This is a genomic window from Pseudoalteromonas pernae (assembly GCF_039831865.1).
Taxonomy (GTDB): domain Bacteria; phylum Pseudomonadota; class Gammaproteobacteria; order Enterobacterales; family Alteromonadaceae; genus Pseudoalteromonas; species Pseudoalteromonas pernae.
The window spans coordinates 115,343-346,028 of sequence record NZ_JBDODM010000004.1 but is presented as its reverse complement, the minus strand read 5'-3'; the positions used below and the strand labels follow the sequence as shown (position 1 = coordinate 346,028).

Here is a 230,686-nt window from a genome sequence, read left to right as displayed (position 1 = left end):
ATTTGCTCATATTTTGCGTAAACTGGCTGATAGACTTAATTGCTGCGTGCGCTTGGGTTATCATAGGCAGCAACAACATGATCATGACGATGCGAATTATCTGCTTAGTTGGCATGGTTCTCACTTTGTTGTTATTGGTATCGTTGATGGACTGTAGGTTATATGCATTGAGTATATCGCTCTGTATACAATCTACAACCACAAAGCGATAAACACACAGCGTAATCTAAACGGTACTCTCTCACTTAAATAATCGTTTAGAGCCCATAGACTTAGGAACATTTAGGATGCGACGACTCCCTCCGGTATTGCTTGAAGACGGTTGTTCACACGAACTAGTCTCACTCATTCGTACTATTTTGGCTGCTTGTAAAGAAATATCTTTCCGCGTAAGCCAAGGTGCGCTTTCGGGTGTGCTTGGCTCAACTTTGGATGAAAACATCCAAGGTGAAACACAAAAGAAGCTAGATGTATTATCTAATCAATTACTCAAAGATATTTTACTTGAGTCAGGGTACGTCAAAGCCATTGCGTCAGAAGAAGAGCCCGGCACGGTAGCTGGCAACCCAGACGCCGAATACATCGTTGCCTTCGATCCACTTGATGGCTCATCGAACATAGATATCAATTCACTGGTTGGTACTATCTTCTCTATCATGCAAGTACCTAAAGACGCTGATGCGAGCGACCCGAGCATCTTTTTACAAAAAGGTGATCAACAAGTGGCTGCGGGCTATGTGTTGTATGGCCCATCAACTATGCTGGCGCTAACCACAGGTAAAGGCACGCGTGTTTTCACATTAGATAAAACCCACGGTTCGTTTTTACTATCTACTGATTTAGCCCATGTGCCTGCGCAAACAAATGAATTTGCTATCAATGCCTCAAATCAGCGCCACTGGGAACCGGCAATGCAAAACTACATTACCGATCTACTAGCAGGAAAAACTGGCCCACGTGGCCAAAACTTCAATATGCGTTGGATTGCAGCCATGGTAGGTGATGTGCATCGCGTATTAACGCGCGGTGGCTTGTTTACTTACCCTGCGGATACGAAAAATCCTGAGAAACCTTACAAACTTCGTCTGTTGTATGAAGCAAACCCAATGGCGATGTTGATTGAACAAGCTGGCGGTGTTGCCTCTACCGGTTATGAGCGCATCATGGATATTCATCCTGAGCAAATTCACCAGCGCGTTGCGGTGATTTTAGGTTCGAAAGATGAAGTGGAAACGTGCTTGAGTTACCACAAGTAATACCGAAAAAGGGCAGTGAAAACTGCCCTTTTTTGTGCCTACTGAACTTTAGCCAAGCGGTAGCTCAGGGCAAGCTCCCCACTCACTCCACGAGCCATCATAAACGTGTAAATTGCTGTAGCCACACTCATAAGCTGCCAAGGCTAAAATACATGCTGTGATGCCCGAGCCGCAACTAAACTGCAAATGCTGGGGTTGCTCGCTGACCAGTTGCGCGAGTTTGGATTGCAATTGCTCTTTTGGCAGTAACTCGCCGTCTTGCACGATTTCGCCATAAGGAAGATTTTTAGAGTTCGGAATACATCCAGCACGCATACCTTCTCTTGGTTCTGCCATTTCCCCTGCGAAGCGTTTCGCTGGTCGCGCATCTAAAAGCAATGTGCTGTCTTCATCGATGGCCGCCAAAACCGCTTGCGTATCAATAAAGTGCGCATCTCTTGGCGATGCTTTGAAATTACCTTGTGAAGAAGATTCACTCCAGCCCTGTTGCACTGGTAACTCTGCGTTGCGCCACGCTGGTAAACCACCACGCAATACTTTTACGTTGTCAAAACCAAACGCTTTAAACATCCACCACGCGCGTGCTGCACTAAACAAGCCTTGGTCGTCATACACCACTACTTCAGAGTCGTGATCCACGCCCGCTGCTTGCATCTGTTGTTCAAACTGCTGCGCATTGCATAACGTATTAGGCCAAGGACTAGACGTATCAGCGAGCGCTGATTTGATGTCGAAACGTCTAGCTCCTTTGATGACCGCCGCTGGCGCGTAAGCGCCCGATTTACCCGGCATCACCATGCCTGCATCAAAGACCACGAGTTTAGGGTTGTGCAACAGTGCGTCGAGTTGCATTACCGAAATTTGCTGGCTCATAGACCACCTAGTTCATGAAAAATTGTCACTGAGTATAGGACGTTAGCAGAACTGTGGCTGCCTCACCACTTCAATAATTTCAGTGGTAGAAATACTGGGTGTGCGTGGCAGGTAAATCACTTCGCAAATATCGTTAAACTCATCAAACTTTCCGCGCCAATCATCCCCCATCACCAGAATATCGGCGTCAAACTGCTCAATGTATTGGCGCTTCAACTCAAGGGATTCTTCTACAAATACACGAGTGACATCGGACATCGCTGCGATAATGCGCATACGGTCTTGCTGTGAATAAACGGGGGAGCGCCCTTTTTTTGCTATATTTAGCGCGTCTGAGGAAACCCCAACGATGAGCTCATCGCCTAATTTTGCTGCCCGCTGTAATAGGTTTACATGGCCAACATGGAATACATCGAAGGTACCAAAGGTGATTACTTTAATTGTCATGTAAGAAGCTTACTATTCGCTGTGAACTTAACCCATCAAGCTTCCCTGCCAACTTTGTTATTGTTGTTTGTGTTTCGTCATTATGATTTGCCAAAGGCTCTGCCAGCGCGCGGTCTATCGCCGCTGACACCCACTTCGCTTTATCAACCCGAAAGCAAAGTGCATTGAAGTAGTCGATATCAGCATCCAACCTTGCTTTAAATCGGTATGCGAAAGGCCCTCGATAGGACCAACGCAACTTGTAAAAGTTGCACCATACAACAGGCTTTTCGAGGGCAAAAAACTCAAAAATAGCCGATGATGCATCCGATATCAGCACATCCGCAAGCGCCATAAAAGGCACCAAGTTAAAGTCACTTATCGGCGCAAGATAAACATGCTCGCGAGCTCCCCACTGTGCAAGCAAAGCCTGTTGTTTTCGATACTTAGCTTTAGTGAGTGAGAAAAAGTGTGGCTTTATAATGATGTTGCAATGGGCGTAGTCATCCACCCAATTTTTGTCCATCATTTCTATTGAACTGGGATAAAAGGTCGGGGCGTACAAGAGAGTCTTTTTGCCACTTTTCAAACCCAGCTGTTCGAGGCGCAACGGCATGTCATCGAGCAGTGGTTGCGAACTGAGTAACGAGTCAAGTTTGGCATAGCCAGTATCGACAAACCTAGCATCAGGGTAAAGGCTTTGTAAACGCGCAAGCCGATGTTGGCCCTCGACAAAACGCACACTTGCGGCGTTATTTGAGGCATCGTAATAACACGCCTTGGGCCCTATCCCGTGCTGCATCAACGCGGTTTTCTTTACTTGGTTGAGCTCATTCATGCGCGCAAACGCTTTGCCAAAGATGATCCAGTCTGCATCACATTGAAAATAGAAATCCAGTGCGTCTGACTCGTCCTCTAACCACTGCACTGGGAGATTCGTCTCGGCAATGACCTTTTCTGCTGCCGCTATCAACTCCGGTGCTTCATGCTTGTAAAAAATGAAACAGACATGCGCTTGCGCCTTAAGTAACTGCTGATAAACAGGCAGGTACTGAGGGAGATAATAAAGATGTAAGACATCAAAGAAGACTTTCATTACAAAATGCGCACATTGTTAACAACAGCGACGCATCATACTAAAAATGACAATAAAATTACTAGTTGATAGTGACGATTAGTGAGACAAGAATTGGAAAACTGGGGTTTTATCAGCTTTTATTATTAAATTTGCGCACGATTGGCGAACTTCAATACATAAGATAGAAAACGCAGTGGATAATTTTGCACAAAAAAATACCGCTGCACCAAGGTGAGCGGTATTTTTCAAATCACTTTTTATTAATCAATCAGCTGATATTCTTTATCAAGAATAGCGATAATTTCGCTGCGAGGATCAACTGGGATTGCTAAGTTCTCACCGATAATTTTGCTCGCAATACCTACGTAAGTATTCGACACTTGCATCATCACATCTACTGGTAACTTGTAGCCTCGAGCCAATTCTTCACGCTCCGCCATGCGGTCTTTATTTAATAACACATCGCTGTCAGGCACATTGTTGATAAGGAGTTGGCGGAAACCTTCTTTTGAGTTTTCGATGATTTTACCATCGCGAAATGCCGCTCCATCCCAGATACGTGATGAGTCAGGAGTACCTACTTCATCGATATAAATTAATTGCTCGTTGCCATTCATATCTTCAACGTAACCAAATTCGAACTTAGTATCGACAAAGATTTGATCCAATTTCGCAAGCTCTGCGCTGATTACGTTGAAACCTTGCACTAGCAGGTGTTCATACTTTGCAACGTCTTCTTCTGAGTTGAAGTTGAAGGCGTCTAAGTTGTCCGTGATATTTTTACGCGTGATGTTCACGTCGTCTACCGCTGGTACATCATCAAGGCCTTCAATGATGCCTTTGGTTGATGGTGTGATAAGCACTTCATCCAGCTTTTGATTCGCCGTTAGCCCCTCTGGCAAATCGATGCCACAAAAAGAACGGATGCCTTTGGCGTAGTCACGCCACATGCTGCCGGTAATGTATTGACGCGCAATCGCTTCAACTTTCACCGTTTTTGCTTTGCGAACAATCCAGATGTACGGATGAGGGATATCAACAATGTGATTACCTGCCAAACCAGCCGCATCAAATTGCTTAAACCAGTGTGATGCAACCGCATTCAATGCAATGCCTTTACCTGGCACACCATTAAGGCCCTCTTCGCCTTGCCAAATACAGTCAAATGCAGAGATACGGTCAGAAATGACCATGATAGCCAATTCGGTACCAGCGGGTACGGCATAGCCCTTTTCAGCAATCAATCGGGCGCTGTCTTGCTCAGTTAACCAATATACTGAACGAACCTTACCACTGTGGACGGGTCCTTTAGTACGGATAGGTAAATCGTCGTTAACGTCTAAGACTTTATAATTGCTCATGGCTACTCCAAAAGGGGCTGATCGCATCAATTCAGTTACTGTGCATGAGCTTAAAAACAGCCCATGACTTAGGCGCGCTATGATAAGCTAGGTTAGACCGAAGATAAAGAAAAACGCCGACAATAGCGGACTTTTGTCCTATCTTTTTTCATCCCACAGGAAAAGTACCGATTTACTCTGTCACTCACTCTTCATATTGCGGTAAACTAACTTTCATCATATTACGCTAGGGGCGATGAAGTGGAATTGGCGCAAGGTACTCAGGGCAAACGTTATTTAATGTATATCTCGCAAAATTACTCGTATGCAATTTTGCGCCCTCTTCAGCAACAAATTCGCACTCATGGTGGTGAAGTAAAGTGGTTTTTAGAAGGCTCTGAGGTGAACCCTGACTTTTTAGCCGCTGATGAACACAGGTTGCATAGCATTGATGAAATCAAAGCTTGGAATCCACATGCCACATTTGCCCCAGCAAACATTTTACCTACTTTTTTTCCGGGTAAAAAAGTCGCTGTTTTCCACGGCTTTGATGCAGGTAAATTAAACAGCCGTGGCAAAAATGATCACTTTACCATTCGCGGCTGTTTCGATCTTTACTGCACACAAGGCCCTAACACAACGGGTCCATTTGCCCAGCAAGCGAAAGAAATGGGGTTTTTCCGGGTGCGTGAAACGGGCTGGACCATGCTCGATCCGCTCTTTAGTGACATTGCCAATAACCCTTATAAATCAGAGGCGGATACGCGCCCAACATTATTAATTTGCTCAACTTTTTCAAAACGCCTCTCGCTAGCACCGCAATTAATAGAGCAAGTAAAACAGCTGCGCGACAGCGGCAAATATCGCATTTTGGTGCAATTTCATCCGAAGATGGCAACAGAGATTGTGGACCAATACAAAGCGATGCAGGATGACACCCTCACCTTTATCGAAACAGACAACGTCATCCCTTTGTTGCAAGCAGCCGATGTAATGCTGTGTGATACTTCATCTATCCTATTGATGTTCTTGTTGTTGCGCCGCCCAGTTGTCACCTTTAATAATCAGGCACCTGGCCCACACATTTTAAATGTCACCGAAGCGAGTGAAGTTGAAGCGGCAATCGACCATGCGCTGACTCAACCTGTGGCATTAATGCAAGAAATCGAAGCATTTTGCCAACAACTCCATCCATATCAAGATGGTCTGTCGAGCCAACGTGTGCTTGCTGCAACCAATGACCTAATTGAATCCGATGGCAAAGAACTCAAACGCAAACCATTGAACATCATTCGCCAGTTCAAAATGCGTAAAAAGCTTGGCTATTGGCGCTTTTAATCGCAACAAGCTGAACGTGCCGTAGCGGTGTGATACAGTCACAACAATCAGTGGCGCGAATCGTAATAAACATGATTAAAATTGATAAGTTGTGGTTCTCTTGGCACGGAAAATCGGCCAACCCCACCCTCAACATTGATGCTTTGCATGTCAAACAAGGTGAACATTTGTTTCTGCACGGGCCAAGTGGCTCGGGTAAATCAACCTTACTGTCTTTGCTTGCCGGTATCCAAGTGCCACAGCAAGGCAGCATTACACTAAACGGCTGTGCTCTGCACAACCTCAGCAGTGCGCAACGCGACCAATTTCGTGCCGACCATATTGGCTATATTTTTCAGAGCTTTAATTTACTGCCATACCTCAACCCAATCGAGAATGTGACACTGGCGTGTGAGTTCTCCAAATTACGTAAACAACGCGCACTGTCACACGGTGATTCATTAACGGTGGTTGCTAAGAAGCTGCTAGTACAGTTGGGCCTCGACGAACAACATCATCACAAAGCAGTGAACACATTGAGCATTGGCCAACAACAACGAGTGGCCGCCGCTCGCGCGGTGATTGGCGACCCTGAAATCATAATTGCCGATGAGCCAACGTCGGCATTAGATGAAGCAAACCGCAAGGCGTTTATTGAGTTGTTGTTTGCGCAAACCGATAAAACTGGCGCTACGGTTGTCTTTGTCAGCCATGAGCACAGCCTCGCTTCGCTATTTTCACGGGTGGTGCACCTAGATGAATTACAAGGAGCGTTGTCATGATCCTTTTCAAACTCGCCAGCAAGAGTTTACTCAACCGCAAAGCAAGTGTGTTGTTAAGCGTCATCACCATCGCCATTAGCGTGATGTTACTGCTGACCATTGAGCGAGTGCGAGTGCAGGCCAAAGAAAGCTTCGCGGCCACGGTATCTGGTACAGATTTAATTGTTGGCGCACGCACTGGCGATATTCAACTGCTCTTAGCTTCTGTATTTCGCATTGGCCATATGAACAATGGGGTGAGCTGGCAAAGCTATCAAGACATCATTAGCAAACGTGGCGTTAATTGGTCTATTCCACTGTCTTTGGGTGATGCCCATAAGGGTTATGCTGTGTTAGGCACAACCACTGGCTACTTTGAGCACTTCAAATTTGGTAAGAAGCAAGGGCTTGCCTTCAGCCTGGGTCGTGAATTCATGCACGCTGATGAGGTGGTGTTAGGAGCACAAATTGCTGCTGAACTAGGCTATAAGCTTGATGATAAAATCGTTGTCGCACACGGTATGGGAAATACTAGTTTCCACAATCATGATGAAAATCCGTTAACCATAGTCGGTATTCTCGAGGCAACGGGTACCCCAGTGGATAAAACCTTGCATGTGCCGCTTATTGCTATTGAGCAGATGCACACAAATTCGGGCCCTGCGCCAGCACATCATGACGACCATGAACATCACCAAGGCGATGAACACTTAGAAGAAAGTCATCAACCTAGTGACGATTTGATAGGTCAGCCCACACAAATAAGCGCTTTTTTAATTGGTTTCGACAGCCCTTTGTACACCTTGCAAGTGCGCCGTAATATCAATACCTATAAAGCTGAACCATTGATGGCCATTATGCCGGGAGTTACGCTGCGCGAATTGTGGGGAATGCTGGCCATTGTCGAGAAGCTGCTCATTTTGTTTTCCGCAGTAGTACTGGTCGTCAGCCTGTTAGGCATGCTCACCACCTTGCTTGCAAACCTCTCACAAAGGCGGCGCGAGTTAGCAATTTTGCGTTCTGTGGGTGCCAAACCGTGGCACATTTTCTCCTTGATGAGTTTGGAGTCATTACTGATAAGCGTGGTAGGCACAGCGCTGGGCGTTGCTCTGAGTTATCTACTGCTGTTGAGCACCCAGCCAATGCTCCAAGCTTATGGCGGTATTAGCGTGACGCTATCAAGGTTGTCACACTATGAACTCACGCTTGTCGCAGGTATTATTAGCGCTGGCTGGCTGGTTGGTTTACTTCCGGCAGTCCGTGCGTATTTTTATTCCCTCCATGATGGGATGAGCATTAAAACTTAGGATTATTATGACGCTTTTTCGTTATTTCATGGCGACCATTATCGCCACCTTTGCTATCAACTCGTTTGCGAACGAACCGATTGAGATTTTCTGGGAAGACCTAGTGCCTGAAGGCCATATTACGGTCGATACGCGTAACTCAGCATCGTCGCACGAGGGTGCCGATCAAAACTGGGTGCAACCGGATCTCGACGCGCCAGTCGTCACAACCTACAACGGCAAAACGGTTAGCTTACCAGGCTTTGTAGTGCCCCTCGAAGGCGACAGCGAAGTGATCACTGAATTTCTTCTAGTGCCTTATTTCGGCGCTTGTATCCACGTGCCACCGCCGCCACCGAATCAAATTGTCCATGTGACTATTGCTGATGGCGTACCAATCGAGAGTCTTTATGACGCTATTGTAGTGACTGGCGTAATCAGTACCGAAAGTTGGAGTGGTGATATAGCCAAAACAGGCTATACGTTAAAAGGAATCGGTGTCGCACCGTTTGAGCTTTGAGCATTTTTATTATTTAATAGCGATACCCAATATAGAAACAAGCGAGAAGCGCTGAATGTCTTTTCTAAACCATGATACGGATAATGTATGGTCGCTTGATGCAGGGAGTTTTTTTGACTACCAACACAAGCTAGTGGGCATATCACCTTTGTTTGTGATGTCGTTGGCACAGTCACGCACGCAAAAAGAAGTACTCTCAGTTGCCTCAAGTTGGTTATCAAGATTAATGAGTTGGGACAGGGCCAGCATTGCTCTGCCTACTCAACAGGGATACATGACTTTGCATGCGGTTGAAGGCAATCAGGCGATCCCGCGCAGCATACCTTTGCCTATCGACTTCACACTTGTTGGCCAAGTCTACAAGCAGCAGAAGTTAATGCTGTGTCATGACTTAGCATTAGAGACTTATCAAGATTGCCGCATGCTCTACGAAGGCGGACTGAGTAGTTGTCTCGATGCCCCCATGCTATACCGCGGAAAATGCTATGGCACCTTAAATATCGCCCGCACCGACACCAGCTTTGCTCTGGATGAGGCCATGCATTTGTTTGCGCTGGCCTCGCTCATTGCCATGAACTTGGACTGATCACTTTTGGCACTGTTTGCAATAAACAGTGCTACGTCCACCTAATCGAATTTCAGTTAACTCTGTTTCACAAGTCATGCACGGCTGCCCCTTACGCCCATACACCAATAGCTGCTGCGCGAAATAACCTGGCTTACCATCGCTTTGCGCGAAGTCTTTCAATGTTGTGCCGCCTTGCTCAATAGCCGCAGCCAACGTTTCTTTGATAATCGGCGTCAGTTTTTGATAGCGTGCTAAACTCACTTTGCCCGCTTCACGCTTGGGGTGAATACCGGCTTTAAACAACGACTCGTTAGCGTAAATATTACCAACTCCAACCACCACATGATTGTCCATTAAGAACTGTTTAATGGGCTGCTTCTTGTTACGTGATTTTTCGAACAACCACTTGGCGTCAAAATCTTCGGTTAGTGGTTCCGGTCCTAATTTGCTAAAAACAGCATGCATGCTGTCGAGCTCTTGCCATAAACAGGCACCAAATCTGCGCGAGTCATTAAGGCGTAAGCTCAAACCATTATCAAATTCAAACACGACATGGTCGTGCTTTTTTAGCGGCTCGTTTATGTCGACAACCCGCAAGTGACCCGACATTCCTAAGTGCAAAATCACGGCGCCTTCATCTGTGTGCAAAAGCAAATATTTAGCGCGACGAGTGACGGATTCAATCTGTTTGCCGGCCAATGCGTATACCTGCTGACTGACAGGCCAACGAAGCTGAGGTTGGTGAATACTTACTTTGGTGAGGGTGCGCCCTTCAATATGTGGCGCAATGCCTAAACGGCTAACTTCAACTTCTGGAAGTTCAGGCATGACTTAACCTTCTAATTGTATAAATAATTGTTGTGCTTGTTGTTTGCTCAATAGCAACCAGCGCTGTTGCTGGCGGTCAAATAGCTGATACTGCTGACCATCTGGGTATAACACATACACCCAAGGTTGCGCTTCGCCCGCTAATGAGAGAGTCGCCACCAACATAGGCGACGCGCTGGTTTTGGCTCCAAGATCTACTTGTGTGTTTTGCCACGCTGCGATGATATTTTCTAGCTGCGCCTGCTCAACGCTCTGTAGTTGCTCTGCTTGTATACGCCAGCTGGTGCCAATGCGTTCAATACGAACACCAGGATATTCCAGCGCCAAAATATAACTTTGCTCAGGAAGAATTGGCTGTGGCCCAACAGGCTCGTCAACTCCCCCCAACTTATGGTGCAAGCCATTGAATAAAAAGATCATAATCAACATGGCAAATATGATGAGGTTATTCCAACCTTTGCGGGATAATTTGATTACGGCCATCTATGACACCTTAGATATAAACTAACCCTCAGTGTAACCAAAAAGTCCCACATAAGCAGCCTATTTGCTGCTACCGCATAGCGGTTAATTATTGTTACAATAGCGGCAAAATTTTTAGGAGAGTCACAATGGCAATGTATGTAGTAGGGCACAAGATCCCTGATTCTGATTCTATCTGCGGTGCAATCGCACTTGCGTATTTGAAAAACCAAATCGGTGAAGAAGCAATTCCAACCCGTTTAGGTGAAGTGTCACCAGAGACTCAGTTCATCTTAGATCGCTTTGGTTTTGAAGCGCCTGAGCTGAAAATGAGCTACGCTGGCGAAAACGTTTACATCGTTGACCACACTGAAAAAACACAAGCACCAGATGACATCGACCAAGCGACTGTTGTTGGTGTAGTTGACCACCACAAACTAGGTGATTTAACGACATCAACACCGCTTGAGTGTTGGATCCGTCCAGTAGGTTGTTCAAACACCATCATCAAGATGATGTACGACTTCTACAATGTCGAAATTCCTAAGAACATTGCTGGTTTGATGATGTGCGCAATCCTAAGCGACACCGTTATCTTCAAATCACCAACGTGTACCACAGCTGACATCAAATGTGTTGAAGCACTTGCGGAAATCGCGGGCGTTGATGACCCTAAAGAGCTAGGCATGGAAATGTTCAAAGTGAAATCAGCGGTTGAAGGCACACCTGTGCGCGACCTAGTAATGCGTGATTTTAAAGACTTCAACATGAACGGTCAGCTTGTAGGTATCGGCCAGCTTGAAGTAATCGACCTAGCGGTATTCGATGACATTAAAGCAGACCTTGAAGCTGACATCGCCAAGCTAAAAGAAGAAGGCAACCGCCACAGCGTGCTGCTACTTTTAACTGACATTATGAAAGAAGGCTCACAAATGCTTATCGCTTCTGACGATGAAAGCATTGTGGTCAAAGCATACGGCGAAGAGATCAAAGACTCGAAAGTATGGCTTGATGGCGTACTTAGCCGCAAGAAGCAAGTTGTACCACCTCTACAAGACGCATTCGCGGGTTAATCCCAAAACGTCTGTGTAAGTACACTAAAAAGCCGAGCTTTCATTGCTCGGCTTTTTGTTGCCCACAACATGCGCAGCTGGGGTTTTTAACCACGGTAAAACGCTTTTGTTGTAAGCTTTTGGCGTTATAGCTATGCAGTACGCTGAACTCACCTGTCCCTAGCAACGCCTGAATCGTAATAAGTGCTTGTTGCGACCCCATCACACCAAGCAGTGGCGCAATCACGCCCAAGGTCGAACAGTTAGCCACAGGGTTATCATCGCGCTCGGGGAAAATACATTCATAACAGGCACTACCTGCGTCGGAGAAATCAAAGCTCACAACATGACCTTGGAAACCCGTCGCTGCAGCACTTACCAGTGGCTTTTTGAGACGATGGCATAGGCGATTAATCGCATAACGAGTGGCGAAGTTATCACTGCAATCAAGCACAATATCGGCACGCTTAATAAAGGCCGCTAAATTATCTGAATCCGCTCTTTGGGTAACCGCCTCAATGACTATCTCATTGTTCAAGCTCGCTAGCACTTTTGCGCCAGCCTTCGCTTTGGCTTGACCTAAGTGGTTCACCTTAAACATGATTTGCCGCTGCAAATTTGACAACTCCACCACATCATCATCCATCAAGGTAAGGTGCCCAATACCTGAGCTTGCCAAATACGGCAGTGCTGCAGAGCCTAGCCCACCGCAGCCTATGACCAAGACATGGGCCTGTTTGAGCCTTAGCTGCCCATTCATTCCTACATCATCGAGCATGATCTGGCGGGCGTATCGCTGCTGCTCTTTGGCACTCAAAGCGCTACTTTGCTGTATGTCATTAGTCACCGTATTGCACCATCAGTTGTTGCAGTTGCGCGATAGCCGCTGCGGGGTCCGATGCTTCGGTGATCGCGCGTACCACAGCAATACTGGCAACCCCAGTTTTTGCCACATCTGGTAAGCGGGTTACATCTATGCCGCCAATTGCCACCGTTGGATAATGCCTGCGCATGAGAGGCACGAAGTGCTTAAGCTTCTCAAGACCTTGAATTTGCCCCGTCATGTCTTTGGTTGTAGTTGGGTATATCGCCCCGAACGCCAAGTAACTTGGACGGTAGTTGTGGGCCAACAACATCTCATAAAAACCATGAGTGGAAAGCCCTAAGCGCATACCTGCATCTTGAATAGCTTTGAGGTTGGCTAAGTGCAGATCTTCTTGCCCTAAATGCACGCCATATGCACCATGTTTAAGCGCCAACTGCCAATGATCGTTGATAAACACCTGAGCATCATGTTGGCGCCCAAGTTCAATAGCTCGTTTTATATCTTGCTCAAGATTAGGTGAGTCTGCGTCTTTTATGCGTAATTGCACGGTTTTAATACCGTGCGCCAAGCACAGTTCAAGCCACGCAAATGAATCAACCACAGCATACAAACCAAGCTTTTCGGGGCATGAGGCAAAACCTGCGGCATAGTTAAAGTCTGGGTCGCAATCAAAATCAAGTGCATCACCAAGCCAACTGCCCGGCTCAATGACTTGGGGGAAATCATCGAGGTTTTCAGGGAATTGAGTATGGGCAACTGGCCCTACGCCCTCGCCATAACGCTGCGCAACTTTCAAACCTGCATTGATATAAGCTTTGGCCAGAATAAATGCGTCTTTGAGTGGGTAGCCTTTTGCCAAACACGCCGCGATAGCAGATGATAATGAGCAGCCTGTGCCGTGGCTATGTGGCGTGATTACTCTCTCATTACCTAACCAGTATTCTTGGTCGCCGTGAAGACAAAAATCAACACAATAGCCTTGCGGATAATCCCAATGACCGCCTTTAATTATGACGCTGTTCACACCCCATTGCTGCAACCTTACGGCCGCATCGCGCATCGCACTTGGGCCAATAAGGTAGACTCCGGTAAGCATTTGCGTTTCATGCACATTGGGTGTAACCACATCCACCAGCGGCAACAAGTGGGTTTTAATTGCATCAACGATGTCTGCCTGCGCGTCTTCTTCGATGAGGCTATCACCGCTACTGGCGATGGCGACGGGGTCATACACCACCACAGGCGGTTGCGGCCATTTATCACGGTAGTAGCGAAGATGCTCAGCAATGAGCTGAATTTGCTGCACGTTAGCCAGCATGCCAATTTTAATGGCTTTGGGTGGCAGGTCAGTGGCTAAGGCCTGTAACTGTGATTCCAACACAGGCAATGACACCGCATTAAGTGCTTCAACTGCCACACTATTTTGTGCCGTAAGTGCCGTTATTGCACTGCACCCATGTACGCCAAAACTGCGCATTGCATGTAGATCTGCTTGAATACCTGCGCCACCGCCGCTATCAGAACCAGCAATGGTCCATACTACTTCACTCATACTGCTCTCACTCGTTAAACTGGTGCCATACTGGCATACCTAGGGTGGGGGTTGAAGGCACAGCGGTGGATTTTTCTGCCATGGCGCCCGCTAAGTAGCTTTGTCGCCCTGCTAGGGTCGCATTAGCGAAAGCTTGTGCCATTAAGATTGGGTCATTGGCACCGGCAATTGCGGAGTTGAGCAACACGGCATCGACGCCCATTTCCATTGCTTGGCACGCATGCGAGGGCACTCCGAGTCCTGCATCAATGATTAAGGTAACCTCCGGCAATCGCTCGCGAATGCTTTGAATAGCGTACGGATTAAGTATGCCCTTACCTGTGCCGATCGGTGCAGCCCAAGGCATAATGACCTCACAACCAAGATTCACTAGGCGTTGGCAAATAACCAAATCGTCAGTGCAATAAGGCAGCACTTTGAAGCCTAAAGCCAAGAGTTTTTCAGCGGCCTCAAGCAGCGCGATAGGGTCCGGTTGCAAATTGTACTCATCACCTATAAGCTCTAATTTTATCCAATCAGTGGCGAACACTTCGCGGCACATTTGCGCCAATGTAAGTACTTCTTGCACACTGTGACACCCCGCGGTGTTTGGCAGCACGGTGAGTCCCGTATCTTTGATCAGCTGCCAAAAGTCGTCTCCTGCAGCCGCCGAGTGCTGCCTGCGTAAAGACACAGTCACAATCTCACTTTGACTCGCGCGAATGGCATCGCTCATGCACTTCGGCGAAGGGTAAAGTGCGGAACCGATTAATAAACGGCTGCTAAATTCTTGCCCGTAGATATTCAATAAGTCACTCATTTAACCTCCTTGGATAGGAGAGAGGATATCAATGCGGTCCCCTGCTTTAAGTTGTGTATGAGCATAGTCCTGCTGCGCCACAAACTGGCCATTGAGCGCCAGCGCAAAAGGTGGTTTGGCGTCGAACTGCGCAATGGCTTGCTCTGCGGAAGTTAGCTCAGATACCAAAAACACTTCATCATTAATATAGATTTGCATTGATTTTCTCCTTTATACAGAAGTATTGAGATGAGACAGCGCCCGTTTCACCACCGCTGGGGCAATCATGTAGCCATGGCGATATAAGCCATTGATTCTCGTAATGTTACCTTCGTGGGTCACGCATGGGTTATTGTCTTGCGCTGCAGGGCGCAGCCCGACTTGTAATGATTCGATGTGCGCTTCGGCAAAGCCGCTGTGCACAGAATACGCCGCTGACAATAGCTCCAAGGTGCTGCGTACTGTCGGGGGGCGCAAGTCTTGCGATTCAATTTCCGTGGCACCAATCACAAAATGCCCATCCTCTTTAGGTGCGATATAAATGGGGTAACGTGGATGCATTAACCGCACAGGGCGCGTTAATGTGACTTCAGGAGCCACAACGCGCGCTACCTCTCCCCGCACACCGCGCAGTTTGGTCGTGCCTTTCGCCCCGAGTCCACGGCAATCAATCACAGCACTAAAACCCGCACCGCCAAGTTGCTCGGGACTGGTATCACTGTGAAAATGAAAATGCACACCACGATTGTTCAAGGTTTCATAGCTTTGCAGGTAAAAACCAAGATTGTCGAGCTGCCCTTCACCCGGTAAATACACCCCACCTTGAAAGCGCGCTGCTAATTGTGGTTCCAATTTCAACAACTCGCACTGGTTCAGCGTTTGTGGCACATGTGTGCCTGCAAATGCTGGTTTTAAGTGCTGACAAAAGTGTGCCATCGCACCTTTATCTTGCGCGTGTGCCACCACTATCGTACCTGAAGTTTGCAAGAACACAGGGGCATCAAGCTGTGCTAGCAACTTAGGCCACAGCGCTAATGAATCTGCACCCAATTGCACTACCTCTGCGCTCGCGTGTACCGACTCTGCAAGCGGTGCAAGCATGGCTGCTGCCACAAAACCCGCGCTGTTTAGTGCCTGGGCGTCGTCGCGCTCAAACACGTGCACTTCATAGTGCTTCGCAAGCATGAGTGCGGCCACCCGACCGCACACACCAAAGCCAACAATTGCGACTTTTTCCTTCATCAATCAACCTTGTGATAAAGCTCGCTGCCAGAGGCTCTGAACTCGGCAGATTTAGCTTTCATCTCAGATTCCACATCCACCATGCGCACACTAATTTCTTCACCTAAGGTGCTCGGGTCGATGCCTCTTTGCTCCAGATCTTTGGCGTAATCACGCACTTCTTGAGTGATCTTCATCGAGCAGAATTTAGGACCACACATAGAGCAGAAATGGGCGACTTTACCGGACTCTTGCGGCAGGGTTTCATCGTGATATTCACGCGCACGTTCTGGGTCTAAACCAAGGTTAAATTGGTCAAGCCAACGGAATTCAAAACGCGCTTTAGATAGGGCATTGTCACGTTCTTGCGCACCTGGGTGGCCCTTTGCTAAATCCGCGGCATGCGCAGCGATTTTGTAGGTGATCAGGCCTTCTTTTACATCGTCTTTATTCGGCAAGCCTAAATGCTCTTTGGGCGTCACGTAACACAACATGGCACAGCCGTACCAGGCGATTTGTGCTGCGCCAATACCCGAGGTGAAGTGATCGTAGCCTGGAGCGATATCTGTGGTCAGCGGCCCAAGCGTATAAAAAGGTGCTTCGCCGCAGTGCTCCAGTTGCTCATCCATATTGGCTTTGATCATATGCATTGGCACGTGACCCGGGCCTTCAATAAACACCTGCACATCGTGTTGCCATGCAATTTTGGTCAACTCGCCTAAGGTGCGTAATTCACTGAACTGCGCTTCATCATTGGCATCAGCAATCGAGCCCGGGCGCAACCCATCCCCTAACGAGAAACACACATCATATTGTTTGAGGATCTCACAGATCTCTTCAAAATGCGTGTAGAGGAAGTTTTCTTTATGGTGCGCCAAACACCATTTCGCCATGATAGAACCACCGCGTGAGACAATGCCCGTCACTCGCTTTGCTGTCATCGGCACATAACGCAGCAATACACCGGCGTGGATGGTGAAGTAATCCACTCCTTGCTCAGCTTGTTCAATCAAGGTGTCGCGGAAAATCTCCCACGTGAGATCTTCGGCTACGCCATTTACCTTCTCAAGCGCCTGATAAATTGGCACTGTGCCAACAGGTACTGGCGAGTTACGCACAACCCACTCTCGAGTTTCGTGAATGTAGCGGCCCGTTGATAAGTCCATGATGGTGTCGGCACCCCAGCGCGTCGCCCACACGGTTTTTTCCACTTCTTCTTCAATCGACGAAGTGACTGATGAGTTGCCGATATTGGCATTCACCTTTACCAAGAAGTTACGACCGATGATCATCGGTTCTGATTCTGGATGGTTAATGTTGTTTGGTATCACCGCCCGCCCACGAGCGACTTCATCGCGCACAAATTCAGGTGTGATGAACTCGGGAATGCTGGCACCAAAAGATTGCCCTTGATGTTGCTCTTTACGCAGCTGCTCACTCAGTTGTGCGCGGCCCATGTTTTCACGAATAGCAATGTATTCCATTTCTGGGGTAATGATACCTTGGCGGGCATAGTGCATCTGGGTTACATTTTTACCCGCTTTGGCACGGCGCACCTCAGGTAAATGCTCAAAGCGAATATGATCTAAGCCTTCATCCGCCATGCGCTGCTGGGCAAATTGCGAACTTTTACTTGGCAAAACTTCGGTGTCGTCACGCCCTTCAATCCAGGCACGGCGCATTTGTGGTAAGCCTTTGCGAACATTGAGTTCAAAGTTTGGGTCGGTGTATGGGCCCGAAGTGTCGTAAACACGAATAGGCGCGTTTTTTTCAAATACCGGGTTCTCTTCTGTACCGCCGATAAAAGTGTCGCTCAAGGTAATTTCACGCATCCCCACGCGCACGCCCGGATGTGCGCCCTCAACATAGACTTTGTGTGAATTGGGAAAAGGCTGACCAGTCAGGTTATGAATATAGTTGGCTGCAGCTTCTCGAGTTTGACGACGAGTTGGTTTGTTCGTTGTTGACATGACATTGCTCACTTATTGGTTGAGTTAGTCTTGTCTGGAGGTGGCAATACCAAGGGTATTTGCCTTTGGTCCGTGCGCATGCGCGCAGCTGAGGCTGGGCTTATTTTGTGCCAAATGGCACAAGCGTGCCGAGGCTAGCTTGTTCCCTACGCAGGTATGAGCCTGATCAGGTTAACGGATCCCGCAATTGCGATCTCAGCCCTCATATACCAAATAATTTGGTTAGGGCACTCCGACAAGTTTTCGCCAGCAGTCTAGCCTAGATGATTAACGTTGTGCAAGCCAACGATCGAGGTGATTCGCAAATTGTTGTTTATCTTGCGCGCTCAGCGGCGGTTGGCCACCAGTTTGAATACCGCTGCTACGTAATGTGTCCATAAAATCCCGCATATTCAAGCGTGACTTAATATTTTCCTTAGTGTAAAGCTCGCCGCGGGTATTTAAGGCCAACGCGCCTTTATCTATCACTTCCGATGCTAGTGGGATGTCACTGGTGATCACTAGTTCACCGCTTTGCACTTGCTTGACGATTTCGTTATCCGCGACATCAAAACCCTGCATCACTTGTTGCATGCGTAAAAAGTCAGACGCGGGTAAACGAATATATTGGTTAGCCACAAATACTGTGGTGGTTTTTGTTCTTACTGCTGCGCGACAAATAATCTCGCGAATTGCCACCGGACAGGCGTCAGCATCAACCCAAATAGTCATAGGCATCATCACTAAAATTTAAAACATGAGTATACGCGCCATCATCACAAATAAAAATGGCTCCTTACCTTGGCGATTCATCGTCTCCAGAAGTAATTTATCGCGTTTATTCGCGCTTGATTTTTAATCGCATACAATGGGGCAAAAATAATAAGGAAGCGGCTTTTATGAAACCTGCATTAACCCTACTAAGCGCAGCGCTTGTGGCATCACTCAGCCCACTCGCTAGCACTGATGCCTTTGCCTCAGAGAGTGCCAAAAAAGCTCTCGAATTCAGCGATGTATTCGATTTCAAATACCCTAAGTCAACAGCCCTTGGTGAAAAGGGTAAGTTTTTAGCTTTTAGTTCAACACCTTATCGTGGCGATGCAGAAGGTCTCGTTTATAACCTTGAAACGAACACTCTGATCAGTTCTGTTGAACGCGGTACCAAAGCGCAACTCAATAAAAACAGCCAATGGGCTGCGTTTATGCAAGTGCCCTCTTTGCTCGAGAGTGAAACTGCGGATAAAAAAGCGAAAGACAAGCTCAAAAACGACCTTGTGTTAGTGAACACTGCCACAGGTGAGCAGCAAGTGTTTACCGAGGTCAAAGATTACCAACTGTCAGACGATGGTCGCTGGCTCGCTTATCGTCATGATGTCAAAGCAAACAAAGCAGATGATGAAGATAAGTCAGACACCGAAGTTAAAAAAGACAAAAAGTCGGAAATCAAAGCGGACAAGAAAGACAAGGCCTTTAATCTGATTTTGGTCGACCTAAAATCAGGTGAACAAAGTACGTATGAATCAGTACTCAACTATGCACTCAGCCACACCGGCTCAGCCATGCTATTTAATAGCATCAGTGCAGATGGTAGTAACAACCAAGTGAATCTTGTCACCCTCGCCAACCGAGAAAGCGCCACCTTGATTGATGAGCCGGGGGTCACCCTGAGCGCTATTGACTGGCACCCCACCCAGAATTTAGTCGCTTTCAATGCTGGTAACTATGTAAATGACGACAATCGTCGCCGTAACTACCGCACGATGCTTTTCAATGTGCAAGACAACCAATTACGCGACCTAAAAAGCAATTGGCAAGCAGGTAAAAAAGGCAAACTAAGTTGGTCAGAAGATGGCAAACGTTTGTACTTTACGGCGCGCCCTAACCTTGAGCCCAAAGCGAAAGAGCTAAAGTACAAAGACGAGCAATCATTGCGTGATTACGACACCATCATGGCGCAAGCTAAGATGAATATGTGGCACCATAGCGACGCTGAAATTAAACCACGCGCAGAGATTACCTGGAACGAAGAAAACAAATATCGTCACTACCAGGCTGTCTACCATCTTGATGGTGACAAAGTTGTGCAGCTTGCAGACGCACAAGTGCCAGAACTACGTTTAAATAAAGAAGCCAGCTACCTGCTTGGTTACAACAATCAGCCCTACTTGGCACAAATCACCTACAAGGGCTTCTACAGTGATTACTATGCGGTTGATGTGCAAACAGGTGAGAAAAAACTCATTGTGGCCGAACACCCGCATCGCCCTAGCCTATCCCCCACGGGGCAACATGCAATTTTCTTTGACCAAGGCGTATGGCAACTCAAAGACTTGGGCAGTAACAAGGTAAAACCGTTAAGCAAAGCAATTAATGCGGTATTTGCTGACGATCAACATGACTACCCATCTCCAATCAGCAGTTACGGCGTAGCGGGTTGGTACGCAGATGGTTCCAAAGTGCTAGTTAACTCAAAGCATGATATTTGGGCATTTGATGTTAAAACTGGCGAGGCTAAAGCGCTCACTTCTGGCAAGAGCAGCAACAAACAGTACCGCGCAATCAATCTTGATAGCGATAAGCTAGGCTTTGCTGCCAATGAAGCAATCATGCTGAGCGTGTTTGATCTTCAAAACAAACAAACGGGCGTTGCACAGTTGAACCTTGCGGATAACTCTTTGAGCATGTTGCGCGATGGGGATGCACGATTCGATGTGGTGAAAAAAGCCAAGCAGGCGCAAACGTATTTATTCACTAAACAAACTTACTCGCAATTCCCTGATTATTGGGTTGCAGGTGAAAACCTTGCAAATGCTCAGCAAGTCACGGATCTGAACCCACAATTAGCCAACTTCAAGTGGGGGCAAAAGCCTGAACTGGTAAGTTACAAAGGTTATGACGGTGAAGATTTGCAAGGCGTATTGATTAAGCCTGCAGATTACGTTGAAGGCAAACGCGTACCAGTGGTGATTTATTTTTACCGCTACATGAGCCAACGCCGCTTTGATTTCCCGAAAATGGAATTGAATCATCGTCCTAACTTCCCGATGTTTACGTCTAATGGTTACGCGGTGTTCTTACCGGATATTCGTTTTGAGATTGGTCACCCGGGGCCATCGTCAACTAAAACCATGATCAATGCAGCACAAGCCTTGATTGATTCTGGTGTTGCTGACCCAGATGCAATTGGTTTACAAGGCCATTCGTGGGCAGGCTACCAAAGTGCATTTATGGTGACGCAAACCGATATGTTTAAAGCGGTTGTCTCTGGTGCGCCAGTTTCAAATATGACCTCGGCATACAGTGGTATTCGTTTAAAATCAGGTCTTGCGCGTCAGTTCCAGTATGAAACGGGCCAAAGCCGTATTGGTAAGACATTATACGATGCACCAGAGCTGTATATTGAAAATTCACCGGTGTTCTTTGCTGACAAGGTGAATACACCCATCATGATCATGTTCGGTAATGACGATGGCGCGGTACCATGGCAAGAAGGTATTCAATATTACCTCGCGCTGCGCCGTGCAGGTAAGGATGTGATTTTCCTTGAATATGAAGGCGAACCGCATCACCTCAAGAAATTCCCAAATCAGGTCGATTTCTCGATCCGCATGATGCAGTACTTTGACCATCACCTAAAAGGCAAGCCAGCTCCAGCATGGATGACCGAAGGCATTCCTTTTGCCGAGGAATAACACGAATTACAGGCGAATTATCTGAGCACGGACGGTGCTCAGCGCAAAAAAGGCAAACCACATTGGTTTGCCTTTTTTGCCGTATCGCCCGCGTTTATTCACTTTTATCTACAAGTTGCTTTGCGCGTTTAATACCCGCTTCCAAAAACATCGCATAAGCTCGCTTTGTTAAACCCTCTTCTTTAGGCTCAAAGTCTTTCGGGAAGCTCTCCACCAACGCCGCTAAATCCATACTTGGATTTGCTTGCACATGGGTATAAATCGCTTTTAACCACTTTTCAGGAATATGTAAATCATCCCTTTGTAAAAGCTCACCGTGACCAGGAAGCACGGCCTCCACGGGCAAAGCAGCGAAGTCTGCAAGTGTTTTTATCCACACATTAAAATTGCCCTCGCCGGGATACGGCAAGGTATCAACAATATCAGCGCCAACTAGCACTTTGTCTTGGACAACCAACACTGCTAAATCGCCATCCGTGTGCGCCGCAAAGGGCATGACTTGCGCCGACAAGTTACCTAAATCAAGTGTTTGCGGCTGAGCAACCACAAGTTGGGGACTTGTAAATTTGAGACTTTGCCATTGCTTGAGCCTTATTTGGGCGCGATTGATTTTCTCTTGCCAAGGCGCTTGTTCGGGCTCAGGTAGCTTATCCATACGCTGCTCGCTTAAGGCGATACTTTTCGCAAATCCATCTAAGCGCTGATTTAATTGCTCGTGCGCGCGATGAAATGATGCACCTAAGTGCTCGTGGACAACGAGTTGCGCATCAGGGAACTGCTGTTGCACCATGGCTAAGCCAAGTAAGTGGTCGTCATGAGCATGCGATGCGACTAGGTAACAAAGCGGCACGGTTAATTTGGCTTTAAGTTGTGTAACGAATGCTTCTGTTTGTGAAAACTCTCCTGGAGCATCCACCAATAGCGCGCACTTTTCTCCTTGAATGAGGGCTTGGTTAGAGTCATAAAAACGCAGCTTTTCGCTTTGTTGTACAAAGTCCACATGAGAGCTAACTGAGTGCCAACTCTGCTGCGCCTGAGCATAATTTGCTATTACTAGCGTAGCAATGAGGGTCGCTAATTTATGTTTCATGACTTTCCTCCAAAAAAGAAGGCGCTGATAGCGCCTTTACTTCGATTCATTTTCATTCAATGCCACTTTGAGTTTGTCACACAGTGCGTGCTCTTGAATGCTGCGTTGCTGCAACTGCGCTTTTGCTTCCAAAAGTTCATGAGATAAATTCAGCGCTGCCATAAGTAGCGCTTTTTCATCGTTTCGAACTGCTGAACGCGTACGCATTTGCTCGACATTCACATTCAAGTTTTCGGCAGCAGCGCGCAAGGCTTGCTCTTGTCCAGGAGGGCACGCAAATTGGTGCTCCTTGCCAAGCAAATTAACCTTCACACTGTTCCCTTGGTCACTCATTAGCTCGCCGCTTGAAGTTTCTCAAGTAATGAACTCAATGTGGTGCTTGTTTCTTTTTGCTTCTCTTCGCTTTCTAGCACTTCAAGTTGCAGGGTTTCATTCTCATCTTGTAGCTTTGCGTTACTTTCACGCAAATTAGTCACTTCTTGGCTCAATTCTGAATTGCGTGCAATTAGTTTATCGACCAGTTGTTCGAGTTGGGAAAGGGTGTCTTGATTCATAAATGCGCTCTTTAAACTGTTGATTAGAGTATGCAAATGTAAAGCAATATGCTCAGCGAAGCTAGGACTTGTAGCCGATTTCCTGTAAATTTTACCAGTATTAACAAGCGGTTCATTTTCAAACGACTTTAGTTCAGCGGGTGTTTACGTGAACAGCTCAGTTTGTGACCAGTACGTTATTTTGACGATGCGCAGATTTTGCCTGTCGCTGGCTAACAAATACCAGTAAAATACGTTTATACACACAGTTATGGAACCACTATGCTCAGTTATCGCCACTCCTTTCATGCCGGAAACCCTGCCGATGTACTAAAACATCTCGTGCTTGCCCAATCACTTAAACACATGGTGAAAAAAGACAAGCCTTTTGATTACATCGACACTCATTCTGGCGCAGGTTTCTTTGCGCTTGAAAATGCAGATATGCAAAAAACCAAAGAGTACGAAGATGGCATCGCTAAATTATGGCAATACCAAGGTCAGGTAGAAGCAATCACTGAGTACGTTGATTTAATTAAAAGCCTGAATGAAACCAACATACTTGCCCACTACCCTGGTTCACCCAAAGTGGCAGAGCAATTTCTGCGCAAACAAGACAAGGGTTGGTTTTTTGAGTTACACCCACAGGATTTAGCCTTGCTTGAGAAAAATATGGCAGGCAAACGTTCTTTGCGCGTGAAAGGTGAAAATGGCTTCCAAGGCTTGTTAGGTTTGGTGCCACCACTGTCACGCCGAGCTTGTGTGTTGATGGACCCGCCCTATGAAATAAAAACCGATTATGACAAAGCGGTAGATAGTCTGGTCAAGGCGCATAAACGATTCAATAGCGGCACCTATTTGTTGTGGTATCCGGTGGTAGATAGAGAACGTATTGATAGAGTTGAGCAACGTTTGACTCAAAGTGGCATCAAAAACATCCAACTTTTTGAACTCGCAACCAGTGCTGATACTGATGTGCACGGCATGACCGCTTCTGGCATGATTGCCATCAACCCGCCTTATACTCTGATGCAGACGATGCAAGAGGTGTTACCTGAACTAGTATCACTACTGAGTGATACTAGTGGTTTTTACAGGGCGGAGCAGCTCGTTGCAGAGTAAAGGACTAGGCCTTGCTTTTACGCGTTACTGAAACTGGGTCTTGGTGGATGAGTACATCCACCTCACCACCAAACTCCGGATGCTTTTTCAAACTAAAGGCTTCTTTTACTAACACCTCGACTTCATCTGCAATGCGATGTGCTTGCACTAAAGTAATGTGATCATCTAACTCTAGATGAAACTCCACAAAGCGAATTTTTCCACCTTGTCTGGTTCTTAGCGCATGCACACCATGCACTGCCTCGTGCGCACAGGCCACAGCAACAATCTGCTCCTTTTCCTCATCAGGCAACTCTCTATCCATCAAATGTGCGGCACTTTCCGTGGCTATTTGCCACGCGTTGAAAAGCAAATATGCAGCAACCAACATGGCAAAAATAGGATCTGCTCCCATCACGCCAAAGTAAGCAAGTAATAGTGCAACAAGCACCGCCAAATTCAGCAGTAAATCACCTTTATAATGCAAAGAGTCCGCTTTTAGTGCCACAGATTCAGTTCTTTTGATTGCTTGGTATTGCACGAATACCACGGCAAGAGTGCAAAAAATAGCGAATACACTCACCCACACACCTAGCAATGAATGGGTTACTTGAATTGGGTTAATGAAACGTTCGACGGCATGAAAAGTGAGTAAGCAAGCACTACCTGCGATAAATGCCGCCTGGCCTAGCCCAGCCAACGCTTCTGCTTTGCCATGACCAAAGCGGTGGTCATCATCGGCAGGTTTCAGCGCATAACTTAGCACAAAAAAATTCATCAAGGTCGCGCTTACATCAAGCAAAGAATCAGTAAGAGAGCCAAGCATTGCGGCCGAGCCTGATGCTAACCATGCCCACGCTTTTGCTGCGATCATTAGGCTTACCAACATCAATGTACTAATACTCGAAAGCTTTACCCAAAAGTCATAGCCCTTGGGGACACCCCTGGGGACACTCTTGGGTTCCCCCTTGAGACCCCCTTTGGCTGAGCTTTTGGTTGGTTTTACATTCTGTACGTCGTTGGTCACCTAAATTGCTCTCTTTCATTCGCTGGGAGTGCGTTATTGTAGCTAAATTTGATATACTTAGGCCAATTTTAGCCACGCGACGCCTGTGGGCGAGCCTGTTTACGATAATAACTATGCTGGACATCATACTATATCAACCCGAAATTCCACCAAACACCGGGAACATCATTCGCTTATGTGCTAATACAGGGTATCGATTACACCTTATCGAACCGTTAGGTTTTGAGTGGGACGATAAGCGCATCAAACGTGCGGGGCTGGATTATCACGAATTCTCTCAGGTTCAGCATCATGCTAATCTACAAAGTTACATTGACTCGCAACAACCAAAACGCATTTTCGCTTGCACAACAAAGGGAAAAAAGTATCACCACGAAGTGGATTACCAACAAGGTGATGCGCTACTTTTCGGCCCTGAAACACGCGGTCTTCCCGAAGACATCATTTTTTCATTGCCAGAAGAACAGCGTGTTCGTATTCCAATGCAAGCGAATAGTCGAAGCATGAACTTATCAAACGCGGTCGCGGTATTTGTTTTCGAATCTTGGCGTCAGCTTGACTTCAACGGTGCAGTATAAATTTATAGGTATTTTGTAATGACTGTGAATACAGATTTAATTTCTCGCTTGGTTGCACAAGCACTGACTGAAGATTTAGATGGACAAAGCGCCCAAGACGGCGATATCACCGCACAACTTATTCCTGCAAATCAACAAGCTCATGCAAAAGTAATCACCCGAGAAGACGCGGTATTTTGTGGCAAAGCCTTGGTTGTTGAAGTATTCAAGCAAGTAGACCCAAGTGTTGAGCTCACCTTTGAAGTGCAAGACGGTGACAAGGTTACAGCTGACCAACTGCTGTTTTCTGCTAAAGGCAATGCTCGCGCAATTTTAACGGCTGAGCGCACCGCCCTTAACTTTGTGCAAACACTCAGCGCCACTGCAACAGCGGCTTCGGTATACGCCGATGTACTTGCTGGCTCTAACACGCAGATATTGGATACCCGTAAAACCATTCCTGGTTTACGTGCGCTGCAAAAGTACGCAGTGAAATGTGGAGGGGGCCACAACCATCGCATTGGTTTATTCGATGCATTCTTAATCAAAGAGAATCACATTGCGGCTTGTGGCGGCATTACTGCCGCTGTCACACAAGCTCGTACCAACCACCCTGAAAAACCGGTGGAAGTGGAAGTGGAGAATCTAACAGAGCTTCAAGAAGCATTAGTTGCGGGCGCTGATATCATCATGCTTGATAACTTTTCTCTGGAAGATGTTAGTGAGGCGGTCAAAATTACGTCAGGGAAGGCAAAATTGGAGGTTTCTGGCAATATTACGCTGGACACACTGCAACAATATGCTAACGTTGGCGTCGATTTTGTGTCGAGCGGCGCGCTAACTAAGCATGTAAAAGCGATTGATTTATCAATGCGTTTTTAATTTGCCTAGGGTGTGTACAAAAAAGTTGCAAGCCAAGGTACAGATGTTACATTTTGTTATAAAAGGGACTACCCAAAGCAAAAGTCCCGTGGTAGCATCTAGTTTCAAAGAATTAGGTTTGTAAAAAAAAGTAATACTTTGTTATAAATCAACATAGTTGTAACAATGGAAGCTTATATTGGCTGTTAATTTAATGCGAATGCTAGTTGCTATTTGAAATTCGACTATACTTTGCTTAACTTAACGTGATTAGGTCTTCCTAGTGAATGAAGCTTTTTGCCCAAATTAACTAGGGCTTTGTTCACGTTTAGAGTGATTGTTTTTACATTTGTGAATTCGGTTACTCAGGTTACCTTAACTTTGCCCAATAATCCTTTAGGAGAGGAAAATGGAAAAAATGACCCACAACCAACAAAAGGGTTTTACCCTAATTGAATTAATGATCGTTGTTGCGATCATCGGTATTCTTGCAGCTATCGCGTTGCCAGCGTATCAAGACTACACTGTACGTTCTGCGGACAAAGCATGTTTGTCAGAAGCAAGCACATATACTAAAGCGGCTTTGGCAGCAATTTATGATCCAGACGCGACTGTAGTAGCACCGGTCACTGTAGCATGCTCAGCTGTAGCACCTACTGATGGCGCTGCGAGCATGACAACAGCATCACTGGGTTCAATTACTTTTACACCAGCGCAACCTGGCACTGGCACAGTTACATGTGACCTTGCCAATGGCGGTACGTGTTCACTGTAATAGTGTTTAAAGGCAGGGTGTGAATATTCACACCTTGTCTTCGCAATGAGCCCCTTTAAATTAGCTCCCCCGGTGTTTAATTGCCACAAAACGCCGAAAATCCACAGAAGTTTTAACATCCTAAATTATAATAAGATTTCCACAAATTCTAAAATTCTTGTTATATTGAAGACATGCACTTTTACAAGTGGTGTAAGCTCTTAATCAGTTGCTCTCAAAATACCAGACGATAGTAAATATGAACATTAACTCCCCATTAGCACGACGACTAGCAAATTTAGGTGTATTGGACCTTAGCGCATTAAATTCAACGCCAAACGAACAGAATGCAAGCCTCGCAGAAATTATTTGCAAAGCCGCCAACATGAAGCCTGAGCAGCTGCAGGCTCGGGCTAGTCAGATGTTTCATGTATCCCAATTAGATTTGTCTTTATTCGATAATGAATCACTCCCCAGTCATGAATTTGTCAACGAGAAGCTGATTCGCAAGCATCGCCTTTTACCTATCGCCGTAAAAGGTAAAACGCTCTATATCGCCACTGCGGATCCGACTGATTTTAACGCGTTTGAAGACTATGAATTCAATACTGGCATGCAAACTGAGGTCGTAGTTGTGCGCTACGATTACCTCGACAAAGCAATAGAGTCAGTTTTCGATAGCTCATCAGGTCTTGATTTATCTGAAGGGGATATGAAAGAGCTAGAGGGCGTTGAAGCTGATGACGGCAAAAAGAAAGACTTATCCACAGACGTTAACTCCAAAGAAGACGACGCGCCTATTATCGTCTACATAAATAAAATTTTAATGGATGCTATCAAGCGCGGTGCCTCAGATTTACATTTTGAACCCTATGAAAAACGCTATCGCATTCGCTTTCGTGTGGATGGCGTACTACACGAAATTGCATCTCCGCCGGTCAATTTAGAAAGCCGTATCGCTGCGCGTATCAAAGTAATGTCCCACATGGATTTAGCGGAAAAACGCAAACCCCAAGATGGCCGTATTAAGCTTAAGATCAACGCGAAAAAGAGCATAGACTTTCGTGTGAGTACACTGCCAACATTGTGGGGTGAGAAAATCGTAATGCGTATCCTAGATAGCTCCAGCGCAATGCTAGGTATTGACGTGTTGGGATATGAGCCAGAGCAAAAAGACTTGTACATGGACGCGCTTGCTCAACCACAGGGGATGATTTTGGTGACGGGCCCTACCGGCTCGGGTAAAACGGTCTCCTTGTACACGGGTCTAAACATCCTCAACACCACGGAGCGCAACATTTCAACCGCCGAAGACCCTGTGGAAATTAACTTAGAAGGTATCAACCAAGTACAAATCAGTGCTCGCGCTGACATGACCTTTGCCAACGCACTAAGAGCCTTCCTACGTCAAGACCCAGATGTGGTGATGGTCGGTGAGATTCGAGATTTAGAAACGGCTGAAATCGCCATTAAAGCGGCGCAAACAGGTCACTTAGTTCTATCTACATTACACACTAATTCAGCGCCAGAAACGTTGACGCGTTTGATGAACATGGGCGTGCCTTCTTATAACATTGCCAGTTCAGTGAGCCTTATTATCGCGCAACGACTTGCCCGTAGACTCTGTAATCACTGTAAAGAAGAAGAAAAGTTGCCCCATGAAGAGCTACAAAAACAAGGTTTTACCGCAGATCAATTAGTAGATTTAAGGCTATACAAACCAAAAGGCTGTGATGAATGCACTGAGGGTTACAAAGGCCGAGTCGGTATTTATGAAGTAATGCCGATTACACCTAAGATAGCGGAAATTATAATGCGCGGCGGTAATTCATTAGAAATTGCGGCTGTGGCTAAACAAGAAGGTGTGAATAATTTAAGGGCGTCAGGCTTGAAAAAGGCCGCACAAGGTGTAACTAGCTTGGTTGAAGTGAATCGTGTAACCAATGTATAAGACCCAAATTAATCGAAATAGCTTATACTTTAAATAAGCAAATCATAAACATCATGTTAATATAGAGTGATAAATCAGGGTTTTGGATGAATCATGGCAAAGCAAAAACAACAAATAAATCAACTAGACACATTTCAGTGGGTCGGTGTTAGCTCTCGAGGGAAAAAGCTTGAGGGTGAAATGAATGGTTCAAGTATCGCGTTGGTAAAAGCTCAGCTTAGAAAACAAGGCATTACCCCATCAAAAGTCAAAAAGAAGCCAAAACCCCTGTTTGGTGGTGGCAAGCAAAAGATAACCGCCAAAGAAATAGCGATGTTAACACGGCAGATAGCGACCATGTTGCTGGCGGGTGTTTCATTGGTACAAGCTATCGATATGATTGCAGATGGTTCAGAAAACAAGGGGATGCAGTCGCTGTTGCGTACCATAGGGGACGAAGTTAAGGCGGGTCAACCATTGAGTACGGCACTGCGCAAGCACCCAAAATACTTTGATGATTTATACTGTGATTTAGTCGCTTCGGGCGAACAATCAGGTGCTTTAGATAGAATTTTCGACCGCGTTGCCCTGTACAAAGAAAAAGCAGAAGCACTTAAGTCAAAAATCAAAAAAGCAATGTTTTATCCCACAGCCGTTATGGTTGTTGCCGCCTTGGTAACCTCAATTCTACTGATTTTCGTGGTCCCCCAGTTCCAAGAAATTTTCGCTGGGTTCGGTGCCGAACTCCCGGCATTCACGCTATTTGTCATAAAAATTTCTGAATTTATGCAAAGTTATTGGTGGGTCGCAGTCATAGGTATTGTTGTAGGCGGCTATTTATTTAAACAAGCAAGAATGAACAACAAGCAGTTCAGCGACAAAGTGGATGCGGCAATTCTCAAGCTTCCAGTTATTGGCATGATTTTAAACAAAGCCGCTGTCGCACGTTATGCCCGAACATTGTCGACCACATTCGCCGCGGGTGTGCCTCTCGTTGACGCATTAGACTCAGCCGCGGGCGCATCAGGCAATGCCGTGTATCGCGATGCAATTTTAGATATTAAGTCTGAGGTAAGCTCGGGTAACCCCATGAACTGGGCAATGCGTAACTCCAATATTTTCCCTGATATGGTCATTCAAATGGTGGCGATTGGTGAGGAGTCGGGTTCACTCGATGATATGTTAGCCAAAGTAGCGACCATCTATGAACAAGAAGTGGACGACGCGGTCGATGGCCTGTCGAGCCTGTTAGAACCACTCATCATGGCAGTACTAGGTGTGCTTATCGGTGGCTTAATTGTTGCCATGTATCTACCAATTTTCCAACTTGGCGAAGTAGTAGGCGGTTAATAAAACCCTATGTTCTCAGAAGTAATTAATTTAATGCAATCTCAGCCGTGGTTTTTTATGACCACGGTTTTTTTAGTATCGCTCGCTATCGGTAGTTTTTTAAATGTGGTGATCTACCGCATTCCAAAAATGATGCAAAATCAATGGCAAAGTGAATGTCGCATATTATTAGCTGATGAGCTAAAAAGCTCAGAAAACCCAGTGAATACTGAGACGTTCAATCTCATCACTCCTAGTTCGACCTGTCCTAAATGCAACTCCAAGATCAAACCTTGGCACAATATCCCAGTATTGAGTTGGGTATTGCTTGGAGGTAAGTGCGCGTCATGTAAAGCGCCTATATCAAAGCGATACCCTGCCATTGAGGCGTTAACTGCTGTAATCAGTTTAGTTGTGGCTTGGCAGTTAGGTACAACATCACAAGCCTTACTGTTTATTGCGGTAACTTGGGCGCTAGTGGCACTGACGTTTATTGATATCGACCATATGTTGTTGCCGGACCAAATCACATTGCCACTTTTGTGGCTGGCACTTATTGCTAGTGTGTTAGGTATAACCATTCCACCGAGTGAAGCTATTATTGGAGCCGCTGTAGGGTACCTAAGTTTATGGAGCGTATACTGGTTATTTAAGCTGATCACTGGCAAAGAAGGAATGGGGTATGGTGACTTTAAATTGCTCGCTGTATTTGGTGCACTTTTAGGCTGGCAATCGCTACCGCTTATCATTCTTTTATCGAGTGTTGTAGGCGCAGTAATTGGTATCACTTTGCTCTCTATTCAAGGCAAAGACAAAGCAACGCCTATCCCATTTGGGCCTTACATCGCTATCGCTGGATGGATTGCACTGTTATGGGGTGAGCAAATCCAATCAACATACATGAGTATGGTTCTTGGCTAACGATACACCATGGGTGCTGGGGCTAACTGGTGGTATCGGTTCTGGAAAATCAACTGCCAGCAAACGCTTTGGCGAACTGGGCATCGACATAGTCGATGCCGACAAAGTGGCTCGCCAAGTTGTCGAACCAGGCACTCAGGGGCTCACAAAGATAGCCGCACGATACGGTGATGATATTCTCACAGCCGAAAAAGAGTTAGATAGAGCCAAACTCAGGGCAATAATTTTCAGTAATATCGAAGAAAAAGCTTGGTTGAATGCCCTACTCCACCCAATGATTAGAACTGAGATGCTTGCTCAGCTCAATAAGGCACAAAGCGACTATGTTATTTTAGAAGCCCCGTTACTATTCGAAAATAACTTAGATAAATACTGCTCCCGTACGCTTTTAATTGACCTACCTTTTGAATTACAAATCGCCAGAGCTAGCGCACGAGATGGTGCAAAACGCTCACAAATTCGCACAATAATTGAATCTCAGCTGAACCGTACCGAGAAAGTACGAAAAAGTGATGATATCATCAGTAACACAAGCTCTATTTCCGAGCTAAGAAATAAAGTATGGCGTTATCATCAATGTTATTTACGCTTGGCTAGTTTGCAATCTAGCTAATATAGACAACAATAACGTTATACCCTGTAATAACCTAATTTTTATAAGCTTATTATACTTAGACTTTAACTGCGTTATATCGGTATTGTATGAACATCAACTCTCCACTGATCCGTAAATTTATTACTCTAGGACGCCTTGATAATGACAAGGTCAAACTGGAGCAAGATCGCTGCCGAAGCGCCGCTGAGTTGATCGTTCGCTGCAGCAGTATGAGTCACAACGAATTACTGACCCAATGCGTTGAACTTTTCCGAGTTCCCCATTTTGATTTAAGCCAGTTTGATGAAAGTCGTATTGATAAAAACTTACTCAAAGAAAAGTTAATTCGTAGACACCGTGTATTACCTCTTTCACAAAAAGGTACAAAGCTTGTTCTAGCGGTTTCTGACCCTACTGATTATGGTGCGCTTGAGAACTACGAATTCAGCACAGGCCTGCAGTGCGAAGTTGTACTCTCTGATTTTCAACACATAGATAAGCTTATTGAGCGCTTGTTCGATGCAACGCACGCACTTGAGTTATCTGAAAAAGACACTGAGGAACTCGCCGAACTTCACAAAGAAGAAGTGAAAAACGTCGTCGATGACAATCAATATTCCGATGACGATGCACCCATTATTGTCTACATCAATAAGATTTTACGAGATGCGATAAACCGCTCGGCATCCGATTTGCACTTTGAACCCTACGATGGCGAATACCGCGTACGTTTTCGTATTGATGGCGTTCTGCACGAAATGGCCCACCCGCCTTGGGCGCTTGCGAACCGCATTGCGGCCCGTATTAAAGTCATGGCGAAAATGGATATATCCGAGAAGCGCAAACCGCAAGATGGTCGTATTAAAATCTCGCTTTCTAAAAGTCATCAAATAGATTTTCGTGTCAGTACCTTGCCTACCCTCTGGGGTGAGAAAATCGTTATGCGTATTCTCGATTCCTCAGATATCTCTTTGGGTATTGATGCTCTCGGTTATGAAGAGGACCAAAAAGAAAAGTATCTACGCGCTCTCAAGCAGCCGCACGGTATGATTTTGGTTACTGGCCCAACAGGTTCAGGGAAAACAGTCTCTTTGTATTCAGGGTTGAGTATTCTTAATACCGCCGAGCGTAATATTTCCACCGCAGAAGACCCTGTCGAGATTAACGTAAAAGGCATCAACCAAGTTCAAATCAACACCAAAGCTGATTTAACTTTTGCTAACGCATTGAGAGCCTTCTTACGTCAAGACCCAGATGTAGTGATGGTTGGTGAGATACGTGACTTAGAGACCGCCGAGATAGCGATTAAAGCGTCGCAAACGGGTCACTTAGTTATGTCGACTCTACATACGAACTCCGCGCCTGAAACTCTCACTCGCTTACTGAATATGGGTGTACCGGCCTATAACGTAGCCAGCTCGGTGACTCTCGTAATAGCCCAGCGCCTAGCCCGAAAACTCTGTAAGCATTGTAAAGAGCCAGATAAGCTGCCGCATGATGAACTGTTAAAGCAAGGCTTTACTGAAGAACAGCTAAGCCGTTTGAAGTTATTCAAAGCAGTAGGCTGTGAAGAATGCACCGATGGCTTCAAGGGGCGGACAGGGCTTTATGAAGTTATGGAGATTACCCCTCCTTTAGCGCAAGCTATTATGGATGGGGCGAGCTCACTCGACTTAGCAAGACTCGCCAAAAATGACGGCTATACCACATTGCGAGAATCAGGCTTACACAAAGCAGCCGAAGGCATTACCTCAATTTCAGAAGTCAATCGTGTCACGCAATTGTAGCTTTAAATAAGACGAGGCGTCAGCTACACTGGCGCCCTTATTGATACCTACAGGATTAATTGCTATGCCAACAATTGTTCAATGCCCTACATGTAAAAACGATGTCGTCTGGGGAGAAACCAGTCCATTTCGACCGTTTTGTTCAAAGCGTTGTCAATTGATTGATCTTGGTGAGTGGTCTTCCGAGTCAAATGCGATTTCTACTCCACTAACGACGGAGCAGAAACATGGCGATGCCCAAGCTTTTATTGAAGAAGTGGAAGCAATGCTCGCTCAGAATGAAGATTCATTTTTTAAGGAATAGCGCTTCTTCAACTGCCGGATTTGATTTTGACTAAATCGAAATCAGCTAACTCAGGCACAATTTTTTGTAGCTTTGACTCGGTTCTATCTAGCGCGTTTAGGCAGTTGCAGTACTCTTGAGATTTTTGTGCCAGTTGCTCAGCTTTTTTCTGCAAAGACTTATCTATCTCGGCAGTAATAATCTCCATACGCTCCCCCACATCATTGATGCGGTCTTCAATGTTACCCTCTTGAGACTGCAATGCGTCGCCCAAAGAAACCAACATGGCCCCTAGGGAGCCCTGTATAGCGGTATGAATTTTCTTTGAAACCTCTTGAGCGAAGAAATCGTCGAGTTTGGATAGAGATTGAGGGGCGATATAAAAAAAGTCATCGCCGCGTTTGAACTTGTCACGCAGCGCTCGCTCTACGTATTGTAGCTGGGTTTTCAGCTCTTCAGGCTCTTTATCAGACAGCCCAGTAACTACGTTCTCAATCGCGCTGAGGCCAATATTAACGCCATCTGTGGCTAAGTCGACCAATTCAGGGACCGTATCTCTGATCATCTTGTTGTATTGCTCAAGTACCTGAGCTTCTTGAGCATTGAGCTCTATCCACTGCCCCTTTACGAGCAATTGGTTACCATGATTTATCTGCACACGGGTTTGGTTGTTATCCACGATACGAATCGTATCTTCAGTGATTATCAGACCATGTGTGAGTTCTACGTCACATTGCTTGTGCTCAGCACTCACAGCATTTACACCTGTACTCACAGATGCACTAATCAAACCAAGTGAAATAGCTAAGCGACGCAGCTTCATAATATTCCCCATAAAAACTGCGCCAAAGATTATCAAAGTGGCACAAATAAGCAACTAACAAAATGCTAGGTGCATTGGCAGTCTATTATGCCTGATATTGATCCAAACGATATAAAGGCGCCGCAGGCTGGGTGCGCTGACACTCAAATACATAGCTACCCGTTCGCGACTTAGCTTCTTTTTTGGCATCAGCTGCCAAAGCTGCAATTTGATGGGCATTTTGGCAATGAGCTACGTCTGGACTGACTAAGCCGATGGCAATAGAAAGCAAAGGGGTAAAACACGCCCTCCCCTGCCTATCATGACTCCAGTAGCCTTTCGCTTTGATATGCTCAGCGTTGAAGTAATCACACACGAGAAGGTCAAATGCTTTGGCCACTTCCTGACAAATAGGTAAGGCATTATCATCATCAAATATCACCATGAAATCATCGCCGCCAATATGCCCTATAAAGCAATTCGAAGCATGGCATTGTTCGCGCAATAGTTCAGCGACAAGCTTAATGATGGCATCACCTTTAGCGTAACCGTACAAGTCATTGAATGGCTTGAAATGATTCAAGTCAAAATACGCAAGGGTAAAAGGAAGTTGGTTATATATCCGCTGTTCAATCGCATCATTGATAGCAATGTTACCAGGCAGCATAGTCAATGGATTGGCATGTTGCGCATTTCTTACTTTTTCTTCAGTCATGTGTTTGAGAATATGCTTAAGTGGCACCACGCCCATGTAGAGATTGTCTCTTGTCACTATAATATCGCGACGAATATCCACATCACTATCAGAAATTTGCTGGCTAACACTGTCTAACTTTTCATTTTCATCGACAATGAATGGCTGGCAGTCCATCACAGCCCCAATCGCCTTCTTATCGAATAAGGCGTGGCCGTAATGGGAAGCAAAAACTTCAGTTAATTGCTCCTTATACAGCATCCCAACTGGTTTATTGTCATCATCAACAGCAACCACAGATACTTGAGCTTTATCTTTCTCAAAAATCTTGTGAGCCTCTTTACAGGTAATTCGATGACTCACTGCCAACTGAGATGTGGCCAACCATCCGATAGACATAGATAAGTCTTGCTCGGACTCAAGCACCCTAGTGATAATTTTGTCTTCGAATGGATGCGAATTAAACTGTAAACTAGGTTGAGCACTAGGCTTTTCTAAGAAAAAACCCTGCACATTATTAATGCCTAATTGTGACAACAACAGGAGCTCTTCGGGGCGCTCAATTCCTTCTGCGATCACGCGTGTGTTGGTTGCCTTCGCAAGTTCGGATATAGATTTTAAAAACTCGCGCTTAACCACACTACAGTCACATGCATCAATGAAATAACGGTCTATTTTTACAATGTCAGGTTGAATTTCTGACCACTGCTTTAACCCCGAGTAGCCCGCCCCTAAATCGTCAATGGCGATTGAGAAACCGAGCTCACGGTAATGTTCAACGGCACTGAGCAGTAAATTAGTATCATCAACCTTATCCTGCTCAGTAAGCTCAATCACCACTTGGTGTGCACCTAAGCCATATTTTTTTAATAAGCTAAGAGTTTGTCCTTTAGGATGATCCGGATCGAGTAAGGTATTCGGGCTGACGTTTAAAAACAATTTACCACTGAGATTAAGCAACGCGAAGGTTTTTATAGCCGTCTCGCGGCATAACAATTCCAACTCAGACAGTTTGTTGGCGGCCATCGCACAACTAAAGAGGGATGATGGGGAGCTAAGCGCACTATCTTGGGGGCCTCTGCTAAGCGCTTCGTAACCGAGGATCTGTTGCCTATCAATAGCGAAAATAGGTTGGAATACCGTTGTAATCGTTCCACGCTGCAATATCTGCGTCAATTCATCTGCCAATTGGGCGTTCACTCGCTTACCACACTAAAAGCACAAACAACAACGTACGATAACAGTGAAATATGACAATAAAATGAAGTGGTTACTTTTCCCGCAATGATGGGTACAGCAACGATAAGTGCTCTTGAAGTTCTCTTAATTGCAGCGCAATTTCAGCATAATTGACTGTTTTTGGCTCTAGCAATAAAGCCGCCATATAAGAAGGATGAGTAGCAAGTTCTTTTATGTGATAGCACAAAGGATCGTCAAATTCCGGCAGCATTCCTTCATCAAGGAACTTATGTTTAATTTCATGGCTCGGCATACCTGAGAATTGCGTAGCCGTTGCAATCACAGGTGCTAGATAACTTTCACATTGGCTAAATACTGCATTGTTCGTTGATAATAGGACCAACGAAAGTGCAGCTAAATGCTCACTGTCGCCATTAAGCGATTTATACGCATTTCCAAGTTGCACCTTCATCATCATACTGTGCAGCTGTTGCTGGTAGCTCTGCGCAACAAACAAAGGCGAATCTGAGCTTGTCTCGCCATCAGCTGGTGCCTTGCCACACGCCACGAGCAGCAATAATAGAGGAAACATAAAATAGCGTTTCACACATTCATCCTTCATTCTAATACCAACCAGCTTAATTAAGCGAGTTGGTATAAGGTCGCTTACTCAAAAAATTAGCACAAAAAAATGCCGCTCAATGCGAGCGGCATTTCATCTTTGTGTACAAAAATTAAGGCATTGCGTCTAAGTCAGCGCCTTCTTTTTCTACTTCAACCGGGATCAAGTCTTCTTTACTCACCCCTAGGGCAACAGCTACTGAGCTTGCTACATATACCGATGAGTAAGTACCGATGAACACACCGAACAACAACGCAGTTGCGAAACCATGAATAGTTTGGCCACCCCACACAAACAAGGCAATCAATACCAAAATAGTGGTGATTGAAGTAACCAAGGTGCGGTTCAATGTTTGCGTTAGTGAAATATCAATGATTTCTAATGTGTCGTCTGTGCGTACTTTACGGAAGTTTTCACGAATACGGTCAGATACAACAATGGTGTCGTTGAGAGAGTAACCGATAACCGCCAATATGGCCGCCAAAATGGTTAAGTCAAACTCAAGCCCCAGCAAAGAGAACAGACCCATTGTCAGCACAACATCGTGGAATAACGCGAATACCGCCCCCAGAGCAAAACGCCATTCAAAGCGCAGTGCCACATAGAGCAAGATACAAATAAGCGCGGTAAGCATAGCGAGGCCACCTTGCTCTTTAAGATCTTCACCCACGCTTGGGCCAACAAATTCGATGCGACGCATTTGGGCATCTGCATCTGCTTGTTTAAGTGCGGTCATCACTTGGTTGCCGATAACTTCAGCTTTCACACCTTCACCTTGAGGTGGCAGGCGCACAAGTACGTCTTTACTGGAACCGAACAACTGCACTGAAGCCTCTGCAAAGCCATTTTCAGCAAGTACTTTACGTACATTGCTTAGCTCTGCTGGTTGTGAGAAACCAACTTCAACGGCTGTACCGCCAGTAAAATCCAGACCAAAGTTAAGACCTTTTACGAAAAACGACGCAACAGAAGCGAGGATTAGCAAAATGGAGAACCCCATTGCTAATTTGCGTGCTTTCATAAATGGCAAAGTGCCTTTTACTTTCAATAATTGCATGCTTGATTGCTCCTAGATCGACAGCTTTTCGATGCGTTTACCGCCAACGATTAAGTTGATCACTGCACGTGTACCAACAATCGCCGTAAACATCGATGTCAAAATACCAATCGCAAGTGTTACTGCGAAGCCTGCAATTGGACCTGTGCCCACTGCAAACAAGATAATCGCCGCGATAAGCGTGGTGATATTGGCATCAAAAATAGTGCTAAATGCACTGTCGTAACCGAAATGAATTGCTTGTTGAGGACTACGGCCATCGGCAAGCTCTTCACGAATACGCTCGAAAATCAAAACGTTAGCATCAACTGCCATACCGACAGTCAATACGATACCAGCAATACCAGGTAGCGTTAGTGCCGCGCCAGGGATCATCGACATTACGCCCACGATCATCACAAGGTTTGCTGCAAGCGCCAAGTTGGCAACTAGACCAAAGCCTTTGTAATAAAGCAGCATAAATGCCAGTACGAAAGCAAAGCCAAGTACCACCGCGGTCATACCCGCTTCGATATTTTCCTGACCTAAGCTTGGACCAACCGTACGCTCTTCAACGATTTGAATCGGTGCAACAAGCGCACCAGCACGTAATAATAGGCTCAGATTGTGAGCTTCCGCTGGGCTATCAAGACCGGTAATACGGAAACTACGATTGAGGCGAGCCTGAATCGTTGCCACGTTAATTACTTCTTCTACTTTTATAGGAGGCAGCGCTTTACCGTTTGCATCAACCTTACCGGATGGCTTGTACTCAATGAATACCGTTGCCATCGGTTTGCCGATAGCACGCTTGGTAAACGCATCCATCTTAGCACCACCTTTGGAGTCCAGTGAGATGTTTACTTGTGGGCGTTGGTATTCATCCATGCTCGACTGAGCACCGGTGATATGGCTACCTTCAAGAATAACGCGCTTTTTCAATACCACAGGACGTCCTGAGCGGTCGTTGATCACCTCAGAACCCGGTGGTACACGGCCTTGCATAGCCAAACCAGGATCCGCATCTTGATCAACTTCACGGAATTCCAGCGTTGCCGTAGCACCTAGAATCTCTTTCGCACGTGCAGTGTCTTGTACACCTGGCAATTGCACAATGATGCGCTCTGCGCCTTGGCGCTGGACGTTCGGCTCGGCAACACCGATTTGGTTAATACGGTTACGAATGATGGTTTCGTTTTGTTTGATAGCGTAGTCGCGTAGTTCTTTGATACGCAGTTCACTCATTGCAACGACGAAGCCTTCTTCGTTGTTACCATCATCGTTGAACAAATAGTTAGGGTAACGGCCTTGCAGGAATTTCTCAGCTGCCGCTTTATCTTCCTCGCTACGCATCACTACTTGCACAGAGTCACTGCCCGCAACGCGTCGGATCGTACGATAACGCAACTTTTCTTCACGTAAATCTGAGCGGAAATCTTGTTCCATCTGATTGAGTGCATTGTCCATTGCGGTCACCATGTCCACTTCCATGGTGAAATGCACACCACCACTTAAGTCAAGACCCAGCTTCATCGGGTTACCACCCAGCGCTTTTAACCATTGCGGTTGAGCAGGCGCCATATTGATAGCGGAAATGTAGTCTTCACTTAAATTGTCGCGCAGAATATCCTGTGCTTTTAGTTGTTCTTCTACGTTCTTAAAGCGAACTAGGATTTGCCCGTCTTCGAGCTTGCTCGATTTCGATTCAATTTTATTTTCTGTAAGGATGGTATTTACAGTATCAAGAGCGCTTAAGTCTGCGTCTGCACCTTTGGCACCTGTTACCTGAATAGCAGGGTCTCGGCCATAGATGTTAGGGGTGGCGTAAAGCACCCCTACCGCTAGCACTAAAAGCACGAGTAAATACTTCCATAAAGGATACTTATTTAACACGTATCTTTCCTTTTTATAGTGACTTCATTGTGCCTTTTGGAAGCACTGCAGAAATTGACGCTTTCTGTACCGTCACTTCAGCTTGGTCGTTAAGTGCGATCATCACGAAGTCTTTGTCTTCAGACACCTTAGTGATTTTACCAATCAGACCGCCTTGGGTAAGTACTTCGTCGCCTTTGGCTAACGCGCTCATTAGGCTTTTATGCTCTTTTACGCGCTTTGCCTGTGGGCGGTAGATAAGGAAGTAAAATACTAGGCCGAAAATTGCCAACATAATTAGCATTTCATAACCACCACCAGCTGGTGCTGCACCGGCTGTGCTCGCATGAGCGTTTGAAATAAATAAACTCATCAGGTTTTCCCCTTCACTAAGTAACTAATAATTTTAATGTTTTAATTTACACGCAAGCCCGCACATGGCGGGCTAGCAGTTATTCTGTTTCTGCAAGTTCTGGAACAGGCATATTACGGCGAGCATAAAAGTCTGCTACAAAAGCGTCAAGCTCTCCGGCAGCAATCGCCTCACGAAGACCTTCCATCAAACGCTGGTAATAGCGTAAGTTGTGGATGGTATTCAATCGCGCACCGAGAATTTCATTACACTTATCGAGATGATGAAGGTAAGCACGCGAGAAATTTGTACATGTATGGCAATCACACTCGCTATCCAGCGGTGAAGTATCTGTTTTATGCACCGCATTGCGGATTTTCACCACGCCATTGGTAATAAACAAATGACCATTTCGAGCATTTCGTGTGGGCATTACGCAGTCGAACATATCAATACCACGGCGCACTGCTTCAACGATATCTTCCGGCTTACCAACCCCCATTAGATAACGTGGTTTTTGCTCTGGCATTTTATAAGCGCAGTGATCTAGGATGTTGATCATGTCTTCTTTTGGTTCACCAACAGACAAACCACCCAAGGCATACCCATCAAAACCGATTTCTTCTAAGCCAGCTTGCGATTGTGCTCGCAATTCAGGATACATGCCACCTTGGATGATACCGAATAGCGCTGATGGATTATCGCCATGACCTTCTTTTGAACGTTTCGCCCAACGTAGCGATAGTTCCATTGAATCTTTTGCTTCTTTTTCCGTTGCCGGATAAGGCGTACATTCATCGAAAATCATCACGATATCTGAACCCAAGTCGCGCTGTACTTGCATCGCTTTTTCTGGGCTTAGCATGATCTTTTCACCGTTAACCGGTGAGCTGAACATCACGCCTTCTTCAGTAATTTTGCGCATTGCGCCTAGGCTGAATACTTGGAAACCGCCGGAATCAGTCAGAATAGGTTTATCCCACCCCATGAAATCATGCAAATCACCGTGTTGCTTAATGATTTCTGTGCCCGGACGCAGCATAAGGTGGAAAGTGTTACCCAAACAAATATGCGCACCCGTGCCTTTCAATTCTTCTGGAGTCATGCCCTTAACAGTACCGTATGTACCTACAGGCATAAATGCAGGTGTTTCAACAACACCACGCTCAAATATTAAGCGGCCGCGGCGAGCTTTGCCGTCGGTTGTATCTAGTTCAAACTTCATGTGATCCTCAATCGGTCGGAAAAACAGTCCAACTCTTCAAAACTGTTGCGCTTGAGTACGCAATTTAACCGCCCGATTCTACCTTTTTTGCGCAAGCAATACTATGAATTGGGGCGAATCGAACAAATAAAAGGGTAAATCTAAGAAGACAGAACATTTATCCATTTATCCCCCTTATAAACACAAAAGCCGCCCAAAACAGGCGGCTTTTTTATTAATCCATCAACTTACTCAGTATCTTTTTTCAACAAGAACATGGCATCTCCGTAGCTAAAGAAACGATAGCGCTCGGCTATAGCCTCATGATATGCATCCATGATGTGCTTTTGACCTGAAAATGCGCTGACCAACATGATTAATGTTGATTCTGGTAAGTGGAAGTTCGTTATCATGGCATCGACCACGTTGAACTTGTAGCCTGGGTAGATAAAGATATCGGTGTCGCCAAAGTAGCTTTTCAATGTACCGCCACCAATTTTTGCCGCTGACTCGAGCGAGCGCACTGAGGTTGTGCCGACAGCGATTACTCGACCACCACGCGCTTTAGCGGCTTCAACCGCAGCAACCACATCATCTGGTACTTCAATGTATTCTGAATGCATATGGTGGTCTTCAACACTGTCCACACGCACAGGCTGGAAGGTACCCGCACCAACGTGCAAAGTAACGAATGCCATATCGACATTTTTGTCTTTTAAGCGTTGCATCAAGGTTTCATCGAAGTGCAAACCCGCAGTTGGTGCAGCCACTGCGCCCGGCTTTTCACCGTACACAGTCTGATAACGCTGTTTATCTTCGTCATTGTCAGGACGGTCGATATACGGAGGTAATGGCATGTGGCCTATTTCTTCGAGTGTTTCTAACACCGAAGCATCACCTTGGAGTACCAATTCAAACAATTCACCATGACGACCCACCATTTCCATCTCGGCCTTGCCTTCGAGAATCAGCATGGTGCCCGGCTTAGGTGATTTACTCGAACGCACATGCGCCAGTACACGCTTGTTATCCAGCACACGCTCAACCAACACTTCAACTTTACCACCTGATGCTTTTTGTCCATGCATACGTGCAGGAATCACCTTGGTGTTATTGAAAATCAACAGGTCACCGGGCTCGATAAAATCGATGATGTCTTTAAAGATATGATGTGACGTTTCACCCGTATTCCCGTCAACTTTTAAAAGACGGCTTTCACTTCGCTCTTTTTGAGGGAAGCGGGCTATTAATTCTTCTGGCAAATCGAAACTAAAATCGGCCACTCGCATATCAGGCTCTCCGGGTGCTTAAAATCGCGCCAAGTCTAGTGATTACCTAGTATGAAATCAAGCGCCTAAACTTGTCTGTCCCTTCAATTCACTATAACCTACAGTTCTAAAAACAAATTCAGAACTTCAGGTAGTAAATATGGCAATGCCGCTGAGTTTAATGATAGTCAACGCCAGTGCTGCTGAGCGCGCCTTAATAAAGCGCACACTAGGACGCTTGGAGATATTTGACGTCATTGAGCTAAGTGATTCACAACAAGCACTTAGCATACTCAAAGAGCGCGCGGTCAATCTTGTGATAACCGGTTTGGATGTCGGCCAAATTGATGGCTGGCGCTTTTCTCGCATGATCCGCTCGGGCTTACTGAAAACGCCAAAACACACACCTATAGTTCTCACACCACCATTTTACTGTGAGCGTATTGCTGAAACCACTGCACGCAGTTACGGCATAGACGCCGTTGTGCCAATTGAACGCCAAGATCTACTGCCGCAAATTTTAGCTAATGTACTGTCTACTCAGCTCGAAAAATCCAGTCGCTTAAGTTTGCTATTGCTTGAAGCGGATAATGAAAAAGCGCAACAAATGAGCAATGCATTAGCTTTGAATTTTGCGGTGCAAATTTGTCATAGCGCCACTGAAGCACTGAGCACTTACTTACAAGGGCACTTTGCCATTGTCTTACTCGATGCCAGTATTGCTAATGCAGACAGCGCGAATACGCTCGTACAAAACATCTTGTCGCATAATGCCAGCCAGGCAATAGTGACTATTATTGATAGCCAAGATGCTGATTATGCGGAGCAATTGTTACTGAGCGGCGTAACTGACTTCATTCGTCGACCTTACGACGATGCCTTGCTTATGAAAGTGTGCGATCACGCCGCGCGCCGTGAAGACTTTATTGCCAGCTACAGCGAATTTGAAAAGAAAGTGGCGCAGTTAAGCCAGAGCCAATCCAAATACAAAGAGCTGTACTCAGCCCACCAACGTATTTTGATGCACCTCAATACGGTGGTCATGGAGCTCGATGGTCAGGGCAAAATACGCTTTATCAATCCAGCGTGGGAGAGCAATACGGGGTTTCGCCTAAAGCAAAGTATTGGAAAGTCTTTGCTTGATTATTGCTTTGAGGATCACAAGCAAAAACTGACCGCAACCTTGCAGGCAATTAGTGAAACGCAGGCCAAACGCAAAAAAATCGAACTGCAATTGTGGACCAAAGAAAAGCAATTAGTGTGGTTTGAATGCCGATTACAGCATGTCAGCGATACCGCTCATGGAGATATTATTACCGTCTCTATCGACAATATCGAAGAGCGTAAACAGGCTGAACTCAAACTTCAGCATTTGGCACTTCATGACACCTTAACGGGTTTGTACAACCGCTATTGCTTCGACTCGCAACTCAGTTCTTTATGCAATGGTACGCAAGGCCAAGACGAGCATGCGCTTATCTATATCGACCTCGATCATTTTAAAATCATTAACGACAGTAAGGGTCACCAAGAAGGCGACACCGTACTCAAGGAAGTCGCCGAGTTATTCTTGCAACACATCGACGAGCAACACATGATTTTTAGGATCGGCGGAGACGAGTTTGCGATGTTGTTGCAGGACACTTCCTTACTAGACGCTCACATGACTGCTGAATCGATTTGTATGGCCATAGACAGCCACAAATTCCATTGCCAAGATCAAGTTTATTCAATTAGCTGCTCAATTGGTGTGACACAAATTTCAGTGAAGAATAAAGATGCCAGTGAGTGCCTCAAACAAGCTGATATCGCTCTGTATATTGCCAAAAGCCAAGGTCGTAACCTCGTGCATTGTTACGACGCTAGAGACTCGCAAAGTAACGCCATGCAATCAGGGTTGGAGTGGGGCCATAGTGTGCGCTCTGCGTTGCAGCAAAATCACATTGAGCTGCATTATCAGGCGGTATGGGATATCAAACGCTCACGTATTGCCTACTATGAGGCTCTGCTGCGCTTAAAGATTAATAATGAACTTATTTACCCAAATCACTTTATCCCAGCTTTGGAAATGCTCAATGACAGTTACTTGATGGACCAATGTGTGGTCCGCCAATCTATCGATGATTTGAGTAAACATCCTGAAATACAGCGCATTGCAATAAACCTGTCGGCACAATCACTGTTGGACGATCGTTTACTGCCGCATATCAAAGACATGCTGCAATCGTATCAGGTTGACCCAAAACGAGTCATTTTCGAAATCACAGAAAGTGCGAGTGTTGGTAATTTGGAAGCGACGCGTGAAATGATTCTGGCGCTAAACGAACTGGGTTGTGACTTTTCCATCGATGATTTCGGCACTGGCTTTAGCACCTTCGACTACTTAAAGCGCCTACCTGCACAACATGTGAAAATTGATGGTTCATTCGTGCGCGACATGCAACGTGACCCCATTGACTATGCACTGGTGAAAGCCATTAATGACATCGCTAAATCGCTGTCAAAAGGCTCCGTCGCTGAATACGTTGAAAATAAAGAAATTTATAACCTACTCAAAGAGATAGGTGTTGATTATGCGCAGGGTCATTACATCGCCAAACCGGCACCGTTACACGCCTTAGAAAATAATCAAAAAATAATTGCCGCAAAAACATCAGACTAACCATTACCTCGCGCTTTTTTCGGCGTGAGGTCCTACAGCCTAATTTCAGTTGTCTATAATTGGTATTTCTTGGTGCGCTAAGAAAAACACCGAAGGTAATCGGTAATACTAATAATGACCCACAAAGGAATGTACGTAGCCAGAAATGGTGAGGACGCCGAATCGCTAGGAACACTTAGCGGGGAGGTAAACAGTATATCTGCGGGCTGACATGTTTTACATGCCCCAGAGTAAAGGATACAGGTATGATTTTTTTAGTAACTCTGCTTCTGTGCGTAAATGTTTATATTGCTTATCAATGCTATGTCCATGCAAGACGAAAAGGCTATCCCGAACGACTCTATTTAGGCTTGGGGTTAGTGCCCTACTTTAACCTAGTGGTATGGGTCTACTTACTCTTTCTCCCCAACATGGAGAAATACAGAGTCGGCACAAAAACCCCTCTCTAGATTGGTATCTAGAGAGGGTAACACGACTAAGCGGGTTGGGTGCTTACAACTTGTACTGCTGAGCGTTACTAAGTAGCTTTTGATAGTCCATCTTGCCACTCACACAGCGATTAATGTCCGCCTTTTTGAACACCGCCATATGTTTGCTGCGTGACTGGCTGAACTCTATGTTCACATACTCATCGTCTTTGATGTCACGCATACCTACGCCATAATCACACAAGCTTCTTGCAACACTCGTTAGCGCTGATTCTAGCTGTGCCTGTTGCTTTTCTTGATGTTGTTCTTTTTGCTTAAGGCGCTCAGCTTTAACCTTTTTAACCAACACTTTGTTTTTGGCGCTCAGTGCGTCTTTTTGCTCTTTTACCTTCACTATTTCGCGCTCTAATTGTACTAATCGCTCAGACAACTCTTTGGTTTCATTGCTCAATTTTGTTTGCACTTCGATTTCTCGCTGTTCGCGGTTCAATTCACGCAACTTAAATGCTAACTCTCTTTGCAGCTCGGCCTGCTCTCGCATTTGCTCAGATTGTTCACGAATACCCTCAAGCGAAATGATGATCTCTTCATGTTCTCCACTTTCAATATCACCATTGATAAATTCCACATGACCATCACTCATCGTCATTGAGTCTGCTGTAATGACGACCTCTGGAGGTAGAGGAGGCAACGGAACATCTGCAATTTCAGATACGAAGACAAAGTGATTATCCAAGCGAACCCGATACAGCACTCCTTGTTGGGCAAGATAGGTGCTTGATATTTGCACAGAGTTGAGCGCTAAGTCTTGCTTAAGCGCGGTGCTCAAAATATTTTCGACAATGCTGATTTGGCGATTTACCGATTCAAATTCAGAGGTTTGCGCCGCAGTACCGACGGATAACACACTCAGCGCCATTGCGCTTGCTAAAACGTACTTTTTCATCATTTACTCTCTACATTATAAGCCGTGCTGTACGGCGGCTGCTGTTCAATTTGTTCTGCAATATCATTCAGTTGCAATCGAAGGTAAGCATTATCTTCTGCCCGCTGCGTGTTGATATAATCAACTAACGTCGATAATGCATCTTTGCGTTCACTGCGCACGATATCGACCGTTTGCGCGGCCACATCAGCCAACGCCTGTTGCTGCCATTGCGATTGCGCAAAAAGCGCGTCATTGAGTTGCTGCATTTGCTGTTGTTGCACTTCAAGAGATTGTTGCTGTTGCTTAATCTGAGCGACAAGTTGCTCGTTGGTATCCATGACTTTGACTCCTGCGAAGACCATTGCCACAGCCATCACACTAGCTGCTAACCAAGGCACAAATGTGCTTTGTGTTGGCGATGACTTAAATACTCTGTTCGCCTGCCACTGCGTTGGAACTTCTTGCTCTTGATAATCTGTTGCGCCGTGTTGCCATTGCTTTGCTTGCGCCAACATCTGCGCGAAGACAGGGTCTTGATTAAGCTCTTGCCATTGCGCCTCGGTTAATGGCTGACCTTCTAAAGCGAGTTCAAAGAGCGCTTCTAAATGCTGTTGATTAGCCATCGTTCACCTCCAATTGCGGCTTCAACCGACCTAAAGCTGCATATAAACGGGTTTTTGCTGTATTGGGAGATACATCCAATTGCTGGGCAATTTCTTCAAATGTACAGTGCTGAAAAAACTTCATTTCGACCACCACTCGTTGCTCAAACGGTAACTTCGCTAAGTGCTCAACAATTTGCTGATTTTGTTGTGCCTGCATCAAAGGACGCTCCATGTGCAAAACGTTACTGCTTGGCTCTGCTACCGAGTCGATACTTTGATGCTCTCGATGGCGACGAAAGTGCTCAGCCGCCTTGTTATAGGCAATACGAAAAAGCCAAGTGTGTAACTGGCTACGACCATCAAACTTGTTCAGCCCCTGATAGGCACTGATGAAAGTCTCTTGCATTACATCCAAGGCGTCATCAGGGTGGCGCAACAACCTGATGCATTGGTTGTACAGGCGCTTTTCATGCTGCCTGACAAGTGCCAACCACGCTTTGTTGCTTCCGCTTTGCGCTTTTCTTATTAGCCTTTCTTCTGAATTAAAAATCACGTTATTGAGCAATCTTGTTATCGTGTTATTAGGTTAGTTGTATGACGCAGATAAAAAGTTTGAAAAATTTTAGCTTAATTACAAAAAAAGCGGCCAATGCCGCTTTAGTTTAATATTTTCATACTGTTATGAAATGCGATTATTCGCTTCCTACTGTGCAACAAGTGCGTAGAAACTCACCCACTTTATCACTGAAAAGCCTGAAGTCACCTATACGACCGGTAGTTTTACGCCACACTAAGCCCACATCTCGGTGCGCATCTGAGTCAGAGCTTTTAGCAACGAGTGGCTTGGTATCCAAGATACCGGCATTGATCGCCATTTGCGGTAAAAAGGTCACGCCTAATTTGTACTCCACCATAGAAAGCAAAGTATGTAAATTTGCCGCTTCAAATGGGTTAATACAACTAGCACGTTCTAAATTACAGGCACTGAGTGCATGCCCTGTCATACAATGCTCGCGCTCCAGTAAGAACACACTATTCTCTGGAAGCGCGTTATAATCTACATGCTCATCAATGTGATAATCTTTGTGGTGGACTAGGTAGAATTTGTCTTTGGCAAGAATCTGTGTGTGGAAACGACTGGTCTCGTAAGGTAGAGCCAGTAGCGCGATGTCGATATGACCATGCTCCAACTTATCGAGCAAATTATCACTGGTATCTTCGACCAAGACTAAGTCGAGATCTTTAAACGTTGCTTTGCTAAAACAATGCAGCGGTGCCGCTACAAAACTAGCTATCGTCGGGATAATACCAATGGTGAGTGTACCACTTAGCGGATGCAAGTGACTGCGCGTAAGCTCTTTGACACTCATCGTATCATCGATAATTTTCTTGGCTTTAATCACTACTTCTTCGCCAATGGCGGTAAACATCAAGCTGCGATTTTCACGCTCAATAAGTTGTACCCCCAAGTTTTCTTCTAAGTTCTGAATGGCACTACTGAGAGTAGATTGACCTATGTAACATGCTGCCGCAGCCCGGCCAAAATGCTGGTGCTGATGCACAGCTAGAAGATACTGAAGCTGCTTAATACTGGGAAGGTTTGTCATATTAATGCCCACAAATAAAAAGACCCCAACACCTAGGGCGTTGAGATCTTTTCAAGCTAAAAGACTGTTTTAGTCGCGGTAGGCGTATGACGCCTACACTTTATACGCCAAATGCTGTTCGTAATATGTAGAAGATTACAATAGCAAGTGCAGCACCAACAGGCAACGTAATTACCCAAGAAACAACAATATTTCTAATTACGCTCATGTTCAATGCCGCGATACCGCGTGCCATACCTACACCCAATACTGCGCCAACCAGCGTTTGCGTAGTAGAGATAGGAAGACCAGTACCAGAAGCGATAACTACGGTAGAAGCAGCTGCAAGCTCAGCAGCAAAACCACGGCTTGGTGTAAGGTGAGTGATACCTTCACCAATCGTTTTGATTACTTTCTTACCTAAAACAGCAAGACCAACAACGATACCGATACCACCAAGAGGTAGGATCCACCATGCAAGCGCTGCTTTCTTAGCGATTTCACCGTTGTTTTCAACGATATTTACTACCGCTGCTAACGGACCAATTGCGTTAGCAACGTCGTTTGAACCGTGCGCGAATGCCATACAACATGCCGTTAATACCATCAATACAGCGAATACTTTTTCAACATTGTTGAATTGCATTTTCTTGTCCGCTTTCGGGTCCATCTTCATACGTTTAATGACGACTTTACCAATGATAGCAATAACTACAGCGATACCAATTGAAAGCGCGTAGCCTTCAACAGCACCAAGGTTAACACCGATGTGCTTTAAGCCTTTTTTGATAGTCACAAGTGACATAACGAAACCAGCAAGACCCATGTATAAAGGTACAAAACGCTTGGCATTTTCAAGTGGTTTATCTGTATCAAAAATCAGCTTTTGCGCGCTCATAAAGATGAGGTAAGCAATGAAACCAGAGATTGCTGGGGTAACAATCCAGCTACCAACAATACCCGCAACTTTAGTCCATTGAATCGCTTCACTGCCCACTGCTACTAATGCAAAACCAATGATTGCACCAATGATTGAGTGAGTAGTAGAAACTGGCCAACCTAGGAAAGAAGCGATTAACAGCCAAGTACCTGCAGCAAACAGAGCTGCTATCATACCTAGGACCATTAACTCAGGAATATCAGCGAATGGGGCGGCATCAATAATACCTTTACGGATCGTTGATGTTACTTCACCGCCAGCCAAATAGGCGCCAGCAAATTCGAAAATCATCGCGATGATGATCGCTTGTTTGATCGTTAGAGCTTTAGAGCCCACAGAAGTACCCATAGCATTGGCAACATCGTTTGCACCGATACCATAAGCCATGAAGAAACCTACCGCTGCGGCTACAAGCACTAACACGGTACCGTAGGACGAAATAATATCCATCAGAAAAACCTTATTGTTTTAACTTTGTGTGACTTAACACTGAGCTGCTCATTGTGTTAAATCCTGGCAATGTTAACGGGCTAGCAAGACTTCTAAACGAGCACCTACTCGTTCAGCGATATCTGCTAAATCACCCACCCATTCGATGATCTTGTATAAGAACATCACGTCAACGGGGTTCATTGTGTCTTCGATGCGACGTAATTCCTGACGCAATTTAATTTGCATGTCATCCGTGTCCTGCTCTATAGCATCTAGTTCCACTAGCATTTTTTCAACAAGTGTTACTTCACGACCACGGAAGCCAGTTTCTAACAACTCGTCTAGTTCATTGATAGCTTTTGATGCTTGTTTTGTTGCATCCACACAGCGAGATAAGTACTGCAAGAAGTCTTTTTGAATTGATTCTGGAATAACCATTTCACGACCAACAACGCGTCCAGCGATGTCTTTTGCTTTGTTAGCAATCTTATCTTGATGAGTGATCAGCTCGAGTAGATCGGTACGCTCAACAGGTAAGAACAAACCACGCGGCAGATTTAAACGAATTTCACGTTTTAAATCATCCGCTTCACGTTCTAGTGAGCGAATTTTAAGGCGTAACTCTTCCGCTTCATGCCATTGCTTTTCGAACACATGCTCGAAAAACGGGATAAGCATAGCGCTGGCTTTGTGCACCTTTTTGATATGATCTTCGATTGGTTTAATAGGTGATTTTGCAAAAACCCCTAAAAACGCATTACTAGGCATAACTGACCCTTTGAATCTTAGTTTGCAATAAAATCGTCATAAATAAGTCATAGAAACGCCCTACTATAAATCCTAGAGTCGCGACTAATTTTAAATTTAATTTCGATTTATATCGTTTATGCTTCGAGCGTAATTTTACCCCATTAATAGCCCAAACGCATGAATTTTCATGCCCAATTCACCATTGTTTTGCCAACTCCAAAACTCAGGGAAACTCAAGCATGAAAAAAGGGCAAAAGTCCTTTGTGCCCACTTAATTGATCTACTTATTAAAGGCTCTTCGCAATAGTCTCTTGAGACACGTGGCGAATATCTTTACCTTTAACGAAATAAATCACATATTCTGAAATGTTCTGGCAGCGATCGCCAATACGCTCAAGCGAACGCACTGACCAAATAAGCTCCATCACTCGAGGAATCGAGCGCGGGTCTTCCATCATATAAGTCATGATTTGGCGTGTTAGCGCTTCGTATTCACGGTCAACTTTTTCATCAGCTTTGTGCACTTCAAACGCTTTTTGCGCATCCATACGGGCAAATGCATCAAGTACATCATGCAGCATTTTAGCCACTAAGCGACCCATGTTTTCCATGTTCGCCAACAAGCCTTGCTGGTCTTTTGTGAATGAATCCAGGGCGACTTTAGCAATGCGCTCAGCTTCGTCACCGATACGCTCTAAATCTGCAATCGTCTTTGCGATAGCAACAACTAAACGTAGGTCGCTCGCTGCAGGTTGGCGCTTTGCGATAATGCGTGTGCACTCTTCGTCAATATTGACTTCCATCGCATTCACACGGTAATCGTTTTCTTTGACCTTCTTAGCCAATTCCGTATCACCTTTGGCGACAGCGTCAAGCGCACTGTTTAGTTGCTGTTCAACCAAACCACCCATGCTCAATACATGGTTACGCACATTTTCCAGCTCTTCGTTGAACTTACCAGAGATGTGCTTATTAATATTGTGTTCCATAATGCCCTTCTTAATTCTTACCCATTAATGATAGCAAGCATCACATATTAACCATAACGACCAGTAATATAGTCTTCGGTTTTCTTTTTACTTGGCGTGGTGAATAGCGTGTTGGTATCCGCATATTCAATCAACTCACCCATGTACATAAACGCAGTTTGGTCTGATACACGAGCAGCCTGTTGCATGTTGTGCGTTACAATCACAACCGTATATTTGTCTTTCAGATCGCTGATTAATTCTTCGATAACCAACGTCGAAATTGGGTCAAGTGCAGAAGTTGGTTCATCAAGAAGCAACACTTCTGGCTCAATGGCAATCGAGCGAGCGATAACTAGACGTTGCTGCTGACCACCGGAAAGGCCAAATGCGCTATCGTGAAGACGGTCTTTTACTTCGTCCCACAACGCCGCGCCACGCAGTGATTTTTCGACCACTTCGTCAAGTTTACGCTTCTCTTTAATACCTTGTAGGCGCAAACCATAAACCACATTCTCATAAATTGATTTTGGGAATGGGTTTGGACGCTGGAATACCATACCGACATTACGGCGAAGCGCTGCAACATCTACGCGCTTGTCATAGATGTTTTCACCGTGCAGCAAAATTTCGCCTTCGATACGACATGTGTCCACAAGGTCGTTCATGCGGTTGATACAACGTAAAAGCGTTGATTTACCACAACCCGATGGGCCAATGAATGCAGTTACCTGACCTTTTGGAATATCCATGCTCACATTTGTGAGAGCTTGTTTATCACCGTAGTAAAGATCGAGGTTTTTAATCTGTAAGGCAGTTTGCTCTGGCGTCAGATTTTCTAAATCCAACTTTAGCGCGTTGTCTGCGTTAACTTCTGTTGCAACTGTAATCATAACGTTTTTTACCTATCTCAAATCTTTACATTAGTTGTCTAGCGCGCGGAACTTTTCACGCAAATGGTTACGAATACCAATCGCCGTGATGTTCAGAGCTATTATCACTGTTACCAACAGGAATGCTGTTGCATATACCAGTGGGCGCGCAGCTTCTACGTTCGGGCTTTGGAAGCCTACATCATAAATATGGAAACCTAAGTGCATAAATTTACGGTCTAAATGCACGTACGGGAAATTGCCATCCAGCGGAAGGGTTGGCGCCATTTTTACCACACCCACCAACATCAGCGGCGCTACTTCGCCTGCCGCACGGGCAACAGCCAAGATCAGACCTGTCATAATCGCGGGGCTCGCCATTGGCACAACAATACGCCATAAGGTTTCTGCTTTGGTCGCGCCCAGAGCCAGAGAACCTTGGCGCACTTGGCTTGGAATACGTGATAAACCTTCTTCCGTTGACACAATAACAACAGGTAGTGTCAAAATGGCTAGGGTTAATGCCGACCAAATAACACCCGGCGTACCAAATACTGGGCTTGGTGATGCTTCAGGGTAGAACAGTTGGTCAATGCTGCCACCGAGCATATAGACGAAGAAACCGAGACCAAATACACCATAAACGATTGACGGTACACCCGCTAAGTTAATTACCGCGATGCGGATCATCTTAGTCACAGCATTTTTCGCCGCGTATTCATGAAGGTAAATTGCCGCAACAACTCCAAATGGAGTAACAATCACCGCCATCAGCATAACCATAAAGACAGTACCGAAGATTGCAGGGAATACACCACCTTCCGTGTTTGCTTCACGGGGGTCGTCAGATAAAAACTTACCCAACTGACCGAAATAATGACCTATTTTGGCAAACAGGCCCATGTCGTTTGGCTGCCAGAAATCCAGTACTTGATACAGCGGCAATGTTACCAATTCACCACGCATGTCTTTAACAACGACTTGGTCGCGCTTAGCTTCATCACGCAGTTGGAAGAGTGTTTTTTCGAGCTCTTTGTATTGCTCGCGCAGCGCTTTGCGTTCAGCTTCAAGCTCGGCAACACGCTCATGTGTTAGTTCTTCATCAAGCTCATACGCACGCTCTTTTAAACGTAAACGCTCTAACTCATAGTTGATGTGGCCAATGTCACCGTTTTGTAGGTCCAATGCACGATCATTGAGATCCACGGCACGCTCAACTAACTCCTCGAGTTTAGCGATTTTATCGCCTTGAACTTCTTTGCCGTTCTCGATGACTTTTTCGATATAGCCATAGAAGTTACCGTTTTTAGAGCGCTCAAACACAGCTAAATTTTCAGGTGTTGATTGGCTTTGAATGTCTGTTTCTAGAATCCAACGAAAGTCCAAGTCAACGTACTCACGGTTACCTGTTTTTACCAAGAAACGCGTGACTTCCTCACCTTGGAAGTCACCCAAGTCGATGCCCGATTGACGGATCCGACTCGCAGGCACTACTTCACGATCGTAAATTTCACCGATAACTGTTTGCTTAGGCTGAGAGCCTTCAACGTGAAATTCATTTACTTCTGACGGCCAGAAGAAACCCAAACCACGCCATGCAATCAATGCAAGCAAACCAATAACTGAAATCAAACTGATGCTTACCGCACCACCGGTCATCCAAATCCAAGGAGAACCAGACTTAAACCACTGTCTTATCATGTCGTTTCTCCCCTAATTACAGTGAGCTGTACTTTTCACGCAGGCGCTGACGAACAAATTCAGCAAGCGTGTTAAAGACGAAAGTGAAAATAAACAGCACAAATGCAGCAAGGAATAGAATACGGTAATGCGAACTACCTACTTCTGATTCTGGCATCTCTACAGCAATGTTGGCAGCGAGCGTACGCATACCTTGGAAGATACTCCAATCCATAATTGGTGTGTTACCCGTAGCCATAAGCACTATCATTGTTTCGCCCACAGCACGACCTAACCCCATCATAATCGCAGAGAAAATACCTGGACTTGCAGTGAGTAACACTACGCGCACAAGTGTCTGCCACTGCGTAGCGCCCAATGCCAGTGAACCGTTTGATAAGTGTTTTGGTACACTGAAAACCGCATCTTCTGCGATAGAGAAAATAGTTGGGATAACCGCAAAACCCATTGCGATACCAACAACTAAAGAGTTACGTTGGTCAAAGGTCATTCCCAATTCATTGGTGATGTACTGACGCACGTTACCACCAAACAGCCACTGCTCAATCGAACCACTCATCGAGAATGATAACCAACCGATAAACAGCACAACCGGAATAAGGATCACAGAGTGAGCGCCTTCAGGAATACGATGGCGAACATGCTCAGGTAACTTTGTCCAAGCAAATGCTGTCAGCAATATGGCGAGTGGCAGCAGCAATAGCAGCGCAATAATGGCAGGTAAATTTTCTTCAATCAGAGGAGCAAGCCACAAACCCGCAAGGAAACCAAGGATTACCGTTGGTAATGCTTCCATGATTTCAACGGTCGGCTTCACCACTTTACGCAGTTCACTCGACATAAAGTAAGCGGTGTAAATCGCAGCTGATAGGGCTATAGGTACCGCAAACAACATCGCGTATAGCGCTGCTTTCAATGTACCGAATGAGATTGGCACTAAAGAAAACTTAGACTCAAAGTCATCACTGGCTGAAGTAGACTGCCAAATATAATCAGGCTCAGGATAGCCTTCATACCATACTTCTTGCCACAGACCAGACCACGTCACTTCTGGATGCTCATTTTCAATATTCAGCACACTGACTTTATTATCAGCGAGGATCACAGCAGCATTGGCGCGCGGCGCAATAGCAAAGTTTTTAATTGCACTGTCAGCTACTTTGCCCTGCCACAACTTAGCGTCACTCGTTGTGTAATAAACACCGAGTTCACCATTTTCTCCTGTGGTAAAGAAAGTGCGGCGATAAAATTCAGAATAGATATTGATAGATTTTTGTTTTGAGGTTTCAAATGCGCGAATCTTTTTGAACGCTTTACCTTCGTCGGTGTTCACTTCAAACCACTGTGACACTTCGCCATTGTCGTTTGCGAGCATCAGAGAATTAGCGCCAGCAAGCAATTGCGCTGAGATGATGTTTGCATTTTCTTCATTCGCAGCAAGCACTTGCGTCAACTCAACTTCATCTGCGTAACGACTATTGAAGATATAAATTTGGTTCGCTGAGCGCACAAACACACGGCTTGCATCCGGTGTAATAAGCAACTCATCAATACGACCATCGATTTCCAGCTCTGATTGCTCAGCAACCCACTCGACTTCGCCGGTCATAAAGTTTTCTTCACCCACGTACGCGGTGAACACCACACGCTTGTCTGCAGTAAGTGCAACAACAACCAGCTTCTCTTCAGTTTGCGCGAACGCAAAGCGCTTAATCGCTGCACCTTCGCTATCTACCGTAAGAGGCGCTTCACCTAGTGGGTAGTTCAGTACCGGTGTGAGCTTACGTTGGTTGTTCGGGAATGTAACACGGAAGCTGGGCTTCACTATCACCATCTCGCCGTTATCCAAACCGTAAGCATACAGGCCCTGGTGCGGTGCGCTTGTTGCAAAGCTGGTAACCGAAGCAGGCAACTCAGCGTTTAGTTCCGCGATTTGCGTGCCAAAGCCCTGCTCTTGGATGTTGTAAAAATCAACGGTGCCGTTGCGTTCAAGCAAATAAGCAATTTCAGTTTGCTCTTCGAGACCGAGGCCCACTACGTCTTTAGTGGCCACACTAAAATTATCACGCTCTTGAATATGAGCCGATTCAAAAATAGGTTGCACTACGTAGAGGAGATAGAAAAATATAAGCAATAGCGCCACCAGTACCATTACCCCACCAGAGGTGATACTGAACTGCGCTATTTTGTCTTTAACTAGACGGCTTCTATCCGTGCTAAATGACAGGTTTTGCGGATTTGAAGTCATCAACTTACCCTTAGATCTTTACGATGCGCGGATTATATTTCATCAAAATGACAGTTTTGTTACACAACCCTTAAACAGATACTAAATCGCCACAAATTTAAGTAAATAAAGGTAAAAAATGCGAACAGATATTGGCTGTTGCAAAGAATTGGACAAACCCGGAAAAGGGGTCAATACTTGCTTGTGTTAGACACTCGAAATTACCAAATCCTTATAAATTTTGTTAATTAACATTGCCTTAACGAGTTTTCTGATATTTTTGTATTACCTTTTGAACGAGTATTCAATTCACAATAATAAAGAGATCGTATCTTATGCAGCAGTTAGTATTAACCGTCCTTGGCAAAGACCGTCCGGGTCTACTTGAAGACCTTTCTTCTGTCATTCTTAATCATCATGGAAATTGGTTGGCCAGCAACCTCTCACATTTAGCTGGTAAGTTTGCCGGGATAGTTCAAGTCGAAGTCGCAGAAGAGCACCTGAGAGAACTGCAAAATGCACTTCATGACTTGTCTCACCTTGAGATCCGCGTTGAATCTGGCGAGATTATTCAAGGCGAAGCGCCACAGCAAATCAACTTAGTCATAACCGGTAATGACCGCCCTGGTATCGTTCAAGAGCTCGCTTCTGTTATTCGCCACAAAGGGGCAAATATCACTCACCTGACATCGAAGCAACAAAGCGCACCTAATTGGGGAGTCCCCCTATTCAGCGCTGTCGCTACCGTTTCATTACCACCGGGCATGAATCGAGATGCAGTTATTGAAGCCCTTGAGTCAATCACTCCGGACGTTATTGTTGATGTAGAAAGTTAGTGGTGAAAAGCAGGCTGAAAGATGACTCCAAGCTATGGGAATGTCATCTTTCAGTCACATATTAGTAATAAATTAGCGTACTTAGCCTACCTGTTTAACTAAGTATGTTATGAACTTCGAACAAATCGCTATGCAATCCACCAGCTATTACCCAAAAGAACTCAGTTGGCTTTCGTTCAACGAGCGTGTATTGCAAGAAGCTAAAGATAAAAACAATCCCATCATTGAGCGCATTCGTTTTTTAGGTATTTTCTCTAATAATCTTGATGAATTTTTTCAAGTGCGCGTGGCTGATGTAAAGCGCCGCATTCTTCTCAATAAATTACCAGATACAGACTTTGAAGAAGATGAAGCTTTGATGCAACTGATACAAGAAAAAGTGCTGAAGCTAGGGCAAGATTTTAATGTTGCTTACGAAGACATTCTCAAAGGGCTAAACGAACATAACATTCATATACAGCGTCCACATAATCTCAGCGACAACCATCAGCATTGGCTTGGCGAATATTTTAGAACGGAAATCCTTGAGCACTTATCTCCGATTCTCCTAAACCAAAATAAGAACTACGCGGAAAACATTAACGACACAATGACGTACTTGTTCGTAGAAATGCGCGAAGAAAAGAACAACTATGCCTTGTTGGAAGTACCCACCAATCGTTTGCCGCGCTTTATCCAACTTCCTGCGGAAAAAACAAGAAGGCATAAAACCATTGTTTTGCTCGATGACATCATTCATTTTTATCTCGCTGATGTATTCGCAAACTTCTTCAAATTCAAAAAACTTCGTGGTTATTCAATCAAGCTAACACGCGATGCCGAATACAATCTTGATGATGAGATTGAAGAAAGTCTATTAGATAAAATGTCCAAAGGGCTCAAGCAACGTCTGCGCTCGGAACCTGTGCGCCTTGTCTATGACAACACCATGCCTCCAGATATGCTTAAAGTGTTGCGCAAGCGTATGGGTATAAACCGATTTGATGCGCTTATTCCAGCTGGCCGCTATCGTAACTTCAGAGACTTCTTGTCCTTTCCCAATGTTGGACGTCGGTATTTAGAAAACAAACCGCTCCCTGCGATTCGCTCACATAGTTTTGATAGCTACAGCAGCGTATTTGATGCCATTACAAACGACGACATTTTGCTGTACTACCCCTACCATACCTTCAACCACTTTTTGAATTACGTACGCCAAGCCTCCTTTGACCCTGACGTGCTGCATATCAAGGTGAATATCTACCGTGTAGCGAGCCACTCTCGTCTGATTGGCGCCCTTATCAACGCCGCTAAAAACGGTAAAAAAGTAACGGTTATGGTCGAGCTAAAAGCCCGTTTTGACGAGCAAAATAATATCCAATGGGCGAAATCACTCGATGAAGCGGGCATTAAAGTAATTTTCGGTATTCCTTCATTGAAGGTGCACTCAAAACTGTGCGTGATTCACCGCAAAGAACAAGGACAAATAGTATCCTATGCCCATATCGGCACAGGGAACTTTCATGAGAAAACGGCCAAGATATACACAGACTTTAGCCTGTTTACTAAAGACCCCGCGCTGTGTGAAGAGTGCGACAACGTATTCAAATTCATCGAACACAGCTACAAGCCTTTTACTTTCAATCACTTGATGGTATCTCCTATCAATGCTCGCACGCGCATTTATGAGCTCATCGAAGAGCAATACCAGTTGAAAAAGTCTGGCAGTATATTTATTAAAATCAACAATTTAGTTGATAAAGAATTAATTGATAAACTATATGAAGCTTCGCAACAAGGTGTAAAAATCCGCATGATTATTCGCGGTATGTGTTCCCTTGTACCGGGTATTAAAGGCTTAAGCGACAACATAAAAATTATTAGTATTGTTGACCGCTTTTTAGAGCATCCTCGCGTGATGGTGTTTGGTAAAGGCGAGGACATCAAGGTGTTTATTTCCTCAGCGGATTGGATGACGCGTAACCTAGACCACCGTGTTGAAGTCGGTACCCCGATTTACAGTCCTAAATTACAACAAGTCATCATCGAGATTCTAGAGCTACAATGGCGCGATCGCACCAAAGCACGTATTATCGATGCAGAGCAAAAAAATAACTACGTGCGACGCGGCAACAAGAAGAAGATCCGCTCACAAATCGCCATACATGACTATCTTAAGAAATGGGAAGCCAACCTTGCAAACCAATGATGTAACAACCTATGCAGCCGTTGACTTGGGCTCAAATAGCTTCCACTTGTTACTTGCACGTGAGGTCGACGGTCGTTTTGAGGTGTTACACAAAGAAAAGCAACGTGTTTATTTAGCTGCAGGATTGGATGCCAAAAATCATCTCGATGATGACGCCATAGAACGCGCTGTGGATATTCTGCGTCAATTCGCCGTAACACTCGCCGACTTTTCGCCGTCTAACGTAAAAGTAGTGGCTACTTATACCTTACGTCGAGCGCGCAATGTCAAACGGTTTATGCAGCGAGTGCGCGCTGTTTTCCCTTTTCATATTGATATTATTTCCGGACAAGAAGAAGCGCGCCTAATTTATCAAGGGGTGGCTCAGCACGTTCATCACGATGAGCAACGCTTAGTCATCGATATTGGTGGCGGTAGCACTGAGCTAGTCATTGGCGAGCACCATCAGCACCGCGCTTTAAGTAGCCGTAACATGGGTTGCGTGAGCTTTTCTCAGCAGTTTTTTAAAGACGGTAAAATTACTCAAAAGCGCTTTAATCGTGCCATAGTGCGCGCAGAGCAAGAGTTAGAGTCAATTTCCAATACCTTTAGCCAGTTAGGGTGGCAGCATGTGTTAGCCACCTCTGGCACAGCAAAAACGCTCTGTGCAATTTGCCACGAGGGCGACCTAAACAATCCACTCACATTAGAGTGCTTACGCAAACTCATGAAAACAGCGTGTGACGCTGGGCACATTGAAGAACTTCCGTTCACAGAGCTTCCATTGGAGCGCCGTGCAACATTCTGCGGCGGTTTGGCCATTCTCATTGCTATTATGCAAAACTTCGCGATTGAGGAGCTGCAATATTGTGATTACTCGCTACGCGAAGGGTTACTGCATGAACTGCAAGAAAAACTCAGCGCCAAAGACATTCGTCAAAGCACAATTGAAAACTTAAGCCAGCGTTACGTCGTGGATACCCAACATGCTGCAAACATTTGCACCACATTGGAGTGGTTATATCCGCAATTAAAAGAGGCGTGGCACATCGATGACCCTGAGCTGTTTTCAAGCTTAATGTGGGCTGCGCAACTTCATGAAGTCGGTTTGAGCATTAATTCATCAGGACTTCACAAGCACAGCGCCTACATTATCGCTAATACGCAACTGCCAGGTTTTACCCAAGAACAACAGCATCTGCTCGTAATGTTAATTCGTTTTCATCGCAAAAAAGTGAAGCTGAGGGAAATGCCCGAGTTTATTGAGTTACCCTCGGGTGTATTATATCGCTTGATTGCTCTGTTTCGACTCGCGGCATTGTTAAATCGTAAACGCCAAGGGGCGACCAGCACCCCTTTCAACTTGGCAGTAAAAGCAAACAGTTTGCACTTGTCTTTCAAAGGTCGGTGGTTGAAAGAGAACTCTTTATTTGCTGCAGACTTAGACGCCGAGCAAGAGCAGTGGAAAAAGCTCGGCTTGACCTTGAAGGTGTCGTAATTAGCAAAAACTAGTGTTGAGGTGCTTGTTCTGTTGGCCCGTCTATTGGCTGTAAGAACATGCTAATAATGATAGACATTAAACAGTAGGCTAGAAACAACCAAAAACCTTCGTGCAGGTATGCATTCATAATGACTAACTGGCCAAAGTGACCATCGGCATTGCCACCCAAAAATGCGATAATTAGAGCCAGCACAAATACATCCGCCATACTCCACTTACTCATGGCCCCACTCAAACGACTCAAAGGTTGCGCCACCCGAGTCTTTGGAAACAGCAAAACAATAAATTGCATGAGCGACTTACACAGCGGCACCACGACCGAGAACATCGCCACTAAAACGGCAACTAACCGATTATTGTGCTCGAACAACTCAACTACAGTGCCCCATATGCTGCGAGTTTTGCCATAGGCATCAATGTGGCCCTCGAGCTTATCCAAGCCAAGCATCTGAGCGAAGGTATAAAGCATTTGTCGGCTATTGCTCTCGGCATCTTCTGTAATCGCTTCCACAGCCGTATTTGCCAGCTCTGATTTAGCAATTTTTGCTTCTAAAGTAAGCGCAGGTTGGGTTACTGCAAAAGTGAGCAATACGAGTGAAGCGACTAGCAATGAAAAAAGAATTATACGGCGCACGATGAATCTCCCTGATGACACTCACAAGAGAGTACTGTGTCATCCTTCAGTTAGCAATCTCATCATTTCATCACAGTAGGTGCGCGCCTGATTTAATGAGCGATAAAGGACCTGCGCATCGCTTGCAGGGCGGATAGTTTGTAATATTTCTTCGGCCAATTGCCATTGGCACAATTCGCACGCATAGGCCACTCCCAAGGCTTGCCCCAACATGCCATTGGCATCCAACAGAGCACTGCTTAGCTCCCCCCCCAATGAGAACTCTTGGACTAGCGTCTCTATGGGGACGTCAAGCACCGCATCAAGCACAGAAAGCAACCCCAGCAAATAACCTTGTTCGGTCATTTCCTTGCCGGCTGGAGAGATTAAATTTGCAATGAGCTGAGCACGCATTAAACCTAACTTCGTTAATTCCGTGGGTTTATCAGTTCCTAACTCCCCCAAAGCCAGAATACGAATAAAACGCCGAATTGCATCTTCGCCCAGATAGGTCACCGCTTGCTCCAAAGAGCTGATGGATATTTGTGATGTTTTTGCGCTATTTGCCATTTTTAGCACGCGCGCAGTCAACGACACGTCTAATCCCAAAAACCGACTGATCTCTTTGAAATCAAGTTCAGGGCATAACGTTGCAGCAAGCAGCTTGAGAATAGACTGGCGTGCTGGGCTTATATTTTTAAATTCCAACATCAAAGGTTTGGAGAAAAAGTACCCTTGCAAAAAATCAGCCCCCGCGGCAATAACCTGCTGTTCTTGAGCATGCGTTTCCACCCGCTCAACAATGATTTGGGTATAGGGGTACTTAAGTTTTAATTCTTGAATAAGGGCAACTGTCTTTGCTAAGTCAGGCCCAACTTCCACTTTGATAAAGTCGACCAAGCTCAATAAAGGTTCCCACTTGGGGTCGCAATCATAATCATCCAATGCAAAGCGGTAGCCTTTATCGTTCAACGCTTTTATTGCTTCCACCAGTGAGGGGATGGAACGACTGCGTTCTACTATTTCGATTACGGTATTTTCAGCGGGTACTAGTTCGGGAAGGTTTTCAAGTAATGCATCGGTGGCGAGATTAATGAATACGGGAAGACCATCACTGACCTTTTCTAGGCCCTGCAGCAAAATTAGGTCGAAGAACATGCGCCCGGTCGCTTTTGAATCGCCCATGCCAGCAGGAAAACAATTTTGTGGTGAATCTCGATACAGCAACTCATAAGCGACCACCTCTTTATCGAGCGAGAAGATCGCTTGCCTAGCGACATATTGAGCTTCAAAGGCGTCAACCTCGGATTGACGTTGCTGATGCATACGAAACCTTGCATTTACATAATCTGATAGTTTTATATTAATCAAATTCAGGGCAATGTCATTATTTAAACAAAATCAATAATTAAAATTCTTTAAATCCTACACTTACACACTATGCTTAATGCACGAGCCATTCTTATTATGTGACCTTTGCGCTGCTTTTTAATTGTAATACTCAGTATGTTAGTTCTTGGTGTGCAAGCATCACCGCTAAAATATAATGCCACAGCAAGTGGGAGCTATTACCCTTACTCCACTGGTGTAAAAGAAAACCCTGGGATCTCACATGAATTCGTCATTAAAGTAATGGCAGAAGCCGGCATCGAAATAGCACATGTGTCGCTACCTGCGAAGCGCACGCAGCAATTCATGCTTAATCAGCAGCTTGATTTTGAAATAGTGAGTCCGACTTGGCTCACCGAAGAAGAGCGCAATTTACAGCAGTTTGTATTCTCCGACGCCCTACTTCCAGTACAAGAGCTGCTGGTGACATTACCAGACAAAGTAAGCAAGTATGCATCATCCAATTCAATTGTTGGCGGTACTGTGGGTACGGTTAGGGGTTATTATTATCACAATGACCATGAGTTTATTCGCGCGGACTTTGCAACTGAGCGCGAATTAGTCTTGGCTCTGAGCAAAAAAAGAATCGAGGTGGCGATAATAGGCGATCTTCCCGCACTGTATTGGTCACAACAATTGGATATCGACATCGCCTTCGGCGCTATGCATTCCAAAGGACAGTTGCATATTCGCCTGCGCAGCAAACATAAAGAGCTGCTGCCAAAAATTAACGATGCAATTGCTACCTTGAAGTCCCAAGGGATAGTTGAGCAACTTGAGGATAAGTACTTGTCGCCAATTATTTTTAAATCAATGCCTCATAGTGACTGAAAGTGGTTATAATGAATTTTACCTGTTTTGAGCACGGATTGGCTCAAACTGAGTTTTAATGGATTTGCCGCTCTTACAGTGCTTCCACTTTGAGTGAGCCGCTGTAATTGTTTAGACAACCTGCCATTGGCTTGTAAAAATTGAACACTATGGTGATTTAGATCACGTTCGAACCCTCTAAGGTCGTAATGAATTCAATGTATTAAGGAACAATTAATACATTTCTACATAAAGTAAAAGCAGTTTCAAAGGAGTTTAGATTATGAGTAAAAAGGTTATTTTCTCAGCTGTGGCCTTAAGCAGTGTATTATTAGGCGCATGCAGTAATACTGTTGAGCAAAGCCAAGAAACACAGGTTGAACAGCAAATGAAAAGTATGCAAGTGCAAGTACTTTACAAGGACCGCAGTTTACAGCCTCCAGGTTCAATGTTGACGGTAAGCTTGTCTGACGTATCAAAAATGGATGCGCCTGCCGAGGTTGTCGCGACGCAAACGATAGAACTCAATGGCGCGCCTCCTTACGAAGTAACATTGAACTACCCTTCAGACTCTATCAAAGATCGTATGCGTTACAGCGTAAGTGCGAAGATCATGCATGATGGCCAACTTCGTTACATCTCAACACGCAATAACGACCCATTTGGTACAACACAAAATGTCAGCCCAATAAAAGTAATGTTGGAGCGTGTTGCAAAACCAAACGAGCCACTGGTTAACACTTACTGGAAGGCAACCACAGTGGCAGGCAATACGGTTGAAGTTAAACAACGTGAGCCACAAATAACCCTTCATGCTGATGGTCGCGTATCTGGTTTCTTAAGCTGTAACCAAGTGACGGGAAGCTACGTAAAAGGCCAACATTTTGGTTTGCGCTTTAATTCTTTAGCCAGTACCAAGAAAATGTGTTTCGAGCTAATGGAGCAAGAACAGCAGCTTAATAATGCGCTTGTGAATACTTTCTCTTACCACATCAAAGGTGACATGCTAACGCTAAAAGACGAGCAAGGCGAAAAGCTTGCTACGTTTAAAGCGGTACACATGAAGTAATAGACTAGCGGCGCCAAAAGGCGCCGCTATTGCGTTCCCAAGAATTTATTTAATGCAGGCCCATCCATAGGTTTGGCGAATAGATATCCCTGCGCCTCATCACAACCTATCGATTTCAAAAACATTTCCTGCTCTTTTGTTTCGACCCCTTCAGCAAGCACTCTCACATTAAGGCGTTTAGCTAAAGACACCACCATTTCAGCGATTTCTCCGCTGTCTTGCTGCGGAATACCCTTAATAAAATCACGGTCTATCTTGAGTCGGTTAAATGGCAACCTTTGCAAATAGCTCAAAGATGAAAAGCCGGTACCGAAATCATCAATTGCGACCTCCAGACCTAAGCGTTTTAATTCGTTCAGCGTAACCACCACATTGGCGATATCATCCATAACGATACTTTCTGTAACTTCTAACTCAATCTTACTGCTACAGACATCAAAGCGCTCTAGCGTATCTTTAACGGTATCAACGTAACCTTTGACCTTAAACTGCGGTACCGAAACGTTCACAGCGATGCATAGGTCTTTACCTCTGCTTGCCAGATATTTTTGCATGGCACATGCCTGCTCCAGCACCCATTGACCAATATCAACAATCAAACCAGCATCTTCGGCAAGAGGTATAAACACATCCGGTGGCACAAAGTTACCTGCACTATTTTTCCACCGCAATAATGCTTCGCACCCATACACTTCGTTAGTCGTTAAATCTATCTGTGGCTGGTACCATAATTCCAGTTTGCGCTCCTCAAAGTCTTTACGCAGCTCAGAAACAACACTTAAACGCCAAGCAGCCTGCTCTTCCATCGAACTATCAAAGTAGGAAAAATTAACACTCGCACTACTTTTGGTTAGGCTAAGAGCGATGGAAGCGCGTTTCAATGTTGTGATTGGCACATCTCCAAATGCAGCTCTGGGGCACACGCCAAAACTAAAATTAATAGGTAGGTGGTAATCTCCAGCATCGAAAGGCTTGGCAAGATGTTGTTGAAGCTGCGCCAAACTGGTTGTTCGTTCATTTAATACCATCGCAAAAACGTCAGCACCCAAGCGAGCAATCACCTTCGCTTTCACATCACTTTGTTGTAACCGATGCGCGATGCTTATTAATAATTGATTACCTACTTCTTGGCTCAATCCCTCATTGATATCCGCAAATCTAGCGATGTCGATCAACACTACATAATCATCGCTATCTGAGAGTTTAGTTGGTTGCTCAAGCTCTTTAAGAAAACCGTTTCGGTTGCTCAAGCCAGTTAGGCTGTCAACATAAGCCACTTCTTTGAGTGTTTTGACCAAGAGTACATTATCTAGACCCATCCCCACGTTAGTCAGAAATACTTCCAGATAGGGCATAAAGGAGGGGTCTAAGCAGGTTTCACAGGCCAGATGGACTGCGTATTGGCCCTGATGAGCTTTAAAATAAAAGGTATTACCTAAATCTGAAAGCTGATGATTTCTAGACTCCAAAGTGTTTGATATTTGCGCTATCAATTGCACATCTAAACCACTATCAACGAGTGGTAAGTCAGATAACTTATTATTGTAATGTGCCTCTCCATGGATCAGGACATCTCCGGTGTTAGAGAGTCCACAGATAAGCCCTTGAGGCTTATTAGCACCGATAAAGGAGCCTAGGTGATCAATGACAGAAACACAAAAATCTGTTAATTCTGTGCTGCGCAGTATCGCCTCATTAGCACTCAATACTTGGCTTAACAGGCTACTTTGCACCGAGAGTTGAGTGACTTGATTGTACGAACGTAAGGCTGTCACCAATGTGGTTGCCAACTTAGCGCGAGTTAACTCGGTTTTGGTGCGGTAATCATTAATGTCATATTCTCGAATGACTTGTTCTTCAGGCGCAAAGCCAGGCTGCCCAGTGCGTAACACAATGCGTACTAGGTGATTATGAAGCTCTTCACGAATGCGTTTAGCCACCAATAAACCAGCGTCATCGGTTTCCATCACTACATCAAGCAACACCACTGAGATACAGGGTTGTTTTGCCAACAACTCAATCGCTTGTTGCCCATCATAGGCATGGTGAAATTTGAGGCCCTTGCCCTCAAATTCAAAATTAGACAAAGCAAGTTCAGTTACTGCATGAATTTCCTTGTCATCATCGACTATCAAGACGTCCCAATAACCAACCAGTAGCTTTGGCTGTTCATCTAACTCTTCGTTAAGAAAAATGTATTCACTGCTAGAAGATGACATGCCCTACCTTTATAACCCCGAAAGCCGAGTTGGTGCAAAATTGACTTCACTATTATTCATTATGTTTACAATAGAAAATTTGCCCTTAACAGTATAGTCTAATCTTCAGGCTATAATTGAAAAGTATCGTTTCAGAGGCAATCATCATTGTGCTTAAGCCCTTAAATAAATTACTAAAAGTCTTAGTTTTAATGGTACTAACTTGGGTAATTTTAGGTCTAACTCTTTCACCTAGCTACCATGCGAAACACAGTATTGAGATTGGCCGACCAGTAACGCAGGTCGCGCCACTACTCACTGACTTGAGCCGCTGGCCCTCGTGGCTAGCCCTTGCTCAGTTTGAGTCCGATGCTGAGATTATGGTGCCAGCCAAGCCCCAAGGTGTAGGTGCAAATATCTATTGGTCAGGCGAATCGTCAAAGGGAGAGCTTAGTATCATTAATATGACGGAGTCCGAGCTACTTTTTCAGGTGCTGATAAACAATGAGTTTTTATCGCGGGGCTCGATTGCAATTCAACCTACGGCGCAAGGGACAGCGGTAACTTGGTCACAGACTGGAGATGTATCAATCCCTGTGTTTGGACCTTACCTCGCGTGGTTTGCACAACACCAATTGCAAAACACCATCATTCACAGTTTGAATAATTTAAAAACGAACGCAGAGTTGCCTGAAGCTGCACCACAAAGCGCAAAAGAATAAGTGTGTACGAGTAAAAAAGCGGCTAATCGCCGCTTTCTTTTGTACAAATTAGAAGTGTACTTGCAAGCCAGCGAACGGACCAGACACATCTAAATCAGTATTGATATCATCAATGTCATCTAGCTCGATAAGCATTGAGCGGTAGCCAGCACGCACTGCAACGTCAACAGCTAGGTTGTCGATGAATTCCCACTGCACACCCAACTGATAATCGTGCACCGAACTATCGTCTAGGGCGAACATACTGCCCTCTGCAAACACACTCAAACCTGTAAATGGAAGACCCACTTCGCCGCGAGCGTATGCAAGAGGAACGAATCCAGACACATCAGCAGTAACAGCAGAGTTGCTGTCAGCAACATAAAAATCACCATCAAACTGCTTAGCTGCAAGACCTAAGTCGATTGAAATAGCGCCGTTATCAAGGATTTCATAATACAAGACATAATCAGTGTGGCTTAAGTCTGTTTGCGTGCTGATATTAGAACCCACCGCAAAATCTACGCCTTGGAATTCAAATGTTTGATTAAGGGTAGTCATGCCCTTAATATCCATTTCGGTGTAACGAATCTTAACGTTTGGAACTAGCGGAATTGGGTGCTCCAAAGCAGCATAGTAGCTGGTAAGCGTTTCGTCTTCGAAATTAAATTTCTGTTGCTCGTAACCATTGTTACCAAAGCTGCCCTCTGGCTCGGCTTGCCAACCTTCAGCGCCAATATACAAACCCAATAGGGTATCAGCTTGGGCTACAGGTGCCACTGTTGCCAACGACACTGCCGCAGCTAGTAAATACTTTTTCATTTTATCCCCTGTTATCCTTGTGCGAGCAACTCGCTTAACTCAATAAGTGCCGCATTAGCACGCGAAATATAATTAGCCATGACCAAAGAATGGTTAGCTACAAAACCAAAACCGTTGCCGTTAAGAACCATTGGACTCCAAACGGGTTCTTGCGTCGCTTCTAATTCACGAATAATTTGCTGTACGCTCACTCGCGCATTTTTCTTCTCAAGCACATCTGCAAAGTCATGTTCAATTGCACTCAAGAAATGTAATAACGCCCATGTTGCACCACGCGATTCATAGAAAACATCATCAATTTTCCACCATGATGTTCTCACCTGTTGTTGTGATGGCGCATACGTTGCTTGGTTAGCTTCTCGGTCTCCGGCCAAGTCCGTATTCACACGGTCTTGACCTACGCTGGCGCTCAAACGCTGGCTCAAGCTGCCCAAACGCTTTTCAGCTTCTTTCACATACGCACGTAGATTATCAGCACGCGCATAAAACTGACTTTGCCTGTCGCCACTGTCTGCAATTTGCGAGCGGTAATCCACAAGCAAATCAATACCTTTTTGATATTCCCCTTCAGCGCTTGGCCACATCCATGCAGTGCTGCTGATGTTAAATTGCGGCTGTGCTTTTTTGAGTTCAGGGTGTTCCGTAGATTGCGACTGCGAGCGGCTAAAATCTTTACGCATTGATAAAGCCAAATCGCGCACCATTTCCAGAGCGCCATATTCCCAAGCTGGCATGTTATCCATCATCACACTTGGTGGCATCATATCGTTACTTAAGTAACCCCCCGGCTTGTTAAGGAGGGTTTCACTTACGGTAATCAAAGTGGACGTAGTCACATAGCCAGTAACCACTTGCTCATTTCGCTGTGCCGCTTGCTTCTTAGCATTTTCAAGCACGTCAAAACGATCGGGCTCAATGCTCCAATACACGGCAATTAAGTAGAAGAGTAAAAAAATTGCAGCAATCGCTGCAGCGATTTTTCCTTTGTGCTGTGACATATTAACTCCTAGTTATGATGGTGCTTATGCCCACCTTCGCTGCTTGGCATTTCATCCATCAGGCTAAATACCTTCGCCTGTGTAAAAACATGATCGCCATCAGCAAAATATAATGTCATTTTTAGATCTTCACCTACGTTGAGCACTTGTTCTGGCTCAAACAACATTAAGTGTAGCCCACCACTTTGAAATACCTGAGTTGCATTAGGTTGAAGCGTGAGCTGATCTAATTTGCGCATTTTCATCATGCCATCTTGCATGTCATGCGTATGAATCTCTACCCGACCGATTGATTCAATATCAACACGCTGAAGTACTCGCTCAGAGTCACCATGGTTCATAATAGATAAATACGCCACTGAACTTGTGCTGGCGGGTAAGAATTGACGAACTTTGGCATCGCTCACCATAATTTCTGAGTGAGCAAAGCTGAAGGTACAGAAAAATAATGCGGCAGCTGAGACCATTAAGGTAGTAAAAACACGCGACATAGTGCTTCCCTGATCGATTTACTTTAACTGTACCCTAATATAGCTTAATGACACCTTAGTGTCTTTAGTAAAATCAGTGACCTAAACGACAATCCCTTCGTCAAAGACAAAGTGACAAATCAAATAGCCAGCAGCAACTAAGATAGGTGCATTAAGAAACAGAATAATAACCGCTAGTCGTGTAAGCCAAACCGGTAAGTTATGACGCTTAGCGAAACCAGAACAAATTCCCGAAAGTTTTTTGCCTAGAGCATCGCGATAGAAGCGAGGTGAGGTTGAGTGAGCCATTGTTCATACTCCTGATGTAAAACTATTAAAACATCATCAAGTTACATGCCAAACAATAACCCACTGATTAATATGGATTTAAATAAATACTCTGGAAGGATCGTTAGTAGCTTAGACCAAATTGTGGTCGATTAGGCTATTAACTAACAAACTCTAGCGCTTTCACTAAAGTCTGCGCAGTCGCGTCTTGTTTGTGACCATTTTCAGATAGGTGACGACGATAGCCTCGCGCTCCAGGCATGCCTTGGAATAATCCCAACATATGGCGCGCAACGTGCCAAAAACGAGCGCCTTCGCGCATCTCATCATCAATGTAATCGAGCATCTGCTGGGCAACTTCGTGGCGCGTCAAAGTAAACGGCGACTGACCATATAAGGCTTCATCAACTTGAGCAAGCAAATAAGGATTGCTGTAGGCTTCACGGCCAATCATCACGCCATCAACATGCTCTAAATGATGCTTACACTCTTCGATGGTCTTGATGCCACCATTGATGCTGATGTGTAAGTGCGGATAATCTTGTTTTAGCTGGTAAACCCTTGGATAATCCAATGGTGGAATTTCACGGTTTTCTTTTGGACTCAAACCTTGAAGCCACGCTTTGCGAGCATGGATGATAAAATCATCGCAACCAACTTCATGGTTGGCGTCAATCAATTCAAGTAAAAATTCATAGCTATCTTGCTCATCAATACCAATGCGTGTTTTCACAGTGACAGGGATATCAGTTTGAGCCTTCATCGCGGCGATCCCTTCGGCAACTAACTTAGGTTCAGCCATTAAACAAGCACCAAAACGGCCATTTTGAACACGGTCTGAAGGACAACCCACATTCAAGTTGATCTCAGCATAACCACGTTCAGCAGCCAGCTTTGCACAATGAGCCAATTCATCTGGGTTTGAACCACCCAATTGCAAGGCCACAGGTTGCTCATGCTGATTAAAGTGTAAATAGTCACCTTTGCCATGAATAATCGCGCCCGTGGTGATCATCTCGGTATAAAGCACCGCCTCTTTACTCATGATACGGTGGAAAGTACGACAATGACGATCGGTCCAGTCCAGCATTGGAGCGACACTGAAAGTACGATTCAAAGGTTTGCTACTCATAATCTTCTCTAAGCCTTTAATTTACTGGGCTTCACGGGCTTAGACCCAGTAACCACTCAACTTCAAAATTGTTCACATAACCATCAATTTGGGCCCCACTTGGGACCCAGAAACAGATCAGGACCCCATCATATAGGCCCCATAAAATGTCCCTATTTTGACGAGATACGGAGTAAAAAAGTGGCGTATATTAGCATAGAAACCATCAAAACTACCACTCGAGATAGCAAAACCAAAACACGATATGTAGCAACAGTACGTGAGAAGATCTGCAACTTGATTTGAGTCAGTGTAGGCGGTGGGCCTGTATTGTTTGTCCTGAGTGGCATTATCTTCGGTTATTTTTCTGAATACTACATAGCCGCCAATCCAAAAAAGTAAAAGCCATCTCACATCCACTTCAGCCTTTTTTTGACTCAGCATAACCAGCCACCTGCCTATCATAAGCACCTTCAATTCTTGTATTTTGACAGTGATAATCACCAGATGAGTGATTTGCATTGCAACCCCTTGCGTTTGTCTCTCTTGAATGAGCATAGGAGTTAAAAGATTGATATGACAAACTCTGTATTAGGAATAAACAGGCTGAGTTCGCTTACATATGAAATTTCATGTTCTGGTAGTTATTTAAGATTGGTTCGTGTGACAGAGTTTATGGTGGAACCCTCTCCACATTTTTGGAGAGGGTAGATAAGAAGTGTTTAAATATTACTTGCATCCCACAACGCTTTAAAAGCATTAAAGCTGGCTTTATAGTCCAAAATTTCTAACTTATGCTCTTCAGAGTTCACTTCAACCGCTACGAATAGCTGAGTTGAATCAGCCATGCACGTCGAAAGCGCATCTTTACTTGGAAAAACCTCCGAATTAAAAGAGAGCTGTGTGACCGTAGAGTCCCAATCCTTATAATGCCATAACCCTGAAGCTTCTGAATTATGACAAACTTCATCCCTTTCATTAACAATCTTTATTGCTGAAGTTACTTCTTCCAAGTCGTAAATCTTTTCTCTCAGTAATACAGTCATCCCAAAGCTTTTCCAAGCACCAGCATCCGATAGCATCCAACTAATTGAGCCACGAGAGTATTCAATACTGGTGTTACCATTTTTGCCTAAAGTGTTTAGTTCAATAACGGACAACCCAACATCATCAACAAAACAATTCAGCATGCGCAGAGACGTATCTGCACAATATCGCTCAACTGTACCTCTCGGTATCCCCAAACTTTCAGCAATTTGCCCAATTGTTTGCGGAGAAATTGACTCGGGTACATAGTGTTCTATTTGCGCCTTTTTCATTTTCATCAAAGAGTCCAACCCTTTGGATGCAGTTCTTGAAAGTGGATCAAGCAAAGTAAGTTCACCATCACTTTCAAACTGGAAATTAGCACCATTAATAGTTTCAGATACTAAATCATAAACTTGCCTGTTAGTGTCTAACAGCCCCGTTCTTTTAATTAAACGAGGTTCACCTTTGCTGTTTTGGTAGTTGTTAAAATAGGTGGGAGCTTCAGATATTCTAAGCGCTTCTTCGGAATTTAGAACAATCCAAGCATTGGTCCACATAACTGAAAACGCAGAGGTATCAGGAGTATCAATCTCAAGCCAGTGGTTTTTTGACCTATCTGTACCCCCAATAGCGTCAGATAGCTTGAAGCGATAAGTATCATTCTGGCCACCGACGCTGGCAACCATTACCAAACTATCTAATTGGATATCGTAATCACATTCCAAAAGCTCATTGTCGAGACAGTGCAGTATTGTTGTTTCCGCAGGAATGTTGTGGTCTTCTTCTACTTGGAAAACCCATTCAGGTATATAGCGTTCTGCAGTTACTATTACAGTGTCTATACTTTCGAGTTGGCCATCAGAAACCGTAAGTGTAATAACGTACTCACCTGGTACATCTGGTTCAAACCTCAAGGTTGCGTCGTCATAAACTTCAAACTTTATTTGAGAGTCTTCTGGAGCTTGCTCGATACCCCAGATAAAGGAAAGTAATTGCCCATCAGGATCTGAGCTTTCACTACCACTAAGAACCACAGTATCGTACTGAACCACATTTACATCGTTGCCAGCTATACTGATTGGCGCCTGATTAATAAACTTGATTGTAACCGTATGAGCCTCTGTGGTTGTTGCCCCATCATTGTCAGTAACAGTTACTTCGAAGGTAATTTCCCTATCTTCGGTAATGTCTGGCGCAATAAACGTTAGAGTGTTAGTGCTCGCACCCTCTGTAGTTATTGTTTCGCCGCCAAGCAACTTCCATGAATAACTGACTATCTGGCCATCTGTGTCATTTGCTTTAGCAATGATTGAGGCAGAAGTACCCTCATTAACTTCCGAAGGGCCTTCGACTAAAACAGTAGGATTTACATTTGATGGAGTGCTATCTGCCCCCTCTCCACACGCAGAAAGAGTCGCGACGAGCAATAATAACGTAGTGATTTTTGTAGATAAATTCATCTGAAAAACAATTCCATTTTATAGTTTACAACATACCACCCTGTGGCATCCCAGCACTATAAATCCGTATGGAAAAGATATCTATTTTTTTCTAACCTTTTGATATAAAAACAAACAATTATTGAGTGATGTTATAAAACTCATACAATTCGCCGAGCATAAACTTTCGCGTTTGAGCGGCTTCTGAAACTATCTAGATAACTACTATATGAACCAAGAGCTTGCCTACGGGAGCATCAATTAATGAGAGAGCAAGCACATCATCAAGCCCGTCCTCTAAATTTAACTTGGCTTTCAGATGGTAGAACCCATCTATGGTGGTTATGTTCGCACACAAAATATCAATTAAAGTCTGTCGTTGATGCTTAATAGTATTCAAGCTGTTTTGCTTTTTGGAAATTATCATTTTCGCTTCCAGAATAGTTAGACAACTCCAATAGCATCTCTCTTCTAGAAGTTCTGTCAAAAAACTTTACGGTCTCCTGGATTTATATCGCTAGAGATATTTTTTGACTTACAGCTCCCTAGCTATACTGTAACGGAACTACACTGCCGATTGGCGTTAGTTAACTTCAACATAAAGATTCGGCTTTGGGCTTTGAGGCTGACCCAAGGGACTAAAGGAATACAGAAAAATGGGAGAATGGCTATGTCTAGTAAAATGAAACAAGCTAGGGAAAAGCGCATTAAACGATTGAGAGCAAAGTATGGGGACTCTCTAAAAAATATCTCAGAGAATTGTTGGAAGCAGGCTATCAAATGGAATAAAGCGAAAGTGCCACCAGCAATATGAAATTTAATACTACCCACGCTAAGAGAGTGCGTTGGGATAAGCAAAGCGACTAGTAGATTAATACAACTAGCCACTTTGCACTGTTAACTAAAACTATGCCGCGGCTACTTCCGGCTCCTTTGGAGATGGCCCATGTTTAGTCTCACCTGATTTACTGTCTTGGCAATACATAACAACCAGAGCAATATGACCCAGTAATGGGATGAACCAAAGTAAAAACCACCAACCTGAGTAACCAACATCATGAAGTCGTCTGACGTTTACTGCTATTGTAGGAATGAAAGTTGCGAGCACATACAATGCAGAAATATCTCCGATACCCTCTTGAGAGTCATATGTACCTAGAGCCATATCTATGAACATTAGCCCGAACAAAACCAAATTGTAAAACAGTATGAACATCCAAAACTCTGTTCGACGCGCCCTGCCTTTAAAATGTGCATACTTTTTCAATGCTTCGATATACCAATTCATTAGTTTCCCCGAATTATTTGTATTGTTGTATTTGAGTTACGAGTAAATTAGGGCTTCTTCGTTTATGTTTTATTAGCCCTGCTCGCAATACCAATAATAAACACAAATCATTCATTATCAATACGTTAGTTGTATTAAAGAGTACACTACACCTCATACAAAATTGACACAAAAACTATATTGGGAACAAAAATAATGCTCTAAATTATGGAATGAGTTTTTAATTGAGGTTATTTTAGATTGGAACGTTTGAGGAAATTTGGGACCCCAGATAGGACCCGAGAAAATATGAGTAGCCTTCCAACCCTTTGTTTATAAGGGCTTAAAAATCAGTTTTGTAGATCCAGCATTGGAGCGACACTGAAACGACGAAACGTATCTTTATGCCATGACGGCGCGGTTGAAGTTACTTGAGTCATTGCTTAATACCTGAATTCACAAAGGTTGCGCGATAAGGGCGCGAATTATACGCAACTCTGCGAAAAACTTCACCCAACACACGTGTTTTGAAATTACAGTGCAAAATAGTCTTTGATGCCGCCAAGGATATTAGCTACAGCCACTGAACTCAAAATAAGCCCCATGACCCGAGAGATGATGCTCGCGCCGCTGTCGCCGATGATATTGTGGACATAGCGCGCCAGCAATAGCAGCACTAAAACCAGCACCAACACCCCTAACATCACAGAAGAGGTAATCGCTTGCTCAACCCACGTGAACTCCTCGTTGCGAGTCATCAATACCGCCCCTAACATAGCACCTGGGCTGGCAATAGAAGGAATAGCCAGTGGAAAAATCGCCGTTTCGGTGGAGTCTCGCATACTTTTGATTTCTGACTCAGGCTTACCTTCACCAAAAATCATGGTTAATGCGAAAAGTAGTAGGACAATGCCACCAGCGATTTGAAATGCGGCCAAAGGAATACTGATAGCATTAAGCAGGATTTCTCCCACTAATACGAAAAATAACAACACCAGAGCAGAGACGCTAACCGCTTTATAGGCAACTTTACGCTTAAAGGCGGCATCTTCACCACGGGTGACTGCAATAAAGACAGGAATGGTACCTATAGGGTCTATCACAGCAAAAAAGAAGATAAATGTCGCTATTAACTCGTTCACGCTAACTCCCCGTACCTAAAACAAAATTATAACCTTGCGCGCAATACAGAGATAGTAATTTTTCTATGGCATAGTATGCTAATATAGTTCGCTCAAAGTGGGAAAAAAGGTTAGTTATGAACGTAGATGCGCTGGTCAATAAAGCAAAACGAATGTGCGATAGTAAGGGCGCTCGCTTTACGCCAATTCGCGAAAAAGTATTTCGTTTGCTCGCCAGCACCAAAAGCGGTGTCGGCGCTTATGACTTATTAGAACAGCTCAAATTAACTGAAAGCAGCGCCAAACCCGCAACGATTTACCGAGCGTTAGATTTTTTATCTGAGCAGGGGTTCATCCACAAAATTGAAAGCACCAACGCATTTATGTTGTGTCATCACTTCGAGTCGATTCACCCTGTACAGCTGTTGATATGTGACCAATGTGGTCATGTTGATGAATTACACTCGGGCGTCATTTCCCATGAATTGAGCTCACTTGCGCTAGAATTAGGTTTTAGTGTGAGTTCTCAAACGATTGAAGCTCATGGTATTTGCCAAAGCTGTCAGTCTTAAAGTCGCAACGCAATACACTTCAACACAGTGACTTAGGTATTTGATTATGAACGTTGAGTTTATCAATCCATTTTTATCCTCTCTTCTCAATGTACTTGCCACTATGGCAAGCACAGAACTTTCCCCCGGTAAGCCTCGCGTTAAAAAAGACGAGGTTGCAGTGGGTGATGTCTCCGGTTTGATTGGTATGGTTGGGCCGCAAACGAAAGGCTCTTTGTCTATCACATTTGACGAAAACCTCGCTCTTACCGTGATGGAAAGAATGCTCGGCGAGCGACCTTCAAGTATTGACGAGGAAGTCACCGATATGCTTGGCGAAATCACCAACATGGTCGCTGGCGGTGCCAAAAACTTACTCGGTGATAAGGGCTACGACTTTGATATGGCAACTCCTATCGTAGTCGCTGGGAAAAGCCATACGATTTGCCACAAGTGCAAAGGGAAAACACTGCTGATCCCGTTTACTTCCGCTGCCGGTAATGCCAGCATTGAAGTTAGCTTTGACACTCTATGAGTTGGCAACAACGTCAAATTACACTCAAAGCCAAAAATCGCGGCTTTCACCTTATTGACGATGAGCTCATCCGCGCTTTACCTGAGATTGGTGAATACCAAGTGGGCTTAGTGCATCTGTTATTACTGCATACCTCAGCCAGCCTCACAATTAATGAAAACGCTGATCCTACCGTGCGCCAAGATATGGAGTCTCACTTCAACTGGTCCGTCCCCGAGCGCCAACCCTTCTATCGCCATACCTATGAAGGTGACGACGATATGCCAGCCCACATTAAAGCAAGCACATTGGGATGTGAGCTTACTTTACCCATTAAAGATGGTCAGTTGGTGTTAGGCACTTGGCAAGGTATTTACCTTGGCGAACATCGTGATATGGCTGGAAGCCGACGCTTAGTTGCAACGTTGCAAGGCCAGCTTTTTACCTAGCCATATCGCTATATACCCGTGTCTTTACAGCTGTAAAACCTGTTAAAAATCTTTTATTACAAGCAATTACAATTTGCTATTTATGGCAATAAAGCAGCTATAGTTATACAGCCATCATTATCGATAACAACTAGGAAAAGACATGACAGCCACAGAATCAAGCACACTGATTGTGCCTTGCGAACCAAATGACCATACCGCACAACAAAACTTTATGTTAACGCCAAGCGCTTCACAGCGTTGGGTTACACAATTAATTCAAAACAATGAAGCGGTGCCAGGTACACAAGATATATTCAACATTACTTTTACCAACAATGCTAAAAACCCCAGTATTGCTAAACGTCAAGAAGCTATCTTAGTCATCAACATCGAAGATCCTGACTGGGAATTCTTTGGTAATGGCGTTGAGTATGTCACTAGCGAAAGTAACTGCAACTACAACATTTCTTCAGTATTAAGTGATGATAACCGCCAACTCACTATCACAGTGCAACAGGTGAGCTTCACTTACAAATATGTTTCGCAAAGTAACCCACCCGCTGATCAGGTCATTGAAGTTCAACCTTCGACAGAGCCACAGCCATTGAACATTGACTTCCGCTACACGGCGAAGCAAGTGAGCACTGGCAAGTACTACATGTCGCAAGACCCGCGCGTAGTAGTTGATCGCCCTAAAGAGGACTAAACGCCTCACTGCAAAGCCGTTGTGGTTGATTGAGTAACGACACAAATTGAGTGTTATCACACAACGGCTTAAACCAAGGCACTTCAAACCAATTTGGGTGATACCCTGCATCCAGCGACTTTTGCACATAATACAATGCTGAATGCTTGTCCCCTGAGGTGCTGTACACTATGGCGGCTGCATAATACACATCCGCTAAGTTCGGCCCAGCTTCAAGCGCAGCTTTAATCGCTACCGTCGCTTGCTGATAATCCCCCAAGTGTGCGTAGGCTTGCGCCCTATCCGACCAAGAATAGGCTGAATCGTCACCATTATTGATGCTGATAACTCTTTGATAATGCTCTTTGGCTTGCGCGACCATCCCTGAGAGTGTCAAAGCATCGGCATAATTCAAAGCGATAGCGGAATTACTAGGAGCCAATTGATAAGCCTGACCGGCAATCAACTGTGCTTGGCTGTAATGTTGCGAGTAAAGATAGGCCAAGGACAAATTAGACAGTGTGTTGATATTCGCGAAATCTTTTTGATCGGCATTTTCCGCTAATAAAGACTCATAACGCTTAACGACATCACCAAAGTCACCACCTATCAAGGAAATAACGGTTAGCAGCTGATGTGCATCTTTCTCTGTCGGTATTTTATCCACTATATCTTGTAAAATAGCCTTGGTGGATTCAGCTTCTCCGAGTGCATACAGCAAGGTTGCTAATTTCTTTTGTACATTGATGTTAGGGCGCGCGATCAGGGATTTTTCCAGCATAGTTCGAGCATCTTCACGAGCCTTTTGATGCATAAACAACGAGGCTTTTAAGTTGTAATACTCTGCTTCAGCGCCACCCTGAGCGCGTATTTTTTCAATGTATTCTGCCGCATGCTCAGCGTCACCTAAGGCTAACTGGAGGTGTGCTTTGTTTCTTAGGTAACCCAATGATTGCTTGTATTGTTTCGGAGCGTCATCTAGTAAAGCATCAACAGAGTTGATAAAAGACGCGTCCCCAGTGATGCTTTCCAGTTGCAAAGCCAGTTCACGCGCTAAAGTGTAAGTCACACCGAAATTAGGCTGCTCTGAAATAGTACTTACTACTTGTTCAAAAAACGCAGTGCTTACTTCACCATGCTGATAATAGCGGCTGTAGTAGCCAAACACTTGCTCCTTGAGCTGTTCGTTTGCGGTCTCACTGATCATAGTGCGATTAAACAAGGCCGCAGTGTAAAAACGGGCGGATTCATGCATATTACTGGAATCGGTGATATTCGCTTGCCACTGTTTAGCATCTGCGACTTGCCAATCTGGCTCTTCTAGGCGCGCGACTTCAAGCGAGCAATAGCTTTGCTGACACACCACCATACTGGTGATTATGACATTTGCTCCGGTATTCTGGGCCAACATTTGGAAATACTGCTTAGGATTTTGCTTGCGCACATTCCCAGCCCCTTTGCTAATAATCGACAGCTCTGCATGACTGACAAGCTGCTCTTTGTGCGCCGCTAACTCCTGCCAAATTGCACTTTGGATAGCGCCCCGAATAGTGCTCTCGTAGTAGTTAAATTCAGCAGGCAACTCATCAATTTGCGTAGGTAAAATAGCAATGACATTAGGTCGGTACAATGCACTCTTGGCAAAATAAGCCACCACACCAAGAATCGAAAATAACACTATAACCATCGCCATATTCTTAAGCACAGGGCCGAAATTAGAGGTTTTAGTGACTGTTTTGACTGGTTCAGGACTAGGAGCTTGCTCCAAGTTATTCAGTGGTTCAGTTTGCTGTTCGAGTATGGCTTGTTGCACAAGTATTTGCAGAATTTGTTCAAGCTGTTTACTCAAAGGCCCGCGACGCAGGTTAATACGCTCATTTTGCTCAACACTGAGCCCTTGCTTAAAAATATTCACTAATTGAGCCGGTAATGCTTCGCCTGCATTAGCAAAATCATTGAGCTCCCCCGCGCATATAGCGTGGGTTACATCCGCGTTTTCAGTGCTCGCAAAGGGATGACGACCAACTAAAAACTCAACGCCTAGCACACAAAATGAGAACCAGTCACTATTATGACTTAGCGGTTCGCCTTTAATTTGCTCTGGTGACATATAGCCTTTAGTGCCCGCACTGGCTTTGGTGGTTGCTGCTGCTCCCATGAACTCTGCGATACCAAAGTCTGCCACTTTAACCACACCCGCATCGCTGATGAGAATGTTGCTGGGCTTTAAGTCTCGATGGACAATGCCGTTACGGTGGGCGTGTTCTAAGCCCTTGGCTATATCGATGAGTACGCTAAGCTTTTGCTCTAGGCTTAATAAGTGCTGCTTTTGGTATTGCAGTAAATTCTTACCGCGGCAAAATTCCATCACCAAAAAATGCTGACCTTGATATTCAGCACAATCATATACTTGGATAATGTTGGGGTGATTCAACCTCGCAAGAAATCGCGCTTCGTTCAGCGCATCAGCGTGCGCTTGATCGCTTAACGATTCGCCTTGCAAAACTTTTACCGCTACGACACGTTCTAGCTTAGCATCAAAGGCTTCATACACCGCGCCCATAGCGCCTTGATAAACCAGCCTTTTAAGCTCATAGTGTGCAAGTTGTTGCATGATACAGAACAGCCTTAATGCGATGCGCGCTTAATCGACCCTTCCAGTTGATGGCCTTTATAGATTTCAAAGTTGCTGGCGTTAAAACGTACCTTGCGCAGTTTGCGTTCGATGACATTGTCAGCCCCTTGGATATGTGACAACGCGTCGCTGAACTGCTTGCGCGCACGATGAATTTGAATATTAAGATAACGCGAGTCAATCCCTAAGTCTTTGGCGATCACCTCGGTATCAACCCAACCTTGGCTTAACTCATGCACGCCGTTCGCCGCATCTTGCGCTTTGTACCGAGCAAGATTTAAGGTCAAATAGTGGTGGCAGCGCTCGCACAAGTCCACTTCTTCATGTGGGCCTTTAATCAGTAATTCCGCAGATTCTTCGTCCAAGGTCAGATGAAAAACAAAGTTAAGGTCTTCTAATCGGGTGCTAGCCACTTCACGCAAGGTGGTCGCTGCTTCTTGGCGACTCAAATGCAACTGGTAAGTATTGGTGCTGTCGCTGACTTGGTCATGCTCGATGATGATGGTGTGATCAACCATGGGGCCGTCAAGACGCTCGAAACACCACATGCCGCTGTCGCGCTGACTAAACACAGCAATTTCAGGGTTTTCTTCAGGTATGAGGTTGTAGCTTGAAAGCTCAATGGATCGTTCAGTCGGCTCGCCCATTGCACTGAGCACCAACAGCAAATCTTGTGGCTTATCTAAATTAGCGACACGGAACCCTTTGGCATTATTACCTGGAAATGTAATGACATCATTGCAGTGCAAAACTTCACTTTGTTCTTTTTCTAAGCGCTTACCATTGAGCCAAGTGCCATTGCGACTTAGGTCGCGCACCTGCCAGTTGTTGCCTTGCCACTCAACAATGGTGTGAATTTTTGACACGCTTGGATCAACCACCAGCGTATCCACACTGTATTGAAAACGCCCAAAACTATGGTGGGCGTGTAAATAAACAACTTTATCCGTTTCCAGTTCTATTAGGTAAGCCATGTTTGCTCCGAGCGCCTGTACCTATAATTATAATTGTAGAAGGTAGAAGCTCCATTCTCTGCTTTTTTTCGGCAAAAATAAACAACAGCTTAACAAGCGCAGTACTTTTACACTACACCAAGTAAACATATTAGGAACAAAAGTAAGAGGGAAAGTTAGCCTAAATACTCGTAACTCACACGTGGGGTGATGTTACATAGCAATTCATAAGGGATGGTATCTGCACACTCGGCGATTTCTTCGATAGGTAGGTGTACACCCCACATCACAGCATCATCTCCGACTTTGACGTTTTGGTTGTCAGCGCCGATATCAACTGTGATCATGTCCATCGACACGCGACCCACTAATGGATAGCGCACACCGTTAATTAGCACTGGTGTGCCATTACCTGCATGACGCGGATAACCATCACCATAACCAATTGCTACAACGGCCAACTGCGTATCTTTGTCAGCTTGCCAATTACCGCCGTAACCCACAGGTTCACCTTGGCGTACTTTGCGCACAGCGATAACCTCACTGCGCAGGCTCATCACCGGAATTAGCCCTATATCGGCCGATACCTGACCTTGCACTGGTGACACGCCATACATCATCAAGCCCGGACGCACCCACTGACCATGACTTTGCGGGTAGTTAATGATAGCGGCTGAATTAGCCAAACACAGCGCTTCTTCCTTGCCTTTTACCAAAGTCATGAAAGTCGTAAGCTGCTTGTTATTGTAGGTATTAGTGGCATCATCGGCGCAGGCAAAGTGGGTCATCAATTGCACGTCGGCACAGACATTATCGCATTGCTTCAAACGCTGATAGAAATGTTCAAATTGTCGCGGTTCGATACCGAGACGATGCATACCGGTATCCACTTTCAACCACACTTTGATTTGACCGCTCAGGTGAGCTTTTTCCAACGCTTCGAGTTGGTATTCATCGTGAACTATGGTTTGAAAGTTGTTTGCCAGCATAATCTCAATATCACTGGCTTTGAAGAAGCCCTCTAACAATACGATAGGCTTTGTAATACCACCTGTACGCAATGCCAAGGCTTCTTCGATGCGTGCCACCGCGAAGGCATCGGCCGCAGCAAGGCGCTGCGCGATTTTCACCAAACCATGGCCATAAGCGTTAGCTTTGAGTACCGCCATCACTTTACTTTGTGGCGCTAGCGCTTTCACGCGCGCTAAGTTGGCTTCAAGGGCTGAAAAATCAATTGATGCAGTGGCCAGCGCCATAGTCGTTAGTACTCATCATCCATTGCCGGACCGGCATAATTATCGAAACGCGAGTATTGCCCTTGGAAAGTTAACCTGACCTTACCAATCGGACCATTACGCTGTTTACCAATAATAATTTCCGCCGTGCCCTTATCCATGCTGTCGTCGTTATAGACCTCATCACGGTAGATGAACATGATTAAGTCGGCATCCTGCTCGATAGAGCCCGATTCACGTAAGTCGGAGTTTACTGGGCGTTTGTCAGCACGTTGCTCTAGCGTACGGTTAAGCTGAGACAGTGCGACAACAGGACATTCCAACTCTTTTGCGAGCGCTTTAAGTGAGCGAGAAATTTCCGCAATTTCCAAAGTACGGTTATCTGACAAGCTCGGGACGCGCATAAGTTGAAGGTAGTCGACCATGATCATGCTAATACCGCCATGGTCACGGGCAATACGACGCGCGCGAGAACGCACATCCGTAGGTGTAAGGCCAGATGCATCATCAACGTACATCTTACCCTTTTCAATCAATAGCCCCATGGTCGATGACAAACGTGCCCAATCATCATCGTCTAACTGACCTGTACGGACTTTAGTTTGGTTAATACGGCCTAAGGACGCCAACATACGCATCATGATCTGTTCCGCGGGCATCTCAAGTGAGAAAATCACCACCGGCTTGTCGCGCGTCATCGCCGCATGCTCGGCTAAGTTCATAGCAAAGGTGGTTTTACCCATTGATGGACGCGCAGCGACGATAATCAAATCAGAAGGCTGCAAACCGGCAGTCATCTTATCAAGATCAGAATAGCCAGTACTGACCCCTGTCACACCGTCTTGTGGTGACTGGTACAGTTCTTCAATTTTATCGACTGTTTTTTCCAAAATTGTATGGATGTTCTGCGGGCCTTCAGTGCTTTTGGTGCGCTGTTCAGCAATTTTAAACACCTTACTCTCGGCCAGATCGAGCAACTCGTGGCTGCCACGCCCTTCTGGGTTAAAGCCAGCCTCAGCGATTTCATTGGCTACACCAATCATTTCACGGATAACGGCACGTTCGCGAACGATGTGCGCATAGGCCGAAATATTCGCCGCACTGGGTGTGTTCTTAGCGATTTCCCCGAGGTAAGCAAAACCACCGATCCCTTCAAGTTGATTATTTTTTTCGAGGGATTCGGAAATGGTAATAAGGTCGATGGGCTGCCCAGCTTCCACCAAACGCTCCATGGCTTCAAAAATAAACCTGTGCGTACGGGTATAGAAGTCTTGCGAAACCACAATTTCCGCCACTCGGTCAAAGGCCTCATTATCAAGCATCAGGCCACCGAGCACGGATTGCTCTGCTTCAATGGAATGCGGGGGTACTTTTAGGCTATCAACCTGTTTATCTATCTTTGCCATAGTTACTCAAGTGGCGAGTTCAATGGCTTTATTCTATCGGCTTAAGAGGGCTATGCAACTGCTGTATTACATTTTTAAAAAAGAAGCGGGCCAAGGGCCCGCAAAGTTGGGAGTTGCTGTGCAATTAAGGTGCAAATTTAGTTGTATTTGCGCAGGTTTGTGTTGCCACTGATGGTGGTCACTTCCACTTCTGCTTCACCTTGGCCAAGGGTGAAACTTAGGCTTTCGCCTGGGCCGTATTTAGCTTCTACCGCTTTATCTTTGCTCAACTCATTACGGATATCGCCACCAGCGTGTGCTTCTAAATCAAAGCGTGCTGAAACATCCGTTGGCAGATACAAATCAAAGTCGCCACTCACACTTTCTGCGCGAATTTGTGCGTTTGCTTTGAGCTCTTGCACATACACTTCAAGTTCACCGTTTACGGTATTTAGCTTAAGGCTACCTAAAGTCTGAGCACGCAGCGTTAAATCACCATTAACGTTCTCAAAACGAATGTCTTCTGATTTCGTGCTACTGGTCACATCGCCATTAACCAATGTCATGCGCAACTGACCTTCAGAATCAACATCATCGATGTCACCATTAACCGTTTGGTAGCGAATATCACCTTTAAGGTTTTTACCGCTGACATCACCATTTACTGTCTCAAAAACCAGTTTGCCTGATAGGTCTTTCGCGTCGATGTCACCATTTACTGTTTCAATGCGGCTTTCATTGGTCAGCTCGCTAACATCAACATCAACGTTTACGCCCTCTAAGCTCAACGCACTTTGCATTGGCATATAGATGGTGAGTTTTGAGCCATCGCTATCGTCGTCGTTCCCCCATCCCCAGCCGCTATTATATTTCTTCGGCATTTTTACGATAAAGTCAGTGCGCTGACCACGGGTTTCTAAGGTATAACCTTCTGCTTTGTCATCCAGTTCGCCTTTGATTTGCAGACTCGCTTTGTCCCACCCTTTGATGATGATGTCACCACGTTGGTTGTCGATAAAAATACGACCATCCGCTGGAACCGAGATTTGTTCGTCAATTTTTTCACCGGCTAATGCTAAACAAGGCACCAATGCTAGGGTATATGCTAATGCTTTCATGTCGTTCTCCTAAATATGCTGTAATACAGTGCTTTGTTTGGGTGAATGCACTTTATTAATTAAATCAAGTTGTTGCTGATACACTTGCGCAAGCATGCCAAGCAGTGCGCGGTTATTTGGGTCATCTTCTAGAGCGTCTTTAATGGCTTTTTCAGCTTGCTCTAGCTCAGCAAGTTGCGCCTTCCAGTTATCGGTGAGTGCAGGTTGAGACTGGTACTGCACCAATAAGCTTTGTTTTTGCTGCTCATAAGCATCGCTGATAAGCGCAAACTGGGTGTTGTCTTGCTGCATCGGCATGTTCAAGCCAACCAACGCCACTAAGACCGCCGCAGCCGCCGTGCCAAATGCCGGCATCGCCCAATTACGCTTTGCTTTTTCTTGCTGGGCGCTTTGCTGCAAGTTAATCGCATGCTCGATACCCGGCCATAAATCACGACTTGGGCTGATTTCTTCTTGCTGCGATTGCAGTTGCTCATCTAAAAACTGTTCGAAGTTTGGCTTACTCATTCTCGTACCACTCCTGTAACAACCCACGTGCGCGGTGGTATTGGGATTTTGAAGACCCCACCGCCATATTCATCATTTGTGCAATTTCTTCATGGCGATAACCTTCCACCGCATGCAGCACAAACACTTGTCTTGCTCGCTCTGGTAAACGCACTATCAACTTATCAAGGCCGTTGAGCTCTTGGCATTGAGCAACCTGCTCATGCTCCATGCCTGTGTCTTCAGTACTGACGACTTTTTGAATCCAGTTCTTTTGCTTACGCAGGTAGCTAATAGCAATGTTGCTCGCTACCCGATGCAACCACGTACTGAATTGTGATTTACCATCAAAGCTGTGGATCTTCTGCCACAACTGCACAAACACTTCCTGTGTCACATCTTCCGCTTGCGCATGATCAGCCACTAAGCGAAGACAGAGCGCATAGACACGTTTCACGTGGCTTTGATACAGAGCATAAAAGGCATCTTGGTCACCCTGCTGGGCTTTACTGATGATGTCGTGCTCTTGCTGCGCCGTTTGTGTTTGTGAGAATGCCTGCTCGGCATTAACCAACATCTGCGTCATCCTGTTGTTGTTATTTGCTTTGTTACTGTATTAGACGCGCACTAAAGTACAAAGGGTTTAAATGCTTTTAAAAAAATTTTTAATCTATTTTTCAAAGGCAAGGAGTGGGATTTTTGGCTGGGTTTGAAAGTTGGGTGATCGTGGTGACGATGGCACTTTGAATTGAGTTCTTGTCGCGGTGACGACGGCACTTTGAAGTGAGCTCTTGTCGCGGTGACGACGGCACCTTAGGGGCGGTTTACGCCAACCGCCCCTAAGAACCCCGAGGCGCCCCAACATTGCATAATTTCCTCAACGCGCCACGAGAAGTGAACGTAACCAACATGCATAGGGCGTCCATGCCCTAGGCATGTTTTCGCCCTTAGTCCAAAGGGCGATTACTCTTCTCGTAGCGTGTTTCAGATGCAATGTAAGGGGATTTAGCTGATACACCGAGTTAATTTCATGCGTCTTCTAATGTTGATGGATTAGTTTTAGAGTGCAGGTAACGGACACTCACTAATCTATTGTTTTCACCAAGCTTGCAAGGTAGCCTACCTTACAAGGTCTCACTAATAAGTTGTTAGGTGCTAAATGAGATTTATCCTACTTTTGACAATGTTGGTTTTATTTTCATGCTCAAGCACTTTTAATAAAACGTATATAAAACTGAAGAATGGTTCTGATTTATATAACTCAAAAACAGGAATACTCACCCGGCACTTTTGTAGTGAGAAAGAAAAGCAAATAACTGTTAAATTGAACTTAACAGAATTACAGATTCGGCAGATAGTAAAGGCTGCATTGGATTCTTATCAGCAATCATTAATTGTTGATAAAGATACAGGCGAAGAAGTTGAAAAAATATGTGTAAGTAGTTACCCATTTGAGCTGGAATTATATAGTGAGGGTGATGAAAAGCTCATAGGAAGGCATTCTTGCTTTGGTATCACTGTATTGGAGAATGCTTTGAATGAAATAATATACGAACAGCCTGAAGTGAAAGCTTTGGAGAGTTCTCGATGCAGATATTACTAATCAGCACCTAACAAACGCATTAATGAATGGACGTTTAAAGCTTGGCTGGCGCTCGTTCCTCGCTAATTTTAGCCAAGCTTAATCCGCCCATTATGCGGGCGTTATATGGCTAAGGAAAGTATGCATAAATTTTTAATTTTGATGGTATTTTTAGCTTCTAGCTTAGTTTATGCCGACTCTGACCCTTGCGAGTCAAATCTGTACCCTGTTAAATGGAAATCCAATTTAAGCCATCCCGTATCTTATGAACTACCTGCAATTTTCTATAAAACTAACAACTCAAAAGTTATTGTCTCTGTTTCAAAAGCGATAAATTTTGTTGATGGTAATATGGCAACTCATAAACCTTATTTGAAAAGTGCTAAAGAATACATAATTAATAGCTTGTCTGAATTACCGAAAAACAAACTTGTGGATCATTCAAACCTTTGGATCGCGACAGAAGCATTGAAAGGGCAAGAGTTAAATAAAGCAATTCATGTTATGGCGGGTTACCAAGGGTTATTCGAAGGCTTATTGTTAAAAAATGAAGCATCGGTAAGTATTAATGAAAAACTAATTGCCTCATCTAATACTGTGTATATGGTTGGTAAAGACCCAGCCCCTGTTCATGGTTTAGATTATGTTCACAAGCTCATTGTTTCCAACTCTAATGACATAGTATTTTCTAAATGTTGGCTAGACAGCAAATAGCCATATAACAAACGCATTAATGAATGGACGTCTAAAGCTTGGCTGCGCTCATTCTTCGCTAATTTTAGCCAAGCTTAATCCGCCCATTATGCGGGCGTTATACGCAGAGTGAGTTTTGCTGATTATTTCTTGTGTCAAAGTCACCTTTTCTTGTGGTTCATCACTTTGTATTTCCTTGTGTTTTCGTTAAATCATCAGGTAATCTTCCCGAAGCCTTCAGGCTCAAATTCGACGCGGTAGTGTTTGTTGAAACTCAGCTCTATCAAGTAGTCTGCCCAAAAGCTTACGTGCTTGCTGAAGCTCTGTTTTCTTTGGTGTTGTGTGTTTCAAGTGCGCTTCAATCAAAAATCGCTGAATGTCTTAGTCTCGCAAAAGTGCATCAATACACATAAAAATTCGTGCTTACAAAGTGGGGCTTGGCTTAAAATCGTAGTTTCAGCGTTGGGCGTATAACAAAGCATTTAAGCGCGATTCACAACGCATGGCAGTTTTGGTTTGCGTCGAGTTTTGTGTTTAAGGCGCAATGCGGTAGCCGTTGTGTATCGCGTTGTTCACGCCTTAATGCGGCGTTATAACTACTAGTAGGAATTATGATTAAATTCACATTGATAGAAAACTCCTTAGACTCCATAGAGCAGGGTTTACAGTTTCTAACTAAAGCAGAAAATGATAAGTGTAACAGTGCATATAAACATGCGTTATTGTGTTTGTTTCAGGGAGCGGAGTTAATACTCAAAGAAGTTTTAGTATTAATCGATCCAATTACAATCTTTGATAAGAACTCACTTTTCAAGCATTGTGTAAGTCCACTCAATCCCACAATGGATGAATTGTATAAATGTAAGTCAATTGATATTCGTGGTATTGGTCAAGAACTACGAAAACATTACCCTGAAGTTTTTTTAAATAGCAATATCAAAGTCTTGGATAGGTCTGCAATCGAACGAAATAAAATCCAACATTTTGCAATTGAAGTTTCACCTGAAGACCTAACAAAGAACCTGATTGAGCTTTATTTAAAAGTGATAAAGCCAGCGTTTAAAATCGTACAAGCAGGCTCTTATAGTGTAGAGCAAAATGGGATAACTCTAGACACAATCAATGAACGGATCTTTAGGTTTGAAAATTCGTTTTTAAACGTAAAAATCGGAGATGGTTTTTATATTGGAATGTGCCCGTCCTGCGAAGAACATCATCACTTTATAATTTATGAAGGTGAATCTTACCCAATTTATACATACTGTATATCGTGTGATTATGAGCTCGCAGACATCAATATATTATCCACGGAATACCACATTTGCCCAGAGTGTGGAGCACCTTCATTGGTTTACGACGAAACTAACCAAGCTGGAGTTTGTTTGTGGCGTAAATGCTACTACTGTCAGGAAGGTGGCTTTGTTGACATGGAGCCTTGTGATTCTTGCAGTGGTTATTTGATAGAAGAACATTGTGAAAATTGCACTCCGGAGGAATCGTAGTTATAACAAACAGTTTAAGAGGGATTCAGCACGCGTGGCATTTTTGTTATGCAGTGGTTTTGGTGTTGAAGTGCCATGCTGTAACATCGGTATTGCGTGCTTCACCCCTTAACTGGGCGTTATATTTGCAATCAGAATCGAGGATAAGTTTTGAATCAAAGGGAATTGAATGATGCATTAATTCAAGCTGCTGACTGTGACCTCGAATCAGCTAAAGAGTTGCTTGACGCTGGAGCAAACCCAAATGGAATGCCTTTGATTATGGCAATCCAATGCGGGGCAGAAGACATTGTTTCCCTTTTCATAAAAGCTGGTGTTGATTTGAATTCTAGTTATTCGGATACAACGCCTCTAATCAGAGCCGTCACTGTTGGTTACCCAAATATAGTAAAATTGCTTGTTGTTAATGGAGCTAAACCTAGTTTAAAAGATAGCAGTGGAAAAACAGCGAAACTATGGCTAGCTGAATGCTCCATGCCCCGTTTAAATGAACAAAACAAAAAGTTAATTGCTGAGTACCTCGATGGAGCAACGCAAATATAACAAGACCATTATGGTAATAGGACGCAAAACGCTTGGCTTGCGCTCCTTCGTCGCTAATTTTAGCCAAGCATTTGTGCGCCCCATATGGTGGCGTTATGTGAAAGGGATAAATTCGTGAAGTCAGTATTTAAATACTTAGGTATTGGTGTTCTTTTAGGTCTGGGAATATCTATTGTTGATGAAGCACACTATCACCTAAGTAAAAAAGATCGATTGAATGACTTCGAAGATGCTATGGAAAAGGCGCGGCAGTTAAGAGAGTCGATGACAATAAGCTCTGATGAACTGTTTTTAAGTGATATTCCTGATATGTATTATGACCCGAGTCATGATTTATATTTCAGCATTCAAAGTTATAAAGATATGGGGGAAGTGATAGAGATTTCAGGTGTTATAAGTAACAAAGGTAGTAGTACTTGGAAGAGTGTGGCGGTTGAATTTGAGGCGTATTCAGAAGAAAAAAAACTAATTGCTAATTGCTCAGCTTGGACTGGTCAACTTGTACCTCTAAGCACCGATGGTGTTGTAGTACGTTGTGATAAAGTTCAGGAATTTATTTCACAGCCTATATCTGAAGTAACTATGCAAATCAGGTGGAATTTTCATGGAGAACGTGTAATTTCACATAACAAACCACTGAAACGGGACTCGTAACAGTTGGCTCGGTTTCGCTTCGCTACACATTTTAGCCTACTATTACTCGCTCCTTAGTGGGCGTTAGGTTTCAAGGAGAGAACATTGCATTTGGGTATAGCTTTTATTTCAGTTTTAGTTGGGGCATTTATCTGTTTACCGCTATTTAAGTATATGTATAAAGCTGTTTCTGCTAATGCACCGGAATTCGATAAGGGCTATAAAGTAGTTAAAAACAGAGATGCTACAGATGGCTTCTTTTATGCTCATGGCTCTAGAGATCAAACTGTAAACACGTTTGCAGCATATAACTTAGTGGTACTTATGCTACCTTTAATTCCTTCATGTTTTGTTGCGGTTCCGGTGTATTTTATTTTTTCATGGTTGTATGCAGCTGTTTCAACCTAACAAACAGTTTAAAAGCGGACAAAATTCAGTTGGCTGGTTTCGCTCCGCTTCACATTATAGCCAACCAAATTTTGCCTTTTAACTGAGGCGTTGGCATATTCAGATATTCAACACTATCAGATATCACCTTCTCCCGTTTTGATTCGCGCTGTAGAAATCGGCTTTTGTTGTGGAGCGTGCTTGAGACAGCGAGATAGGGATATCGAGCTAGGTTTACCGAGTCAGGACGACGAGTTAAACCGTGTTGAAAGCTAAGCGGAACGTTTAACAAAAACCTGAGTTCGTAAGCATTGGCGAATCACGGGTTCGCGGAGTTTCCAAAGAGGGAGTCGAATCACTCCCTCTTTGGTTGCCGTCGCCAACGCGACAAGAACTATCCAAAAACATCTTTGTCGGCACAAAGCACCAACCTACATTAGAATTACCAACAGGTAGACAACCAAACCCACAGGTATCGCTCTACCCCATTTTGATTCGCGCTGCAGAAATCAGGTTTTGTTGTGCAGTGTGCTTGAAACAACGGAGTGCCTCGTTTTGATACCAACACCATCTGGCTCAACGCAAACGCAAGGGGCAATCACTGACACATCGAGCTCAAATAGAGATCTGAGTTTTAGAAAATACGGCAATTGGAATTTACATTAATCGCAGGTAATCTAAAGCTCAAAGTTCTTAATAACTCAGGGGACCGAGTAAATGGATAAGGAATATATGCCAGATTTCAGCGGCAAATGTATCTCAATGCGATTGGTTGATTCTGATTGTAGTCACGATTTAGTAGATCCTAAATTTGAAGTCCAAGCAGGTCGACTTTTTATCGTTGGCATCATCCCTGAGGGAGCATCTGAATCTAATTGGGATGCAAACCAATTAGGCGCTGTAGCATGGGAACAAGTCAGAAATTACACACTATTTGATAACTTGGCATCATATCAAAAGGCTGTCGCTATCTCTGAGTCTTACCAAGAAGAGGATTAGACTCTAAGATGAACTTCCTCGCAATTGTTTTAATACGTTTTTACCAGCGCTTTATTTCTCCCTACAAAGGGTTTCGCTGTGCGCATGCCTGCCTGCACAAAGGAGCATCTTGCTCTAACGCAGTACTCGAAATTGTAAAACAGCAAGGAATTTGGCGTGGATATCCAAATATCAAAGCACGAATGTACGCCTGTAAAAGCGCCTATGTCACGCTACAACTAAACACCCAAAAAGATCAAAATAAACGCAAAAAGAAAGACAATAGCTATGACTGCTGCGACCCATCAGCGGCCTGCGACGTCGCCAGCTGCACGGGTAGAGGAAAAAACTGCGACCTACCCGACCTCCCATGCGACTGCTGGCCATAGCATATTAGAAAAAATGAAGATAATTGAAAAACGCATAGCCGCAAGAAACGCTATCAGCCTAAAAGCAAAGATCACCTACAAACTAGTAGCTGTAGTTCTGTGCACAACAGCATTTTTATCAGCTGATAAATACCCAATAGTATTCCTTGGTTGTCTTATCAGTTTATTTCTATTGTATTTTTATGTTCAATATCTTTACCACCATGCATCAGAAAAAACGCAAAGAAATAACTCAGATACAAGCAAGTAGGCGTACCTGTTCAAGTTAATTCGATCTTTTATGACAGGCGTACAATATATAAATTTGATGCTCCCGGAGGGAACTAATGGTTCAAAAAGTTGGCCTTATATGTTTTTCTTTTTTAATTCTTCCATGTTTTGTCAACTCAGAGAATCAAGAGAGAATCCTGACTATTGATACTATTTTTGGAGACTTAAATAGTTATAAAAACAGTGAAGTCGTATTTAAAGGTTATTATGCAGAAGGAACATTTTTTGCTAACGATGAGTTTTCTTGGAGCTTCAAAGAAAATTATATAGTAATGCCGTATAGAGGAGCTAAAACGGACGAGTTTGTTGAGAAATGTACAGGGAAGCTCTTAGTTGCTAGGGGGAAACTATACGTTGATAACATAAGAGCTCCAAGAATAAGGGAAATAGATACTTTGTATCCGCTGGCTGACCCAAAGATAAATTGTTTATCTCTGATCGAGCACTTTGATAATTAAAGTAGGAAAGGGATCAAGTCTTGCATTGTGCATTTTAATAAATGTATCACAATTAGCCTGAGCCGCACTTGATGGATGACTGCTAATATTCCAAAAGGTGCGCTATACCTAGCAAGAAATACGGTTAAGGGGTCAGGTCTTGAATTTTACATCTGACCCAACCGAAGCAATAACCACGCTAAATCTGACCGAATAGCTCTGATGTATCAGCCCAATTTCCCGTTTTGATTCGCGCTGCAGAAATCAGGTTTTGTTGTGCAGTGTGTCATTGAGAGCGAGGCACGACGCCGAGCTAGATTTACCAGTACAGGGATGTGCTGTTAAATCGTCTCGATGACTAAACGCAGCGTTTAACAAAAACCTGAGTTCGTAAGCATTGGCGAATCACGGGTGTCCTAGGAGTTCTTAGAGGAAATGGACAAGCATTTCCTCTAAGCCGGTGTCGGCGGCCAGACAAAAATCTACCCTCAAACATCTTTGTCGGCGCAAAGCACCGACCTACAGCAGGCATAAAAAAACCGCGCCTTGGCGCGGTTTTTCACATAAAGCTAATCAGCGATTAAGCTTCAGCAATAACGATCACTTTGATAGTTGCAGTAACTTCTGAGTGAACCTGGATTGCAACGTCGAATTCACCTGTTTCACGGATAGTACCGGTAGGTAGGCGAACTTCTGATTTAGCTACAGCGATACCAGTTGCAGAGATCGCGTCAGCGATGTCACGAGTACCGATTGAACCAAATAGTTTACCTTCGTCACCTGCTTTAGAAACAAGAGTCACTTCTGCAAGTGCTTCAAGTTTTTCAGCGCGTGCTTGTGAAGCTGCTAGCTCTTCAGCGATTTTAGCTTCAAGGTCAGCACGACGTGCTTCGAAAGTTTCGATGTTAGCTTTAGTTGCAGGAACTGCCTTACCTTTTGGGAAAAGGAAGTTACGTGCGAAGCCAGATTTAACTGAAACCTGGTCACCTAGGCCACCTAGGTTTGCGATCTTGTCTAGTAGAATAACTTGCATGTCTCTACACCTTTTAAAAACAGTTAATCCGCTGCTTACTTATGTAAGTCAGTGTATGGAAGAAGGGCTAGGTAGCGAGCACGCTTGATAGCGGTTGCTAGCTGACGCTGATACTTAGCGCTAGTACCTGTGATACGGCTAGGTACGATTTTGCCACTTTCTGTAACGTAGTTTTTAAGAGTAGCTAGATCTTTATAATCAATTTGTTGTACGCCTTCCGCTTTGAAGCGGCAGAACTTACGACGTCTGAAGTAACGTGCCATGAGTATTTTCCTCAATTAATTCTTTCAATTTGCTGAGCGTGTAATACCAGTTGACTGAGGCCATTTCGGCCTTGGTGGCGATTTAAAAATCCCCTAACTCGTACTTGTTGCTCAACTTGCAAATATTGTGTTGCAGGTTGATGCTCTTTGCCGCTTGCGACCACTTGAATACGAACATAACTTTGTCGGTTAAGCTCGGCTTCTAACTGTATTGACCTGTGCTCTAGCACAAAGATACAGTGTGGCACACCGGCTGGGCTCTGACTGAATTTAGGGGCCTTACAAATAATGCCACCTAGTTCGACTAAGTTGAGCGCTAGCTCACTTGGCGTATCAGCCATTACAACCACGCAGAACGATTAAGCTTCAGCAGCTTCTTTTTTCTCTTCTTTAGCAAGAGGAGAAGCTTCAGTTACTGCATCTTTAGTGCGCATAACTAGGTTACGTAGCACTGCATCGTTGTAGCGGAAAGAAGTTTCAAGCTCGTTGATTACTTCAGTTGGTGCTTCAACGTTCATTAGAACATAGTGTGCTTTGTGAAGCTTTTCGATTGGGTAAGCCAGTTGACGACGGCCCCAGTCTTCTAGACGGTGAATCTTACCGCCAGCTTCAGTGATTGAACCAGTATAACGCTCGATCATACCAGCTACTTGTTCACTTTGATCTGGATGAACCATGAATACGATTTCGTAATGACGCATGGGTATTCCTTACGGTTAATATAGCCTTCCACCGTTTCGACCACTCGGTTTAAGGCAAGGAATTAAAGTTAAAAGGTCGAAATGAGCGCGTATTCTACGTATTGTTGATGAATTAATCAACTTAATTTGTGCGTCGCAAGCACAAAAAAGCCCGCGATAATGCGGGCTTCATGCGAATGTTGGGTATTATGCGCGTTGTCTAAGTACTTCAAACAAACTGATGCCCGTTGCCACCGACACATTCAAGCTCGACACAGTGCCAACCATCGGAATTTTTACCAGCACATCGCAGTGTTCACGAGTTAAACGGCGCATGCCGTCACCTTCTGCCCCCATCACTACTGCGATAGGGCCAGTGAGGTTTGCTTCGAACAAAGTCGTGTCTGTTTCACCAGCGGTGCCCACCACCCACACGCCTGCGTCTTTAATCTCACGCAACGTGCGTGCAAGGTTAGTAACCTGCACTAACGGCACAGTTTCTGCTGCACCACAGGCCACTTTACGTGCTGTCGCGGTGAGCTTTGCCGACTTATCCTTGGGCACAACCACCGCGTGTACACCCGCCGCATCAGCGCTACGTAAACATGCGCCTAGATTGTGCGGGTCAGTGATACCATCAAGGACCAGTAAAAATGGCGTTTCTTCACGCTTGATGATGTCATCTAAATCTTTTTCGCTGTATTGCTTACCCGCTCGCACGTTGGCGATGATACCTTGGTGTTGCTCACCTTTAGCTTTGTCATCGAGGGCTTTACGCTGCATAAACTGAATGGAAATACCAAACTTACGCGCTTGATTAATCACCTCATTGAGACGCTTATCTTCGCGTCCTTTTAGTGCGTAGATCTCTAAAAAGCGCTCCGGCTCTTTACTCAGAATGGCTTCAACACTGTGAAAGCCAAAAATTAGTTCGTTACTCACAAACACTCTCTACTATTTTGCTTTGTTGCGCGCATTTTTACCTGCACGAGACTTTTTCTTTGCCTTCTTGGCCTTGGCTTTTTTCGCCACGGCCCCCTTTTTGTCTTTGTCAGCGCTCTTTTTGAACTTGCCCTTGCCCGACTTGCCGTGCGGTTTATCACCTGATTTAGCTGGGCCTCGTGATCCTGATTTAGGCTTCTTCGCCTTGCCGGGAATATCACCAGACTTTAACTGCTCGCGCACAGATGGCTGCACGCGGCGGCGACTGTATCTGTCTTCGCTATCACTGGCAAGCGACAAGTTAATGCGACGGTCTTCCAATGATACGGATGCAACCTGAACACGGATTTTATCGCCCATGCGATACACTTTGTTGGTGTGCTCACCCACTAGGCAATGTTTGGCACCATCATAGTGATAGTACTCATTACCTAAACTGGCAATATGCACTAGGCCATCAATTTGTAAGTCATCCAACCGCACGAACACGCCAAAGTTAGTAACAGATGAAATCACCCCACCAAACTGCATGCCCACATGATCTTGCATGTATTCGCATTTAAGCCAATCGGCCACTTCGCGCGTGGCATCGTCAGCGCGGCGCTCGGTCATCGAACATTGTTCGCCAAGCTGGTCGGCTTCATCAGGGGTGTATGCATACTCACCACTGGTTTGCTGGCCTTGGGATTTTAAAATCGCCTTAATAGCACGGTGCACAACCAAGTCCGGATAACGACGGATTGGCGAAGTAAAGTGCGCATACGCTGGTAATGCCAAACCAAAGTGACCAATATTATCTGCTTGGTACACTGCTTGTTTCATCGCGCGCAGCAACATGGTTTGGATTAATTCAATCTCTGGGCGCTCGGCCAACTTATCCAGTGCTGACGTCAGCTCACCAGGCTCTGGTGATTCACCAAATGGATTTTCTACACCGAGTTCCGCTAAGAACTGCCTAAAGTGTGACATTTTTTCTGCGTCTGGCTCATCGTGTACACGATAAAGCGCGCTGGCTTCGTGTTTTTCCAACAAACGTGCAGCTGCGACGTTGGCTAAAATCATGCACTCTTCGATGAGCTTATGCGCATCATTGCGCACAACAGGCACAATTGACTCAATCTTGCGGTGAGCATTGAAGACAAAGCGTGTTTCTAGCGTTTCAAACTCAATAGCACCACGTTGCTGACGTGCCGATTTGAGTGTCATATACATTTGCTGTAAGTCTTGTAAGTGACCCACTAATGGTGCGTATTCTTCGCGCAGGCGCTCGTCACCCTCTAAAATAGCGTGCACTTTGGTGTATGTAAGACGTGCATGTGAATTCATTACCGCTTCGTAGAAACGATAGCCAGACAACTTGCCCGAGTCTGACACGGTCATTTCTGCAACCATACATAAGCGGTCAACCCTTGGGTTTAACGAGCATAAGCCGTTAGAGAGCACCTTGGGCAGCATCGGGATCACTTGCTCTGGAAAGTACACCGAGTTACCGCGATTAATCGCTTCTTTATCAAGTGGTGAATTCTTTTGTACGTAATGAGAAACATCAGCAATCGCCACCCACAAGCGCCAACCACCAGAGGTTTTGCGCTCACAAAACACTGCGTCATCAAAGTCGCGGGCATCTTCTCCGTCAATGGTCACAAGGGGTAAATGACGTAAATCTACACGTCCTTGCTTGTCTTTTTCTTCAACAAATTCACCCAACGGGGCTACTTGACGCTCTACTTCTTCAGGCCATTGATGGGGAATTTCGTGGTTACGAAGTGCGACCTCAATTTCCATCCCCGGGGCTAAATGCTCGCCGAGTACTTCCGTAATCTTACCCACCGCATTCATGTGACGAGTCGGACTCTGAGTGATCTGCACTTGCACCATTTGATTGTGCCGTGCACCTTTCTCAGCACCTGGTAAAATAATGATATCTTGGGTAATGCGCGGGTCTTCAGGCACCACAACAGCCATGCCATGTTCAACAAAATAACGACCAATAATCGGCGCGCGTTCACCTTCTAGTACTTTGACGATACGCGCTTCAACTTTTCCGCCTTGCCCACGTGATGCTGCTTTAGCTAACACCACATCACCATGCAGTACTGCATTCATTTGATGACGAGCGATAAACCAATCTTTTGGCTCACCCTCTACTTGTAAGAAACCAAAACCATCTCGATGGCCGATCACTTTACCTTTCACTAAGCCGTCATCATCGGGGATGACATAACATTTTTGCTTGTTAAAGTGTACCTGCCCTTCGCGCTCCATGGCACGAAGACGACGTTTGAAAGCAATTTGACGGTCGCTTTCATACACATCAAGCTCACTGCAAAGTTGGCTAAAAGTGGCGGGTTTAGAGCGTTTCTTTATGTGGTCGAGAATGTATTCTCGGCTGGGGACGGGGTTTTCGTATTTTTCCTGTTCTCTTTCGAGGTTTGGATCCTGTTTGGTCATTCACTATCTTAAACTATGATTTATGCTGTTATTTTAACCCATATAGCCCAAAGGCAACAGCAAATTACTGTTAAAGTTTAATTATCTAGCGGCAATCGTGCTCTGGCAACCACTGAATCTGGCATTTTCTTACCCAATGCAGCCAACTGTTGGCTGATTTGCTTGTGCGTGGCTTTATCAACAACGGTTGAATGAAACAGCCAACGATACGCATCTTCATAATCTTGCGGGCTACCATAGCCGCTGTTATAGAGCTTCACTAAGCGCAACTGCGCCGGCAAACTGCCTTGTGCCGCAGCTTCGCGCAAGTAAATAATCGCCATGGCTTTGTCGGCCTGCACCAATTTGCCTGTGTCGTAATAGCGCCCCAATTGCTCTAATGCTTCAGCAAGGCCTTGCTCTGCGGCTTGGCGCATATAATACACGCCTAACTCTACGTCACGCTCAACACACACGTTGTAAGCGAGCATATCACCGTATAGAAACTGATAGGCTGGTAGCTCCATCTTACTGGCCCGAGCGGCAATATCTTGCACCAACTGGCAATCGTCGTCTTTAACGCGTTTTAAATGCGCATTTTTACGAATCAGCTTCACCAGTTCATCTTGGGTGTACAGTTGCACCGCTTCGATAGGCTCGGCGGCTTTAGCTGCGCCCAGTACAGAGGCGAGAAGTACACAACTGGTTAGTAAAAAACGCATAACGCTCCTTTGACACTCATACGATTAGTATAGTTTTTATAGCAAATGCAGTGCCAAAGTTTGAGCTTTTAGGCACAAAAAAAGCTGCCGAAGCAGCTTTTTTCAACACAGTCAGTGATTACTCACCAAATGGGTTGCGTACGATCATCGTCTCAACACGGTCTGGACCTGTTGAGATGATATCAACAGGAACACCTGTGATTTCTTCGATACGCTTGATGTAATCAATCGCTGCCTTTGGTAGGTCTTCAACGCGTTTTACGCCGAATGTCGTCTCGCTCCAACCTGGCATTTCTTCGTATACTGGTGTTACTTTCTCGTAACCTTCAGCTGCAAGTGGCGTTACGTTAGTCACTGTGCCATCTTCTAGCTGGTAACCAGTACAGATCTTGATAGTTTCAACACCGTCAAGCACGTCTAGCTTAGTCATACAGAAACCAGAGATACTATTGATTTGTACTGCACGGCGCATAGCCACTGCATCAAACCAACCAGTACGGCGTAGACGACCTGTGGTCGCACCGAACTCGTGGCCTTTCTCACCTAGGTGCTTACCAACTGGGTCTTGCTTATCAAGGCCGTCGTATAGCTCTGTAGGGAATGGACCTGAACCTACACGTGTTGTGTATGCTTTAACGATACCTAATACGTAGTCTAGGTTTAGCGGGCCAAAACCAGCACCCGTCGCCACACCACCAGCAGTCGTGTTTGAAGACGTTACATATGGGTATGTACCGTGGTCGATATCAAGAAGTGTACCTTGCGCACCTTCAAACAGGATGTTCTCGCCGTTTACACGCGCTTGATCAAGCATCTCAGTAACGTCAACAACCATTGCTTTAAGGATTTCAGCCACAGCCATTGCGTCATCGTATGTCTTCTGGAAGTCAACAGGCTCAACTTTGTAATAATTTTCTAGAGTGAAGTTGTGGTACTCAAGGATCTCGCGAAGCTTGTTAGCAAATTGCTCTGGGTTGAACAAATCACCTACACGTAGACCACGACGAGCAACTTTGTCCTCGTACGCAGGACCGATACCACGACCAGTCGTACCGATAGCTTTGGCACCACGCGCTTTTTCACGCGCCACATCAAGTGCTACGTGGTAAGGCAAGATTAGCGGACAAGCTTCAGAAATAAGAAGACGCTCACGCACCGGTACGCCACGCTCTTCAAGCATGCCGATTTCTCTCATTAATGCGTCTGGAGCAAGTACAACACCGTTACCGATGATACATTTAACGTTGTCACGCAGTACACCCGATGGGATCAAGTGCAGTACGGTCTTCTCACCATTGATCACTAGCGTGTGACCAGCATTGTGACCACCTTGGTAGCGTACTACTAAAGATGCTTTATCTGTAAGAAGGTCAACAACCTTCCCTTTCCCTTCGTCACCCCATTGGGTGCCTAATACAACGACGTTTTTACCCATTGCAAATTCACTTAGAAAAAATTAGGCGCAGATTTTAGCAGAAAAGCACACCACAGATCACCCCGTTTTGGCTATTTTTTCTGCTAATGATTTTTTTTTACCAATTCTGTTGTCTATGTGATCACATATAACGCTGCATAAATGATGTGATAACACGTTGGGTTTTTTCTTATGTAGTTATTCTACATCGAAAAATTTCAGCGCGAGTGCGTGATATATAGCCCGTTATACTGATTCACCGCACTAAGTAGCTTGGAATGAATTTTAGTTCGCTATTCTACAGCGACTGAATGAAATGAAATAAAAGCGCACCAACAGCGATTAAGATGATGCCGATAATTTTTAGAGCGCGTTCATCGGTTGTTGCAAGTTGTGCCATATAAGAGCGCCACTTGCGGGGAAATAATGCCGGCCCAAGCCCTTCAAAAATCAGCATCAACGCAAACGCACTGACAACTAGCTGCCATGTCATATTTATCTCCTAGGAACGAACTTTCCAGTTAGTTATTGCGACAGAGAACACCGAACAAAGCAAGCAAAAAGGATTGAATAGTCGCTCATTTACTTATGTGAAAGCAAAAAAAAGCCCCGAGGTTTTATGCTCAGGGCTTCTCTGTCATTGCTTATTATTGTGCTGATGCATTCTTCATATATTTGAAGAATTCGCTATCAGGCTCAATAACCATGACGTCTTGTTTGTTGCTAAAGGTGCTCTTATACGCATCAAGACTACGTAGGAAACTGAAGAACTCAGGATCTTTGTTGTAAGTATTCGAGTAAATACTCGCTGCTTGCGCATCACCTTCACCACGCACTGAACGTGCGTTACGCTCTGCATCGGCAAGCATAACGGTTACACGGCGGTCAACTTCAGCACGAATTTCTTCTGCCTTTTCTTGACCTTCAGAACGGTGTTCTTTAGCAACCGCGGTACGCTCTGCACGCATACGACGGTAGATTGAGGTACTGACTTCGTCAGGTAGGTTAATTTGCTTCACACGAACATCAAGCACTTCAATACCTAGCTCACGCGCACTTTCAGACGCTTGAACCAACGCATCAGCCATTAGCTCACTACGCTCGCCTGACACAATCTCGCGAATGGTGCGGGCACCGAAGTTAGTACGCAGACCGTTATTCACTTTTTGTTCCAATAGCGTTTCAGCATAGTTCTTATCACCACGGGTACGCAGGTAGAAATCACTGAAGTCTTGAACACGCCATTTGACGTATGAATCAACAATCAAGTCTTTCTTTTCGCTAGTTACGAAGCGATCAGGCGTTCCATCAAGTGTCTGAATACGCGCATCAAGCTTTCTCACTTGCGCAACGAAAGGCACTTTGAAATGTAAACCTGGCTCGTAAACCACAGCGTTATCCGCATCGTCTTTTTGCACTTTCGAGAACAACAAAACGATAGCGCGTTGGCCTTCAGGCACAACAAACACTGATGAAAATGAAAGTACAACAGCCGCTAGAACGAGGATTAAACTAAATGCTCTCATGGTTATCGTCCTCCATTAAAACGGTCGTTATCAAAGCGATCACTGCCTGAGTTCACTTTGCTATTAGTAGAAGAGCTTGTGCCTAGCTTGCTGCGTAGGTCACCAACGGTATTCGCATTTGGCAAGGTAACTTGTTTACCTTGGCTGTTATGCTCCATGATTTTATCCAGTGGTAGATACATCATGTTGTTACCGCCTTCCACATCAACAAGCACCTTAGTGCTACTACCTAGTACTTGCTCCATCGCGTCGATATACAAACGTTGACGCGTTACTTGCTTCGCACTTTGATATTCAGGTAGAAGTTTCTCAAAACGTGCAATCTCACCCTGAGCTTCAAGGATGACACGTTCACGGTACGCTTCTGCTTCTTGCGTCATACGTGTTACGCGACCACGAGCTTGTGGCTCAATTTCACGGGCATATGCTTCTGCTTCACGAATGAAACGCTCTTCATCTTCCTGTGCCGCAATCGCATCATCAAATGCATCTTTTACTTGCGCAGGAGGGCGAGAATCTTTGAAGTTCACGTCAGTAACAATCAAACCTAGATTGTAAGGCTCAATAATTTCATTTAACTCTTCACGAGTACGTTGGCGAACATCTTCACGACCTGTAGTAAGTACTTGGTCCATCTTTGCGTGACCAACTACGTAACGAAGCGCACTATCTAGGGCTTGTTGTAAGCTATGGTCAGCATCAGTAACGCTGTACTTGTACAGGTAAGGGTCCATTACGCGGTACTGTACTTCAAACTCAACGCTCACCACGTTTTCGTCTTCAGTCAGCATAAAGCCAGACGCCGAAAGGTTACGCACTGCTTCAATATCAACAGGAATAACGTTTTCAATGAAGGTTGCTTTCCAGCGTAAACCCGGTTCCGCAATACGGTCAAACTTGCCGAATTGAAGAACAACGCCACGCTCGGCTTCTTTCACTGTGTAGAAACCGCTCAGCGCCCAAATAATGAGTGCGATAATCGCGACGAAAAACAGGCCAGGACCACCTAGACCACCACCACTTTTATTGCCGCCCTTGTTGCCGCCAAACAAACCACCGAACTTTTCGCTGTACTTTTTCAGTACCTCGTCTAAATCGGGTGGGCCTTGATCGCGACCACCTTTATTATCCCAAGGGTCTTTATCATTGCCATTGTTACCCGGCTCGTTCCAGGCCATAGCTCTACTCCATAGTTGTCTAAATTCGATACTCAGGGTAATGGTAACGTAGCATTACCCTGTTTGTCATAGTTAGTCGCCGAAATGGCCAACCTAACGGACTAAATCTCTTTGCTGGGGCTACTTTAGCCTATTTTCAATGGCTAAGTAAGGTAAGCGTCGATTTGTTCACCGATTTCTTTCCTTAACTTATTCCACTCACTCATTGGCACATTCACATCCAATAGCCAATTTCCGTGCTCATCGTAACCTTCACTGCTTATGCTGTTGAGGTTGTACAGTGCACCTCGCAAGCGCCCTTGACTCGGCGGCACACACAACTGGGTATTGAGCATTTGCTTGGCCAACAACTCGCTGACGGCTTGGGATAACAACTCAACGCCTTGCCCTTGTTGCGCCGAAAGCCATACACGGCGTGGACGACCTTCATCGTCTCTGTCGATACGCGGATCAACCTCTTCGAGTTGGTCAATTTTGTTGTACACCAGCAGCTGTGGAATCTCGTTCGCTTCGATTTCCTCAAGCACCTCTTGTACCTGCTCGATGTTTTCTTTACGGCGTGGATCTGCCGCATCGATCACATGTAATTGGAGGTCCGCTTCGCGGGTTTCCGTCAGTGTCGCTTTAAACGCTGCGACTAGGTCATGCGGTAAATGACGGATAAAACCTACGGTATCAGCAAGAATAATGCTGCCAATATCCGGCACTTCGAGCTTACGCAAAGTTGGATCGAGTGTTGCGAATAGCTGATCCGCCGCATAGACCTCTGAATTGGTCAGACGGTTAAATAAAGTTGATTTGCCGGCATTGGTATAACCCACTAGGGATACGCTTGGGATTTCATTTCTGTTTCTTGCTCGACGCCCTTGTTCACGCTGTTTAGCTACTTTATCCAGACGTTTCAGGATGTTTTTAATACGGGCGCGCAGTAAGCGACGGTCGGTCTCTAACTGAGTTTCACCCGGGCCACGTAGACCGATACCACCTTTTTGGCGTTCTAAGTGGGTCCAGCCTCGAATTAGGCGTGTGGAAATGTGTCGCAACTGAGCGAGCTCAACTTGCAACTTACCTTCGTGCGTACGCGCACGCTGTGCAAAAATATCAAGAATAAGCGCCGTTCTATCAAGCACGCGACATTTGCACACTTTTTCTAAATTGCGCTCTTGTGATGGGCTTAATTCGTGGTTGAATATAATGACATCTGCATTGTGGAATTGGACAATCTCAGCTATTTCTTCTGCCTTCCCCGTGCCGACGAATAGCTTCGGGTGCGGTGCCTGACGACTGCCTTGCACAATCGCCAGACTGCTAACACCTGCAGAAGACACAAGCATTTCTAACTCTTGAAGGTCTTCTCTATCGCCTTCATGAGGAAATTCGATGTGAACTAAGACTGCCTGTTCGCCGGCTTCATAACGGTCAAACAAGCATTACGCTCCTACTGATTAATAATTCCCTTCATCTGTTTCTGGCGCGTCTGTTCCCTGCACACCATGGAAATTCACTGAACGGGCAGGCACGACGGTCGAAATCGCGTGCTTATACACCATTTGGTTTACTGTATTTTCTAACAAGATAACAAATTGGTCGAAAGACTGGATTTTACCTTGCAGTTTAATGCCGTTTACTAAAAAGATAGAAACGGGAACACGCTCACGACGTAACGCATTCAAAAATGGGTCTTGTAACGATTGGCCTTTTGCCATTGTTATTATCCTTAGTTTGTAGGTGTTATTATGTACTATATATGGAACACACTTAAAAGAAAAACCGTCCCAATAATATTAGCTTAGCGAACTTACAACACGTTGCAAGTTTTGCTTGTCCCCACTTTCAAGCCACGTGAGGTTATCCCACCCGCGTAACCACGTTAGCTGTCTTTTTGCCAACTGACGGGTTGCTGCTACGCCACGAAAGACCATTTCATCATAGCCAATTTCGCCAGCGATGTAATCCCACATTTGTCTATAGCCGACACAACGTATCGAAGGCAAATCTGGGTGCAAATCTTTTCTTCTATATAGGGCCAAAACTTCATTTTCAAACCCTTGATCCAGCATTATTTTAAATCTTTTCTCAATGCGTTGATGCAACACAGCACGATCACTTGGAGCGATGGCGAACTGATGCACCGGAAAATCAAGGGCTGCTGCTTTTGTTCGCTGCAGCTCGGTCATGGTTTTACCCGATATACGATAAACCTCAAGTGCGCGATTAATACGCTGTGAGTCATTTTCATTTATTTTTGCCGCCGCATCTGGGTCAACCTGCGCCAACTGTGCATGTAATGCAGGCCATCCCAACTGTTGCGCTTGTTGTTCAAGTTCGCCGCGAACCGCCTCGTCTGCTTCAGGCAGTGGCGATAAACCTTCTAGAAGACCTTTGAAATACATCATGGTGCCACCGACTAATAACGGCACCTTACCTTGCTGATGCAACTCTTTGATGTTTTGCAGCGCGTCAGCCCGAAAGTCGGCCATAGAATAGCTTTGCGCGGGGTCGATGATGTCGATAAGTCTGTGTGGCGCGCGCGCGAGTTCTTCTGCATTCGGTTTTGCGGTGCCAATGTCCATGTCTTTGTATACCAGCGCAGAGTCAACACTGATCACTTCAGTGTCAAAGTGCTCACACAAATCAATGGCAAGATCTGTTTTCCCCGAGGCGGTTGGCCCCATCAAAAATATTACTGGCAGTGAACTCACAGAATTTAAACGCTTATTTGCTTGAGGTAATCAGTTATGTCTATTTTAACGGCTTTTTCCTGCAAGTGCTGAACTATCTCTGTGGATTTTTGTAATTGTGTTTGCCAAGTAATAAAGTCGTTACTTTCAAAATAACTCAGTGGTACTTTATCCGCGAGCCATTGTAGCCAGAACTTTTCGGTTTGACTGTCTTCAGATGCCGTACTAAGCAGCAATTCTATCACCTGTTTGGCATCCAACGAGTAGAGCGCGCTCGGTAAACGTTTCACCATAACATGTTGCGCAGCCACTTCCAGGTCAAAGCCAATGACCGATAACCAAGATGACCACTCACCTAATCGCTGGCTTTCTTCTTTACTGATAGCCACACGTACGGGAAGTAACAATGCTCTACCAAGCAATTGAGCTTCTTCGTGTAATTGTTGTTGCCAAGCTGGCAGTAGCGCATAACGCCAATGACTCAGATACAAATCACCATTGATGGTTAGGGCGCAGCGGCCGAGTTTTAACGCCAACAGCGCCACACTTCTGCCCTCTGCCGCTTGACGACCCGTAAACGCTCTATCATCCGCCTGCTCGCTCGGCGCATTGGAGAAATGCTGCGCCTGCGATTCGTTTACGCCTTGGTAAAAGCGATTGATGTGAGCAATGCTCTGCGCACTGGGTGCTGAATTTACTGGGGTATAACCTCGACTGTTGCCGCCTCCTGCTGTGCTTGCGCTTGAGTAAGACTGAGAGGAACGTGGCGCAGGGGAAGCATCATAGCTCAATGGCTGTAATGGTGATTTTGGATAATCCGTACTCACCTGCTCAGCGGGTGCATTTTCAAACGAAGGATGTTCGACGCCATCGCGAGCAAATAAGTCTTGCTCAGTGGCTATAAGCTGTTTCACAGCCTGTAAGATAAAATCGTGTACTAAACGTGCTTGATGGAAACGCACCTCATGTTTAGCAGGGTGGACGTTCACATCCACTTGCCGCGGGTCAATCTCTACATACAACACAAACGCTGGTACATGATTGGCGCCGACATGCTCTTCAAAAGCTTGGCGAATGGCATGCAAAATGAGCTTATCGCGCATCATTCGGCCATTTACATAAGTGTATTGAGGCTCGGTTTGCGTTTCTTGAGGCATTATCCAACCGTGTAGATACAAACCTTGGTCGCCACTTTGCAAATGCATGCCTTGCTCGGCAAAGCCCTTACCGGCAACCTGCGCAACTCGTGTTACAGCGTGTTCTTTCGTTACGGGCCGATACTGACGAACGACTTTGCCATTGTGGGTTAACGTCAAGGCAATATCGAAGCGACTCAGAGCGATGCGTTTGAGTAATTCGTCTATATGGCTGAATTCTGTTTTCTCAGTGCGTAAGAATTTGCGCCTTGCTGGGGTGTTAAAGAATAAATCTTTTACCTCAATGGAAGTGCCATCAGGGTGTGCTGTTGGCTGCACCTGCACCGCCATGTCTCGCCCTTCAGCAAACGCTTGCCACGCTTCACTTTGCGCGCTGGGTTTTGACTTCAATGTAAGACGAGAAACGGAGCTAATGGATGCTAAAGCTTCGCCACGAAATCCGAGTGAACAGATATTTTCCAGATCATCGAGCGACTTGAGTTTGCTGGTCGCATGGCGCGACAACGCTAGCGTCAACTCATCTTTTGGGATGCCACTGCCGTTATCGGTGATACGAATAAGCTTGTGGCCACCGCGTTCAATGTCGACCCTAATGCGCGTAGCGCCAGCATCTAAACTGTTTTCCACCAACTCTTTAACAACAGAAGCTGGACGTTCAACCACTTCGCCAGCAGCGATTTGGTTGGCTAATCGCGCTGGCAGTATTTCAATGCTCATAGGATCTCTTAAGTACGAGGAATAGTCAGAACTTGACCAATATAAACGGTGTCTGTCTTCAATTTATTGGCACGTTTGATAGCACCAATTGATACCCCATAACGGCTGGCAACAACGCTCAGTGACTCACCACGTTGAATTTTATGGCGCGTCGGGTTTTGCGCTTTGATGGTTGCGAACAGCGAATCATCCGGCGGGTTATCCATGAAGTAACCACGGATAGACTTGAACACCGCTTGCGCCAACTTTTGTTGGTGTGCGGATGATTTCAGCAAACGCTCTTCTTGCGGATTCGAGATAAAGCCCGTTTCTACCAAGATTGAAGGTATATCCGGTGACTTTAACACCCCCAAGCTTGCCGCCTGAGGATAACGCTTGTGCATGGTCGCCACTTTACTCAACTCTCTGACGGTCTCTTCGGCAACCTTGAAGCCCGTTTTCATGGAGTGATCCATGGACATATCCAGTAGAGTTTGCGCTAAATACTTTTCACTCGCTGTATCGCGAATAACATCTGCGGCGCCGCCAAGGAGTTCTGAGTGTTTTTCCCTGTCCTCAATCCACTTACCGATTTCAGAGTTTGCACGGCGTAATGACAACACCCACACAGACGCTCCACGAGGTTTCGGACTGGTAAAGGCATCCGCATGAATAGAGACTAGAAAATCCGCTTTGCTATTTCGCGCCTTGGCGCTGCGAGAATTCACTTTAATGAAGTAGTCGCCACTGCGCACAAGGTGTGCTTTCATACCTCGCTCTGCATTGATTAAGGCTTGCAGGCGTTTTGCTATTTGTAAGGTAATGTCTTTTTCATACGTGCCACTAGGACCAATTGAACCTGGGTCTTCACCACCGTGCCCCGCATCGATGGCAATCACAATATCGCGATTCGTTTCTAACACTCTATTTTTAGGCGTTTTTTGTGCTTCTTGACCATCGCTTTTATCGTATAGATCGATCACCAGACGGTCTTTATATGGACCTGTTGGCGCCAATGCAAACACGACAGGTTTACTTGGTTTGGTCAATTCGAATACGACGCGAGTCGAGCCTTTTTTCTTCGGTGTACTGGCGCGAATTACATCAATAATCTGGTGCTTTTTCTCAATATCTGGGTAATCAGTGCGATGTTGAGTGTCGTTAATATCGACAACCAGTCGGCGCGGATTACTAAGCATAAAGAAGCTGTAATCCGGCTTTTCAGACATGTCAAAAACCACGCGGGTACTGTCCGGCGATGGCCATACGCGCACACCCTCAATCTTGTTTTGTGCCGAAACGGTCACAGTCCAAAGAAAGAGTATGCAACTTAAGGTAATCTTGCTTGCGATTGTAATTGTTTTAAGCATTGCCTTTTAACTTTGTTACTACATCAGCACCGCGCTCTGTTTGAGCATCAATACTGATTTCACGCGCTTCCCCTGTATACTCTAGCGTGATTTTTAAATCAGCGCGAGGGATCACGCCTTCGCCTTTGCTTGGCCACTCTAGAATACACACAGCTTTATCATCAAAATAATCTCTGATCCCCATGAATTCAAGTTCTTCGGGATCAGCTAATCGATATAAATCAAAGTGATATATATTGACCTCAGGAAGTTCATAAGGTTCAACTAAGGTATAGGTGGGACTCTTAACCTTGCCTTTATGGCCAAACCCTTGCACGATGCCGCGCGTGAGCGTCGTTTTACCTGCACCTAAATCACCATATAAATAAATCACTACACCTTGCGCCACTAAACTCGACAGAGTATTACCAAAGGCGACGGTCGCTGACTCATCAGCTAAAAACTGGTGAAATTGCTCGCTCATTTACGTTTATCCTACTAACGATCTCAAAACTGGAAATAAATCACTGGCCAGCAGCCCTTTACCACCTTGGGCTGAAGCTTGCTGCGCAGCAAAGCCATGTAAATAGGCTCCCAGACATGCTGCATCACGCTCATTTAGGCCTTGTGCCAGCAACGACGCAATGATACCAGATAATACATCACCCATACCCGCACTCGCTAGTACCTCCGAACCACTGCTATTGATATACATTCCTTGGTCATGAGCGATCAAAGTACCAGGGCCTTTCAATAAAGCGGTAACATGAAATTTTCGCGCCAGTGTCTTGGCGGCATCAAATCGATTACCTTCAATATTGGCAACTGTGCTTTGTAACAAACGAGCGGCCTCTTTGGGGTGGGGCGTAAGCACCGCATTTTTGATATCCACAGGATGCTGAGCAAAAAGATTGAGGGCATCTGCATCCATCACCTTAGGTGTATTCTTGCTATGAGAGAGTACCTGCTGAAGCAGACTTTTAGCCCATTCACATTGCCCTAATCCTGGGCCAATTGCGACAACATCTGCTTTATCCAGCAAAGGGATTAATTCTCTCGCATCCTTGATACCGTGGACCATTAACTCATAACGCCCTTGCAGTACCGCGGCAACGTTCTCAGGGTGCGTCGCCACACTGACAAGCCCAGCACCACAACGTAATGCGGCTTCTGCACATAATCGCGCCGCACCAGCCATGCCTAAGCCGCCGGCCACAACCAACACATGACCAGCTGTACCTTTATGGCTGCTAGGGGCACGATAAATCCGTTTTTGCATCATCTGCTCATGCATTAAGCGCTTAGCGCTGGGCACGCAAAGATGCGAAAATGCTTGATCGATACCCAAAGGAGCAAACCATAACACGCCACATTGTTCTTTAGCTCGCCCAGTTAATAGGCCTTGCTTGAGGCCGATAAAGGTAATGGTATGATGCGCTGCAAATGCATGCGCGTGCACTTCACCAGTTAAGGCGTTGACTCCGCTTGGCACATCAATCGCAATACGCGTTGCTTTTGCTTCATTAAGGCGCTCGAAATGCGCTTGTAGCTCTTGCTCCAAGGGTCTATCTAAACCAATACCAAACACCGCATCAACAATCACCCCATAGCGATTCAAACTCGGTTGATGTACACATTGCCCTGCGGAAGATTTGTAAGCCTCATACATGGATTTAGCGTCACCAGACAAACGAGATGGACTCATCAGCGGCCACACATCCACGTCATAGCCTGCTTCTCGCAACTGCTGCGCAACTACAAAACCATCACCGGCATTATTGCCACATCCGGTGATCACCAAAACTGCATGTTGCTTAGTGTAATGGCGCATAAGCCAGTGTGCGACGACTGCCCCAGCATTGCTCATCAGTGCACTCATGCTCACTGCGCAGTGTTTGGCGGCCACGCTCTCGTATTCCTTCAATTGTTGGGGAGTGTATGCTTGGTGTGGTAAATTAGTACTGTAGCTCAAATCCATGGTTGTTTACTTTTGCCTCAAAACACTCTTAATTATCCTGAACTAGCCCTGCAAATTAAGCAATGGGCCAACGAACTTGGTTTTGCTGATGCAGCGATTTGTGACATTGACCTTAGTCAGCACGAAGCGCAGTTGCAACGTTGGTTAGATTTAGGCTATCACGGTGAAATGAGCTTTATGGCTGAACACGGCACCAAGCGCAGTCGCCCCGATGAACTTGTGCCCGGCACAGTGCGTGTCATCGCACTAAAAATGCATTATTTGCCGCCGGATGCCGGGTTTGCCAGAACCTTAAACGATCCAAACAAAGCCTACATAAGCCGTTATGCATTAGGTCGTGATTACCACAAACTTATGCGCAATCGCATAAAAAACCTGGGTCAGCGTATTCGTGAACATGTTAGCGAGCTGGGGTTTCGCCCATTTGTAGACTCAGCCCCTGTTTTGGAACGCCAACTTGCCGAAAAAGCTGGGCTTGGTTTCATAGGTAAGCATAGTTTACTCATTGATAAAAAAGCAGGTTCTTGGTTCTTTCTCGGTGAACTGTTTATCGACATTCCACTGCCTGTGGACGAGCCAACAAACAATGAATCAAGCCAAGGTGAGTGTGGAAAATGCGTGGCATGCATCACCATGTGCCCGACTGGCGCGATTGTTGAGCCTTTCGTGATTGACGCACGCAAGTGTATTTCCTATCTAACTATTGAACTAAAAGGCGCAATTCCTGAGGAATATCGCCATGCAATGGGAAATCGTATTTACGGCTGTGATGATTGCCAGCTAATTTGCCCATGGAATCGTTACGGCGAAATTACCCAAGAGGCTGATTTCCATGCACGCGAGCAACTCAAAGATAAAGACCTTTTGAGCTTATTCCAATGGGATGAACACACTTTCCTGAAGCACACTGAAGGCAGCCCAATTCGCCGCATCGGCCATCAACGTTGGTTGCGCAACATTGCCATTGCCCTCGGCAATGCCCCATTTAGTGAAGAAGTAGTCGCGGCGCTCACAGAAAAATTGACACTAGGTGATAAGCTGGTCAATGAGCACATCCACTGGGCATTGGCGCAACAAGAACGAAAACGCTCTGTGATTGCGGTGGAAATAATTCCTACTGAGAAAAAGACACAGCGCTTAATCCGCGCTGTGCAAAAAGGATTACCGCGAGACGCCTAGTTATTCGAGTAACTTGGCAAGATCTTGCTCGATGCGTTCAAACGCTGAGCGCACTTGTTCCACAGAATCAGCTCTGGCCACCGATTTTTGAATGGTATCGTCGACTTTTTTGTAGATGAACAACTCTTGGTCTTCGTCTAACCCCATCATCGGTATGCGTGATTCCAAATCTTCTTGTAACGAGCGAAATACTTGCTCGTTTTCTGCACGCGTGTTGTCCATTAGCGACATTAACCCACGGAATTGCTCTTCAATACGCGTAACGGCATCAGATAATTGTTGCTGGCGTTGCTCAAGTGCTTTGCGGGTAAGAATCGCGCCTAACTGTTGTTCGGTAACACTCACTAGGAAACACACGTGATCACGAATACGCCCGTGCTTTTCAGGCTCATGTTCCGGCATATTGAGGATCAACAAACTCACGGTTTCATAGTTGACCAGCAGTCGTTGTGAAAATTCATGTAGCCGGCCACGACTTTTGAGCATATCAAAAAGCTCTATGACAATCGGCGAACACACACCTGAGAGCGCAAAGTGGTGAGTGTCATCGCCCACACGAAGCTCTGCATTACTTTGCAAGCCGAAGCGATTGAGGCAATGCAGCAGCTCAACTCCTAGTTGCTCTATCTCCCAAATATCACCAATACGTTCAACATAATTGACGATTTCGCCCATCTCAGAGCTATTAGCCATGGCATTGAACGCGGTTGAGGTCGCATCGTCCACTTGCTGTTGTAAGCTCTCCTTCTCCTCTAGGAACCCCTTGAGGTGCATCAGTTTGGACTTTAATTCGTCGTGACTAAACGGCTTAACTATGTAGTCCTCTGCACCTACAGCATATCCCTCCATACGCTCTTCAACAGTGCCGCGGGCCGATACAAACATCACAACTATATCTTCGGTTTCAGGATTCGCTTTGAGTTGGCGACACACATCATAGCCATTCATATCCGGCATGCTGACGTCCAATAAAATCACATCAGGATGATACTCACCAACAATAGCTAGGCATGCGGGACCACTATCAACCATTTTCAATTCAAATTCCTCGCTTTCAAGGATTTCTTCTATGATCTCAAGGTTGTATTCTTCGTCGTCTACCGCCAGTACTTTTTGCACCGTCATACGCCCGTCCTTTCATACTTATTTCTTACATTAACTATAGTCAAAATTCGTCCATGTCATTGATTTTGTGTCGCATCTCGCGGTTGTGTGCGAGGTAATCGCAACTCAATTATCGTACCGCCCTCTGGATTGAGCATAGCCTTGATGTGCCCCGAATGTAACAGCACAAACTCGCGACACAAAGCTAACCCTAGGCCAGTTCCTCCCGCCCCTCTATCTGTTTGACTACTCTGTGAAAATTTATCAAAAACGTGTTCTAACTCTGGCTCAGGAATACCAATACCATTGTCGATTACTTGAATAACCATCTCGCTACCCACATCACTCAGAACTACTTGGATAGCACTTTTTTCGGGGCTGAATTTAAGTGCATTGCCCAACAGGTTAGTCATAATTTGCGTAATTTGCGCACTATCACACTCAATTTCATGATCCTGACACTGAGATTGCACCTGTAATTCAATATGCTTTTCAATCGCTGTGCCGGACACATCATCGATGCTCGCTTCAATAAGTTGGCGAATGTTTACCCGGTGTGGATGAAACGGAAATTTACCGACATCGAGTTTCGACAAATCAAGCAGGTTATTGAGTAACGACAACAATCGCGTACCACTGGTTTGGATGCGCTCTAAGTACTTGGTCAATTTCTCTATCGGAGCTTCACCTTGGCGCAATTTATCCAAGCCGAATTTGGAAAAGCTGAGAATAGAATGCATCGGTGTGCGCAATTCATGAGACATGTTCGCCAAAAATTCTGACTTACTTTTGTTGGCAGCCTCTGCGGCATCTTTAGCTTTTTCAAGTTCTTGGGTACGCTCTCTCACCCTTAGTTCTAACTCTGAACGCGCCTCTTCAAGCACTGCTTGTTTTTCTTTGAGCTCAGTGACATTTTTGAAAATAACGGCATAAGCAATCGCCCCGTGATAATCAACTTCACTAAAGGACGCAACCATAGCTATTAAGCCTCGATGAGCAGTTTGCACCTCAATTTCACAGCGGTATTGATTGAGGCTAACGCCCCCGCCTATCGCCTTTACAAGCTCTCCTTCGGATTGAGGGCTGAGGTAGTTGAATAAAGAAACTTTACCGACATGCTCACTGTCAATATTCAATAGTTGCTCTGCGGCATCATTGGCATCAATAAGGTCGCCATTGCGTGCAAAAATGATCACTGCATCGGGAGTGTTTTTAAAGATCACTCGCAGCAGGCTATCTTTTTCAATCAATGCATCGACGGTATCTTGCAAACGCTCAACAAGCTGCGCATTGTGGCGCTTGAGTAACTCGTTCTGCCAAAGTTTGTGCACCGATTGCATCAGCATATTGTGATCAGCGGGAAGCTCAATCACACTTTCAATGCCAATTCGTATCGCTTCAAGTAGCTCAGCTTTGTGCGTATCTTTGGCAAGTAAAATACATCGACAATGGGGTCTCACACGGCGCAACTGCTGGTAAATATCGCTACCACTTTCATCACCAACACGGTAATAGGTGATAAGGATATCGATGTTCTGATCTGCGTTTATCGACAGTACTTCAACCAAAGAGTTAGCACGAGTAACCTTGATATGAGCACCTTCCAACCAACCTCGAATATCTTCTGATTCGTCTGACTGCGCCGCCAGCACCACATTGGGTAAAGACAAAGACTGTGGGCCATCTATCTCCAAAGTGCTTTCGAAAAGCGCGCTAATTTCTTTGTTTTCAAAAAATGGGTAAATAACTTGTGCGTTGAAAAACAGTTTATTGAGTTCAGCAAAATTGGTGAACACCTCTCCTTGCTCAGCCTTGGGTGCCAATAATGCCAAACTGGTGTCCGCAATGTGTGGTTTCAGTTGCTGCGCAATGTGCAGTGGTACGCCATGGGCAATCACATACATATCTGCAGGCTCTAATGTGGCGTCCTGATCCAAGGTGGAGAAATGAACCAGCTTTACTTCACACTCAAGCAATTCAAGCAACACCTTGATGCGCATTGCCAGCACACTTGTGGCGTCAATAATGAGTATTTGCCGTTTAATCATCGTGTGACAATTTCCCCACCCTAGAATTAAGTCTTCAACCGGCTCAATTGCGCATCTTGCTCTTGCACCAGCTGAATCAATTCTCTTGAACCATTACCGGTTTGTTTTGATAAATCAGCCAAATGCGATGCGGCATCAGAAATCATCGTGAGATTACGGTTTATTTCCTCGGTTACCGAGCTTTGCTCTTCTGCGGCCGTAGCGATGTGCGTTACCTGATTCGTGATTTCATTTACTTTTTCGACCACTTCGTGCAACGCTTCAAACGCGCTCGAGGTTTGTGCAACGGCATCACCTGCGCGCGACACTCCCTGCTCGATAATGCCAGACGCACTGCTTACTTCTTGCTGCAACCGGGTAATGAGGTCGCTAATATCGTCCGTGGAAGCACGGGTCTTCGAGGCTAAGGCTCTTACTTCATCCGCAACCACCGCAAATCCTCGCCCTTGTTCACCTGCACGTGCGGCTTCAATCGCAGCGTTTAGCGCCAACAGATTAGTTTGCTCGGCAATGGTTCTGATCACATCGAGAATTTGGTTAATGTCATTACTGCGAGAAGCAACTTTAGAAACCGCGTCGTTAGCATCATTAATTTCCGAAGACATGGTTTGCACCTGCTCAACCGCTTGTGAGAGGCTACGTTCGCTAACTTGCACCAAGCGATTAATTTCTTCAGTTTGTTGCGCCGATTGCTCAGACGCACGAGCAACCTCTAGGGCTGTGGAGCTCATCTCATTCATTGCGGTGACAACACTTTCAATTTCGCTGAACTGGCGCTCTACGTTTTCTTGGGTGTGTACGGCCACATCTGAGGCTGTATTCGCTTGCCCCATGGTGCGCTCAGACAATTGCTTCAACTGTGCTATCAACGCCCGCAACTTATCGATAAAAGCATTAAACCCATTCCCAAGCGCGATGAGCTCAGCATGAGTGTCTACGTGCAGTGATTGCGTTAAATCCCCCTCGGAACTGGCAAGATTTTCCATACGAAGCCTGATTTGCTCTATGGGTTTAACAATCGTACGCGTGAGCAAATACATCATCGCTGTGGCCGCTGTTAGCACAACTAAAGCGACAATAATGAGTACTGTTTTTAATTCATAGGCGTTGTCGATAAGATTTGTTTGCAACTGTCGCGCCCCCGCCATGGCCAATTCTTCAGGCACCTCTATCACAAGTTTCCATGTTGACTCAGCGAGTTTCACTTTAATTGGGTAGCTCACTACAAATCGACCTCCAATTTGCGATACATCGACATTCCTAGCGCTGTCGATTTGCTGCCAAACAGCAGCATCTACAACGCCGGAAAGCGCTTTGCCCAAATCAGCCTTATAGTGGCTGCTACCCACAATCAAGCCTCTGGCACTGATCAGGGAGACTTTCGCATTGCCTTGATATAAGGCCGACGACAGTTCTTCGGTGACTTTCTGAAAAATAGGGAGGTTTAAATCGATACCCGCAACCCCGATTGATTGACCATTGGCTAAGATAGGCGCCGTGAGAGAAGTCATCATTTCCGAGTTACCCGGAGAAATTTCGTAGAGGTAAGGTTCCATCAGACAAGGTTTTTTCGTATCGATGGCACACAAATACCACTCTGCTTCACGAATCCCCATGTCATTGACGGTTGCCACATGCTTTTCATCTGCATCTTCGACAACTTGCTGCTCGATGGAGCCATCAGCATTTCGCACCATGTAGATTTCTAAAGAGCCATGCCCTGGAACTGAATGTTGGTAGCCGGATAAATACTGATCATCCGCGCCATCATAAGCATTGTCTTCAAACTGAGAATAAATCGATGAAACTATGGTGTTTTGAGTGAGCACTGCATGATTGATTGCCTCAATATCATCTCGTGACAACGGATCGCTTTGCGTGCGCCCCAAAATGCCAGCCATAGTGTAAGGAATGCGATAAGCTTCATTGATCAAGCCAAGAATTTTTTCACCATCTTGACCCGCCTTAGCTAGCAGCTTTTGCTCAACCTCAGCACTGATGAGGGCATTTGCTTGCTTCATTGCTTCGTCATTACTGGCTTCCAGTTGCCACCATAAAATGCCGATTAATAAAGTCACCGCAAGAAAGAGAGCACCGCAACTGGCGAGCAGTAATTTTTTAGCTAAAGGCTGACTACGCATTCGCTAACACCTTGATAATGAATAACTAGGTAAAGCTTAGCTTAGCGCGACTAAATAGGTAAAAAAAATAACATAATCAAACGCTTGAACCCAATAGAGGTACGAAAGAATAGTTCTGTAGATTGGCTTTGGAGTGTAATTATAGAGAGTTGGAGCGGCACACGAGGTTCGAACTCGTGACCTCGACCTTGGCAAGGTCGCGCTCTACCAGCTGAGCTAGTGCCGCTTCATAGGTCGCTCTTAGTTTTATCGCTGGTCGCAACCTTAAGGTCGCGGCTTCGCAATTTAGCAGCTGAGCTAGTACTGCTTCACAAGTTACTCGAAAAATAAAATTCAACAGTTGAGCAAACTATTGAAAGTTTGGAGCGGCACACGAGGTTCGAACTCGTGACCTCGACCTTGGCAAGGTCGCGCTCTACCAGCTGAGCTAGTGCCGCTTCATAGGTCGCTCTTTTTTTTATCGCTGGTCGCAACCTTGAGGTCGCGGCTTCGCAATTTAGCAGCTGAGCTAGCGCTGCTTCATAGGTTACTCGAAAAATAAAATCCAACAGTTGAGCAAACTATTGAAAGTTTGGAGCGGCACACGAGGTTCGAACTCGTGACCTCGACCTTGGCAAGGTCGCGCTCTACCAGCTGAGCTAGTGCCGCTTCATAAAATGCTCGTTTTTTATCGCTGGTCGCAACCTTGAGGTCGCGGCTTCGCAATTTAGCAGCTGAGCGAGTGCTGCTTTATAGGTGCATAAAACTTGAGCGTTGCTGTTCGTCTTAAGCGGGGCAGGATTCTACAATATTGCCCCCTCTTTGCAAGCCCTTTTTTGGCATTTTTTTAAATTTTGAAGATTTCTGTACGATAAACCTGCAATTCCATGATGGAATCCTTAATATCGTCCAGCGCAAGATGTGATCCTTGCTTTTTGACCTTGGTTAAAACCTCAGGGTGCCAGCGACGTGCAAGCTCTTTAATCGTGCTCACATCAATGCTGCGATAATGGAAGTAATTGTCTAGCTCTAGCATGTAGCGCACTAAGAAACGACGGTCTTGGCCAATCGAGTTGCCACACAAAGGCGACGCCCCTTTTGGAACCCACTGCTGCAAAAAGGCGATGGTTTCAGCCATTGCTTCTTGCTCACTCACCGTACTGGCTTTGACGCGCGCCGTTAAACCTGATTTACCATGTTGGTTAGTGCACCACTCATCCATCGAGTCAAGTAACTCATCACTTTGATGAATAGCAATCACCGGACCTTGAGCAAGAATATTGAGTTCACTGTCAGTCACTATGGTGGCAATCTCTAAAATACGATCCTGTTCAGGGTCTAAGCCTGTCATTTCCAAATCTAACCACACTAAGTTTGTTTCATTCACAGCCATATCAACCCAACCTTTGCTTTACTTTCGGTTTAACGCAATAACATATATCATATTAGCTTACCTCATAGACCTAAAGCTTTTTTACGAGCTTTAACTTAGCTAAATACAGAGACCGCGTGGCAAAAAAGAAAAAACTGTCCAAAGGCCAAACTCGACGCATTCGAGCGAACCATGAAAAGCGCTTACAACGCGCCAAAGAAAGCCCAACTGACAACACACCTCAAACTGAGTTCGACTCTGATAATCTTGGAAATCAAGAACCCGGAGTTGTGGTCAGTCGCTTTGGACAACATGCCGATATAGAAACCCCTGACGGAGATGTACTGCGCTGTAATATCCGTCGAACAGTGGGGAGCTTAGTGTGTGGTGATGAAGTTTTATTCCGTCGCGCCAATGTCAGCGATGGCGATATCGCGGGTGTCGTTGAACTAGTCGAAGAACGCCGTTCGCAGCTAACTCGCCCTGATTTCTATGACGGTGTAAAAGTTGTTGCTGCCAACATCGACCAAATTCTGATGGTATCCGCGGTGGTGCCAGAGTTCAGTACACAAATCATCGACCGTTATATCGTTGCCTGTGAAGACATGGGGATCCCACCTGTGTTACTACTCAATAAAATAGACATGTTAGATGACGAAGACCGTGACATGTTTGTTGAAATCTTGGCTGAGTATCATGAACTCGGCTACGATATCCACCTTGTCAGTAGCCACAGTGGTGAGGGCATGGAGACTATCAAAGAAAAATTGGTAGGTAAAAACAGTATCTTTGTGGGTCAAAGTGGTGTGGGCAAATCAAGTCTGGTCAATTCCCTACTACCTGACGCGGAAATCCTCACACAAGAGGTGTCGTCTAATAGTGGTTTAGGTCAACACACCACCACCGTATCTCGTCTGCATCACTTGCCAAGCGGCGGTAACTTGATTGACTCTCCAGGGATCCGGGAGTTTGGTTTGTGGCACCTTGAACCTGAGCGCGTGGCTTGGTGTTTCAAAGAGTTCCGCCAATTCTTAGGTGGCTGTAAATTTAGAGACTGCAAGCACCTAGATGACCCTGGTTGCTTGTTACGTGAAGCAGTTGAAAACGGTGATATCGCCGAGTTTCGCTTTGACAACTACCACCGTATTATCGAATCTATGGCAGACGGCCGAGCTGGGGCTCGAAACCCTCGTGTTTAATAAGCACATAAAGTAAACTGCCGATTAAACAGACCCTTATAGTCATAAAATATATTTTGAGAATTACACTGTGAACTTAGATAAAGTAAAGATTGCGTTTCAATATGCTCTACCAAAACATGGCGTTTCTCGTCTTGTAGGAAAGCTAGCGGCAGCAAAAGCAGGCAAGCTAACAACTGCGCTCATCAAGTTGTTTATCAAACAATACAAAATTGATATGAGCGAAGCACTGCATGAGGCTCCTGAGCATTACGCTACTTTTAATGAGTTCTTCACTCGTCCACTCAAGCCTGGTATCCGCCAGCTTGCCGAAGAAGAAAACATCGTTGCTCATCCCGTGGATGGTGCGATTAGCCAATTAGGTGACATTCTTGATGGTCAATTGGTACAAGCTAAAGGTCACTACTACAGTCTCGAAGCCTTGCTTGGCGGTAAAGCACAAGATGCGGAACCTTTTCTAGGTGGTAAGTTTGCCACTATTTACCTTGCACCTAAGGACTACCACCGTATTCACATGCCTGTTGATGGTACATTAACACGCATGATTTACGTGCCGGGCGACTTGTTCTCAGTGAACCCACTGACCGCACAAAACGTACCGAACCTTTTTGCTCGTAACGAGCGTGTAGTGGCTATTTTCGACACCGATATGGGCCCGCTTGCTATGGTCCTTGTGGGCGCCACGATTGTTGCCAGCATTGAGACTGTTTGGGCTGGCACAGTCACGCCACCAGCGGGTAAAGACGTATTTAGTTGGGACTATCCAACCACTGGCGATCGTGCAATTCATCTGAAAAAAGGTGAAGAGATGGGCCGTTTTAAATTGGGCTCAACGGTTGTATTGGCTTGGGGTGCGAATCAAGCTGACTTCCTTGACTCTGAAGTGCCAGAGGCAGTCACGCGCATGGGCACCCCATTTGCGAAGAGAACTAACTAGTCAACACAAGTGACTTACCTAGGATGGTCAAACTGTATAATTGACCATCCATCTTCGCGACATTCGGCAACTCTCCCCAATGACTAAAGCCGGCACTTTTGAATAGTTTCAAGCTCACTGTATTGTGGCTAAAAATAAACGCCAACAAGGTCGTTATCCCCAAACGTTGTGCTTCGTGCTCAACAAACTGCACACTTTGTTTTCCTAGCCCTTTACCACGCACTGTCTCGCACAGGTAAATCGCTACTTCGACCGTTTGATCGTAAGCAGGGCGACCGTAAAACGATTTAAAGCTCACCCATCCCACAACGCGACCTTGTTCTTTGTAAACATAAATGGGGCGGGCGTCATGATGCGACAAAAACCATTCTCTGCGCGACTCTACAGTCACAGTCTCTGTATCAGCTGTCACCATGCGGCTCGGGATTGTTTGATTATAAATGGCTACAATATCGGGTAAATCATGAAGCTGGGCTTTTTCAAACATAACTGGCTAAAATAGTAGTTGATCACTTGTTGTGATAATAACGTAGTAATGACTCTAAACAATTAAAAAGAGAGCAAAAATGATTAAGGCGATATTTCCTGCATTAGCGTTACTGAGCGCCAGCTTCGCAACACCCGCTTTTGCGCAACAATGCGACGATTTCACCAATGTCGACGTGAGAAAACTACGCTCAGACGAAACCATTAACCTGTGTGAGTTCAAAGACTCTCCTCTTTTAATCGTTAATACCGCCAGCAACTGCGGCTTTACGCCTCAATTCAAAGAGCTTGAAGAACTGCACAAAAAATACAAAGACCAAGGATTGGTGGTTATCGGGGTGCCTTCAAACGATTTTTTCCAAGAAGAAGATGAAGAAAAAGACACAGCCAAAGTGTGTTTCATCAATTATGGTGTGACCTTTACTATGCTCTCGCCAGCAAGTGTGAGAGGCGATGACGCTCACCCTATATTTAAATATCTAAACGAGCAAACCAGCTCACCGAAATGGAATTTTTATAAATATCTTGTTTCTAAGGACCGCAAGGAGGTAACGCGCTTTAACAGCCGTACTAAACCTATGTCAGATGAAATGATCAGCGCCGTTGAGCTAGCGCTAAAATGACAAACCTCAATCTTTGACTAAACTTAAAGTTGTCCCTCATTTCGAGGGACAATTCGTATTGCAGTATTAATAACAATGATTAAATGGAGTGAAGTATGGCTTTAGCGAGTGCGCGACACATACTGGTAGACAATGAGGCATTGTGCCTCGACCTCAAGGAACAAATAGAACAAGGTGCTGACTTCGCAGAATTAGCAAAAAGACATTCGTTATGTCCAAGTTCACAGGACGGCGGTGCGCTAGGCGAGTTTGGCCCTGGTATGATGGTGCCAGAGTTCGATAAAGTGGTTTTTTCAGCACCATTAAATGTCGTGCAAGGACCTGTGCAAACACAATTCGGTTACCACCTTCTTGAAGTAACTAGCCGCAGCGATTAATTCCTTTAAATTTCAGTTGCATTGACCTCAAAGCCTGTTATGTTGAAGCTCTCAATTCAGAGTTCAGAATATGGCAGGTTTGGCAATGCAATTGTTCGGTTCCAACACATCTCCATACGCTCGTCGTTTACGCATGTTGTGCGAGCAACACAGTCTAAATATTCCTTACGAGCATATCGATATTTTCTCACCCGAAGGGCGTGAAAAACTGCTCTCCTACAGCCCAGTAGCGAAGATCCCGTTTTTAGTCGATGGCGAGCAAGTCATATTAGATTCCAACGTGGTTTTTGAGTACATCACTGAGCAACGAGGTTTAACACCGTTAGATTGGAACGAAAAGAATCTACTGACCACAATCAATGCTGCTAATGACTCAGGTGTGGAGCTCTTACTCAGCCAGCGCTCAGGCCTAGACATTGACTCAGAGAACTTATTTTTCAGCCTACAAAAGAAACGCATCGCCTCGTGCCTTGAAGCGCTCAATAAACAAGTTGAACAAATCCAGCATGATTACCTTCTCATAAGTCTATTCTGTTTGGTGGATTGGCTATCATTTAGAGAAATCGCTGACCTCAGTGCTTACCCTGCGCTACAAGTGTTTTTGCAGCAATATCAGCAAACACCATGGGCGCAGAGCACAGATCCGAGACAAGGCTAACCGTGATGAATGAACAAGATATCGATATCGAATCGCAATGGGACGTGTTCTGTGAACATGTGGAGAAAACCAAAGTCGTATGGCTCTTAGCGTCGGACGATGGCGGCGTCGCGTCGGTGTCCTCGTCATACGATGAGCAACAAGATGTACTTTTACTGTGGCACTCACAAGAACTGGCTGCAGCTCAGTGTGTCGGAGATTGGCAAGGTTTTGAGCCTGTTGATATGCCACTGGATGAAGTCATCGAAGATTTTGCCCCACAGCTGATGGAAGACAATGTCATGGTCGGCATCAACTGGGATCAACAAGTGTGTACGGAGTTATCGGCGAAATCGCTGATCAATGCTTTTACTGATTAACCACTGTGAAAACCCATTTAGGCCGACGCCCATTTTCGAGTATGGAGTTACATACCCTGTTTTCAGGGTATGTCTTCGGTGATGAAAAAATTCCTCGCGAGCAGCCCAAGCATTGGCATTTTTGGCTTCCCTTGTTGGCCTACTACACAGGTGGCTTCAGTGATGAGCTAGGGTGTCTTGAGCTCTCAGACGTCAACGTAAACACCAGTGTTCCGTATTTTCATTTATATACTCATGGCAAGATAAAGCCCCGAAAAATCCCTATTCACCCGCAGTTATTCAACATGGGTTTAACTGACTATCTGGCCTTTCTAGAGCAGCACTCCCACACCCGACTACTTTTCGATTTACCATCAAAATCAGGGCGATACAGTGAAAAAGCGCGCATTTGGTTTTCTGGCGAAGGCGATCGTGCAGGTTATATGCAAAAGTGCCAACTGCCGACTGTTGACCAATATGGTCATAAAACAGCATTGAGCAGCTTACGACTCAACTTTGAGCAATTCACCCGTATCAGCGCGATGCAACTTAACAGCAAAGATGGCTTTCATTATTTGATGGGGCTAAAAGACTATCCCCACGACACCTTTGAAGATTTACGGCTATTGCAAAAAATAGTCAAAGGTGTGCGGGTCATAAATCCGCAGTGCCATTGGCAGCGTTTTGTCGAGCGCCATTAGCCCTCGGGATAGAGCTTACTCTGACGAGTCGTTCATCTCACACACAAACGCCAACTTATCATCATCTTTTAGATAACTAAGGCGGGTGATCTGGCCATCACAGTACGTACTGAGATCATGCCAAAGCTTCGCAGGCTTCGCGCTTTGCAGTTGTTTTTGATAAATACGGCCATGGGAAGCATAGGCGATGGTGCCATCTTCCACCCACGTATAGTCTTGTACATCTTGAGGCAAACGGAATAGTTGAGTGACCTCTTGATTTTGTGGGTTAAAGCGACTCAGCCAGTTTTGCTCGGCTTGAATAAAAGTGAAACCATTGAGCAGCGAGCTATAAGCAAACGTCCGCCCAGGGTTATCCGATACGTGCTTTACGTCGTTTGGAGCTTGCACAGTAAAGTACATGGCTTGATGAGGCTCTCCCAAGGCAAAGACCATAAGATCGTTATTTGGCCCCCATGCGTGGTAACCTACGGTAAGCGCATTATCCACCAGACGCATTGGCTTATCCGCACCGGATAACGCATATCGCCAAAGTTTTTGCGCGCCATCAGGCTCAACCACGACCGCTGATAATGCATCGTTACTGGGAATCAGCGTGGGTGAATACTCGCTGTACTGAGCTGTATTAGTAATGTTTGTACGCTTGCCCGAAGCAAAGTCATAGAAAAAGATGTCTTTTTGCGCTGACTCCGCCTCGCCTATCTCATAACTGTAATAGACGCCCTTATCGGTAATTACAGGCTGATTGCTGTAAGCTCCAGCTTCACTCACTGCGTCAACACGCAACCCCTTGTCTGCACCTTGCTGTAGTAGAAAGATTTGGCTTTGCGCAAACGCTGTATTGGCTAACGCTGCGAACCACACCGCAACGAGCATATTTTGCTTTTTCATTATTATTATTTTTTAGAATTTACCTGTTGCCAGTGTAAACGCTTTCGCTTATCGACGCGAGTTTCATAGGTTAGCGCGCTTTATTAGCAATATATTCCCATCTCTGGTTACAAAAGAGGAGCTGTCAACACCCGGCCCGCCACTTGATTTAACACCTGCCGACCTTTATAAAGGGTATTTGAATTAACAAACGATTAAACTTATGTCGGCAAAACACCCCATAGTAGCCATTACAGGTTCATCAGGTGCAGGCACCACAACGACCACTAACGCGATAAAGCATATTTTTCGCAGTTTAGATATCAATGCGGCCTTCATCGAGGGTGATAGCTTTCACCGTTACACTCGTCCAGAAATGGATAAAAAGATTCGTGAAGCACAGCAGCAAGGTCGACATATCAGCTACTTTGGTCGTGAAGCGAATGACTTTGGCGCCCTAGAAGAGCTTTTTAGCAATTACAGTGAAACCGGTAGTGGAAAAATACGCCGCTACCTACACACCTTCGACGAAGCTGTCCCCTATAACCAATTACCAGGCACTTTCACCCCTTGGCAAGATTTGGACTCAGGTACGGATTTAATGTTCTATGAAGGGCTTCACGGTGGCGTAGTTGATGAGGAGCACGATGTCGCTAAGCATGTTGATTTGCTAATAGGCATGGTACCCATCATTAACCTTGAGTGGATACAAAAGCTTATTCGCGATACGTCTGAGCGTGGCCATTCACGTGAAGCGGTCATGGACTCCATCGTCCGCAGTATGGATGACTACATCAACCACATTACCCCGCAGTTTTCACGCACACACATCAACTTTCAGCGCGTGCCTACGGTAGACACCTCAAACCCGTTTAGTGCGAAGGATATTCCGTCTTTAGATGAGAGCTTTGTGGTGATCCGCTTTCGCGGTATCGACAATGTCGACTTTCCCTATTTCTTGCAGATGATCGATGGCAGTTTCATGTCGCGTATGAACACGCTTGTGGTACCCGGCGGCAAAATGGGCCTAGCGATGGAATTATTGTTAACGCCACTAATCAAAGAGTTGCTTGTTAAAAAGCGGGCTTTAGAGCATTTAGCGCCAACTGATTTACCAATCTAATTGGCGCTAAAACAGAAGCTTGAGGAATTAAGCTTCTGGTAGGTTGCGGCCGTAGAAAATCTCTTGGATTTCACGGTTTAGACGCTCACGAATTTCTTCTTGCTCAGATTCAGCAAGTTCATCCGTCGTCACACCAAACAAGTAAGCGTTTAGGTCTGTCTCTTTAAGCATCATTTTAGTGTGGAACAGGTTTTCCTGATACACGTTCACATCCATCATTTGATACAACTCTTGTGTATCTTCAGTCATATAGTTCTGAATAGAGTTGATAGCATGATCGATGTAATGTTTCACACCATTCACATCACGAGTAAAGCCACGTACACGGTAATCAATCGTTACCACGTCTGACTCAAGTGAGTGAATTAGGAAGTTCAACGCTTTCAATGGTGAGATGATGCCACATGTTGATACTTCAATATCAGCACGGAACGTACAAATGCCATCATGCGGGTGTGATTCAGGATATGTGTGCACACAAATGTGACTCTTATCGAGGTGTGCAACAACAGACTCTGGCAATGGTCCTGGCGTTTCTTCGCTATCGAAGCTCTGCTCGTCCACTGGCTCTTCAGAAATCAGAATCGTTACACTCGCCCCTTGCGGGTCGTAATCCTGGCGAGCAACATTAAGTATATTTGCACCAATGATGTCTACTACTTCACCTAGGATATCAGTAAGACGATCAGCGCTATATTGCTCATCGATGTATTCAATGTATTCTTTACGTTGTTGCTCCGTTTTCGCGTAGCAAATGTCGTAAATACTAAAACTTAAGCTCTTAGTTAAGTTATTGAAACCATGAAGCTTAATTTTGTCAAAGGGCTTGTTCACTGTAAACCAACCTCAACTTAGTCACAAAAGCCACAACGGACTTTAAAAAGAGCGCGGATTTTAGCCTAATTTGGTCCCTCAAAAAAGTACTTTTTAAGCGATTTCTTGCACTTCAAAACTATGGGTGATTTCAACACCTTTTTCCAGCATCAAAGCAACCGAACAGTATTTGTCTGCAGACAGCGAAACTGCGCGTTCTACGTGCTTTTCACTAACGCCTAAGCCTTTGACAATAAAGTGAAGATTAATTTTTGTGAACACGCGAGGGACTGTTTCTGCACGCTCACCAGTAAGCTCAACTTGCACATCTTTTACTTGTTGACGCGCTTTTTGCAGGATACTTACAACGTCCACAGATGAACATGCGCCTGCTGACATGAGTACCATTTCCATAGGAGAAGGAGCTTTGCTGTCGCTACCCGTGTCGAAAACCACATTGTGACCAGAATGTGATGTGCCGATAAAGGTATCGCCTTCAACCCATTTTACTTTCGCTTGCATGTTAACCTCGTTGTTTTTATTTGATTCAACGCGATTGTAAATCAGCAGCTTTGCGAATCAAACTAGCAATTAGTTATTACTTTCGAGGTTTATATACTAGGTTAGGCTAAATTGGCGACGGCATTGTCGAATAAGTTTTTGATTAAGCCCGCGAACTCATCAATAAATTCGCGCTGCTCTTTGGTGACGGGGTGATTCACGACCGAGCTAAGCACTTCTTGCAAATCGTAAACAATACCATCAACTTCACGCACAATTTGACTGCGCTGATCGGTATCTAATTCGCTGTGTTGCTGGCAAATAAGCATCACGTGCTCTGCTATCACATCTTCGATAAGCTCCATTACTGTGGGCGCATTTGGCTCTACAACGCCTGGTTTTTCGAACAATGCCAAATTTTGCGTCAGGTGCATGATGAGATCATCATAACCTTGCCTATCGAGTACCATGAAACACCTTAACTTCTTAGAATACTTAATAGATTTAAGCAGAAAGCGAGCCTAATTGCTAGCCAAACTAAAGGGGCAAAAAAAGCAGCCGAAGCTGCTTTTCTAGGTCTTGACGTCACGCGCTCAGTCTAAACTCAAGCCCGGACTCAATGTGGCAGGTAAAGTCACCTGCTCTAATTCAACCGATGCCACTGGGTATGCGCAGTAATCTGCGGCATAGTAAGCACTTGCACGATGGTTACCAGATGCACCGATACCACCAAATGGTGCAGCACTAGACGCCCCAGTAATTGGACGGTTCCAGTTTACAATACCGGCGCGAATACGGCGTAGGAAATATTCGTAGTCAGCCTCATTATCACCCAGTAGACCCGCTGACAAACCAAATGCAGTGTCATTCGCTAATTTGATAGCCGCGTCAAAATCGGTGTAACGGAAAACCTTAAGTAGCGGACCAAAGTGTTCTTCATCTGGGAAGTTAGCCACTTCAGTACACTCAATGATCCCCGGAGTCACAAAGCCTGTGCCTTGCGTGTGCGTTAGCTCAACAAGCGACAGCGCGCCTAAGTCAATTAATTGCTGCTGTGCCGCAACCATGCCTTTGGCTGCTGCTTCAGAAATCATTGAACCCATAAATGGCTGCTCTTGCGCATCGTATACATCCACTTTGATGTTCTTGGTGGCTGTAATAAGCTGAGCAAGAATTGCATCGCCACGCTCGCCGGCAGGTAAAAACAGTTTACGTGCGCAAGTACAACGCTGACCGCTGGAAATAAATGCCGACTGGATAATATCGTGAACTGTTGCTTTAACATCAGATACATCTTTAACGATCAATGGGTTATTACCGCCCATTTCCAGCGCCAAGATTTTACCCGGTTGACCTGCATACTGTTCATGAAGAATATGACCTGTGCGTGATGAGCCAGTGAAGAACAGACCATCGATATCACGGTGTGAAGCAAGAGCTTTACCTGTTTCTACTTCACCTTGAACTAGGTTAATCACACCTTGAGGAAGACCCGCTTGTTGCCACATTTTCAACGTGAATTCAGCAACCGCTGGCGTCAACTCCGAAGGCTTAAAGACTACGGTGTTACCTGCCAGTAATGCTGGCACAATGTGACCATTCGGTAAGTGGCCTGGGAAATTATACGGGCCAAACACGGCAACCACACCATGAGCGCGGTGGCGAATAACGGCTTTGCCAACAGGCATCGCATTTTCAACAGTGCCAGTGCGCTCAAGGTACGCCTTTTCTGAGATAGCGATTTTACCTACCATAGCGCCTGCCTCAGTGCGGGTTTCCCACAAAGGCTTGCCAGTCTCTTGTGCGATAAGTACGGCTAACTCTTCAGAGTTTTCTTTAAGTTGCTCAGCGAAAGCCTTCACAATCTCTAGACGCTCTTCGAATGACTTATCAGACCATGGGATAAACGCTTCGCGTGCAGCATTTACAGCGAGGTTCACCTGCTCTGCTGAGGCGGTGTTTGCTTGCCAGATAACATCGTTGTTAGCTGGGTTCACAGAATGAAAGCTGTGCCCTTCACCTGCAAGCCATTGGCCATTAATAAATTGTGCTTGGTGAGTCATAATCATGGCTCCTTATAATGCTGCCACACACACGCTGTCACCCTCTTTCACTTTCAGGGCATCAGCAACATGCTGGCTTAAAATAATCGTCGTATCGTCATGGCAATCAGTGCTGGTTTCAACAACTATTGCGCGATAATCTGCAATTGACTGATTAGCAACCATCAATGGAGTCTCTCCTTGAGCATCACCAATCACCACAGTACGCATACCGCTGTTCATCACTGTGCGAATGTTATCAACCTTGGCTTCAACCGTTGGGCCAGCGTCAAAAATGTCGACATAGCCGTTAAAGGTAAAACCTTCGCTTTTAAGTAGCTCAATCGCAGGGCGAGTATTTGCGTGCACTTCACCCACGACCTGCTGCGCTTCTTTACTTAGCAGGTTGACGTAAATTGGGTATTTCGGCATCAACTCGGCAATAAACACCTTTTGGCCAATACCCGTGAGGTAATCCGCCGTTGGAAAGTCCATCGAGAAGAAGTGCTCTTCAAGCCACTGCCAAAATGGACTGTTGCCATTTTCGTCCGACACGCCACGCATTTCCGCAATAACCGTCGGCGCAAAACGCTCACGATGCTGATTGATGAACAAAAAGCGCGACTTAGAGAGCAACTTGCCATTAAACTTTTGGCGGAATTTTTCTTTTAGGAACAAAGTACAAAGCTCTGTTGCACCTGTATAGTCGTTACACAGAGTAAGAATATCAACGGCTTTATAAACACCTAGTGTACGTGAAGAATGAATCACTTTTGATAGGTGATAATGATAAAACGCATCATCTAAACCCACCGCTGCTTCGATACCACAGGTACCTGCGATTTCGCCGCTTTCACTGTCTTCGAGAACAAACAAATAACCTTCATCACCCGCTTTAGCAGTGGGTTTTGAAAATGATTCTACCGAGCGCTCAATCTTATTGCGCAGTAATTCCTCGTTTAAAGGTAACGAGGTAAATCCATGACCCGACTCTTCTGCAATAACGAGCAGTTCTTGGAAATCATCTTGTCGGATTGGGCGAAGAATCATCATAGATCCGCTTACTCCCTAAAAGTTAAATCAATTAGAAGCTTGTGTGTGCAATGCAGACATCAAGCTTCCCAAATAATGCTAAAAAGGCGTTTAGCCAAGTCCTTAAACTAAGCTTGCTACCGCTTTTTCAAAGCGCGCCATACCTTCACGGATTTCTTCTTCAGAAATCACCAATGATGGCGTAAAGCGAACAACATCAGCACCAGCAACGAGAGACATAAGACCGTGTTCCATGCTCGCATTTAAGAAATCACGTGCACGACCTTTGAATTTTTCATTCACTACCGCACCGATTAGCAAACCTTTACCACGTACTTCACTAAACACATCGTATTTGGCATTGATGTCATTAAGTAGTTGTTTGAATAACGCTTCTCTTTCTTTGACACCATCAAGCACTGCTTGATCATTTATAGTGTCAAATGCCGCTTCAGCAACCGCACATGCAAGCGGGTTACCGCCATAAGTTGAACCATGAGTACCTGGCTTAAGGTGTTTAGCAATCTCTTTGGTTGTTAGCATTGCACCGATAGGAAAACCGCCGCCAAGCGCCTTTGCTGAGCTCATGATGTCTGGCGTAACACCTAAACCTTGGTATGCATACAGTTCACCTGTACGACCTACACCAGTTTGTACTTCATCAAAGATAAGAAGTGCGTTGTGCTTGTCACATAATTCACGAACCGCTTTCACAAAGTCCGCTTCTGGAGAAATAATACCGCCTTCACCTTGCAAAGGTTCCATCATAACGGCACATGTATTGTCGTCGATAAGGGCTTTAAAGGCCTCTAAGTCGTTGTAATCACAGTGCACAATATCGCCCGGCTTTGGACCGAAACCGTCAGAATACGCAGCCTGACCACCCACAGTTACTGTGAAGAATGTACGGCCATGGAAACCCTTATTGAACGCGATAATTTTCGACTTTTGTGCACCGTAGTTATCAAGCGCCCAACGTCGTGCAAGCTTAAGAGCCGCTTCGTTGGCTTCCGCACCTGAGTTCGCGAAATACACTTGCTCAGCAAATGTTGCATCAGTCATTTTCTTAGCTAGACGTAATGCAGGCTCATTCGCCCAAATATTCGATAGGTGCCAAATTTTCTCACCCTGCTCTTTAAGCGCAGCAACAAGGGCTGGGTGACAATGACCTAAACAGTTAACCGCAATACCACCGGCAAAATCGATATATTCTTTTCCTTGCTGATCCCAAACGCGTGCGCCTTCGCCGCGTACCGGAATAACCTCTGAAGGGTTGTAGTTAGGAACCATTACTTCATCAAATAAAGCGCGATTAACTGTCATTTTCATTCCTCATTGAGTCTGGTTAACACTAGGTAGCTCTGTGAGAGTGACACCCAACCACTTGGATGTGAAGAAGTGGCGTTGGGTTGCACTAGGTTAACACTGTAAAAACCACGGATAACGTGGCAGTAGCACTACTTGGATTGCAGCATTATTTCAGAAAATCACGGCGAAGTCTCATGCAAAGCTTTCATGTAGACCGCGTAAATAAAGGGATTGAGGGTAGATTTTCACCCTGAGTGAATAACTATTTTATCGCCAACACCAAAGAACCCTCGCAGGCCTGTATTGGCTGTGAAGACCATCGACGTTGGCTATTTGAATGAATATACGCAAAAAAATTTACAAAAAATTTTCAGTTGCCGCTTAATTTGCATCAATTTTCAGAGCGAGGCTGGTTAAATTGGCATTTTCAAGCAGCTTAACGTGCTCTTCTTCTAGGCCTACATACTTAAACCACAGCGCTTGTTCATCGGCTTCTATTAGTTGGTGCTCTTTGAGCATTAAACATTGACTGAAGCAACTTGCTTGGACAATTGTTTTCGCAGCATCTGAGTGTAAATAGGGCTCAGCCAAGGCGATGTCATCCAACAAGGCATTAAGAGGGAGATAACGAAACTCCATCTTTTCCACAAGTCGGCGCGTCACTTCCATCGAACGCTCAACAAACAAATTGCGCAAGTACAGAGGATCAGGCTCTATACCGATTAATGCATCATGCAAAGCTTTGTTGCCTTCTTCGCGCGCAAGGCGCACCTTACGCTGCCAAATTTGTTGGAAAATACGCAGGTATAATCGCGCCAGCGCCACTTTACCCAACTCCATAAATAAGGCACCTATATAGGCAGAAAAGCCATTTTGCTCTTTAGCAATTGCCAGTTCATGTGCAGCGATAGCCCGAGTCATGGCTGATTCTCTAAGTTTTCGTTTAAGTAAACTAAAAGGCTCTGTGCTATGGGGTAGCCAATGACGCATGGCAAAAGTGGGGACCGTGAGCTTGAGGTTGTCTAACCCCAGATAACGCAGTGCTAGCGCAGGAGTGTCGATTTTAACTGCTCGAGTGTTACGTTCCTGACGGTATTGCGGGAGATTCACTAAAGCAACTAATTCTCGACCTAGCCAACTCAAGTCATTCACCAGCGGCTCTAAACGACTAATATTGGCAGCTCGAGCAGCTAAAATATCAATCATTGCAGGTACCGCATCTTGAATACCGAGCACTTCACAATAGAGATTATCCAAATCCTCAAGTTGCGCGGTAATGGCATTATCTATCACTGCATGTAAGTTTGTACTTACTTTAGCTCTAAACTGCAACTGTTTTGACGTTTCTTGATTACGTTTGGATTGTGCCGCTTGTTCTACTGCCAGTAAAGTGCGCTGCTTTAATGATGCGTCCGATTCAGAATCGAAGGTTTTGATAAAGCCGAGTTGTTGCTGGGCAAAACTATGCCCCAGCAATAAATCGTTAAATCGCTGCTCTAGGGCATTCACTCGCTGTCGTATTTGCTCTTCTTTGGTCGCCATGCCAAGGTCGTTAATATCTGTCTATAAAATGTTGTAACATGTCCAATCCATGCTCGGTGAGAATCGCTTCTGGGTGGAACTGAATCCCCTCTAACGCCTTTGAAGTATGAACCAAACCCATGATTTCATCCATTGTGCCGTCATAATTCTCTGTCCAAGCAGTCACTTGCAAACACGATGGCAGTGTTTCAGGGTCAACTACCAACGAATGGTAGCGACATACTTCAATTTTGTTTGGCAGCCCCGCAAATACGCCTTTGTCTGAAGTGTGTATCCAAGAGGTTTTACCATGCATTACGTGTTTTGCTCTTACTACTTTAGCACCCAATGCTTGAGCAATGGTTTGATGCCCCAAGCATACACCTAAAATAGGAATTTCACCTTGGTAACGGCGCACCACGTCCAAACAAATGCCCGCTTCATTTGGGCTGCATGGACCTGGCGACAAAACAATATGCTCTGGCTTTAACTGTTTTATTTGTTCAACGTCGAGCTCGTCATTGCGTTTGACCAAAACATCTTGGTCCAGACGCTGGAAATACTGCACCAGGTTAAAGGTGAATGAGTCGTAGTTGTCGATCATCAATAACATGGAATCTTCCAATAAAAAGCCAAGCTAAGCTTGGCTTTCGGAGTTAGTTAGCTCAGCCTGATACTATCGGCGAGGAATAAATCCCAACGCGTCATACACAGCCTTTAATGTTGGCTCTGCTTTCGCGCGCGCTTTTTCAGCACCTGAGGCCATGATCTGATCCAGCAAAGCTTGATCGGCACGGATCTCTGCAAATCGTTGTTGAATTGGTTCGATCATCGCTACCACTGCGTCCGCGGTGTCCTTTTTCAAATGGCCATACATTTTATCTTCATACTCAGGTACAAGCTCATCAATAGAACGCTTGGTCGCCACTGAAAGAAGCGTAAGTAAATTTGAAACACCCGGCTTTTCTTCACGGTCAAAATAGATACGTGCTTGCTCGTCTGAGTCGGTCACAGCCTTTTTAAGTTTTTTCTCAATCTTCTTCGGTTCATCAAGCAACATGATGTAACCATTTGGATTGTCGTCAGACTTAGACATTTTCTTCAGTGGATCTTGAAGACTCATCACACGGGCACCAAACTCAGGAATATACGGCTCAGGCAGTTTGAACACCTCGCCATATAAGTTGTTAAAACGAGTCGCGATGTCACGAGTTAATTCCAAGTGTTGCTTCTGATCTTCACCAACAGGCACTTGATCTGCTTGATAAAGTAAGATGTCTGCCGCTTGCAAAACTGGGTATGCAAACAAACCAACGTTGACGTTGTTGGCGTGCTTAGATGACTTGTCCTTAAACTGAGTCATACGGTTGAGCTCACCCATTTGCGCATAGCAGTTTAGTACCCAAGCAAGCTGAGCATGCTCAGGTACTTGTGACTGTACAAACAAGGCTGCTTTCTCTGGGTCGATACCACAGGCGGCATACAGTGCAACACCATCTAACACGCGAGAGCGAAGCACTTCTGGCTCTTGACGAATAGTGATTGCGTGCAAATCAACGAGCATAAAGTAACTTTCATGATGTTCTTGCAAACTAAGCCACTGGTTAATGGCGCCAACATAATTGCCGATTGTCATACCACCTGTTGGCTGAATGCCGCTTAACACTACTGGTTTACTCATGATGTTCCTTTATTACTTATTAATTAATGGCCGTGATTATATCTAAGAATTGGCCACAGAGGTACTGCGGATTGTACTGCTTTAGGTCCTCACCTTGGTTGTATCCGCAGGTTAATGCGAGGCAATCGACGTTGGCGGCCTGAGCGGCCAAAATATCTGATTTTGAATCCCCCACCATTAAGCATTTTGAAGGCTCAACACCTAATTGCTGACACGCATTTAAAATAGGCTCAGCAGAAGGTTTCTTCGCACCATCATCACCACATACCAGTACTTGGAAATGCGCGCTTAGGTTCATTTTCTCAAGTAACTCTACGGTGAATCGGCGCGCTTTGTTCGTCACTACCGCCTTAGGAGTTTGCGCAAACGCCGCCAACACCGTTAAAACATGAGGGTATAAGCCGCTCGATTGGCCAATGACTTCGTGATAATGCCCATAGAATAGTTCGGTAGCACGCTTGATTTCGGCATCGCTTAACATCGGATTAGCCTGCATATCACCACTTAGCGCACGAACCACAAGTTGTTCAATACCATTGCCAACAAACTGACTCACCATCGAGTGAGAGATGATTGGGCGAGCCAAGTCAGTGAGCATCAGGTTTGTCGCGATATACATATCAGGCACGCTATCTACTAACGTGCCATCTAAATCAAATAAAATTGCCTCGTACTTCACTGTGCAACCTTCGCCAGTTCTGCGCGCATTTGCTCCACAACCACTTGGTAATCTGGCTGATTAAAAATAGCCGAGCCCGCAACAAACATATCGGCTCCTGCAGCTGCAATTTCAGCGATGTTATCGACTTTCACACCACCATCTACTTCTAAACGGATATCTCGGCCGCTTTCGTCGATGATTTTGCGCACTTGTTTTAGCTTTTCTAGGGTATGAGGAATAAAGCTCTGTCCACCAAAACCAGGGTTCACCGACATCAACAGGATGACATCGAGTTTATCAATTACATGCTCCAAAACATGCAATGGCGTAGCTGGATTAAATACTAAACCAGCTTGGCAACCATGTTCTTTAATTAAACCCAAAGTGCGGTCAACATGCTCGCTAGCTTCTGGGTGGAAAGTAATGATGCTGGCACCCGCCTTGGCAAACTCAGGCACTAGAGAATCAACCGGCTTGACCATCAAGTGCACATCAATCGGCGCCGTTATACCGTAATCTCTTAACGCTTTACACACCATGGGCCCAAAAGTGAGATTGGGAACATAATGGTTGTCCATAACATCAAAATGCACGACGTCTGCACCTGCAGCAATCACGCGTTCAACATCTTCGCCCAAGCGCGCAAAGTCTGCCGACAGAATCGATGGCGCGATAAGGTACTCTTTCATTACATTACTCCTTTGAACGGGGTCTATACTGTATCAAAAAAACACGCAACTGTGCGGTCGTACAAGTAAGACTTCAACAGTTATTTATAAACAGCAGCTTACAACCAAAAACTTAACATTAATTAAACATAACACCATTATTTTTAAAGAAATGCTTGAGATTGTCCCCAAAAGTTCAGTTGTTTTTTTGACCAATTTTGCGTAAGCTTAAGGGAGTGCTTAAGGAATGGAGAGGGATATGTTGTTAGGAATGAGAAAACACATGTTACTGGGTAGCGTTACTGCGTTAGCCCTAGGTTTTGGTGCCTATAGCATCCAAGGAAACTCTTCTGCAAATACAACCTCTTCCTGTGAGTGCTCTGTAAGCAACGTATCCTACCAAAGCGAGCATAATGTTCAATGTGGTAACCAACAAGCTAAACAGTCGTGGTTAGCTTGGTTTACTGGTGATAGCCGCAGCGCACAATTTCATTACTTAGATTTGTTAGAATTACTCAGCCGTGACGACAGCAAGAAAAACGCTCGTCAATTCTCTAGCAGCGGTTACTAATTTCTCTAAATGTGGTCTCAAGTTCAAGCCGTTATCGCCGCGTTCTTTGGCGTGCAGAGTAACGCTAAACGAGAGCACGACTTTACTCACCACAACCCAATCGCCATCATTGCCATAGCTATCGTATTTTTTGTGCTTTTTGTATTGGCGGTGTACGCCCTAGTTCAATTTGTAATTCCGGCCTGATAAATACATCGCCATCAACTCATTCACCTTATTTCGACCGTTTCCTTTAGGACTTATCGTACGTTTTACTGCAAGCACATCTATGTCAGCTTGCTCGTAAATCTTGCGCGTCCACACGGTATCATGGTTAGAGATAAGGACTGACGTATTTTGCTCACCCGCTGCCTGCTCGGCTAAATTGGCAAGGTTTGCTTGATCGTCAAGGTTAAAGCCGCCTTTAGCATAACTAGTAAAAGATGCAGTTTTACTCAAAGGGACATATGGCGGGTCGCAATACACAACAGCATCATTTGGCAGTGAAGTAAAAACGTCTTTGTAACTTTGGCATGTAAAGGTTGCACGTTGCGCTTTTTGCGCAAAAAAGTACATCTCATGTTCAGGAAAGTAAGGCTTTTTATATTTCCCAAATGGCACGTTAAAGATGCCTTTTAGGTTATAGCGGCATAAGCCATTATAGCCATGGCGATTCATGTATAAGAAAAGAATTGCGCGCTCATAAGCATCGCGGCTTTCATTAAAGCGAGTGCGTAAACCGTAGTAGATATCCGGGTCATTATTGATTTGAGTAAAGAGCTTACGCGCATCACTAATAAACTCATCAGGCGCATGGGCTAATTCTTTATACAGATTAATCAGATCGGCGTTGATGTCGTTCAGAACATAGTGCTCGAAGTCCGTATTCAAAAATACGGAACCGGCGCCTACAAAAGGCTCAACAAGGGTAGATGCTGTGCTCCCTGTTAGCTCTTGGGCTTGGTTCAAGCGCTTGGAAATATCTTCTACCAAGCTGTATTTTCCGCCCGCCCATTTTAGGAAAGCACGGGTTTTCTTCTGCATCAATTCTTCTTAGCTCGTTTCTAGGTATTGTTCTTAGTATGCTTAACCTAAGCCGGTGCCAAATTCTACCGCATTTGTGTGGCGGGTTGCGAGTTTATCTCAGCTTTTATCTGGCTAATTTGCTTAGCGTACGGCTCCACACCAGGTATTTTAGATGTAATTTCGTCGCGCTGTTGTTGGATTGATTCTCTATCTCCAAGCACTGACCACGTAAGCACATGCCAGCCTTTGTCTGCGCGAAAATAGTGCTTGGTATTTTCAGCAACATCAAAACGTTTTATAAAGTCTTCAATCTGCTGTTCCTTCGACATAATCGTCAACTGCCAAAGCCATTGTTCATCACTTTGAGCGAGGTACCATGCATGGTCAAAGGCTGGGGTGCTATCAGGTTCAACTTGTGCCTCAGGCTGTGTCAAAAGTAGTGTTTCGGAATCTTTTTCAGACGCTAATTCAAGTGCAGGCAATTCCTGTTTAGTTGTGTCGATTACAGCCTCTGCTTGCTTTGATGTGTCTACCACATCCGCTGCTGGAAGTGCTTGTTCTGGTGAGCCGCTGAGTTCTGAGTCAGGCAAGATAAGCTGCACTTCATTGGGCTCTGGCGACACATCCTCGACTTCCTGGGGCGAGTCAGCAGACGTATCAATGTTCACATCACTGTCTACAGCTTGAGTGATCTGTACAAGTTGAGGCTCTAGAGAAGACTCTGGCAATAACATAGAGGCTTGTGGCTGCTGATATTGATACAAGGCACCAAGCAACACTATTAAAAGCAACACACTGCCAAGAATTAGCCAAATGCCCTTTTGTCTTTTGCGCTCAACTTTGGGCATCTGCTGTTCGCGCTGCTGCCATTGCAGTAATAATGCCGGATTTCCGTTGCACTCTTTTAAGAATTCAGCAAAGACAGGGTCTTCTCTATGTGGCAGATTGGCATAAAAATAACTCAGTAACCGCAAGCTCTCTGCATAAGGCAATGGTTCAAGGTGAATATCAATTGCGCTACTTAACAAACCACTTTGGGATGATGCGCACAAAATATAAAGTGTGCATGGTGCATGTTGTGCAAGCCATTCGAGTTCAGCTAATAACTCCTCAGATAGCTGCTTTGCATTGTCGATTACCCAAAGGAGTTCACGCTCGCCCTGCTCTTGAAGCAAACGTAGAAAATTTTCCCGTAGCGATAAAGACACATCGATTAAAGGGTAAGAGAAACTATGCTCTAACAAATATGTTTGAATATCAGCATCTTGACTCGACGCCTTGGCGTGCACGTAAGCTTTGTTAAAACTCTCGTAGTGGTCTGTTACAAAGTGCTCAAGTAGATAGCTCTTACCATATCCTGATCCAGCAACTAGGTGGATTAGATTCTGACCATAACTAAACTGGAGGGCAATTCGCTTTGCGAGTGCCTCACGTGAAGGAAGAATTTGCGATTGCATTAGTGTGCGAGCAAGCTCTGTAGCTCATCCTCAGATACATCATCAACCAACGCACAACGACCAAACTCTGTTGGTAGAATAAAACGGATGCGTCCAGCTTTATTCTTTTTGTCCTTACGCATGTGCGTCATAAATTGCGCAAATGTCATTTCTTGTGGAAACTCTGTCGGCAACTCGTATGCCTCGATTATTGACACGACACGAGCCAATTCTTGATTGCTTAAATTGCCGCGCATGGTCGCTAGTTTAGCAGCCAACACCATACCCGTTGCTACAGCCTCACCATGCAACCACTGGCCATAACCCATTTGCGCTTCAATCGCATGACCAAAAGTGTGCCCCAAATTAAGCAACGCACGTATCCCCGACTCTTTTTCGTCTTGGGCGACGATTTCGGCTTTGATGGCACAACAACGATAAATAATCTGCGGCAAAAGTTCAGGGTACAAAGACTTAATCGCATCCACTTGCTCTTCTAAAGAAGCAAATAGCTCAGTGTCATAAATAAGACCATACTTGATCACTTCAGCCATGCCAGCAGCAAATTCTTTACCTGGTAAAGTCGCCAGAACATCAGTATCGATAAACACGGCTCGCGGCTGATAAAACGCGCCAATCATGTTTTTACCCAGCGGATGGTTCACTGCTGTTTTGCCACCCACAGAAGAGTCAACTTGTGACAGTAGCGTCGTTGGAATTTGAATAAACGGCACACCACGCTGGTAACACGCAGCCACAAAGCCTGTGAGATCGCCAATTACACCGCCGCCTAGCGCCACTAGGCAGGTATCTCGACCACAATTATTCTCAAGTAAAAATGCATTGATGCGCTCAAACCATTCTAAGGTTTTGTACTGCTCACCATCAGGCATTACAAACACCAAAGGGGATAGAGAGTCTAACGCAGCGGTGACAGTGTCGAGGTAAAGAGGAGCGATGGTTTCATTGGTAACAATCACAGGCCTACGATTGCCGACATATTGGCGAAGTCGCTGACTATCAGTTAATAGATTGCTACCAATGAATATAGGATAACTGCGCTCACCAAGTTCAACATTGAGTTCCAGCATGCGCAATTCTCCTTGAGCTATTTAGAAATTAAGTTTCTCGATGATTTGATTAGCAACCACTTTGGCGCTTTGTTCATCGGTACGCACGACGATATCGGCCACTTCTTGATAAAGTGGTTCGCGCTCTTCAGCTAGGCGCTCCAATACGTTCTTAGGTGCTTCCTCTGTTTGCAGTAGAGGACGACGCTTATCGCGTTGTGTGCGCGCAACTTGCTTTTCAATTGGGGTCTCTAGGTATACAACAATACCACGCGCAGACAGTTTGTTACGTACTTCTTTACTGACTACTGAGCCACCACCTGTTGCAAGTACGATACCTTGAAGCTCAGTCAGATCAGTGATCACCGCTTCTTCGCGACGTCGGAAACCTTCTTCGCCTTCGATATCAAATACCCACGCGATGTCCGCACCTGTGCGGCGCTCGATTTCGTTGTCTGAGTCATAAAACTCAAGGTGTAGTTGGTCTGCAATGTGGCGACCAATTGTGCTCTTTCCGGCCCCCATAGGACCCACTAGAAATATATTACGTTTCTCAGCCATATCTTTTAGTACAAACGAACTCTAAAATTTGAAATAAAACCCCGCCTCGCGACTGGCCCCAAAATTCAAGGGGGAGATTATCTCAGTAATTTATGCCTATTTTCAAGCATAATACTGCAAATAATTACAGTGGGCGGTGGGTCGATTATAGAAATCCCGCGCGCTTTAGACACTTAGTCTGGCTCACGGAGGATTTCTATTTCAGCCGAATCTGAATAGGCTACTTAATCACTTTTAAGTGACTACCTTTTTTGCCTTTATTGTCGTCCTGACTATTATCACGACTAGCTTGCGGATTTGGATTGTCAATTGCTTCTAGGCCACTCTGCGGTTGTTCCGCTTCATCAGTCTCAGCAATTGATGGTACTACTCCAGAACGTTCCTGCTCTTCGTAAGTCTCATCTTGAGTAAATACGGTACCTTCACCGTTTTCTCGGGCATAGATTGCAAGTACGGCTCCCATAGGAACAAACACTTGCATTGGCTGACCACCAAAACGTGCGTTAAAAGTCAGCAAACTATTATCCATAGAAAACTGAGTCACTGCACTTGGGCTAATGTTCAGTACAATTTGCCCATCTTGGACAAATTGGACTGGCACTTGCACATTCGGAAAATCAGCGTTAACAACCAAGTGCGGTGTGCACTGGTTGTCAACTATCCAATCATAGAAGGCGCGTAGCAGATAAGGTCTGTTCGGCGTCATTATAGACGGATCTCACGTTCTGCTTCAGTTAATGATGCTTGGAACGATTCACGCTCAAACAAGCGGATCATGTACTCTTTGAGCTCTTTACTACCAGCACCATTTAATTCGATGCCAAGCTCAGGTAAACGCCATAATAATGGAGCCAAGTAACAATCAACTAGGCTGAACTCTTCACTCATGAAGTAAGGTGCTTCGTTGAAAATAGGAGCAACAGATAATAGTGCTTCTGTTAACTCTTTACGCGCCTGTTCCGCGTCACTGCCGCCAGCGTAAATCTTAGCTGCAAGTGAATACCAATCAGTATCGATGCGGTGCATCATCAGGCGGCTACGGCCACGCATTACTGGGTAAACTGGCATTAACGGAGGATGCGGGAAACGCTCATCCAAATATTCCATGATGATGTTTGCTTGATATAAACCTAGCTCACGATCAATCAAAGTAGGAACTGTGCCGTACGGGTTAATCTCGTGCAAAGCCTCTGGCAAGTTATCCTTTTCCGCCAAATGGATATCCACGCTAACACCTTTTTCAGCCAAGACAATACGAACTTGATGGCTGTACATACAATTAGCACCGGAAAACAGCGTCATTACAGGGCGTTTATTGGCAGCAACGGCCATGCCTACCTCCATTAAAAAATCACAAAGTACATAATACTTTTCTTGCCAAAACCAACGTCAGTTTATCGTGAATGTCGGTAATGACTTTAAACGGCAATAGGGGCATACGCCCCTATTGAGTTAACTGGTTGATATTACTAATTAATGAACATCACGCCAGTATTCTTTCTTCAGTAAGAAAGCAAGGATGAACAGAATGAACAGGAAACCAAGAACCTTGATACCAATTGCTTCTGAATCTAATCGCGAAGGTTCACCTACGTACTCAAGGAAGTTAGCAAGGTCGCGAGCAGCTTGGTCATACTCATCAACACTCATTTCACCTTGGCCGTCGGTTTCAACCGCTACCACTTTCTTAACTGTTTTTCCGTGCTCTTCAACTTCCTCGTATACAGGAGTCGGTAAACCTTGAAGTTCTTGCAGAACGTGCGGCATACCTACTGAAGGGAACACGATGTTATTTACGCCAAATGGACGAGACTCATCTTTGTAGAACGACTTTAAGTACGTGTAGATGTAGTCTGGTGATTTAACACGTGCAATCAGTGTTAAATCTGGTGGCGCAGCACCGAACCATTTCGCAGCATCATCTTTGTCCATTGCATTAGTGATGTGGCTACCTACTTTAGAACCGTCGAAAATTAGCGTTTCTTGGCCAATATCAGTAGGAATACCGATATCGCGGAAAGTACGCTCATAACGCTGGTACTGCATTTGGTGACAACCAAGGCAGTAGTTCATAAATAGCTTAGCACCGCGCTGCAATGAAGCTTGGTCTGTTAAATCGATGTTTGCATCTTGCAATGGCATCGATGGGCCTGCTGCCATAGATAATGTTGGCAACAATGCGAATAAACCAATAACTAGCTTTTTCATCATTTCGTCAACCTCTCTGGCAATGGCTTAGTCTTCTCATTCTTCGAGTAGAAGAACAGTAACACGAAGAACATAAAGTACGTAACTGTAGTGATTTGCGACAACACTGTCTTAAAGTCAGTTTGCGGCGTCGCACCAACCCAGCCAAGGATTACGAAGGTTACAACGAACTGAGCAATGTTCAGTTTGTGGAAACCACAACGGTAGCGAATAGAGCGTACTTTACCACGGTCAATCCAAGGTAATAGCGCAAGCACTACGATTGACGCACCCATCGCGATTACACCAAGCAGTTTGTCTGGAATTGCACGCAGAATCGCATAGAACGGCGTGAAGTACCAAACTGGGAAAATATGCTCAGGCGTCTTCAGTGGGTTTGCAGCTTCAAAGTTTGGCGCTTCTAAGAAGAAACCACCCATCTCTGGCGCAAAGAACACCACGTAACAGAAGAAAATTAAGAAACCTACAACACCAACAATGTCTTTCACCGTGTAGTATGGGTGGAAAGGAATCGCATCAACGATGTCTTTTTTGTTTGTGTAGTATTCGTGGAACTGGAATTTTGCTTTGTCTTCTTCAGCAACAGTGCCTTTCTTACGCTTAATTTCAACACCATCAGGGTTGTTTGAACCCACTTCGTGAAGCGCAACAATGTGAAGGAATACAAGAATAACAAGTACTAATGGCAATGCGATTACGTGTAGTGCGAAGAAGCGGTTAAGCGTTGCACCTGAAATTACGTAGTCACCACGGATCCACAGTGTCAGGTCGTCACCAATTACCGGGATTGCACCGAATAGCGAGATGATTACCTGCGCACCCCAGAATGACATCTGACCCCATGGTAGTAAGTAACCCATGAAAGCTTCAGCCATTAGTGCTAAGAAGATGAACATACCAAACAACCACAGTAGTTCACGTGGCTTTTGGTAAGAACCGTAGATCATGCCACGGAACATGTGCAAATAAACTACTACGAAGAACGCAGATGCGCCCGTAGAGTGCAGATAACGGAGTAACCAACCGTATTCAACATCACGCATGATGTATTCTACAGAAGCAAACGCGCCTTCAGCTGAAGGTACGAAGTTCATCGTTAACCAGATACCAGTCACGATTTGGTTTACTAGTACAAGCATCGCTAGTGAGCCGAAGAAGTACCAGAAGTTAAAGTTTTTCGGTGCTGGATATTGAGCGATGTGCATATTCCAGACGCGAGTCATTGGAATACGATCATCAATCCAATTGATAATTTTACCAAACATTACGCTGCCCCTTCGCCTTTCTCACCACCAACAAGAATGGTCGTGTCATCAATGAAGTAATAAGGAGGGATCTCTAGGTTTAGTGGTGCTGGAACCGACTGGAACACTCGACCAGCCATGTCAAACTTAGAACCGTGACATGGACAGAAGAAACCATCGTCTGTGCCTTCCACTTTCTCACCGAAACCGCCTTGAAGGAAGCTTGGTGAACAACCTAGGTGAGTACAAATACCCACAGCCACAAAGATATTTTCTTTGATTGAACGGAATTCGTTCTTAGCAAACTCAGGCTGTTGAGGTTCATCAGACTGAGGATCACGTAGTTTATCTTCGTGTGCTTTTAGTTGTTTTAGCATTTCCGGTGTACGCGAAATAACCCATACAGGTTTGCCTCGCCATTCTACACGGATCAGTTGTCCAGGCTCTAGCTTCGAGATATCTACTTCTACGGGTGCACCCGCAGATTTAGCTCGTTCACTAGGGTTCCAAGACGCAATAAAAGGAACAGCAGCTCCAACCGCGCCCACGCCACCTACAACAGAGGTAGCAATGGTCAAAAAGCGGCGTCGGCTGTTGTCTACAGGCGCATTGCTCATCCACTTATCTCCACTATGATTCTCAACACTTGCTATATTGAGAACATCAGTTACAGCAGGTTAATTTTTGAAGTTACAAAATAGAAGCGATCATAAATAAAAGCCTTGATTAAAACAAGGTTATTCACTGTTTCACACTCGAATAACCACCTGTTTCTTACGAAATGCTCAGGTGAAAAGATTATTCGAATATCAAGCAGCGTTAGATATGCTATCGCAAACTCACACCGACGACGCTGATAAAGATCAAGGTCTCGCCAGCAAAGCTGTTTAAAATCACTTCATTAGTCTATTTGCCCCGCAATTGTAGCAAATAATTATCAAGATTATCGGCCTGATTTGCATTAAATACGGGAATTTGTGAAATATTCTCGAGTGCGGCGGGAAAACGGCAAAGATAATTGAGAATAGATAATAAAAAACCCGGTTTGCCAAAGGCAAAGCCGGGTTTTGAAATTCTGAATACGTAATAAATTAACGCTTCGAGAACTGTGTTTTCTTACGTGCTTTCTTAAGACCCACTTTCTTACGCTCAACTTTACGAGCGTCGCGAGTAACAAAGCCAGCTTTACGTAGTGGAGAACGAAGAGACTCGTCAAACTCCATCAGTGCACGAGTAATACCGTGACGAATAGCACCAGCTTGACCAGTTGTACCACCACCTTCAACAGTGATGTAAAGGTCAAACTTTTCAGTCATTTCAACAAGCTCTAGTGGCTGACGAACAACCATACGAGCAGTTTCACGACCGAAGTATTCTTCGATAGAACGTTGATTGATTACGATGTTGCCAGTGCCTGGACGTAAAAATACGCGAGCACTTGAACTTTTACGACGACCTGTACCGTAGTATTGATTTGCCATGATGTGCTCCTTAAATGTCTAGAACCTGAGGCTGCTGTGCAGCGTGATTGTGCTCAGTACCTGCGTAAACTTTAAGCTTACGGAACATTGCACGGCCTAGAGGACCACGTGGCAACATACCTTTAACCGCTTTCTCAATGATCATCTCAGGTGCTTTAGCTTGAAGCTTCTCAAAGTTGATTGACTTCAGGCCACCTGGGTAACCAGTGTGTCCGTAGTACATTTTGTCCTGAGTTTTGTTACCAGTTACAGTAACTTTTTCCGCATTGATTACGATGATGTAGTCACCAGTATCAACGTGTGGAGTGTACTCAGCTTTATGCTTACCGCGAAGACGACGAGCGATTTCAGTAGCGATACGACCTAAAGTTTTACCTTCAGCGTCAACTACGTACCAGTCACGTTTTACTGATTCTGGTTTAGCAACAAACGTTTTCATTTATAAAAATCCAATGTTTACAATTATAAAACCACAAGCAGAATGATTTCTGCTGCTCTATTAAATTTGCTTCAACCCCTTCGAGTTTAAGACTTAACCCCCAGTAGTGGCTAAACAACCGAGGTAGAACGGCAAGTGGTAGGCGCGGGAGTATACCAGCTCAAATAGGAGATTGCTACTGCCGTGGTGTATTTTTGTTCACCTTTTGCGCAGCTTTACTATCGCTATCGGTCTGGTTGAAAAATTACGCCAAATGAGGTCGTTCTAAGTACTCTCGAGATTGCATCTCTTGCAAACGACTGACACAGCGTTTGAACTCGAAATTAAGTGTTCCTTGGGTATATAACTCTTCGATTTTTGCTTCAGCGGAAATGATCAAAGTCACATTACGCTCGTAGAATTCATCCACCAAGGCAATAAAACGTCGCGCTGCATCATCATTTTGCTGACCCATCTGCTTCACGTTCGATAACAATACGGTGTTATAGAGTCGGGAAATTTCCATGTAATCAACTTGCGAGCGCGCAGTCTCACACAAATCGTGGAAATCAAACATCACGATACAGTCACTGACCATGCGGGTGTTGATCATCCGCCCTTCTATTTCAATTGCCGCTCCTGCTCGGCCTGGCTCCGGCGACAACTGTTCGAAATAGGCAAACAAGTTTTTATCTGCTTGTTCATCCAGTGGGCTGTGGAATATTTCTGCCTGCTCCAAGGTGCGTAAGCGATAATCCACACCTGAGTCGACATTCACAACCTCGGTATTGGCATTCACAAGGGCAATAGCCGGTAAGAAACGAGCACGCTGCAAACCGTTCTTGTACAGTTCATCTGGAACAATGTTTGATGTGGCAACCAAGATAATGCCACGCTCAAATAAGGCTTCCATCAAGCCCCCTAACAGCATGGCGTCAGTAATGTCTTGTACAAAGAATTCATCGAAGCAGATGATGTCTGTTTCGCTCTTTAATTTGTCTGCCACTGTTAATAGCGGGTTCTTTACATCTTTGAGCTGCTTTAACTCCTGATGTACACGATGCATAAAGCGGTGAAAGTGCACCCGCATCTTGCGCTCGGTGGGGAGTGCCTCAAAAAACGTATCCACAAGGTAGGTCTTACCACGCCCAACACCACCCCAAAAATAGAGCCCTTTAATTGGCTTCGTGCTATCCTTGGAAAAGAGCTTCGCAAAAAAACCTGAAGGCTTCTTTGGTTGCGCAACAATGTCGTCAAACAGCCTTTGCAGATGCTTCACAGCATTTTCCTGTGCTGCATCAAATAGGAAGTCATCTCGTTGTAAGTCTTGTTGATATTTCTGCCAAGGTGTCATGATATTTACGGCGTAATTCAGGCTAAATTTTTGCGCTATCTTAACACGGCTCGCAACAATACGTATATTTGGCTGATAAGTTTTCAAAAGGGGAAGTCTATGTCGACAATCACTTGGTTAGGGGTAGTCATCATCATCGCCGCATGTAGCTTTTTTCTCGGTGGATGGTTTACCAAGAAACGATTCAAACAAGAAGAGCTCGAAGAACAAGCACATAAAGCGCAGAGCGAACTAGAACAATACCGTCAAGACGTCGCTGACCATCTTGATAACACCAATAAATTGATAAACAAATTAAAAGATAACTACGAGCAATTAGCGAACCACGTAGCGCAAAGCAATAGTTTATTAACGCTAAAAAAAGAAGTCGATATGAGCCAACCTTTCTTTTCAAAAGAAACAACAGAGCAACTTCACGCTTCATTGAATCAACGCCCAGAGCGCCATGCAACGCACACACTGCATGACAGCCAGCCTGCGGACTACGCAGCCGGTGAGTCTGGTTTATTTAGCGGCCAAAAGAAAGATAACGAGCAACAACCTGCTTAATAAAGAAGCAATCAATTTGCTCTTGTGGAACTAAATTAACGACCCCATAGTCAGTATAGAAACTAGCTTTATAGGTACCGGGCTGCCATGCGGCCCCCTCTTTTGGAGTTTGTCTATACTATGAAAATGAAGTTATCAGTTCTCAGTGCCGCTATTTTATCGGCCACTTTATTCATCCAACCCCACTTTGCACACGCAAAATTACCTGTAGCAGTAGATGGCCAACAGCTACCTACCCTTGCGCCTATGCTTGAACGCGTCACTCCTGGCGTCGTTAGTATTAAAGTGTCAGGTGCAAAAGAAGTCAGAGCTCGCGTTGACCCATTCGACTTTTTCTTCGGTCGCCCGCAACAGCGTTCGCAAAAACGTCCATTCAGCGGTTTAGGCTCTGGCGTTATTATTGATGCCGATGAGGGCTACATAGTTACCAATAATCACGTTATTGATGACGCCCAAGAAATGCGCGTCACCCTTGAAGATGGCCGTGAGTTTGACGCTAAACTTATTGGTGCCGATAAAGAATCAGACATCGCCTTACTTCAAATTGATGCAGACGATCTCACAGAGGTTAAATTGGCCGACTCAGACAAGCTACGCGTTGGTGATTTCTCAGTGGCGATTGGTAACCCATTTGGACTGAGCCATACGGTGACCTCGGGCATCGTAAGTGCCCTTGGTCGTAGCGGTTTAAACATCGAAGGCTACGAAGACTTTATCCAAACCGACGCAGCTATCAACCAAGGTAACTCAGGCGGCGCTTTGGTTAACTTAAAAGGCGAGCTCATCGGAATTAACACCGCAATTCTAGGTGCGTCAGGTGGTAACGTTGGTATCGGTTTTGCTATTCCTTCGAACATGATGAAAAACCTGGTTGATCAAATTATTGAGTTTGGTCAAGTCCGTCGAGGCTCATTGGGTATTTCTGGTCGTACACTCAACGCGGGTTATGCCAAAGCGTTAGGTTTAGACGTAAAGCAAGGTGCAATGGTCGAACGCGTAGCGGAAGATTCAGCAGCTGAAAAAGCAGGTATTAAAGCTGGAGACGTAATTATTAGTGTCAACGGCAACGACATCCGTAGTTTTGAGGAGCTGAAGAGTAAAGTTGCGACTCTGGGCGAAGGTAAAGAAGTCGAGATCGGTTTATATCGTGACGGTGATGAGAAAGAGGTCGACGTTACTCTCGCTGCTGCAGGAGACATCGCTAAAGAAGCCGCTGAAGTTCACCCAGCCCTTGCCGGTGCTGAGCTGGAATCAGGAAAACGTAACGGCAAAAATGGTGTAGTGGTGAACAGTGTTGATCCGCGTTCAGTAGCTGCACGTCTAGGCCTTGAAGAGGGTGACATTATTATTCAAGTGAACCGCACACGCGTAGAGACGGTGCGCGAATTGAGTAGTACGATTGCTGATATTGAAGGCAACATTGTCTTGGTGGTGCGTCGTGGCAATAGCGATTTCATTGTCCCAATTCAGTAACTCCTAGTTCCTCCTCAATAATTCAACAGCGGCGCCCTTGCCGCTGTTGTTACTTCTGTGCCATCATTACCAATCTAAGAAACTAATAATAATTATCAATTCCGTGCTAAAACAAATTCGATTTACGCTTGTTCCGCTGCTAAGTGGTTTAGGGCTGGCCTTTATTATTGTGCTTGCCACCCCGTCATTACGCGATGCCTTATTACCCCTTTTATCGACTGATGGATTTAGCGGCTCACACATGAGTTATGCAAAAGCCGTGAAGCGTGCAGCGCCCGCGGTTGTCACTGTGTATTCGGAACGAATCTCTACACAACCTCGTTATATGCAGCAGCAAAGCACGGTATCGGAAATCGGCTCAGGCGTTTTGATGAGCAGCGACGGCTATATTCTGACCAACTATCATGTAATTAACAGTGCAGACGTCATTATGGTGATGCTCAGCGACGGTCGCCATTTCAGTGATGTGCAATTGGTCGGGTTTGATACAGTGACTGATTTGGCGTTACTCAAAGTTAATGCCACAAACCTACCAACGATTCCTGTTGACGAGTCATTTTCACCGCAAGTGGGCGATGTCGTATTAGCAATCGGTAACCCCTTGAATTTAGGACAAACTATTACGCAAGGGATCATCAGTGCCACCGGCAAGCAACGCCTTACCGACAGCTCTCACAACAGCCTACTACAGATGGATGCCGCTATTAATGTGGGTAACTCAGGCGGTGCATTGGTAAACTCACATGGCGATTTAGTGGGGATCACATCGGCGCAATTTAAAACACGAAGCAACCTTGATATCCAAGGCATCTTTTTCGCTGTTCCTTATTCATTAGCTAAAGATGTGATGGATAAACTCATCAATTATGGCCGCGTTGTGCGCGGCTATGTTGGCATGGATGTCACCGCCGTTGATAAAGATGGCCGTGATGTCACCAACAACCACATGGCCATTGCCGGTATGCGCATCAACAATCTCGACCCGCTCGGTCCAGCTTGGCAAGCAGGGATGAAAGAGGGCGACATTGTCGTCAGCATGGGCGGCCACTCGGTCAGCAATATCCAGCAAAGCCTAGAGCGTATCGCAAACACAGCACCGGGTACTGAACTTGAAATTAAACTGTATCGTGATGGCAAGCCACTGACTTTAAATATCAGGATCGCTGAGCTAGAAACGAGAATGTAATAGACATAAAAAAAGCTGCAAAAGCAGCTTTTTTTATGTCCTATCGAATGACTTACCCACTCACACGCTTAATGTTTGCGCCCAGTGCAGTTAGCTTATCTTCAATATGCTCATATCCTCTATCCACATGATAGATGCGATCTACTCGTGTTTCACCCTCAGCGATGATACCTGTCAGAATTAAACTCGCTGACGCACGAAGGTCGGTAGCCATCACCTGAGCACCGCTTAACTTAGGGCTATCACCACAGATTGCCGTATTACCTTCTAAACGAATGTCCGCCCCCATGCGCTGAAGTTCAGGCACGTGCATAAAACGGTTTTCGAAGATGGTTTCAGTAATTGTCGCACTGCCTTTAGCAACAACATTAAGCGCTGTAAATTGAGCTTGCATATCTGTTGGAAAACCCGGGTGAGGTGCAGTTTTAATGTTTACTGCTTTGAGCTCACGGTCGCGCATATCCAGATAAATCGTGTCATCAGTTACTTCAATGTGTGCATTCGCTTCGCGTAACTTCTCGATTACCGGCTCTAGGCTGTGGTAATCGGTGTTTTTACACAGGATATCGCCCTTCGCCATAGCCGCAGCAACAAGGAAAGTACCAGTTTCGATACGGTCCGGTAAGATTGCGTGTTCGCATCCACCCAAACGCTCGACGCCTTCAATTTCAATGCGGCTGGTTCCTGCACCGGTAATTTTCGCACCCATGTTGTTTAGGTATTTTGCTAAATCACTAATTTCCGGTTCTCTCGCAGCATTCTCAAGCACTGTTTTGCCTTCTGCCAGCGTCGCCGCCATCAGTAAGTTTTCAGTCGCACCGACACTCACCGTATCCATAAATATTTCAGCACCCTTCAAGCGACCGTCAACATGGGCGTGAATATAGCCGTTTTCTACTTCAATATGAGCACCCATACGGCGCATGCCTTGAATATGAATATCAACCGGGCGAGCACCAATCGCACAACCACCAGGCAGAGACACTTGGGCTTTACCGAAGCGAGCAAGTAAAGGACCCAATGCCAGCACTGATGCACGCATTTGTTTTACTAGCTCGTATGGAGCCAAGATTTTATCAACCGTACCGCCGTCAACGTATAAGTTGTCATCTTGCCAATATAGCTGCGCACCCAGTTCTTTCAATAGCGCTTCTGTGGTATTGATGTCTCTTAGCTTGGGTACATTGCTAAAACAACTCTTTGAATCAGCAAGCAATGCTGCGAATAAAATAGGGAGTGCGGCGTTTTTAGCACCGGAAATAGTAACCTCACCGCTCAGGGGTGTGCCACCTTGAATAATAAAATGGTCCATTCGAAAAGCCTGTTATTGCGGAAGGATAAATTTGCGTTCGCGCTGCCATTGCTCTGGCGTAAATGCACGAATTGATACTGCGTGAATCGTACCGTCTGAAATTTTTTCCATCAGCGGCTTATAAACGAGTTGCTGTTTTTTAACTGGGGTTAACCCTTCAAAGCAGTCACCCACGGCGATCACCTGATAATGGGTACCTTCAACTTTAACGATTACTTCTGCGAGCTCTAGCTCTTCTTTCAATAAAGCTTCTACTTGACTGCTTTGCATTACTCTCACTCAAAAATATTGTCGACCTGTCCCAACAGCATCAACTTATGCAATTGGTCAGGGATATGCTCTAACTGTAGCTGCTTACCTTGTTTACGCAATTGCGACAAGGTATCGATTAACCAGGCGAGTCCTGCCGTATCAACATGCACTACATTTTTTAGGTCGAGTGAAACAGTATCCTCATTGGCCGTTAATAATTGCTGAACTAACGTCCTATCCGCCACGCTGAAGCGAGTCAATTCACCCTCAAGGCTAAATTGACTGTCATTTTGACGAGATAAAGAAAGACTACTCATTTACACCTTCACCACGAAACTGAACAGGCAGTTTACTTTTCTTGTCCAGTAAATCAATAACGTGTTCAATACCTTCTTGGCGCAAAATTCCGTGAAGCTCACTTTGCTTGGCATCTAGCAGACTGATACCTTCAGCTATCATGTCATAAGCGCGCCAATTGTTGTCGTTATCCTTACGTACTTTGAAGCCAATATCAATGTCTGGCTTACCAGGGTCTTTAATCGTTGTTTTTACGATCACCATATTAGCGTCACCAATTTCTTTTGCATTGTCGAACACCACAGATTGATTGGTATATTGGGTGAACACACCTGCATAAGTAGTGACAAGGTAATTCTTAAACACGTCCATAAAACGTTTGATATTTTCGATGGCCTGTTTCTTTTCTTCTGGATCTTCAATACTGCGCGCTTTTTGAATGTAGCTGGCTAACACACGATACGAAGCATATTTGTAATCGATATAAGGCAGTAATTCTTCCTCTACGATGACTTTAAGGTGTTCTTTGTCAGCTGCAATCTGACTTTGATCGTGCTCGATGCGCTTAAACGTTTTGTCCGCCACTTGGCGAACCATTTCATAAGGATCATCAAGTTCTATTTCGGCAGCATGCGACATCGGCACTACCACCATCAACAACCCTGCTACTAAACTAAAAAATTTACCCATGAAGACTACTCGCTACTTTGATTGAATAAAAACTGGCCAATAAGTTCTTCTAATACCAAGGCAGACTTAGTATCGGTAATCATATCGCCATCCTTTAACGCCTTTGATTGCACTCCAAAAATTGCATCAATGGATAATTCATCCGCTTCATCTTTAGCAACCACTTCATTGCCAAGACATTCTTGCTGTGCTGAGTCACTAGCAATAACCGGGTTAATACCCAGATACTGCTCACCCAAAATACCTGATGTTAAGATAGACACTGAAGTTGCATCTGAAAACTTGCACTCATAATTGCTATCTACTGACATATACACCAAAGGTACGAATTCGGTTGGGTGCACTAGAATATTTTCTACACGCCCAATCACCACACCACCTACTTTAATTGGTGCTCGTACCTTTAGTGATCCTATATTCTCAAACTTAGCGTGCAATGAATAAGTACCATTACTACCAGCGATCCCCGCATTTGCGACTTTCAACGCCAGCATCACAAGGGCCGCAACCCCCATCGATACAAACAAGCCAACCAAAATTTCAATTTTTCTCGAATTCATGGTGTTAATCCTTTAGCCGCCAAACATCACGGCGGTCAAAATAAAGTCAAAGCCAAGCACGGCCAATGAAGAGTGTACAACGGTCTCGGTGGTTGCTCTGCTTATCCCTTCTGAAGTAGGGATACAGTCATAGCCTTTGTAAAGTGCAATCCACGTCACCAACAAGGCAAAAACAAAGCTCTTGATAATGCCGTTGAGAATATCTTTTTCGAATGAAACCTGCGATTGCATGATTGACCAGAAGCTGCCTCGGTCAACACCTAGCCAGTCCACACCCACTAGGTGTGCACCAATAATAGCCACGGCAGAGAAGATTAATGCCAACGCTGGCATACTGATTATCCCGGCCCAAAAACGCGGTGCAATCACACGCTTAAGTGGATCAACAGCCATCATCTCTAAGCTGGTCAATTGCTCTGTTGCTTTCATCAAACCAATTTCAGCGGTCAATGCACTACCCGCTCGCCCTGCAAACAGTAGCGCAGTAACCACGGGCCCTAACTCACGCAGCAAGCTCAATGCTACAAGTGGTCCTAAACTGTCTTCAGCACCATAACCCACTAACACGGTATAGCCCTGCAACGCGAGTACCATACCAATGAATAAGCCAGATACAACGATGATAATTAACGACAAAAAGCCAACCATGTAGAGCTGGCGAATCAACAAAGGCGTGCCTTTGCGGAAATTAGGCATGCTGAGCAAAGCGCCAAGCAACATCTGCGTTGCACGGCCCATTGAAGCAAAACGATTGAGTGTTTTATGGCCCAGTCGCTGCCAAAAATCGATAATTGCAGACATTATGACAACAACTCCTGTTCATAAGGCTGAGCATCAAAGTGGAAAGGCACCGGGCCATCAGAAAGACCTTGCAAAAATTGTTGCACCAAAGGTGACTCATGTTTGCGTAATTCTTGTGGGCTACCACTGCCAATCACACCTTTCTCTGCGATGATGATGACGTGATCCGCAATACTCATCACCTCAGGCACGTCATGGGTAACAATCAACGAGGACAAACCAAGCACTTCGTTCAATGATTTGATGAGCTTAACCAGTACCCCCATAGAAATAGGGTCCTGACCAGCAAAAGGCTCGTCGTACATAATGAACTCTGGGTCGAGTGCAATTGAACGAGCAAGAGCGGCACGTCGCGCCATTCCGCCTGAGAGTTCAGCCGGCATCAGGTCTTTCGCACCACGTAAGCCAACCGCTTGAAGCTTCATCAATACGATTAGACGAATAAGCTCTTCACTGAGTTGGGTGTGCTCGCGAAGCGGAAAAGCGATATTGTCGAATACTGACATATCGGTAAATAATGCGCCGCTTTGAAAGAGCATGCTCATTTTAGTGCGCGCTTTATACAACGCAGCACGTGACATACTCGGAATGCTTTCACCTTGGAATAGAATATCGCCGCTATTAGGCTTTAACTGACCGCCAATCAAACGCAGCAGCGTTGTTTTACCAATACCACTGGGTCCCATGATCGCCGTGATCTTCCCTTTGGGGATGGTAAAATCCATATTCTGATAGATAACACGCTCCGCGCGTTTAAAGGTAACATCCTTGATTTCAACGATTGGTTGCGACAAGTCGCTCTCCCATTTATTTCTATCATTAGACCGTGCATTTTAAAGTTTTTTTGCCTCAAGGGAAAAAAGAATCTGTAAAAATTTGTAAGATCATTCAAAAAAGACCTCAGGTGCACAAAATCAGTGCGTTTTTTTACACAATGACAACGGCTTTTGATACTATTTGCGCCACTGTTTAGAATTAATTTTTGGCTTTGCAATCATGCTCACTTCTTTTGCCATTCTCGTTGCCGGCTTTGTCGCCCTCGTATGGAGTGCCGACCGCTTTGTTTTTGGTGCCGCAGCATTGGCTCGTAACTTAGGTGTCCCTGCTTTAATCATAGGTTTAACCGTTGTAGCCATGGGCTCTTCAGCGCCAGAAATGATGGTCTCCGCTTCAGCTGCTTTGGCCGATAAAACAGACACAGCGGTGGGCAATGCGATTGGTTCGAATATTACTAATATTCTATTGGTCTTGGGTATTACCGCGTTATTGCGACCGCTTTCTGTCTCATCCATTACCCTCAAACGTGAAATGCCGTTGGTGTTGGTTGTGTCAGTAATTGCTTGGTACATGTTCACCGACAACTATTTTTCCCAAACCGAAGGATGGCTGTTATTAGTCGGGTTTGTCGCTTTTATCGCTTTTCTTATCGTAATTTCTCGCAACCAGAAAGAGACGCAAGATGACCCCTTTGTTAGTGAAGCGTGCGACGAAATACCTTCGGATGTCAGCACTAAATCTGCGGCATTTTGGCTTATCGTCGGCTTGATTTTATTGCCTGTCAGCTCTCATTTCATTGTCGACTCAGCAGTTGATATTGCTCAGTATTTCGGCCTAAGCGACCTTGTTATTGGCCTGACAATTATCGCTGTGGGTACCAGTTTGCCAGAGCTGGCGGCGTGTGTTGCTGGAGTATTGAAAAAAGAAGACGATTTGGCGCTGGGCAACATTGTTGGCTCCAACCTGTTTAACATATTAGCGGTTTTGTCCATCGCAGGTATCCTTAACCCGTCGACAATTGACGCTTCAGCGGCGAACCGTGACGCCTTAGTAATGATCGCAGCAACCATTGTACTGATAGCAATGAGTTTGAACTTTCGCGGTTCAAGACGCATCAATAGGGTTGAGGGAGGCATGTTGCTTGTCGCATTTTTTGCCTACCAAGGATATATTTTTAGCCAGATAGCATAGAGTACTGTATATGACACAAAGCTACATCGCCACGGCACAGCGCGTAATTGAAACCGAGACCCAAGCCTTACAGGAGCAGCTTGCGCATCTGGATGAGCAGTTTACGCAAGCGTGTGAATTAATGGAACAGTGCAGCGGCCGCATCATCGTAGTGGGTATCGGCAAGTCTGGTCATATCGGTAATAAAATCGCAGCAACGCTTGCCAGTACGGGCACCCCTGCTTTTTTCGTGCACCCAGGTGAAGCGAGTCACGGTGATCTGGGCATGATCACCGCGCAAGATGTGGTATTGCTCATCTCTAATTCGGGAGAAACTCATGAAATCGTGAGCATTATTCCGGTTATCAAACGCATTGGCGCGGCACTTATCGCTATGACGGGCAGTGCAACATCGAGTATGGCCACGTTATCTGACCTGCATATCTGCATCGGCGTTTCCAAAGAAGCATGTCCTTTAGGGCTGGCTCCTACTGCCAGTACCACTGCGACCCTTGCCATGGGCGATGCCATTGCAGTAGCCCTTCTCGAGTCAAAAGGTTTTACTGCGGATGATTTCGCACTTTCACATCCCGGCGGCAGTCTTGGAAAAAGACTGTTATTAACGCTTAAAGATGTTATGCACAGCGGTGATAACGTGCCGCGTTCACACCAGTCGCAAAGCATAAAAGATGCCTTACTCGAAATTTCAACCAAAGGCTTAGGTATGACCGCTGTGGTCGATGATCAAGGTAAATTGGTTGGCCTATTCACCGATGGTGACTTGCGCCGAGTACTCGAGCATCGAATCGACATCCACAGTATGGCATTGGTGGAAGTAATGACGCCAAATTGCACCACGGCGAAAGCGAATATGCTTGCCGCCGAAGCACTGAATATAATGGAGCGTAAACGTATCAATGGCCTGATAGTCATCGACGAGCAAGACCGCCCTGTTGGTGCTCTCAACATGCAAGACTTACTAAAAGCAGGAGTGCTTTAATGCTATTTAGCGAGTTGTATCAACCTATTGAAGAGCAAGCATGGCAACGAGCCGAGAATATTAAGCTGCTGATATGCGATATTGATGGCGTGTTTTCAGATGGGCGCATCTACATGGGCAATCAAGGCGAAGAGCTGAAAGCTTTTAATACTAAAGATGGTTTTGGTATCAAAGCGTTGATGAATTCAGGTGTGCAGGTAGCGGTGATCACAGGCCGCCAATCGCGTATTGTTGAAAACCGCATGACCAGTTTAGGGGTGCAGCATATTTACCAAGGCAAAGAGAACAAACTTGAAGCCTATGCTGAACTCAAAGCAGCATTAAACCTGACGGACGACCAAGTGGCCTACATAGGTGACGATGGTCCAGACCTGCCCGTCATGGAACAGGTGGGGTTTGCCGTTGCAGTGAATGATGCTCACCCACTTATCAAACGGATTGCTCACTATACCACACTAATGCCCGGCGGTTTCGGCGCGGTACGCGAGCTCACTGATTTACTGATGTTGGCACAAGGCCACACATTGGGCACTGAAGGTACCAGTTCATGAACAACGCTCGGTTGCTTATTTCCATCATTTTCCTCGCTATTATGGCTTGGTTGTGGGCGCCGTATTTTATGAAGCAAGAACAAACTGTGGTGAAAACAGATCAAGCAATCGCTACACCTGATTATACGGCGACGGGATTACGCCAACGCAGTTATAACGATCAGGGGGCGTTAAGCCACAGTGTATATGCTGAACAAATGGAAATGTTTGAGGAACTAGGTTTCACCCATTTTCGCAAGCCCGAATTCACTCTTTATAATGATGGCGAACGCTGGCGATTGACTGCTGACGAAGCCACTTTGTACAACAATAATATTTTGATCTTGGAAAATAACGTTATTGCCACCAACTTATTAGAAGGGGCAATGATTGAACAAGTCAAAGCAGCAGCTATCCAAATAGACATTGATGCACAACGAATGGAATCAGAACAAAGCGTTGAGCTCAAGGGACCCGATCTATTGATCACCGGTCAGGGCTTGAAAGCAGATATCAATACAGAGATAGTGGAACTAATAAAACATACGCGAACAGTATATTATGACCAATAAATTCAATGCATTAATTCTTGGTTTAGGCCTTAGCCTCAGTGCCTTTGGTGCTCATGCTGAGCAAACAGTCAATGCCACTGAAGTGCTCATTGATGCCGATAACCAAATAGCCATGATCAAAGAAAACATCACTATTTTTGATAAAAACGTGCACATTGTTCATGGTAACCGTCAAATAAAAGCTGATCGATTAGAAGCGCACCGTCGTCCTGAATTGGGTGATAATAAGCAATTGCTTATCGCCACAGGTAACCCAGCCATGTACATAGAAACCATGGAAGATGGTCAGCAAATTACCGCTTCTGCTGCAGAAATTCGTTACGACGTCGCTACACAAATTCTACAAATTAAGGGTGACGCCAAAATAGAAATGGCTGATCAACAGATCATCGCCGAAACTATCAGCTATGATATAGATAAGCAGACCATCAGCGCTGAGAAAGATAAAAACTCCAGCACCCGAGTACGTACCACGTTAACACCACAGAGCGAAGAAAAGCCTGAGGAAAAGGAACAACCATGACCACACTGAAGGCGCAGAAGTTAGCGAAAAGCTACAAAGGTCGTGAAGTTGTAAAAGACGTCGGACTCGAAGTTAAAGCCGGCAGTATTGTTGGCTTGTTAGGCCCCAATGGAGCAGGCAAAACCACAACCTTTTACATGATTGTAGGTTTAGTGCCCAGTGACAAAGGCATGATCAGTATTGACGAGCAAGACATTACTTTGCTGCCAATGCATTCGCGAGCACGCTTAGGTATCGGCTATTTGCCCCAAGAATCATCTATTTTTCGTAAGCTCACCGTTTATCAAAACCTAATGGCGATTTTGGAAACGCGTAAGGACCTCAACAAAGCGGGTCGTGAGGAGCAATTAGAAAGCTTACTAGACGAATTTAATATCCAACATATTCGTGATTCATTTGGGATGGCATTGTCAGGCGGTGAGCGCCGTCGCGTTGAAATTGCTCGCGCTTTAGCCGCTAACCCCAAATTTATCCTTTTAGATGAACCTTTTGCTGGTGTAGACCCTATTTCGGTGTTAGATATAAAGAAAATTATTGAGCACCTGCGAAACCGTGGCATTGGTGTACTTATCACCGACCACAATGTGCGTGAAACCTTAGATGTATGTGAAACCGCGTATATCGTTTCTCACGGCGAATTGATCGCATCAGGCACACCACAGCAAGTCCTAGCCGATCAAACAGTTCGTGATGTTTATTTAGGTGAGCAATTTAGACTATAACAATAAAAGGATTGTTAGAGTACATGAGGCAATCATTACAGCTGCGCCTTGGCCAGCAATTAACAATGACTCCACAATTGCAGCAAGCGATACGCTTGTTGCAGCTCAGTACTTTGGATCTTCAACAAGAAATTCAAGAAGCACTTGACGCTAACCCACTGTTAGAAATCGAAGAAGAAAACTACGCTGATAACCCAGGCGATAAAAACGACAATGATCGCCTACAAAACGGTGAAGATAAACTCGATACCGAACCCCAAAGTAGCGACCAAATAGAAAGTTCTGACGCGTTAAATAACGATTCCATCAGTGACGAGCTACCGATGGACATGTCTTGGGACGAGTACATTAGCGCTGCCCCCGTCGCATCAGCAGGCCCTATGCCAGACGATGAGTTTGTTTACCAAGGTGAAACCACCGAGACGCTGCACGATTATTTAATGTGGCAACTGCAACTCACCCCATTCAGCCCAGTTGATGAAGCGATTGCGACAGCCATCATCGAAGCGATTGATGACAATGGCCTCCTCACGGTGACAACCGAAGATTTACTCGAGAGTTTGAATCATGAAGAGCAGGACGTAGAAATCGAACTCGATGAAATAGAAGCGGTCCTAAAAAGAATACAACTCTTTGATCCTGTTGGAATTGGTGCGCGTTCACTACAAGAATGCTTATTGATCCAACTCAATCAATTTTCACCTCAAACCCCTTGGCTTAGTGAAACGAAAGAGGTAATTTGTAATTACATTGATTTGCTAGGCAACCGTGACTATCGCACCTTAATGAAAAAGACTAAGCTTAAAGAAGCTCAGTTAAAAGAGGTGATGACATTAATACACAGTTTGAATCCGAAACCTGCCGCGACCATAGTGCGCGAAGAGTCAGAATACGTGATTCCTGATGTATCTGTTAAGAAGGTCAAAGGGCGTTGGCTGGTCGAGTTAAACCCCGACAGCATGCCAAAAATACGGGTTAATGATCACTACGCTTCATTAGGACGTAGCTGTAAATCACAAAGTGACAGCCAATTTATTCGCTCTCACTTACAAGAGGCAAAATGGTTTATAAAGAGCCTGGAACAACGCAACGATACCTTACTAAAAGTAACTAATTGCATTGTTCAACAACAACAGGCATTCTTTGAACATGGCGAAGAAGCGATGAAACCAATGGTCCTCAATGACGTGGCCGAAATGGTTGAGATGCATGAGTCAACAATATCTCGTGTAACAACACAGAAATATATGCATACGCCACGTGGGATTTTTGAGTTGAAGTATTTCTTCTCCAGCCATGTGAACACCGAGAATGGAGGTGAATGCTCATCCACAGCGATTCGAGCATTGATCAAGAAGCTAGTAGCGGCGGAAAACGTTGCCAAGCCATTAAGCGACAGCAAAATAGCCGACATACTCGCAGAGCAAGGAATCAAAGTGGCTCGAAGAACGATTGCAAAATATCGTGAATCGTTAGCCATACCACCGTCAAATCAACGTAAAAGCTTGATATAGACGTTAGACAAGAAGGAAAATGCTTATGCAATTGAATCTTACCGGTCGTCATGTAGAAATCACAGACTCTCTTCGCAACTATGTGAATAGTAAATTTGCAAAACTTGAGCGTCATTTTGACCATATTAACAATGTACATGTCATCCTAGATATAGAGAAACTCACACAAAAAGCAGAAGCAACACTTCATGTAAATGGCGGCGAATTATTTGCCACCGCAGAACACCAAGATATGTATGCGGCGATTGATGGCTTAATTGACAAATTAGATCGCCAAGTAATTAAACATAAAGAGAAATTATCTCGTCATTAAAATGAGCTTAGAACATCTTTTCTCAAAGGACTGCAGCAAAGCTGCGGTCCTTTTTAATAGCAAAAAAAGAATGTTGGAGTACCTAGCACAGGTTGCTCATCAACATGCACCGCATTTAAACGAGCAAACCATTCTCGATGCCCTACTCGCGCGCGAAAAGCTCGGTAGCACAGGCTTTGGGAAAGGCGTCGCAATTCCGCATGGTCGATTAGAAGGTATTGATCAAACGATCGCCATCATAGTCACCAACCGCGAAGCCATTAACTTCGATGCCATAGACAACCGCCCAGTTGATATTTTTGTCGCACTGCTCGTACCAGATAATCAGTGTGATCAACACCTCAAGACCTTGTCACAAATTGCTGATAGACTTAAAGATAAGCAATTATGCAAACAGCTGAGAACAGTGACCACTGATCAGGAGCTTTATCAGCTATTTGTAGCCTGATTTGGTAATAGAACTTTAAAGGGTAATAAAGTGGAATTGATTATCGTCAGTGGGCGTTCTGGTTCGGGAAAATCTGTCGCCTTACGCGTTTTAGAAGACTTGGGCTATTACTGTGTAGATAATATTCCAGTTAACCTCCTGCCAGCGCTTGTCCGCAGTGTATCGGACAGCTATGACAAAATAGCCGTCAGTATCGATGTCCGAAACCTGCCTAAAGAAGAGCAGGAATTCAGTGACATTCTGGCTTACCTCCCTGCATTTTCAAAGCCTTCATTGTTCTATCTCGACAGCGATGAACAAACACTGATTAGACGTTTTTCCGAAACGCGTCGATTACACCCATTGTCGATGCAAAACCTGCCCTTAGATATCGCTATTCGTGAAGAAAAGAAACTGTTGGACGTGTTAATTTCGCACGCTAACTTTATTATCGACACGAGCGAACTTAGCGTTCATCAGTTGGCTGAAATGGTCCGTGAAAAAGTTCTCGGTAAGAAAGACAAACCATTACTCATCACCTTTGAGTCATTCGGCTTTAAATACGGCATCCCAAAAAATGCTGATTACGTATTTGATGCGCGCTTTTTACCTAACCCACACTGGGAACCTGAACTCAAGCCCTTAACAGGCCTAGATCAACCCGTAAAAGATTACCTCTCAAGTGACGGCATAGTGCAAAAGTTTACATGGCAGATTCAAACCTTCGTGCAAACTTGGTTACCGCACCTTGAGCGCAATAACCGCAGCTATCTGACGATTGCGATTGGCTGTACTGGCGGTCAACACCGTTCAGTTTATTTAGCGCAGACATTGGGAGAGCGTTTTATGGACACCTACCCGAATGTCAAAATCCGCCATCGTGAGCAGGAAAAGTAACCGTGACTGAAGCCACCTTCGTTATCCAAAATAAACTCGGTTTGCACGCCCGCGCAGCCTCGCAACTTGCGCAATTAGCGATGAACTTCGACGCTAAAATTACGCTGTATCAGGGTGAAAAAAGCGCCGAAGCAGATAGCGTGCTCGCGCTGTTGCTGCTAGAAAGCGGTAAAGGCAAAGAAGTGCGCGTAGTATGCGAAGGTGTTGATGAAGAAGGTGCACTTGTTGCAATTGGGCAGTTAATTGCTGAGAAATTCCACGAACAAGAATAGCTCTTTGACTGGTGCTCTATTAGGTAAAGCGACCATCTAAAAACTGCGATAGTTTCTTACCTAAAATATAAACATCCCCTATATCTCATTTACCTTTGGTATCTTTGTCTGAGTTAAGGTAAACTTATCAAGCGCTTGTAAGTGCCCGCTTATAAGCAGATTTCTTCCAGTTTTATCTTTAAGGGAAGCCTATGCCAGAAGCCTATGAACAAGAGAATCCGCTCCAACCACTTCAGGAAATTACTGAAGCCCTTAGCAGCGGCCAGTTTGTTCATGTACGCAGGCTTCTCGCAAAAACAGCGCCCAGTGATACGGCGCTACTTTTAGAGTCTTCCCCACACAAAACACGTTTTAAACTATGGTCACTCGTCGATCCTGATGTACAAGGTGACGTTCTCGAAGAACTCTCTGAAGATGTACGTCTGAGTATCATTGCCCGCATGGAACCGGAGCACATTGCTGCGGCGACCGAAGATATGGACGACGATGACCTAGGTGAAGTACTTCGTAGCTTACCTGAACCAGTCTATAAAGACGTAATCGAGGCGATGGACAGCCAAGATCGCGACCGTGCGACGACGGCTTTGTCGTATCAAGAGCGCTCTGCAGGTGCCTTGATGAACACCGATACGGTGACCATTCGTCCTGATGTATCCATTGATGTGGTACTGCGTTATTTGCGTCTCAAAGGTGAATTACCTGAAGGCACGGACGAGCTTTACGTGGTCGATAAAGATAACTGCTTTCTCGGTTCTCTGCCGCTTACATCTTTGTTGACGACTATGCCGGACGCGATTGTTCGCGAAGTGATGGATGATGAGTGTGAGTCGATTCCCATCACCATGGATGAGTCTGAAGTTGCACAACTGTTCGAGCGTCATAACTGGATTTCAGCACCGGTAGTTGATGAACAAGCGCATCTGCTTGGTCGTATCACAATCGATGACATCGTTGATGTTATCCGTGAAGGTGCTGAGCACAGCATGTTAAGTCTTGCTGGTCTAGATGATGAAGAAGATACCTTCGCACCAGTAGTGAAAAGTACCAAGCGTCGCTCAGTGTGGCTCGGTGTTAACTTACTCACGGCTATGCTTGCTGCATTTGTGGCCAGCTTCTTTGAGAGTACCTTGGGTATTCTGCCTTTCCTTGCCGTATTGAATGGTATTGTGCCGTCAATGGGTGGTGTTGCGGGCTCGCAAACCCTGACCCTTGTTATCCGTGGTCTTGCTCTGGGACATATTAACGATACCAACCAGAAATTCATTCTTACCAAAGAGCTCGCTATCGGTGCGCTAAATGGGGTGCTGTGGGCTGTTCTGATAGGCAGTGCCATCGCCTTGTGGAAATGGGACTTAACCATTGGTTTGGTGATCGCCTTCGCCATGTTCATGAACTTACTCGCTGCGGGTATTGCTGGTGCAGTAATACCTCTGATCCTCAAACGCATGAACATCGACCCTGCACTAGCAGGTAACGTAGTGCTGACCACAGTGACGGATATTGTGGGTATCTTCGCTTTCCTCGGCACCGCGACCTGGTTCTTAATTTAGTTTCCTAGCAATGATGCCCATTTTTCGGGCATCTATAACACCTTTAGAGCTCATTATTGCGCAGTTCAGGAATATCGGTCAGGTATTGCACAAACTCCACTTCAAAGCCCGCAGGGTCCAAAAAATACACATTACGACGATAGGGGTTGTCAGCACCTTGTTTGGCAATTTCAAAACCGGCCTGCTGAAGTCGTGTAATGACTTCATCGAGGTTTTGCGTCACATAAGCAAAGTGTGCGAGACCTTGTTGATGGCCTTCGAGGTTGCGGTTTTCGCCCTCGCCATTATCACTAAAAGCGATATAGTGATAGTCATCGCCAAAGTGCAGCCAATTACGCGGCTTCCCAGACCAAGTACCCTGTCCTTTGCTGCGAATATGCCAATGAGGAAATACAGCACGGTAAAAAGTAAGGGCCTTTTCTATATCACTAACAACTAAATTTACATGCTCTAAATACATCAGTCTCTCCTAAATTAATGTTTATCTTTTGACGTTAGGAAGACTTTAAAACCTCAACTTAAGTTTAGGTAAAGCATTTATTACACATAAAAAACGCCCAATTAAGGGCGTTATACGTTTGCAGGTTGAGAGTGAGTAAACAATCACTCTCCCGCAATTTGCATTTGCTCGATTAGCACGGAGCCTGTGAGCACACCGCCACGATGGTCAATATCACCACCAATGCCAGCGATGCCTTTAAACATCTCCTTAAGGTTACCGGCAATGGTAATTTCACTCACTGGGTACTGAATTTCACCATTTTCAACCCAGAATCCAGCGGCGCCGCGGGAATAATCACCGGTCACTGTGTTAACCCCTTGGCCCATTAGCTCTGTCACCAATAAGCCTGTGCCCATTTGCTTGAGTAGTGCATGTAAATCATCATGAGTTTGCTGTACCAGCCAGTTGTGGATGCCACCTGCATGCCCAGTCGGTGTAAGCCCCATCTTACGGGCTGCGTAACTCGCCAATAGATACGTTTTAAGCTCACCCCCGTGAATGATTTCACGATCTATGGTTTTCACCCCTTCCGAGTCAAACGGCGAAGAAGCAAATCCCTTAAGCATGTGTGGGCGCTCACTGATATTGACGATATCACTGAATACTTGGGTATTGATGCTATCAAGTAAGAAGCTCGATTTTCGGTATAATGCGCCGCCACCAATGGCTGACACTAAATGCCCAAACAGCGAACTGGCGATATCAGCGCGAAATACAACAGGCACCTTCATTGTGCCCAGCTTTTGGCTGTTGAGTCGGGCTATGGTCTCACTGGCTGCTTCTAGGCCAACTTCTTTAGCTGCTTTTAGCCCGTTTTGGTCACGAGAAATCGTGTAGGCTGAATCACGCTGCATTTGCTCGCCATCTTGGCCAATAACCATAGTGCTGATGCTATGACGCGTGCGAGGAAAACCTGCCAGCATGCCATGACTGTTACCGTAAACACGCAAGCCTTCATGACTACTAAAACTCGCACCGTCCGAGTTAACAATGCGCTCGTCAAAATTAAGTGCTGCATGTTCAGCTTCTTGGCACAAGGCAATTCCCTCTTCAGGCGTCACCTGCCAAGGGTGGTAAAGGTCTAAATCAGGCGGGTTCATTTCTAACAATTCAGCATCAGCCAAGCCATTGCACGGATCTTCAGAGGTGTATTTGGCAATCTCAATTGCTTTTTCAACCACTGAACGCAATGCGTGGGGGCTTAAGTCTGCAGTCGACGCTGAACCCTTTTTATTACCAACATAAATACTGACACCAAGGCCGCCATCTTGGTTGAATTCAATCGTTTCAACTTCACCCAATCGCGTGCTCACCGATAATCCAGATGTGCTCGACATCGCTGCTTCGGCTGCGGTAGCGCCCAACTTTTTGGCCTGTTCCAACACTTCACTGACGGCGTTTTTCACGTCTTCAATCTGGCTGTAAATGGGTGCCGAGTCTTTTTGTTGCATAGTTCTTTTCGCTCTAAAATCTTATGCCCTAAGCCTAACACAAAGCATCTCACTAATTTAGTGATTCGCTAGCAATAAATCAGCTCACGCTTAGATATTGCTGGAATAAGCAGCCCGCGGCTCAATGTTTTTTTCTGTTTGGTTGCTGGTCATTTTGAACACACAGAGCAACGAGTGTTGCCACTGCGTAATTATATAAACACGAGTTCATACAAATTGGTATAATTACCCCAAAGTGCATTATTCGAGACTAGTATGGCTAAAAAACCGCAACCTGAAGAAGAGATTATTTACGTATCAAAGAGTGAACTAAAGCGCGATGCAATGGAGTTCCATGAACTTGGTATCGAACTCGCTAATCTCTCTAAAAAACAACGTGAAAAACTTCCTCTTAGCCCAGATTTGGAAGCGGCAATGGACTTGGCTGACCGTCTAAAAGACAAGAAAGATGCCTATCGTCGTCATATGAATTACATTGCTAAGACGTTGCGTAGCACTACCAATGTAGAAGAAATCAACAATGCGATGGCGATTATTACTAACAAAAATAATCAAAAAGATGTGATCATTAATCACATTGAGCAAATTCGTGACGAACTGATCGCCAAAGGAGATGGTCGCCTCAATGCTTTACTTGAGGAGTACCCAAACCTAGAGCGTCAGCGTATGCGTCAACTTATTCGCCAAGCGGCGAAAGAAGTGAAAGATGAAAAGCCAGGTAAGTCATTCAAAGAGCTTTTCCAAATTCTAAGAGACTTAATGCTCTAACAATCTGTTTGATTCACGCAAAAAAGGCAGCCTACGCTGCCTTTTTTGGGTTTATCACTTACCACTGACAGTTACTCTTGGTAATACACCATCATTGGAATTGTAGTATCGATCAAGTCCAATTTGCCATCGAAGTCAACATCACTGATAACTATCTCGCGATTAGGGTGACAGTCACTACTGATATCCATCTCTCCGTCTTCATTACCAAGCAAATATAAAGGTTCTTTCGCACAAGCTCCCAAAACCAAATCCTGTATTGAATCACCATCTAAATCGACAAAACTAAGCTGTTGAAAACCTTTAAATTTGGCGACTTCCTTATAGGTTATACCGTTATCGCTTTTAGAAACACGCACAACATGATGTTTATATTCAGCATCATCTCTAACATAAACGCGTAAAAGAGCATCGACTGCTGTGTCCGACCAGTTCATAGATATCGTCTGAAGTACTCTTGCTGATGAGTTTGGATATAACTCACTGAGAAAAGTAGTGTCACTAATGAAATTTTCCACAGAAATATCAGCTTCTAATGCGCCACCTACCGAAGTATTACGTGCTAGGTATATGTGTAGCTGTTCATTATTTTCGACAACAATATCTTTGAGCCCATCTACATTCACATCAGAAATAAGAACAAGCTGACCTTCCAAGCTCGATACTACTTTTATTTCAATTCCAGCAGAATCAATCAGCTGTACTCGATTTTGCTCTGCGTCATCAGCTAAAAACTCGATATTTTCAGCAAAATTGATTGGCTCTAAGGAATTTATACCCTCAAACTGAGTTGTAAGCGTGAGCAGTTGCCTATCACCATACTGATACTGAGTTAGATAGTGCTCTTGATTATCGAGGCGCGATTTTCCTGCTTTTACGCTAGCTATCAAAGCAGAGTCTTTGAACGTAGCTTGATTATTAAAAATACGTACGGCAGCAGACGGGAAGTCAATTACATCTGTATAGATATTACTGAGCAAAGCAACAGGTTCAAACGTACCATCCTCGTTGCCACCAGCAAAAGCAATATCACCATTGCTTAAGCTCATTGTAATATCTTCATAGCCGTCATTATCGAAGTCATTCAAGTTAATGGCCTTCGGCGAAGCACTGGTCGCAATTACACTCGATTCATTGCTAATTGCATCATGCACAATGAACTTCTCAAGTTTGGCGTCATATGATACTAGACCAGCGTGACCATCATTATATTCACTTAGCCACAATGGTTTATTGCCAAAGTCTTTTTTCCCCTGTGCTTGTAACCCCTCTTCCTGATATAAGTACACATCATATTCACCAGCTTCGTACCCATAGACCTTGTCCAGTAAGTCAAGCCAACCATCGCCATTTATGTCAAACCACTCTGAACTCTCCTGACTAAAATCAGGTGCTAACGTCATGAGAACATTCAGTTCACTGTCGAATAAGGTATCATTACCATCTTTGGTAGCAACAATGATTTCAACTTTATCATCATCATTTAAATCCACCATATATATACCCGGAGCGGATCCTACACCATCTCCATAATAATCAAATACCTGGGGATGGTCTCTACCAAATGAATCCACACTCACTGAATCAGGGGTAATTTCCGCTTTAAATAATTCATCACCGAAATAATCTGTTTTAGTTGTATAGAACAATCCTTTCTCACCAGCAATAATCGTGTTCTTAAACTGAATAAACCGACTCGAAGTAATATACACAGTTGCCGAATCTATAAACTCAGGGCTTTTGAAGCCATCGGCTGAGCCCCTAGATAAGAGCAGATTATTGGTCCTTCGTACAACATACGAGTCATTCCATTGCTTAACCCTGTTAGTCCAGATTAAATCCACATAGCCATCGCCATCGTAATCCGCGATATCTATAACTTCATCAAAGTAGCTATCGTGCAATTCACCTTGCTGTTGCTCAAGCACATCAAGCCAGCTACTGTGTGATAACTCCTCTACCGTCCCACTAAGATCACCGTTATCATTGTAAATTGCACCTATCCACTGAGAAGTGGTAATTACAAGGTCTTTAAAGCCATCTCCATTTAGGTCAAAGGGTTTTATGGAGGGTGCAAAGGTGACCAAGCTGCCGTTCATAATGGGCAGCTCACCAAGAAGCGGCTTTAATTCACCTTGATCTATTTGGGTAAGTTGACTTTCTTCAAACAGGTTATCACCAAGATTTTCACGCACAATTAGAGTTCCATGGCCGATAGACACCATGTCTTGCAATGAATCATTATTCACGTCAAACATTATGGTGGAGTTCGCACTCGCTCTATTGGGTAAGTCAAGTGCAAATGGCTGCCCAGTTGAAAAAAGTGTGGGTGATACACCTGTAGGTGGTTCAACAGGCGGTTCTACTGGCGGTTTAACTTCAGTGTCTTCGCTGGAGCTGCCACAAGCATTAAGTACAAGCAGCGCTGCAGCTATATATACATAGTTGCGATTCATAACTATCCTTGTCAATTCATGAAAGATTAGGTGAACGTATACAGAGACACTAACTAGTAGAAGTGCCCCTCATGCTCAGGGTTATTCTTACGAGTCGTTTTTAAACTATCATACACATTAGCCAGTTAAAACACTTCACGTTAAATGTGCTTCGACTCAAGCCGTGCCACCTACGGTAAGTTGATCAATTTTCAGTGATGGTTGACCTACGCCAACGGGGACACTTTGACCGTCTTTACCACACACACCAACCCCCTTATCAAGCTCAAGGTCGTTGCCTACCATGGAGATGTGCTTCATCACTTCAGGACCATTACCGATGAGGGTTGCGCCTTTAATTGGCGAGGTGATTTTACCCTTCTCGATTAGATAGGCTTCTGATGCTGAAAACACGAATTTGCCAGAAGTAATGTCGACCTGACCACCACCAAAGTTAGGGGCATAGATACCTTTTTCCACTGAGGCGATAATATCTTCTTGTGAATGCTCACCTGCCAACATGTAAGTGTTAGTCATACGAGGCATAGGTAAGTGTGCATAAGACTCACGACGACCATTACCCGTCGGCGCAACGCCCATCAATTTCGCATTGTGCTTATCCTGCATATAGCCTTTAAGGATACCGTTTTCGATAAGTACGTTGTAACCTGCTGGCGTACCTTCATCGTCGATATTTAATGAGCCGCGACGATTTGCCATGGTGCCATCATCAACAACGGTACAAAGCTCAGAAGCGACTTGCTGACCAATCTTGCCACTAAACGCAGATGCCCCCTTGCGATTAAAGTCGCCCTCCAAGCCATGACCCACCGCTTCATGCAGCAGTACACCAGGCCAGCCAGCGCCCAGAACAACAGGCATGGTTCCAGCAGGAGCATCAACAGCCTCAAGATTCACTTTTGCCATGCGTACAGCATCTTCAGCAAAGTGCATCCAACGCGGCTTGCCTTCTACCAATTCTTTAAAATAGTTGAAATCTGTACGCGAACCACCACCAGAACCACCTCGTTCTCGGCGATCGCCTTTAACAAGTAATACTGAGCAATTTAATCGCACCAAAGGACGAATGTCCGTAGCAAATGTGCCATCGCTGGCTGCTACAAGGACTTCTTCATAGACCGCAGACATAGAGCTAACAACTTGCTCAGCCTCTGGTGCTAATTGACGAATGTATTGCTCAACTTCACGTAGTAAGGCAACTTTATCAGCATCTTTCATGCTTTGAATTGGCTGCATTGGCTCAAATTGGCGTTTTACGTCCGCCTCACTGAACACTTGAACTTTGCCATCTTGGCCAGCATCCGCGATGCTACGCGCTGCCATTGCAGCATTATTAATTGCTTCTAAGGTAATGGCATCAGAATAGGAGAAACCAGTTTTTTCACCACTGATTGCACGCACACCTACACCACGCTCGATGTTGTAGCTGCCCTCTTTGACTAAGCCATCTTCAAGCACCCAGGATTCGTTGTAACTAGACTGAAAATATAGATCAGCATAGTCAACCTTATGCTGATGCATGTAACTCAAAGCCTTCGCCAGATCATCTCGGTCTAAATTGCTTTGAGTTAAAAGGTTTTGCTCAACTTGGCTCATAAATTTACTTTTCTCGCTTGGCGGTGAGCCTGCATTGGCATGCGCTCACTGCATTGAATTAATTCGTTCATATCTAGGGAGTAGCTAAGCCACCCTTCGCCACCGCTGTGCTCTGCCAATACCTCTCCCCAAGGGGAAATGATAACGCTGTGGCCATATGTTTCTCTGCCATTGTCATGGGCTATGTCTGTATCATTGCGACCATAAAGTCCTGCAGCAATAACAAAGACTTGGCTTTCTATTGCCCGCGCGCGCAATAATGTGTGCCAATGGGCACGACCTGTTGGAACAGTGAATGCACTTGGTACTAACAGCACCTGCGCACCTTGGCGCACTTGCTCCCGATATAACTCACCAAAGCGCATATCATAACACACACTTAGACCAAGCTTAGCAAAGGGTGTGTGCGCAACAACCACCTGCTCACCTCTTTGAGTATGCTTTGATTCGTAATAGCTACCTGTGTTATCCGCGACGGTGACATCAAATAGATGAATCTTATTATACTGAGCGCACTCTCGACCTTTATCATCGAATAAAAATGACGCCGCAAAATAATGGTCTTTGTCTGCAAGTACGGGAATAGTTCCGGCTGCCAGCCAAATTTGCTGCTCTTTGCATAACAGGCCTAATTGACCGCGCCAGTACTGGTGCTCTTCGGCAACCGCTAATGCCTGCTCCGCATATTTAGCGAAACACAACCAACTCTCCGGCAAACATACCAAACAGGGTCTAGCTTCAGGCAATTGCTCGATAAACGCTTTTAAACGAGTAAAATTGAGTCTCGGGTCACTGCTGGCGCAAAATTGCAAGGCATGCACTATCATAATTGCGGCTGCTCCTGCTGATTTTGCTGTTCAGGTAACGGCTGATTTTGTGCAGCTTGTGGGATCACTACTTCACGACTCTTTCTATCCAGTTCAATAACTTGCGGGTCGCTCATTGAGCCACTCACTTTAAAATTAATCTCCGAAATTACGCGTGCGGAGTGAATCACCTTGTCCAATGCCAGCGCGGCAAGGCCGGTAACTGGGTTTACCATCCATGCGACTATCACAGGTAGGCTTGATGTCACCTGAGGTGCCACGGCTAGGTCGTAATTAATCGTTTGTGTATTTAAGTCCGCATAACCTTGAATGGTTAAATCAGCAGGCACACCATCCATTTTGGTGTCTTTGGTATAGGCAATACCACCGGCGATTTGCATTGAGCCTTCCATACTGTTGTAGAAAAAGCCTTTTGCAAACACATCGCGGAAGTCCAATTTTAGCTTTCGTACTAAGGAGTCTAAGCTAAGGAGTGAAAATACCCGTGCGCCACCGTCACTGATCTCACTGAGGTGACCTTCACCTAAATTCCATTTAATTTCCCCTCCAAGAGAGGCGATGTTAAACGCGTATGGTGCACCTTGCCATTGCAGATCAAAATTAACATTGGCTTTTGAGTCCTGTACCGTAGAGGTGATATCGAATTCGTCGAACAAACGGCCGATGTCCTTACTTTTGAATTCACCATTGATTGATGTTAACCCTTCACGCCAATTGCCATCTGCGCGCAAAATGTGCTCATCTTTATCAACCACAATTTCACTTATTTGCAATTCAGAACCGTCACCGATGAAGCGCATGCGCACTTTATCCAGCTGATACTCATTCAAACGACAGTCGCTACAATCAAAGCTCACGCCCGGCAAGCTCGCTAACCAGCTAAGATCCTCACCTTGATCTGCGGGGTTCAACTCTGGGGTGTCTTGTTCTTGCGTTTGTATCACGGCACGCACGTAATCCGCTTGCACCAAAATATCTCTTGCAGGCTGTTGTTTGCGCGTTGGAATATCAACTCGTGCACGTAACTCTTTCGCCGTAAGTTTTAAATCCATCGCCCCTTCAACGGGCGTCAAGGTAAACTCCAACTCATTAAACGGAATTGGGCCGATATCAACACGATTTATTTGCCCAGCGATGCGGTTCAAAGGTGGCATTATCGATGGACCTGCTGACTCACGACTTGCCAGCTCGATGATGTCATTAATAACGGGTTGCCAAGCAATCACGTCCGCTTCGGCTAAGTCTACAGTGACGTCAAAATCTTTTTGGTTCAAACCAAGATTTTTGTCAGCCAAAATCAGGTGAGCGTTACTTAACTTCTTGCTACCGTTATCCAAGATAGCATTGAAATACACGCCACTTTCAAGCTCAGCCATAATCAGGTTAGAAATATCGTCCCCCTGAACCAGTGCCTTAAGGGCTACGGCTTGTTCTGAAGTTTTGTTGTAAGGAGCGGGCAACGAGCTATCAATGCCGAGTAAATCACTGTTCACCTTAGCTTCGTAACTAAACCCATTGTCACCAAATACTAAATCAATCGTTGAGCGAACATCCGTTTGACCCGATAACTGCTCAGCAAACACGCCATTAAGTTGCTTGTGAAGCACACTTACATCGGCCTTCATCGCAAGGTCTATATGAGTGCTGTAGACGCCGTTTTTCTTTTCCCCTTGCAGGTCTATCTGCAATGGCATGCCGTGGAATTTGGCACTCGCCTTGTTAATTTCGATACGATCATTTTCGAAACTTAAACGGCCACGTAAATCACTTAAATCAATCCCAGGTTGAGATATAAAAACAGGATTTCCAGAAAACGCCACATCGCCTTTAGCAAGGACTTGTTTATCTTTGAGGTCAATTTGCAGTTGCAACTGACCATCAATTTCACCTTTTGCTTGAATCACATCAAACACGGTTGCCAACGGCTTAGCTAAAGGCGTGCCAGCGAAAAAGGGTTGTAATTCAGCGGCTTCAACACGCTCATCAATATCAATAAACAAGGTTTTGGCATTGCGCAAATTTTCAAGATAAACATGGACCTTGCTGCCCAGCTCTAGGTTAAGTAACTCACCTTTGCGGCTAAAAATATCCATTCGTTGGTTATCGAAGCTCAGCGTTACACCAATGTTTTCAAGAGTTGGCCATTGTGGTGCAAAGGCAAACTGTGCTTCATCAACTTGTGCTGTTACCAAAAAACGTCCTTGCTGCTCAAGGAAAGGAAACTTCTTAATCGGACCTTGTAGCAAGACCTGCGCAAAGCGCATTTCACCTTGTTTAATCGCGCCATTGAGGTAATTTATTAGATTTTCATGCATGTAAGGAGTTGGAAAATACGCGCCAGCTTTTTGAGCACTGCCACCACTAATCTCGGCATACAGATCCAAGCGCGGTTCTTGCTCTAAGTGCAGCGCAAACTCAGTGACAAGATTCAAATCCTCATTCGCCAATTGCACGTTGTCACTTTCAATCGACCAATATTCACCGTGGTTGTAGAAGTTGATATCCGCGACCAACTCTTGATAAGCAAGCGGTTTGCTAAATGTAGCACCAGTGAGGAGGTGGTTGTCAGATCCCCTTACCGTTAAGATGCCTTTGTCATTGGTGACATTCGCACTGGCACTGAGCTCTTGCGCACCAGGAATACCATGGAAACCTGACCAACCTAAGTGCTCGGCTTCAAACCATACACGCCATTGCTCAGCACTTTGAAAATGGAAATACCCTTGATTAATAAAACCCTGTGGCTCTATAGACACCACATCTTGCAACATTTTTGCTTTTGCTAAACGGGCAAAGGTAGAAACAATCGAAATGTCGAGGTCTTGAACCCATACCTTCTGCTCATCACTAAAAAGGGCATCAAATATCAAAGGTGACCACTGAAATTGCTCATCGCTTAGCTGCAAACCGGAAGTTCGAACCCGCCACCCTTTTGCTTGAGGGTGAATACGCACCATGCCATCTTGCAGTTCTAAATACTCTTTTTGCTTTTGATTCACCCAAGATAATTGGCTTGGCTGCATGGCTAATTGCACGTCAGTTAGGCGCCCATTAGCGAAATGGAACCACGACTCTAAGTTCAAATCAGAATGCAGTTCAGTGAGTTCAGGGCGCACATAATCATGCAACCAACCAGCAATATCGAGCCCTAAGGCCTGTAAGTATAAGTCGCCATAGATGTTTGCTAATTTGTCACCGGTTAATTTTAGGCGTGCCTCTAGGGTGTTTTGCTCAATGCCCGGCAAGCTGACTTGGCCTTCGGCATAATGGCCATCAGCGCGGTTTTCCCACACCAAATTCTCAAGCAAAATTCGGTGTTGGCGATTATCAACACTGATGATGTTGAGCTCACTGTCTTCAATCGCAAAATGCCCAGAAGTGCCGAGGAATAAGCTTTCGATCAAAGCCTGCTGTTGCGAGCCGCTTTCCTGCTGATCATCAGCGAACAGCTGCCGCGCATCGATTTGTGCATCAAAACCTTTTAAGACAAAGTAATTCGAACTCAGTTGGCGATTAAGCAAGGTTTGCCACAAGTTGATATGTAAGCGTGTTTGCTCGACGCTCACACTTACTGGTGCCTGGGCGTTATCGGCAAACCCGACATTATTAACAACCAGTGCAGGGCCGTTGCCTTGCCAGCTAGCGCTAAGTGAGCCAATGGAAATATCTGCTTTTAATTGTTCACCCAGAAACTGTTCAACTTCCAGTCGGTAGTCGTTTGCATAAGGCAAACTGTACTTGAGCAAAGACACAAGCACGGCCAACAGCACCAAAATAATGGCGCTGATTTGCCACACTTTCCTCATGCATAAAAAGCATACCGACTTGATGTTCACTACATCATCACCACATCGAACTGCTCTTGGCTGTAGAGGTTTTCAGTTTGAATAATCACTTGTTTACCAATGAATAATTCCAACTCTGCAAGATTGTGATATTCGTCATTAATCAGGGCTTCGCTCACTGCCGCTGAGGCGTAAACCATAAATTTATCGGCGTCATAGGCGCGATTAACACGCACAATCTCACGGAGAATTTCGTAACACACGGTTTCAACCGTTTTCAAAGAACCACGACCGGCACAAGACGGACAGACGCCACATAGAATATGCTCGAGGCTTTCACGTGTTCTTTTTCGCGTCATTTCAACCAAGCCAAGCGCGGATAAGCCATTGATATTTGCCTTCGCTCTATCCTTTGACAACGCTTGCTCCAAAGAGTGCAATACACGTCGCTTGTGCTCATCGGAAATCATATCGATAAAGTCGATAATGATGATGCCGCCAAGGTTACGCAAACGCAGCTGACGAGCGATCGCACTGGTCGCTTCGATATTGGTATTAAAAATGGTTTCTTCGAGATTACGGTGGCCAACGAACGCGCCCGTGTTGACGTCCACAGTGGTCATCGCTTCAGTTTGGTCGATAATTAAATAGCCGCCTGATTTCAGCTCAACTTTGCGATGTAACGCCTTTTGAATTTCGCTTTCAACGTCGAACAAGTCGAAAATTGGGCGCTCACCTGGGTAATACTCCAACACTTTATTCAAATGTGGTACAAACTCTTCGGTAAACTCAACCAACTCTTGATATGTGAGTTTAGAGTCAACACGAATGCGCTCCATATCTTCACCCACATAATCTCGCAGGGTACGAAATGCGAGTTTTAAATCTTCGTGAAGAATGCTTTCTTTACGAGATTTTTTGCGGCGTTCAACGATTTTCTGCCACAGTTTTTTGAGAAATTCAGCGTCATGTTTTAGCTCGTGCTCAGTAGCCCCTTCAGCCGCTGTACGCACAATAAAACCACCGTTTTCGTCATTGTATTGCGCGACGATGTCTTTTAAACGCTGACGTTCTTCTTCGCTTTCAATGCGCTGACTAACACCCACGTGCGTCGCATCTGGCATAAACACAAGGTAGCGAGATGGGATGGTAATATCTGTGGTTAAGCGCGCCCCTTTTGTGCCAATTGGGTCTTTGACCACTTGCACCATGATGTGCTGACCTTGACGAACTAACTCGCGAATATCTTGTACTTTCTTTACCGGTTGCTCATCAACGCCCTCTTCAAACGAAGCGCTGTTTACAATATCCGACGCGTGCAAGAAAGCGGCTTTATCAAGACCGATATCAACAAATGCGGCCTGCATGCCAGGTAGTACCCGACTCACCTTGCCAAGATAGATGTTGCCAACAATACCAAGGTTGCCAATTCGCTCTACCTGTATCTCTTGCAGTACCCCATTTTCGATCAGTGCAACGCGACTTTCACTCGGCGTAACGTTGATAAGTAATTCAGAACTCATACTAAAATTCGGCTATTAATTTTTGTGTCTCATACAAAGGTAACCCCATCACCGCAAAATAGCTACCGCTAAGGTGGGTTACAAAAGCCCCCGCTCGCCCTTGAATGCCATAGCCTCCAGCTTTGTCATGAGGTTCGCCACTGTGCCAATAGGATTCAATTTCTGCATCTGTTAGCGCTTTAAAGGTTACTTCTGTGGATACGACGAGACTATCGGTTTTAGCCGTAGAAGCCAGTGCAACAGCAGTTAGCACCTCATGAGTTCGCCCACTTAGGAGTTTCATCATGCCTTGGAAATCGCTGAAATCAGCAGGTTTTCCCATTATGGTACCATCACAAACCACTACGGTATCACTGCCGAGTACGGGCTTATCATGATAACCAAGAGCCACACCGGATTCAGCCTTGAGCCTAGCTAGGCGCTCAACAAGGTGATAGGCGCTTTCATTAATGAGCGGCGTTTCATCTGCATCCACAGAAAATTGTTCAAATTTAACGCCAAGTTGTGACAGGAGCTCTCGCCTGCGTGGCGATTGCGAAGCCAGATAAATGTCGGGCATGATTAACGGATCCGGAAATGACGACGGTACTTACGCAGTAATAGAAATAGCCAAGGCCAACAAATTGCACCTGTGAGCACAGGCCATAGATATTGCGGTGAGAAGTACACATCAAGTAAAAAGTGATGTAACCAGAACTGCAACAGGTGATGAAGCGCCAAAAACACAGCTGATAATAAGGCTTGTTGCCAAATTGAGAAGTTTCTGAGCTTTTGATAATTACTGGCAGTGATGTAAATGGTGATCGCGTAGGTCAACGAGTGCACGCCCAAAGGCGAGCCGGTAGCCAAGTCGATGACTAAACCTGTAACCCAAGCCGCGCCGATATTGACTCGGTGCGGCAGAGCAAGCGACCAATACATGAGTACCAGCAGCACCCAATCAGGTCGGAAGGCTTCAAACGAGATAGGCAATGGCATAAGGGCCATTACGAGAGCACAGAAGATGCTCAAAATAATCAGAGCATAGCGCCTACTCATCTATTTTTACCTCTTTGCTTGTCACTGGGTCGGTAAGTACCACCAACAAGCGAATACGATCTAGCTGCGCCACTGGCTGCGCATAAATTTGTGCGAAAGGTCGTCCTTCATCACGGTTAATTTCCGTCACTACGGCAACGGGATACCCTTCAGGGAAGCGCTCACCTAAGCCGGAGCTCAGCAACACATCACCAATACGAATATCCAAACTATGCGGCACGTGAGAGAGTTTCACGCGAGATACTTTACCGATGCCCTCGACCACAGTGCGCACGTCATTACGCAATACCCGCACAGGTGTCGCATGGGTGGTGTCGGTGATTAGTAACACACGGCTGGTGTTAGCGCCTACTTGCACAACTTGACCCACCACACCCAATTCATCAATAACCGCAAGACCTTCACGCAGACCATCGGACGTGCCCTTGTTGATCACCACCTGGTGACTGTATGGGCTTGAATGCACTGACATAACCTGGGCAACAAGCTTGTTCTTTTGCTCGCGTGGATTTGAACCCAGTAAGGCACGGAGCTTTTCGTTTTCTCTTTTTAAGAATTGCAGTTGCTGTAACTGTTCGCTTTGCAGGAGTTGCTTGTTCTTTAATGATTCATTCTCTTGCAGCAATTGCTCTCGAGAGGTTAAATTTTTGGCGCTGGTTGAAATCAACTCGTAAGGAAGGTTTGCCAAATACAGCAAAGGGCTGACTAGCGTATTCAGGGAAGTACGAACGGCGGTTCCACCACTGGTATAGCGGTCACCTAAAATGAGAACAACACTAAGGACAACTGCGATGGTTAATCGCAGTTGCATTGAAATAGTGCGACCAAATAATAAATTCATTAGTCGTAGCTAAATACATCACCACCGTGCATATCGATCATCTCTAGTGCTTTACCGCCACCGCGGGCTACACAAGTAAGAGGATCATCAGCTACCACAACTGGAATACCCGTTTCTTCCATTAACAAACGGTCTAAGTCTTTAAGTAATGCGCCACCGCCAGTCAATACCATACCGTGCGCAGAAATATCTGACGCCAATTCTGGTGGTGATTGCTCAAGTGCTACCATAACCGCACTCACGATACCCATTAACGGTTCTTGTAACGCTTCTAGAATTTCATGTGAGTTCAATGTGAATGAGCGTGGTACACCTTCAGCAAGGTTACGACCGCGCACTTCAATCTCTTTCACTTCATCAGTTTTAAATGCTGAACCGATTTCATGTTTGATTTGCTCTGCGGTAGCTTCACCAATCAAGCTACCGAAGTTGCGGCGCACGTAGTTGATGATTGCTTCATCAAACTTGTCACCACCGATGCGAACAGATGATGAATACACCACACCATTTAGGGAGATAATCGCAACTTCTGTAGTACCACCACCGATATCAACAACCATAGAACCTGTTGCTTCAGATACAGGTAAACCAGCACCGATTGCAGCAGCCATTGGCTCTTCGATTAGATACACTTCACGCGCGCCAGCCCCCATTGCTGATTCGCGAATAGCACGTTTCTCAACTTGTGTAGCGCCACAAGGCACACAAATAAGTACGCGTGGGCTTGGACGTAAGAAGTTATTGTTGTGCACTTGCTTAATGAAGTGCTGAAGCATTTTTTCGGTCACGTAAAAGTCAGCAATAACACCATCTTTCATTGGGCGAATCGCCTTGATGTTACCCGGTGTACGGCCCAACATTTGCTTTGCTTCGGTACCGACCGATGCTACGCTCTTAGGTCCACCAGCGCGCTCTTGACGAATAGCCACAACTGAAGGCTCGTTAAGAACAATACCTTCTTCTTTTACATAGATTAGGGTGTTAGCTGTACCCAGGTCGATCGATAGATCGTTGGAGAAAAGACCACGGAGTTTCTTGAACATGGGACTGGTTGACCTTTGAAAATTCTTATTATCTGAAAGCTTGACACACTTTACCAATGCATCTCGTATCCGGCAACATAAAGCTTACATTGGCTAATAAAAAACAGCATGTTAAACGGTAATCGGTTTCAGATATCAATAAACTTGATTGTAATAACGCAATCGCACCAAAAATATCGACTATCTATGGGCACAATGCGAGGGCGACATTATCCAACTAAGCGCTTAACTGCGGCTGACTGAAATTGCATCAATCGTTACCAGTCTCTCGCCAGTAGATAATTCTGTCATTGCCGCGATAACTGCCAAATCTCAACACTGCAGTAGGGTCATTATCGGCTTTGCCATCACCATCCCAATCCCATAAGAGCCAGTCGCTTGCAGGGTAGCTAAGCTGGTAGTCTCCTGTTTTTCGTTGGGAATCTGCGAACATACCTTCGCCAACATCATAGCCCCCCAAGACCAGGGTACCCGACCCAGTGAGCTGCAATTGAGCACTGCTGTCACTAAGCTGTGTTGCAGCGTAAGAGGTGCAAGCATCTGCAGTATTGAGTGCCCACCCCGTTCCTTGCCAATATTGAGTTTGCATAGGTACTTGCAACGGCTCAAATTCACTGCCAAAGCTGTTTTCCAAGCGCATACGTCCAAACCGTACATCGAGCATGCCAGCTAAGGCTTTAGCAGTACAGGTTGTGCAACTTGTTGTCGAAGCCGCATCCATATCAGCGCTTTGCCACATACGGCTATCAATCTCTGTCGATATCGATACGCCGACTTGGAGTTCGGAATAAGGGCCATCCAATTGAGTGTCTAACTGCGCATCCACAAGACGGGAAAATTTTGCCGTATTGGTATCCACCACATAAACGCCCTCGACCCAGGAACCGAGTTCAGCTGTGAAACGAGAACCCAAACTGGCTGTTAAATTGTCGCTGGCAAGGTTACGTGCTACATAGGCAAACTCAGCAGTGCCTTGATAGTTAGCACCATAGTTCTTCAGCACCCGTCCTTGCGCACCCACTGCGTTCGCTGTCCAAGCAACGGAAAGCTTTGGGTCATCCATATAGCTAAACGCACTGCACGAGTCGAGTACTGCGCTAGACGCAAGCTTAAAATCATTGGGATAGAAGCGACCAATGTTGTCACTCACTGGCGTATCACCGGAAAAGGTCTGCCCTAAATAACTGTCATTTTCTATTGATGCAGAGAGTTTTATTGTTCCAGCCTCTCGCCATACGACGGTGTCGCTTTGTTGCACTCCTAAAGTGGCTGAAGGTGCAAAAGTGCCACTCGATAACAGTGCCGCACTGCCCAAATTAGGGATGGGATAAACGGCGGAATCAAATGCTACCACTGCTTTTTGCGCGGGTGTCTCAAGTCCAAAGTTAGGTGTCAGTGCACCTGAGTAGTTAACGCTCCGCACTTGCACGGTAAAAGGCTCTTCCGCCGCAATAAAGCCATCGCCGCTGTTGGTGGTTTGTGGATTTGCATTGCCATTTGCGTCCGTCACATCGCCAACAATCATGGCATAAGGCTGGCTCACGACAACATCACTACTGCCACTGAGGGCAAATGCGGGCTCCTCTAAAGTTGCAGCCACATTCATAAAGGCATGCAATTGGATGGCGCCAACATCGGTGTAATTAAAGGCCAACGCTGCACTGCCATTGACGTCGAAAATCACAGGAATATTGGTACCATTGCCTGTTTGTCCGCGTGTATTTTTGGTAATGCTGATGTCATTTATACTGGCCTGTTGGCCACTTTGACAGCTGCCTGGGTTCTCGCAAGACAGAGCAATTGCCACTTGCTGTGGTCCTTGCACACGCGCTTTACACAACCCTAATTGATCACCTGCTTCAATGGCTTTCAAAGTAATATTTTGTGCCAATCCAGAGCGCATAGACGACCATGCAGAAATCCCATCCGCAGCAAAAAATGCTAAGCCAACATCGACAAAATTAACCTCACAATTGGATGCCGAGCCACCGGCAAAACATTGAGTCTGATTTGCTGCTGGTATAGATGACTGCAATACACTAATCGTCGAGGTTCCGCCTAACGGATTTTCCAGTACCGCTAGACCGGTACCACTGTTGAGCGACACTGTATTGGAATTAAGATAACTACCCGCGGTCGCGCCAAGCGTAACAGAAAGCGGATCCGTAAATAACAAGGAACAATCAGCATTGGCACAGGCTTGCACCGTCACCTCTGAACTTAAACAACGCACCGTTTCAGTGCTGTGAATCAAGCGGAAGTGATCGACAGGTATGAAACACCCATCACTGCGACTCGCACCATCCCAATTCAACCCTCTAATTTGGTTATTGTATATTTGCGCAATCTCTGCGCTCGACAGGTCCCCTTCAAATACCAGTACTTCATCGATAACACCGTCAAACTCATCCGTAAAGCCTGAAGCGAGTCGCCACCACACACCTAATGCAGCGCGATTAACATTTAAAGAGCCTTGCGGAACTGTGGTGCAGGTTGCGGCATTGTTATTAATGATTAAACACGCCTGTTGTCCCTTTCTTGTTAAGGCAATGTGGTTCCAAGCTCTGAGGTTAACCGTTGGTGTCGGACTAAAGGCGTTATAGTAGCCCCCTTTAATACCAAATCCGACAACCCCTTTTGAATTCACATAAAGCTCTAATTCTGTGTCTGTCGTATCGTTACCTAAAGAGATAAGGTCGCTAAATTCCGCGGGGCGATCAATATAAAACCAACCTGAAATCGTAAAGTCAGACAGCCGGTTAAACAATGCACTGGGCAATTCGATATAGTCAGTGCCGTTGGTTCTCAAACCCACAGCTTTGTTAACAATACCTGTTTCTTGACTCAGCAAGTAACCCTGAGCTGGAAATCGGCTGGTGAGGTCAATAATCACATCATCTGTGATATCGTTGCATACGTCCATTGGGTAATGCGCTCGCAACTCAACGACATCCTCGTTCGAACATAAACCAGGAAGCTCTAGATTCCCTGCCGCATCAGGGTCAAAAGTGACTTCGGTATTGGAGCCCACATCAATCGGCCCATTCGCCGCTAACCCACCGACTACTGTATTCACGGCATTAATATCAATAGAGCCCCCAGCAAAAAGCAAACCATTGATCACCGCAAGGTTGTTAACTTCAATATTATTGCGCACGACAATTGTAAGCTGAGTGGCATCTCCCGTAGGGTTTAAGTCGAGTTTATTATTAACAATAAATGATCCATTGACGTAGATGGTTACTCTTGCTCCGGGAGCAATGAATAAATTGTAATTATTGTTATAAGTTAAGTTTGTGAAGTAATAATCACCGCCACTGAGGGTAGTGCCTGACGGCGGCCAAGGATTATCCTGCCAAGGGAAAGCGTCCAAATCTTCTTGGGCGATCCCGCTGCCTGTATCCGCTAAGTTATCATTAATGGGCCCCGTAAAAATGCTGTCACATCGCGCTGTAGCCCACACTTGAGGTGCCACCATCATCAGTAGCAACAGCATGAACAACAGACCTATACGAACAGCCGCTTTCAACATATCCTCGTTAATCCTCTAATCTAAATTCAACGACCACCGAACGCGCCGTCGTAATGTCAGCCACAGAACAGCTAGCCTCACTTTGCATTAAAAAAACGGAAATAGATCCACTGGCGACACTCGCATCCGGCACACTGCCTTGACTAGAGCAAGTGATCAACACGGTGCAATTGGCCAAGTGTTCGCTGTTAAAAGTATAGGAGCTGCCGTTAACCAATGCACAACTTGGCGCAGCACCAGAGAACAGCACCTGCATGCCGCGCTGGGCACCACTTTGTGCAGCTAGATAACTTCTAGCGCCGTAGTACTCAATCGCATTTTGCTGTGCGCCTGCTGATATCACTCTTGATAAAGCCAGCCCTAATGCCAGCAACAACACGGCCACAACCAGCGCCGTGACGAGCATCGAGCCACCTTGTTTACTTTTGGGAGAAACGTAATTTTTAAGGCACATTGGGAATATGCACCGTATGTGAAAGCGCAAGGCGCTCATTGGTCGAAGATTGTAACTCCAACTGTATGTTTACAATCGCGTTGCGCTCCAAAGTATCAGCACTGTACTGCACTAACCACTGGCTGATGCCCAAGCCAAGTAGGCTTTGTACGCCATTTTGTTCACGCACCAATGCTTGTCCTTGCGCGGTAGTTTGCGAGCAAAAGCTAACTTGAGATTGAGGCACATAATAACGCTTACCTGGAGATGAAAGAGTCGATTCGCCAGTTAATTGCCACCCATATACACTGTCTGTGCTACCTTGGTCATCAACAGCAATGATCTGGCGGGCATTGACGACACTATTCACACTGGTTGGGTAAATCACGACTGCATCACCTACTACAACATTGTTGTTAAAATTCACGACAGTCAGCGGGTTGTCACTGATATCCCCCACATAGGTTCCACTGTTTTTAATGGGATAAAAGCGCAAACAATTGGCTGAAACCGTCAGCGAATTGGGGATCGCCGTACGAATTTCCTTTTCCATGCGCAGTAAGATAAAGCGCGCCTGTGCAACCAAATCTGCACGTTGGTTACCGTCACTGTATATCTGCATCGAGGTACTGATAAATTGGGTCGTACCTACAGCGACTATACCGAGAATGACGATCACAATGATCAATTCAACTAACGTAAAACCGGCATTTAAGCGCATCCGAAACATTAGAAGTTCCCCCGATACGCTTGGAAAGCATAGCGCTCACCAATTGGCGTATTCACAACCACATCAATACGCTTGGCTATATGTTGGCCATCGCTCGTGGTTTGATCATAGTCACCATCAATGGCGACATTCACACTAACACTAAACCCTGGATAATCTTCACCCGCATCGCTAATTACTAGATTGTGGTAATCATCGACATCATCATATAAGTCGCGGCTCGCCTCTTCAGGTCCAAGGGTATTTGTGCAACCACTGGGCTTTTCATCACAACGCAAAAAAGGGGGGCTACGGTCGCTATTTTCATCATAGGACTTAGCCAGAATCTCGTTGATGGTTGCCTGAGCAAGTTTTGCGGCTTTGAGTTGAATTAAAGGCTCAGCACTTTGCTTTGCTTGTGGTGCTATCAAGCTAGTGACTATAGTCAGGGCAATGGCAAACACCACCATACCTAGGATCAACTCGACCAGTGTAAAGCCTTTTTGCTGCACGCTAGTTACAGGCATAAATCAACCCCTCAGCACTGACACACACCGCCTGATTAGCAATAGCTACTTTGCACGTAGCCGAGCAATCGACATTTGGTTTGCCCCAGCTATCAAACGCTAAACTGGTAAAATTAACGCCTTGGTTGTTGGTGGTTGTGAATGTAATTCCAGATGCAGAGCTATCGATAACAAGATAATCGTCAAATGCAGTGGAGGCGGCATTTGCACAATCGCGCCCAGCGGGAGGGGCTATAAGGGTAGAGGAAATTTTGACACAATTGCTGGAGTTGACGTTGTGCATGGACTCTAGTTGAATCGCACGCATCATAGCCAACGTTCTATCACGCAGCATATAGGCATCTTCGGCTGCAGAGCCAAGAAAACGGGGCACGACGGTCACCGCCAATACCCCGATCAGGACCATCGTGATTATAAGCTCAACAAGCGTAAAACCACGGGAGTTCATTTCAAAGCTATAAGCATGTGTTAACGGTGATTACCGGACGTGTGCCTTCCGCTGTTGAGTTTGTGTACTCCACTGTACAAGCATCTCCGGTGGTATCTGGTGCTGTTGTAGCGTAATCGTTTACTCCTAACGGGTAAACAAGAACAGCGCCACCACCTGTAACCAATCCAACTCCAAACTCAGCGGCATCAAACTCAAGCAGTGCATTCATATTAGCAACAGTCGCCTCAGGATAACCGTTAACAACCGAGACCGTTGTACCATTTCCTACATTCACCGTGGCTGGTGTTACCGTCGTGCCAACGGCACCAGCGATAATTGCCTTACCATTTACGACTGACACCGATGTTTCAAGCGATCCTTTAATAGCTTCGAGGGTCGCATCACGGGCATCGTCTTGCAGGTTCAGAAAACGTGGAGCCACTGTAACCGCCAAAATCCCTAAGATCACGATGACGATAATCAATTCAATAAGGGTGAAACCCTTCTGGAACCCCTGAGGGAAATCCTGCTGATTCATTGTTTTCATTTGTTCTACCTCTGTCAAAATTTAAAAAACGGTTACTTGTCCCGTTGCTGGGAAGTAGGAGAATCCATCCGTCGCACTGCCATCGGGCGTACCTGTACCTGGCAAGTTTGCCGTGTTATTCGTATCTAAGGAGCTGGTCAAGTAGTAAATGCACTGCGGTGACGCTGTACCTGCGCCGCTAATTTGCACATAGTAGCGGCTTTGCGCTACTTGTGATGCATTGACTGTGTTCACTGGCGCCGATTGTAAAATCAGGTCGAATACGTCCTTACAATCTTGCTGTTGCATCGCACTCACCAAACTGCTGCTGGTGCCATCGTTCGTTGGGTAGCCTACATCACCGTCGATCCCGACTGTGACACGATCATAAGCAATCGTTGTAGTATCCGTGCCAGCATTATTTTTAATACGCCCGTCCACTTCCCACTGTGAGCGTACTAAGCCAACTGCCGCGGCAAACCCACCTGCAACCCCTTCAACAGACGCTTCACGCGCATCGTCTGTTACGTCTATAAATCGCGGTAACGCAGTGGCAGCGAGCAAACCCAAAATGATGATCACAATGATCAACTCAATAAGGGTGAAGCCTTGTTGTTTTTCATTCATGTTATTCACTTTATCACCTGCGTACCTTTTTTCATTCTAGCCTATTTATTTAAAAGCAAAAAGCTTTGATTTAAATGGACTAATTATTGGATTTAGTCAACTTTCCCGTTTGTAAATCAAACTTAAACCACTGTACTTCGTGCAAATAAAACTCACACTCTTGTATTACTCCGCCATCATCTACCTGCCGCGCTGAAAAAACCGGCCAACGCTGCTTTCCTTGCAAATGGAAAAACAACTTAGCGCAGGGCTTTTGCTCGCTATTTGCCAACACATCAACAGGCCATCCCGCAGAATTTACAATAAAATCCACCGAGCCAATTTGCTTCAGGTCATCATCCACTTTCGCTAAGGTGACCTTGCTCTGCTTTTTTGCCAACCATTTAGCTCGAACTTGCATCACTGAACGCTGGAATTCATCAAAGGCCTTGTCCTTGATTACCTCATCCACCGATGTCGATAAACCTAGGCCGTAATACAATAAGCTTCCCATTAACACCGAAATGACGATCACACTCACCAGCGATTGATATAGCTTCGCCAAACGCACATCGCTACTGTCGGTCATTACTTAGCCGCCTTTTATCGCGGACATCAAGTTCCACATTGGCGTAAAGATACCCAAAGCTAATACCAGTACCATCACCGCGACTATGGTGATCAATATCGGTTCTATTTTCGCGGTGAGACTCTTAAGGTCAAAATCCACTTCGCGTTCATAATAATCAGCACTTTCTTGCAGTAACTCATCAACGCGCCCCGTCTCTTCCCCCACTGCAACCATTTGCAGAACCAATTGCGAAAACAGCTCGCTGCTGCGCGAAACACGAAGTAGGCTTTCACCTTTTTCGATGCCGCGGCGCATTTCAATAATACGCTCATGCATAAAGGCGTTATCAACGGCTTCTGCGGTCAGTGATAACCCTGCAGTCATTGGCACGCCGGAGCGCAGAACCATCGCAAAGCTTTGGCTGTAACGCGCCAAGAGCGAACGCTCAATGATACTACCTATGATGGGTAACCTGAGCTTCACTCTATCCCATTTCAAACGTCCAGCCGCGGTCGCGAGGTACCTTTTAACAGAGAAAATCGCGCCAAAAATAATGAATAGAACTAGCCACCAGTAATTAACAAAGAAATTTGAGGTGCCAATAAGAATACGCGTCATTAAGGGCAATTCAGCGTCAAAGCGCGAGAACATTTGTGCAAATACCGGGATCACTGCCAGGTTCAGAATAAACATGGCCACCACCAAGGCAATAATCACAAACGTGGGATAGCGCATGGCCGCTTTAATTCGCTTGCGCGTTTCTTGTTCCCGCTCAAAATATTCGGAAAGCTGTAAAAAGGAATCTTCTAATTTACCGGTGTTTTCGCCAACAACCACTATAGAAACCATTAAACGATTAAAGATATCTTTATGATTAGCCATCGCTGCAGATAAATTTCGGCCTTGCTCAAGTTGCTGTGAAATTTCTTTGAGCACTTCACTAAAACGGGTGTTAATAGTGGTTTCGGCAAGCCCGTTGATCGCCCTGATAATAGGAATGCCCGCTTTTAATAGAGAGTACATTTGACGGGAAAAAATGATCATCTCTTCTAAGCCGATACGTTTTTGCAGCAAATTGCGCAACGATAGTTTGCTTTCGGAGGACCCACTAACGGTTTCGACAATTTGCAAAGGAATACTGCGCTTGGCAAGCAGCTGGTCAGCAGCTGCTTGCGCACTGGTAGCTTCTAGCGTCCCTTTAATTAAGTTTCCTTGGCTATCTTTGGCCTGAAAGCGAAAGTGTGGCACTAGTTGTTCACCACTTCGGGAATGTACTCAGACACCTTAAACACTTCATCCAAAGTGGTAATACCCTGTTGCGCATAGTCTAACGCCATATGCGATAGAGGCTCGAAATCCGGATTGTCTTTAGTTGCCTTCGCAAATCCCTGAGTATCACTGAGTCTAAGGGCATCCATCATTGCTTCATTCATTTCGAGTAATTCGAACACCCCGATTCGACCTTTGTAGCCTGTGTGGTTGCAACTGTTGCAGCCGCGACCATGGAAAAACTCGGCATCCGCTAACTGAGGTTTTAAGTAGCGCACCCAAGCGCGCTCTTGCTCATCGGCTTGATAAGGTTGTTTGCAGTTTTGGCATACTCGACGCACCAGACGCTGAGCAATAATGGCTCTGAGTGAGCTTGCAACAAGATAAGACGGCGCTCCCATGTCAATGAGTCGCATGGCACTGGTTACAGCATCGTTGGTGTGCAAGGTGCTTAATACCAGGTGACCTGTCAGCGCACCCCGCAAACCAATTTCAACGGTTTCCTTGTCACGCATCTCCCCCACCATGATGATGTCGGGGTCTTGGCGTAACGTGGTACGCAACACACTGGCGAAATCCAAACCTATCTTGGTATTTACTTGTACTTGGTTAATTCGGCTGATGCGATATTCTACAGGGTCTTCTACAGTGATGATCTTACTGTCTGGGGTATTAAGCTCACTTAACGCGCCATAAAGTGTGGTGGTTTTACCTGAGCCTGTTGGCCCTGTAACGAGGATCATCCCATGCGGACGCTTCAATGCTTCGCGTAACTTTTTCAGTAATTTGGGTGGCATACCCGTTTGGTCTAGGGTCAGTAAGCCCGCTGATTGATCAAGTAAACGCATCACCACAGATTCACCGTTTTGCACCGGCATCGTCGATAAACGCACATCAATATTGTGACCTTTTACCTTGATGTTAAAGCGACCATCTTGAGGGATACGTTTTTCAGAGATATCTAGGCCCGACATAAGCTTCAGACGCAACACCAAAGCCGAGGCAATATTCACCTGATTCAAGGTGTTTTCCTGCAAGATACCGTCTACCCGCTGGCGGATACGTAGGAGCTTTTCATCTGGCTCGATATGAATATCCGAAGCGCGAACCTGTACTGCATCTTCAAAAATCGACTGCAGTAATTTCACTACCGTTGCGTCGGAAGTGTTGTCATCCAAGGCGTTGAGGTCAAACTCTTCACCTTCTTGATATTCTTCGTGTAGCTGCTCTGCAAAGTTAGCAATGTCTTGCGTACGGCGATACACAGAGTCGAACGCTTCCATAATTTGCGACTCTTGTACAACGGCCAGCTCAATTTGCTTAGGTTCCAAGATAGGGGCAATTTGATCTAGGCCACTTAAATCAGCGGGATCGCTCATGCCCACCAGCACAGAGTTTTCATTGTCTTCAATGACAAGAGCACGATAACGGCGCGCATATACCTCAGGCAGCAGTTTGGCCGTTTCAGGGGCGATACGGCGCTGAGAAATATCAAGAAAAGGCACATTCAATTGCTGCGCCAAAAAGCGTAATAGCTGCTGCTCACTAATAACCCCGAGATCCACCAGCGTAGCACCCAGTTTACGCCCCGAGGTTTTTTGCGCATGCAATGCCTGTTCTAACTGTGCATCCGTAATGATTTGCTCATGAACCAGCAAGTCCCCCAAGCGCATCTTTAAACGAGGTCTGATCATATTCCTGCCTACAACTGTTCATAACGAGCGCGTGCATAGCGCTGCGACTGCATCGACAATCCACCGAGTTGCAATGCCGTGCCATAATGACTTTTTGCGGCCTGCAATTCGCCTAACCCATCTTCACTGGTTGCCAATGCAAGCCACCATTTCGCCACATTCGGTTGGCGTTTAATTAATACGGTGAAACTTGTCTTGGCGATATCAAAGCGCTCTAAATTGCGCGCCGCGGTGCCTTTAAGAATCCAATAATCGTTATCCGCCAACCGCATTGCTTGTTGATCGTATTCATCAGCCAATGCTGCCAATACACGTGGATACTGTTTTTGCTCGGTCGCCATTTTGGCTATCAGTACACGCCATTCCAGTACCGATGGGTGTTGCTGTAAGCCGTTTACGAGTACACTGAAAGCTTCGTCATTGCGTTGCTGCCCATACAAAGTTGCCGCTAACATCGTACGCGCAGATTTGTGTGATGGCGCCAGATGTAAAGCCTGCTCAAATTGTGTAATGGCTTCATCAACCATGCGATAACTCAATGACTGTTGGCCTTGCTGGAACCAACGCTCTGCACGCTCAGCAGTGCTCAAAGCGGTAACCACCATTGCTTCATCATCACTCTTCGCTTGAGGTTGAGGTTGAGGTTGAGATACAGGCTTCTCTAACGGCTCAGTCTTGGCAACAATCGGGTCAGTAACAACTTGTTCCTTGTTTGACACTGAGCTGTCTTGCTCAGTGGGCTTAACCTCAATTGCTGGCGTGTTGTTAGCTACAATCAAGGTTTCCTCAGCACCGGTTTCTACTGGTATTTCTGCCGAGCTTGGTTGCTCTGCTATGACATTATCTTTAGCTGATTTATCAACGAGCAGCTTGTCAGCCACAGTCACATTTGTAAGCGCTACTTGCGCCGTGTCAGTGTTAGTTTGTACGGAGTCAGGTTGCTGAGATAATTGAGAGCTCGCTATTTTTGAAGGCGTATCTTGCTGCGACAACAACGGCGTAACTGGCATTGCAGTTTGTCGTTCAGGAATGAAGATATACGCTACACCAACAAGTGCACACGCAAGAAGAAATACCGACACAAACAAGACGGATTTTGGTAGCTCACGCCCTTTATTTAATTCAACAGTCGGCTCTAACCCCAGTTCCGAAGTATTGTCACGCTGCTCAATCGCTTTAAGTGTTTTGTTGAGCACACTCATAGCGCTTGCCTCCACAACCAAATACCCGCAATAGCGAGTAACGCAGGCGTCATCACCAACAGCGGCCACCAGCGCTGCCAACGATTCTGGCGCTGGCAATCTTCAGTATCAGAAATGGCGGCTTTGATGTAATCGGTTTTCAATTGTGTATGACCATCGCCATAGGCTTGCAGCAGAGTTTTATGGCACAAGGTGTTCACCAAACGAGGGATCCCCCGTGATGCAGCTGCAATTCGTTTGCATAACGCTGTGGAAAATAACTTGTTATCAACCCCGGCTCGGCGCAAGCGATGGTCAATATAGTATTCAACTTCAGCCGCCGTCATTGGCCGTAACTGATATGAAAAACCAATGCGCTGACGTAACTGACGTACGCGAGGATTGCTAAGGTGCAAATCGAGTTCAGGCTGACCAAAGAGCACCACTTGCAGCAGTTTCTTGCTTTCGGTCTCGAGGTTCGTGAACAGGCGTAATGCCTCTAATGCATCCCAACTCAGGCACTGCGCTTCATCAACAATCATCACTACCTTCTTACCTTGTTGGCTCAGTGATAAAAGTCGTTTTTCAATCGCTTGACTTAGCGCCTGCTGGTTAAGCTTGTCATCGTCGGTGAGCCCCAACTCAGCCGCAACGGCCCACCGTAACTCGTCTGGTGTTAAATAAGAGTTGGGAATATAAACAACAACATAGTCGTCTTCTAAATGGTTAATTAATTTGCGGCATATGAGTGTTTTACCCGTGCCAACCTCGCCGGTGACCTTGATAAAACCTTCCGACATACTGAGCGCACTGAGTAGCACTTTCAGCGCCTCGTTATGTGGTTGCAGTGCACAATAGAATTCCGTATTCGGTGTCAGCGAAAACGGCATTTCCTGCAAATTAAAAAAACTCAGATACATTAGTTTCGATACCAAGTTTCAAGTAGCTTTTTGGTGCGTTGTTGCTGCTTTTTCCATGTGTCAGGCATGACCACGGTTGGGCGTAGCAAGATAACCAGTTCTTTTTTATTCTGCTTTTTACGCACACTTTTAAATAAGTTGCCGACCACGGGAATATCACCCAGCACAGGAGTCTTAGAGACTTCATCGCTGGTAATGGTTTGCATTAAACCACCGATCACCACAATTTCGCCGCTGGCGGCGCGGATCACCGTATCAGACTCGCGAATATTACTCTGTGCCAGTGGCAACTCTAAATCGACGTCCCCTAGACGAATAAACTTGGTTTGCTCTTCGGTTTGCGTCACCGATGGGTGAACATGCAAAATCACCGAACCATAACGGTCAATTTGCGGCGTCACATCCAAAGCAATACCAGAGAAAAATGGCGTTAATTCGATATCGCTGTTGTTCTGCTGCGAGACGTTACCAATATCTTCACTGCTAGAGACATCGGTGACGAAGTATTCATCTTCACCAACCTTGATTACAGCCTTTTGATTATTGGTTGCGGTGACTCGTGGGTTCGACAACATTTGCACATCGCCTTGGGTTTGCAGCAAATCAATTACACCATCGAAATCACCACGGGCAATACTAAGTGAGGAAATGCCACCTAATTCACTGCTGATTGCATTCCCTAACACTCCGCCTGATGTACTAAAACTGATACTGCCGGCCAGGCCACTGGAAATTCGGTCCCACTGCACGCCCTGTTGGTATTCATCTTTGAGCGTGACTTCGATAATTCTTGCTTCAAGCACTACTTGACGTTGCAAGCTTTCTTCACTGTGCTTTAAGAATTCCTTCATGGCTGCAATTTCACTCGGTAACGCATGCACAGTAACTAAACTAGCTTGCGGACTGACGATGACGTAACGCCCATCACTCGTACCTACAAGTGCTTGCAGTGCCTCTTTTAAATCTTTCCAGAAATCATTTTCACTAGTGGTTTGAATATTTGAGCCATTGAGTTGCTGTACACCCGTACCAAAACTGCCATTGCCGCGATTGTTATTATTGATAGCGTTATTTGAGCTGTTGTTCTGGTTGTAATTACCATTAGAGTTATTGTTGTTTTGGTCGTAATCACTCACACCACCAGCAATGACACTCACATTGGAAACGCCATAACGTTTCATCATCAAATAGTTGACGGCGATTGATTCAGTGCGCATTTTTGCAGGTAACACCTGCACTACCTGCCCTTCAAGGAAGACGTCTAGTGGATACATACGGGTGATAATTTTTAGCACCTCGTCCATACTCACTTGCTTTAGATTCAAGCTTATATTGCCACTAACTTCAGGATGAATAGCCACACTGAATGGCGTGTCATCTACCAATGCATTGAAAAATGGCCGTAAAGCCACTTCATTGGCTACTACATCAAAGCGCGGTGTGTTCATCTGCGCTGGCGCGTCCACCCCTGATGAAATAGAGCTCAGCAATTCATCTTCAAACTCGACAGGCGGCTTGAGTTGCTCAGTTGGAGCAGTTTGTGCTTCGGCATTGAGCTCACCACGAATATGGGGTTGCACTTTTTCACCGGTACCGAATGACTGACACGCGCATAATAAGATGCTTGATGTGCCAAGGAATAACCAGCGCGCTATGTTGTTAGTGTTTAATATCATCGCCATATAATTTTAACTTTATTTGTTTGTTTCCCTGGTTTAGAAGCACAGAGCTAGCGTCAATTCGCGCTATTTGATAATCACCCAAGCGCTCTCCTTGTGAATACAAAGAGCCCGAGATAATTGCTTTAAATTGGCCGTTCTTTTTCACCACGGATTCCAATACCCAATCCGTCGCAGCTTGCTGATATTGGCTGCTGCCCTTAACACCTGATACAGGCTTTGTGGGGTCCAATAAAGGCTGTGCCACAAGCTGAAAGCTCAGTACCGTTAGCAAACTACAAAATAATAAACGTGTCATTGCTACTCACCGTCGCCAGATTTAGGGTCAATTCACCCTTCGGATACTCATCCACATGGTAATGAAACCCTGTGATCAGCACGCGCAATGGTGCCTGTTCGATTTTTTGCATATATGCCTTAGCCGCAAAGTAATCACCACTGACCTTTAATTCCATGTTGTGACGATAAAGAACGCGCTCAACGGTGTTTTCATCGATATTTTCATTGGTATTAGCACTAGGATTAGTATTTGCGAGCACTGGTTCAACGCCAATGACTTTGAATGAGGTTAATTGCAATCCAGAATGCTCAGCTAACAATTCAGATAACACCTTCGGCATATTTTCAGCGGCTATAAAGCCCTGACTCAGTTGTTGGAGTTGCAAGTCCAAAGAAGTAATTTGTAGCTCTTGCTCAGCAATCTTTTCACGTACTTTCGCTTTGTAATCTATCGACAGAGCTTGGCGCAGCGCCTGTTGCTGCGTATCGATCACTGCAATTTCTCGCTCAAGGTTAACCACTTGCTTGTTAAAATCAGCCTGCTTTTGAAACATCGGCATGATGACAAACCACACACTCAGATAAATCACACAAAACAGTGACACAGCCAGGATCATGACTTTTTCACGTTGTTGTAGTTGCCCAAAGCGCTGTTGGGCATCTTGCCATTTACTCACGGCCCACCCCTTCCAACTGAGTTGAAACCCTAAATTCTCTGAGCTCTTCACGCTTTTCAAATTCCAATACCGAGAATTCCTTACCGCTAAAATAACGCGATTGCTTCAACCCGTTGAGCCAAGTTGCGATCACACTAGGTTGCAGTGTTTGTCCTTGTAATTGCAGATGCTGAGATGCAACTGAAATGTCGGTAAGCCATAAATGTTCATTGTGGTAACGCGCCAAATCAGTCATAAATTCGCTGTAATTTGCCACCTGATTTGTACCACCGGTATTTAAGTATTCAATTAATTCCACACGGTTCTTAACGCGTTGTTGCTGTTTTCTTAGTTGCTCTTCTAATGCAGCAACATCACGGTGCTTTTGCAGTTGTTCGTTTAACACCTTGGTAGTGTTACGCATGGTCGTAACTTTATTCTGCGTGTCGACCAGTTTTTGTTGAGTGCTTTCAAGGCGCCAACTTTGCAAAGCAATACACAAAACCACCACAACCACAGTCGCAGCGATTATTTTGCTAACCAAAGACAAAGGTAATGGGTCTTGTTTTGGCTTTAAGCTTTTTTGATAGAAATCGATGCTGCGTTTCATGCTTGCTCCAACAATGGAAAGTAAGCACTGGCTAGCGCCACATAAAATTTAGGCTCGACTACTTCCGCGAGGTCCATCACGGGTTTGAACACCTTGATTGGCACAGACTGAAACTGGTTGAGTCGGGCGATGATTTGCTCAGTTGGGAACGAACTGTGAAACAACACTTCTTTAATAGGTGGTTGCTTCAATTGGCTTTCATAAAAGTCCATCGAACGCTGGATTTCCAGCCCCAAAGAGTCACTGAGGTTATTGATGGTTATTTCATCCGAACTCGACTCAAGTAACGCAAATCCTCGCAAACGACGATTTAGTAATAATTGCTGTTCACGAATTATCATCAAGCTTGGCTCTTGGCCCGGCTCTTGATATATGACCATGCGCGCATAATTGTCGTTAGCGGTCATATCTGCGATAGCCGTTTCCTTCACCGTGATTTTTTGCAGCTGCAATTCTTGGGTATTTAAGGCGTTCACTAATGGCGTAAGAAGGTTTTTATCGGCGGCAAACACGCTGATTTTGGCAGGCTGACCTGCTTGTTGAATTGGGTAATCAATATAGTCTGCAATGATGTTTTCTGGTGGCAGCGTAACCAACTCTTTGAGTGTCCAAGGGAGTGACTGAAGCAATTCTTCATGCTCTAGAGCTGGCTTTTCAGTTTGAACAATTTGATAATAGGACTGAGGAACTAAAAGGAAAACTTTTGCACCGCCTTTGCAAATAGACTTAACAAATTGCGCTATTTGCTCAGCACTGTTGGCGGTGTCGTGAACCGTTTCTGAAGCGGTGTCACTCACGTACCATTGTTGCTTTTGCTTCTTTAAGGTAACGGCCAATAACATGTTGGTACACAGCGACACACCAACAATTGTGTCCACTTGTTTTTCGGAACGAAACCACGGTATGCGCGCAAAGATGTGGGAACCCATAAAGCCTTTTATACCACCTTTTATTATTATTCTAAGTATCAATGATTTGCGAAAATTAGCAAGTCATTGCAGGCACTAAAGCGTATTGCATTTATGAACATTGTACCAAATACAATACCCGAGTCACCCATTATGCAACTGCATGATCCGCTTATAGAAAAAATGCAGATCTCGGTCAGTATTAAACGTGACGATTTACTCCATCCGATCATTCACGGTAATAAATGGCGTAAGCTCAAGTACAATCTAGCTGCCTTCGCAAGCTCTGATAAATCTGAGCTACTCACCTTCGGTGGACCTTTTTCCAATCATCTCTATGCCACCGCTGCGGCAGGAAAGATATTTAAAATCCCAACCCGCGCCATCGTGCGAGGGCCGTTTTTAGACGAGTCCAACCCCACGATTCGATTTGCCCGCGCATGTGGTATGCAGCTACACCCAGTGAGTCGCATCGATTATCGTCAACGCCATGACCCAAGCTATCTTGAGCAACTACATACCACCTACCCTAACGCATACATCCTCGAGGAAGGCGGCACCAATAAGGCTGCGTTAAAAGGCGTTAACGAGCTCGCTGTGAGTTTGCCCGAACATGATTATTTACTTTGTCCAACAGGCAGTGGCGGTACACTTGCCGGATTAATCACAGGGCATACGCGTAAGCAAGTCTTAGGCATTGCCGTTTTGAAAGAAGCACAATACCTAGTGCCACAAATAAACGCATTAGCACCACAGCCCATCTGTGATTGGCGACTAATGACGAATTATCACGATGGCGGCTACGGTCGATTCAGTTCGTCGCTTTGGGAATTTTGCCAATGGATGTACCGCACCCATCACTTGCCGCTGGAGCCTATATACAGTGGTAAGATGATGTATGCGTTGTGGCAACTAATAGAACAGGGGTATTTCCCCGCAGGCAGCCAGATAATCGCTGTGCACACTGGGGGGTTACAAGGAAAAGATGGACTAAGGTATCGCCAATTAATTAATGCGAGTTAAACACACTGATTTGGTTCATCGTGCCTGTGAAGTAGAAGCCTTGCGCGCCCCTAATACCGAGCTGTTTTAACACGTTTACTTGCTGCTGGCGTTCAATACCCACAGCATAAATAGGCACGCCGATACGATGAGCGTGCGCAACATAAGTCAGCACTCGCCGTTGAATATGTTTGTCTGTGTCTATGTGCGAAACCAATTCACTGGCAAGTTTAATGGCTTTGATGCGCACTGGCACCTGCTTCAACGCATCGGCGGGCCATCGACTTAACTGATCAATTATAACCCCCTGTACTTGCAACACAGGATCACTGAGGCGCTTGACTATTAAGTTCGGTTGTTTTGCCAATAAGCTCGCTGGACATTCGAGTGTTACTCGGGGATGATCGCCTAAGAAAGACATCAACTTCGGCCAGAAGTTATCGTCCAACCAGGCACTGGGTTGAATATTCACACTCACACCTGCTTGTAACTCTTCATTTGTTAGCATTTTATCGAGTCGACTCAGTACCGCTTCATCGACTTTGCGCGAGGTACCTTCTGAAGCATCATGACTGAGTAAATATTCCGGTGAAATCAACCCTAACTGAGGGTGACGGATACGTAGCAATGTTTCGTGATGCAGGATTTCATCGTTGTTCAAATCAAACACAGGCTGGAAAAAGCAGACGAACTGATTATTCTTCACGGCCTCAACCAAAGAACAAGATTTAGCGGCAAGTAGCATCGAATGATTGTGGCTAAAGGGGATACGATAGCAATGTTTATGCTCGCTTTGTTTCGCAAGTGCTAGCGCTGATTGAGTGAGCTGGTATACCACTGCTTGGTCTGCACCTGAGCGGTAATTACATACGCCGATTTTCACATCCCCCTCGCTCAATTCTGGTAACAGACTTCGGCAACACCCAAGTACCAGTTCATTGAAGGATTGCAGCTTTTCTTCGAGTTGCTTCACGCGAACTTCTTTGACTGTAATCGCAAACGAACCCGAATTAAGAATTTTGACTGACACCCGTTGCTGATGCTCCAAGCGCTCCTGCAATAATGCTTCAAGTAAACTCGCCACACCTGATGCTACTGAGCTCAGGCGATGACAATGCACAATCGCAAAGATGCTTTGATACGGCGGCAATCCACCAAAAATATTCTCGTTTACGGGCGATGGTAGCCGCTTGCTCTGTTTAGTGCGCTTCACTTCTAGTAGTTGTTGCCGCGTTAATTGGATAGAACGCCAGAAAAAAATCAGTAGAAGCGTATTGATAGCTAAAAACCAATGACTATTACTCAACCAAAGCGGCGAGCTATATACATTCAATTGACCCGTATCTGTACGTAATGTAAGCGGCACTGACACTATAAAGCTGTCGTTTTGTGGTTTGAGGGTTAAGCCGTAGGGCGCTAATAGCGTTGACATGACCCGCTCATTGACGCTGCCGATCTGATTAACTTGTGTACCTAAAGAGTGAAGCTCGGATTGGCGCTGTTGCAATAATGCCCACACCAATAAAGCATTGATCAAGATAACCCCACACATTCCCAGTGTGGTGGTAATAACAAGCTTTTGATACTTCCCTAAAATCGCCAATGCGCAATCCAATTACAGCCCTTTCAACATACATAAAGTGTTGTCCAAGAAAACCAGTTGCTCAAGTTTGGATAAATAAAAAAGCCCCATATCATGGGCGCTGCAAGAGAAAAGCATGGTAATTCAACAAGCTTTGTTGCCTCTACAATTGTTTTCAAAAAAGACTAGCAACTTGGGAGTTTTGTGCTTGTGTAAAACTAATATGGCAATGCCAAGATACCAACACAAAAAAGCCCAGTACAAAACTGGGCTTTCAATATCTAAACGCTAGGTGTCTAGCTTAGAACGGAATATCGTCGTCAAAATCAATTGGCGGTTCCATTGGGTTAGATGCGCCGCCTTGAGGTGCGCTTTGAGGCTTAGGTGCGAAACCACCGCCTTGGTGACCTGCTTGCTGGTTGCCATAGCCACCTTGGTTTTGTTGACCCATACCTTGATTACCTTGCTGCGCATAACCACCTTGTTGTGATTGACCGTAGCCACCTTGTTGCTGGCCTTGGTTGCCGCCACTGAAGCCGCTCTGTTGGCTTGCTTGTGGTTGTGCACTTTGACCACCTTGGTAGCCACCCTGCGGAGCGCCTTGCGGAGCACTTTGGCCTTCACCACGACCGCCAAGCATTTGCATTTTGCCATCAAAACCGTCAACGACGATTTCTGTCGTGTATTTTTCTTGACCGCTTTGATCAGTCCACTTACGGGTTTGCAGTTTACCTTCAACGTAAACTTGTGAGCCTTTACGTAAATATTCGCCAGCCACTTCTGCAAGCTTGCCGAACAACACAACGCGGTGCCATTCTGTACGCTCTTGCATTTGACCTGTGTTTTTATCCTTCCAGCTGTCGCTGGTCGCGATGCTAATGTTAGCAACGCCATTGCCGTTTGGCATGTAGCGAACTTCTGGGTCTTGGCCCAAGTTGCCCACTAAAATTACTTTATTAATACCGCGCGCCATGGATTTATACTCCTACTTTTCTACGCTGAGACGACAAGCTGTTGCGCCGTCTTTAAATCAAATTTTTTATCATCAACCTTAAGGTAACTGCGATTTTCATCACAGACTACGGTAGCTTCCAATACCCCGGGTAATTCTACTAATCGCGCCGCTAATTGTTGTGCATCTCGTTCGCTACTCACTTCGCTAAGCAAACTGATTATTTTACTACGCGGCGGCACTCGCATTTTTACAGCAATGACAAACCATATTACCCCAACCATAGCTGCTGCCGCAAACACCATCTCAGGGCTCGTTCTCTGGGCTACGAAACCACCCAAAATACCACCTAGAAATGCCCCTAGGAATTGCGAAGAAGAGAACACGCCCATCGCTGAACCCTTCTGATTTGCTGGTGATTGGCGCGAAACCAGTGCAGGCATGGTGGCTTCTAAGAAATTAAAGGCAACAAAATAAATCACCATACACACGGCAATCAGATACACAGAATTTGCACCAGCAACTAGGCCCAACATACTGACTATCAACATTAAAATCGCGGCTAAAAACAATGGCTTTTCTTTTTGTTTGGCAACCGCAAAAATCATCATCGGCACCATCAGCACAAATGACAAAATAAACACTGGAATATAAAGCTGCCAATGCTTATCTGCGGCCAAGCCATCACTAATCAATTGCATGGGTAATGAAACGAAAATGGTCGTTAAGGTAAGGTGTAAAAACAGCACACCTAAATCTAAACGAGCTAGATCTGAATTACGAACAAGCTTGCCGACATCAGCCAGGGTGACACTAGTTTCACCTTTTGGCGCACGGCGCACGGCATTGGGTACGAACCAAATCACAATTCCAATACCGACTAAAGCTAACGCGGCTGTTAGCCAAAAAACTCCCGCAACACCGTGGCTGGCTGCAATCATAGGCCCCATAAGCATGGCTATTGCGAAGCTCATCCCTATGCTCATGCCGATCACCGCCATTACTTTGGGTCGTTGCTCGTCACGGCTGAGATCGGCTGCCAAGGCCAATAATGCGCTGGCAATCGCCCCCATACCTTGTAAGGCTCGGCCAAAGGTGAGCATGTACATTGACTCAGCTAATGCAGCCACCACAGAGCCAATGGCAAACACAATGAGACCAGCAATAATGATACGTTTACGGCCAAAGCGGTCAGACAACCAACCCATTGGGATCTGCAGCAAAGCCTGAGTTAGGCCATAAGCACCGATTGCTAGGCCAATCCACATAGGCGAGAAGCCTGAGAGCTCTTGCCCATAAATAGCCAGCACAGGCATAAGCATAAAAAGGCCAAGCATACGAAACGCAAACACACTCGCAAGTGATACCGCCGCGCGCTTTTCAACACTGTTTAATTGGGATGCAGACATGACACAAATACAATCAGCAGGAACAAAATTATCTTGGCCGGCGATGATAACACACTCCCCCTTGATTGGGACATTGTCGGGAGTGAATTCACTGTGATTAACCGAGATAAATTCTGTTAGTTATCCACATAAAGTGATCCTGGCGCCATCCTCTAACATAGAACTAGGGTTTAGAAATATAAGCACTAAGGTGGTCGCTAAACGATGGTTAAATATGCGATACTTGTGCGTTATTTAGTAGCTCGGGTAATAGGCGGAGAATGGATAATATAGAAGTTCGTGGTGCACGCACCCATAACCTCAAAGACATCAACCTTACCATCCCTCGGGATAAATTGATCGTCATTACGGGCCTTTCTGGCTCGGGGAAATCATCTCTCGCGTTTGATACTTTGTACGCTGAAGGGCAACGTCGTTACGTGGAATCTCTTTCTGCGTATGCACGCCAGTTTTTATCTTTAATGGAAAAGCCTGATGTTGACCATATTGAAGGCTTGTCTCCGGCAATTTCGATTGAGCAGAAATCGACTTCTCATAACCCGCGGTCAACCGTAGGTACGATTACTGAGATATACGATTATTTGCGTTTGTTGTTCGCCCGAGTCGGTGAACCTCGATGTCCAACCCATGATTTACCGCTTGCTGCACAAACCATCAGCCAGATGGTTGACCAAGTGCTAGCGTTGTCGGAGGGCAGCAAGTTGATGTTGCTTGCGCCGGTGGTGAAAAACCGTAAGGGTGAACACGTTAAGCTACTTGAGCAACTTGCAGCACAGGGCTATATCCGCGCTCGTATCGATGGCGAGGTCTGCGACTTGTCGGATCCGCCAACTCTTGAGTTACATAAAAAACACACCATTGAAGTGGTCGTTGACCGCTTCAAAGTCAAAGAAGGCCAACAACAGCGCCTGGCCGAATCCTTTGAAACCGCGCTTGAGCTATCTGGCGGTGTTGCACAGATAGCCGCAATGGATGACTCACTCAATGAAGAGTTAGTTTTCTCGGCCAATTTTGCCTGTCCAAGCTGTGGTTACGCAATGAGCGAGCTTGAACCTCGCCTGTTTTCATTTAACAACCCAGCAGGTGCGTGTCAAAGTTGTGATGGCCTAGGTGTTCGCCAATACTTCGATCCCCATCGCGTAGTGCACAATCCTGAGCTGAGCCTTGCTGGCGGAGCGATAAAGGGCTGGGATAAACGCAGTTTTTACTATTTCCAGATGCTGCAATCGGTGGCTGAGCACTACCAATTTAATTTGGAAACACCATTCCAAGAGCTGAGTGAAGAAGCCAAAAAAGTAGTGCTTGAAGGCTCTGGCAGCGAAAAAATTGCATTTAATTACCGCAATGACCGTGGCGATTTGATCACTCGCAACCATGAATTCGAAGGCGTGCTAAACAATATGCAACGCCGTTACCATGAGACAGAATCGAACTCTGTTCGTGAAGAGCTTGCCAAATATCAAACCTCGCAAGCGTGCCCAAGTTGTAGTGGTTCACGCTTACGACAAGAAGCACGAAATGTATTTATCGACGACACCAACTTACCTGCAGTGACGGTAATGAGTATTGGTCAAGCGTTTGATTATTTTGACAATCTTGAATTTACGGGTCAAAAAGCGAAAATCGCCGATAAAATCCTCAAAGAAATTCGTGACCGCCTGTCTTTTTTGGTTAATGTTGGCTTGAACTATTTATCACTTGAGCGCAGCGCAGATACCTTGTCGGGCGGTGAAGCACAGCGTATTCGCTTAGCTAGCCAAATTGGTGCTGGCCTTGTTGGCGTGATGTACGTGCTCGATGAACCGTCGATTGGTTTACACCAGCGCGACAACGACCGTCTACTGCAAACCCTGACTCGCTTGCGTGATCTGGGTAATACTGTGTTAGTGGTTGAGCACGATGAAGATGCAATTCGCGCTGCAGACTACATTATCGACATTGGTCCCGGAGCAGGCGTGCATGGCGGCTACGTGGTCGCTGAAGGTTCGCGCGACGACATTATGAACAATCCAGAATCACTGACTGGCCAATACTTAAGTGGTGTAAGGGCGATTGAAGTACCAAAACAGCGCCATCCAACCAATGACAAATGGTTAGAGCTTTTTGGCGCCACAGGTAACAACCTTAAAAACGTTGATTTGCGTATTCCTTTTGGACTGATGACCTGTATCACCGGTGTATCCGGTTCAGGGAAATCGACATTGGTTAACGACACCCTGTTCAAAGTAGCACACACAGTGCTTAACGGCGCCACCGCTGTTGAGCCTGCTCCACACAAAGAAATCAAGGGGCTAGAGCATTTCGATAAAGTGATCGACATCGATCAGAGCCCAATCGGCCGTACACCACGCTCTAATCCAGCAACGTATACGGGCATTTTTACAGCTATTCGTGAACTATTTGCAGGCACACAAGAATCACGCTCGCGTGGTTACAAAGTTGGTCGCTTTAGCTTTAACGTCAAGGGTGGCCGCTGTGAGGCCTGCCAAGGCGATGGTGTAATCAAAGTAGAAATGCACTTTTTACCGGACGTGTATGTACCCTGTGATGTATGCCAAGGTAAACGTTATAACCGAGAAACCTTGGAAGTACTCTACAAGGGCAAGAATATCCATGAAGTGTTAGAGATGACCGTGGAGGATGCCCGCTCATTCTTCGACGCTATTCCTGCAATTAATCGTAAATTGCAAACCTTGATGGATGTAGGCTTGTCTTATATTCGCCTTGGTCAAGCCGCCACCACACTATCAGGTGGTGAAGCGCAGCGTGTTAAGTTAGCGCGCGAGCTATCGAAACGCGACACAGGTAAAACACTGTACATCTTAGATGAGCCAACAACAGGTTTGCATTTCCACGATATTCAACAATTGTTGGTCGTTTTGCATCGCCTGCGCGATCACGGCAACACCATCGTGGTGATTGAACACAACCTTGATGTGATCAAAACAGCAGATTGGATTGTCGATTTAGGACCAGAAGGTGGTAGCGGCGGCGGTGAAATACTCGTAGCCGGGACACCGGAAGAAGTAGCAGAACATAGCCGCTCTCACACCGGACACTACCTAAAGCCATTATTGGCATAAATGCCATATTGGGGGTAAAGTCTGAATAAATAACACCTATATTCAGACTTATCATGACTGCCCCCATATTGCGCCTTAAAGCGAAAATAGCGCGTAAAGCAAGAAGCACTAGGCAAGGGTTTGATGGCTTTTGGCACTCTTTAACCCTCGCTCAGCGCTTGTACACTGTTGCACTGATGGTATACCCAGTGAGCGTCTGGATGACCATGCTATTAACTGTAACCGCACTAGTCATTGAGTTTTGGCCGCGCTTTTTAACCCTGTTTCACTCCCTCCCAGGTAAAGCCATTTTACTGCTTTTCTATGCCACGATAACGAACTTTGTCCTTGCCACTGCGGCGAGTACTGTCAATGAGGTGACAGGCGTCGATGCGCAGCATTTCGATTACACCCATAATTTCGCAATCTTACTTTTCTTACCAAGCTGGATGCTGCTGCTTTCTGTAATCGCCTTATTGCTTTTACAGTTGGTACTTCCGCTCTATGTCTTGTTTTTATTGTTGTTCAAGCCCTTTCAGCGCTTTGGCATCACCCTAATGGATAATACCAAACGGCCTATCTTAACGGCCCTTGCCCGCTTTATTCTTTGCTTTATTACAACCTTGAACTTGTTTGTAGCCAGTGGCGATTTTGACAATGCGGGTGACGCAATGGCGCAATTGAATGATAGTTTTGAGCGAGGGATGCAACCCCAAGAAAGCACTGAGGAAGAGGCTTCGCGCAAGCAAAAGCAATTTGAAGTCACCGTTGGTGCGCAAAATGACAGCTCTGATAAACTAATCAAAGTGCTTATTGCGCAATTTGCGTATCACTTGGAGGCAGACAATTACTCACGCTGCGCCAAAAGTGACAACAGCAAAGTGGTAGAATTGAATGACTATGAAATCGTCGAGTTATTCGAAGATGAAAGCGCGCCATACGGCATTCGCTTTGAAGTGAAAAAGTGCATCTCTGCGGCATTTCCACAATAACGATTCAACAACAAGAAGCTCTATGACTGAGCTTCTTCTAAGTATGCCGAAAGTTGCGTTTTTTCATCGTCACTGAGTGCTTGTGACGCTTTGTTTTCAAAGTTATAGCGCACCATAACGGTTTTACCTTCAGCGCAACACTGGCAATGCTGCCAAGCTTGTTGCTTAATAACAAAGGAACTTGAGCCGATGCGCTCTATCATGGTTTTAACTTCCACTTCCTGACCGTAAAAAAGCTCCCCCAAAAACGTCACTTCCACCTTAGCGACAATTAAGCGCCATTGATGTGGATTAAGGTCCGGTGTAAAGATTTTAAAAATAGGCGTGCGGGCGGCTTCAAACCACACCGGTAGTACGGTATTGTTTATATGCCCGAGAACATCGGTTTCGCTAAATCGGGGCTGAACTTTTTCAATAAGCATAATAATTCCAATAGATAAGGTTGAAGTCATGACAGACTTTATTGGCGTTTATGATAACGCGCTTAGTGACACTTTTTGTAGTCAGTTTATCGACATGTTTGAACAAAGCCCGCATTTGAAGCAAGGCACAACATCGGGTGGTGTCGACTTAAGCAAAAAAGACAGCAGCGACCTTTACCTAAATGCGCACCCTGAATACCAACAACCTTTACAGCATATTCAACAAGTGACCGCACAGCACGTGATGCGTTACGTTGAAGAGCATTTATTTATGATGATAGGCGCTTTCGGCCTACAAGTTTTCCACCCTAAAACAGGCAAGCCTGTAGCACTGACCCAAGAAAACTTTGCTGAAGTGGCGGTACCTCAGCTTGGCACACTGATGCAGCAACTTTATCGCCTAGGCAGTATTCAAGCGCAGAAATATGAAATAAACAAAGGTGGTTATCCGTATTGGCACAGTGAGGTATACCCACAAGCTGGCCACAATGAAGCTTTACATCGTGTACTTTTGTTCATGTTTTATCTAAATGATGTGAGTGAAGGCGGTGAGACTGAGTTTTTCTATCAAAATAAGAAAATTGCGCCAAAACGCGGCACTATGGTGATTGCCCCTGCTTACTTCACACATACTCATCGCGGTAATAAACCACTCTCAAATGATAAGTACATTCTGACTTCATGGGTACTTTTCAATCGTGCTGAACAAATCTACGGCCAGCCAACTAAGTAGACACGTGGAAAAGATCAAAAAAGGCTGCAGTTGCAGCCTTTTTAACGCGAAGAAGATTAGCCGAGTAACTGGGCAAATAGCTCAAACAAACGGTCAATTTCTTCAATGGTGTTGTAATGCATACAACCGATACGTACCACACCACCTTTATCCATTACGCCAAGTTGCTCACACAAGCCTTGCGCATAAAAGTTACCATCCCAGACACAGACATGATGCTTGCCAAGAAACTCAGAAACTTGGCGTGGTTCCAGCCCTTCGAACGTCAGCGCAAAGGTAGGCGTACGCTGAGCTAAACGTGATTCATCGGTGATACCGAATAATTTAATCTGGGGAAACTCTTTGAGACGCGAAAGAAAATGCTTGCTCAGCGCCATTTCATGCATCTTGCTGTTAGTAAATGCAGCTTCTAAGCGCTCACGACGAGCGTGACTTGCATCTAGCTCACTGAGCGACGCAATATATTCTACAGCAGCCACTACACCAGCTAGACCCTCAAAGCTCTGCGTACCCGTTTCCCAACGACCCGGTACGACGTCTTTCGCTGGTTCAACCTTGTAAGGTGTGAAACCTTCTAAGTGTTCACGCTTACCATAGACAATGCCGACGTGTGGTCCAAAAAATTTATACGCTGAACACGCGAGGAAATCACAATCTAAATCTTGCACATCAATTAGCTCATGCGGCGCATAATGAACTGCGTCGACGTAAACCAATGCACCATATTGATGAGCCATTTCGATCATGCGCTTAACATCATTAATCGAGCCCGTGGTGTTCGATGCGTAAGTCACTGCCACCAGCTTAGTATTGGCATTTAAGAGTGACTCAAAATGCGCCATGTCCAAGGTACAATCTTCTTCATTGATGCGCAGTGCGTGAACAGTCGCTCCCTTGTCTTCAGCGGCTTGGCGCCACGAGGAAACGTTCGAGTAGTGATCAGCGTTGGTGACGATAATTTCATCGTTCGCCTGCCACTGACGTGAAATTGCACGGCTGAAGCTGAATGTGAGGCTGGTCATGTTAGCACCAAACACGATCTGATCAGCACTTGGGCTATTTAGTAAATCAGCGATAGCTTGGCGCGCCTCGCCCATTACCGCTACTGTTTTATCGCTAGAGAAAAACGCACCACCCAGGTTTGAATTGTAAAAACCCAAGTATGCTGACATTGCTTCAAGTACGCTTTGCGGCACCTGTGCGCCGCCAGGACCATCAAAGAAGATAGGCGCGGCGCCATCAACCTTCTGCATCAATGCTGGGAATTGGCTACGTAATGCGGATAAATTCATTGTTTTTCCTTAAGCTGTAAGCACGAAGCAGTCTAGATAACCCGGCTTAGACGCATCAAGCTTATTCATCGGCGTTGCATTATGCCACACTTGGCGATCGTCGATTAGCGCGAACATACCGTCTTTGATTTCCATCTTGAAACACGGTTTAGCTTCTTTGTGTTCATACACAAGCAATTCCCCACCGGCAATGTTTTCATGAGAAACACCTGCCACACACACATGGTCAAAGCCATCTTGGTGAATACCTTCAGGCGCTGGCGGCGTATCACTTTCAATGGCTAACATACGGAATTGGTGGATTTCGATATTTCTGTCAGCTTCAATGCCCGTCATAGAGATAAACTCAGCCACGATGCGTTTCATGCCATCTGTAGCAAGAAGGTCTGCATCGAGATTTTCATATGTGCGCTCAATATTGCCTTGAAAGGTATTAATCGAGTCGTCTTGCACGAATGCTTTAGTAGGCTGAAGCTTTAGCTCACCCTGCTCAACTTTAATCACAGAGTAACGACGCTTACGGAATGCACCATCTGCATATGGGTTGTCTGGAAGATGGTCAAAAGAAGGCTTAACTGCGTCGATATGCGATTGATCAATGAAACGAAGTTGCAGAAGATTCTGGTTATTTAACGAAGTCATAAAGATCCTGCCTAGAGTATAAAATTCGCGGGGATCTTAAGCTATTTTCATAGCAGAGTTGATTTCATTTATGCACCAAATTACACATAAATTGCATTAACAAACCAAATTAATGAAAATTACAGCTACATATTTCCATTCACTAAGTTTTGATAGAAACAATTTTTACTATAGTGACTGTATGCGCATAAAAAAGCCCACACCATGTGGTGTGGGCTTTTATCAAAATGCGTGTGTTACACAGCTTGCTGGATTATTACGTTATCCGCTTTCTTAGTGTATTGAGGCATCTTGTGGAAGTTCAAGTAACGGTAAGTATCAGCCGCTGTTGCGTTGATTTTCTCAGCGTATTCTTGGTATTCCGCAGGTGTAGGTAGTTTACCTAGAATTGCTGCTACAGCGGCAAGCTCAGCAGATGCTAGGAATACATTTGCACCTGTACCTAAACGGTTAGGGAAGTTACGTGTTGAGGTAGAAACAACCGTTGCTTTATCAGCAACACGTGCTTGGTTACCCATACACAGAGAACATCCTGGAGTTTCGATACGCGCGCCTACACGACCAAAGATACCGTAGTAACCTTCGTCAGTAAGTTGATCTTTATCCATCTTCGTTGGTGGTGCAACCCATAGTTGAGTTGGCAAACGACCGCCAAAGTTGTCTAGTAATTTACCTGCCGCACGGAAGTGACCAATGTTAGTCATACATGAACCGATGAATACTTCGTCAATCTTCTCACCAGTAACATCTGATAGAAGACGTGCATCATCTGGATCATTTGGCGCACATAGGATTGGCTCTTTGATGTCCGCTAGGTCGATTTCAATTACGTGTGCATATTCAGCGTCAGCGTCAGCTTCCATTAGTTCTGGATTCGCCAACCACTCTTGCATCGCATTGATACGACGCTCGATTGTGCGCACATCACCATAGCCTTCAGCGATCATCCACTTAAGCATAACAATGTTAGACTCAAGGTATTCTGCGATAGACTCTTTGCTTAGTTTTACAGTACAACCTGCAGCACTACGCTCTGCTGATGCATCTGAGAGCTCGAATGCTTGCTCAACAGTAAGGTGCTCAACACCTTCAATTTCTAGTACACGACCAGAGAATTCGTTGATCTTGCCTTTCTTCTCAACAGTAAGAAGGCCTTGCTTAATACCGTAGTAAGGGATTGCGTGTACAAGGTCACGTAGTGTGATACCTGGTTGCATTTCACCTTTGAAACGTACTAATACTGATTCAGGCATATCCAATGGCATAACACCTGTTGCCGCTGCGAATGCAACTGCACCCGAACCTGCAGGGAATGAGATACCTAGAGGGAAACGAGTATGCGAGTCACCACCTGTACCTACAGTGTCAGGTAAAAGCATACGGTTAAGCCATGAGTGGATTACACCATCACCTGGGCGTAGCGATACACCGCCACGGTTCATGATGAAATCAGGCAGTGTGTGGTGCGTTTTCACATCGATCGGCTTAGGATACGCAGATGTATGACAGAATGACTGCATTGTTAAATCAGCAGAGAAACCAAGGCAGGCTAGGTCTTTCAGCTCATCACGCGTCATAGGGCCTGTGGTATCTTGCGAACCAACAGTGGTCATTTTCGGCTCACAGTATTGGCCAGGGCGTACACCAGGCATATTACATGCTTTACCAACCATCTTCTGAGCAAGTGTAAAGCCTTTGCCAGAATCGGTTACTAGAGCAGGTTTACGGAAGATATCTTCAGCTTCCATACCCAATGATGCACGAGCTTTATCAGTTAGACCGCGACCGATGATCAGTGGGATACGACCACCAGCACGAACTTCGTCTAGGATTACGTCAGACTTTAGCTTGAACGTAGAAATCACTTCATCTGTACCGTGACGCTTAACAACACCTTCGTAAGGGAAGATGTCGATTTGGTCACCCATGTTCATGTCTTCAACGTTTAACTCGATAGGTAGAGCACCTGAATCTTCCATTGTGTTGAAGAAAATAGGTGCAATCTTACCACCAAGACACACACCGCCAACGCGCTTATTTGGTACGAATGGAATGTCATCACCCATGAACCAAAGCACAGAGTTAGTTGCTGACTTACGTGATGAACCCGTACCTACAACATCGCCTACGTATGCCAGTGGAAGGCCTTTTGTTTTAAGCTCTTCAAGTTGTGTAATAGGACCAACTTCACCCGCTTTGTCTGGGTTGATACCATCTCGCTCATTTTTCAGCATAGCTAGTGCGTGAAGTGGGATATCAGGACGTGACCAAGCATCAGGCGCTGGTGATAAATCATCAGTGTTTGTTTCGCCTGTTACTTTGAATACAGTTACTGAAATTTTTTCAGGAACCTGAGGCTTCTCTAGGAACCACTCAGCATTTGCCCATGACTCAACAACTTGCTGCGCAAACTTATTACCCGCTTTTGCTTTTTCTTCTACATCGTAGAATGCATCGAACATAAGCAGGGTGTGTGAAAGACCCTTTGCAACGATTGGCGCGACTTCTTCATCGTCAAGTAATGCAATCATCGGCTCGATGTTATAACCACCAAGCATAGTACCAAGTAGTTCAGCCGCTTTTTCTTTATTGATTAATGGTGACTGAGCTTCACCCTTTGCTACCGCAGCTAAGAAACCAGCTTTTACGTATGCAGCATCATCAACACCTGGCGGTACACGGTTAACGAGAAGGTCAAGAATGAACTCTTCTTCACCCGCCGGTGGGTTTTTAATTAATTCGATAAGGTCAGCAGTTTGCTGCGCATCTAGTGGTGCAGGCACAATACCTTGGGCTGCACGCTCTTCAACATGTTTACGATATTCTTGAAGCACAATTATGCCCTCTTGGTGACGTGAAAGCAGGCGGCACTCTTTTGCTCGGCCCACTTATAGAAATTTGACACGGTAGCAATTATAAAGGCTTTAAAGATAGAAGAAAATTAACCCTTTTGCCTAACCGCAAAATAGTCATTATAAATATGGTGAATGTAGCTGTTTAATAAAGTAAAGAATTGTGAATGTTAATTAAGAATTATTTGCAAAAAGCCCGGCGAGTGCCGGGCTTTTTATACGGACTAGTTAAAATTAGTCACGTTTGATAGCTACACGCTCTTTCACAGAAATATGCGCTTCAACGCGACGGTTTTCCGCATGTGCTTCTTTTGTATTCGCAGGATTAAGAAGACGCTCTTCACCTAGACCAACGGTTTCAACGCGTGACGCTGAAATACCATCTTCAATTAGTTTTTGCGCTACTTTATCAGCACGTTTCTTAGAAAGTGTTTTGTTGTAGCCTGCATCACCCACTGCTGAAGCATGACCTTCAAGTAACACTTCAGTTTGCGGGTATTTAACCATGAAGTCAGCAACTTTTTGGATGCCGTCGAAATAGCGCTCATCTACAGCCGAACCATCGTGAGGGAACTTAACCATCAGGCTCACTTTATCGCCTTTTTCCATATAACGCGTACATCCGTATGCATCAACCGCATCGGTCATAGGTGTGTTTGCACAGTTATCTTTAGAGTCAATTACGCCGTCGTTATCTGAGTCTTTTGGCTCTGCCACAACAACTGGCGCTGGCTCTACAACTGGCTCAGGCTTTTTACCGAAGTGATAGCTCAGGCCCATTTTCAAGCCAAAGTCAGAGTGGTTTTGGTTCAAGCCTTCATAATACATGGCTTCGCCATAAAACGCCCAATTGTAATTCAAGTGATTACGGAAGCCTAAACCTAGGTTTGCCGCATTGAAATCGTCGAAAACATCAAATTTTTTCGCACCGATGATGCCGTAGATAGAATCATTGAAGTGGATAAGGACATCACCACCCCAACGCTCACCTGTTTTATGATTATCTGTGTTTTCCTTGTCTAACTCGAGTGCTGTGAAATTAAGACGTGCTGTCCAGTATTCATTAAAGCGATAGCCGACTTCAGCACCATAACCTAGAGATTCCCCTAACTCTAAAGGATTCTGAGGAGATGAGTAACTCGCGCCTTGAGGATCGTCCCAGTCAGCCCAAAAGTAATCGCCGTATACACCGATATGCAGGCCATGTTGAGGATTTTTCTGTTCATCAGCAACAGCAGCAGTTGATGTCATTGCCAAAACGATAGCAGCAGAAAGTGATTTGATTTTCATTAGTTTCCATCCCATTTTTACGATTATTAGTCAAACACACAGTTGCTGTACTTTGGCAGCAATCCTGTGCGCCAAGTAAGAGTGAATTCGCGCTCTTACTCAAAAACATTCCAATTTAAATAATCCCATCAGCCGACATTTTTTGGTTTTATCGCAGGCGGTTACATTATTCCCGCCAGGTCAAGATCCGCGCTAACAGTCTTTCACATACTACAGTGTAGACTAATTGGATAAATTCACCATCCTCCAATCAGGAACGATATATTAAACTATTATCTTGCTGAATATAAGCTGATTTTCGTATTAATGTATTAAAAACAGAAACACCTTATGCGTAAAAAAAGCACTCTTGCAGAGTGCTTTAGTTTATACAAATCAAATAGGGGTTAACCCTACAATAACTCATCTAACTTAGAAAATAGTGCTTGGCTATAGTCAATGAAGGCCTGCACTTCATTTTTCTCCTTGTCCTGATTTAGCCAAAGCAGTAATCCCGATATTTCGTTATGAAGCCCTAGTTCGCCTGCTTTAGTATAAGCTTCTTTCAATTTGTCATTGAAAGGTTGCAGCTCTTTAGCGATTTCCTTTGCTGGCGTTACACTTTCGTACTCACGGATTGCAGCACGAGTCTTGGTCTGCGTTAAGTCCATAGAAAAAGCGACCAACTGTTCAGAGCCCAGTTGGAGTTGACCGGCCTTGTTAAATGCTTCGTCATACTGGCCGCTAAAAAAGGATTCACTCACATCTTGGAGTTGTCCCATCATATTATTTACCGCTTCTCTCTCACCTTCATCAAGCTCGCCATTAACAGTCAAAGTGAACGACACGTCGCGTTGCTCATAATTAGAGTACGCATACCCACTTTGCCCTTTGTCACCCTGAGCAGTGGATGCCGCCTCACCCGCTTTATAATTGTGATCTAGGCTAATGATGACTTCATCACCTTGTGCGGTAGTAAAACGATATTCAGCGTTATTAGTTAAGCTCATGAATTGCGCTTCGCTAACCTGCACAGATTTGCTCTCAGGTTCACCGAACAATGACTTTTCAAATTCATCTAAGCCAGAGTAAATGCCATCCTTTGACTTGGCGATGCCTTCTTTTATCTCGTCATTCAATAAGCCTGACTCATCTAACTCAGAGGTCGCATCGTCAACCCCCATTTGCACGCCTTTACGAGCTTGTTCGAGCATCTCGGTTAACTTATCATCGGATGCGCCGTCTGCTTTGGCTTTTTTGACCGCCCCTGTGACAAACTGCAGTACATTTTTGACAATAGCTTCAAAGTCAAACAACGGCTTGCTTTCTTTTTTTGATACAGGTTCGATGCCGAGAGCCTGCGCAAACTTATCTTCTAGCACTTTTGCACCGATCTGACGATGGCTGCCAAAATAACTATCTAATTTCGCAAGTTGGCTGAGTGCGGTTGGACTCATTTTGCCTTTGCTCTGCTCCAAGCCTTTGCTTGCTGGATTAAACCATTGATTTGTATCATTAACTTTCATAATGGTATCAGAGGCATCGCCTGCAACAGGCAGCATGCCGCGCTCCTTTTAGAGAATATATACTTAGTATATCGGCAGACATTGACAAAACTGTAGAAAAAACGAGCAAATAATTCACTATTGTGACTGGACAATTATTTGCAGCCTCCTAAAATAGCGGCGCATTAAAATTTGTAGGGGTCTTCATGCCAGTTATTAAAATCAACACGTCAGTGTACGAACAGCAGTTAGCAGAAAAAGCGCAACGAATTAACGCGCAATTTGCGCGCTTTGGTGTGAAAACCTTAGAAGTATTTGAGTCTGAGCCTATCCACTATCGCCAGCGAGCAGAATTCCGAGTTTGGCATGATGGCGATGAGTTGTACCACATCATGTTCAACCAAGAGACCAAAGAAAAAGTGCGTGTAGATAGCTTTGACCCAGGTGCAGAATTAATCAATGCCCTTATGGTTGAAATGATCAAACAGCTAAAAGACAATGAAATATTGCGCCGTAAGTTATTCCAAATTGACTACCTCACGACACTAAGCGGCAACGCACTGATCAGCTTGCTCTATCACAAGCAACTCGATGAGCAATGGCTTGCACAAGCGAAGTTATTGCAACAACACTTGCAACAAACGTTTAATGTCGAACTTATCGGCCGAGCGCGAAAACAAAAGCATGTGTTAGGTAATGAATATGTGGTTGAGCAACTATCTGTGAATGGTCAGCAATACACCTACCAGCAAGTTGAGAACAGCTTTACCCAGCCTAATGCGAAGGTGAACGAGAAAATGCTCGCGTGGGCGCAAGATATTTGTGCACCGCTAAAAAATGATTTGCTCGAATTATATTGTGGCAACGGTAATTTCTCCATCGCCCTTGCGGGGTCCTTTAATCGTGTGCTGGCCACAGAGATCTCAAAATCTTCAGTTAAATCAGCGCAATTTAACATCGCCGCAAACAAAGTTGAGAACTTAGACATCATCCGCATGAGCAGCGAAGAATTTACGCAAGCAATGCGTAAAGAACGGACGTTCTCTCGCCTCGGTGACATCGACCTGCACAGTTATGACTGCCAAACTATTTTAGTCGACCCGCCGCGAGCAGGAATGGACGAACTGACGTGCAAACTGACCAGTGAATACGACAATATCATTTACATCTCATGTAATCCTGAAACACTGGAGCGCGACCTAGACTTGCTCACGCAAACCCATAATGTTTCTCAGTTTGCTATTTTTGATCAGTTCCCCTACACCCATCATGTTGAATCTGGTGTGTATCTTACTCGCAAGTAAGCATAAAAAAACCGCATCTTAGATGCGGTTTTTTTGAGTCTGAATTAACTTATTTTTTTGCTAAAAAGTTGATCAATGCAGCGATATCATCTGGTTCAGTAACGCCAGACTCTCGGCCAAGAATCAAACGATATTTACCGTTAACAATGAATGTTGGTACGCCCTTGAGCGCGCCTTTCTCTTTAAAGTATTCCTGATCGCGTTGCATTTTTGACGCCTTAGTGCGCACCGCAAAGCCTGAGAATAATTTATCAAATTTCTCTGCATCAACACCATTGGCAACAAAGATATCTTTCACATCCGCAACTTCATTAAACTTTGCGCGTTTAGTGTGAATGTGACTAAAAATAGCAGACACTAGCTGCTCTTTCTCTGGTAATACACTCGCAGTGGCCAGTGCTTGAGAAAGCATATCTTGGTTTTCGGCACTACGCCCACCCATAAAGTTAACGTGGCTGCGTTTGAATTCAACTTCGCCATCAATCTTTGGTTTTACATCCACCAATAGACCTTCATAGGCATTACACGCTGGGCAATAAAAAGAAAAGAACTCTTTAACCTCAGGCTTACGGCTAGCGCGGTCAGAAACAACTTCATAGTGAGTTCCTTCTTCGAATTGGGCTGCAAACGCGCTTAATGGCAAAGCCAAGGCCATCATGGCAGCAGCAATAAACTTCTTCATACCTAAGACTCCAAATTATTTTTCTAATAAATGATTTACAAGTTCATTGAGCTCTTGCTGTGACTTCATCGTGTGCACAAGCACTTTGTACTTGTCGTTTACGATAATTGTTGGCACGCCTGTCAATGCACCTAGTTGTGTGAATGCCTCTTGGCTTTCAATCGCATCTTTTTCACCCGTCAATACAGGCATACTGCTAGCTAACATTGCATAGCGCTCTGCACTGATGCCTTGGCTTGTTAATAGCATCTCAACTGATTCTTGCGTTTGCAAAGGCTCACGTAAACGGTGGATGCTATCGAATATAGCGGCAGCCACTTGCTCGCCTTTGCCTTCTTGCTGAGCAACAAGGTAAGCCGTCGTTAAACGGTTTTGGGCTTCTTTATCAATTCGAAGAAAGTTTACATGGCTCTTTTCCAAAGGCACCCCTTCAGGTAATGACGATTTTAGCGCGCCAACCACTGGCTCTAATTTGTAGCAATGTGGGCAGTAGAACGAGAAAAATTCCGTTACTTTATCATTACTTGATGCTTGAGTTTCTAAAACCTGATAATGCTCACCCGCTTTAAAGTCAGCGGCAAACGCTGCAAGCGGTAAACAAAGTAAAATTAACGAACGTTTTAGTGTTTTTATCATAATCGTCTCTTAAGAAATCCTGTGTTACTTCTTTAGGGCATCAGCTTTAACGGTGCTTCATCAAGTGCAGCGAGCTGCTCTTTGAGCGCTAACGTTTGTTGCTCCCAGTATTTGTCTTGCGCGAACCATGAAAAGTTCCGTTCAAATGCTGGATCACTCCAACGTTTTGCAATCCAGCCCATGTAATGCACCATGCGCATAGCACGCAGAGGCTCAATCAATGGCAACTGACTGTGGTCGAAATCAGCAAACTCTTCATAGCCACCAACCAAGGTATCCAGTTGCAGTAACTGATTTTGCCGGTCGCCACTTAACATCATCCACAAATCTTGAATGGCAGGCCCTTGTCGGCTATCGTCCAAGTCGACAAAGGTCAGAGTGTTATCCGCTGACCACAATATGTTGCCCGCATGGCAATCACCATGCAATCGGATAGTATCAACTCCCTTATACAATTTGCTAGCTTTGTCGATAACTTGATCGAGCACAGTGTAAAACGGCACTGACATCGCATCACTGACCAAATTACTTTGCGCTAAATGAATACGCGCTTGATGCAAATACTCATCACAGCCTAAGGTTGGTCTCTCATGGAATGATTTGGCTTGGGCAACCTTATGCATGCGCCCAATCAAACGACCAAGCTGCTCAAGCTGATCCAAATTATCCATTTCAAATTGGCGGCCGCCGACACTCGGGAATAACGTAAATCTGTATCCTTGATGTTCAAACAAAGTTCTACCATCAATGGCGAGTGGCGCGACCACGGGCACATCAGCATCACCTAACTCAGCGCTGAAAGCATGCTCTTCGAGTATTTGTTCGTTGCTCCAACGCTCAGGCCGATAAAACTTCACCACGTACCTACGTTTATCTTCAGCCATGAACTGATAAACGCGATTTTCATAGCTATTCAGTGCTAGTAAGCCAGACTCGGCATACACCTCCACGCTATCCAGAGCATCCAATATCGTATCGGGTGTTAATGACGCAAAACTAAACTCACTCACCCTAGCGTCCTTTGATGAAATTACTGCTTTGTCTGATCTTTGACTCAGGATCCGCAGTTGGGTAAAGAACGAATTCAAATTCAGTCAGTGGCTTTTTCAAATCATAAGGGTCGATAACAACTGACAAAGGCACATTGTGAGAGCGACCAGGCCCGACAGAAAACTCCAGATTGCCAATAACTTGATAATGCTCCAATCCTTCTATTTCAACGGTAAAGTCTTGCACAACCTGCGCTTTATTGATGACTTTCAAAGTGTAAGTGTTTTCTACCAGACCATTGACGTCTGTTCTAAAAAGCTGATTTCTATCGCGAATAATATCTAAATCCATGGGCACTCGCATCGCGATATTGGCGCCTAAAGCACCAATGAGCACTAATAGAATGACCGAATAGCCGATTAACTTGCCGCGAATTGGCTTGGTCTTCTCCGCTGACGCCTCAAGGTTGCGCTCCGTAGTATATGAAATAAGGCCCCTGGGGTAATTCATCTTATCCATCACCCCATCACAGGCATCAATACAAGCACCGCAGTTGATACACTCGTATTGCAGGCCATTGCGTATATCGATACCGGTAGGACACACCTGAACACACAAATTACAGTCGATACAATCACCAAGACCCAGTTCTTTAGGATCTTGCTTACGGCCACGTGGTCCTCGGCTTTCACCTCGTGTGGCGTCATAACTTACTGTAAAGGTATCTTTGTCGAACATCGCTGATTGGAAACGAGAATAAGGACAAATATGCAAACACATGATTTCGCGCATCCAGCCCGCATTGCCATATGTGCACAAGGTAAAGACCACAATACTGAGAAGTGCATAGCCGCCAACAGAAAATGTCACTACATCTAAAATCAGCTCACGCATCGGTGTGAAGTAGCCGACAAAGCTAATCGCTGTGTATAAAGAAAATAAAATCCAACTGCCGTGCTTGGCACTTTTTCGCCAAAACTTATCAAAGTCCATCGGTCTTTGATCAAGCTTTTTCCTTTGGTTTGCCGAACCTTCGAATTTTTCTTCGAACCAAATGAAGATGAATGTCCACACGGTCTGCGGGCAGGTGTAACCGCACCAAACGCGACCGTAGAATGTCGTGACTAAGAACAACGCAAAGGCTGCAATCATGAAGATAAATGCAAGGATGGTTAAATCTTGAGGCCAAAAAGTAAGGCCGAAGATAGTAAATTGCTGATTAAAGATATCGAACAAGACTGCTTGTTGGCCATTGTAGTTTATCCAAGGCAACAACATGAATGCTAACATACCCACTAGACCGATACGCTGCCTCAACAACTGATGCAACCCTTTGACGGCCCTGACATAGATACGATTGCGCGGGTTAAATCTGTCGTATTCGGCCCCAGATGGCTTTTCTATTTTCACTTCACTGGGTATGTTTTTTACCTTGATACGCTGCTCGTTATCCATCTTTCTTCCTCAACGCCACTGATATTCTAGCCAAAAATATCTTTTTGGGTACAATTAAACCAAAGCTGACTGCATACTGATGGCAATTATACCAAGTCACAGGTGAAAATGATGTACGCATACACCTTATATTTGCCTAACCGTAAGTGTCACTTGCTTTTAAAACAAAGAGTTTACTAAACTAAGCGCGTATCCAACGCTATCTAGATCAAGGTTTATCTATGAAGAAGCTATTGTTATTTGTAATTGTCGTATATGCCTTACTCAGCATAGATCATCCCATAATTAAGGAACCGAGAGATAAAATTTTTAATACGGTCATGTCTAACCTAAGTGACTCAAGTAAAGTAAACACAGAGGTTAAAGCTACAAGAGCCTTGAAAGCAATAAAAGAGTCTATGAGCTTTACTGATGAACAATTGAAGCATTTAGAAGCAAACTTCCAATCAGTGAGAGAAATGTACAGATGGGAAGCTAAGTACTGTAAAACCCCGGCGCTGAACGAATATTTCTTTGGTGATGACCTGCGCCAAGTATGTGACTTGCTAGCTAAAACACATTAGATAACCATGGATTTTTCAGCCATCAACAAAAAGCAAGCAGACTCTTTTGCATTGCAAAAGCGTTTACTTAAACAACTATCGCAGGGAAAAAAAGTGCCGTGTGAGAAGTGCAACACAGATATCAAATTGGTATTGGATGAGCCTGGACTCGCGCGCGCTAGATGTGCTCATGGCTGCACTGACATTCTACTGCAACTAGGCTAGAGGCAGGTTACTCCTGCCATTGCTCTTCTTCATCAAATAAACCGCTTTGCACGGCTGAGATCTCAATCAAATCTGCAAAACCCAAGCTAAAATCCCCCATCATATCCAGCACTTGGTCATGGAATTGCTGTTCATTCTGGGCATTTGCCTGTGCCAGTGCAACAAAGTCAGATTCTGAGCTAAACAGACCAAGCACTAAAATAGCCTGACTTAGCATTTCTTTGGTCTCAGCTTCCAACGCTTCGGCGCTAAGTAAAGTATCAATGTATCGGCTCACACCCAGATTAAAACCACTCGCCCAGAGACTAATCGCACTATTACTCGCCAAGTTATCTTGCCAACTGGCATTCAGTGGCACCGATTTGTGTAAATTGAAGCCTATGTCGTACACTTGCTCACTCACATGGTGATGGAGATTCATGAGCGCAAACAACACACTTTCATCAGTTTGCGCAGCATCTTTCCCCAGCACCTCAGCCAACCAATCGTCAGGCTCAATGGGCGATGGTGCACATACCAAGGCGAACAAGTATCCATTCACCTTGGCAAAGGGCATAGCATCAACTTTGGAATTTAAAAAAGCTTCCAGCGCTTCAAATGATGATTGCATTAGAAGCTGATCCGATAACGACCGTCTGCGCTTTGACTACCAATAAACTGCACAGCATCATGTACATCTTTTGGTAGGCTTGCGTCTGGTTTAATGAAACCATCGACTGTCAATTGTCCGCGCTGATTAAACCCAGCGTCAACTTGGAGGCCCAGTAAATTCTCTTTGCTCACTTTCACACTCGCGCTGCCGTTAACACATGACAGCTCACCTTCGAGCTCCCCAATACTAAACCAGCCATTGCGACCTTTAACGTTAATGTCGGCGGAGCTAATAACACCTGCCATTTCACCACAATGAGGCTGCCCGAGTTCATAAGTGTCTAGCTCGAGAAAAACGAGCCCTTTAGCTTCCGTGGGTACTGGAAGTTTTACTTGGCTTAGAACAGTTTCCAGCGCAACACGTGCGCGCACATGTTCGAGCTGTAGCGCGCCATCAGATAAGCCGTATTTGACTAAGCCGTTGGCTGACACTTCACCGGTGTTGCGTTTATTGCCAACGATCACATCGGCTTTTAGCTTCATGCCAAGTAAAGCGCTGGGGTGAATATCCCACTTAACGCGACTTAAATACTGGCCTTGATACTGAACTCCATTTACCTGACCTTGCCAAATTGAACCTGTTGCTGGGCCCAACTTTAGGCCTTTCGGCATGTGCGATTGACCAAGCTGTATCGCTACCGAGGCGGGTAACAAAGCAATAGCAAAGCCGATAAAGCAAATGAAAAATACAATGACGAGTGCTGTCAACTTCTTAAATGACATGATTACTCCAATACAATACGGCTAACACGAACATGGCCAGGTTTCGGATCGAGCGACAACTCGATATTTGAAATGGTAAGCCCATGTTGATGCACAATCTCATCCAACCAAGCAAGTAGCTGGTTAAAAGGCACACTATCAATATTCAAACGTAAGCCATCACCGCTCGGTTGCATACGGCTGATTTCAATTTGGTAACGACTGCGAGTACGGTTCACCACTTGAGTCACATTACCGGAAGAGGCCGCTTGTACGTTACTGCCTTTAGCTTTGATTTGCACCACACTCTGCTGCACAAATTGCAGTAGCTCCTGCTGTTTTTCTGATTCTTGTTTGGCGCTGTCCACGGCACTATTTAAAGGACGATAGATAGCCATGACGAAAAAGAAAATCACAAAAATGACGCCAGCGATGGACAGCAAGGTTTGCTCTTGCGGTTTAAGTGATTGCCAATAATTAGTCAAGCTGCTCATTGCGCCCCCTTAATGCGTAATTCCCCAACCACACTTTCACCGTCATTATTTAATGAACCTTGCTCGACTTCAAATCCTCGCTGCTCCAACCGTGCCTTAACTTGCGCAAAACTTTGGAAGTCTTTCGCTCGAGCACCGACTCGAAGCTCGTTACGACGCTGATCAAAGCGTAATGTCTGCGTCACAAACTGCTCACTTTGCTGCACGATATCAGCAAAGTCTTGCAGCATTACCAAAAAGCGGGCGCTGTCGCTACTACCGCTATCCCCCAAGGCTTTATTTATTTGGTTACGCAATAAATGCGGTCGTACTTTTGTTCCTGGGAAGGCTTTTTCATATGTCGATACCACTTGCTCTTTCGTTGCATTGGCCGCTTGAGAATAGTGATACCACTGCGCACCTTTAACACCCAACATAAACAGTAAAGTAACCACAGATGCAGCAATGGCCGGACGCCAGACTTTAATCCAGCCGCTGCTCTTTTTCTTATAAGCGAAAGCGCCTTGGCGCAAATTAACCGGTGACGTTGCCTTAGCAAACATCGCTAATGGCAATTCGAATTTATCCTCGTGGCTATGTGCTTCTACTGCAGTGGGTATTTCCGCCAACGGGCTGTACAAATCAAGCGCCGTAATCTGTGCGGCGGTCAAAAACTCAGATGCCCAAGTAGCCTCGAGCTGAGCCCCTAACCATGCGCCGTGACGCACAATAAAGCAATCATCAGTCAACGCAAGTACCGAAGCACGCCCCTCTGCAGGTTCGGGCAGCAATAATGCATCAACATACACTTTCGCTGGCGTTATATCTGCTTCAGCACACATATCCAGCCAATGTGCCAGCCATTGCTTGTTCACCATGGCAACATTGATAAAGTGCTCTTCACCCAGACTGTATGCATCACCTTGAGCAATGAAAAGAGTATCGATATCAACCGCCACTTGCTCTTCGACCATAAATGGCAATGCTTGGGCAAGCTTTCGGCTCCACTTCGCAGGTAATTTGACCGATTGCAACTGCACTTGTGCACTCGGTAGTATCAGCGTGCAATCGCGGTGTTGTGCCTTTTCGGACAATTCAGCTAAGGCATCTGCACCTTGAAGCTGACCGCTGGCGATCACTTCATCTTCAACAGCATTAAAAACCAACCAATGAATCGGTTGTTCAGGGCGCTCGCCCACGTGGATCAGTAAGGACTCTCTCACTGCACGCCTCCAAATTTTCGCGCCAAAATAGTTATATTTTTATTATCTACTTGTAGTAGCGACGTCATAGTAAACTCAAATTCAACAAATGTTGCTGTAGTCTGTAATTGAAAATACTGACTCTTAAGCACAAATCTATTGTCGTCGGCAGTCACATTTTGACCACCTTGTTGGGTAACTTCATTGGCAAAATCTGCCAATGAATCGAATCCTTCTTCAGGTCTAGCCGAAATCACTGACTGCGCTGCAGACTCTGAAAGCCCTTCAACCATAGCAGCTAACAGCAATGCTTGTTCTTCGGTGATGGTGTTCACGTTCAATGCGAATACTTCATTGTCTGGGATCACGCACACATAGGGCATCAACTTTTGCATCGCAAGTGGGTTAAACCCTTTGACTAAGCGTAGTTCCGATACATCCGCAAAAAAGTTATTGGCCGTAAGATATGGTACATCTCGAGATAAATACTCATCTTCTTCTGCACCAGAGCGCATAGTGATGCTGTCTTCGTCGAGCCAATCAAATACGCTATCTGCCATGGCTTCTTCTGATTCCTGCGTAGGCAAATCATCAATTTCCTTTAACAGTTCCAATAGCGCTTTGTGGGCCGGGTTTGTTTTTACGTAGCCACCTTGAGCGGAACTTGGTTCCGCACGCAAAGCATTTAGGTTCAAACATGCCTGTAAATCTTTGATTTCACCACTTATAGTCCCGCCATCTACAGGAAATGGTGTATTCGCGGCCAACGCCCAGCTTTGCTTCAAGTGCATTTTGTCAGGCTCGTTTTCAATGCTTTCGCGAATGACTTTCTGCGCTAATGCTTCAGCGGAATAGGCATACCATTTAGCCTGGCGGAAATCATCGTAGTTGGCGGACTTTTGCACTTGCACCATTAAGTTGATACTCATCTGCGCAGCAATGGTTGCAGCCAACGCAACAATAAACAATACGATGATAAGTGCCGCACCTCTACTGCTCTGGTTAGGTCCCATATCGCCCTCCACCAGTACCACCGCTGCTTCCGCCTGATTGACCGCCTGAGCCGCCAGTATTACCGCCGGTTCCACCTGAGTTACCTTGATTGCCCCCTTGCGTACCACCTTGGTTATTACCAGAGTTGCCTGACTGTGGTGGTTGAGGTTTAACACCTTGCCCTGCTAACAAAAAGGCACGGCGAATTGGTTCGCTTTCCTCAAGTGTTAAGGTCACTGCAACCGCTTTGGGTAGTGTTTCCTTTTGCCATTGCGGCTGCCATTTTTGGCTATCTGCATCAAAAAACTCAAAACTAAAGTCTTCAACGCTCTCAATTAAAACCTGAACCCTAGGCTCTGTGCTATCGAGTTGGTCTACATACAAGCGGTAAAGTCTTTCTAAACGCCCTTCTTGCACGCGATAAGCCACAGCTTGTAATTCACTCCGAGGTAATAGATAGCCAGGGTTTGTCCAACCAGTGCGCACAAACGCGATACCATCTAATTCACTACCAAACAAATAGCGTTCGTGGAGTAAGTACCCTTCTTGAAAATCACCTGCTTCGTTGCGCACTGCACGTTTTGTTATTTGACTAAAATCTTGTTCAAACATCCTAAAAACTGTCTGCATGCGCGACAATTCATCGAGTGTTTTTTCTGAAAATTCTTGCGCCTTGGTGGTACTTTCAAATATTTGGTGAGTGGCGCCGATGATAAAAGCCATAATCGCCAAAGCCACCAACACTTCTATAAGGGTAAAACCTTTTACTGCTTTGGGTTGAAAGGCTGCAGATGAAATAAGAGACATTATTTTCCGGCCTCTTTGTCAACGTAAGTAGCTAGCTCATAAGCAAATTGTTCACGCTTTTCGTCGGTAAATACGCTGACGACCACTTTCACAAAACTACTGTCCGCTGTACGAACCACTTCTTCTTGCCAGTACCAAGTTACCCCTGCAAGCTCTGTTTTTCCTTTAACACCATTTTTTGCCGGCCACTTGTCGCCCTGCGCTCTGATCTCAACCAGCTGGTTTTCGGCAACCCAAGATGCATACGTTTGCTCTTCAATACTGGAGAGATGATTAATGTGCTCGCCTGCGATTTGCATCGCTGCGATCCCCGCCATTGCACAAATACTCAATGCAACAAGTACTTCAATTAGCGTAAAACCTTTGGTTACGCCCTGGGCAAGGCTACGGCAGCTAAGCATCATGGTAGTTCATCTCGATAGAGGCTAACCGGCGCCATGAATTCACCTTCGATGATATAAGGGACTAACTCTTCGTCTGGACTTTGTAACTCAAGCCTGATCTGAAACGGGCTTATCTCACCGGATGACAATATCATTACTTGCGGAATAGTCATTTTTTGCAGTTCGAGAAAGTCATCATCATCGACTCCAAGAAGCTGCTTCCAATCAACCTCATTGAGCAAGCTATCTTGTGCCCAATGTAAATCTTCTTGGTTCAGTGTTAGTAAAAAAGGAGGTTCAAACTCCTTTTTCTTTAATACACCTTCAGCATCTTCTAGTGGTTGCCACTTTTGTTCAGCATAAGTGAGAAACTCGTATTTGTTGTCTTCCACATACAAGCCGAGTTGCTTTTGATTCAATATGGCGTATTCAGATGCGAAGTTAATACTAGTTTGCAGAGCCAGAGCGGCTTGCTCCAGCTCATCTTCTTGTGAATCATCAATACTAAATACAACCAGGTTTGCGGTGAACGCTATTATCACTAGCACCACTAAAATTTCTAATAAGCTAAAGCCTCGCTGATGATCCACACGCATCGATATTAACGCTCTTCTTCGTCCCAGTTACCGATATCATCTTCGGTACCCACTTCACCGTCTGGGCCCATAGAAAACACATCGATTTTACCAATTTCGCCTGGGTAGATTAACTGATAAGGATTACCCCATGGATCTTCCGGTAATGATTTAATAAAACCTTCTTCAGGGAAACGCTTAGGAATTGGCTCAATGCTTGTTTTCGTTACCAATGCTTCAAGACCTTGCTCTGTAGTAGGGTAAGTCTTGTTGCGTAACTTATACATGCTTAGCGCATCTTCAATTTGTTGAATATCAAGGCGTGCTTTATCTAGCGCCGCTTCTTCTTGTTGGCCCATGATGTTAGGCGCCACAATCGACATAATCATTCCGATGATGACCAGTACCACCATCACTTCTAGTAATGAAAAACCAGATTGCTTTCTCATCATTTTTACCTCTAATTTACTGAAATCTGTTAACGCCAAGGCCTACAGGCCAATGGCCTTATTCATGGCCATGATCGGCTGTAAGATAGCCATCACGATAAATAACACGATAATAGCCATGGTGGCTATCATTGCGGGTTCTAAAAGTTTGAGTGACACATTCACCATGGTTTCAAACTCACGATCTTGGTTGTCTGCTGCACGCTCTAGCATCTGTTCGAGCTCACCAGATTTCTCACCGCTGGCGATCATATGCAGCATCATCGGTGGGAAAAGCTTGGTTTGCTCAAGTGACGCTCGCAAACTGGCACCTTCACTGACGCGCGTTGCCGCCTCACTCACCGCCTTTTTAATCTTCTCATTTTCCAGTACCTGACCGGAGATTTTCATCCCCTCAAGTAGCGGCACTGAGCTCGAAGATAAGATACTCAAAGTTCGCGCAAATCGGGCTGTATTCAAGCCTCGACTTACTTTGCCCAAACCAGGCATGGACAATAAGCGCGAGTGATACCAAAAGCGAATTTTAGGTCTTTGTAAGCCATTTTTGATTGCAAAGGTCACCACTACAATCACTGCCAGACTAATCATCCAATAATTTTGTACAAAGTTACTGGCTGCCATAACCCACTCAGTGGTCCATGGTAAAGCTTGTTTTGACTTCTCAAATGTCTTCAAAATTTTAGGTACAACTGTACCAAGTAAGATGGACACTATCGCGATGGCGAATATCACCAAAATGGTTGGATAAACCATTGCCTGCACGATTTGCGAGCGCATGTATTGACGTTGTTCAGTGTAATCTGCCAAGCGGTTGAGAACCTGATCAAGGTGACCTGACTTTTCGCCTGCGGCGACCATAGCACGATAAAGATTATCGAACACATGAGGAAACTCAGCTAAGCCATCCGCCAAGGTATAACCTTCAACAACCTTTGAACGCACGGCCATCAGCATTTTCTTCAAGCGTGGCTTTTCACATTGCTCGGCAACGGCCATCACTGCTGCTTCAACAGGCAAAGCTGATTGAATCAACGTTGCCAATTGACGAGTGATCAGTGCTAAATCGGAGGTGGAGATTTTTGGCTTGAAGAAGCCACTGAGAAAACCAGACCTAGCTGCACTCGCTTTTTCTTGCGACGCAGCTAACTCCACAGCCAAAGGCATTAGCCCTTTGTCGCGCAATTGTTGACGTACTTGCTTTGCGGTATCAGCCTCGAGTAGCCCTTTTTTCTCTTTGCCTCGACCATCTAAAGCGCGATATTCAAACGCTGCCACTAGTGCTCCTCACGGGTAACCCGTACTACTTCTTCCAAGGTCGTTTTACCGGCAAGAACACGAGTACAACCATCACCACGGATACTAGGGCTACGCTGGCGAATGTATTTCTCAACTGCCTGCTCACCTTTACCGTTGTGAATGAGTTCACGAATGTGGTCATCAACCACCAACATTTCATGGATACCTGTTCGACCTCTGTAAC

At 45.3% G+C, this 230,686-nt stretch carries 235 protein-coding genes, 3 tRNA genes and 1 riboswitch (2 of these 239 cut by a window edge); of the genes, 74 read left to right on the top strand and 164 right to left on the bottom strand.

Annotated features, from left to right (window positions below; translation table 11 throughout):
- On the bottom strand, positions 1-115 hold the beginning of the coding sequence (locus V1358_RS11875; RefSeq protein WP_347393665.1) for a zinc-dependent metalloprotease. 2,315 nt of this gene lie to the left of the window's left edge; the window shows 115 of its 2,430 coding nt (coding positions 1-115); the start codon lies at positions 113-115; its stop codon lies beyond the left edge, outside the window.
- Between the two features lie 172 nt (positions 116-287).
- Between V1358_RS11875 and V1358_RS11870 the strand changes: the two genes are divergently transcribed.
- Positions 288-1,256: a class 1 fructose-bisphosphatase gene (locus V1358_RS11870; protein ID WP_347393664.1), complete on the top strand. Its 969-nt coding sequence runs from the start codon at positions 288-290 to the stop codon at positions 1,254-1,256.
- A 48-nt stretch (positions 1,257-1,304) separates the two neighbouring features.
- Here the strand turns inward: V1358_RS11870 and V1358_RS11865 are convergent, their stop codons facing one another.
- The 4 genes from V1358_RS11865 to V1358_RS11850 all read right to left on the bottom strand — a co-directional run bounded on the left by V1358_RS11865 (position 1,305) and on the right by V1358_RS11850 (position 4,994).
- Positions 1,305-2,129: a sulfurtransferase gene (locus tag V1358_RS11865; RefSeq protein WP_347393663.1), complete on the bottom strand. Its 825-nt coding sequence runs from the start codon at positions 2,127-2,129 to the stop codon at positions 1,305-1,307.
- A 42-nt stretch (positions 2,130-2,171) separates the two neighbouring features.
- Entirely contained in the window at positions 2,172-2,576 is a 405-nt protein-coding gene (locus V1358_RS11860; RefSeq protein ID WP_347391640.1) for an FAD synthase family protein, read from the bottom strand.
- A complete protein-coding gene (locus V1358_RS11855; protein ID WP_347393662.1) occupies positions 2,566-3,651 on the bottom strand; it encodes a CDP-glycerol glycerophosphotransferase family protein in 1,086 nt (361 codons plus the stop codon). The genes V1358_RS11860 and V1358_RS11855 overlap by 11 nt, the downstream gene beginning before the upstream one ends.
- Positions 3,652-3,893: 242 nt before the next feature.
- Positions 3,894-4,994, bottom strand: coding sequence for a phosphoribosylaminoimidazolesuccinocarboxamide synthase (locus V1358_RS11850; RefSeq protein WP_347391642.1), 1,101 nt, complete (start codon positions 4,992-4,994; stop codon positions 3,894-3,896).
- Between the two features lie 240 nt (positions 4,995-5,234).
- On the opposite strand from V1358_RS11850, the gene V1358_RS11845 reads away from it, so the two are divergent.
- The 5 genes from V1358_RS11845 (at position 5,235) to V1358_RS11825 (ending at position 9,443) form a co-directional block, all read left to right on the top strand.
- Complete coding sequence (locus V1358_RS11845) at positions 5,235-6,311, top strand: CDP-glycerol glycerophosphotransferase family protein (protein ID WP_440589887.1); 1,077 nt, start codon at positions 5,235-5,237, stop codon at positions 6,309-6,311.
- 71 nt (positions 6,312-6,382) lie between these two features.
- On the top strand, positions 6,383-7,072 hold the full coding sequence (locus V1358_RS11840; RefSeq protein WP_347393661.1) for an ABC transporter ATP-binding protein: 690 nt from the start codon (positions 6,383-6,385) through the stop codon (positions 7,070-7,072).
- Positions 7,069-8,358 (top strand): ABC transporter permease, encoded by a 1,290-nt coding sequence (locus V1358_RS11835; RefSeq protein ID WP_347393660.1) that lies wholly within the window; start codon positions 7,069-7,071, stop codon positions 8,356-8,358. The genes V1358_RS11840 and V1358_RS11835 overlap by 4 nt, the downstream gene beginning before the upstream one ends.
- A 7-nt stretch (positions 8,359-8,365) precedes the next feature.
- Positions 8,366-8,857, top strand: a complete 492-nt coding sequence (locus V1358_RS11830; protein ID WP_347391645.1) for a DUF3299 domain-containing protein — start codon at positions 8,366-8,368, stop codon at positions 8,855-8,857.
- A 55-nt stretch (positions 8,858-8,912) separates the two neighbouring features.
- Positions 8,913-9,443, top strand: coding sequence for a GAF domain-containing protein (locus V1358_RS11825; RefSeq protein WP_347391646.1), 531 nt, complete (start codon positions 8,913-8,915; stop codon positions 9,441-9,443).
- On the opposite strand, the gene mutM is transcribed toward V1358_RS11825, so the two are convergent.
- Complete coding sequence (gene mutM / locus V1358_RS11820; protein ID WP_347391647.1) at positions 9,444-10,253, bottom strand: bifunctional DNA-formamidopyrimidine glycosylase/DNA-(apurinic or apyrimidinic site) lyase; 810 nt, start codon at positions 10,251-10,253, stop codon at positions 9,444-9,446.
- Between the two features lie 3 nt (positions 10,254-10,256).
- Positions 10,257-10,736, bottom strand: a complete 480-nt coding sequence (locus tag V1358_RS11815) for a hypothetical protein (RefSeq protein WP_347393659.1) — start codon at positions 10,734-10,736, stop codon at positions 10,257-10,259.
- Positions 10,737-10,864: 128 nt separating this feature from the next.
- On the opposite strand from V1358_RS11815, the gene V1358_RS11810 reads away from it, so the two are divergent.
- Complete coding sequence (locus tag V1358_RS11810) at positions 10,865-11,788, top strand: manganese-dependent inorganic pyrophosphatase (protein WP_347393658.1); 924 nt, start codon at positions 10,865-10,867, stop codon at positions 11,786-11,788.
- Positions 11,789-11,828: 40 nt separating this feature from the next.
- Here V1358_RS11810 and V1358_RS11805 read toward each other — a convergent pair whose 3' ends face one another.
- The 7 genes from V1358_RS11805 to V1358_RS11775 form a co-directional block, all read right to left on the bottom strand.
- Positions 11,829-12,614, bottom strand: a complete 786-nt coding sequence (locus tag V1358_RS11805) for a HesA/MoeB/ThiF family protein (RefSeq protein ID WP_347393657.1) — start codon at positions 12,612-12,614, stop codon at positions 11,829-11,831.
- Complete coding sequence (gene thiE / locus V1358_RS11800) at positions 12,607-14,145, bottom strand: thiamine phosphate synthase (protein WP_347393656.1); 1,539 nt, start codon at positions 14,143-14,145, stop codon at positions 12,607-12,609. The genes V1358_RS11805 and thiE overlap by 8 nt, the downstream gene beginning before the upstream one ends.
- 7 nt (positions 14,146-14,152) lie before the next feature.
- On the bottom strand, positions 14,153-14,944 hold the full coding sequence (locus V1358_RS11795; RefSeq protein ID WP_347393655.1) for a thiazole synthase: 792 nt from the start codon (positions 14,942-14,944) through the stop codon (positions 14,153-14,155).
- Positions 14,945-15,142, bottom strand: a complete 198-nt coding sequence (thiS, locus tag V1358_RS11790; RefSeq protein WP_347393654.1) for a sulfur carrier protein ThiS — start codon at positions 15,140-15,142, stop codon at positions 14,945-14,947. It lies immediately after the preceding gene.
- Between the two features lie 12 nt (positions 15,143-15,154).
- Positions 15,155-16,165, bottom strand: coding sequence for an FAD-dependent oxidoreductase (locus V1358_RS11785; protein ID WP_347393653.1), 1,011 nt, complete (start codon positions 16,163-16,165; stop codon positions 15,155-15,157).
- Positions 16,165-18,114: a phosphomethylpyrimidine synthase ThiC gene (gene thiC, locus V1358_RS11780; RefSeq protein ID WP_347393652.1), complete on the bottom strand. Its 1,950-nt coding sequence runs from the start codon at positions 18,112-18,114 to the stop codon at positions 16,165-16,167. The genes V1358_RS11785 and thiC overlap by 1 nt, the downstream gene beginning before the upstream one ends.
- A gap of 126 nt (positions 18,115-18,240) precedes the next feature.
- A riboswitch (TPP riboswitch) is annotated at positions 18,241-18,359 on the bottom strand.
- Between the two features lie 22 nt (positions 18,360-18,381).
- Positions 18,382-18,825 carry a YaiI/YqxD family protein gene (locus V1358_RS11775; RefSeq protein WP_347391656.1) on the bottom strand — a complete coding sequence of 148 codons (444 nt, stop codon included), beginning with the start codon at positions 18,823-18,825 and terminating at the stop codon, positions 18,382-18,384.
- Between the two features lie 167 nt (positions 18,826-18,992).
- Between V1358_RS11775 and V1358_RS11770 the strand changes: the two genes are divergently transcribed.
- Positions 18,993-21,785 carry a S9 family peptidase gene (locus V1358_RS11770; protein WP_347393651.1) on the top strand — a complete coding sequence of 931 codons (2,793 nt, stop codon included), beginning with the start codon at positions 18,993-18,995 and terminating at the stop codon, positions 21,783-21,785.
- 94 nt (positions 21,786-21,879) lie between these two features.
- Here V1358_RS11770 and V1358_RS11765 read toward each other — a convergent pair whose 3' ends face one another.
- Genes V1358_RS11765 through V1358_RS11755 form a run of 3 tightly spaced genes read right to left on the bottom strand, consistent with a single transcriptional unit; the run spans position 21,880 to position 23,429 of the window.
- Positions 21,880-22,875 carry an MBL fold metallo-hydrolase gene (locus V1358_RS11765; RefSeq protein ID WP_347393650.1) on the bottom strand — a complete coding sequence of 332 codons (996 nt, stop codon included), beginning with the start codon at positions 22,873-22,875 and terminating at the stop codon, positions 21,880-21,882.
- A gap of 36 nt (positions 22,876-22,911) precedes the next feature.
- Entirely contained in the window at positions 22,912-23,208 is a 297-nt protein-coding gene (locus V1358_RS11760) for a cell division protein ZapA (RefSeq protein WP_347391659.1), read from the bottom strand.
- The gene (locus V1358_RS11755; RefSeq protein ID WP_347391660.1) at positions 23,208-23,429 is read right to left on the bottom strand and encodes a cell division protein ZapB; all 222 of its coding nucleotides are present in this window, start codon (positions 23,427-23,429) and stop codon (positions 23,208-23,210) included. Before V1358_RS11755 ends, V1358_RS11760 begins: the two co-directional genes overlap by 1 nt.
- A 261-nt stretch (positions 23,430-23,690) precedes the next feature.
- On the opposite strand from V1358_RS11755, the gene V1358_RS11750 reads away from it, so the two are divergent.
- Positions 23,691-24,530 (top strand): 23S rRNA (adenine(2030)-N(6))-methyltransferase RlmJ, encoded by an 840-nt coding sequence (locus V1358_RS11750; RefSeq protein ID WP_347393649.1) that lies wholly within the window; start codon positions 23,691-23,693, stop codon positions 24,528-24,530.
- Between the two features lie 4 nt (positions 24,531-24,534).
- Here the strand turns inward: V1358_RS11750 and V1358_RS11745 are convergent, their stop codons facing one another.
- The gene (locus V1358_RS11745) at positions 24,535-25,398 is read right to left on the bottom strand and encodes a cation diffusion facilitator family transporter (protein WP_347393648.1); all 864 of its coding nucleotides are present in this window, start codon (positions 25,396-25,398) and stop codon (positions 24,535-24,537) included.
- 251 nt (positions 25,399-25,649) lie between these two features.
- Between V1358_RS11745 and trmL the strand changes: the two genes are divergently transcribed.
- The 9 genes from trmL to yacG all read left to right on the top strand — a co-directional run bounded on the left by trmL (position 25,650) and on the right by yacG (position 34,574).
- On the top strand, positions 25,650-26,114 hold the full coding sequence (gene trmL, locus V1358_RS11740; RefSeq protein ID WP_347393647.1) for a tRNA (uridine(34)/cytosine(34)/5-carboxymethylaminomethyluridine(34)-2'-O)-methyltransferase TrmL: 465 nt from the start codon (positions 25,650-25,652) through the stop codon (positions 26,112-26,114).
- An 18-nt stretch (positions 26,115-26,132) separates the two neighbouring features.
- Positions 26,133-26,975 carry a carboxylating nicotinate-nucleotide diphosphorylase gene (nadC, locus tag V1358_RS11735; RefSeq protein WP_347393646.1) on the top strand — a complete coding sequence of 281 codons (843 nt, stop codon included), beginning with the start codon at positions 26,133-26,135 and terminating at the stop codon, positions 26,973-26,975.
- Between the two features lie 397 nt (positions 26,976-27,372).
- Positions 27,373-27,729: a prepilin-type N-terminal cleavage/methylation domain-containing protein gene (locus V1358_RS11730; RefSeq protein ID WP_440589892.1), complete on the top strand. Its 357-nt coding sequence runs from the start codon at positions 27,373-27,375 to the stop codon at positions 27,727-27,729.
- 238 nt (positions 27,730-27,967) lie between these two features.
- A complete protein-coding gene (gene pilB / locus V1358_RS11725) occupies positions 27,968-29,659 on the top strand; it encodes a type IV-A pilus assembly ATPase PilB (RefSeq protein WP_347393644.1) in 1,692 nt (563 codons plus the stop codon).
- Between the two features lie 93 nt (positions 29,660-29,752).
- Positions 29,753-30,988, top strand: coding sequence for a type II secretion system F family protein (locus tag V1358_RS11720; protein ID WP_347393643.1), 1,236 nt, complete (start codon positions 29,753-29,755; stop codon positions 30,986-30,988).
- Positions 30,989-30,997: 9 nt separating this feature from the next.
- A complete protein-coding gene (locus tag V1358_RS11715; protein WP_347393642.1) occupies positions 30,998-31,888 on the top strand; it encodes a prepilin peptidase in 891 nt (296 codons plus the stop codon).
- A complete protein-coding gene (coaE, locus tag V1358_RS11710; RefSeq protein ID WP_347393641.1) occupies positions 31,881-32,501 on the top strand; it encodes a dephospho-CoA kinase in 621 nt (206 codons plus the stop codon). The genes V1358_RS11715 and coaE overlap by 8 nt, the downstream gene beginning before the upstream one ends.
- 89 nt (positions 32,502-32,590) lie before the next feature.
- Entirely contained in the window at positions 32,591-34,270 is a 1,680-nt protein-coding gene (pilB, locus tag V1358_RS11705) for a type IV-A pilus assembly ATPase PilB (RefSeq protein ID WP_347393640.1), read from the top strand.
- 64 nt (positions 34,271-34,334) lie between these two features.
- Positions 34,335-34,574 (top strand): DNA gyrase inhibitor YacG, encoded by a 240-nt coding sequence (gene yacG, locus V1358_RS11700; RefSeq protein ID WP_347391671.1) that lies wholly within the window; start codon positions 34,335-34,337, stop codon positions 34,572-34,574.
- Positions 34,575-34,581: 7 nt separating this feature from the next.
- Here yacG and V1358_RS11695 read toward each other — a convergent pair whose 3' ends face one another.
- From V1358_RS11695 to queA, 8 genes are all read right to left on the bottom strand, one after another.
- Positions 34,582-35,376 carry a YggN family protein gene (locus tag V1358_RS11695; protein ID WP_347391672.1) on the bottom strand — a complete coding sequence of 265 codons (795 nt, stop codon included), beginning with the start codon at positions 35,374-35,376 and terminating at the stop codon, positions 34,582-34,584.
- 85 nt (positions 35,377-35,461) lie between these two features.
- Positions 35,462-37,249: a GGDEF domain-containing protein gene (locus tag V1358_RS11690; protein ID WP_347393639.1), complete on the bottom strand. Its 1,788-nt coding sequence runs from the start codon at positions 37,247-37,249 to the stop codon at positions 35,462-35,464.
- A 70-nt stretch (positions 37,250-37,319) separates the two neighbouring features.
- Positions 37,320-37,835, bottom strand: a complete 516-nt coding sequence (locus tag V1358_RS11685; protein ID WP_347393638.1) for a hypothetical protein — start codon at positions 37,833-37,835, stop codon at positions 37,320-37,322.
- Between the two features lie 127 nt (positions 37,836-37,962).
- Positions 37,963-38,907, bottom strand: coding sequence for a protein translocase subunit SecF (gene secF / locus V1358_RS11680; RefSeq protein ID WP_347393637.1), 945 nt, complete (start codon positions 38,905-38,907; stop codon positions 37,963-37,965).
- A 12-nt stretch (positions 38,908-38,919) separates the two neighbouring features.
- Positions 38,920-40,779 carry a protein translocase subunit SecD gene (gene secD / locus V1358_RS11675; RefSeq protein WP_347391676.1) on the bottom strand — a complete coding sequence of 620 codons (1,860 nt, stop codon included), beginning with the start codon at positions 40,777-40,779 and terminating at the stop codon, positions 38,920-38,922.
- 13 nt (positions 40,780-40,792) lie between these two features.
- Positions 40,793-41,131, bottom strand: a complete 339-nt coding sequence (yajC, locus tag V1358_RS11670) for a preprotein translocase subunit YajC (protein WP_347391677.1) — start codon at positions 41,129-41,131, stop codon at positions 40,793-40,795.
- Between the two features lie 79 nt (positions 41,132-41,210).
- On the bottom strand, positions 41,211-42,335 hold the full coding sequence (gene tgt / locus V1358_RS11665; protein WP_347391678.1) for a tRNA guanosine(34) transglycosylase Tgt: 1,125 nt from the start codon (positions 42,333-42,335) through the stop codon (positions 41,211-41,213).
- 227 nt (positions 42,336-42,562) lie between these two features.
- Positions 42,563-43,603: a tRNA preQ1(34) S-adenosylmethionine ribosyltransferase-isomerase QueA gene (queA, locus tag V1358_RS11660; protein WP_347391679.1), complete on the bottom strand. Its 1,041-nt coding sequence runs from the start codon at positions 43,601-43,603 to the stop codon at positions 42,563-42,565.
- 139 nt (positions 43,604-43,742) lie between these two features.
- Here queA and V1358_RS11655 point away from each other — a divergent pair, with 139 nt between their 5' ends.
- Positions 43,743-46,244 carry a two-component system response regulator gene (locus tag V1358_RS11655; RefSeq protein WP_347393636.1) on the top strand — a complete coding sequence of 834 codons (2,502 nt, stop codon included), beginning with the start codon at positions 43,743-43,745 and terminating at the stop codon, positions 46,242-46,244.
- 245 nt (positions 46,245-46,489) lie between these two features.
- Entirely contained in the window at positions 46,490-46,693 is a 204-nt protein-coding gene (locus V1358_RS11650; protein WP_347393635.1) for a hypothetical protein, read from the top strand.
- Positions 46,694-46,736: 43 nt separating this feature from the next.
- Here the strand turns inward: V1358_RS11650 and V1358_RS11645 are convergent, their stop codons facing one another.
- The 10 genes from V1358_RS11645 to V1358_RS11600 all read right to left on the bottom strand — a co-directional run bounded on the left by V1358_RS11645 (position 46,737) and on the right by V1358_RS11600 (position 57,702).
- Complete coding sequence (locus tag V1358_RS11645) at positions 46,737-47,621, bottom strand: hypothetical protein (RefSeq protein WP_347393634.1); 885 nt, start codon at positions 47,619-47,621, stop codon at positions 46,737-46,739.
- Positions 47,618-48,223, bottom strand: coding sequence for a hypothetical protein (locus V1358_RS11640; protein WP_347393633.1), 606 nt, complete (start codon positions 48,221-48,223; stop codon positions 47,618-47,620). Before V1358_RS11640 ends, V1358_RS11645 begins: the two co-directional genes overlap by 4 nt.
- Positions 48,216-48,758: an RNA polymerase sigma factor gene (locus V1358_RS11635; RefSeq protein ID WP_347393632.1), complete on the bottom strand. Its 543-nt coding sequence runs from the start codon at positions 48,756-48,758 to the stop codon at positions 48,216-48,218. Before V1358_RS11635 ends, V1358_RS11640 begins: the two co-directional genes overlap by 8 nt.
- 139 nt (positions 48,759-48,897) lie before the next feature.
- On the bottom strand, positions 48,898-49,812 hold the full coding sequence (locus tag V1358_RS11630; protein ID WP_347391129.1) for a hydrogen peroxide-inducible genes activator: 915 nt from the start codon (positions 49,810-49,812) through the stop codon (positions 48,898-48,900).
- 100 nt (positions 49,813-49,912) lie between these two features.
- Positions 49,913-51,181 carry an inorganic phosphate transporter gene (locus V1358_RS11625; protein WP_347391130.1) on the bottom strand — a complete coding sequence of 423 codons (1,269 nt, stop codon included), beginning with the start codon at positions 51,179-51,181 and terminating at the stop codon, positions 49,913-49,915.
- Between the two features lie 72 nt (positions 51,182-51,253).
- The gene (locus V1358_RS11620) at positions 51,254-51,931 is read right to left on the bottom strand and encodes a TIGR00153 family protein (protein ID WP_347391131.1); all 678 of its coding nucleotides are present in this window, start codon (positions 51,929-51,931) and stop codon (positions 51,254-51,256) included.
- 269 nt (positions 51,932-52,200) lie between these two features.
- Positions 52,201-52,902 (bottom strand): phosphate signaling complex protein PhoU, encoded by a 702-nt coding sequence (gene phoU / locus V1358_RS11615; RefSeq protein WP_347391132.1) that lies wholly within the window; start codon positions 52,900-52,902, stop codon positions 52,201-52,203.
- Positions 52,903-52,949: 47 nt separating this feature from the next.
- Positions 52,950-53,774, bottom strand: a complete 825-nt coding sequence (gene pstB / locus V1358_RS11610) for a phosphate ABC transporter ATP-binding protein PstB (protein ID WP_347391133.1) — start codon at positions 53,772-53,774, stop codon at positions 52,950-52,952.
- A 30-nt stretch (positions 53,775-53,804) separates the two neighbouring features.
- Positions 53,805-55,454, bottom strand: a complete 1,650-nt coding sequence (gene pstA / locus V1358_RS11605; protein ID WP_347391134.1) for a phosphate ABC transporter permease PstA — start codon at positions 55,452-55,454, stop codon at positions 53,805-53,807.
- A gap of 16 nt (positions 55,455-55,470) precedes the next feature.
- Positions 55,471-57,702 carry an ABC transporter permease subunit gene (locus V1358_RS11600; RefSeq protein WP_347393631.1) on the bottom strand — a complete coding sequence of 744 codons (2,232 nt, stop codon included), beginning with the start codon at positions 57,700-57,702 and terminating at the stop codon, positions 55,471-55,473.
- A 314-nt stretch (positions 57,703-58,016) separates the two neighbouring features.
- Here V1358_RS11600 and V1358_RS11595 point away from each other — a divergent pair, with 314 nt between their 5' ends.
- The 3 genes from V1358_RS11595 to V1358_RS11585 all read left to right on the top strand — a co-directional run bounded on the left by V1358_RS11595 (position 58,017) and on the right by V1358_RS11585 (position 62,182).
- Positions 58,017-58,517, top strand: a complete 501-nt coding sequence (locus tag V1358_RS11595; RefSeq protein WP_347391136.1) for a glycine cleavage system transcriptional repressor — start codon at positions 58,017-58,019, stop codon at positions 58,515-58,517.
- 109 nt (positions 58,518-58,626) lie between these two features.
- Positions 58,627-60,705 (top strand): polyphosphate kinase 1, encoded by a 2,079-nt coding sequence (gene ppk1, locus V1358_RS11590; RefSeq protein WP_347393630.1) that lies wholly within the window; start codon positions 58,627-58,629, stop codon positions 60,703-60,705.
- Positions 60,692-62,182 carry a Ppx/GppA phosphatase family protein gene (locus V1358_RS11585; RefSeq protein ID WP_347393629.1) on the top strand — a complete coding sequence of 497 codons (1,491 nt, stop codon included), beginning with the start codon at positions 60,692-60,694 and terminating at the stop codon, positions 62,180-62,182. Before ppk1 ends, V1358_RS11585 begins: the two co-directional genes overlap by 14 nt.
- Positions 62,183-62,192: 10 nt before the next feature.
- Here the strand turns inward: V1358_RS11585 and V1358_RS11580 are convergent, their stop codons facing one another.
- Both V1358_RS11580 and V1358_RS11575 read right to left on the bottom strand, forming a co-directional pair.
- A complete protein-coding gene (locus tag V1358_RS11580) occupies positions 62,193-62,819 on the bottom strand; it encodes a paraquat-inducible protein A (RefSeq protein WP_347393628.1) in 627 nt (208 codons plus the stop codon).
- A 39-nt stretch (positions 62,820-62,858) separates the two neighbouring features.
- On the bottom strand, positions 62,859-64,124 hold the full coding sequence (locus tag V1358_RS11575; protein ID WP_347393627.1) for an EAL and HDOD domain-containing protein: 1,266 nt from the start codon (positions 64,122-64,124) through the stop codon (positions 62,859-62,861).
- Between the two features lie 180 nt (positions 64,125-64,304).
- Between V1358_RS11575 and V1358_RS11570 the strand changes: the two genes are divergently transcribed.
- Entirely contained in the window at positions 64,305-65,018 is a 714-nt protein-coding gene (locus tag V1358_RS11570; protein ID WP_347393626.1) for a substrate-binding periplasmic protein, read from the top strand.
- Between the two features lie 262 nt (positions 65,019-65,280).
- Positions 65,281-66,066, top strand: a complete 786-nt coding sequence (locus V1358_RS11565; RefSeq protein WP_347391142.1) for an META domain-containing protein — start codon at positions 65,281-65,283, stop codon at positions 66,064-66,066.
- Between the two features lie 26 nt (positions 66,067-66,092).
- Here V1358_RS11565 and V1358_RS11560 read toward each other — a convergent pair whose 3' ends face one another.
- A complete protein-coding gene (locus V1358_RS11560) occupies positions 66,093-68,285 on the bottom strand; it encodes a bifunctional diguanylate cyclase/phosphodiesterase (protein WP_347391143.1) in 2,193 nt (730 codons plus the stop codon).
- Positions 68,286-68,476: 191 nt separating this feature from the next.
- Here V1358_RS11560 and V1358_RS11555 point away from each other — a divergent pair, with 191 nt between their 5' ends.
- A complete protein-coding gene (locus V1358_RS11555) occupies positions 68,477-68,986 on the top strand; it encodes an SRPBCC family protein (protein ID WP_347393625.1) in 510 nt (169 codons plus the stop codon).
- A 48-nt stretch (positions 68,987-69,034) separates the two neighbouring features.
- On the opposite strand, the gene V1358_RS11550 is transcribed toward V1358_RS11555, so the two are convergent.
- The 9 genes from V1358_RS11550 to V1358_RS11510 all read right to left on the bottom strand — a co-directional run bounded on the left by V1358_RS11550 (position 69,035) and on the right by V1358_RS11510 (position 77,531).
- Entirely contained in the window at positions 69,035-69,787 is a 753-nt protein-coding gene (locus V1358_RS11550; protein WP_347393624.1) for a TIGR04219 family outer membrane beta-barrel protein, read from the bottom strand.
- An 11-nt stretch (positions 69,788-69,798) separates the two neighbouring features.
- Entirely contained in the window at positions 69,799-70,785 is a 987-nt protein-coding gene (locus V1358_RS11545) for a DUF2333 family protein (RefSeq protein WP_347391145.1), read from the bottom strand.
- Between the two features lie 8 nt (positions 70,786-70,793).
- Positions 70,794-71,276, bottom strand: coding sequence for a copper chaperone PCu(A)C (locus V1358_RS11540; protein WP_347393623.1), 483 nt, complete (start codon positions 71,274-71,276; stop codon positions 70,794-70,796).
- Positions 71,277-71,357: 81 nt separating this feature from the next.
- Positions 71,358-71,564: a PspC domain-containing protein gene (locus tag V1358_RS11535; protein ID WP_347391147.1), complete on the bottom strand. Its 207-nt coding sequence runs from the start codon at positions 71,562-71,564 to the stop codon at positions 71,358-71,360.
- 139 nt (positions 71,565-71,703) lie between these two features.
- Complete coding sequence (gene dusA, locus V1358_RS11530) at positions 71,704-72,675, bottom strand: tRNA dihydrouridine(20/20a) synthase DusA (RefSeq protein WP_347393622.1); 972 nt, start codon at positions 72,673-72,675, stop codon at positions 71,704-71,706.
- 117 nt (positions 72,676-72,792) lie between these two features.
- Positions 72,793-73,176, bottom strand: coding sequence for a hypothetical protein (locus V1358_RS11525; protein ID WP_347393621.1), 384 nt, complete (start codon positions 73,174-73,176; stop codon positions 72,793-72,795).
- 200 nt (positions 73,177-73,376) lie between these two features.
- Positions 73,377-75,143: a PKD domain-containing protein gene (locus tag V1358_RS11520; RefSeq protein ID WP_347393620.1), complete on the bottom strand. Its 1,767-nt coding sequence runs from the start codon at positions 75,141-75,143 to the stop codon at positions 73,377-73,379.
- An 886-nt stretch (positions 75,144-76,029) separates the two neighbouring features.
- On the bottom strand, positions 76,030-76,410 hold the full coding sequence (locus tag V1358_RS11515; protein WP_347393619.1) for a DUF805 domain-containing protein: 381 nt from the start codon (positions 76,408-76,410) through the stop codon (positions 76,030-76,032).
- A gap of 512 nt (positions 76,411-76,922) precedes the next feature.
- Positions 76,923-77,531 carry a MarC family protein gene (locus tag V1358_RS11510; protein ID WP_347391149.1) on the bottom strand — a complete coding sequence of 203 codons (609 nt, stop codon included), beginning with the start codon at positions 77,529-77,531 and terminating at the stop codon, positions 76,923-76,925.
- 116 nt (positions 77,532-77,647) lie between these two features.
- Between V1358_RS11510 and V1358_RS11505 the strand changes: the two genes are divergently transcribed.
- The 4 genes from V1358_RS11505 (at position 77,648) to V1358_RS11490 (ending at position 79,712) form a co-directional block, all read left to right on the top strand.
- Entirely contained in the window at positions 77,648-78,082 is a 435-nt protein-coding gene (locus V1358_RS11505) for a transcriptional repressor (RefSeq protein ID WP_347391150.1), read from the top strand.
- A gap of 46 nt (positions 78,083-78,128) precedes the next feature.
- Positions 78,129-78,596, top strand: coding sequence for a chemotaxis protein CheX (locus V1358_RS11500; protein WP_347393618.1), 468 nt, complete (start codon positions 78,129-78,131; stop codon positions 78,594-78,596).
- Positions 78,593-79,024, top strand: a complete 432-nt coding sequence (locus tag V1358_RS11495; protein WP_347391152.1) for a secondary thiamine-phosphate synthase enzyme YjbQ — start codon at positions 78,593-78,595, stop codon at positions 79,022-79,024. The genes V1358_RS11500 and V1358_RS11495 overlap by 4 nt, the downstream gene beginning before the upstream one ends.
- Positions 79,025-79,166: 142 nt before the next feature.
- On the top strand, positions 79,167-79,712 hold the full coding sequence (locus V1358_RS11490) for a hypothetical protein (RefSeq protein WP_347391153.1): 546 nt from the start codon (positions 79,167-79,169) through the stop codon (positions 79,710-79,712).
- Here the strand turns inward: V1358_RS11490 and V1358_RS11485 are convergent.
- The 7 genes from V1358_RS11485 to V1358_RS11455 form a co-directional block, all read right to left on the bottom strand.
- Positions 79,699-82,305 carry a protein kinase domain-containing protein gene (locus tag V1358_RS11485; RefSeq protein ID WP_347393617.1) on the bottom strand — a complete coding sequence of 869 codons (2,607 nt, stop codon included), beginning with the start codon at positions 82,303-82,305 and terminating at the stop codon, positions 79,699-79,701. The genes V1358_RS11490 and V1358_RS11485 overlap by 14 nt on opposite strands.
- A gap of 14 nt (positions 82,306-82,319) precedes the next feature.
- Complete coding sequence (locus tag V1358_RS11480) at positions 82,320-83,300, bottom strand: FHA domain-containing protein (protein WP_347393616.1); 981 nt, start codon at positions 83,298-83,300, stop codon at positions 82,320-82,322.
- Positions 83,301-83,455: 155 nt separating this feature from the next.
- Positions 83,456-84,535 (bottom strand): alanine racemase, encoded by a 1,080-nt coding sequence (gene alr / locus V1358_RS11475; RefSeq protein ID WP_347393615.1) that lies wholly within the window; start codon positions 84,533-84,535, stop codon positions 83,456-83,458.
- Between the two features lie 5 nt (positions 84,536-84,540).
- Complete coding sequence (gene dnaB / locus V1358_RS11470; protein ID WP_347391157.1) at positions 84,541-85,920, bottom strand: replicative DNA helicase; 1,380 nt, start codon at positions 85,918-85,920, stop codon at positions 84,541-84,543.
- A gap of 137 nt (positions 85,921-86,057) precedes the next feature.
- On the bottom strand, positions 86,058-87,017 hold the full coding sequence (locus V1358_RS11465; protein ID WP_347391158.1) for a DUF4097 family beta strand repeat-containing protein: 960 nt from the start codon (positions 87,015-87,017) through the stop codon (positions 86,058-86,060).
- A gap of 9 nt (positions 87,018-87,026) precedes the next feature.
- A complete protein-coding gene (locus V1358_RS11460) occupies positions 87,027-87,524 on the bottom strand; it encodes a hypothetical protein (RefSeq protein ID WP_347391159.1) in 498 nt (165 codons plus the stop codon).
- Positions 87,517-88,080: an RNA polymerase sigma factor gene (locus V1358_RS11455; protein ID WP_347393753.1), complete on the bottom strand. Its 564-nt coding sequence runs from the start codon at positions 88,078-88,080 to the stop codon at positions 87,517-87,519. Before V1358_RS11455 ends, V1358_RS11460 begins: the two co-directional genes overlap by 8 nt.
- 582 nt (positions 88,081-88,662) lie before the next feature.
- Here V1358_RS11455 and V1358_RS11450 point away from each other — a divergent pair.
- The 10 genes from V1358_RS11450 to V1358_RS11410 all read left to right on the top strand — a co-directional run bounded on the left by V1358_RS11450 (position 88,663) and on the right by V1358_RS11410 (position 94,938).
- Entirely contained in the window at positions 88,663-89,106 is a 444-nt protein-coding gene (locus V1358_RS11450; RefSeq protein WP_347393614.1) for a hypothetical protein, read from the top strand.
- 105 nt (positions 89,107-89,211) lie between these two features.
- Positions 89,212-89,799, top strand: a complete 588-nt coding sequence (locus V1358_RS11445; protein WP_347393612.1) for a hypothetical protein — start codon at positions 89,212-89,214, stop codon at positions 89,797-89,799.
- Between the two features lie 590 nt (positions 89,800-90,389).
- Complete coding sequence (locus V1358_RS11440) at positions 90,390-91,280, top strand: hypothetical protein (RefSeq protein WP_274026000.1); 891 nt, start codon at positions 90,390-90,392, stop codon at positions 91,278-91,280.
- 150 nt (positions 91,281-91,430) lie between these two features.
- Positions 91,431-91,823, top strand: a complete 393-nt coding sequence (locus V1358_RS11435; RefSeq protein WP_347393611.1) for an ankyrin repeat domain-containing protein — start codon at positions 91,431-91,433, stop codon at positions 91,821-91,823.
- A gap of 114 nt (positions 91,824-91,937) precedes the next feature.
- Positions 91,938-92,477, top strand: coding sequence for a hypothetical protein (locus V1358_RS11430; RefSeq protein WP_347393610.1), 540 nt, complete (start codon positions 91,938-91,940; stop codon positions 92,475-92,477).
- A gap of 84 nt (positions 92,478-92,561) precedes the next feature.
- Positions 92,562-92,864, top strand: a complete 303-nt coding sequence (locus V1358_RS11425; RefSeq protein ID WP_347393609.1) for a hypothetical protein — start codon at positions 92,562-92,564, stop codon at positions 92,862-92,864.
- Between the two features lie 696 nt (positions 92,865-93,560).
- A complete protein-coding gene (locus V1358_RS11420) occupies positions 93,561-93,842 on the top strand; it encodes a hypothetical protein (RefSeq protein ID WP_212547245.1) in 282 nt (93 codons plus the stop codon).
- An 8-nt stretch (positions 93,843-93,850) separates the two neighbouring features.
- Positions 93,851-94,210, top strand: a complete 360-nt coding sequence (gene yidD / locus V1358_RS17770) for a membrane protein insertion efficiency factor YidD (RefSeq protein WP_440589886.1) — start codon at positions 93,851-93,853, stop codon at positions 94,208-94,210.
- Positions 94,110-94,460 (top strand): hypothetical protein, encoded by a 351-nt coding sequence (locus V1358_RS11415; protein ID WP_347393608.1) that lies wholly within the window; start codon positions 94,110-94,112, stop codon positions 94,458-94,460. Before yidD ends, V1358_RS11415 begins: the two co-directional genes overlap by 101 nt.
- Before the next feature lie 76 nt (positions 94,461-94,536).
- Positions 94,537-94,938 (top strand): hypothetical protein, encoded by a 402-nt coding sequence (locus V1358_RS11410; protein ID WP_347393607.1) that lies wholly within the window; start codon positions 94,537-94,539, stop codon positions 94,936-94,938.
- A 559-nt stretch (positions 94,939-95,497) separates the two neighbouring features.
- Here V1358_RS11410 and rplI read toward each other — a convergent pair.
- From rplI to V1358_RS11320, 18 genes are all read right to left on the bottom strand, one after another.
- Complete coding sequence (gene rplI, locus V1358_RS11405) at positions 95,498-95,950, bottom strand: 50S ribosomal protein L9 (protein WP_347391160.1); 453 nt, start codon at positions 95,948-95,950, stop codon at positions 95,498-95,500.
- Between the two features lie 35 nt (positions 95,951-95,985).
- Positions 95,986-96,213, bottom strand: a complete 228-nt coding sequence (gene rpsR / locus V1358_RS11400) for a 30S ribosomal protein S18 (RefSeq protein WP_010386263.1) — start codon at positions 96,211-96,213, stop codon at positions 95,986-95,988.
- Positions 96,214-96,224: 11 nt separating this feature from the next.
- On the bottom strand, positions 96,225-96,554 hold the full coding sequence (gene priB / locus V1358_RS11395) for a primosomal replication protein N (protein WP_347391161.1): 330 nt from the start codon (positions 96,552-96,554) through the stop codon (positions 96,225-96,227).
- A gap of 18 nt (positions 96,555-96,572) precedes the next feature.
- On the bottom strand, positions 96,573-96,914 hold the full coding sequence (gene rpsF, locus V1358_RS11390; RefSeq protein ID WP_105187948.1) for a 30S ribosomal protein S6: 342 nt from the start codon (positions 96,912-96,914) through the stop codon (positions 96,573-96,575).
- 186 nt (positions 96,915-97,100) lie between these two features.
- Complete coding sequence (rlmB, locus tag V1358_RS11385) at positions 97,101-97,835, bottom strand: 23S rRNA (guanosine(2251)-2'-O)-methyltransferase RlmB (RefSeq protein WP_347391162.1); 735 nt, start codon at positions 97,833-97,835, stop codon at positions 97,101-97,103.
- 12 nt (positions 97,836-97,847) lie between these two features.
- Entirely contained in the window at positions 97,848-100,286 is a 2,439-nt protein-coding gene (gene rnr, locus V1358_RS11380; RefSeq protein ID WP_347393606.1) for a ribonuclease R, read from the bottom strand.
- Positions 100,287-100,363: 77 nt separating this feature from the next.
- Complete coding sequence (locus V1358_RS11375; protein WP_347393605.1) at positions 100,364-100,987, bottom strand: tetratricopeptide repeat protein; 624 nt, start codon at positions 100,985-100,987, stop codon at positions 100,364-100,366.
- Positions 100,988-101,105: 118 nt separating this feature from the next.
- Positions 101,106-102,422, bottom strand: a complete 1,317-nt coding sequence (locus V1358_RS11370) for an adenylosuccinate synthase (RefSeq protein ID WP_347391165.1) — start codon at positions 102,420-102,422, stop codon at positions 101,106-101,108.
- A 277-nt stretch (positions 102,423-102,699) separates the two neighbouring features.
- Positions 102,700-102,894 carry a DUF2065 domain-containing protein gene (locus V1358_RS11365; RefSeq protein WP_347391166.1) on the bottom strand — a complete coding sequence of 65 codons (195 nt, stop codon included), beginning with the start codon at positions 102,892-102,894 and terminating at the stop codon, positions 102,700-102,702.
- A 154-nt stretch (positions 102,895-103,048) separates the two neighbouring features.
- The gene (gene hflC / locus V1358_RS11360) at positions 103,049-103,927 is read right to left on the bottom strand and encodes a protease modulator HflC (protein WP_347391167.1); all 879 of its coding nucleotides are present in this window, start codon (positions 103,925-103,927) and stop codon (positions 103,049-103,051) included.
- A gap of 2 nt (positions 103,928-103,929) precedes the next feature.
- A complete protein-coding gene (hflK, locus tag V1358_RS11355) occupies positions 103,930-105,105 on the bottom strand; it encodes an FtsH protease activity modulator HflK (RefSeq protein ID WP_347391168.1) in 1,176 nt (391 codons plus the stop codon).
- Positions 105,106-105,248: 143 nt separating this feature from the next.
- The gene (gene hflX, locus V1358_RS11350; RefSeq protein WP_347393604.1) at positions 105,249-106,532 is read right to left on the bottom strand and encodes a ribosome rescue GTPase HflX; all 1,284 of its coding nucleotides are present in this window, start codon (positions 106,530-106,532) and stop codon (positions 105,249-105,251) included.
- An 18-nt stretch (positions 106,533-106,550) separates the two neighbouring features.
- Positions 106,551-106,811, bottom strand: coding sequence for an RNA chaperone Hfq (gene hfq, locus V1358_RS11345; RefSeq protein WP_347391170.1), 261 nt, complete (start codon positions 106,809-106,811; stop codon positions 106,551-106,553).
- A gap of 78 nt (positions 106,812-106,889) precedes the next feature.
- On the bottom strand, positions 106,890-107,807 hold the full coding sequence (miaA, locus tag V1358_RS11340; RefSeq protein ID WP_347391171.1) for a tRNA (adenosine(37)-N6)-dimethylallyltransferase MiaA: 918 nt from the start codon (positions 107,805-107,807) through the stop codon (positions 106,890-106,892).
- Positions 107,808-107,812: 5 nt separating this feature from the next.
- Positions 107,813-109,660 carry a DNA mismatch repair endonuclease MutL gene (gene mutL / locus V1358_RS11335; RefSeq protein WP_347393603.1) on the bottom strand — a complete coding sequence of 616 codons (1,848 nt, stop codon included), beginning with the start codon at positions 109,658-109,660 and terminating at the stop codon, positions 107,813-107,815.
- A gap of 8 nt (positions 109,661-109,668) precedes the next feature.
- Complete coding sequence (locus V1358_RS11330; protein ID WP_347393602.1) at positions 109,669-111,009, bottom strand: N-acetylmuramoyl-L-alanine amidase; 1,341 nt, start codon at positions 111,007-111,009, stop codon at positions 109,669-109,671.
- Positions 111,002-111,472, bottom strand: coding sequence for a tRNA (adenosine(37)-N6)-threonylcarbamoyltransferase complex ATPase subunit type 1 TsaE (tsaE, locus tag V1358_RS11325; RefSeq protein WP_347391174.1), 471 nt, complete (start codon positions 111,470-111,472; stop codon positions 111,002-111,004). The genes V1358_RS11330 and tsaE overlap by 8 nt, the downstream gene beginning before the upstream one ends.
- A gap of 6 nt (positions 111,473-111,478) precedes the next feature.
- Positions 111,479-112,966 (bottom strand): NAD(P)H-hydrate dehydratase, encoded by a 1,488-nt coding sequence (locus V1358_RS11320; protein WP_347393601.1) that lies wholly within the window; start codon positions 112,964-112,966, stop codon positions 111,479-111,481.
- Between the two features lie 12 nt (positions 112,967-112,978).
- Here V1358_RS11320 and queG point away from each other — a divergent pair, with 12 nt between their 5' ends.
- Positions 112,979-114,145 carry a tRNA epoxyqueuosine(34) reductase QueG gene (queG, locus tag V1358_RS11315; RefSeq protein WP_347391176.1) on the top strand — a complete coding sequence of 389 codons (1,167 nt, stop codon included), beginning with the start codon at positions 112,979-112,981 and terminating at the stop codon, positions 114,143-114,145.
- On the opposite strand, the gene V1358_RS11310 is transcribed toward queG, so the two are convergent.
- From V1358_RS11310 to orn, 7 genes are all read right to left on the bottom strand, one after another.
- Positions 114,146-115,270, bottom strand: coding sequence for a response regulator (locus V1358_RS11310; RefSeq protein ID WP_347393600.1), 1,125 nt, complete (start codon positions 115,268-115,270; stop codon positions 114,146-114,148).
- Positions 115,271-115,326: 56 nt separating this feature from the next.
- Entirely contained in the window at positions 115,327-117,297 is a 1,971-nt protein-coding gene (locus V1358_RS11305) for a sensor histidine kinase (protein ID WP_347393599.1), read from the bottom strand.
- Positions 117,298-117,323: 26 nt separating this feature from the next.
- Positions 117,324-119,438 carry a methyl-accepting chemotaxis protein gene (locus tag V1358_RS11300; protein WP_347391179.1) on the bottom strand — a complete coding sequence of 705 codons (2,115 nt, stop codon included), beginning with the start codon at positions 119,436-119,438 and terminating at the stop codon, positions 117,324-117,326.
- A 150-nt stretch (positions 119,439-119,588) separates the two neighbouring features.
- Positions 119,589-119,664, bottom strand: a tRNA-Gly gene (locus tag V1358_RS11295).
- A gap of 135 nt (positions 119,665-119,799) precedes the next feature.
- Positions 119,800-119,875, bottom strand: a tRNA-Gly gene (locus V1358_RS11290).
- 135 nt (positions 119,876-120,010) lie between these two features.
- Positions 120,011-120,086, bottom strand: a tRNA-Gly gene (locus tag V1358_RS11285).
- A 178-nt stretch (positions 120,087-120,264) separates the two neighbouring features.
- Positions 120,265-120,810, bottom strand: coding sequence for an oligoribonuclease (gene orn / locus V1358_RS11280; protein ID WP_347393598.1), 546 nt, complete (start codon positions 120,808-120,810; stop codon positions 120,265-120,267).
- Between the two features lie 116 nt (positions 120,811-120,926).
- Between orn and rsgA the strand changes: the two genes are divergently transcribed.
- Positions 120,927-121,988, top strand: a complete 1,062-nt coding sequence (gene rsgA, locus V1358_RS11275; RefSeq protein ID WP_347393597.1) for a small ribosomal subunit biogenesis GTPase RsgA — start codon at positions 120,927-120,929, stop codon at positions 121,986-121,988.
- A gap of 70 nt (positions 121,989-122,058) precedes the next feature.
- Positions 122,059-122,925: an archaetidylserine decarboxylase gene (gene asd / locus V1358_RS11270; RefSeq protein WP_347393596.1), complete on the top strand. Its 867-nt coding sequence runs from the start codon at positions 122,059-122,061 to the stop codon at positions 122,923-122,925.
- On the opposite strand, the gene V1358_RS11265 is transcribed toward asd, so the two are convergent.
- Complete coding sequence (locus V1358_RS11265; protein WP_347391183.1) at positions 122,918-123,412, bottom strand: GNAT family N-acetyltransferase; 495 nt, start codon at positions 123,410-123,412, stop codon at positions 122,918-122,920. The genes asd and V1358_RS11265 overlap by 8 nt on opposite strands.
- Before the next feature lie 79 nt (positions 123,413-123,491).
- Between V1358_RS11265 and V1358_RS11260 the strand changes: the two genes are divergently transcribed.
- The 5 genes from V1358_RS11260 to V1358_RS11240 all read left to right on the top strand — a co-directional run bounded on the left by V1358_RS11260 (position 123,492) and on the right by V1358_RS11240 (position 126,108).
- Positions 123,492-124,034, top strand: coding sequence for a glutathione peroxidase (locus V1358_RS11260; RefSeq protein ID WP_347393595.1), 543 nt, complete (start codon positions 123,492-123,494; stop codon positions 124,032-124,034).
- A gap of 95 nt (positions 124,035-124,129) precedes the next feature.
- Entirely contained in the window at positions 124,130-124,411 is a 282-nt protein-coding gene (locus V1358_RS11255) for a peptidylprolyl isomerase (RefSeq protein WP_347391185.1), read from the top strand.
- Positions 124,412-124,481: 70 nt separating this feature from the next.
- Positions 124,482-125,069, top strand: coding sequence for a glutathione S-transferase family protein (locus V1358_RS11250; RefSeq protein WP_347391186.1), 588 nt, complete (start codon positions 124,482-124,484; stop codon positions 125,067-125,069).
- 5 nt (positions 125,070-125,074) lie between these two features.
- Positions 125,075-125,428 carry a DUF2750 domain-containing protein gene (locus V1358_RS11245; protein ID WP_347393594.1) on the top strand — a complete coding sequence of 118 codons (354 nt, stop codon included), beginning with the start codon at positions 125,075-125,077 and terminating at the stop codon, positions 125,426-125,428.
- A gap of 5 nt (positions 125,429-125,433) precedes the next feature.
- A complete protein-coding gene (locus tag V1358_RS11240; RefSeq protein ID WP_347393593.1) occupies positions 125,434-126,108 on the top strand; it encodes a site-specific integrase in 675 nt (224 codons plus the stop codon).
- Between the two features lie 15 nt (positions 126,109-126,123).
- Here the strand turns inward: V1358_RS11240 and V1358_RS11235 are convergent, their stop codons facing one another.
- Positions 126,124-126,999 carry a TolB-like translocation protein gene (locus V1358_RS11235; protein ID WP_347393592.1) on the bottom strand — a complete coding sequence of 292 codons (876 nt, stop codon included), beginning with the start codon at positions 126,997-126,999 and terminating at the stop codon, positions 126,124-126,126.
- Positions 127,000-127,201: 202 nt separating this feature from the next.
- On the opposite strand from V1358_RS11235, the gene V1358_RS11230 reads away from it, so the two are divergent.
- Positions 127,202-128,101: a phosphoribulokinase gene (locus V1358_RS11230; protein WP_347393591.1), complete on the top strand. Its 900-nt coding sequence runs from the start codon at positions 127,202-127,204 to the stop codon at positions 128,099-128,101.
- A gap of 27 nt (positions 128,102-128,128) precedes the next feature.
- Here the strand turns inward: V1358_RS11230 and speD are convergent, their stop codons facing one another.
- From speD to rpe, 11 genes are all read right to left on the bottom strand, one after another.
- Positions 128,129-128,935 carry an adenosylmethionine decarboxylase gene (gene speD / locus V1358_RS11225; RefSeq protein ID WP_347391191.1) on the bottom strand — a complete coding sequence of 269 codons (807 nt, stop codon included), beginning with the start codon at positions 128,933-128,935 and terminating at the stop codon, positions 128,129-128,131.
- Positions 128,936-129,028: 93 nt separating this feature from the next.
- On the bottom strand, positions 129,029-129,436 hold the full coding sequence (locus V1358_RS11220) for an OsmC family protein (protein WP_347391192.1): 408 nt from the start codon (positions 129,434-129,436) through the stop codon (positions 129,029-129,031).
- A 101-nt stretch (positions 129,437-129,537) separates the two neighbouring features.
- On the bottom strand, positions 129,538-129,885 hold the full coding sequence (locus tag V1358_RS11215) for a DUF3802 family protein (protein WP_347391193.1): 348 nt from the start codon (positions 129,883-129,885) through the stop codon (positions 129,538-129,540).
- 123 nt (positions 129,886-130,008) lie between these two features.
- Complete coding sequence (astD, locus tag V1358_RS11210) at positions 130,009-131,478, bottom strand: succinylglutamate-semialdehyde dehydrogenase (RefSeq protein ID WP_347393590.1); 1,470 nt, start codon at positions 131,476-131,478, stop codon at positions 130,009-130,011.
- Positions 131,479-131,490: 12 nt separating this feature from the next.
- Positions 131,491-132,510: an arginine N-succinyltransferase gene (gene astA, locus V1358_RS11205; RefSeq protein ID WP_347393589.1), complete on the bottom strand. Its 1,020-nt coding sequence runs from the start codon at positions 132,508-132,510 to the stop codon at positions 131,491-131,493.
- A gap of 102 nt (positions 132,511-132,612) precedes the next feature.
- The gene (locus V1358_RS11200; protein ID WP_347391196.1) at positions 132,613-133,812 is read right to left on the bottom strand and encodes an aspartate aminotransferase family protein; all 1,200 of its coding nucleotides are present in this window, start codon (positions 133,810-133,812) and stop codon (positions 132,613-132,615) included.
- A 366-nt stretch (positions 133,813-134,178) separates the two neighbouring features.
- Positions 134,179-135,339, bottom strand: coding sequence for an HDOD domain-containing protein (locus V1358_RS11195; protein WP_347391197.1), 1,161 nt, complete (start codon positions 135,337-135,339; stop codon positions 134,179-134,181).
- A gap of 10 nt (positions 135,340-135,349) precedes the next feature.
- A complete protein-coding gene (locus tag V1358_RS11190) occupies positions 135,350-135,931 on the bottom strand; it encodes an anthranilate synthase component II (protein WP_347393588.1) in 582 nt (193 codons plus the stop codon).
- Positions 135,932-135,994: 63 nt separating this feature from the next.
- Positions 135,995-136,999 (bottom strand): tryptophan--tRNA ligase, encoded by a 1,005-nt coding sequence (trpS, locus tag V1358_RS11185; protein WP_347391199.1) that lies wholly within the window; start codon positions 136,997-136,999, stop codon positions 135,995-135,997.
- Between the two features lie 19 nt (positions 137,000-137,018).
- A complete protein-coding gene (locus V1358_RS11180) occupies positions 137,019-137,678 on the bottom strand; it encodes an HAD-IA family hydrolase (protein ID WP_347391200.1) in 660 nt (219 codons plus the stop codon).
- On the bottom strand, positions 137,675-138,349 hold the full coding sequence (gene rpe, locus V1358_RS11175) for a ribulose-phosphate 3-epimerase (RefSeq protein ID WP_347393587.1): 675 nt from the start codon (positions 138,347-138,349) through the stop codon (positions 137,675-137,677). Before rpe ends, V1358_RS11180 begins: the two co-directional genes overlap by 4 nt.
- A gap of 238 nt (positions 138,350-138,587) precedes the next feature.
- Here rpe and V1358_RS11170 point away from each other — a divergent pair, with 238 nt between their 5' ends.
- The gene (locus V1358_RS11170; RefSeq protein WP_347391202.1) at positions 138,588-138,899 is read left to right on the top strand and encodes a hypothetical protein; all 312 of its coding nucleotides are present in this window, start codon (positions 138,588-138,590) and stop codon (positions 138,897-138,899) included.
- Between the two features lie 9 nt (positions 138,900-138,908).
- Entirely contained in the window at positions 138,909-139,085 is a 177-nt protein-coding gene (locus V1358_RS11165) for a DUF2970 domain-containing protein (RefSeq protein ID WP_347391203.1), read from the top strand.
- Here V1358_RS11165 and V1358_RS11160 read toward each other — a convergent pair.
- The 12 genes from V1358_RS11160 to zapE form a co-directional block, all read right to left on the bottom strand.
- Positions 139,059-139,922, bottom strand: a complete 864-nt coding sequence (locus tag V1358_RS11160; protein WP_347391204.1) for a Dam family site-specific DNA-(adenine-N6)-methyltransferase — start codon at positions 139,920-139,922, stop codon at positions 139,059-139,061. The two genes, V1358_RS11165 and V1358_RS11160, sit on opposite strands and share 27 nt — an antisense overlap.
- 65 nt (positions 139,923-139,987) lie before the next feature.
- Complete coding sequence (locus V1358_RS11155; RefSeq protein ID WP_347393586.1) at positions 139,988-141,361, bottom strand: AAA family ATPase; 1,374 nt, start codon at positions 141,359-141,361, stop codon at positions 139,988-139,990.
- Positions 141,361-142,431 (bottom strand): 3-dehydroquinate synthase, encoded by a 1,071-nt coding sequence (gene aroB / locus V1358_RS11150; RefSeq protein WP_347393585.1) that lies wholly within the window; start codon positions 142,429-142,431, stop codon positions 141,361-141,363. Before aroB ends, V1358_RS11155 begins: the two co-directional genes overlap by 1 nt.
- 21 nt (positions 142,432-142,452) lie before the next feature.
- Positions 142,453-142,971, bottom strand: a complete 519-nt coding sequence (aroK, locus tag V1358_RS11145) for a shikimate kinase AroK (protein WP_347391207.1) — start codon at positions 142,969-142,971, stop codon at positions 142,453-142,455.
- A 220-nt stretch (positions 142,972-143,191) separates the two neighbouring features.
- Entirely contained in the window at positions 143,192-143,677 is a 486-nt protein-coding gene (locus tag V1358_RS11140; protein WP_347391208.1) for a ClpXP protease specificity-enhancing factor, read from the bottom strand.
- On the bottom strand, positions 143,677-144,303 hold the full coding sequence (gene sspA / locus V1358_RS11135) for a stringent starvation protein SspA (protein WP_347393584.1): 627 nt from the start codon (positions 144,301-144,303) through the stop codon (positions 143,677-143,679). The genes V1358_RS11140 and sspA overlap by 1 nt, the downstream gene beginning before the upstream one ends.
- Before the next feature lie 141 nt (positions 144,304-144,444).
- Positions 144,445-145,182, bottom strand: a complete 738-nt coding sequence (locus V1358_RS11130) for a cytochrome c1 (protein WP_347391210.1) — start codon at positions 145,180-145,182, stop codon at positions 144,445-144,447.
- Entirely contained in the window at positions 145,179-146,444 is a 1,266-nt protein-coding gene (locus V1358_RS11125; protein WP_347391211.1) for a cytochrome b, read from the bottom strand. The genes V1358_RS11130 and V1358_RS11125 overlap by 4 nt, the downstream gene beginning before the upstream one ends.
- Complete coding sequence (petA, locus tag V1358_RS11120) at positions 146,444-147,040, bottom strand: ubiquinol-cytochrome c reductase iron-sulfur subunit (protein ID WP_347391212.1); 597 nt, start codon at positions 147,038-147,040, stop codon at positions 146,444-146,446. Before petA ends, V1358_RS11125 begins: the two co-directional genes overlap by 1 nt.
- Positions 147,041-147,514: 474 nt before the next feature.
- Positions 147,515-147,907 carry a 30S ribosomal protein S9 gene (rpsI, locus tag V1358_RS11115; protein ID WP_347391384.1) on the bottom strand — a complete coding sequence of 131 codons (393 nt, stop codon included), beginning with the start codon at positions 147,905-147,907 and terminating at the stop codon, positions 147,515-147,517.
- A 7-nt stretch (positions 147,908-147,914) separates the two neighbouring features.
- Positions 147,915-148,343 (bottom strand): 50S ribosomal protein L13, encoded by a 429-nt coding sequence (gene rplM, locus V1358_RS11110; RefSeq protein ID WP_347391213.1) that lies wholly within the window; start codon positions 148,341-148,343, stop codon positions 147,915-147,917.
- 244 nt (positions 148,344-148,587) lie between these two features.
- Positions 148,588-149,676, bottom strand: coding sequence for a cell division protein ZapE (gene zapE, locus V1358_RS11105; RefSeq protein ID WP_347393583.1), 1,089 nt, complete (start codon positions 149,674-149,676; stop codon positions 148,588-148,590).
- Between the two features lie 99 nt (positions 149,677-149,775).
- Between zapE and V1358_RS11100 the strand changes: the two genes are divergently transcribed.
- The 3 genes from V1358_RS11100 (at position 149,776) to V1358_RS11090 (ending at position 152,884) form a co-directional block, all read left to right on the top strand.
- Positions 149,776-150,225 carry a Z-ring associated ZapG family protein gene (locus tag V1358_RS11100; RefSeq protein ID WP_347391215.1) on the top strand — a complete coding sequence of 150 codons (450 nt, stop codon included), beginning with the start codon at positions 149,776-149,778 and terminating at the stop codon, positions 150,223-150,225.
- Between the two features lie 120 nt (positions 150,226-150,345).
- Complete coding sequence (locus V1358_RS11095) at positions 150,346-151,698, top strand: DegQ family serine endoprotease (protein ID WP_347393582.1); 1,353 nt, start codon at positions 150,346-150,348, stop codon at positions 151,696-151,698.
- A 103-nt stretch (positions 151,699-151,801) separates the two neighbouring features.
- Positions 151,802-152,884 (top strand): trypsin-like peptidase domain-containing protein, encoded by a 1,083-nt coding sequence (locus V1358_RS11090; RefSeq protein ID WP_347393581.1) that lies wholly within the window; start codon positions 151,802-151,804, stop codon positions 152,882-152,884.
- Positions 152,885-152,936: 52 nt separating this feature from the next.
- On the opposite strand, the gene murA is transcribed toward V1358_RS11090, so the two are convergent.
- From murA to V1358_RS11055, 7 genes are read right to left on the bottom strand one after another with little or no spacing between them, the layout of a single operon-like run.
- Positions 152,937-154,196, bottom strand: a complete 1,260-nt coding sequence (gene murA / locus V1358_RS11085) for a UDP-N-acetylglucosamine 1-carboxyvinyltransferase (protein WP_347393580.1) — start codon at positions 154,194-154,196, stop codon at positions 152,937-152,939.
- 12 nt (positions 154,197-154,208) lie between these two features.
- Complete coding sequence (locus V1358_RS11080; RefSeq protein ID WP_347391219.1) at positions 154,209-154,466, bottom strand: BolA family protein; 258 nt, start codon at positions 154,464-154,466, stop codon at positions 154,209-154,211.
- A gap of 5 nt (positions 154,467-154,471) precedes the next feature.
- The gene (locus tag V1358_RS11075; RefSeq protein WP_347391220.1) at positions 154,472-154,765 is read right to left on the bottom strand and encodes an STAS domain-containing protein; all 294 of its coding nucleotides are present in this window, start codon (positions 154,763-154,765) and stop codon (positions 154,472-154,474) included.
- Positions 154,758-155,435: an MlaC/ttg2D family ABC transporter substrate-binding protein gene (locus V1358_RS11070; protein ID WP_347393579.1), complete on the bottom strand. Its 678-nt coding sequence runs from the start codon at positions 155,433-155,435 to the stop codon at positions 154,758-154,760. The genes V1358_RS11075 and V1358_RS11070 overlap by 8 nt, the downstream gene beginning before the upstream one ends.
- A 5-nt stretch (positions 155,436-155,440) precedes the next feature.
- Positions 155,441-155,995, bottom strand: coding sequence for an outer membrane lipid asymmetry maintenance protein MlaD (mlaD, locus tag V1358_RS11065; protein WP_347391222.1), 555 nt, complete (start codon positions 155,993-155,995; stop codon positions 155,441-155,443).
- A 12-nt stretch (positions 155,996-156,007) separates the two neighbouring features.
- Complete coding sequence (mlaE, locus tag V1358_RS11060) at positions 156,008-156,796, bottom strand: lipid asymmetry maintenance ABC transporter permease subunit MlaE (protein WP_440589741.1); 789 nt, start codon at positions 156,794-156,796, stop codon at positions 156,008-156,010.
- Positions 156,796-157,590 (bottom strand): ATP-binding cassette domain-containing protein, encoded by a 795-nt coding sequence (locus V1358_RS11055; RefSeq protein ID WP_347391223.1) that lies wholly within the window; start codon positions 157,588-157,590, stop codon positions 156,796-156,798. Before V1358_RS11055 ends, mlaE begins: the two co-directional genes overlap by 1 nt.
- A 202-nt stretch (positions 157,591-157,792) precedes the next feature.
- Between V1358_RS11055 and V1358_RS11050 the strand changes: the two genes are divergently transcribed.
- From V1358_RS11050 to mgtE, 12 genes are all read left to right on the top strand, one after another.
- Positions 157,793-158,764 carry a calcium/sodium antiporter gene (locus V1358_RS11050; protein WP_347393578.1) on the top strand — a complete coding sequence of 324 codons (972 nt, stop codon included), beginning with the start codon at positions 157,793-157,795 and terminating at the stop codon, positions 158,762-158,764.
- 10 nt (positions 158,765-158,774) lie between these two features.
- On the top strand, positions 158,775-159,743 hold the full coding sequence (locus V1358_RS11045) for a KpsF/GutQ family sugar-phosphate isomerase (protein ID WP_347393577.1): 969 nt from the start codon (positions 158,775-158,777) through the stop codon (positions 159,741-159,743).
- Entirely contained in the window at positions 159,743-160,294 is a 552-nt protein-coding gene (kdsC, locus tag V1358_RS11040; RefSeq protein ID WP_347391226.1) for a 3-deoxy-manno-octulosonate-8-phosphatase KdsC, read from the top strand. Before V1358_RS11045 ends, kdsC begins: the two co-directional genes overlap by 1 nt.
- Positions 160,291-160,845, top strand: coding sequence for an LPS export ABC transporter periplasmic protein LptC (gene lptC, locus V1358_RS11035; protein ID WP_347391227.1), 555 nt, complete (start codon positions 160,291-160,293; stop codon positions 160,843-160,845). The genes kdsC and lptC overlap by 4 nt, the downstream gene beginning before the upstream one ends.
- Entirely contained in the window at positions 160,835-161,368 is a 534-nt protein-coding gene (gene lptA, locus V1358_RS11030; RefSeq protein ID WP_347391228.1) for a lipopolysaccharide transport periplasmic protein LptA, read from the top strand. Before lptC ends, lptA begins: the two co-directional genes overlap by 11 nt.
- Complete coding sequence (gene lptB / locus V1358_RS11025; RefSeq protein WP_347391229.1) at positions 161,365-162,090, top strand: LPS export ABC transporter ATP-binding protein; 726 nt, start codon at positions 161,365-161,367, stop codon at positions 162,088-162,090. Before lptA ends, lptB begins: the two co-directional genes overlap by 4 nt.
- Before the next feature lie 23 nt (positions 162,091-162,113).
- Positions 162,114-163,604, top strand: a complete 1,491-nt coding sequence (locus tag V1358_RS11020) for an RNA polymerase factor sigma-54 (RefSeq protein ID WP_347391230.1) — start codon at positions 162,114-162,116, stop codon at positions 163,602-163,604.
- Between the two features lie 25 nt (positions 163,605-163,629).
- Entirely contained in the window at positions 163,630-163,917 is a 288-nt protein-coding gene (gene hpf, locus V1358_RS11015; RefSeq protein WP_022945550.1) for a ribosome hibernation promoting factor, read from the top strand.
- Position 163,918: 1 nt separating this feature from the next.
- Positions 163,919-164,365 (top strand): PTS IIA-like nitrogen regulatory protein PtsN, encoded by a 447-nt coding sequence (gene ptsN / locus V1358_RS11010; RefSeq protein WP_347391231.1) that lies wholly within the window; start codon positions 163,919-163,921, stop codon positions 164,363-164,365.
- 30 nt (positions 164,366-164,395) lie between these two features.
- On the top strand, positions 164,396-165,241 hold the full coding sequence (gene rapZ / locus V1358_RS11005) for an RNase adapter RapZ (protein ID WP_347393576.1): 846 nt from the start codon (positions 164,396-164,398) through the stop codon (positions 165,239-165,241).
- A 2-nt stretch (positions 165,242-165,243) separates the two neighbouring features.
- Complete coding sequence (locus V1358_RS11000) at positions 165,244-165,513, top strand: HPr family phosphocarrier protein (protein WP_347391233.1); 270 nt, start codon at positions 165,244-165,246, stop codon at positions 165,511-165,513.
- A 191-nt stretch (positions 165,514-165,704) separates the two neighbouring features.
- The gene (mgtE, locus tag V1358_RS10995) at positions 165,705-167,063 is read left to right on the top strand and encodes a magnesium transporter (protein ID WP_347393575.1); all 1,359 of its coding nucleotides are present in this window, start codon (positions 165,705-165,707) and stop codon (positions 167,061-167,063) included.
- A gap of 43 nt (positions 167,064-167,106) precedes the next feature.
- Here the strand turns inward: mgtE and V1358_RS10990 are convergent, their stop codons facing one another.
- Positions 167,107-167,523 (bottom strand): VOC family protein, encoded by a 417-nt coding sequence (locus V1358_RS10990; RefSeq protein WP_347393574.1) that lies wholly within the window; start codon positions 167,521-167,523, stop codon positions 167,107-167,109.
- Between the two features lie 143 nt (positions 167,524-167,666).
- The gene (gene pmbA / locus V1358_RS10985; RefSeq protein WP_347393573.1) at positions 167,667-169,016 is read right to left on the bottom strand and encodes a metalloprotease PmbA; all 1,350 of its coding nucleotides are present in this window, start codon (positions 169,014-169,016) and stop codon (positions 167,667-167,669) included.
- Positions 169,017-169,271: 255 nt separating this feature from the next.
- Here pmbA and yjgA point away from each other — a divergent pair, with 255 nt between their 5' ends.
- A complete protein-coding gene (yjgA, locus tag V1358_RS10980) occupies positions 169,272-169,784 on the top strand; it encodes a ribosome biogenesis factor YjgA (RefSeq protein ID WP_347391237.1) in 513 nt (170 codons plus the stop codon).
- A 71-nt stretch (positions 169,785-169,855) separates the two neighbouring features.
- On the opposite strand, the gene V1358_RS10975 is transcribed toward yjgA, so the two are convergent.
- From V1358_RS10975 to V1358_RS10850, 26 genes are all read right to left on the bottom strand, one after another.
- Positions 169,856-172,240, bottom strand: a complete 2,385-nt coding sequence (locus tag V1358_RS10975) for an FG-GAP repeat domain-containing protein (RefSeq protein ID WP_347393572.1) — start codon at positions 172,238-172,240, stop codon at positions 169,856-169,858.
- Between the two features lie 156 nt (positions 172,241-172,396).
- Positions 172,397-173,836 (bottom strand): metalloprotease TldD, encoded by a 1,440-nt coding sequence (tldD, locus tag V1358_RS10970; RefSeq protein ID WP_347391238.1) that lies wholly within the window; start codon positions 173,834-173,836, stop codon positions 172,397-172,399.
- The gene (locus tag V1358_RS10965; RefSeq protein WP_347391239.1) at positions 173,833-174,663 is read right to left on the bottom strand and encodes a carbon-nitrogen hydrolase family protein; all 831 of its coding nucleotides are present in this window, start codon (positions 174,661-174,663) and stop codon (positions 173,833-173,835) included. The genes tldD and V1358_RS10965 overlap by 4 nt, the downstream gene beginning before the upstream one ends.
- Positions 174,660-178,469 (bottom strand): YhdP family protein, encoded by a 3,810-nt coding sequence (locus tag V1358_RS10960; protein WP_347393571.1) that lies wholly within the window; start codon positions 178,467-178,469, stop codon positions 174,660-174,662. The genes V1358_RS10965 and V1358_RS10960 overlap by 4 nt, the downstream gene beginning before the upstream one ends.
- Before the next feature lie 29 nt (positions 178,470-178,498).
- Positions 178,499-179,971, bottom strand: a complete 1,473-nt coding sequence (gene rng, locus V1358_RS10955) for a ribonuclease G (RefSeq protein ID WP_347391241.1) — start codon at positions 179,969-179,971, stop codon at positions 178,499-178,501.
- A 1-nt stretch (position 179,972) separates the two neighbouring features.
- Positions 179,973-180,533 carry a Maf family protein gene (locus V1358_RS10950; protein ID WP_347391386.1) on the bottom strand — a complete coding sequence of 187 codons (561 nt, stop codon included), beginning with the start codon at positions 180,531-180,533 and terminating at the stop codon, positions 179,973-179,975.
- Positions 180,533-181,009: a rod shape-determining protein MreD gene (gene mreD / locus V1358_RS10945; RefSeq protein WP_347391242.1), complete on the bottom strand. Its 477-nt coding sequence runs from the start codon at positions 181,007-181,009 to the stop codon at positions 180,533-180,535. The genes V1358_RS10950 and mreD overlap by 1 nt, the downstream gene beginning before the upstream one ends.
- Entirely contained in the window at positions 181,002-181,850 is an 849-nt protein-coding gene (gene mreC / locus V1358_RS10940) for a rod shape-determining protein MreC (RefSeq protein ID WP_347391243.1), read from the bottom strand. Before mreC ends, mreD begins: the two co-directional genes overlap by 8 nt.
- Positions 181,850-182,893 (bottom strand): rod shape-determining protein, encoded by a 1,044-nt coding sequence (locus V1358_RS10935; RefSeq protein ID WP_105253626.1) that lies wholly within the window; start codon positions 182,891-182,893, stop codon positions 181,850-181,852. The genes mreC and V1358_RS10935 overlap by 1 nt, the downstream gene beginning before the upstream one ends.
- A gap of 250 nt (positions 182,894-183,143) precedes the next feature.
- Entirely contained in the window at positions 183,144-186,425 is a 3,282-nt protein-coding gene (locus V1358_RS10930; RefSeq protein WP_347393570.1) for a DUF6701 domain-containing protein, read from the bottom strand.
- 7 nt (positions 186,426-186,432) lie between these two features.
- A complete protein-coding gene (locus tag V1358_RS10925) occupies positions 186,433-186,879 on the bottom strand; it encodes an agglutinin biogenesis protein MshP (RefSeq protein ID WP_347393569.1) in 447 nt (148 codons plus the stop codon).
- Entirely contained in the window at positions 186,869-187,588 is a 720-nt protein-coding gene (locus V1358_RS10920) for a prepilin-type N-terminal cleavage/methylation domain-containing protein (RefSeq protein ID WP_347393568.1), read from the bottom strand. Before V1358_RS10920 ends, V1358_RS10925 begins: the two co-directional genes overlap by 11 nt.
- Positions 187,588-188,094 carry a type IV pilus modification PilV family protein gene (locus V1358_RS10915; protein ID WP_347393567.1) on the bottom strand — a complete coding sequence of 169 codons (507 nt, stop codon included), beginning with the start codon at positions 188,092-188,094 and terminating at the stop codon, positions 187,588-187,590. Before V1358_RS10915 ends, V1358_RS10920 begins: the two co-directional genes overlap by 1 nt.
- Complete coding sequence (locus V1358_RS10910) at positions 188,081-188,542, bottom strand: type II secretion system protein (protein ID WP_347391248.1); 462 nt, start codon at positions 188,540-188,542, stop codon at positions 188,081-188,083. Before V1358_RS10910 ends, V1358_RS10915 begins: the two co-directional genes overlap by 14 nt.
- Positions 188,543-188,549: 7 nt before the next feature.
- On the bottom strand, positions 188,550-189,062 hold the full coding sequence (locus V1358_RS10905) for a prepilin-type N-terminal cleavage/methylation domain-containing protein (RefSeq protein ID WP_347393752.1): 513 nt from the start codon (positions 189,060-189,062) through the stop codon (positions 188,550-188,552).
- 30 nt (positions 189,063-189,092) lie between these two features.
- A complete protein-coding gene (locus V1358_RS10900) occupies positions 189,093-189,677 on the bottom strand; it encodes a prepilin-type N-terminal cleavage/methylation domain-containing protein (RefSeq protein ID WP_347391250.1) in 585 nt (194 codons plus the stop codon).
- Positions 189,678-189,756: 79 nt separating this feature from the next.
- Positions 189,757-190,245 (bottom strand): hypothetical protein, encoded by a 489-nt coding sequence (locus tag V1358_RS10895; RefSeq protein ID WP_347393566.1) that lies wholly within the window; start codon positions 190,243-190,245, stop codon positions 189,757-189,759.
- A 3-nt stretch (positions 190,246-190,248) separates the two neighbouring features.
- On the bottom strand, positions 190,249-191,475 hold the full coding sequence (locus V1358_RS10890) for a type II secretion system F family protein (protein ID WP_347393565.1): 1,227 nt from the start codon (positions 191,473-191,475) through the stop codon (positions 190,249-190,251).
- Positions 191,475-193,187 (bottom strand): GspE/PulE family protein, encoded by a 1,713-nt coding sequence (locus tag V1358_RS10885; protein ID WP_347393751.1) that lies wholly within the window; start codon positions 193,185-193,187, stop codon positions 191,475-191,477. Before V1358_RS10885 ends, V1358_RS10890 begins: the two co-directional genes overlap by 1 nt.
- 11 nt (positions 193,188-193,198) lie before the next feature.
- Complete coding sequence (locus tag V1358_RS10880; RefSeq protein WP_347393564.1) at positions 193,199-194,392, bottom strand: tetratricopeptide repeat protein; 1,194 nt, start codon at positions 194,390-194,392, stop codon at positions 193,199-193,201.
- Positions 194,389-195,291 carry an ExeA family protein gene (locus V1358_RS10875; protein WP_347393563.1) on the bottom strand — a complete coding sequence of 301 codons (903 nt, stop codon included), beginning with the start codon at positions 195,289-195,291 and terminating at the stop codon, positions 194,389-194,391. The genes V1358_RS10880 and V1358_RS10875 overlap by 4 nt, the downstream gene beginning before the upstream one ends.
- Positions 195,291-196,967 (bottom strand): pilus (MSHA type) biogenesis protein MshL, encoded by a 1,677-nt coding sequence (gene mshL, locus V1358_RS10870; protein ID WP_347393750.1) that lies wholly within the window; start codon positions 196,965-196,967, stop codon positions 195,291-195,293. The genes V1358_RS10875 and mshL overlap by 1 nt, the downstream gene beginning before the upstream one ends.
- Positions 196,951-197,268, bottom strand: a complete 318-nt coding sequence (locus V1358_RS10865) for an agglutinin biogenesis protein MshK (RefSeq protein WP_347391255.1) — start codon at positions 197,266-197,268, stop codon at positions 196,951-196,953. The genes mshL and V1358_RS10865 overlap by 17 nt, the downstream gene beginning before the upstream one ends.
- Positions 197,246-197,926, bottom strand: coding sequence for a hypothetical protein (locus V1358_RS10860; RefSeq protein WP_347393562.1), 681 nt, complete (start codon positions 197,924-197,926; stop codon positions 197,246-197,248). The genes V1358_RS10865 and V1358_RS10860 overlap by 23 nt, the downstream gene beginning before the upstream one ends.
- A complete protein-coding gene (locus V1358_RS10855) occupies positions 197,919-198,515 on the bottom strand; it encodes a PilN domain-containing protein (RefSeq protein ID WP_347393561.1) in 597 nt (198 codons plus the stop codon). Before V1358_RS10855 ends, V1358_RS10860 begins: the two co-directional genes overlap by 8 nt.
- Positions 198,512-199,393: an agglutinin biogenesis protein MshI gene (locus tag V1358_RS10850; RefSeq protein WP_347393560.1), complete on the bottom strand. Its 882-nt coding sequence runs from the start codon at positions 199,391-199,393 to the stop codon at positions 198,512-198,514. The genes V1358_RS10855 and V1358_RS10850 overlap by 4 nt, the downstream gene beginning before the upstream one ends.
- A gap of 144 nt (positions 199,394-199,537) precedes the next feature.
- On the opposite strand from V1358_RS10850, the gene V1358_RS10845 reads away from it, so the two are divergent.
- A complete protein-coding gene (locus V1358_RS10845) occupies positions 199,538-200,446 on the top strand; it encodes a 1-aminocyclopropane-1-carboxylate deaminase/D-cysteine desulfhydrase (RefSeq protein ID WP_347393559.1) in 909 nt (302 codons plus the stop codon).
- On the opposite strand, the gene V1358_RS10840 is transcribed toward V1358_RS10845, so the two are convergent.
- From V1358_RS10840 to V1358_RS10830, 3 genes are all read right to left on the bottom strand, one after another.
- Complete coding sequence (locus tag V1358_RS10840; protein ID WP_347393558.1) at positions 200,433-202,028, bottom strand: EAL domain-containing protein; 1,596 nt, start codon at positions 202,026-202,028, stop codon at positions 200,433-200,435. The genes V1358_RS10845 and V1358_RS10840 overlap by 14 nt on opposite strands.
- Before the next feature lie 280 nt (positions 202,029-202,308).
- Positions 202,309-202,980, bottom strand: coding sequence for a single-stranded DNA-binding protein (gene ssb / locus V1358_RS10835; protein ID WP_347391261.1), 672 nt, complete (start codon positions 202,978-202,980; stop codon positions 202,309-202,311).
- A gap of 20 nt (positions 202,981-203,000) precedes the next feature.
- Positions 203,001-204,368 carry an MFS transporter gene (locus tag V1358_RS10830; RefSeq protein ID WP_347393557.1) on the bottom strand — a complete coding sequence of 456 codons (1,368 nt, stop codon included), beginning with the start codon at positions 204,366-204,368 and terminating at the stop codon, positions 203,001-203,003.
- 260 nt (positions 204,369-204,628) lie between these two features.
- Here V1358_RS10830 and uvrA point away from each other — a divergent pair, with 260 nt between their 5' ends.
- Both uvrA and V1358_RS10820 read left to right on the top strand, forming a co-directional pair.
- The gene (uvrA, locus tag V1358_RS10825) at positions 204,629-207,451 is read left to right on the top strand and encodes an excinuclease ABC subunit UvrA (protein ID WP_347393556.1); all 2,823 of its coding nucleotides are present in this window, start codon (positions 204,629-204,631) and stop codon (positions 207,449-207,451) included.
- 53 nt (positions 207,452-207,504) lie between these two features.
- Positions 207,505-208,422, top strand: a complete 918-nt coding sequence (locus tag V1358_RS10820; protein WP_347393555.1) for a hypothetical protein — start codon at positions 207,505-207,507, stop codon at positions 208,420-208,422.
- A 20-nt stretch (positions 208,423-208,442) separates the two neighbouring features.
- Here V1358_RS10820 and V1358_RS10815 read toward each other — a convergent pair whose 3' ends face one another.
- Positions 208,443-208,844: an acyl-CoA thioesterase gene (locus V1358_RS10815; protein WP_347393554.1), complete on the bottom strand. Its 402-nt coding sequence runs from the start codon at positions 208,842-208,844 to the stop codon at positions 208,443-208,445.
- A gap of 28 nt (positions 208,845-208,872) precedes the next feature.
- Between V1358_RS10815 and V1358_RS10810 the strand changes: the two genes are divergently transcribed.
- On the top strand, positions 208,873-209,577 hold the full coding sequence (locus V1358_RS10810; RefSeq protein ID WP_347391266.1) for a 2OG-Fe(II) oxygenase: 705 nt from the start codon (positions 208,873-208,875) through the stop codon (positions 209,575-209,577).
- 56 nt (positions 209,578-209,633) lie between these two features.
- On the opposite strand, the gene V1358_RS10805 is transcribed toward V1358_RS10810, so the two are convergent.
- The 5 genes from V1358_RS10805 to V1358_RS10785 form a co-directional block, all read right to left on the bottom strand.
- A complete protein-coding gene (locus tag V1358_RS10805) occupies positions 209,634-210,869 on the bottom strand; it encodes a cysteine desulfurase-like protein (RefSeq protein WP_347393553.1) in 1,236 nt (411 codons plus the stop codon).
- Between the two features lie 9 nt (positions 210,870-210,878).
- The gene (locus V1358_RS10800) at positions 210,879-211,511 is read right to left on the bottom strand and encodes a 2OG-Fe dioxygenase family protein (protein WP_347391268.1); all 633 of its coding nucleotides are present in this window, start codon (positions 211,509-211,511) and stop codon (positions 210,879-210,881) included.
- A 236-nt stretch (positions 211,512-211,747) separates the two neighbouring features.
- A complete protein-coding gene (gene acnB, locus V1358_RS10795) occupies positions 211,748-214,345 on the bottom strand; it encodes a bifunctional aconitate hydratase 2/2-methylisocitrate dehydratase (protein ID WP_347391269.1) in 2,598 nt (865 codons plus the stop codon).
- A 252-nt stretch (positions 214,346-214,597) separates the two neighbouring features.
- Complete coding sequence (locus V1358_RS10790) at positions 214,598-215,653, bottom strand: OmpA family protein (RefSeq protein ID WP_347393552.1); 1,056 nt, start codon at positions 215,651-215,653, stop codon at positions 214,598-214,600.
- 392 nt (positions 215,654-216,045) lie between these two features.
- A complete protein-coding gene (locus tag V1358_RS10785; RefSeq protein WP_347393551.1) occupies positions 216,046-217,194 on the bottom strand; it encodes a DUF5610 domain-containing protein in 1,149 nt (382 codons plus the stop codon).
- Positions 217,195-217,343: 149 nt separating this feature from the next.
- Here V1358_RS10785 and trmA point away from each other — a divergent pair, with 149 nt between their 5' ends.
- Entirely contained in the window at positions 217,344-218,441 is a 1,098-nt protein-coding gene (trmA, locus tag V1358_RS10780; protein WP_347393550.1) for a tRNA (uridine(54)-C5)-methyltransferase TrmA, read from the top strand.
- Positions 218,442-218,490: 49 nt separating this feature from the next.
- Here trmA and V1358_RS10775 read toward each other — a convergent pair whose 3' ends face one another.
- From V1358_RS10775 to ccoG, 4 genes are read right to left on the bottom strand one after another with little or no spacing between them, the layout of a single operon-like run.
- The gene (locus V1358_RS10775; protein ID WP_347391273.1) at positions 218,491-219,123 is read right to left on the bottom strand and encodes a thiol:disulfide interchange protein DsbA/DsbL; all 633 of its coding nucleotides are present in this window, start codon (positions 219,121-219,123) and stop codon (positions 218,491-218,493) included.
- Positions 219,124-219,138: 15 nt separating this feature from the next.
- Positions 219,139-219,759 carry a thiol:disulfide interchange protein DsbA/DsbL gene (locus tag V1358_RS10770; protein ID WP_347391274.1) on the bottom strand — a complete coding sequence of 207 codons (621 nt, stop codon included), beginning with the start codon at positions 219,757-219,759 and terminating at the stop codon, positions 219,139-219,141.
- A gap of 32 nt (positions 219,760-219,791) precedes the next feature.
- Positions 219,792-220,769 (bottom strand): serine/threonine protein kinase, encoded by a 978-nt coding sequence (locus V1358_RS10765; RefSeq protein WP_347393549.1) that lies wholly within the window; start codon positions 220,767-220,769, stop codon positions 219,792-219,794.
- Between the two features lies 1 nt (position 220,770).
- Positions 220,771-222,204, bottom strand: coding sequence for a cytochrome c oxidase accessory protein CcoG (ccoG, locus tag V1358_RS10760; RefSeq protein ID WP_347391276.1), 1,434 nt, complete (start codon positions 222,202-222,204; stop codon positions 220,771-220,773).
- Between the two features lie 221 nt (positions 222,205-222,425).
- Here ccoG and V1358_RS10755 point away from each other — a divergent pair, with 221 nt between their 5' ends.
- The gene (locus V1358_RS10755) at positions 222,426-222,767 is read left to right on the top strand and encodes a hypothetical protein (RefSeq protein WP_347393548.1); all 342 of its coding nucleotides are present in this window, start codon (positions 222,426-222,428) and stop codon (positions 222,765-222,767) included.
- A 6-nt stretch (positions 222,768-222,773) separates the two neighbouring features.
- On the top strand, positions 222,774-222,971 hold the full coding sequence (locus V1358_RS10750) for a hypothetical protein (RefSeq protein ID WP_347391278.1): 198 nt from the start codon (positions 222,774-222,776) through the stop codon (positions 222,969-222,971).
- 7 nt (positions 222,972-222,978) lie between these two features.
- Here V1358_RS10750 and V1358_RS10745 read toward each other — a convergent pair whose 3' ends face one another.
- The 11 genes in view from V1358_RS10745 to gspE are tightly spaced (at most 42 nt apart) and all read right to left on the bottom strand, a layout consistent with a single transcriptional unit that may run on beyond the window.
- A complete protein-coding gene (locus tag V1358_RS10745; protein ID WP_347393547.1) occupies positions 222,979-223,581 on the bottom strand; it encodes a YecA/YgfB family protein in 603 nt (200 codons plus the stop codon).
- The gene (locus V1358_RS10740) at positions 223,581-224,345 is read right to left on the bottom strand and encodes a type II secretion system protein N (protein ID WP_347393546.1); all 765 of its coding nucleotides are present in this window, start codon (positions 224,343-224,345) and stop codon (positions 223,581-223,583) included. Before V1358_RS10740 ends, V1358_RS10745 begins: the two co-directional genes overlap by 1 nt.
- Positions 224,346-224,347: 2 nt before the next feature.
- Positions 224,348-224,818 carry a type II secretion system protein M gene (locus V1358_RS10735; RefSeq protein WP_347391281.1) on the bottom strand — a complete coding sequence of 157 codons (471 nt, stop codon included), beginning with the start codon at positions 224,816-224,818 and terminating at the stop codon, positions 224,348-224,350.
- Positions 224,815-226,020, bottom strand: a complete 1,206-nt coding sequence (gene gspL, locus V1358_RS10730) for a type II secretion system protein GspL (RefSeq protein ID WP_347391282.1) — start codon at positions 226,018-226,020, stop codon at positions 224,815-224,817. The genes V1358_RS10735 and gspL overlap by 4 nt, the downstream gene beginning before the upstream one ends.
- On the bottom strand, positions 226,017-227,012 hold the full coding sequence (gene gspK / locus V1358_RS10725; protein ID WP_347393749.1) for a type II secretion system minor pseudopilin GspK: 996 nt from the start codon (positions 227,010-227,012) through the stop codon (positions 226,017-226,019). Before gspK ends, gspL begins: the two co-directional genes overlap by 4 nt.
- Positions 227,002-227,799, bottom strand: a complete 798-nt coding sequence (gspJ, locus tag V1358_RS10720; RefSeq protein ID WP_347391283.1) for a type II secretion system minor pseudopilin GspJ — start codon at positions 227,797-227,799, stop codon at positions 227,002-227,004. The genes gspK and gspJ overlap by 11 nt, the downstream gene beginning before the upstream one ends.
- Entirely contained in the window at positions 227,799-228,203 is a 405-nt protein-coding gene (gene gspI, locus V1358_RS10715; RefSeq protein ID WP_347391284.1) for a type II secretion system minor pseudopilin GspI, read from the bottom strand. The genes gspJ and gspI overlap by 1 nt, the downstream gene beginning before the upstream one ends.
- Entirely contained in the window at positions 228,200-228,778 is a 579-nt protein-coding gene (gene gspH / locus V1358_RS10710) for a type II secretion system minor pseudopilin GspH (RefSeq protein WP_347393545.1), read from the bottom strand. The genes gspI and gspH overlap by 4 nt, the downstream gene beginning before the upstream one ends.
- 5 nt (positions 228,779-228,783) lie before the next feature.
- Positions 228,784-229,206: a type II secretion system major pseudopilin GspG gene (gene gspG / locus V1358_RS10705; RefSeq protein ID WP_347391390.1), complete on the bottom strand. Its 423-nt coding sequence runs from the start codon at positions 229,204-229,206 to the stop codon at positions 228,784-228,786.
- Between the two features lie 42 nt (positions 229,207-229,248).
- Positions 229,249-230,481 (bottom strand): type II secretion system inner membrane protein GspF, encoded by a 1,233-nt coding sequence (gene gspF / locus V1358_RS10700; protein ID WP_347391286.1) that lies wholly within the window; start codon positions 230,479-230,481, stop codon positions 229,249-229,251.
- Positions 230,481-230,686, bottom strand: the end of a protein-coding gene (gspE, locus tag V1358_RS10695; RefSeq protein WP_440589744.1) for a type II secretion system ATPase GspE. 1,291 nt of this gene lie beyond the right edge of the window; only the last 206 of its 1,497 coding nucleotides appear in the window; its start codon lies beyond the right edge, outside the window; the stop codon is at positions 230,481-230,483. Before gspE ends, gspF begins: the two co-directional genes overlap by 1 nt.

Coding starts and splice junctions, on each gene's coding strand:
- V1358_RS11870 (WP_347393664.1), top strand. CDS start 288: ATGCGACGACTCCCTCCGGTATTGCTTGAAGACGGTTGTTCACACGAA.
- V1358_RS11865 (WP_347393663.1), bottom strand. CDS start 2,129: ATGAGCCAGCAAATTTCGGTAATGCAACTCGACGCACTGTTGCACAAC.
- V1358_RS11860 (WP_347391640.1), bottom strand. CDS start 2,576: ATGACAATTAAAGTAATCACCTTTGGTACCTTCGATGTATTCCATGTT.
- V1358_RS11855 (WP_347393662.1), bottom strand. CDS start 3,651: ATGAAAGTCTTCTTTGATGTCTTACATCTTTATTATCTCCCTCAGTAC.
- V1358_RS11850 (WP_347391642.1), bottom strand. CDS start 4,994: ATGAGCAATTATAAAGTCTTAGACGTTAACGACGATTTACCTATCCGT.
- V1358_RS11840 (WP_347393661.1), top strand. CDS start 6,383: ATGATTAAAATTGATAAGTTGTGGTTCTCTTGGCACGGAAAATCGGCC.
- V1358_RS11835 (WP_347393660.1), top strand. CDS start 7,069: ATGATCCTTTTCAAACTCGCCAGCAAGAGTTTACTCAACCGCAAAGCA.
- V1358_RS11830 (WP_347391645.1), top strand. CDS start 8,366: ATGACGCTTTTTCGTTATTTCATGGCGACCATTATCGCCACCTTTGCT.
- V1358_RS11825 (WP_347391646.1), top strand. CDS start 8,913: ATGTCTTTTCTAAACCATGATACGGATAATGTATGGTCGCTTGATGCA.
- mutM (WP_347391647.1), bottom strand. CDS start 10,253: ATGCCTGAACTTCCAGAAGTTGAAGTTAGCCGTTTAGGCATTGCGCCA.
- V1358_RS11815 (WP_347393659.1), bottom strand. CDS start 10,736: ATGGCCGTAATCAAATTATCCCGCAAAGGTTGGAATAACCTCATCATA.
- V1358_RS11810 (WP_347393658.1), top strand. CDS start 10,865: ATGGCAATGTATGTAGTAGGGCACAAGATCCCTGATTCTGATTCTATC.
- thiE (WP_347393656.1), bottom strand. CDS start 14,145: ATGAGTGAAGTAGTATGGACCATTGCTGGTTCTGATAGCGGCGGTGGC.
- V1358_RS11795 (WP_347393655.1), bottom strand. CDS start 14,944: ATGAGTGACTTATTGAATATCTACGGGCAAGAATTTAGCAGCCGTTTA.
- thiS (WP_347393654.1), bottom strand. CDS start 15,142: ATGCAAATCTATATTAATGATGAAGTGTTTTTGGTATCTGAGCTAACT.
- V1358_RS11785 (WP_347393653.1), bottom strand. CDS start 16,165: ATGAAGGAAAAAGTCGCAATTGTTGGCTTTGGTGTGTGCGGTCGGGTG.
- thiC (WP_347393652.1), bottom strand. CDS start 18,114: ATGTCAACAACGAACAAACCAACTCGTCGTCAAACTCGAGAAGCTGCA.
- V1358_RS11775 (WP_347391656.1), bottom strand. CDS start 18,825: ATGACTATTTGGGTTGATGCTGACGCCTGTCCGGTGGCAATTCGCGAG.
- V1358_RS11770 (WP_347393651.1), top strand. CDS start 18,993: ATGAAACCTGCATTAACCCTACTAAGCGCAGCGCTTGTGGCATCACTC.
- V1358_RS11765 (WP_347393650.1), bottom strand. CDS start 22,875: ATGAAACATAAATTAGCGACCCTCATTGCTACGCTAGTAATAGCAAAT.
- V1358_RS11760 (WP_347391659.1), bottom strand. CDS start 23,208: ATGAGTGACCAAGGGAACAGTGTGAAGGTTAATTTGCTTGGCAAGGAG.
- V1358_RS11755 (WP_347391660.1), bottom strand. CDS start 23,429: ATGAATCAAGACACCCTTTCCCAACTCGAACAACTGGTCGATAAACTA.
- V1358_RS11750 (WP_347393649.1), top strand. CDS start 23,691: ATGCTCAGTTATCGCCACTCCTTTCATGCCGGAAACCCTGCCGATGTA.
- V1358_RS11745 (WP_347393648.1), bottom strand. CDS start 25,398: ATGTTGGTAAGCCTAATGATCGCAGCAAAAGCGTGGGCATGGTTAGCA.
- trmL (WP_347393647.1), top strand. CDS start 25,650: ATGCTGGACATCATACTATATCAACCCGAAATTCCACCAAACACCGGG.
- nadC (WP_347393646.1), top strand. CDS start 26,133: ATGACTGTGAATACAGATTTAATTTCTCGCTTGGTTGCACAAGCACTG.
- V1358_RS11730 (WP_440589892.1), top strand. CDS start 27,373: ATGACCCACAACCAACAAAAGGGTTTTACCCTAATTGAATTAATGATC.
- pilB (WP_347393644.1), top strand. CDS start 27,968: ATGAACATTAACTCCCCATTAGCACGACGACTAGCAAATTTAGGTGTA.
- V1358_RS11720 (WP_347393643.1), top strand. CDS start 29,753: ATGGCAAAGCAAAAACAACAAATAAATCAACTAGACACATTTCAGTGG.
- V1358_RS11715 (WP_347393642.1), top strand. CDS start 30,998: ATGTTCTCAGAAGTAATTAATTTAATGCAATCTCAGCCGTGGTTTTTT.
- pilB (WP_347393640.1), top strand. CDS start 32,591: ATGAACATCAACTCTCCACTGATCCGTAAATTTATTACTCTAGGACGC.
- yacG (WP_347391671.1), top strand. CDS start 34,335: ATGCCAACAATTGTTCAATGCCCTACATGTAAAAACGATGTCGTCTGG.
- V1358_RS11695 (WP_347391672.1), bottom strand. CDS start 35,376: ATGAAGCTGCGTCGCTTAGCTATTTCACTTGGTTTGATTAGTGCATCT.
- secF (WP_347393637.1), bottom strand. CDS start 38,907: ATGCAATTATTGAAAGTAAAAGGCACTTTGCCATTTATGAAAGCACGC.
- yajC (WP_347391677.1), bottom strand. CDS start 41,131: ATGAGTTTATTTATTTCAAACGCTCATGCGAGCACAGCCGGTGCAGCA.
- tgt (WP_347391678.1), bottom strand. CDS start 42,335: ATGAAGTTTGAACTAGATACAACCGACGGCAAAGCTCGCCGCGGCCGC.
- queA (WP_347391679.1), bottom strand. CDS start 43,603: ATGCGAGTGGCCGATTTTAGTTTCGATTTGCCAGAAGAATTAATAGCC.
- V1358_RS11655 (WP_347393636.1), top strand. CDS start 43,743: ATGGCAATGCCGCTGAGTTTAATGATAGTCAACGCCAGTGCTGCTGAG.
- V1358_RS11650 (WP_347393635.1), top strand. CDS start 46,490: ATGATTTTTTTAGTAACTCTGCTTCTGTGCGTAAATGTTTATATTGCT.
- V1358_RS11645 (WP_347393634.1), bottom strand. CDS start 47,621: ATGATGAAAAAGTACGTTTTAGCAAGCGCAATGGCGCTGAGTGTGTTA.
- V1358_RS11640 (WP_347393633.1), bottom strand. CDS start 48,223: ATGGCTAATCAACAGCATTTAGAAGCGCTCTTTGAACTCGCTTTAGAA.
- V1358_RS11630 (WP_347391129.1), bottom strand. CDS start 49,812: ATGACAAACCTTCCCAGTATTAAGCAGCTTCAGTATCTTCTAGCTGTG.
- V1358_RS11625 (WP_347391130.1), bottom strand. CDS start 51,181: ATGGATATTATTTCGTCCTACGGTACCGTGTTAGTGCTTGTAGCCGCA.
- V1358_RS11620 (WP_347391131.1), bottom strand. CDS start 51,931: ATGCCTAGTAATGCGTTTTTAGGGGTTTTTGCAAAATCACCTATTAAA.
- phoU (WP_347391132.1), bottom strand. CDS start 52,902: ATGGAACACAATATTAATAAGCACATCTCTGGTAAGTTCAACGAAGAG.
- pstB (WP_347391133.1), bottom strand. CDS start 53,774: ATGATTACAGTTGCAACAGAAGTTAACGCAGACAACGCGCTAAAGTTG.
- pstA (WP_347391134.1), bottom strand. CDS start 55,454: ATGATAAGACAGTGGTTTAAGTCTGGTTCTCCTTGGATTTGGATGACC.
- V1358_RS11600 (WP_347393631.1), bottom strand. CDS start 57,702: ATGACTTCAAATCCGCAAAACCTGTCATTTAGCACGGATAGAAGCCGT.
- V1358_RS11595 (WP_347391136.1), top strand. CDS start 58,017: ATGCAGCAGTTAGTATTAACCGTCCTTGGCAAAGACCGTCCGGGTCTA.
- ppk1 (WP_347393630.1), top strand. CDS start 58,627: ATGAACTTCGAACAAATCGCTATGCAATCCACCAGCTATTACCCAAAA.
- V1358_RS11575 (WP_347393627.1), bottom strand. CDS start 64,124: ATGCATCAGCAACGTCAATCCGAGGTTGACGCCTTTGAAGCTCAATAT.
- V1358_RS11570 (WP_347393626.1), top strand. CDS start 64,305: ATGTTAGTTCTTGGTGTGCAAGCATCACCGCTAAAATATAATGCCACA.
- V1358_RS11565 (WP_347391142.1), top strand. CDS start 65,281: ATGAGTAAAAAGGTTATTTTCTCAGCTGTGGCCTTAAGCAGTGTATTA.
- V1358_RS11560 (WP_347391143.1), bottom strand. CDS start 68,285: ATGTCATCTTCTAGCAGTGAATACATTTTTCTTAACGAAGAGTTAGAT.
- V1358_RS11555 (WP_347393625.1), top strand. CDS start 68,477: ATGGTACTAACTTGGGTAATTTTAGGTCTAACTCTTTCACCTAGCTAC.
- V1358_RS11550 (WP_347393624.1), bottom strand. CDS start 69,787: ATGAAAAAGTATTTACTAGCTGCGGCAGTGTCGTTGGCAACAGTGGCA.
- V1358_RS11545 (WP_347391145.1), bottom strand. CDS start 70,785: ATGTCACAGCACAAAGGAAAAATCGCTGCAGCGATTGCTGCAATTTTT.
- V1358_RS11540 (WP_347393623.1), bottom strand. CDS start 71,276: ATGTCGCGTGTTTTTACTACCTTAATGGTCTCAGCTGCCGCATTATTT.
- V1358_RS11535 (WP_347391147.1), bottom strand. CDS start 71,564: ATGGCTCACTCAACCTCACCTCGCTTCTATCGCGATGCTCTAGGCAAA.
- dusA (WP_347393622.1), bottom strand. CDS start 72,675: ATGAGTAGCAAACCTTTGAATCGTACTTTCAGTGTCGCTCCAATGCTG.
- V1358_RS11525 (WP_347393621.1), bottom strand. CDS start 73,176: ATGCAAATCACTCATCTGGTGATTATCACTGTCAAAATACAAGAATTG.
- V1358_RS11520 (WP_347393620.1), bottom strand. CDS start 75,143: ATGAATTTATCTACAAAAATCACTACGTTATTATTGCTCGTCGCGACT.
- V1358_RS11515 (WP_347393619.1), bottom strand. CDS start 76,410: ATGAATTGGTATATCGAAGCATTGAAAAAGTATGCACATTTTAAAGGC.
- V1358_RS11505 (WP_347391150.1), top strand. CDS start 77,648: ATGAACGTAGATGCGCTGGTCAATAAAGCAAAACGAATGTGCGATAGT.
- V1358_RS11500 (WP_347393618.1), top strand. CDS start 78,129: ATGAACGTTGAGTTTATCAATCCATTTTTATCCTCTCTTCTCAATGTA.
- V1358_RS11495 (WP_347391152.1), top strand. CDS start 78,593: ATGAGTTGGCAACAACGTCAAATTACACTCAAAGCCAAAAATCGCGGC.
- V1358_RS11490 (WP_347391153.1), top strand. CDS start 79,167: ATGACAGCCACAGAATCAAGCACACTGATTGTGCCTTGCGAACCAAAT.
- V1358_RS11485 (WP_347393617.1), bottom strand. CDS start 82,305: ATGCAACAACTTGCACACTATGAGCTTAAAAGGCTGGTTTATCAAGGC.
- V1358_RS11480 (WP_347393616.1), bottom strand. CDS start 83,300: ATGGCTTACCTAATAGAACTGGAAACGGATAAAGTTGTTTATTTACAC.
- alr (WP_347393615.1), bottom strand. CDS start 84,535: ATGGCGCTGGCCACTGCATCAATTGATTTTTCAGCCCTTGAAGCCAAC.
- dnaB (WP_347391157.1), bottom strand. CDS start 85,920: ATGGCAAAGATAGATAAACAGGTTGATAGCCTAAAAGTACCCCCGCAT.
- V1358_RS11465 (WP_347391158.1), bottom strand. CDS start 87,017: ATGAAAGCATTAGCATATACCCTAGCATTGGTGCCTTGTTTAGCATTA.
- V1358_RS11460 (WP_347391159.1), bottom strand. CDS start 87,524: ATGAGTAAGCCAAACTTCGAACAGTTTTTAGATGAGCAACTGCAATCG.
- V1358_RS11455 (WP_347393753.1), bottom strand. CDS start 88,080: ATGTTGGTTAATGCCGAGCAGGCATTCTCACAAACACAAACGGCGCAG.
- V1358_RS11450 (WP_347393614.1), top strand. CDS start 88,663: ATGAGATTTATCCTACTTTTGACAATGTTGGTTTTATTTTCATGCTCA.
- V1358_RS11445 (WP_347393612.1), top strand. CDS start 89,212: ATGGCTAAGGAAAGTATGCATAAATTTTTAATTTTGATGGTATTTTTA.
- V1358_RS11440 (WP_274026000.1), top strand. CDS start 90,390: ATGATTAAATTCACATTGATAGAAAACTCCTTAGACTCCATAGAGCAG.
- V1358_RS11420 (WP_212547245.1), top strand. CDS start 93,561: ATGGATAAGGAATATATGCCAGATTTCAGCGGCAAATGTATCTCAATG.
- yidD (WP_440589886.1), top strand. CDS start 93,851: ATGAACTTCCTCGCAATTGTTTTAATACGTTTTTACCAGCGCTTTATT.
- V1358_RS11415 (WP_347393608.1), top strand. CDS start 94,110: ATGACTGCTGCGACCCATCAGCGGCCTGCGACGTCGCCAGCTGCACGG.
- V1358_RS11410 (WP_347393607.1), top strand. CDS start 94,537: ATGGTTCAAAAAGTTGGCCTTATATGTTTTTCTTTTTTAATTCTTCCA.
- rplI (WP_347391160.1), bottom strand. CDS start 95,950: ATGCAAGTTATTCTACTAGACAAGATCGCAAACCTAGGTGGCCTAGGT.
- rpsR (WP_010386263.1), bottom strand. CDS start 96,213: ATGGCACGTTACTTCAGACGTCGTAAGTTCTGCCGCTTCAAAGCGGAA.
- priB (WP_347391161.1), bottom strand. CDS start 96,554: ATGGCTGATACGCCAAGTGAGCTAGCGCTCAACTTAGTCGAACTAGGT.
- rpsF (WP_105187948.1), bottom strand. CDS start 96,914: ATGCGTCATTACGAAATCGTATTCATGGTTCATCCAGATCAAAGTGAA.
- rnr (WP_347393606.1), bottom strand. CDS start 100,286: ATGACCAAACAGGATCCAAACCTCGAAAGAGAACAGGAAAAATACGAA.
- V1358_RS11375 (WP_347393605.1), bottom strand. CDS start 100,987: ATGCGTTTTTTACTAACCAGTTGTGTACTTCTCGCCTCTGTACTGGGC.
- V1358_RS11370 (WP_347391165.1), bottom strand. CDS start 102,422: ATGGGTAAAAACGTCGTTGTATTAGGCACCCAATGGGGTGACGAAGGG.
- V1358_RS11365 (WP_347391166.1), bottom strand. CDS start 102,894: ATGACATGGCAGCTAGTTGTCAGTGCGTTTGCGTTGATGCTGATTTTT.
- hflC (WP_347391167.1), bottom strand. CDS start 103,927: ATGAGAGCATTTAGTTTAATCCTCGTTCTAGCGGCTGTTGTACTTTCA.
- hflK (WP_347391168.1), bottom strand. CDS start 105,105: ATGGCCTGGAACGAGCCGGGTAACAATGGCAATGATAAAGACCCTTGG.
- hfq (WP_347391170.1), bottom strand. CDS start 106,811: ATGGCAAAAGGCCAATCGTTACAAGACCCATTTTTGAATGCGTTACGT.
- mutL (WP_347393603.1), bottom strand. CDS start 109,660: ATGAGCATTGAAATACTGCCAGCGCGATTAGCCAACCAAATCGCTGCT.
- V1358_RS11330 (WP_347393602.1), bottom strand. CDS start 111,009: ATGCTTAAAACAATTACAATCGCAAGCAAGATTACCTTAAGTTGCATA.
- tsaE (WP_347391174.1), bottom strand. CDS start 111,472: ATGAGCGAGCAATTTCACCAGTTTTTAGCTGATGAGTCAGCGACCGTC.
- V1358_RS11320 (WP_347393601.1), bottom strand. CDS start 112,966: ATGGATTTGAGCTACAGTACTAATTTACCACACCAAGCATACACTCCC.
- V1358_RS11310 (WP_347393600.1), bottom strand. CDS start 115,270: ATGACGGTGCAAAAAGTACTGGCGGTAGACGACGAAGAATACAACCTT.
- V1358_RS11305 (WP_347393599.1), bottom strand. CDS start 117,297: ATGATTAAACGGCAAATACTCATTATTGACGCCACAAGTGTGCTGGCA.
- V1358_RS11300 (WP_347391179.1), bottom strand. CDS start 119,438: ATGCGTAGTCAGCCTTTAGCTAAAAAATTACTGCTCGCCAGTTGCGGT.
- orn (WP_347393598.1), bottom strand. CDS start 120,810: ATGGCTGTGAATGAAACAAACTTAGTGTGGTTAGATTTGGAAATGACA.
- V1358_RS11265 (WP_347391183.1), bottom strand. CDS start 123,412: ATGTTTGAAAAAGCCCAGCTTCATGATTTACCCGATATTGTAGCCATT.
- V1358_RS11260 (WP_347393595.1), top strand. CDS start 123,492: ATGATTAAGGCGATATTTCCTGCATTAGCGTTACTGAGCGCCAGCTTC.
- V1358_RS11255 (WP_347391185.1), top strand. CDS start 124,130: ATGGCTTTAGCGAGTGCGCGACACATACTGGTAGACAATGAGGCATTG.
- V1358_RS11250 (WP_347391186.1), top strand. CDS start 124,482: ATGGCAGGTTTGGCAATGCAATTGTTCGGTTCCAACACATCTCCATAC.
- V1358_RS11245 (WP_347393594.1), top strand. CDS start 125,075: ATGAATGAACAAGATATCGATATCGAATCGCAATGGGACGTGTTCTGT.
- V1358_RS11235 (WP_347393592.1), bottom strand. CDS start 126,999: ATGAAAAAGCAAAATATGCTCGTTGCGGTGTGGTTCGCAGCGTTAGCC.
- V1358_RS11230 (WP_347393591.1), top strand. CDS start 127,202: ATGTCGGCAAAACACCCCATAGTAGCCATTACAGGTTCATCAGGTGCA.
- V1358_RS11220 (WP_347391192.1), bottom strand. CDS start 129,436: ATGCAAGCGAAAGTAAAATGGGTTGAAGGCGATACCTTTATCGGCACA.
- V1358_RS11215 (WP_347391193.1), bottom strand. CDS start 129,885: ATGGTACTCGATAGGCAAGGTTATGATGATCTCATCATGCACCTGACG.
- astD (WP_347393590.1), bottom strand. CDS start 131,478: ATGACTCACCAAGCACAATTTATTAATGGCCAATGGCTTGCAGGTGAA.
- astA (WP_347393589.1), bottom strand. CDS start 132,510: ATGATGATTCTTCGCCCAATCCGACAAGATGATTTCCAAGAACTGCTC.
- V1358_RS11200 (WP_347391196.1), bottom strand. CDS start 133,812: ATGACAGTTAATCGCGCTTTATTTGATGAAGTAATGGTTCCTAACTAC.
- V1358_RS11195 (WP_347391197.1), bottom strand. CDS start 135,339: ATGGCGACCAAAGAAGAGCAAATACGACAGCGAGTGAATGCCCTAGAG.
- V1358_RS11190 (WP_347393588.1), bottom strand. CDS start 135,931: ATGTTATTGATGATCGACAACTACGACTCATTCACCTTTAACCTGGTG.
- trpS (WP_347391199.1), bottom strand. CDS start 136,999: ATGAGTAAACCAGTAGTGTTAAGCGGCATTCAGCCAACAGGTGGTATG.
- rpe (WP_347393587.1), bottom strand. CDS start 138,349: ATGAAAGAGTACCTTATCGCGCCATCGATTCTGTCGGCAGACTTTGCG.
- V1358_RS11170 (WP_347391202.1), top strand. CDS start 138,588: ATGTTGTTAGGAATGAGAAAACACATGTTACTGGGTAGCGTTACTGCG.
- V1358_RS11165 (WP_347391203.1), top strand. CDS start 138,909: ATGTGGTCTCAAGTTCAAGCCGTTATCGCCGCGTTCTTTGGCGTGCAG.
- V1358_RS11160 (WP_347391204.1), bottom strand. CDS start 139,922: ATGCAGAAGAAAACCCGTGCTTTCCTAAAATGGGCGGGCGGAAAATAC.
- V1358_RS11155 (WP_347393586.1), bottom strand. CDS start 141,361: ATGCAATCGCAAATTCTTCCTTCACGTGAGGCACTCGCAAAGCGAATT.
- aroB (WP_347393585.1), bottom strand. CDS start 142,431: ATGCTGGAACTCAATGTTGAACTTGGTGAGCGCAGTTATCCTATATTC.
- aroK (WP_347391207.1), bottom strand. CDS start 142,971: ATGGCTGAGAAACGTAATATATTTCTAGTGGGTCCTATGGGGGCCGGA.
- V1358_RS11140 (WP_347391208.1), bottom strand. CDS start 143,677: ATGACGCCGAACAGACCTTATCTGCTACGCGCCTTCTATGATTGGATA.
- sspA (WP_347393584.1), bottom strand. CDS start 144,303: ATGGCCGTTGCTGCCAATAAACGCCCTGTAATGACGCTGTTTTCCGGT.
- V1358_RS11130 (WP_347391210.1), bottom strand. CDS start 145,182: ATGATGAAAAAGCTAGTTATTGGTTTATTCGCATTGTTGCCAACATTA.
- V1358_RS11125 (WP_347391211.1), bottom strand. CDS start 146,444: ATGTTTGGTAAAATTATCAATTGGATTGATGATCGTATTCCAATGACT.
- petA (WP_347391212.1), bottom strand. CDS start 147,040: ATGAGCAATGCGCCTGTAGACAACAGCCGACGCCGCTTTTTGACCATT.
- rplM (WP_347391213.1), bottom strand. CDS start 148,343: ATGAAAACGTTTGTTGCTAAACCAGAATCAGTAAAACGTGACTGGTAC.
- zapE (WP_347393583.1), bottom strand. CDS start 149,676: ATGACACCTTGGCAGAAATATCAACAAGACTTACAACGAGATGACTTC.
- V1358_RS11100 (WP_347391215.1), top strand. CDS start 149,776: ATGTCGACAATCACTTGGTTAGGGGTAGTCATCATCATCGCCGCATGT.
- V1358_RS11095 (WP_347393582.1), top strand. CDS start 150,346: ATGAAAATGAAGTTATCAGTTCTCAGTGCCGCTATTTTATCGGCCACT.
- murA (WP_347393580.1), bottom strand. CDS start 154,196: ATGGACCATTTTATTATTCAAGGTGGCACACCCCTGAGCGGTGAGGTT.
- V1358_RS11080 (WP_347391219.1), bottom strand. CDS start 154,466: ATGCAAAGCAGTCAAGTAGAAGCTTTATTGAAAGAAGAGCTAGAGCTC.
- V1358_RS11075 (WP_347391220.1), bottom strand. CDS start 154,765: ATGAGTAGTCTTTCTTTATCTCGTCAAAATGACAGTCAATTTAGCCTT.
- V1358_RS11070 (WP_347393579.1), bottom strand. CDS start 155,435: ATGGGTAAATTTTTTAGTTTAGTAGCAGGGTTGTTGATGGTGGTAGTG.
- mlaD (WP_347391222.1), bottom strand. CDS start 155,995: ATGAATTCGAGAAAAATTGAAATTTTGGTTGGCTTGTTTGTATCGATG.
- mlaE (WP_440589741.1), bottom strand. CDS start 156,796: ATGTCTGCAATTATCGATTTTTGGCAGCGACTGGGCCATAAAACACTC.
- V1358_RS11050 (WP_347393578.1), top strand. CDS start 157,793: ATGCTCACTTCTTTTGCCATTCTCGTTGCCGGCTTTGTCGCCCTCGTA.
- V1358_RS11045 (WP_347393577.1), top strand. CDS start 158,775: ATGACACAAAGCTACATCGCCACGGCACAGCGCGTAATTGAAACCGAG.
- kdsC (WP_347391226.1), top strand. CDS start 159,743: ATGCTATTTAGCGAGTTGTATCAACCTATTGAAGAGCAAGCATGGCAA.
- lptC (WP_347391227.1), top strand. CDS start 160,291: ATGAACAACGCTCGGTTGCTTATTTCCATCATTTTCCTCGCTATTATG.
- lptA (WP_347391228.1), top strand. CDS start 160,835: ATGACCAATAAATTCAATGCATTAATTCTTGGTTTAGGCCTTAGCCTC.
- lptB (WP_347391229.1), top strand. CDS start 161,365: ATGACCACACTGAAGGCGCAGAAGTTAGCGAAAAGCTACAAAGGTCGT.
- V1358_RS11020 (WP_347391230.1), top strand. CDS start 162,114: ATGAGGCAATCATTACAGCTGCGCCTTGGCCAGCAATTAACAATGACT.
- hpf (WP_022945550.1), top strand. CDS start 163,630: ATGCAATTGAATCTTACCGGTCGTCATGTAGAAATCACAGACTCTCTT.
- ptsN (WP_347391231.1), top strand. CDS start 163,919: ATGAGCTTAGAACATCTTTTCTCAAAGGACTGCAGCAAAGCTGCGGTC.
- mgtE (WP_347393575.1), top strand. CDS start 165,705: ATGCCAGAAGCCTATGAACAAGAGAATCCGCTCCAACCACTTCAGGAA.
- V1358_RS10990 (WP_347393574.1), bottom strand. CDS start 167,523: ATGTATTTAGAGCATGTAAATTTAGTTGTTAGTGATATAGAAAAGGCC.
- pmbA (WP_347393573.1), bottom strand. CDS start 169,016: ATGCAACAAAAAGACTCGGCACCCATTTACAGCCAGATTGAAGACGTG.
- yjgA (WP_347391237.1), top strand. CDS start 169,272: ATGGCTAAAAAACCGCAACCTGAAGAAGAGATTATTTACGTATCAAAG.
- V1358_RS10975 (WP_347393572.1), bottom strand. CDS start 172,240: ATGAATCGCAACTATGTATATATAGCTGCAGCGCTGCTTGTACTTAAT.
- tldD (WP_347391238.1), bottom strand. CDS start 173,836: ATGAGCCAAGTTGAGCAAAACCTTTTAACTCAAAGCAATTTAGACCGA.
- V1358_RS10965 (WP_347391239.1), bottom strand. CDS start 174,663: ATGATAGTGCATGCCTTGCAATTTTGCGCCAGCAGTGACCCGAGACTC.
- V1358_RS10960 (WP_347393571.1), bottom strand. CDS start 178,469: ATGAGGAAAGTGTGGCAAATCAGCGCCATTATTTTGGTGCTGTTGGCC.
- rng (WP_347391241.1), bottom strand. CDS start 179,971: ATGAGTTCTGAATTACTTATCAACGTTACGCCGAGTGAAAGTCGCGTT.
- mreD (WP_347391242.1), bottom strand. CDS start 181,009: ATGAGTAGGCGCTATGCTCTGATTATTTTGAGCATCTTCTGTGCTCTC.
- mreC (WP_347391243.1), bottom strand. CDS start 181,850: ATGAATTTATTATTTGGTCGCACTATTTCAATGCAACTGCGATTAACC.
- V1358_RS10935 (WP_105253626.1), bottom strand. CDS start 182,893: ATGTTCAAGAAACTCCGTGGTCTTTTCTCCAACGATCTATCGATCGAC.
- V1358_RS10930 (WP_347393570.1), bottom strand. CDS start 186,425: ATGTTGAAAGCGGCTGTTCGTATAGGTCTGTTGTTCATGCTGTTGCTA.
- V1358_RS10925 (WP_347393569.1), bottom strand. CDS start 186,879: ATGTGCCTTAAAAATTACGTTTCTCCCAAAAGTAAACAAGGTGGCTCG.
- V1358_RS10920 (WP_347393568.1), bottom strand. CDS start 187,588: ATGTTTCGGATGCGCTTAAATGCCGGTTTTACGTTAGTTGAATTGATC.
- V1358_RS10915 (WP_347393567.1), bottom strand. CDS start 188,094: ATGCCTGTAACTAGCGTGCAGCAAAAAGGCTTTACACTGGTCGAGTTG.
- V1358_RS10910 (WP_347391248.1), bottom strand. CDS start 188,542: ATGAACTCCCGTGGTTTTACGCTTGTTGAGCTTATAATCACGATGGTC.
- V1358_RS10905 (WP_347393752.1), bottom strand. CDS start 189,062: ATGAATCAGCAGGATTTCCCTCAGGGGTTCCAGAAGGGTTTCACCCTT.
- V1358_RS10900 (WP_347391250.1), bottom strand. CDS start 189,677: ATGAATGAAAAACAACAAGGCTTCACCCTTATTGAGTTGATCATTGTG.
- V1358_RS10895 (WP_347393566.1), bottom strand. CDS start 190,245: ATGACCGACAGTAGCGATGTGCGTTTGGCGAAGCTATATCAATCGCTG.
- V1358_RS10880 (WP_347393564.1), bottom strand. CDS start 194,392: ATGAGTGTGCTCAACAAAACACTTAAAGCGATTGAGCAGCGTGACAAT.
- V1358_RS10875 (WP_347393563.1), bottom strand. CDS start 195,291: ATGTATCTGAGTTTTTTTAATTTGCAGGAAATGCCGTTTTCGCTGACA.
- mshL (WP_347393750.1), bottom strand. CDS start 196,967: ATGATATTAAACACTAACAACATAGCGCGCTGGTTATTCCTTGGCACA.
- V1358_RS10865 (WP_347391255.1), bottom strand. CDS start 197,268: ATGACACGTTTATTATTTTGTAGTTTGCTAACGGTACTGAGCTTTCAG.
- V1358_RS10855 (WP_347393561.1), bottom strand. CDS start 198,515: ATGAAACGCAGCATCGATTTCTATCAAAAAAGCTTAAAGCCAAAACAA.
- V1358_RS10845 (WP_347393559.1), top strand. CDS start 199,538: ATGAACATTGTACCAAATACAATACCCGAGTCACCCATTATGCAACTG.
- ssb (WP_347391261.1), bottom strand. CDS start 202,980: ATGGCGCGCGGTATTAATAAAGTAATTTTAGTGGGCAACTTGGGCCAA.
- V1358_RS10830 (WP_347393557.1), bottom strand. CDS start 204,368: ATGTCTGCATCCCAATTAAACAGTGTTGAAAAGCGCGCGGCGGTATCA.
- uvrA (WP_347393556.1), top strand. CDS start 204,629: ATGGATAATATAGAAGTTCGTGGTGCACGCACCCATAACCTCAAAGAC.
- V1358_RS10820 (WP_347393555.1), top strand. CDS start 207,505: ATGACTGCCCCCATATTGCGCCTTAAAGCGAAAATAGCGCGTAAAGCA.
- V1358_RS10815 (WP_347393554.1), bottom strand. CDS start 208,844: ATGCTTATTGAAAAAGTTCAGCCCCGATTTAGCGAAACCGATGTTCTC.
- V1358_RS10810 (WP_347391266.1), top strand. CDS start 208,873: ATGACAGACTTTATTGGCGTTTATGATAACGCGCTTAGTGACACTTTT.
- V1358_RS10805 (WP_347393553.1), bottom strand. CDS start 210,869: ATGAATTTATCCGCATTACGTAGCCAATTCCCAGCATTGATGCAGAAG.
- V1358_RS10800 (WP_347391268.1), bottom strand. CDS start 211,511: ATGACTTCGTTAAATAACCAGAATCTTCTGCAACTTCGTTTCATTGAT.
- V1358_RS10790 (WP_347393552.1), bottom strand. CDS start 215,653: ATGAAAATCAAATCACTTTCTGCTGCTATCGTTTTGGCAATGACATCA.
- V1358_RS10785 (WP_347393551.1), bottom strand. CDS start 217,194: ATGCTGCCTGTTGCAGGCGATGCCTCTGATACCATTATGAAAGTTAAT.
- trmA (WP_347393550.1), top strand. CDS start 217,344: ATGCCAGTTATTAAAATCAACACGTCAGTGTACGAACAGCAGTTAGCA.
- V1358_RS10775 (WP_347391273.1), bottom strand. CDS start 219,123: ATGAAGAAGTTTATTGCTGCTGCCATGATGGCCTTGGCTTTGCCATTA.
- V1358_RS10770 (WP_347391274.1), bottom strand. CDS start 219,759: ATGATAAAAACACTAAAACGTTCGTTAATTTTACTTTGTTTACCGCTT.
- ccoG (WP_347391276.1), bottom strand. CDS start 222,204: ATGGATAACGAGCAGCGTATCAAGGTAAAAAACATACCCAGTGAAGTG.
- V1358_RS10755 (WP_347393548.1), top strand. CDS start 222,426: ATGAAGAAGCTATTGTTATTTGTAATTGTCGTATATGCCTTACTCAGC.
- V1358_RS10750 (WP_347391278.1), top strand. CDS start 222,774: ATGGATTTTTCAGCCATCAACAAAAAGCAAGCAGACTCTTTTGCATTG.
- V1358_RS10745 (WP_347393547.1), bottom strand. CDS start 223,581: ATGCAATCATCATTTGAAGCGCTGGAAGCTTTTTTAAATTCCAAAGTT.
- V1358_RS10740 (WP_347393546.1), bottom strand. CDS start 224,345: ATGTCATTTAAGAAGTTGACAGCACTCGTCATTGTATTTTTCATTTGC.
- V1358_RS10735 (WP_347391281.1), bottom strand. CDS start 224,818: ATGAGCAGCTTGACTAATTATTGGCAATCACTTAAACCGCAAGAGCAA.
- gspK (WP_347393749.1), bottom strand. CDS start 227,012: ATGGGACCTAACCAGAGCAGTAGAGGTGCGGCACTTATCATCGTATTG.
- gspJ (WP_347391283.1), bottom strand. CDS start 227,799: ATGTCTCTTATTTCATCTGCAGCCTTTCAACCCAAAGCAGTAAAAGGT.
- gspI (WP_347391284.1), bottom strand. CDS start 228,203: ATGATGCTTAGCTGCCGTAGCCTTGCCCAGGGCGTAACCAAAGGTTTT.
- gspH (WP_347393545.1), bottom strand. CDS start 228,778: ATGCGTGTGGATCATCAGCGAGGCTTTAGCTTATTAGAAATTTTAGTG.
- gspG (WP_347391390.1), bottom strand. CDS start 229,206: ATGAGAAAGCAATCTGGTTTTTCATTACTAGAAGTGATGGTGGTACTG.